Consider the following 224,336-nt stretch of genomic DNA (forward strand, 5'->3'; position numbering starts at 1 on the left):
CTCAACCGCTCAAGGCATCGGTGCGGCAACCGCCCGCAAGATCCTCTATCGCAAGCCCGATAGCGAAGTGCGGCTAGCAAAGCACGTTCCTGAACTGAAGCACTATGTCGGCGACACCATTGAGTTCTTCGCCAGTTGCTTCTCTTCAGGAAAGAAGATCATGCTCGAAGGCACCCAAGGCACCACCTTGAGCCTTCACCATGGGCACTACCCCCACGTCACCTCTCGGGTGACGACTGCGGCGGCCTGTCTGGCGGAGGCCGGCCTCGCATCGCGCAACGTGCGTAAGATATTGATGGTCTGCCGCACCTATCCCATCCGCGTTGGTGATTCGATTTCGGGCAATACCTCCGGGTACATGAGTCAGAAGATCGATTTCGGGGCGATTGCCGACCGCTCCGGTATCGCCTATTCGGAACTGAAAGAGACGGAGGTCGGGTCTGTGTCTGGACGTCCACGCAACGTGGCGGAATTCGACTGGTCGCAGCTCAGACGCTCGCTCATTTTGAACGGCCCGACGGACATCGCTCTCACGTTCGCCGATTACCTCGGAGTCTCGAACCGGGAAGCGTTCAGGTATGAACAGCTGAATGAAGGCACCTTGCGATTTATTGAAGAAGTTGAGAAGGTCGGAGGCATACCAGTCTCGATGATTTCAACAGCATTCAACGACCGAAACATCATTGACCGCAGGATGTGGTGAGTTAATCAGAATATGAATGTCGATCAGCTTGCCGCTCGCTACCCGCGGCTTTATCACATGGCCGAGGCAGACACCTGGCTTGCAATCAAGGCTAACGGACTCATGAGTACTTCCGCCGCGCTGGACTATCACGCCATCGGTGGTCTGCAGCGTAGTGCACTCGAAGCAGGCCATCGGCCGGACAAAGTGCAACTGGGTAAAGGTGAGGGCGCGATCATCCTTAGAGATCAGAAGCCCATGCCACCTGAACGGCTGGCTCTGGGCCTTCAAGACGGCATCACGCCCACTGACTGGTACAAGCTGCTAAATGCCAAGGTGTTCATGTGGGCCGAAGAGCATCGCCTGTTGGGCTTGTTGAACGCCCGCCACTACCGGAATCTTGAACATGACGTGTTAACGATCGACACGGCATCTTTGCTGGCAGAGCATGCTGCGGATATTTGGTTGTGCCACATGAACTCCGGCAACACCTTCCCCATTCCCCATCGCCGGGGTGCGACGACTTTCCGCCGAATACCGGACTACCCAATCAAGGCCAATGGCAGCCCGCAAAAGGAGGTAGTGGAAGTGGTGGTCGACTATCACGTTCCCCATATTTCAAAGCACGTGACCGAGGTCCGGCGCATGAAGGGCGAGACAGTGCTCGGCACGTTGGCACTATAGAAGCAATGGAGATCTGCGTCGAATTGCCTGCATGGATCATTCCGCGGAGACCAGATAGTCCAGCAGCGCGGACACCCCACGGTTGGCCAACATATTCCAGTGATCTTCGGGACGCTGATAACGAAGGCCAGCGAACTCAAAGGTCCCGGGCTCTGGCATGAGCGTTGGCTCTACCTGGACTGCTTCGCGAAACGCGCAATAGTAGGCAACCCTGGGATCGATGTCGATGAAGGCGGCCGACAATCCGAGCGAACGGATGTGATTGGGAAAGCTGTCGTAGAGGATCCCCAAGGCATTGATCCCGGTCCGGGAGTAGCCATCCCCGCGAATCGCCAATCGCATCACAGTTTCAAGGGTGACCCCATTGCCAAACTTACGCAGCAACGAGAACAGTATCCACGTCACCTCGTTCCCTTCCACGGTTCCTCGCACGCGCTCCCCCAGAGCCAGAACTTCGGCGACGACGGACTGCAGCAGTTTCTCGCCCAGACCTTCACCCGTCTGCGCCAGCAGACCTGTGATTGCCGTGACCAGCGTAAGCCGCCCCGTAGCCGAGGCGGCCCGAAGTGCGTCCAGCAGGCTGAGGACCAGCTGCGTTTTCCCACGCCAGCGCGCAATCTCTTGCAGGTCTCTTTCCAGACCGTTGCCGAGCGTCTGCTGTGCGGGAATCCGAAGTATCCAGGAGGCCTGATCAGTTGCAAGGACCTCCGACGGGCCCATCGCACTTAAAAGCCACTCCTGTAGCCATACGTACCACGCTTCTTTCGCTACCGTATCTACAACCACAAGGACAAGCGGATAGCGACATGCAGCCGCGTAGGTCAAGTACTTTCTCTCAATGCGAATACTGACAAATTGATCTGCGCGCTCAACCCCCGCAATGCCCTTGATTTGCAGTTTTAGGATTTCACCTCGGACTTCGGGGGCTGCAAGCTCAGCCTCAAGATCGATCCCGAAATCGTCGCTGAGGTCGCGCGCGATCCAATCCTCATGCTCAGCGATAAGTGCCGCCACCCATCGTTGAGCGAAGCTACCGATGTGTTGCTGGGAGGAACGCTTGGCCATCCCGCCTCCGTCAAGCAGCGCACACAATGCGACCGTAGGGGCTGATCAAGACGACTTGTCGCACGCCGTGCTCCCGAACAAGTGGTCAATGACCTGCTCTACTACTACAGCGCTCGAGACAGTACTCGTGTCAAAGCACAGGTCGGCGATCTCAATCAGGGACCGTGACTCGACCTCGTTGGGACGCTGAACGAATTCGTCATAGGAGCTTGCGTCGCCATACTCGTCACCTGCGTCCTGCCTCACCTGATACCGTGCTCGAAGAATCGCCTCCGGAGCCCAGAGATGCACGTGAAGAATGGTGCCGTGAATGCGTTCTCGGAAATGATGCACCTGTCTGCGCTTCCTTACGGCGTCCAAAAGCCACCGGGCGCTGGGCTTTTCGATCATCTGAGCCTGAGATGCGATGACCGGCCAGGTGAAGTCCGTCTCCACGTCTTGCTGGTCCCCCAGATCCTGCATGGCGACCCGGTTGATGGAAATTCCGCGTTGTACGGCAATCTCCTTGAGATGCCGGCTGGTACTGACTCGGCTGAATCCATTGCCTGCTTCCAGCAGGCCTGCAACGCTCGTTTTGCCAGCACACACGGCACCGCTTAGAAGAACCAAATGGTCGTTGTCCATTATTCCCCTTCCTGCTTTTTAGGCATTAAGGGGTAATGTATCTACCTGTTTCCAAAAAGCAAAGGGATCTTGCTACTCGCGTTCGCGCTACTGAAAGCGAAGCGGAGACTACTCCTAGCGTATCGCACTGGAAAGCCCCAGCACATAGTCATCGATTTGCTGGTCGGGTGATGCCCAGGCAGGCGGCTTCAAGATCTTGCCCTCTTCATCGAGCCGGATGGCTCCGTCTGGCCATCTCTTAGCCATGTTGGCGACATGAACAATCTCAAAGACGCGGCCCGGCGGCACGCCCATTTCGACCAAAGTCCCGATGGCCAAATACATCAGATCCACCATTGCGTCCGCCTGCTGGGAGATGGTGACCGCCGAATCGAATTCGTCCAACTCTTCACGCATCCACTTCGATCGTGCTTGGGTTCGTCGCGAGGCCAGGAGTTGCGGTGCGTCTGCTATTGGAAGTCCTAAGCTTAAATGGAAGTTTAGAACGGTGCGCCAAATATCGTTGACTGCCTCTTCGCAAGGGACGGTTGAATCATTCGACATGCGTACTCCATTGAAGTATTGGAATCGATAGAACCTTCAGCTCTCGGTTCATCTAGCCAAGGCGGTTGAGTGACTACAGGCTATTTCGTTTGGGCTGCAGAAGCAAACGCGTTCCGCTCGAACGGCGAAAGCCCTCTGATGTAACGATGCACGGTGCTCTCCGAGCGATGCCCCGTCTGCCGCTGGATCGCCCAGGTGGGCACGCCAGCCTTAGCAGCCGCAGTGAGCAAGCCAGAGCGCAGGCTGTGCGCCGAAAAGCCACTCGGATCGAGCCCGCAATCGCGCATGCGCCGCCGCATCACTCCGCCTACGGCCGCACCGCTCAACCCACCGCCGGGCTTGCCGTACCGATCCACCCTCCGAAACAATGGCTTTGCGTCGAGCTCCTCCGGGTCCATCTCACGCACCAGCTGAATCCAGCTTTTCAGCAACTTGGCTGGGCACATCCGCCCCGGCCCATGTGGCAGCGCGACCACCCTGCCCTTGCCCTGTTGGTCGGTCTTCGAGCGCACCAGTGAGACTGTCACCCCTTGGGCGTCGAACACCAGGTTCTCGAGTTTGAGCCGTGCCAGTTCCGATCTCCGAAACCCTCCCGCGAATCCCACCACCAGCAAGGCCCGGTCCCGCAGGTCTCGCACAGGATCTAGGTGCCTCTGCGGCTTGGCGAGGAGGCGCAGCATCTCGATGCTGATCGGCTTGGCCTGCCTCTGTGCCGATCCATGGATTCGTCGGATCCCCCGCATCGTGGCCTGCACCAGTTCTGACCGCGAGGGCGACGGCTTGCCCAGCACCGTGTGGGCGCTGGCAATCGCAGCCAAACGCCGGTTCAAGGTGCTCGCCTTGACCTTGCCAGCGAAGGCGGCCAGGTACCGCGCCACCATCGCTGGCGTGGCGGGTACCCTGCCGCCCCAGTCCCGGAAATGCCTGAGGTCGGCGGCATAGGCCCGCCGCGTGCTGTCCGCCACGGCGCTGGCGACATAGTGGTCGAACTGGGCACGGACCTTCCTAGGTTTGACCGCTCTGGTGGGCCTGCGCGCGACGGAGGCGACGGTCGACGAATTGATGCGAACCTTCTTCATGATATTGCTCGCCTTCTTGGAAGCGGATGGGTTTGTTCTTGGGAATGAGCAACGCCCGCGTTGGCGGGCGTTGGTTGGTGTTCGGTGCCATGGCAGGTGCCCATGGCCGGTTCAAGGCGACCTACTGGAAATGGGTGCGTGATCGCAGCGTGCTCACCACCAGCGTCAGATACGCGGTCTGGTCCTCACCGGTGGGCCGGCTACGCAACCGGATGGTCAGGTGCAAGGCCCCTGCCCCCAGTGCCTCGCTCAGGCTGCGCCCCAGGCCGCGCACCATGCGCACCGTGAGCTGGTACTCGGACGGCGCCCACAGCACGAGTACGGCGCCCAGCGCATCTTCCAGCCACACGCCCCGGTGCTGGAGCTCCTCCAGGACCTCCACCATGGCGGCATCCAGCTGCGTGGGCTTGTCCAGCGGCTGCGTGAAGAGTTCCAGCCGCACTTGGCCGAAGTCCAAGGTTTCGACGACATCGCTGTGGTCCCAGGCCGCTTCCATGATCGACAGGCCCGCCAGCACCGAACGCTGCAGCCCCACGTAGAACCATTGCAGCGGCGCCAGCTCGACCGGATCGTCTGGATCTGAGATGTCGACGCGTGCGTCGATCGAATCACACAGGATACCGAGGAGCGAATCGCGGTCCGGCGGCGGGCGGTGATGCGCCCCAACCACCACGCCGACGACGTGAGCCTCCTGCGCCCAGATCCGCCAGACCAGCAGCATCGCCGCCTCGATCTCCACTGGGGTGAGGTCGAGGCCGAAGGCCAGGCACAGGATTCGGGTGTCCGCCAGCTCCATTTGGGCGACGGCCGCATCCGCCGCCTCGCCGGTCTCGATCTCGAGCACGCAAGGCGGCTGGTTCAGCAGATCGGCCAGCGGCGTGCGCGGCGGCGCATCGATGTGGGTGTGGAAGCGTTGAACAAAGTGGCGGCCTGAGGCGCCAATGCCGATCAAGCGGACAGCAGCGGTCGGCCCGCTGTCGGCGGGCGTGTGTAGAACATTCATGAGAGCTACCTGTGAGCCGCGCGCATACGGGCGGCGGCAAATGAGATGAAGACGGAAAAAGCAAAAGCGCCGCACCAGCCTCTCGGCCAGCACGGCGCCTTCGCAAAGGGCGTTGTCAGTAGCGCGTTGTCGCTACTGCATGAAGCTCAGCACGCGCTGTCCAGGCCGTCGGCCGCGAAGTTCTTGGCGTCAGTGCGCGTCAGGTCACGCAGGCACACCGGCGTCTTGCTGCTGATCGCCTTGTCCAGCAACGCATAGTCCATGCGCCGCATCATGCTGGCCTGCATCCAGACAACGTTGCCCTTGCCGGTGTGCAGGCACACGGCCTCCTCGCCGCAGGGCTCGTACTTGGTGATGAGCGACATGAGGCTCTCGGGACCGGAACTCGGGGCCGGGGCGGGCGCACGCGATGCGGCTGCCGGTGCAGCGCCCGTGCCTGCAGCTGCGGTAACGGCGGCCTCTTCCTTCTTGGTTTGCGCCACCAGGGCGCCCCAGTCCGAGTTCTCCGTGCCCGGCAGGCAGTCCACCGCCTCGCCCTTGTCGTTACGGAAGGTCGAGTAACCCTTGGCGGTGAACACGGCGGGGTCCTGCGTCTTCTGGACGCCGACCAGGCAGACGGGCTGGTTGACCCGGTATGCCACATCGAGCGCATTCATGCCGCGGGCGTCGACCTTGCTGGCGTCGAGCTGGTAGTGGAAAGCGTCCGTCTCGTTCACGTTGTCGCGGCCGCGAAAGCACACCAAGCCCCGTTCATGGCACCGGCCCTTGGCGTTGTCCGGCTCCCGCCAGTCCAGGATGTAGACCACCTTGCGCCACTTACCGCTGGCGGAGAGGCGGTCGACCTCGGCCTGCTTCTTGGCATTCGCCTCGGTCTCCTTGGCTTGGCGCTTGGCCTGCTCCTTGGCGAAGGCGTCCGCGAGAACGATGACGCGCATGTAAGGCACGGTGCCGGACACGTTGACGTTCGTAGTGACGTAGAAGTTGGACTTGCCCTCTTCCTTTTGCACCTGGTAGGTCAATGACTTACGAATGGGGTCCGGCGAGGCTTGGGGGCCGTGGTTCCAGACCTGAAACTGCGCCACCTCGGCCTTGGCCTTCTGCAGCGGCGTGCCCTGCGGGTTGGTCAGCGCGGCGAAGGGGTTGAGCGAATCGAGCACACCGACGAGGGGGCTGGTGATGGCGGCCATGTACTGGTTCATGGCCTTCACCTTGTCGGCGGAGGCTTGCACCGTGAAGGTGACCTTGCAGCTACGGACCTTGAGCTTCTCGTCGTAGGCGGTGACGGTGGGCGTCTCCAGCGCGATGGCGGCGATGTCCTTGCTCTGGACCTGCAGGTCCTTGAGGTGGTCGTCGTGCGCTTGGGCGACGAGGTCGCGGATCGAGCTGGTGACCTCGGTGTCGTTGCAGGGTGGGGCCTCGGGGCCGCAGCCTGCAAGCAGCGGTGAGATTGATGCAGCCAGCACTATCGCGAGAGCACGGCCTTTTCGCTGCGTCAGCGCCTCACTGATGGCTTGGAATCTCGATCTTGTACTTTTTGTGAACATAGAAGCTCCATAGGGAACGGCAGATTGAAAAGATAGACACACTTTACGTTTGGTTTTCATTTAGTTTGCCAGAATCCGCCTCTCAACAAAACGGATAGTTTGTGTACTCTTAGTGTTGGAACCTAAAGACTTGGGCGCATGCCCCGAGTCATTGCAAACAAGCCCCAGCCGCTGGACCCCGTGTCCAGCAAGGAGCTGGAGCAGCTGCAGCAAACTTTCGGGGAGCACTTGCGCGCGATGCGACATGACCGTCTCATCACCATCGAACAGCTCGCGGAGTTGGCCGGTCTGCACCCGAACTACGTCGGCTCGGTCGAGCGTGGGGAGCGCAACTTGTCGCTGTTCAACATCTGGCGCTTGGCAAGCGGCCTCGATGTCTCGGTTGCGCAATTGGTAGAGGCGTTGCCCAAGCGGGTGGTCAAGCGCGCTCGCAAACCGAGCTAGTACTCCTCTGGCAGCAGCAGAGTCGTCACACTCCGATCGGCTTCGGTGATCAGCCAGATGCGGTTGTCGTGGTCATCGGCTTCTTTTGATGGCTGTGCCGGCGCTGCACCCTTTTCGACCGCCACTTGCAGCGGCAATCGGTAGACCGAGAGCACTCGCAGGCCGTGCTCAAGCGCGTCTTCATTGGTAACTACATCTTCAGGATCGATCTCGCCCCAGTCACCGGTGACATGCTTGGCCAGCAGCACCAAGGGGTTGCTGTTGGTGGCATGCATAAGCGCCAGGGCGCCCGGTGTTGCGACAACACGGCCCAACGCAAAACGTGGTGCACTGCCAGGCTTGAGAAAGGTGCTCAGAAGGTCTTTCACTTGAAATCTCCGTACGAAAGAAGCGCCCATGCGGCGGCCGCACCTGGCCCAGGGGGCAAGGTGCAGCAGTCGAAAAAAAGCGCGGGGGTGAAACAAAAACGGCCACCAAGGCCAGCGGCAAATGCGCTGGCTTGGCGGCCATCAGGGGGCTACAGGCGGCGGTGCGCCTGCACACGGGCGGCGCCTTGCTAGCTTGGCGCTGGCAGGGCTAGCCCGTGGGTAAATTATAGCATAAATGCGACAAGATGTAACGAAATTAATCGAAAACCCGACTCGGCGTGATCCACAAGGATCGTTGAACGCATGCTCAAAAAACCGTTTGGACAGCCTGTGGCCTGTCTTCCGAGCGGCCTGCCGCGCCTTAGAGCCGGCCAACCTTGCAGGGCAGGCTGGGCGGCTGCAAGCTGGGGGTTTAAGCCACCGCCCATGCGGCCGATAGAACGCGCTTTGTGCAAGGTGGCCCAAAAAAGCCCACCTGAGCGCAAAAAGAAAAGGGGGTAAAAATGGGGGTAAACTGCCTGCCCCGCCTGGAAACCCGCATGGATACTGGGTTGCCGGCGGAGAGTGTGAGATTCGAACTCACGGACGATTTCTCGTCGGCAGTTTTCAAGACTGCTGGTTTAAACCACTCACCCAACTCTCCGGAACCGTCGATTTTATGCTGACCGTGCGCCCTCAAGCCTCGGGCAGGAAAAGCGTCTGCAGGTCGCTCAGAAAATCCAGCCCGCGTTCGGTGGGCCACACGCGGTGCAGGTCGCGCGCGATGAGGCCCTTGCGCTCGGCTTCTTCCATCCCTTTTTGGATGCTGGTCATGGCCAGCCCCGTGCGTTCGCTGAACTGGGGCAGCGTGAAGCCTTCTTTCAGGCGCAGCGCATTGAGCATGAACTCGAACGGCAGGTCGGCGAGCGCGACTTCTTCGCTTTGCGACACGGCGGCGCCTGCGCGGGCGTTGTCCATGTACAGGCGCGGCTCGCGAAAGCGCACCTGGCGCACGATGCGATGGGCAAAGCTCAGCTTACTGTGGGCGCCAGCGCCAATGCCAAGGTAATCGCCAAACTGCCAGTAGTTGAGGTTGTGCGCGCAGGTGTGGCCGGCGCGCGCGTAGGCTGAAACCTCGTAGCGCGACATGCCGCTGGCGGCGGTGCGCTCGGTGATGCGGTCGAGCATGGCGTAGGCCACGTCGTCTTCGGGCAGCGTCGGCGGAAACTTGGCGAACCAGGTGTTGGGTTCGATGGTGAGGTGGTACACCGAGATGTGCGGCGGCGCGAGCGCCAGTGCCTGGGTCAGGTCGGCGTCCAGGCCCTCGATCGTCTGGCCCGGCAGGGCGTACATCAGGTCGAGGTTGAAGGTGTCGAATGCGCTCGCGGCTTCTTCGACGGCGGCAATGGCCTGTGCCCGATCGTGCACGCGGCCCAATGCCTTCAGGTGCTCGTCATTGAAGCTCTGCACACCGACCGACAGGCGCGTGACGCCCGCACTGCGATAGGCACGAAAGCGGTTGCGCTCGAAGGTGCCGGGGTTGGCTTCGAGCGAGATCTCGCAGTCGGGCGCCAGCTTGAGGCGGGCGCGCACGTCGCCCAGCAGGCGGTCGATGGCCTGGGGCGAAAAGAGGCTGGGTGTTCCGCCGCCAATGAAGATGGTGTGGACGGTGCGGCCCCAGATGAGCGGCAGCGCGGCATCCAGGTCTGCAATGAGCGCGTCGAGGTAGGCCGCCTCGGGAATGCCTTCGGCCTCGGCCTCACTGGTGGCGCGCCACTCGTGCGAGTTGAAGTCGCAATACGGGCACTTGCGCAGGCACCAGGGCAGATGGATGTAGAGCGACAACGGCGGCAATGCCGCGAGCTGCAGCGGGCCGGGCCGCATCCAGTGCAGCACGTCGTTGGCCTGGGGGGCACCGGTGGGCTGCGCGGGCTGAATGGGAACAACGGTGGCCATGGATCAGAACCAGCGTTCGCGCATCAGGGCCAGCATGGCTTTTGCCGCCTGGCCCCTGTGGCTGTTGGCGTTTTTTACCTCGGGCGGCAGCTGCGCGAAGGTCTTGCCGAAGCCGGGCAAATACATGACGGGATCGAAGCCGAAGCCGTTGTCGCCGATGGGCGCCTTGGTAATTTCGCCGACCACGCGGCCGACGGCAATGAGGGGTTCGGGGTCGTCGTGCCCGCGCAGCGCGACCAGCGTGCTGACGAGTGCGGCGCGCCGGTTGACCACGCCGTCGAGCTGCTCGAGGAGGGCCTTGACGTTGTTGGCGTCGCCCTTGGCGTACCCGAACTGGGTGGCATAGAAGGCGGTGTCGACACCCGGCAAGCCCCCAAAGGCGTCGACGCAAAGCCCGGCGTCGTCGGCAATGGCGGGCAGGCCGGTCGCGGCGCTGGCATGGCGGGCCTTGGCCAGCGCGTTTTCGACGAAGGTGCGAAACGGTTCCTCGGCCTCGCCCACGCCAAGTGCCGACTGTGGCACGAGCGTTACGGCCAACTCCGCGAACAGCTGCTGGAGTTCGGCAAGCTTGCCGGCGTTGTTGGAGGCCAGGACCAGTTTCATCGCCACTGCTTACTTACTTCGAAACGAGGGACTGCTGCTGCAGCACGATCAGTTCGCCAATGCCCTTCTCGGCCAGGCCGAGCAGGATGTTCATCTCGTCGCGCGAGAACGCGGCGCCTTCGGCGGTGCCCTGCACTTCGACGAAATGGCCGGCGCCGGTCATGACGACGTTCATGTCGGTGTCGCAGGCGGAGTCTTCGGTGTATTCCAGGTCGAGCAGCGGCGTGCCGCCGACGATGCCGACCGAAATGGCGGCCACGTGGCCCTTGATTGGCGTCGCGGCAAGGGTGCCGGCGGCGAGCAGCTTGTTGACGGCGTCTTGCGCGGCGACGAATGCGCCGGTGATGGCCGCGGTGCGGGTGCCGCCATCGGCCTGCAGCACATCGCAGTCGAGGTGGATGGTGCGTTCGCCCAGCGCGGCCAGGTCGAACACGGCGCGCATCGAGCGGCCGATGAGGCGCTGGATTTCTTGCGTGCGGCCGCTTTGCTTGCCGCGGGCGGCCTCGCGGTCGCTGCGCGTGTGGGTGGCGCGCGGCAGCATGCCGTATTCGGCCGTGACCCAGCCTTCACCGCTGCCGCGCTTGTGCGGCGGCACGCGCTCTTCGACCGAGGCGGTGCACAGCACGCGCGTCTGGCCGAATTCGATGAGCACCGAACCTTCGGCGTGGATGGTGAAACCGCGGGTGATGCGCACCGGGCGCAGCTGGTCGGCGGCGCGGCCGGCGCTTCGTGTGAAAGCAGTCATTTTGTGAGGGGGTGCGTGGGAATAAAAACGGAACTCATCGGCCAGTCGTGCCGCGGTGCCGGCATTGCCGGCAGCGTAGGAACAGCAGCCTTACTTAAAAACGGGTGGGCGGCGCGAGCGCGGCACGCCCGGGTATCAAATCTTCTTTGCCGCAGAGCGACGAATGGCCTCGTTGATTTCGGCAATCGAGCGCTCGATGGCGTCTTCGTCCATGTCTTCGATCTCGCCATCGGAGGGCATACCGGCCTGGATGGTGGAGGCAAAAACGCCCTCGTCGATGGTCTCGGTCGAAACGCCGCGCTCTTCGCGCGTCGAGTCGGGCTGTTCCCATTCGAGCGCGATGAGCGTCACGTTGTCGCTGTGGGCGCCGCCCTTGCGAAGCGCCATTTCGGCGAGGTCGGGTGCCGCATCGGACACCGGCTTGTCGGAAGACAGCGTGTGCACGATGACGGCGTCGTCGAGCACGCCCCAGACGCCATCCGAGCACAGCATGATGCGGTCGCCGCGCTGCAGTTGCAGCGGGGCCGAAATATCGAACAGCGGCGTGGTCGGAGAGCCCAGGCAGGTAAGCAGCAGGTTGCGGTTGACCGGCATGTCCGAGCCTTGCGGGCGCGGGCGCTCGGCGTGCGAATGGTCGCGCGTGCGGGTCAGCAGGCGGCCGTCGCGCACCACATAAAGGCGTGAGTCGCCGCAATGCATCCAGGTGGCCGTGGTGCCCTGCAGCAGTGCCGCGACGACGGTGGTGCGCGGGGTGTCGAGCATGGCCTTGTGGCTTGCATATCGCATGATCTGCTGATGCGCGGCCATGGCCGATTCGGCCAGGAAGGCCTTGGCGTCCTTGACGGTGGGGCGCGCCTCGCGCTGGTAAAGCGCCGCAATGGTCTGCAATGCCAGCTGGGCCGCAACCTCGCCCTCGGGGTGGCCGCCCATGCCGTCGGCCAGCACGAAAAGGCCCGACTCCCGCGTGTAGCAGTAGCCCATGCGGTCTTCGTTCTTGAGACGGCCGCCCTTTCGGCTGACCTGGAATACCGAGAATTTCATGCCGGACGCGTCGTAGGTGCCGCCGCCCTGGGCAGGGCCTTCTTGTCGAAGGAGCGGATGTTGTCGAATGAAAGCCGCACCTTTTCGCCAACGGTGAGCTTGGTGTAGCGCCGCTCGCCTTCGCGGCTCAGTTCTTTTTGCAGCGCAAAGACGGATTGCGGCCGCGAGAGCGGGTCGAGCGACATGCACCACTCGACCACTTCGATGAGGTTGTCGGAGTACACGCCGCGCAGCCGCGACAGCGACAGGCTGAGCCGGTCTTTTTCGATGCGGCGCGGGGCGTCGTTGGGCGGGTAGCCCTGCATGCAGGCGTAGATGCAGGCGCCAATGGCATAGATGTCGGTCCAGGGGCCCATCGACGAGTCGCGCCGGTACATCTCGGGGGCGGCAAAGCCGGGCGTGTACATCGGCCGGATGAAGATGCCCTCTTTGCTGAGCACCTCGCGGGCGGCGCCAAAGTCGATCAGCACCGCCCGGTCTTCGTCGGTGACGAAGATGTTGGCGGGCTTGATGTCCAGGTGCAGCATCTTGTACTGGTGCACGATGCGCAGGCCCCGCAGAATTTCGTCGAAAAGCGACCGGATGGTCGATTCCCGGAAAACCTTGGGCCTTTTCAGGTCGCGCGCGGTCACCACGAAGTCCTGCAGGGTGGCGCCCTCCAGGTAGTTCATGACCATGTAGACGGTCTCGTTCTCCCTGAAAAAGTTGAGAACGCTGACCACCGAGGCATGCGAGATCTGCGCGAGCGAGCGGCCTTCCTCGAAAAAGCTCTTCAGACCGAGCCTGTAGAGGGAGAGCTTTTCGGGCGGAACTTCGGGCGTGAGCTCGCCCGGCCCGCGCGTGGCGAGCGAAGACGGCAGGTATTCCTTGACGGCAACCTGCTGTCCGCTGGGGTCTATGGCGAGATAGACAACGCCAAAACCGCCTGCGGAAAGGCGGCGAACGATGCGGTAACCGCCAATGACCGTATCGGGCAGCAGGGGCGAAGGCTTGACCTTTGACATAATCCGGGAGTTTCGCCCGAAGGCGATGGTGCGGCAAGCGAACGCCATGCCGACGCCTCGGTGCATGCAAGCAAAAACCACAGTGAGGCGCAATGCCAGTTTACAGCATGACCGGCTATGCCAGTGGCCAGAACGGCCCCGTTGGCAGCCACTCCGAAGCCGAAGCACGGCCTACCGCCGCGGGGCGACTCGGGGTCGAGATACGCTCGGTCAACAGCCGCTTCCTCGATCTCACCTTCAAATTGCCGGAGGAACTGCGCCAGCATGAAACCGCGCTGCGCGAACTGCTCACGGGCAAGCTCAAGCGCGGCAAGGTCGAAGTGCGGGCCGCCATCGAGAACACCGCCCAGGCCGGCGTCGTCGAGCCCTCCGTCAAGCTGCTGCAGCGGCTGAACGGCGTGCAGGACGGCATCAAGGCCTGGCTGCCCGGCGCCCGCGAATTGAGCGTGGCCGACGTGCTGCGCCTTGCCGGCGGCGACAGCGCCGCCCGTGGCGACTGGGCTAGCGACCTGATCGACGTGACCGGCAAGGCTTTGGACGCCCTGATGTCCGCCCGCCAGCGCGAAGGCGCACGGCTCGCCAAGATGCTGGAGGCCCATCTGGCCCAGTTGCGTACGCTGGTCGAACAGGCCGGCCCGCTGATTCCCCAGCTGGTCGAGCAGCAGCGCGCGCGTTTCCTGGAGCGCTGGCAGGAAGCCATGGGCCTGACCGGCGGCACCCTGCCCGAGGCGGCCCAGGACCGGGCGCTGAACGAGGCCACCGCCTTTGCCATTCGCATCGACGTGGCTGAAGAGCTCACGCGCCTCAATTCGCACCTCGACGAAATCGAGCGGCTGCTCAAGAAGGGCGGCGAAATCGGCAAGCGGCTGGACTTCCTGATCCAGGAGTTGCACCGCGAGGCCAATACACTGGGCTCCAAGTCGGCCGCGCTGGAGCTCACCCGCATTGGCGTGGACATGAAGGTCCTGATCGAGCAGATGCGCGAACAGGTACAGAACATCGAATGAGCGAGCGAATGGACTATCCAGGCAACATTTTTGTCGTCGCGGCACCGAGCGGTGCCGGCAAGTCGAGCCTGGTCAAGGCGCTCATGGAACTGGACACGGCCGTCCAGCCCTCGGTTTCCCACACCACGCGGCCACCGCGCGGCCAGGAAAAGCATGGCCGGGAGTACTTTTTTACCTCGCCATCCGAATTTGACGCCATGATCGCGGCGGACGGCTTCGTGGAATGGGCCCATGTGCACGGCCACCGATACGGCACCTCCAAGAAAGCCATCGAAGAGCGGATCGCCCAGGGGGCCGATGTCATCCTGGAAATCGACTTCCAGGGCGCGATCCAGATCCGCAAGACCTTTGCCAACGCGGTCATGATCTTCATCCTGCCGCCCAGCTGGGAGGAATTGCGCTCGCGGCTGGAGCGGCGCGGCGAAGACAGCGCCGCCGTCATCGAACTGCGCCTCAAGAATGCCGCCGAAGAGATGGCCCGGGCGGGGGAATTCGACTTCGTTATAATCAACGAGTTATTTGAGCGCGCGCTTTTCGATCTCAAGGCGATCGTCCACGCTCAGCGGCTTCGGTATTCTGCACAGCGCCGCGCACGTGCCGACACATTCGCCGCCCTGAACATCCCCTGATTTCCTGCTCACCGACCGAAAGATTCCCATCATGGCCCGCATCACCGTCGAAGATTGTCTGCTTCAGATCCCTAACCGCTTCCAGCTGGTTCTGGCCGCCACGTACCGTGCGCGCATGCTGAGCCAAGGCCACGCGCCCAAGATCGAGAGTAAGAACAAGCCGGCCGTGACCGCCCTGCGCGAGATCGCCGAAGGCAAGATCGGCATCGAAATGCTCAAGAAGGTGCCGGGCTGATCTGACGCACCCCTGCAACGAAAAGGCACCGCAAAGCGGTGCTTTTTTTACGTCTGGACGCGTCCATACAGCGGTCACGCTAAAGTGGTAGCCATGAGCGCGGTTGCCAAACATCAGTCCCATGCCCCTTCGGGCACGCCAAAGCCGAGCCCGGCGGCGCTGAATGCGGCTGCCGCAAGCTTTGCCGCGCTGACGGCCCGGCTCGACTACCTGAGCCCCGAAGACACCGAGCTGGTCCGCCGCGCCTACCGCTTTGCCGACGAGGCGCACCTGGGCCAGCTGCGCAACAGCGGCGAACCGTACATCACCCACCCCATCGCGGTGGCAGCGCAATGCGCCGAATGGAAGCTCGACGCCCAGGCGCTGATGGCCGCCCTGCTGCACGATGCCATCGAAGACTGCGGCGTTACCAAGCCGGAACTCATCGAACGCTTTGGGGCCCCGGTGGCCGAACTGGTCGACGGCCTCACCAAGCTGGACAAGCTGCAGTTCAATACCCGCGAAGAGAACCAGGCCGAATCGTTCCGCAAGATGCTGCTGGCCATGGCGCGCGACGTGCGCGTCATCCTGGTCAAGCTGGCCGATCGCACGCACAACATGCGCACGCTCGACGATGCGCCGCGCGAAAAATGGGCCCGCATTTCTCGCGAAACACTCGAAATCTATGCGCCCATCGCGCATCGGCTGGGTCTGAACCAGACGTACCGCGAATTGCAGGAGCTGTCGTTCCGCCACCTGAAACCCTGGCGCTACGCCACCCTGTCGAAGGCAGTGTCCAGGGCGCGGGGGCGCCGCCGAGATCTGATCCATAAGGTGCAGCGCGAGGTCGAGACCGCCTTTGCCAACGCCAACATGACGCTGCGCATCGCCGGACGCGAAAAAACGCTCTATTCGATCTACCGCAAGATGGAAGAAAAGCACCTGAGCTTTGCCCAGGTGACCGACATCTACGGCTTTCGCCTGATCGTGCCGAACGTGATCGCCTGCTACACCGGCCTTGGCATCCTGCACCAGATGTACAAGCCGCTGCCGGGCAAGTTCAAGGACCACATCGCCATTGCCAAGCTCAACGGCTACCAGTCACTGCACACCACGCTCGTGGGCCCGGCCGGCGTGAACGTGGAGTTCCAGCTGCGCACCGAGGCCATGCACGTGGTGGCCGAATCGGGGGTTGCGGCGCACTGGCTCTACAAGGCCGCGGAGCCGAATGCGGCGAGCAACGACAGGCTGGGTACCAAGTGGCTGCAGTCGCTGCTCGACATCCAGGACGAAACGCGGGATGCCGCCGAGTTCTGGGACCACGTCAAGGTCGACCTCTTTCCGGATGCGGTGTACGTGTTCACGCCCAAGAGCCAGATCCTGGCCCTGCCGCGCGGCGCTACGGTGGTCGACTTTGCCTACGCCATCCACAGCAACATCGGCGACCACACCTCGGCCGCCCGCATCAACGGCGACCAAGTGCCGCTGCGCACCGAGCTCAAGAACGGCGACGTGGTCGAGGTGATTACCGCCCCCGTATCGACGCCCAACCCGGCCTGGCTCGGCTTTGTGCGAACCGGCCGCGCGCGCTCCAAGATCCGCCACTACCTGAAGACCCTGGCCCATGCGGAATCCGAGGGCCTGGGCGAAAAGCTGCTGGCGCAGGCGCTGCGCGCCGAAGGCCTCAGCAAGCTGCCGGCCGACGATGCCGAACATCAGGCACTCTGGGAAAAACTGCTGCGCTTTACGGGCAACCGCACCCGCGCTGAACTGCTGACCGACATCGGCCTGGGCAAGCGGATTGCCAGCATCGTGGCAAAGCGCCTGGTGGCCATGCTGTCAGAACTGGGCGAGCGGCCGGATGCACTGCTGCTGAGCCGCGAACGCTTCATTTCGCACGAAACCATCTCGCAAGGTGCCGTCACGCTGGATGGCAGCGAGAACTCGTCGGTTCGATTTGCGCTGTGCTGCCGGCCCATCCCCGGCGACGAGATCGTCGGATACCTCGGGCATGGCGAAGGCCTGGTGGTGCACACCGAAAGCTGCGGCGTCGGCCAGCGCCTGCGCCACAAGGACAGCGAACGCTTCTTCGCGGTCGAATGGGCAGACGAACCCACCCGCGCCTTCGAGACCGGCGTGGTCATCACCGTGCGCAACGACAAGGGCGTGCTGGCCCGCGTGGCCGCCACCCTGGCGGACGCCGAAGCCGACATCACGCACGTCGAGATGGCCGACGAAACCCCACAGGATTCGACCGACCTGCGCTTCGTGATCGCCGTGCGCGACCGGACCCACCTCGACGCCGTCTTGCGCGCCGCGCGGCGGACCGCCTCGGTGCTGACCGCCGCGCGCACGGTTCCCGCGGCCTGAAAAGACCGCAGCGTTGAATGGTTACGCCGGACCGGGGGCCGGGTAGCTGACCGACAGCAGTTCCACTTCGTGCGTGCCGCCCGGCGTGACGAGCTTCACCACGTCGCCCTCGCGTGACTTGAGCAACGCCCGCGCAATCGGCGAAATCCAGCTGACCTGCGACTTGGTGCTGTCGGCTTCATCGATGCCCAGGATCGTCACGCTGCGTTCGTCGCCGGTCTCGTCGACGTAGCGCACCGTGGCGCCAAAGAAAACCTGGTCGCTGCCGTGGTGCACCGAGGGATCGGTGACCTCCGCGATCTCGAGCCGCTTGGTGAGAAAGCGAATGCGCCTGTCGATTTCCCTGAGGCGCTTCTTGCCGTAGAGATAGTCGCCGTTCTCCGAGCGGTCGCCGTTCTTGGCGGCCCAATGCACGGCCTCCACCACCTTGGGGCGCTCTTCGTCCATCAACTGGAGCAACTCGTCGCGCAGCCGGGCATAGCCGGCCGGCGTCATGTAGTTCCTGCTGCCGCTGGGCAGTGCGGGCGCGCTGCTGTCGCCGTCATCGTCGTCGCCGTCAGCGTCGGTTTCCTTGGTGAATGCTTTGCTCACGATAGAAGCTCCGGATCCATTTTTCTCAACCCAGGTCCGAGCGCTTGCAGTCGAAGACCACGCTTTGCTCGACCGCTCGCAGCGCAGGCACCTTGTTGGCGAAAGCGACGCCTGCGCTGACAAGGCGCCACTCGCTCGCCTTGAACAGCTTGAAAAGGTGCGTGACCTCGGTCCCGACCGTGGGAATGGAGTTGAAAACATAAACCGGTTCCCCGGACTGGCTCTCTTCCATGCCCACCAGATCGGCCCTCATCTTGCCCATGGTTTCCGTGTCTTTCGTTCGGGAACGCACGACGTCGAGGTTGACGGTGCGGGAGTGCTCGTCGATCGAGATTCTGCGGACCCAGTTGAAAGGCGCTGCAGGCCCATTGCTTGCCCCCGGAACGCAGGTGATGGTTCCTGCCGATGCCGCCCCTGCTGCTGAAAACAGCATGAGGAATTGGAGTGCAAGCCGGTTTGCCGAGATGCTCATGGTGCCCTGCGCGTTGTATGACTGGGCTGAACTTTAGCCCCAGGCGCATGAGCGTGCTTTCTCTACGCACCGTGACCACGGCTGCATCGGCTGAAATGGATGCGATGGGCCAAAAGAAAATGGCCTAGAAGATCGAAACCTTCTAGGCCATTCAAGAGAGTGGTGCGGCTGGCAGGAATTGAACCCACGACCCCTTGGTTCGTAGCCAAGTACTCTATCCAACTGAGCTACAGCCGCACAGCTATCGATTATAGCATCCATTTCGCCCCCCGGCGAACCAGGTCAGAAAATGAATGCCAAGTGGTAGGCCGTGATGGGCTTGAACCATCGACCAACGGATTATGAGTCCGCTGCTCTAACCAACTGAGCTAACGGCCCACGAGAGGCCACGATTCTATTCGCGGCGCTGACTACTTGCGGTGGCTCAGCGCATTGCTGACCAGCCGGGAGGTGATGTCGACGATCTGGATCATGCGCTCGTAGGGCATTCGCGTCGGCCCGATGACGCCCAGCGTGCCCACCACCTGCCCGTCGACTTCATAGTTGGCGCTGACGATGGAAAGCTCCTCGAATGGCACCACCTGGCTTTCGCCGCCAATGAAGATGCGCACGCCTTCCGCCTTGCTCGACACGTCGAGCAGCCGCATCAGTTGCGCCTTTTGCTCGAACAGCTCGAATGCACGGCGCAACTGTCCCATGTCGCTCGAAAAGTCGGTCACGGAAAGCAGGTTGCGCTCGCCGGAAATCACGACGTCGTCTTCTTGCGCCTCGGTGAGCACCTCGGAGCTGACGTTGACTGCCGCCTGCATCAGCGCAGCAATCTCGCCGCGCAGTTTTTCGACTTCGGACTGGAGCCGGTCGCGCACCTGCTCGATGGTCAGGCCCGCATAGTGGGCATTGATGTAGTTCGATGCCTCCACCAACTGCGACTGCGAATAATCGGCTTCCGGGAAGATCACCCGGTTCTGCACGTCGCCGTCGGGCGAGACGATGATCACCAGCAGCCGCCGGTCCGAAAGCTTCAGGAATTCGATCTGCTTGAACACCGAGGCGCGCCGCGGCGCCATGACGACGCCGACGAACTGCGACAGGTTGGACAGCAGATTGGCGGCGTTGGCAATCACCTTCTGGGGCTGGTCGGGCGCAAGGCTCGGCGCGCTCATCTGCTCGCGCTGCGCCGTGAGCATGGTGTCGACGAAAAGCCGGTAGCCGCGAGCGGTGGGAATGCGTCCGGCCGAGGTGTGCGGGCTGGCAATCAGCCCCAGCGACTCGAGATCCGACATCACATTGCGGATGGTCGCGGGGGACAGGTCCAACCCGGGCGCGCGCGACAAAGTCCGCGACCCGACCGGCTGGCCTTCGGCGATGTAACGCTCGACCAGCGTCTTGAGGAGCAACTTGGCACGGTCGTCCAGCATTGGAAGATTTTAGTGTTGTAATTTGTAGATGACTTCCCGCTTTCGTCACGTCGCGCTGATCGGCAAATACCAGGCTTCAGGCGCCCGGGCGCAGGCAGACGCGCGCGACGGCGTCATGGAAGATATCGGCGCCTTCCTGGAATCTCAAGGGTGCCAGGTCTTCGTCGAAAAATCGGCGGACGGCGAAGCCGATGCGGATGCGAACGTCGGCGGCCGCTACGAACCGCTGAGTGTCGAGGAAATCGGCCAGCGCTGCGATCTGGGCCTTGTGGTGGGGGGCGACGGCACCATGCTGGGCATCGGCCGCCAGCTGGCGTGCTACGGCATTCCACTGATCGGCATCAACCGCGGGCGGCTCGGCTTCATCACCGATATTCCGCTCGACAACTACCAGGCCACGCTGATCCCGATGCTGGCCGGCGAGTACGAGGAAGACCACCGCAGCCTCATGCATGCGCAGGTCATGCGCGACGGCGCATCGGTGTTCGACGCGCTGGCAATGAACGACGTGGTGGTCAACCGCGGCGCCACCTCGGGCATGGTCGAGCTGCGGGTTTCGGTCGGCCGGCATTTCGTGGCCAACCAGCGCGCCGACGGCCTGATCATCGCTTCGCCCACCGGCTCGACGGCCTACGCGCTCTCGGCTGGCGGGCCGCTGCTGCATCCCGCGGTGCCGGGCTGGGTGCTGGTGCCCATTGCACCGCACACGCTCTCGAACCGCCCGGTGTTGCTGCCCGATGCCGACGAGATCGTGATCGAGCTGGTGGCCGGGCGCGACGCCAGCGCCAATTTCGACATGCAGTCGCTGGCGTCCCTCGCCATCGGCGATCGCGTGGTGGTGCGGCGCTCCGACTTCCGGGTGCGCTTTCTGCATCCACGCGGATGGAGCTATTTCGACACGCTGCGCAAGAAACTTCATTGGAACGAAGGGGGCTCCTGAGATGGCGCTGCGACGCATCGCACTGCGCGACTTCGTGATCGTGCGATCACTCGAACTCGACCTGTCCTCCGGCTTCACGGTATTGACCGGCGAAACCGGGGCGGGCAAATCCATATTGATCGATGCGCTTCAGCTGGCGCTCGGCAACCGTGCCGACGCAGGCGCAGTGCGCGAGGGTGCCGAGCGGCTCGACGTGAGCGCCGAGTTCGACGCCGATCCGGCCTTTGCAGCCTGGCTCGACGAAGGCGGATTCGAATCCGGCGACGCCCTGCTGCTGCGCCGCACCGTCGACCTGCAAGGCCGCAGCCGCGGCTGGATCAACGGAAGCCCGGCCACGGCCACGCAGCTGCGGGAGCTCGGCGATCGCCTGCTCGACATTCACGGCCAGCATGCGTGGCAGAGCTTGACGCGTCCCGAGGCCGTGCGCGGCCTCCTCGACGCTTATGCCGGAGTGCGCACCGATGCGCTGGACGCGGCTTGGCAAGCGTGGCGACAAGCCCTCTCCGCGCTCGACCACGCGCGCTCGGCGCAAGATTCGCTGCAGCGCGAGCGTGAGCGGCTGCAATGGCAGATTGCCGAGGTGATGAAGCTGGCCCCCGCCGAAGGCGAGTGGGAAGAGCTCTCGACCAACCATGCCCGCGTCTCCAACGCACAGGCGCTGATCGACGCGGCGCAAGGCGCCAGCCAGGCGCTGGAAGACGACGACAACGGCGCGCTGGCAGCGCTTTCGCGCGCAGTCGCCCTGCTGCAGAACTGCGAGCACATCGAACCCGAATTCCGCGCACTTGGCGAGGTGCTGGCCTCCAGCGTGGCACAGGCCTCTGACGCCGCGCATTCGCTGCACGGGTACCTGCGCGACGCGGAAGCCGATCCGCAGCGCCTTGCCGAGCTGGACGAGCGCATGGGGCTCTGGATGTCGCTGGCGCGCCGCTACAAGCGCACGCCGAACGACCTGCCGGCGCTGCTGGCAGGCTGGCAGGCCGAGCTGAAGGCGCTCGATGCGCAAAGCGACCTCGAAGGGCTGGAGCGCGCCGAGCAAAATGCGCAGCAGGCCTACATGAAAGAGGCCAAGGCGCTCGGCAAAACGCGCAAGCAAGCGGCACCGCGTCTGGCCGAAGCGGTCACCAAGGCGATGCAGGGGCTTGGCATGCAAGGCGGCAGATTCGAAGTCGAGCTGCAGCCGCTGGCGCAGCCGGGCCGCGCCGGACTTGAAGACGTTGCCTTTCTCGTGAGCGGCCATCCCGGCAGCACGCCCCGCCCCATCGGCAAGGTGGCGTCGGGCGGCGAGCTTTCCCGCATTGCCCTGGCCATCGCGGTGACCACAAGCCAGCTTGGCGCAGCGCAGACGCTGATCTTCGACGAGGTCGATGCCGGCGTCGGCGGGGCCGTGGCCGAGACCGTGGGGCGTCTCATGAAACAGCTCGGGCGCGATCGCCAGGTCTTGGCGGTCACCCATCTGCCGCAAGTGGCCGCCTGCGCCGATCACCACCTGGTGGTCGCCAAGCGCCAGACGACCGCAGCCGGCCAGGACGGCCCGCGCACCGAAAGCGGCGTCGCGCGGCTCGACGACGACAACCGCGCCCGCGAAATCGCCCGCATGCTCGGCGGCGAGAAGGTTTCGCAGACTTCGCTGGCGCATGCCCGCGAAATGCTGGGCCACAAGACTTCGGCAGCGCTGTGATGGACCTCGACCTGGTGCTCATCACCGGCATGTCGGGCTCTGGCAAGTCGGTGGCGCTGCATGCGCTGGAAGACGCCGGCTATTACTGCGTCGACAACCTGCCGCCCGAGCTGCTGACCCCTTTCATCGCACTGCAGCACGAACAGCAGGCCACGCGCGTCGCCATTGCCATGGACGTGCGCAGCGGCGTGTCGCTGCCGATCGTTCCGCAGCAGCTCGACGCCTTGCGGAATGACGGCGTCTCGCTGCGATCGCTTTTTCTGGACGCAACCACCGACGCGTTGCTGCGGCGCTATTCGGAGACCCGTCGGCGCCATCCGCTTTCGCGCCAGGAGGGCCGCACCGATGCTCCCGAGCAGGAGCGCGCGCTGGTTCAGGCCATCGAACTCGAGCGCGAATTGCTGGCCGACTTGCGCGATGGCGCCGACGTGATCGACACCAGCCTCATCCGCCCGGCCCAGTTGCAGAGCTACATCAAAGCGCTGATCTCTGCGCCACAGAGTCCACTGACGCTGGTGTTCGAGTCGTTCGCCTTCAAGCGTGGTGTGCCGCTGGACGCCGACTTCGTGTTCGACGTGCGCATGCTGCCCAATCCGCACTACGTAGCCACGCTGCGCCCCCTGACAGGCCGCGATGCGCCGGTGGTCGAATGGCTGCGCGAGCATGAAGACGTGGCGCGCATGTACGACGACATCGAGCAGTTTCTTTCGCGCTGGCTCGATGCACTGGCCCGGGACCATCGCAGCTACGTGACTGTGGCCATCGGCTGCACGGGCGGCCAGCACCGCTCGGTGTTCCTGGTCGAGCAACTGGCGCGCGCATTCGGAACCCGTTGGGGCGCCCTCAAGCGGCACCGGGAGCTCGACGCGATCTGAGCTCGCCGCTAGCTTGCGCTGCTCTCCAAAAGCAGCTTGCGCACGGGCGCCGGCAATCCCAAGCGGCCCCACTCTTGCGCATCCACCCAGCGCGCGGCATCGCCCCGCGGCTGGCCGCCGCTGTGAAGCAGCACCGGGTGAAGATGCAAGTCCTTGTGGGTCAGCACGTGCACGAAGGGCGGCAGGTCTTGAGTGTGGCGCTGCTCGGCGGGCGGTAGCGCGGCCAACAGCTCTTCGCGGGTGTCGAACACCGGCAGGCAATAGAGCCCCGCCCAGATGCCCTTTGCGGGGCGCTTCTCCAGCCAGATACGGCCTTCAGCATCTCGCGCCAACAGCGCCCAGAGCGACTGAGCGCTGCGCTTCAATTTGCGGGTCTTGAAGGGATAGCGCTCCGGCTGCCCCTCCCTCAGTCCCACGCAGCTCGGGCTCACCGGGCAGATCATGCAGCTCGGCTTGCGCGGAAGGCAGACCGTCGCGCCCAAGTCCATCACCCCTTGCGTGTAGCTGGCGATGGCTTCTTTCTGCTCGGCCGGCGGAAGCAGTTGCGTGGCCTGGTCCCACAGCGCGCGCTCCTGCGCCGACGAAGACATGTCGCCGCCAAAGCCGAGCACGCGCGTCAGCACGCGTTTCACGTTGCCGTCGAGAATCGCGACCCTCTCACCAAAGCAGAAGGCCGCGATCGCCGCGGCGGTGGAGCGGCCAATGCCGGGCAAAGTCGTGAGCTCGGCGGCCGTGCGCGGAAACTCGCCGCCGAAGCGGGCCACCACCTCCTGTGCGCAGCGGTGCATGTTGCGCGCGCGGCTGTAGTATCCGAGGCCACTCCAGAGTCCGAACACCTCGTCCTCGGTGCCCGCAGACAGTGCCGACACGTTCGGAAAGCGTTCGAGAAAGCGCGCGAAGTACCCGAGCACGGTCGAGACCTGAGTCTGCTGGAGCATGACTTCCGACAGCCAGACGCGGTAGGGATCCCGCGTGTTCTGCCACGGCAATTCGCTGCGGCCGTGGGTGCGCTGCCAAGCCACGACCTGCTCGGCGAAACCGGTGGGTGCCTGCAGTTCGGTGGCCGCGACGGACAACACCGGACGTTCAGGCCGCACGCAGTTCGCCGATGGCGGCGGCCGCGGCGACCGGCCTTCCCTGTTGCGTGATCATCGAAGTGAATTCCTGCAGCCGGACATGCAACTCGGCCAGGTTGCTCTCTTGCGCGGACAGTTCGAGCAGGCGCTCGTCGAGGTTGCCGGCCGCACTCTGGATGCGCTCGATCGCCTCGATGCGCTTGGTGAAGTTGCGGCGGCGCTCCTTCAGCTGTGCGTCGATCTGCGCACTGGCGCCTTTGCTCCAGCGCTCGACCTCGGTCATTGCAGCCTCGTTGACCAGCCGCAGCCGGCTTGCGAGCGCGCGTACAAGCTTGTCGCAGAAGTCCGCCTGTGCCAGCTTCAGCAGATTGCCCACGCCCAGGTAGTGAATGTGGCTGCGCTCGATCTGGCTCAGCTCCTGCTCGAAGCTGGTCAGGTCCGGCTCGGCGGGTGCCTGCAAGGTGAAGCCCTGCTCCGCGTTGAGCTGGCGGAAGGTCGCGTGCAGCATCGATTGGATCTCGGCCGTGGTCGCCTGCACTTCGCGCAGGTTGTTGCGCAGCGAGTCGAAGGTTTCGCCGTACACCTTGCGCACGTTGAGCTTGATGCCCGGGCGCTTGAGCGCGCCCGAAAGCCGCACCATGTCGGCCTTGAGCGCGGTGCGGCCGAGCACGGCATAAACCTCGCGCAGCAGCTTGCCCTGCACGGAGCGCAAGGCCAGGATGCGCGTGTTGCTGCCCTCGAACTCGGTCTGCTCCTGGTCGATGCGCCCACGCATGTGGCGGATGACCGAAATATTCTTGCCGCGCAGGCCCTGCAGCTCGAGCGCCTGCTCCGACAGGTCGCGCTGGCGCACCTTCAGGATGCGCTCGGCCTCGACCCGCAGCGCCACCATGCCCGCATCCACGGCAAGCCGCAGCATGGTTTCGCGCTTGCCCAGCACGCCTTCGGCGAGCAGCGTTTCGAGCGCCGGCAGTCGGCTGGCGTCGAGAAGCCGCACATCGCGCTGGATCTTTGCCTGCAGGCCCTTTTGCGCCGACACCGGCAGCACCTGAACGAGCGGAACCTCGAGAAACTTGGCCGCTACTTCGCGCTGCCGCTCGATCTGCATCTCGATCTGCGCGGGTGTGCTGAGCGAGTCCCACATGGTGTCGATCTTGTTGAGCACCACGAAGCGCGTGTCGCTGCCTTCGCTTTCGGTGACCAGGTGCTCGCGCCAGATGGACAGGTCGGAGCGGGTCACCCCGGTTTCCGCGCCCAGGATGAAGACGACCGCATGGGCCTGCGGGATCAGGCTCACCGTGAGTTCGGGTTCAGCGCCGATCGCGTTCAGGCCCGGAGTGTCTAGGATCACCAGCCCCTGCTCCAGCAAGGGATGCGGCATGTTCAAGATGGCATGGCGCCAGCGTGGAATCTCGACCCGGCCTTCGGCGTCCTGCACCGGGTTGTCGTCCGGCGTCTCTTCGTTCCAGAAGCCCAGAGCGTGCGCCTCGTCCTTGCTGACCCAGCGCACCTCGGCCACCTTGCCCATGGCCAGGGCCAGTTGCTCGGCGTTCTCCACGTCGATCGCGATTTCGGTCCAGCGCGTGGGCTTTTCGCGCCAGTGCGTGAGCGAATGAGGCTCCAGGCGGGTTTCAATCGGCAGCAGCCGCAGCTTGGGGGCCTGCGCGGCGTCATAGCCCAGTTCGGTCGGGCACATCGTCGTGCGTCCCGCACTGGCCGGCATGATGCGCCGCCCGTAGCCCGCGAAGAAGATCGCGTTGATCAGCTCCGATTTGCCGCGCGAGAACTCGGCCACGAAGGCAACCATGACCTTGCTGTTGCGGATCTGCAGCTCCAGGCCGCGCAGGCGCTCGGCCACGGCCTGGTCGAGCAGCTCGTTTTCGGTCAGCCAGCGGGTCAGCCACTGGAGGCGATGCGCAAAATTGCTTCGCCAGGCACCGTGCTGATCGAGTTGTTGATTGAAAGAGCGGCTCAAAGGGAATATGTAAGAAACAACTTACAAATATAGCATCGCAAGCTGTGGGGCAGGATATTCGAACGCGCGGGCCGAAACACTATTTTTGACAATTTGGGCAATAGTAAGTCGAACGCTGCCCCTGGCGCAGTTGCCGTATCGGCGTTGCGCAGACCCGACAAGGCTCGCCCGCTCTGCCGTAAACCGTCGCTTCGAGCTGAAAGTAGCCGTTCTGCCCGTCTACATTGGAGAAGTCGCGAAGCGTGCTGCCGCCCTTCTCCACCGCCCTCGCGAGAATCTCGCGCACTGCCGCATGGAGCTTGGCCGCGCGTGGCCGGCTGATGCGCGCGGCCGAAAGGGTCGGGCGTATGCCCGCCTGGAACAGCGCCTCGGACGCATAGATGTTGCCGACGCCCACCACCACGTCGCCCGCAAGCAGCACCTGCTTCACTGCCGTCCGGCGTTTGCGAAGACCGGCATGAAACGCATCCAGGTCGAACGCGTCGCCCAGCGGCTCCATGCCGAGGCCGCCGAGCAACTTGACGGCCCAGGGCGCGGCCTCATCGTCCACGTAGACCACGGCGCCGAAGCGGCGCGGATCGTTGAGCCGCAGCGTGCCGCGGTCGGTGACCAGATCGAAGTGATCGTGAGCGCCAGGGGCGGGAAGCGCCGCGTCGAAGCGCAGGCTGCCCGACATGCCCAGGTGCAGCAGCAGCAGCCCGCGGTCCAGGTCGATCAGCAGGTACTTGCCGCGCCGGCGCACCTGCAGCACCCGCCGTCCGGCCAGCGCCTCGGGCGCGACCATGAGTGCCCAACGCAGGGGCTTGCCGATGCGAACCGCATCGATGCGTGCACCGGCGATGCGCTCGGCAAAACCGCGCCGCGTCACTTCGACTTCGGGAAGCTCAGGCATGAAATTGAAAACTCCGGGCTGCGACGAAGCCCCACGTAATGCTGGCTCAAAAGCTTGGATTATTATGGTTCGATGATTCCATCGCTCCGCCGACACCGCCTTGCGGCGGCCGCGTCTCTCGTCTTGCTGGCTTGCGCCGTTCAAGCGCAAACCTCCGACCCCGCCTCGCCCAAGAGTCCGGCACCCATCATCGAGCGGCCGGCCCCATCCCGGGGGACAAAGCCCGTGCCGGCACCCGCCGCCGCGAAGCCAACCGGTGCAAAGCTTGCCAGCGAACCCATCGCGCAGCCCTCGGCCCTGACCGCGGAACTGTTCTACGAAATCCTGATGGGCGAGATGACCACGCGCTCCGGCGATCCCGGATCGGGCTATGCGCTGGTGCTCGACGCGGCCCGGCGGCTGCGCGACGGAAAGCTGTTCCAGCGCGCGGTCGAAATCGCCCTGCAATCGCGCTCCGGCGACGCGGCCCTGGCGGCCGCCCGTGCGTGGCAGGAAACGCTGCCCAATTCACGCGATGCACGCCGCATCGAACTTCAAATCCTGATTGCGCTCAACCGCATCAGCGAAACCGTCGCGCCGCTGCGCGCCGAGATCGCGGCCACGCCGCAGATCGAGCGGCCGATGCTGATGGCGGTGATCGCCCGCAATTACTCGCGCGCCTCCGACAAGAAGCTGGCCGCGTCAGTGGTCGAACAGGCACTGGTCGACGAGCTCAAGAGCCCCAGCGCCAGCGGCCTTGCCTGGGCAACGGTCGGCCGCATGCGCCTGAATGCCGGCGACACCTCTGGCGCACTGGACGCTGCGTTCAAGGGCCAGCAGCTCGACCCCGCATCCGACGCGCCGGCCGCGCTGGCACTCGAGATGATCGACCCCGGCCAGCCGCTCGCAGAACCGATCGTCACGCGCTACCTGGCCAACAACCCCAAGGCGGCGCCCGACCTGCGCATTGCCTACGCACGCGTGCTGGTCGAGAACCGCCGCTATACCGATTCGGCCGCGCAATTGCAGACACTCACCACGGCACGGCCCGAATTGGCCGAGCCGTGGCTGCTGCTCGGCAGCCTCCAGGCTCAGGCCCGGCAGGACGCGGCGGCCGAAACGTCGCTCAAGCGCTATATCGATCTGGCGGCCAACCAAAAAGATGCGGAAGATCGCCAGCGTGGCACCACGCAGGCCTACCTCGTTCTGTCGCAGCTGGCGGAACGCCGCAAGGACTTCACGGCCGCTGAGCGCTGGCTTGCACGCGTCGACAGCACCGACGACCTGGTTGTTGCCCAGACCCGCCGCGCGGGCCTGCTGGCGCGCCAGGGCAAGCTGCCCCAGGCACGCGAACTCGTGCGCGGCCTGCCCGAGCGCACGGCAGAGGACAAGAAGCAGAAATTCCTCGCCGAAGTGCAGCTGCTGCGCGACGCCAAGCAATACCAGGCCGCTTACGACATGCTGGCCCAGGCGTCCGCCGCTGCCCCCAACGACAGCGATCTGGTCTACGACCAGGCCATGGTGGCCGAAAAGCTGAACCGGCTCGATGAAATGGAGCGGCTGCTGCGCCGGCTGATCGAGCTCAAGCCCGAGAACCAGAACGCCTACAACGCGCTCGGCTACTCCTTCGCAGACCGCAAGATCCGGCTCGACGAGGCGCGCACGCTGATCCAGAAAGCAGTTCAACTGGCGCCTGAAGACCCGTTCATTGCCGACAGCCTGGGCTGGGTGGAGTTCCGGTTGGGCAACACGACCGAAGCCATTCGCATCCTCGAGGCGGCCTACAAGACACGGCCCGATCCTGAAATCGGCGCGCATTTTGGCGAAGTGCTCTGGACCACCGGACAGAAGGACCGCGCGGTCGTCATCTGGAAGGAAGCCCTGCTGAGCGACGCTGAAAACGAGACGCTGCAGGAGACGCTCAAGCGCTTGCGGGTCAAGCCGTGACGGCCATGCTTTCTCCCGGGCTTGATGGTGGCCGCCGGAGCATGCTGGCGGCGGGCGTTGCGGCAATGCTGCTCGCGGCCGGCTGCGCGCAGCTCCCGAGCGGCACGCGGCCCCAGGGCACGGACGCATGGAGCGGCCGCATGTCGCTGCGCATCGACAGCCAGCCTGTGCAAACCTTTTCCGCCTTGTTCGAGCTGCGCGGTTCGCCCGAGTCGGGCGAACTCTCGCTCACGAGCCCGATCGGCAGCACGCTGGCCCAATTGCACTGGTCACCGGGCGAGGCCCTGCTCAAGAATGGCAGCGAGACCCGGCGCTATGAATCGGTCGATGCGCTGATCGAAGCGGCCACCGGCGCCGCCATCCCCGTGGGCGCGCTCTTCGGCTGGCTTGCGGGCCGCGACGAGCGCGTGCCCGGCTGGCGTCCCGACCTGGGGCAGATCGCCAACGGCCGCTTGCAGGCCACCCGCGAGGCCCCCAGCCCCACGGCGGACCTGCGCATCGTGTTCGAACGGTCATGAAGGCGATCTACGACCTTCCCGCACCGGCCAAGCTCAACCTCTTTTTGCACATCACGGGCCGGCGCGAAGACGGCTACCACCTGCTGCAGTCGGTCTTCATGCTGATCGACTGGTGCGACACGCTCCACGTCGAGTTGCGCCACGACGGCCGGCTCAGCCGCGAAGACCTGACGACCGAACTGCCGCCCGACGACCTTGTCCTGCGCGCGGCGCGCGCGCTTCAGGCGCACGCGGCGCCCGGCCAGGGCGCCCACATCGGCATTGCCAAGCAGGTGCCGGCGCAGGCGGGCATGGGCGGGGGCTCTTCCGACGCCGCGACCTGCCTGCTGGCCTTGAACCGGCTGTGGAAGCTGAACCTGCCACTGACCCGCCTGGCCGAAATCGGCGTGAAACTGGGCGCCGACGTGCCGTTTTTCCTCGGCGGGCGCAACGCGTGGGTCGAGGGAATCGGCGAAAAAATCACCCCCGTGAACGTCATTTCGGCACGGTTCGTGGTGGTCAAGCCACCCGATGGGCTCGATACCCGGCTAATTTTTTCTGCGCCGGACCTTCAACGCGCAACTCCTGTTGCTATAATCTCGGGCTTTGCTGCAGATAGCGAACAGCTTGAAGCCCAAGACCACGAAAGCAGCGCTTTCAAGGTTTTCGACTTCGGCCACAACGACCTGCAGCCGGTTGCCCAGCGGCTTTGCCCCGCGGTCTCCGAAGCCATCGAATGGCTCGGCGCCCAAGGACTGAAAGCCCGGATGACCGGCTCCGGAAGTTCGGTATTCGCGAAAATGCCGCAAGGGCCGCAAAAAGCGGAACTGGCCGAAGCCCCAACGGGCTGGCAGGTTCGTCAATGCAACAATTTGGCCGTTCATCCACTTTGGGGATGGGCGACCTGAAGATGATCGGACTGTGAAGGTCCGATGCGACATATATCGGTTTGTGGTGAAAACCATCGACCCGTGTAGGGGAGTCGCCAAGCTGGTTAAGGCACTGGATTTTGATTCCAGCATGCAAAGGTTCGAATCCTTTCTCCCCTGCCAAATTTCTTCAGGCTGCGGTTTAACCGCCGCAGCGCTTCAAACTGCGGCCCACCGGCCGCAGTGCTTCTTTTGCAGCACACCCGCTGCAATAATTGGCGGCCCCTGGGTCGCCACGATTCAAACTCTTTGGCGGCTTCCTAAAAGCCAATTCGCACTGCCGGGACGCGCTCATGCAGGCTAATCACCCTGATTTCATGGTTTTCACCGGTAACGCCAACCCTGGCCTGGCCGCGGAAATCGCGCACAACCTCGGCACCTCGCTGGGCGCCGCACGCGTGGGTCGCTTCTCCGACGGCGAAGTCACCGTCGAGATCAACCAGAACGTGCGGGCGCGCGATGTGTTCGTGGTGCAGTCGACCTGCGCACCGACCAACGAGAACCTGATGGAACTGCTGATCATGGTCGACGCGCTCAAGCGCGCTTCGGCCGAGCGGATCAGCGCAGTGATTCCCTATTACGGCTATGCCCGCCAGGACCGCCGCCCGCGCTCGAGCCGCGTGCCGATCTCGGCCAAGGTGGTGGCCAACCTGCTGGAAACCGTGGGCGTCGAGCGCGTGCTCACCATGGACCTTCACGCCGACCAGATCCAGGGCTTCTTCGACATTCCGGTCGACAACATCTATGCGTCGCCGGTGCTCTTGGGCGACCTGCGCCAGAAGAACTACGAAGACCTGATCGTGGTCTCGCCCGACGTGGGCGGCGTGGTGCGCGCGCGCGCGCTGGCCAAGCAACTGAACTGCGACCTCGCCATCATCGACAAGCGCCGCCCGAAGGCGAACGTGAGCGAGGTCATGAACGTGATCGGCGAGATCGACGGGCGCAACTGCGTGATCATGGACGACATGATCGACACCGCCGGCACGCTGGTCAAAGCGGCCGAGGTGCTCAAGGAGCGCGGCGCCAAGAGCGTCTACGCCTATTGCACGCACCCGATCTTCTCGGGCCCGGCCATCGAGCGCATCACCCACTCCGCGCTCGACGAAGTGGTCGTGACCAACACCATTCCCCTTTCCGACGGCGCCCTGGCGTGCGGAAAGGTCCGCCAGCTCTCCGTGGCACCGCTGATCGCCGAAACGATCCAGCGCATTGCCAAGGGCGAGTCGGTGATGAGTTTGTTCTCGGACCAGGACAACCTGTTCTGACCGAGCAAAAAGCGGGCGCCACCTTCCTTTTTACGGAACGGCGCCCTTGTTGAACCGGAGTCGCACTGGTCGCGGTGGACTCTCACAGGAGTTGTTATGAAATTCGTCGCTTTTGAGCGCGCAAAGCAGGGCACGGGTGCGAGCCGCCGTCTCCGCATCTCGGGCAAGACGCCCGGTATCGTCTACGGTGGTGAAGGCCAGCCCCAGCTGATCGAGCTCGATCACAACGCGCTGTGGCACGCCCTCAAGAAGGAAGCCTTCCACTCGTCGATTCTCGAAATGGAACTCGGCGACGCCACCAGCAAAGTGCTGCTGCGCGACGTGCAATACCACCCGTTCCGCCAGCTGGTGCAACACATCGACTTCCAGCGCGTCGATGCCAAGACCCGCCTGCACATGAAGGTGCCGCTTCACTACAAGGGTGAAGAAGAGTCCGACGCCGTCAAGCTCGACCACAACCTGGTGACGCACGTGATGAACGAGCTCGAAGTGAGCTGCCTGCCGAGCGACCTGCCCGAGTTCATCGAGGTCGACCTCTCCAGCCTCAAGAAGAACGCCACGCTGCACGTCAGCGACATCAAGCTGCCCAAGGGCGTGAAGTTCGTAAGCCACGGCAAGCTGAACCCCGTCATCGTGTCGGCCGTGCCTCCGCTGGTCGCCGAAGAGCCGGCAGCTGCCGCTGAAGGCGCCGCAGCTGCCGAAGGCGCCGCACCGGCTGCCAACGGCAAGCCGGCCGCCAAGACGGCAAAGCCCGCCGCGAAGAAGTAATTTCCTTCGCGTCCCTGCAAAAGGCCCGCCTCGTGCGGGCCTTTTGCTTTGGGGCCGGCGAGATAATTCCCCTCATGATCAAGTTGTTTGTCGGCCTCGGTAACCCGGGTCCTGAATACGAAGCCACCCGGCACAATGCCGGCTTCTGGTGGATCGACGCCCTGGCGCGCGACTGGAAACTCAACCTCGTGCCAGAGCGCAGCTATCACGGCCTCGCGGCCCGCGCGAACATCGGCGGGCAAAGCGTCTGGCTCCTGGAGCCGCAGACCTTCATGAACCTGTCGGGTAAATCGGTGGGCGCGCTCGCGCGCTTCTTCAAGATTGCGCCCGAAGAAATTCTCGTGGTGCACGACGAGCTCGACGTAGTGCCCGGCCAAGCCAAGCTCAAGTTCGGCGGCAGCCATGCGGGCCACAACGGGCTGCGCGACATCCATGCGCAGCTGGGCACCGGCGACTACTGGCGCCTGCGCCTGGGCATCGGCCACCCCGGCGTGAAGTCGGAGGTCATCAACTGGGTGCTCAAGAAGCCGCTGAAGGAACAGCGCGAAGCCATCGAGGACGCCATCGTTCGCACCCTGCACGCGGCACCCGCGCTGGTGGCCGGCGAAATGGAAAAAGCCACCCTGATCATTCACACGAGCAAACCGCCCCGGCCCAAACCGCCGCGGCGAGAGCCCGGCGATGGAGGCGCGCCCGCCGCCCCCTAGTCAGCCGGCCCAGAGCGCGGGAGAGCGAGAGAAAAAGGGAGAGAAAAAGAAAATGAAAAGAAAATCGATCGCCGGAAAAATGACAGTTGCTATCCTTTTGGTAGCTTCCGGCACTTTCTGCCTGTCCTCTGCCGCGCAAGGAAGGGCCGAAGCCTACCGATGCGGCAACACCTACACCGACCGCCCCTGCGAGGGCGGAAGGCCGGTGAAAGTAGACGACGCGCGCACCGATGCGGACCGCCGTGCCTCGGAGGCTGGCACGCAAAGGGCCGAGGCGCGCGCCGACCAGTTGGAGCGCATCAGACTGTCGGAGGAAAAAGAAGCCTACGAGCGCAGCCGAAGGTCGGCCCACGAGGCACGGCAAGCCGCCATCAATGAACGCCGGCTCGCCTCCTCCGAGCAGCTGGCGCGGGCACGGGCGCAAAAACTCAGCGCCGAGCCGCACAAGTCGAGCGCGCGCTTCAGCGGCTCGGCCGATGGGAAACAGGCATCTGCCCCGGGCGAGGGCGGCAAGAAGAAAAAGCGCAAATCGGCCGGCTCAAGCGTCGGCTGAGGGCGTCTCGGTCCGCGGCTGCGGCTCTGAAGCAGCGGCAGCAGCGGCAGCCGCGGCGGCCTTGGCCGCGGCGAGCCGTTCGAACTTCTGCCACAGCGTCTCGCGGCTTTCCACGTGCTCCGGATGAATCGGGATGCACGCGACCGGGCACACCTGCACGCACTGCGGCTCGTCGAAGTGGCCGACGCATTCGGTGCACTTGTGCGGGTCGATCTCGTAGAACTCCGCGCCCATGTAGATGGCATCGTTCGGGCACTCGGGCTCGCAGACATCGCAATTGATGCATTCGTCGGTGATCATGAGGGCCATACCCGATTATCGCGAACAAGGCACGCTTGTTGCAGGAGTCGGGTTATGCTGCGCCCCGCCCCATGAGCCTGTTCATTCTCAAGCGCCTTGCCACGCTGATCGCCACGTTGATCGGCGCTTCGGTCATAGTTTTCCTGGTCCTGGAGATCCTGCCCGGCAATGCCGCGCAGATGCTCATGGGGCCCGACGCCGCGCCGGAGGCGGTGGCGGCCCTCGCCACCAAACTCGGCCTCGACCAGCCCGCCTGGACACGCTACTGGCACTGGATTGCGGGCCTCCTGACCGGCAATCTTGGCGACAGCTACGCCTACAGCTCGCCCGTGCTCGACCTCATCCTGGAACGGCTCGCGCTCACCGTGCCCCTTGCACTGCTCGCGATGGCGTTGACCACGGTGCTCGCGCTGCTGGTTGGCGTGACCGCCGCCGCGCGCCACAACAAGCTCGGCGACGTGGGCCTGATGGGACTCACGCAGGTGGGCATCGCCATTCCCAATTTCTGGTTCGCCATCCTGCTGATCCTGGTGTTCTCGGTTCAGCTGCAATGGTTCTCGGCCGGCGGCTTCGAGGGTTGGGGCGAAGGCATCTTTGCCGGCATCAAGTCGCTGCTGCTGCCGGCGCTGTCGCTCGCGGTGGTGCAAGCCGCGATCCTCGCGCGCATCACGCGCTCGGCGGTGCTCGAGGTGATGCGCGAAGACTTCGTGCGCACCGCGCGCGCCAAGGGCGTTTCGCAGCGTGCGGTGCTCTGGACCCATGTGCTGCGCAACGCGATGATTCCCGTAGTCACGGTCATGGGCATGCAGTTTTCCGAACTGCTGGCCGGCACCATCGTGGTGGAAAACGTGTTCTACCTGCCGGGCCTGGGCCGGCTGATCTTCCAGGCCATCAGCAACCGCGACCTCATCGTGGTGCGCAATTGCGTGATGCTGCTTGCGGCCCTGGTGGTCATCGTGAACTTCGTGGTCGACGTGCTCTACGCCGTGATCGATCCGCGCATCAAGGCGAGCGACATATGAGCGCTATACCCATTCCGAGCGCAGCGGCGCTCAAGGTGCCAGGCTTCTGGCGCCGTGCGCTCCGGCACCGCAGCTTCGTGCTCGGCGGCGCGCTGACGCTGCTCCTGCTGCTTGCCGCCATCGTCTCGCTGGTGTGGACGCCCTGGTCGCCCTACGAGATGGACATGGCCAGCAAGCTGAAGCCGCCTTCGGGCTCTCACTGGCTGGGCACCGACACCTACGGGCGCGACGTGGCTTCGCTGCTGCTGGTGGGCGCGCGGGCGTCCATCCTGGTGGGCGTGATCGCGGTGGGCATCGGCCTGGTCGTGGGCACGGCGCTGGGCCTGCTCGCCGCCGCGCGGCGCGGCTGGGTCGAGGAAGCGATCATGCGGCTCACCGACTTTTCGCTCGCCTTTCCGGCCATCCTGTCGGCCATCATGATGACGGCCGTGTTCGGCGCCGGCATCGTCAACGCGATCATCGCCATCGGCATCTACAACATCCCGACGTTCGCACGCATCACGCGCGCTTCGGCCAACGCCATCTGGTCGCGCGAATACGTGGCTGCCGCGCGCGCCTGCGGCAAGGGTTCGTTCGCCATCACGATGCAGCACGTGCTGCCCAACATCTCGGCCGTGCTGATCGTGCAGATCACCATCCGCTTCGCCATTGCCATCCTGGCCGAGGCCGCCCTTTCGTACCTGGGTCTGGGCACGCAGCCGCCGCAGCCTTCGTGGGGCCGCATGCTCAGCGAGGCGCAGACGATGATGTTCCAGTCGCCGCTGCTCGCTGTGTTCCCGGGCATGGCCATCGCGATGGCGGTGCTGGGCCTCAACCTGCTCGGCGACGGGCTGCGCGACCTGCTCGACCCGCGCCTTGCGCGCGCCCGCTAAGCGATATGCCACTTCTCGAAGTCAAGGACCTGCACGTCGAACTGCAAACGCAGCGCGGCCCCGCCGAGGCCGTGCGCGGCATCGGCTTTACGCTCGAGCGCGGCGAAACGCTGGGCATCGTCGGCGAATCGGGCTGCGGCAAGTCGATCACGGTGCAGTCGCTGATGGGCCTGCTGCCATCCACCGCCAAGGTCACCGGCAGCATCCGCTTCGACGGCACTGAACTTGTCGGCCGAGACGAGAAAGCCATGTGCCAGATTCGCGGCAACCGCATCGGCATGATCTTCCAGGAGCCGATGACGGCATTGAACCCAGTTCACACCATCGCGCGCCAGGTCGGCGAGCCGCTGCGCCTGCACCGCGGGCTCACCGGCGCCGAAGCGCGCAAGGAAGTGCTGGCGCTGCTCGAGCGCGTGGGCATCCCGGATGCGGCTTCGCGGCTCGACGCCTATCCGCACCAGTTCTCGGGCGGCCAGCGCCAGCGCATCGGCATTGCGATGGCCCTGGCCTGCGGCCCCGACCTGCTGATTGCCGACGAGCCCACCACCGCGCTGGACGTCACCATCCAGAAGCAAATTCTTGATCTCATCCAGGGTCTTGTCGCCGAGCGTGGCATGGCGCTGATCCTGATCTCGCACGACCTTGGCGTCATTGCCCAGACCGTCTCGAAAATGCTGGTGATGTACGGCGGCAGCGTGGTCGAGAGCGGCCCGACCGAAACCGTGTTTGCCGAGCGCGCGCATCCCTACACGCAGGGCCTGTTCGCGGCGCGGCCGGCGCTTGGCGCGCCGCGCGGCATTCGCCTGGCCACCATCCGCGGCAGCGTGCCCGAATTGATCGACCTGCCGCAAGGCTGCCCCTTTGCGGGTCGATGCAAGTACACGGTCGATGCCTGCCACGCGACCCGCCCGCCGCCCACGGTATTGCGGCACGACCACGCCGTGCGATGCATCCGGCTCGACGAAATTGCCGCGGAAGGCGCACTCGAAGCATGAGCCAATCCACCAGCAATCAGCCCCTGCTCGAGGTGACGGACCTCGTTCGCCACTACGCCCTGCCGCGCGAAAAGCTCTTCGGCCCGCCGCCGCTTGTGAAGGCGCTCAACGGCGTGAGCTTCCAGGTGCAGGCCGGCAAGAGCGTGGGCATCGTAGGTGAATCGGGCTCCGGCAAGTCGACCATCGCACGCCTGGTGATGGCGCTCGACACCCCCACGTCGGGCAGCGTACGCATGCTGGGCCGCGATCTGCACCAGCTGCCCCGCAGCGACCTGCGGGTGGCGCGGCGCGATTTCCAGATGGTGTTCCAGGACCCTTACGGCTCGCTCGATCCGCGTCAGACCGTGGCGCGCATCGTGGCCGAGCCGCTCGAAGCGCTGGCCGAAACCAGCCGCGCCGTGCAGCGCGAGCGCGCCTCGGAAGCCCTGGCCGCTGTGGGCCTGCGCACCACCGACATGGACAAGTACCCACACGAATTCTCTGGCGGGCAACGCCAGCGGATTGCAATTGCGCGCGCGCTCATCACGCGCCCCAAGCTCATCGTCGCCGACGAGCCCGTAAGCGCGCTCGACGTGTCGGTGCAGGCCCAGGTGCTCAACCTGATGCAGGACCTGCAGCAGCAGTTCGGCATCAGCTACCTGCTCATCAGCCACGACCTCGCGGTGGTGAACCACCTGTGCGACGAAGTGTGCGTGGTGTGGAAGGGCAAGATCGTCGAACAGGGCCCGCCCGGCGAGCTGTTCCGCAATGCGCAGCATCCGTACACGCGTACGCTGCTCGACGCGGTGCCGCGCACACCCACCGGCGGCACGCTGCTGGCAGCCTGAGCCCTCCCCCGGCAGGCCCATGGCCTGACATCGAAGCTTCGCGAGGCGGCTCTAGGATGACTGGGTCATAAGCATCTGGTTGCGCGGCCGCCCCTGTCTCGCTGAAGATGCCTGCCCCTTGTTCCGAGGACATTGCTTCATGCTCAAACGACGCACCCTGCTCGCCACCGGCGCCGCGGCCCTGGCCCCCTTCGCGCTGCCGACGATTGCATTGGCGCAGCGAAAGAAGGACTCACTGGTGCTGGCGCTCACGCTCGAACCCACGGGCCTGGACCCCACGGCCAAGGCCGGTGCCGAGATCGCGGAAGTGGTGCTCTACAACGTCTTCGAAACACTCACCAAGATCAACTCCGATGGCAGCGTGACGCCGCTGCTGGCCGAAACCTGGGAAATCTCGCCCGATCTCAGGACCTACACCTTCAAGCTCAAGCGGGGCGTCAAATTCCAGAACGGCGAACCGTTCAACGCCAACACGGTGAAGTTCTCGTTCGACCGCGCCGCCGCGGCCAACAGCACCAACAAGGACAAGCGCACCTTCACCAACATCGCCGCGCAAGTGATCGACGAGCACACGGTGGTGCTGATCAACAAGGAGATCGAACCCGAGCTGCTCTTCCTGCTGGGCCAGGCCTCCGCCATCATGGTCGAGCCCAAGAGCGCCGACACCAACGCCACCAAGCCGGTCGGCACCGGCCCCTACAAGCTCGACAACTGGGCCAAGGGCTCGGCCATCGTGCTCGCCAAGTGGGACGGCTGGCGCAATGCCGACGCGGTACAGATCCGCAAGGCAAGCTTCCGCTTCATCTCGGAGCCGGCTGCGCAGACGACGGCGCTGCTCTCGGGCGACGTCGACCTGTTTCCGCACGCATCGGTGTCACGCAGCCTGCCGCAGTTCCAGAACGACAAGCGCTTCCAGGTGGTTTTCAACGCCTCGCGCGGCAAGACCATTCTTGCCATCAATAACAAGCGCAAGCCGCTCGACGACGTGCGCGTGCGCCGTGCCATCGCCGCAGCCATCGACCGGAAGGCCGTGATCGAAGCCGCTGCCGATGGCCGCGGCGTCGCCATCGGCAGCCACTATGTGCCGGGCGCGCCGGGCTATGTCGACACGACAGGCATCAACCCGTTCAACGTCGAGAAGGCGAAGCAGCTGCTGGCCGAAGCGGGCGTGAAGACGCCGCTCGAACTCGACTTCGTGCTGCCGCCGCCGCCCTATGCACGGCAAGGCGGCGAGCTCATTGCCGCGCAGCTCGCCAAGGTGGGCATCGTCGCCAAGATCCAGAACGTCGAGTGGGCTCAATGGATCAGCGGCACCTACGGCAACAAGAACTACGATCTCTCGCTGATCCTGCACGTCGAGCCCTTCGACCTCGTGAACTACACCAAGCCCGAGTACTACTGGGGCTACCAGTCGGCCAGATTCAAAGAGCTGTTCGACAAGGCGCGCAACAGCGCACGCACCGCCGATCGGCTGCGCTACCTGGGCGATACGCAGCGCCTCCTGGCCGAGGACGCGGCCAATGTCTTCCTGTACCAGCCGCAGTTCATCACGGTGGCGGCGCGCAACCTGCGCGGGCTCTGGAAGGACACGCCGATCTTCGTCAACGACATTGGCGCGCTCTCCTGGAGCTGAGGCGGCATCCGGGAACGTCCCGAGGAAAAACCTCCTCCGCGGCCCAGCGCCAAGGCGCCTGCTGCGAGAGAATGACTTTGCTGCGCGCGTGGCATCTTTCGTGCTGCGTGTCCTTCCTTCGTGCCGCGGCGCCTTCATTCGGGGCGCGGCGCACATGAAAGCAGTCATCTCGCACTCACCGTTTTCCGGAGATCACAACGTATGTTGAACCGTCGCACCCTCCTTACCACCGCCGGCGCCACTGTTGCGCTGGCCTCTCCCATTGCCGGCATGGCGCAGGGACGGAAGGACGCCATCGTGATCGGCATGGCGCTCGAGCCGCCGGGCCTCGATCCGACTGCCGGTGCCGCGGCCGCCATCGCCGAGGTCGTGCACTACAACATCCTCGAAACGCTCACCAAGATCAACGCCGACGGCAGCGTCACGCCCCTCCTGGCCGAGAGCTGGGAAGTGTCGCCCGACCTGAAGACCTACACCTTCAAGCTCAAGCGCGGCGTCAAGTTCCAGAACGGCGAACCGTTCAACGCCAACACGGTGAAGTTCGCCTTCGACCGCGCCGGCAGCGAGAAGAGCACCAACAAGGACAAGCGCACGTTCGCGAACCTGAGCACGCAGGTGGTCGACGACTACACCGTGGTGATCATCAACAAGGAGATCGACCCCGACCTGCCCTTCGTGCTGGGCCAGGCCACCGCCGTCATCGTCGAGCCCAAGAGCGCCGACACCAACGCCACCAAGCCGACCGGCACCGGACCCTACAAGCTCGACAGCTGGGCCAAGGGCTCGTCGCTCACGCTCAGCAAGTGGGACGGCTTCCGCAGCCCCGGCACCGCAAAGATCAACAAGGTCACCTTCCGCTTCATTGCCGATGCCGCCGCGCAGGCCGCGTCGCTGCTGGCTGGAGACGTCGATGTGTTCACGCGCATCGGCACGCGCGTGGTGCCGCAGTTCAAGAACAACCCGCAGTTCCAAACCATCCTGGCCGGCTCGCGCGCCAAGACCATCCTGTCGATCAACAACAAGAAAAAGCCGCTTGACGATGTGCGCGTGCGCCGCGCCATCCTGGCAGCCATCGACCGCAAGGCGGTGATCGAAGGCGCGGCCGACGGCTTCGGCGTGCCGATTGGCAGCCACTACGTGCCGGGAGCGGCAGGGTATGTCGACACCACGGGCATCAACCCCTTCGACATCGAGAACGCCAAGAAGCTGCTCGCCGAAGCCGGCGTGAAGACCCCGCTCGAACTGACCATGACCCTGCCGCCGCCACCCTATGCGCGCCAGGGCGGCGAGGTGATCGTCGCCCAGCTGGCCAAGATCGGCATCAACGTGAAGGTGCAGAACGTCGAGTGGGCGCAGTGGCTCAGCGGCACCTACGGCAACAAGGACTACGACCTGTCGATCATTTCGCACGTCGAACCCTTCGACCTCGGAAACTACGCCAAGGCGGACTACTACTGGGGCTACCAGTCGAAGGCCTTCAACACGCTGTTCGACAAGATCAAGGCCACGGGCAACGCCGCCGAGCGCAACAAGCTGCTCGGCGAGGCGCAGAAGATGCTGGCCACCGACGCAGCCAACGGCTTCCTCTACCAGCCGCAGTTCCCGACCATCGCGAAGAAGAACGTGAAGGGCATCTGGAAGGAGAACCCGATCTTCGTGAACGACCTGTCGGCCCTGTCGTGGGGATGAGCGCCGACGTGTCTTCTTCTTCGCTCAACGACCTCTCCGCGCAGGAACTCTCGGCCGCCTACCGCGACAAGCGCCTGTCGCCGGTTGAGGTCACGCAGGCCGTCATCGCGCACATCGAGCGCTGGGAACCGCAGCTGCAGGCCACTTGGCTCTTCAAGCCAGAAGCCGCGCTCGAACAGGCGCGCGCCTCGGAAGCGCGCTGGCAACGCGGCGAAGCGCTCGGCCCGCTCGACGGCGTGCCGGCCACCATCAAGGAAAACATTGCCACCCGTGGCGACCCAATGCCGGCTGGCACTGCGGCCGTCGATTTGAAGCCGGCAGCCGCCGACGCGCCGCCTGCCGCGCGCCTGAAGGAAGCCGGCGCGGTGATCGTTAGCAAGACCACCATGCCTGACTACGGCATGCTGTCTTCGGGGCTCTCGAGTTTTCACAAGCTGGCGCGCAATCCGTGGGATCTCCGCAAGACGCCGGGCGGCTCGAGCGCCGGAGCCGGTGCGGCGGCTGCCGCGGGCTATGGCCCGCTGCACATCGGCACCGACATCGGCGGTTCGCTGCGCCTGCCCGCGAGCTGGTGCGGCATCTTCACGCTCAAGCCGAGCCTGGGACGCATCCCGATCGATCCGCCTTACATGGGCCGCGCCGCAGGGCCAATGACCCGCAGCGTCGGCGATGCCGCGCTGATGATGCAGGTGCTCTCCAAGCCGGACGCACGCGACAGCATGAGCCTGCCGCCGCAAGACATCGATTGGGCCGGCTTCGATGTGTCGCCCGACCATTTGCGGGGGCTGCGCATCGGCCTGCTGCTGGATGCAGGATGCGGCCTCGCGGTCGAGCCCGAAATCCAGGCCGCAGTCGAGCATGCGGCCCGTCTTTTCGAAAAAGCCGGCGCAATCGTCGAAACCATGCAGCCGTTCATGTCGCAAGCCATGCTCGACGGCATGGACCACCTGTGGCGCATGCGCTCGCTGGTGGACATGAAGGCGCTGCGCGCCGACCAGCGCGCCAAGGTGCTGCCCTACATTCGCGAATGGGCCGAGAGCGCGGCGGAGTTCAGCGGCGAGCACGTGTTCCGCGGTTTCAGCCAGTTCCATGCGACGCGGGTTGCGGCGGTGCAGGCGTGTGCGCGTTTCGACTACGTGATCTCGCCGGTTTCGCCCAATATGCCCGCGGCCGCGGAAGCGCCTTCGCCGACGAATGACCCATTGCGGCCGCTGGAACACATCGGGTTCACGGTCCCGTTCAACATGTCGGAGCAGCCGGCTTCGTCGGTGAACTGCGGGTACTCGGCGAGTGGATTGCCGATCGGACTGCAGATAGCGGGCAAGCGTTTCGACGACCTCGGCGTGCTGCGCGTGTCGCGTGCGTTCGAACAAATTCGGGAGCCGCAGCGGCCCTGGCCTGTGGCGCCTGAACGGTAGGCGTGATTCAGGGTGCGATCACGCCGATGGGGGACATTCGCGGAGGGAGTACCCGGTGCCCTGTGCACACGCCCCGGACAAGAGCCCCGGAGCCCGTCACTCAAGTCGCAGCGTAGCGCCCCGGCTTGTGGTTGATCCACAGAAAAAGCCCCATCACCACCGCGGCCAGTACCGACCAGCCCACGCGCTGCGGCGGAATCACGAACAGCGCGAGCAACACCACGGTGCAGTCGATGCCGATCTGCACCTTGCCGGCGGGCCAGCCGCGTTTCTCTTGCAGGTACAGGGTCAGCACCGTCGCGCCGCCCAGACTCGCGCGATGGCGGGCGAGGAACAGGCAACCGGTGCCCAGCAACAGGCCGCCGAGCACGGCTGCTAGGGCCGGGTGCAGTGATTCGATCGAGATGTAGCGCGGCGCCCAATCGGTCATCACCGAGAGCAGCACGATGGCCGAGAAAGTCTTGACCGTGAAGGCCCGTCCCATGTGGCGCCATGCGAACCAGTAGAACGGCAGGTTCACCAGGAAGAACAATTTTCCGAAGCTCACGCCCGTGGCGTAGTGCAAGAGGAATGCGACGCCGGCTGTGCCGCCCGTGAGCAAGCCTGCCTGGCCGAACAGCATCATGGCGATGGCAACGAACAGCGTGCCCGAAAAAATGGCCCGTGCATCGTCGAAGCCGGAGTGGCGCAGCAGATCCGGCGGGGTTGTAGGTTGTGGCGCGTCCATGGCGGGCTTGACGCAAATCCCGCGCCACCCCGGAACGTCACACCAGATACGTCGCCAGCATCTCCCGAGCCCGCGTCACGAATTCCGTCTCGCCCCTGCGGCTGGGCAAGAACTGGAATGCGACCCGGGGCAAGGCCGGCAAGCCATGCGGCGCCGTCAGCCGCACCACCCCATCACACACCGCGGACTCGTTCAGGCAGGCCACGCCAAGCCCCGCAGCCAGCGCCGACTGCAAGCCTGCCACTCCCGAAGCCACGTGCGCCAGCACATACGGCACCCTGCGCCGCCGAAGCAGCGACACGGTGTACTGATGCAGCGAGCATGTGTCCGGCAAGGCCAGCAGCCGAAGCGGTTCGCCCCGCGCCAGGCGCATGCCGGTGGCGCCGAGCCACGCCAGCGATTCGCGCCGGACTACCGGTGCCTTCGCACCCTGCTCCGCCGCTGAGGCCGCGCCCGTGATACTCATTGCCAGCCCCACGTCGAACTCGCCATTCGCATAGGCTGCCCGCAACGCATCGCTCTTCAGAATGCTCACGTTCAGCCGCACCTTCGGATAGCTCTCGCCGAGGCGCCCCAGCAACCGGGTGAGATCGCCGGGGCGGAAGTAGTCGGTCACGGCCAGCCGCAGCTCCCCCTGGAGGCTCTCACCATGCAGATCGCGAAATGCCTCGTCGCTGAGCGCGAGGATGCGGCGCGCATAGGCCAGGAGCCGCGTGCCCGCCTCGGTCGGCGCCACGCCGGCCTTGCTGCGCGTGAGCAGCGACTTCCCTGCCCGCTCCTCCAGCTTGCGTATCTGCTCGCTGACCGAGGACTGCGAAAGAAACACGCGCGGCGCCGCGGCCGTGAGGCTGCCGGCGTCGATCACGGCGGCCAGGGTGCGAAGCTGTTCCAGGTCGAAAGTCTGCATGGCGATCCATCTGTTTAACCGATGACATCAATCATATCTTCCCGCTTTTCCGATAGATTCCAAGTCTCCACAATGACCCCATCGTTCACTCATTCACGGAGTTTCAGATGCCGCATATCGTTGTTCATCTCTCGGGCGAGCCCGACGCCCAGCTCACGCGCAAGACCGTCGACGTGGTCGCCGAGTTGACCCAGAGCGTGCTCGGCAAGCAGTTGCCGGTGATCGCCATCACGGTGCAGTACATCGCCGCCGACACATGGTTCATCGGTGGGCAGTCGCTCCCCTCGCTCGGCAAGTCGGCGTTCCACCTCGACATCAGCATCACGGACGAGACCAACACCAAGGCGGAAAAGGCGCGCTACCTGCGCGAGGTGCATGCCGCCATGGCACGGCTGCGGCCCAACCTGCACGAGGTGTCGTACATCCACGTGATCGATGCGCGCGGCGCGGCCTACGGCTATGGCGGCAAGACGCAGGAATACCGCCACCAGCAAGCGGGCGTTTGAAGCCTGCGGCGGGGCGTGGCACCATCAGCGCCATGCCCCCTGCAATGCTGCATGCCGACAGCTTCGGCAACCCGCTCACGCTCGACGATGCCGCCAGCCTGCCGCTCGTCGACGACTTCGTCTTGGGCTTTTTGTCGAGCGAGGCGCGCGCGGTCAACCTGCTCGCCCTGGCCGACAGCGACGCGAGCCCCATGGTGCAGGCTTATTGCGCAACGCTGCACCTTTTTGCCGAATCGCGCGAGGCCGCGGCCAACGCACGGCCCTTCCTCGACAAGGCCCGAGCCGGGATGGCGCGCGCCACGCCGCGCGAGCGGCGCTACGTTGCGGCCATCGAGGCCTGGGCCGAGGGCGACATCGCCAAGGCCATCGCACTGCACGCGGAGCAAGCGCGGGAGCATCCGCGCGACCTCGTCTCGTTGAAGCTCGGGCAGTACCACTGCTTCAATACCGGCGACTGCCCCGGCATGCTGCGCCTGGCGCTTACTACGCTGCCGGCCGCATCCGACGTGCCTTATGTGCATGGCATGGCCGCCTTCGGCTACGAGCAATGCCACCTGATGCGCGACGCCGAGGCCAGCGCCCGCCGAGCTATCGGCATGTGCCGCAAGGAACCCTGGGCGCATCACGCGCTGGCGCATGTGATGCTCACCGAAGGCCGGCTCTCCGAAGGGCTGGTGTTCATGCAAGGCGTGAGCGACACCTGGACCGGGCTCAATTCGTTCATGGTCACGCACAACTGGTGGCACGTGGCGCTGTTCCTCATCGAGCTGGGTCGCGATGCCGAAGCGCTCACGGTGTACGACCGCGAGGTGTGGGGCGTGGTGAAGGACTACTCGCAAGACCAGATCGGCGCCGTCTCGCTGCTCGCGCGCTTCGAACTCGCGGGCATCGACGTCGGTGCGCGATGGGACGACATCAGCGGCTACCTTGTGCAGCGCACGTCAGACCACGTGCTGCCCTTTCTCGACCTGCAGTATCTGTACGGACTGGCCCGCGCGGGCCGCCCCGAGACCGATGAGCTGCTGCGCAACATCGAGGCCTATGCGCCCCGCGCGCCGCTCTCCGCGCGCGCCGCCTGGGAGCACGTGTGCGTGCCGGCCGCGCGCGGCCTCGTTGCGCATGCGCGCGGCGATCTCGCTTCCGCCATCGAAGGGCTGGGCATGGCCTTGCCGCGGCTGCTCGAGATCGGCGGCAGCCATGCGCAACGCGACCTGTTCGAGCAGGTGTACCTCGACGCCCTCGTGCGCACCGGCAGCCAGGCCACGCTCACGGGTGCGCAAGGCATCCTGCAGCAGCAGCGCAACGGCCAGCCCGAGTCGCTGCGCCTGCGCCGACAGGCCAGTGCCGTCTATGCGTGGCTCGGGCTCGAACAACTGGCATCGCGGCTCTGAGTGGGGCAGACAGAGGCCATGCCTTCCGGTCATGGGGCGTGTCGCAAAAGGAATTAACGGTCCGCGGGAGCGGCTCCTAAACTGCCCGCTTCACATCGCTCCGGATCGCTCGCCCATGCAGAAATCAGTTGTCGTGCTCGCCGCGCTCGCGGCCCTGGCGGGTCTTTCATCCGCCGCCGATGCCCCGGTCGAGCTCGACCTGCTGCTGCGCGGCGGCACCGTCTACACCGGCGATTCGAACGAGCCCACCATGGGCGACGTCGGCATCCTGGGCGACCGCATCGTCTTCGCGGGGCCGAAGGCGCCGGCGCAATTCAGTGCGCGGCGGACCATCGACGCCACGGGCATGGTCGTGGCGCCGGGCTTCGTCGACGCGCACACCCACGCCGATGCCGACCTGCTTTCCACCGATCCGCAGAAGCGCCTGAACATTCCCTTTCTCACCCAGGGCGTGACCACCGCCGTCATCGGCAACGACGGCTTTGGCGGCTTCGACATCGCGGCGCAGACGAAGCGGTTGCGTTCGGCGCCGGTGGGAACCAACGTGGCCATGTACGTGGGATTCGGCCCGGTGCGCATCAGCCAGCTCGGCGAAGCCAATCGCACGCCCACGCCCGAGCAGCTCGACGCGATGCGCCAGCATGTGAGCCGGGCCATGTGCGACGGTGCGCTGGGCCTATCGACCGGTCTTTTCTATCCGCCGCAGAATTTCTCGAAGACCGAGGAGGTCATCGAGCTCGCGAAGGTCGCGGCCCGGCACGGCGGGCTCTACGACAGCCACATCCGCGACGAGTCGATGTACAACATCGGACTGAAAGGCGCCATCGAGGAAGTGATCCGCATCGGCCGCGAAGCCCGCCTGCCGGTGCACGTGGCGCAAATCAAGGCGCTGGGCGTGGACGTGCAGGGCCAGAGCGGCGACATCATCCGCCGCATCGAAAAGGAGCGTGCCGCCGGGCTCGACATCACGGCCGACCACTATCCGTGGACGGCATCGAGCACGCGCTTCTCGGCCGCGCTGGTGCCGCCATGGGCTGTCGACGGCGGCCGAGAGGCCATGCTCAAGCGCTTTGACGATGCGGCGGTGCAGGAGCGCCTGCGAACCGGCGTGCGCGAGAACCTGCGCCTGCGCGGCGGTCCCGAGACGATCCTGTTTTCGGCCGGCAGCACCAAGTACGTCGGCAAGACGCTGGCCGACGTGGCCAAGACCTCGAATGCCGATCCGGTGGATGCTGCCATTGCCGTGCTGCGTGACGGCGACCTGATGATCGCCTCGTTCAACCAGAGCGACGACGACGTGCGCGCGTTCATGAAGCGGCCATGGGTCATGACCTCGTCCGACTCTTCGCTGGGCCATCCGCGCGCCTACGGCACCTTCGCGCGCAAGTACGACCAGTACGTGGTGAAGGAACGCACGATCTCGCTCGGGCAATTCATCCGCAGCAGTTCATCGCTGACCGCCGACACGCTGGGACTGAAGCAGCGCGGGCACCTGCGGCCAGGCTACTACGCCGACGTGGTCGTGTTCGACCCCGCGCGCTATGCCGCCCGGGCCACCTACACGCAGCCTGCGCTGCTGTCCGAGGGCGTGGTCACGGTGCTGGTGAACGGCCGGCTCGCGGTGGACGGCGGCAAGCCCACCGGCGTTGGCGCGGGGCAAGCGCTGCTGCGCACGCCGAAGGCCGGCAGCTGCACCTGAGGAGGCGCGCGCTTTTGCGGCTTCGGCGGCTCAGTTCTTCTCGAGATGCCGCCGCTGGTCGTAGGTCGGCTGCGGCGGCAGGTCGGCAAGATGCCGCGTGTCGGCCCAGTCGACGATCTCGATCGCATCGGGCATCGCGGGATCGGCGATGCGGATGCGGTTGAAGCCCGCATTGGGGATGTCGCTCTGGCGCGGCCCGCTGAGGCTGAGCCCGCGCGCGGTGCGCCATACCATGTCGAGCACTCCCCCATGGGTGACCACGATCAAGTGCTGTCCGCGATGCGTGGCGGCCAGGGTTCCGAGCGCCGCGACGATGCGCGCGTGGAATTCGCGCGCCGACTCGCCCTCGGGCATGGCATGGTCCTCGCGAAACTCCAGCCATTGCTCCCAAGCGCGCGGATGCAACGCCTGGATCTCGTCGGCCCGCATGCCTTCGACAACGCCGAAGTGCTGCTCGCGCAAACCCGCCGACGTGACCACCGGCAGCGACAGCTGCAACGCTGCGGGCGCGGCGGTCTGCTGTGCGCGCATGAGGTCGCTGCTGATGATGTGCTGTGCCGTCTCACCCGCCAGCCGCAGTCCGAGGCGCCGCGCCTGCTCGTGTCCCATGTCGTTGAGCGGCACGTCCGCGTGCCCCTGGAAGCGCAGTTCGCGGTTCCAGGCGGTTTCGCCGTGGCGGATCAGGATGAGCTCGGTCGTGGATTCGGGTTTGGGCGTGGGCATGGAACGTCCATTCTCCACTGCGTGCGTGACGCACAGGCCCTCGATGGCCCCATCTGTTGCATGGCCGCCACCTGCGGCGGGGGCGGTGGCGAAAGCGTGCCGGCTCAGGCGCCCAAAAAAACCCTCGCCGAGAAACCTATGCCCGCTGCGCCAGATCGCCCGATCACGCAGAATGGTCCCATGCCGAATCTTGTCATGCTGCCTGGCCTCGCCTGCGACGAGCGCCTGTGGGAAGCGCAGCTTCCCGTCCTCCCGCCTGCGTTCGAAGCCCGTGTGAGCGATGCCCACACGCGGCACGACACCATCGAGGCCATGGCCGCGGCCGTGCTGCGCGAACACCCCGGTCCGCTCGTGCTCTGCGGCGCGTCGATGGGCGGCATGATCGCGATGGAAGCCGCGCGGCAAGCGCCCGAGCGCATCGCCGGGCTCGCGCTGCTGGGCACCAATCCGCGGCCCGAGGCGCCCGACATGTACGAACTGCGCGAGGGCGCGATCGAATTGTTCGAGCAAGGCGATCTGCGCGAGGTGATCGAACCGAACGTCGTTTTCGCATTTCATCCTGCGCAAGCCGCCGACGAGGCGCTGGTGCAGCGATATTTGGAGATCGTGCTGGACGCCGGCGCGCAGCAGCTGATCCGGCAGAACCGCGCGGTGATGCGCCGCCCCGATGCGCGCGCCCACCTGCCCTCGCTGCGCGCGCCGGTGCTGCTGGTCTGCGGCGATACCGACCGGCTGGCACCGCCCGCCTGCACGCGCGAAATCGCGGCGCTGGTGCCGCACGCCGAAGTCGTGTGGGTGGCCCAATGCGGCCACATGCTGACCATGGAGAAGCCTGCGTTCGTCAACGCGGCGCTGCTCTCCTGGCTGGGTCAGTGGAGCTGACCGCCGGTTTCCGCAATGTCTTTTTCAACGGCCAGCGCGCAAGCCACTGCAACGCGCAGCGCCTCGACCATGGTGGCCAGCGACATGCTCGGCACTCCCGGAAAACGCGCCGCCTGCTCGGGCAGGTACGGGATGTGGATGAAGCCGCCGCGCTGCCCCGGCACGGGGTGCGTGACCATACGGTGCATCAGGCCGTAGAAGATGTGGTTGCAAACGAAGGTGCCCGCGGTGTTCGACACGGATGCCGGCACGCCGGCTGCGCGCAGATCGCGAACCATGGCCTTGATGGGCAGCGTCGAGAAATACGCCGCCGGCGCGCCGGGCATCACGGGCACGTCGATGGGCTGCCGGCCCGCGTTGTCGGCAATGCGGCCGTCGTCGATGTTGATGGCCACCCGCTCGGGCGTGATCTCGGCACGGCCGCCAGCCTGGCCGATGCACAGCACCAGCTCGGGCCGCAGTTCCTCCATCGCGCTCGCAAGCGCCTCGATCGACTGGCCGAAGACGCAGGGCATCTGGCGCGCATGCACGGTGGCGCGGCCGCACTTCCAGCCGTCGAGCGCCCGCACGGCCTCCCACGAAGGGTTGAGGGCTTCGCGGTCGAACGGATCGAACCCGGTCAGCAGGACGTTGGTTCGCTGCGCCACGGTGTAACGGCGCCCGCTCAGGCCACCGCGCGAACCGCGATGCCTTCTAGCTGGAGGCGGTCGCGGATGCGCCGCGCAAACTCCAGTGCGTGGGCGCCGTCGCCATGCAGGCACACGGTCTGGGCATTGACTGGCACGGTGCTGCCGTCGATGGCCGTCACCTTGCGGTCGCGTACCAGCGAGAGCGTCTGGGCGAGCGACTGTTCTTCGTCTTCGATGAGCGCACCGGGCTGGCTGCGCGGCACCAGGCTGCCGTCGGGCATGTAGCCGCGGTCGGCAAACACCTCTTCGACGGGCGTGAGGCCGGCGCGGCGCGCGGCGTCGATCATGCCGCTGCCCGCCAGGCCGAAAAATTTGAGAGAAGGATCGAAACGCCGCACCGCTTCGCACAGCGCGTCGGCGAGTTCGGGCTCCTTCACGGCCTGGTTGTAGAGCTGGCCGTGCGCCTTCACGTGCGAGAGCTTGCCGCCTTCGGCCTTGACGATCGCGGCCAGTGCGCCGACCTGGTAGAGCACGTTGGCCACGATCTCGTCGGGTGGAAGATGCATGGTGCTGCGGCCGAAGTTTTCCCGATCGGGAAAGCTCGGATGAGCGCCGATGGCCACGCCATGTTCGATGGCCCAGCGCACGCACTGCCGCATGGTCTTGGCGTCGCCCGCATGCCAGCCGCACGCGATGTTGGCCGAGCTCACGAGGCCGAGCAGCGCTTCATCGCTGCCGGCGCCTTCACCGAGATCGGCATTGAGGTCGATTTGCATAAGCTTTGTTCCTTCGTCGAGCGCTGAGGCAGGCCGGCGCGCGCCTGCTGATTGCAAGTCTATGCCGGTCTCGTCCAACCCGCAGCCGCAAGCCCTTGCGCCACCTGCGCCAGATAGCGCTGCTGATCGGCCCATGCCTCGAGCGCCTCGGCCATGTCGACCTGCACCAGCCTCAACCGGCCGTCGAGCGGTGCCTGTGCGAGCTTCCACAGGTCGGCGCGGATCACCACGCCGATGCGCGGATAGCCGCCGGTGGTCTGCGCGTCGCCCATCAAGATGATCGGCTGGCCCGAGGGCGGAACCTGGATGGTGCCGGGGATGACACCCGACGAGAGCATGTCGGAACTGCGCTTGCGCTTGAGCTCCGCGCCCGCGAGGCGGCTCCCCATGCGGTTGCTCTGCGCCGTGATGCGCCAGCGTTCGCTCCAGAGCTGCGCGTGCGAGGCCACGGTGAACTGGTCGAACTCGGGGCCCGGCAGCACGCGCAGGGCGATGGAGCCGTCGCTTTCTTCGGGGCCCCAGTCGGGTCCGCGCAGGCCGAAGGGGCGGCGGGCGAGTTGGTCGGCATCGAGCGCCGTGGCGCCCAGTGCGAGCCGGTCGCCCTTGCGCAGCGCGCGGCCCTGATGGCCGCCGAAGCCCGCCTTCAGGTCGGTGCTGCGCGAGCCGAGCACCGGCGGCACGTCGATGCCGCCCGCCACGGCGAGCCAGCTGCGCAACCCGGCCTTTTTCGCGCCGGCTGCATTGGCGCCCGCGAGCGTCACCGTTTGGCCTGCCGCGACCGGCACGCTCCAGCAGGGCCAGAGCGGCGCGCCGTCGAGCCGGGCGCCGAAGCCGTCTCCCACCAGCGCGATGCGGGTGGCGGTTTCGAAGCGGATCTCGCAACCGCCCATGGTGATCTCGAGACCCGCCGCCGCGTCGGTGTTGCCGACCAGCCGGTTCGCCAGCGTGAGCGCCAGCACGTCGAGTGCGCCGCCGGGACAGATGCCCAACTGGCGATGTCCGTGCCGCCCCAGGTCTTGCACCGAGGCCAGCATGCCGGGCTTCTGGACCAGCATCATGTGATGTGCACGCTTTCGACGACGAAGCGCACGCGGTCGCCCGGACGCAGCAGGGTGGGCGGCTCGGCCGAAGGATCGAAGAGCTCAAGCGAGGTGCGGCCGATCAGCTGCCAGCCGCCCGGCGACACCAGCGGATAGATGCCGGTCTGCTCGCCGCCGATGCCGACCGAGCGCGCGGGCACCGCGGTGCGCGGCTCGGACCGGCGCGGCGTGGCCAGTTCGGGTGGCAGTCCGCCCATGAAAGCGAAGCCGGGCAGGAACCCGAGCAGATAGACCACGTAGTCGGCCGCACTATGCCGCCGCACCACTTCGGCCTGCGTGAGCCCGGTGTGTGCCGCCACGTCGGCAAGGTCGGGGCCATGCTCGCCGCCGTACGCCACCGGAATTTCCACCCTGCGGCCTTCGATGGCGGTGGCCGACAACCGGGGCCAGGCCTCGTTGACCCGCGCCATCAGCGCCTCGATGTCGATCGCGGTCGGGTCGAAAGTCAGCGTGAGATTGTTCATGCCAGGCAGCACCTCGCCCACACCGGCCCACCGCTCGACCTCCGCGCCCAGCGCCCAGATCCGTTGTTGCTGCGCCAGCGTGGCCGGCGGCGGCAGCTCGCACAGCAGCGCCGCGTCGCCGAGCGGATGCAGGCGAGGCAAAGGAGGTCGGCTATTCACGACCGAGGCTGCGCACCTTGGCTGCTAGCTGCTTCTCCACATCGGGTGAAACGAACTTGTGGACCTCGCCGCCGAGCATGGCGATTTCGCGCACGAAGGTGCTCGAGATGAACTGGTACTTGTCGCTGGGCGTCAGGAACACGGTCTCCACGTCGGGCATCAGCGAGCGGTTCATGCCCGCGAGCTGAAACTCGTAGTCGAAGTCGGTCACGGCACGCAGGCCGCGCACCATCGCCTTGCCACCGCGCACCACCACGAAATCGCGCAGCAAGCCCGAAAAGCTCTCGACCGTGACCTGGTCGCTGTACGGCTTCACCGCCTCGCGCGCCATCTCGATACGCTCCTGCAGGGAGAACAGCGCCTTCTTGTGATGGCCCGCCGCAACCGCGACGATGACCTTCGAGAAAAGCTGGGTTGCACGCCGCACCACGTCCTCGTGGCCGAGGGTGATGGGATCGAAAGTGCCGGGATAAACCGCGATCACGTTGCTGGCCATGGTCTTCTTCCTCATGCAGCCGGTGCGGCCTGTCCGGCGGATTATGCAGTCCCGTTTGCAGCCTGCCGCAGCAGGTGCGCATGGACTGCCCCCGCCTTTAAGTAACGAAAACCAACAAGGCCGATGGCGGCAAGCTCTTCGTCGTTCCAGCGGCGCGGCGCTTCAAGGTAAACGGCGCCTCCGGCTTTCACGGCCCGCGCCGCGGCACGCAGAGCAGGTTCGTAGAGGGCGACGTTGTCGAAAGGCGGGTCGAGAAACACGGCATCCAGGCTGCCGGCAGTCGTGCGTTCAAGCGCGGTGAGCCCGTTGCCCCGCTCGATGCGAACGGCTTCGGCCGAGAGCTTGGTCTTGGCGGCCTGGAGCTGCGCCACCAGCGCGGCATCCTGCTCGCACAGCAGAACGCTCGCAGCGCCGCGCGAAGCCGCCTCCAGCCCGAGCGCTCCCGTCCCGGCGAAGGCATCGACGCATTGCCAGCCCGGCAGTTCGCCGCCCCCTGCGCCAGCCATGCTCGCGAGCCAGTTGAACAGCGTTTCCCGTACGCGATCGGGCGTGGGCCGCAGGCCGGGCTTGTCGGCCACCGAAAGACGACTGCGCTTCCACTGGCCTCCGATGATGCGCACCTCACGCGGCAGCGCTTTCGAACGCGCGGGGGACGGCGATGGCTTCGACGTGGGACGCTGGGCGGCTGCGGCTTTCTTCTGGGACATGAGGCGAGCTTAACGCCCCCGCACGAGCCTCTATGTGCCGAGCAAGGCGCGCCGTGCCAGCAGCGCGGCCAGCACCAGCATCGTCCCGCCGATCAGCGCATCGAGCATCTGCCAGGCACGCGGACGCGCGAAGACCGGCGCCAGCCATCGCGCCCCAAAGCCCAGCGCCGAGAACCACAGCGCGCTGGCCAGTGCCGAGCCCGCGACGAACCAGGCCTTGAGCGAGCCGCCGTACTGGGCGCCGGTGCTGCCCACGAGCAGCACGGTGTCCAGGTAGACATGCGGGTTCAGCAAGGTGAAGCCTGCCGCCTGCGCCAGCACGGCTGTTCGCGAGAACGATGTGCCATGGGCCGCGGCCTGCAATGCGCCGGGCTGGCGCGAACGCCACAGCGCACGCAGGCCGTACGCGCCCAGGAACAGCGCGCCAAGCCCTGCGAGTGCGCTGGCGAATGCCGGCTTCCCCTTCAGCGCCTGCGCCATTCCGGCCACGCCTGCCGCGATCAAAACCGCATCGCTGGCAGCGCAGAACAGCACCACCGCGCTCACATGCTCGCGCCGCAAGCCCTGGCGCAGCACGTAGGCGTTTTGGGCGCCGATGGCGACGATGAGCACCAGGCTCATGACGAGCCCGTTGATGAATGCGGTGGTGATCTGTTCGTAAGCCATGGCGCTAGCTTGCCGCCGCGAATCAGTTAATACAAACTAAACTTCCTACGCCATATTCAGTTTTTCTAATCACTCGCAAAGAGGCATGCTCGATTACGCCGCCCTGAACGCATTGGCCGCCGTGGTGCGCGAAGGCAGCTTCGAGCGTGCGGCCCGCGCGCTGAACGTCACGCCATCGGCCGTCTCACAGCGCGTAAAGCTGCTCGAAGAGCGCACGGGCGGTGCGCTGGTGGTGCGCGGCCAGCCCTGCGTGGCCACCGAAGCCGGGCAGCAGCTGTGCCGCCACATCGAGCGCGTGGGCATGCTGGAGCACGAGCTGCGCGACGCCCTGCCCTCACTGGGCATGGGCGGCGGGAGCGGCAGCGCGGGCGAGCGGGTCACGGTGCGCGTGGCGGTGAACGCCGACAGCCTCGCCACCTGGTTCATGGCGGCCGCCGCGGCCTTTGCACAGCAGGAAGAATCGGCCCTGCTCGACCTGACCGTGGACGACCAGGACCACACCGCCGAGCGCCTGCGAAGCGGCGCGGTGCTGGCGGCCGTCACCGCCTCGGCGCAGCCGGTGGCGGGCTGCAACAGCGAGGCCCTGGGCGCCATGCACTACGTGGCGGCCGCAAGCCCGGAGTTCGTGCGACGCTACTTCGGCAAGGACGTGGATGCGCGCACATTGGGCAACGCACCCAGCCTGGTGTTCGACCGGAAAGACCGGCTGCAGGCACGTTGGGTGCGGCGCATCTGCCATCGCAGCATCGAGACGCCGCGGCACTGGCTGCCCTCGGCGCAGGGTTTCGTCGACGCGGCGCGCGCCGGCATGGGCTGGGGCATGCTCCCGGCCAGCATGGCGGCCGACGCGCTGCGCTCGGGCGCGCTGGTGGAATTGGTGCCCGGTTCGGCGCTGCAGGTGCCGCTCTACTGGCAGCAGGCGCGCGCGGCGCCGCAACTGCTCGAACGGCTCAAGGCGGCGGTGCGCGCGGCTGCCAAAAGCGGGGCGCACGCGCTGCGCTGAGAACGCCCGTTATTGCTTTCCGCCCACCACCACCGTCACCATGCGCCCGGGCTGGAGCTTGCGCGCAAAGGCGGCGCGAACTTCGGCTGCGGTGACCGCGTTCATGCGCGCGGTCCATGTGTCGAGATAGTCGAGCGGCAAGTCGTACCACGCAATGTTGGCCACGTTGCCGATGAGCTTGCGATTGCTGTCCAGCAAGAGCGGAAAGCCGCCAATCAGGTTGTCCTTCGCGGCCTTGAGCTCTTCGGTGGTCGGACCTTCGGCCACGAACTTCGCGACCACGTCGCGCGAAACCTTGACGGCCTCCTCGGCCTGGTCGGGCCGCGTCTGGAATCCCACCCGGAACGCACCGGCATCCAGCCCCGGCGCAAAGCCGCTGTAGACGCTGTAGGCCAGGCCGCGCTTCTCGCGCACTTCATTGGTCAACCGCGAGACGAAGCCACCGCCGCCCAGCACGTAGTTGCCGAGCGTGAGCGCGAAGTGATCCGGGTCCTTGCGCGGGTAGCCCGGCTGGCCGATGAAGACATGGGCCTGGGCCGAAGCAAACGGAATGCGATCGTCCTTTGGCGCCGCGAGCGCAGTCACCGGCGCAATGGCGGGCAGCGGCGTGCAAGCCTCGGGCCCCGGCAGCCGCGAGAGCAGCGCGGTAGCCATGGCCTCGGCCTCGGCGCGGGTCACGGCGCCCACGATGCTGAGCTTGGCGCGGCACGGCACGATGAGCTGCTGGTAGCGCTGCCGCATGGCCGCGGTGTCGATCCGCGCGAGCGTGGCTTCGGTGACTTGCTGCCCGTAGGGATGGATGCCGTAGACGCCCTGCGCGAAGGCGCGGCCCGCGATGGTCGCCGGCTTGGTGTTGGCTTCCTTCAGCGAGGCATTGATGCGCTCGCGCTCGCGCTGCCAGATGTCGTCGGGAAAGGCCGGCTCGCCGATCTCGCGCGAAGCCAGCGCCACGACCTTGGCCCGCAGCGCGGGGTCGGACAGCGTGCGCAGCGAGTAGCTCGCGCGATCGGTGCCGGCGCTGGCATTGAACTCCGCGCCCAGGTCGGCCCAGGCTTCCCCCAGCGCGTTCTCATCGAGCGCCGGCTCGCCGTTCTTGCCGGCGCGCACGCCCTTCTCGACCATGGTCGCGGTCGCGCTGGCAAGGCCCGCTTGGGCCGCCGGATCGCGCCGGCTGCCGGCGTCGAAATCGATCTGCACATCGACGATGGGCAGTGCCTGGGTCGACACCAGGTAGATCTTGGCGCCACTTGCAAGCGTCCAGTGCTCGATGGGGAGCGCGGCTTGCGCGGCGTTGGAACCCGCCACGGCGGCGACGGCAGCGAACAGCGCGGAACGCAGGATTTTTTTCATTGGGGTCATTGGAATCCGGCGCCCTTCAGCGCAGTTCGCCCTGGGGCGCTGCAAAACCGCGGCCGCGGGGCTTGGAGTCGAGCGGCAGGGGACGCAAGGTCGCCACGGTGAGCTGGTCGTCTCCAAAGTACTTGCCGGCCACGGCCTGCACCTGGGCGGGTGTCACGGCCTGCAGCTTCGCGACGATCCGCGTGCTGGTGTCCAGCGGCAGCCCCTGCACCCAGTTGCTGCCGAGTTCGCGGGCCTGTGCCATGACCGAATCGCGCTTGTAGGTTTCGCTCGCCACCCATTGCGTCTTGACGCGCGCGAGTTCGGCTTCGCCCACGCCTTCCTTGGCAACGCGCGCTACCTGCGCTCGCAACGCGGCCTCGACCGCCTCCGCGCTCTTGCCGTTCGCCGGCACGCCCACGAGCGTGAACAGCTGCGGTCCCCGGCCGGCCAGGCCCGAATAGGCGCTGACGGAGTCGGCCACGCGGTCGGGGCCCTGGGTCAGCGCGCGGTCGAGCCGCGCGCCGGTGTAGCCGTCGAGCACGGCGGAGAGCACTTCGAGCGCCCATACGTCGCTGTCGGCGGCGTCGATGCTCTCCAGCTGCGGAATGCGGAACGCGAGCGACACGTAGGCCTGCTCGGCCGGCGCCTTGAACTCGATGCGGCGGATGCCGCGCTGCGCGGACTCGGTGCGCGGCTTGCGCGCGGGCACGGCGCGCGCGGGAATGCCGCCGTAATACTTCTCGGCCAACGCGCGCACTTTGCCCACGTCGACGTCACCGACCACCACCACGGCGGCATTGGCGGGCACGTACCAGCGGCGGAAGAAGGCGCGGGCGTCGTCCGGCGTCATGGCGTCGAGGTCGCTCATCCAGCCGACCACAGGCCGGTGGTAGGGCGAGGCCGTGAAGACGGCCGCATTCTGCTGTTCGCCGAGCAATGCGCGCGGCTGGTCTTCGGTGCGCAGGCGGCGTTCTTCCTTGACCACCTCGATCTCGCGCTTGAACTCGTCGTCGGGCCATTGGTTGTTGGCGAAGCGGTCCGATTCGAGCTTCATGATCTGCTCGAGGCTGGCGACCGGAATCTGCTGGTAGTAGCCGGTGTAGTCGCGCGTGGTGAACGCGTTTTCCTGTCCGCCCAAGGCCGCCACGCGGCGCGAGAACTCGCCGGGCTTGATGTCCTTGGTGCCCTTGAACATCATGTGCTCGAGCACGTGCGCCACGCCCGAGGTGCCATCGACCTCGTCGACCGAGCCCACGCGAACCCACAACATCTGCACGGCCGTGGGGGCACGCCTGTCGGGCAGCACCAGCAGCGTCATGCCGTTGGCGAGGGTGAACTGCTGGGGAGCGGGTGCCGTGGCGGAGGCGGATGATGATGAAGCGGCGGGAACCGGTGTGGGCTGGGCCTGCGCAGGCATGGTCCACGGCGCCGAAAGCGCCATCGCCAGCACCGCACCGAACGCAGCACGGCGTGGCGAGGGGTGTTTCATAGAATGGGTCGGATTGTAAAAAGCTCCCGATGTTCAGTTTCTTCAAGAAAAAACCGCCTGCCGAATCACCGGCCGCGCCGGCGCCCTCCCCGGCCGCCGAGCCGGCACCAGCCCCCGAGCCCGCGCCCGCGTCTGCGTCTGCGTCTGCGTCTGCGTCTGCGTCTGCGTCTGCGTCTGCGCGTTCGGTGTTTTCGCCGTCGAGCTGGTTCGGCTCGAAACCCGCGGTTGAGGAAGCGGCGCCTCCGACCGCAGTGCCGGCCCCACCGCCTGCAGTGGCGCCTCCTCCCCCGCCGCCGCCGGTGGCCGCTCCCGCTGCGCCGATCCTCGCGCCCGTGCCGGCGCCCTTGCCCTTGCCCGTGCCGGCGCCAGCACCTGCGCCCTCCGAGCCGGATGAACCGCTCCCCGCCCTCATCACGGACGCAGCCATGGCGGCCGAGCGCAAGGGCTGGTTCAACAAGCTCAAGACTGGCCTGCGCAAGACCGGTACCGGCATCCAGGCGGTGTTCGTCAACGCCCAGATCGACGACGCGCTGTACGAGGAGCTCGAATCCGCCCTGCTGATGGCCGACACCGGCGTCAAGGCCACCGAGTTTCTGCTCGACGACCTGCGCGGCCGCGTCAAGCGCCAGATGGCGACCGACGCGGCGCAAGTGAAGCGGCTGCTGGCCGACGCGATCACCGACCTGCTCAAGCCGCTCGAGAAGCCGCTGATGATCGGCCAGTTCACGCCGACGGTGATCATGGTGGCCGGCGTCAACGGCGCGGGCAAGACCACCTCCATCGGCAAGCTCACCAAGCACCTGGCCAACGAGGGCGCCTCGGTGCTGCTGGCGGCGGCCGACACCTTCCGGGCGGCGGCGCGCGAGCAGCTGCTGGTCTGGGCCGACCGCAACACGGTCGAGATCGTGAGCCAGGAAGGCGGCGACCCCTCCGCTGTGAGCTTCGATGCCGTGACGGCCGGCAAGGCGCGTGGCAAGGACGTGGTGCTGGTCGACACCGCCGGCCGGCTGCCTACGCAGCTGCACCTGATGGACGAGCTCAAGAAGATCAAGCGCGTGGTCACCAAGGCCGACGCCACGGCACCGCACGAGGTGCTGCTGGTGATCGACGGCAACACCGGGCAGAACGCCCTGGCGCAAGTCAGGGCCTTCGACGAGACGCTGGGCCTCACCGGCCTTGTCGTGACCAAGCTCGACGGCACGGCCAAGGGCGGCGTGCTCTGCGCCATTGCGCGCGAGCGGCCGATCCCGGTCTACTTCATCGGCGTGGGCGAGAAGCTCGAAGACCTCGAGACCTTCAATGCGCGCGAGTTCGCACAGGCGCTGCTGGGCTGAGGCGGCCAGCCTGGCCGGCTCCCTGATGCGGCGTCTTGCTACCGCTTTCATAGCACTTGCCACCGGCTCCGCGCGGGGGCACCATCCGGATACCCTGCCGCATCGACCGGCGCCCTGGAGACAAAATATGCTGCGCACAGCCGACGCCCCGCTGGCAACTGGCGACCGCAAGGTCGACCGGCTGCTGGCCCACTATGGCGAAAGCCACCGCCACCCGACCAACGAGCTGATCCACTTCGTCGCGATCCCGGCCATCATGCTGAGCATCGTCGGCCTGCTGTTTGCGCTGCATCCCTGGGTGGCCTACGGCTTCGTGGCGGCCAGCCTGGTGTACTACGCCACCCTGCGCTCCCCCGTGTTTCTGGCCACTATGCTCGTCGGGACGGCACTGTTACTGGCGCTGATTCATGCCATGGGAGGCCTTGTACTGCCGGTCTCCGCCGCCATCTTCGTCGTGGCATGGATCTTCCAGTTCATCGGCCACAAGATCGAAGGCAAGAAACCTTCCTTCTTCGAAGACATCCAATATCTCTGGGTGGGGCCCCTCTTTGTACTTTCGAGGCTGTTTTTACGCTTGGGTATCCGCTGGTAGGGCTTCGGGTCGGACAATGCCGCAGGTCGGATCAATGTCCGGCCGACAGGTTTGCCTATCGGCGCGATAGAAACTTAGGGGGAACCCTTGCCTTAGCACTCCCTCTAATCGAGTGCTAATATGCCCAATACAAAGGAGTTTCCCCTGATGACCATGCTGTCTGGAGCCTCTGCCAACCAGCTCGCCGTCGCCAATCCATGGTCGATGGTGCCGCCGCTGGGCAACCTGGATGCTTATATTTCGGCCGCCAACCGCCTGCCAATGCTCACGCTCGAAGAAGAGCAGGGCTTCGCACGCCGCTTGCGCGACCACAACGACCTCGAATCGGCCGGTGCGCTGATCCTCTCGCACCTGCGCCTCGTGGTTTCCATTTCACGCCAGTACCTGGGCTACGGGCTGCCGCACGGCGACCTGATCCAGGAGGGCAATGTCGGCCTCATGAAGGCCGTGAAGCGTTTCGACCCCGACCAGGGCGTGCGGCTCGTGAGCTATGCCATGCACTGGATCAAGGCCGAGATCCACGAGTACATCCTGAAGAACTGGCGCATGGTCAAGGTCGCGACGACCAAGGCCCAGCGCAAGCTGTTTTTCAATCTGCGCTCGATGAAGCAAGGCTTCAAGGCAGATTCGGCCGCGGCCGACAACGGCACGCACCGCGAAACGCTGAGCCCTGAAGAGGTGTCGCAAATGGCGACCCGGCTCAACGTCAAGCCTGAAGAAGTGCTGGAGATGGAAACCCGCCTGTCGGGCGGCGACGTACTGCTCGATCCGGGCCCTTCGGACGACGGCGATGAAGCCTTCGGCCCGATCGCCTACCTGGCCGACGCCACGCAGGAACCGACCGCCCTGCTCGAATCGCAGCAGCGCGACCGGCTTTCGAGCGACGGCATCGCCACCGCGCTGGAAGCGCTCGACGACCGCAGCCGCCGCATCGTGGAAGAGCGCTGGCTCAAGGTCAACGACGACGGTTCGGGCGGCATGACGCTGCACGACCTGGCGGCGGTGTACGGCGTGAGCGCCGAGCGCATTCGCCAGATCGAAGTCGCGGCCATGAAGAAGATGAAGAAGGCGCTGGCCGACTACGCCTGAGCGTCGCCACTCCTCATCCCTCAAAAGCCCGGTCATCCGGGCTTTTTCATGCCTGTTTCGAAAGCGTTCGCAGGGCCCGCTTGGCGATGTACCGGGTGGCCAGCGTGTCGGATTCATCGAGCCAGCGCGTGCAGAGCCGGTCGACCCACTCCGGCTGGGTCTTGCTCGCGTCATTGAGCCAGTTCGCGACCGAGTTCTGCACGTAGCGGTTGTCGTCGGCCCGCAAGGCCTCGATCAGCGGCAAGGCGCGCCAGGGTTCGGCCTTGAGCGCATCGATCTGCGCGCACCACACGCCGCGCGGACGCGTGAGTTCGCTGGCAAATCGGCGGATGTTCGGGTCGGCATCGGCCGTCCACGGCTGCAGCAGCGCCAGCGACTCATCGAGCGAGGCGACGACCGCATCGCGCACCGCCATCCAGGCAATTTCTCGCACGCCGAAGTGCGGATCGGCGGCAAAGCGGCGCACCGCCTCCAGCTGCGCCGCCAGCGGCAGGCCCGAGAGCGTGACCCACTGCGCGGCCCAGCAGCGCGCCACGTCGCTCGCGTGCGTGGCGAGGCGGTGGGCGACGGCATCACGCTCTGCATGCAGTGCCGCCAGGTCGCAGAGGGCGCGCGCAATGTGGCCGTGCCGCTGCATCGGCTTGAATGCGCCGAGCATGGCGAGCGTATCGACCAGCCGCTCGCTCGCAGGATCGAGCCCGATGTGGCCCGCCACGCTGCGCGCGAGCTGCGGCAGCTCGAGCGCCAGGAATTTGTTGAGGTTGACGGTTTCGAGCAAGCCGTCGTTCAGCGCGCGCAGCACCTCGGGCGGAATGAGCGCGATGCGGAAGGCGCCCTTGCGCACCTTCAGATGATCGACGGAGACCAGGGCGACGGCGGCGTCCATGGGCGAGCGGGCTGCGGCGACCCCGGTCAGGACTTGAGCAGCGCCTTCACGTCCGACACCATGGGCGCCACGCCGGCGCCATAGCGGGCGTAGAGCCGCAGCCGGCCCTGGGCGTCGTACACGAAGCTCGCAGCCGAATGGTCCATCGAATAGCTGGTGGGGGTCTTGCCCTCGACCTTCTTGAAATAGACCTTGAAGTCCTTGGCGGTCGTGACGAGTTGATCGGCCGTGGGAATCAGCGCGACGAAGCCCGGGTCGAACGCGCCCATGTAGGCCTTGAGCACCTCGGGCGTGTCGCGCGCCGGATCGACCGTGACGAACAGCACCTGCAGCTTGTCGCCGTCGCTGCCGAGCTGCTGCTTGACCTGCGCCATTTCGGTCATGGTGGTCGGGCACACGTCGGGGCATTGGGCGTAGCCGAAGAACAGCACCACGACCTTGCCCTTGAAGTCGGCCAGGGTGCGGACCTTGCCGTCGGCATCCTTCAGCGAGAAGTCCTTGGCGTAGTCGGCACCCGTGATGTCGACCGCATTGAAGCTGGGCCTGGGCTCGCTGCAGGCCGCAAGCCCCAGCGTGGCGGCAACGCCCGCCCATGCCGCACCGCCGGCCAATAGTTGAAGGGCGTTTCGCTTGTTCATGGAGGCAGGCATTCGATCAATTCAGCGCAGGTAATGGTCGACGAGCAATGCCGCGAACAGCACGCTCAGGTGAATCAGCGAAAACCGGAAGGTCTTGCGCGCCAGCGTGTCGGAGTAGTTGCGCCAGAGCGCAAAGGCGTAGCCCGTGAAACCGATGCTCACGCCCACCGCCACCGCCAGGTAGAGCCAGCCGCTCATGCCGTAGATGAAAGGCATCAGGCAGGCCGCGAACAGGATGAAGGTGTAGAGCAGCACCTGCAGCCGCGTGAACTCATTGCCGTGCGTGACGGGCAGCATCGGCAGGCCGGCCTTGCGGTAGTCCTCGACGCGGTAGAGCGCCAGCGCCCAGAAATGCGGCGGGGTCCAGAGGAAGATGATGAGGAACAAAATCAGCGCTTCCGGCCCCACGTCGCCCGTCATCGCGGCCCAGCCCAGCACCGGCGGCATCGCACCCGAGGCGCCGCCAATCACGATGTTCTGCGGCGTCAGCGGCTTGAGAATGACGGTGTAGATCACCGCATAGCCAACGAAGGTGGCAAAAGTGAGCCACATGGTGAGCGGATTGACCTGGAACCACAGCAGCACGGAGCCGGCCACGCACAGCAGGGCCGAAAACACCAGCGCCTGCACGTCGCTGAGCTGCCCGCGCGCCGTGGGGCGCCAGGCGGTGCGCTTCATCTTGGCGTCGATGCCCTTTTCGACCAGGCAGTTGAACGCCGCCGCCGCGCCCGCCACCAGCCAGATGCCGATGCAAGCCAACACGGCGCGCTGCACGTCGGCCCACGAAGGCAGGCCCGGCACGGCCAGCACCATGCCGATGAGGGCGCAGAAAACGATCAGCTGCACCACGCGCGGCTTGGTCAGCGCGTAGAACTGGCGCAGCACGTTGGCAGTGCTTGTCTGCTGCACGGAAATCGGCGTGCTCACGCGGTGGCCTCCCTCTGGTTGTTATGTGGGGCGCCTGGCGCCTTGTCTCTGTCGTCCGCGACGGCGGCGGCGGCCCCGCGGCGGCTCTCGCACAGCGCCCAGGTCAGCACCACGGCCAGCGCCGCGGCGCCGCCGGTGTGCAGCACCGCGGCGGCGAGCGGCCAGCCGAGCAGCACGTTGCCAAGACCGGTGGCGAGCTGGAGCAAGGCCAGCCCTGCGAGCCAGCGGGCCTGCGGCCGCAGCGGTTCGATGCGGCGCAGCTGCCACGCGAGCACGCCCAGCGCAGCGAACACGGCGTAGGCCATCAGGCGATGCGCGTAGTGAATGGCGGTGAGCGCTGAAAAATCGAGCGGAGCGCCCTCCCCGGTCACGCCCAGGTGGCGCCAGATCTGGAAGCCCTGGGCAAAATTCATCGGTGGCCACCAGCTGCCCTGGCAGGTCGGGAACTGGGTGCAGGCCAGCACGGCATAGTTGGTGCTGACCCAGCCGCCGAGCGCGATCTGCAGCAGGAGCAAGGCCGAGGTCGCGAGAAGGCCATTGCGCAGCGCTGGCAACACGGCCGTGGGCAAGCGGTCCGCCGCGGCCTGCCGGTAGCGCACCGCCTGGATGCACAACAGCGCCAGCAGCACCACGGCGCCCAAGAGGTGCAGCGTGACGATGGCGGGAAACAGCTTCCAGGTCACGGTCAGGGCACCGAATGCGCCCTGCAGGCAGACCCAGACCAGCGTGAACGCCGGCCACCATGCGCTGAGCGTGGCGTGCTCGCCCTCCGCCGGCGCGGGCAGGCGGCGCTGGCGCCACCGCACGATCCAGGTGGCGGCCGCAAGCGCGAGGATGAGCACGCCGACGCCGGTGGCCAGGTAGCGGTGGACCATTTCGACCCAGGCCTTGCTGTGCGTGACCGGACCGGTCGGCTGGGCCGACTGCGCCATGGCGATCTCGTGGCTGGCGCCGACCGGGCTCGCGTTGCCGTAGCAGCCCGGCCAGTCGGGGCAGCCCAGGCCCGAATCGGTGAGCCGCGTGAAGGCGCCGAACAGCGTGAGGTCGAAGGTGAGGAAAAGGGTCAGCACGGTGAGCGCATGCAGCCGGCGCGCCGGCCCGCCGCCCGCATTGCGGCGCCACACCCACACCAGCGGGCCGAGCGCGATCAGCACGCCGGCCGCCATCAGCCAGGCGATGGGCGTGAGGTCGTAGAGCGAGCCGGTGTCCATCGTGCGGTCTCAGCGGCCGGGCTCGTCCCAGGAGGCGGAGGCACGCAGCAGGCGGTCGAGGTCGCGCTTGGCGCGGCTTGCGCCCTGGGTGTCCATGCGGGCCGGGAAGCGCATCATCCAGTTGCCCATGGGATCGACCACGTACAGGTGCTCGGCCAGCCCATGGCCTGCTACAGGCGCGAGCCATTTGGCGAGCTGCTCGGCCGGCACCCGCAGCACGGTGGCGCCGTGCAGGCCATGGTCCAGCCGCGCCGGAATGGGGGCTGCGTCGCTCACGAGCCAGACGCGGTCGAGCCGGTCTTTCTCGCGGCCCAGGCTTTCGCGCAACTGGCGCTGCAGGTAGAGCTGCTGCTCGCAAAGCGCGTCGCAGGCCGCATCGGCCACCGCAACCAGCAGCCACTGGCCCTTGAGCGTGGAAAGATCGACCGGCGCGCCGTTGCGGTCGGTGCTGGCGAGCACGGGCAGCGTACGCTGGGGATCGATGAGTTCGCCGTAGACGCTGCGCCCCTCGGGCCGGATCACGTAGTAGGTGAAGTACGACGCGATGACCGGCGCCGCGCACATCAGCATCACCGCGATCATCTTCCAGCGCCCGACGACCGTGCGCCGGCCCTCGGCGCCGTCAAGCGCCTGGTTGGGCGACGGCATCGAATGCACCGTCAGGCCCAGCGGCTCGTCAGAAGCTGCTTGCATCGCGTGCGCGGCGCCTCGAGCGGCGGAAGGGGGCAATGAATTGAAACCAGACATAGAGGATTACCACGAGGGCCGAGAGCCCGAACCACTGGAATGCATAGCCGTAGTGCTTCTCCAGACCCAGAGCGGGGGCCGGCCAGTCGCGCTGCAACCCCTCGGAAGCGGGGCCGATCTGCTGCAGCGACACATCGGTTCGCAGCGGCAGCTTGGTTTCGGCGCGGAACGCTTCCAGGTCGAGATTCTGCCGGATGGGCGAAGACCCCGCGGCGTCCGGTGCCGAGGCGGCGGCCGCCGGCTTGCCGAGTTCGAACAAATGGCCGGGCGGGGGTTCGATCAGGCCAGTGACTTCGACGATGCCCGGCGGGGTATCGACCGCGCCCAGCTGCGTGCGGTCATTGAAATTGCGCTGCACCCAGCCGCGCTGCACCATCACGGTCTGGTCGCTGCCTTCCAGGGCAAAGGGCGTCAGCACGTAGAAGCCCGGAACGCCATGCATCTGCCGGTTGTCCAGGTAAACAGTTTGCGGGCTCAGCCAGAGGCCGCGCAACCGCACCGGTCGATGCAGTTCGCCGGCCGGCGCTTCGAGCGCCAGGAAATCGGCCTGGGCAAGTGGCGGCTTTTGCTTCTGCGATTCGATCTCGGCCTGCAGCGCCTCCTTCTGCGCCGCGCGCGAGAGCTGCCAGCGGCCCAGCGACACCGTGGCGGACACGGTCAGCACGGCGGCCAGCGTGACCAGCAGGAAACGGCCTCGCTTCGGCCTCGCCCTGGCAGGGTGAAGAGGCTCTGGCGTCACTGGAGCGGATGAGGCGTGCGGCCGATAATCGGAGTCATGAAATATTTCGTCGCCCTGGCTTTCGTGGGCATCTTCGCGAGCCTTGCCTTCGCGCTCTTCTACATGCTGAAAGACGGGCGCAACGGACGCGCCAAGAGCGGCGGCATGGCGCGCGCGCTCACCTTTCGGATCGGCATCTCCGTGTTTTTGTTCCTCTGCATGCTGCTGGCCTGGAAATTCGGCTACATCCAGCCCACCGGGCTCCCGGTCGGCAAGTAGATGGTGCTCGTTCCACGAGAACCATGAAAAAGGCGCCTTCCGGCGCCTTTTTGTCTGCATGCCGCGGGGTTCGCTCAAAGCCAGTAAACCAATGTGTAAAGGCCGAGCCACACCACGTCCACGAAGTGCCAGTACCAGGCCGCGCCTTCGAAGCCGAAATGGCGCTCCGGCGTGAAGTGGCCCTTTTGCAGGCGCAGCGTGATGAACAGCAGCATCAGCATGCCGATGAACACGTGCATGCCGTGGAAGCCGGTCAGCATGAAGAAGGTCGAGCCGTAGGCGCCGGAGCTGAGCTTGAGGTTCAGTTCGGTGTACAGGTGATGGTATTCATAGCCCTGCACGCCAAGGAAGAGCACGCCGAGCAGCACGGTGAGCCACATGAAGCGGATGGTCTGCGCACGATGGCCGGCACGCAGCGCGTGGTGGGCAATGGTGAGCGTGACGCCCGAACTCAGCAGCAGCGCGGTGTTGATCGTGGGCAGCCAGAACGGGCCGACGGTCTGGAACGGCTCGACGATGTCGGCCGGTGAGCCGGTGACGCCGGCGGCAATGCTGGGCCACACGGCTTTGAAGTCGGGCCAGAGCAGCGCGTTCTCGAGACTGCCGAGGGCCGGCAGCGAATGGGTGCGGGTCCACCACAGCGCGGTGAAGAACGCGCCGAAGAACATGACTTCGGAAAAGATGAACCAGCTCATGCTCCAGCGGAACGAGAGGTCGATCTTGTGGCCGTACTGGCCGCTTTCGCTCTCGCCGATGGCAGTGCGGAACCATACGAACAGGGTGGCAAGCCATGCCACCATGCCGATCAGCAAGGACCATGCGCCCCACTGGTGGCCGTTGATCCATTGGCCCGCGCCCAGAATCACGAAGAACAGGCCGGTTGCGGCCATGACCGGGTAGGCCGATGGCCCCGGCACGAAGTAGTAGGGCGTGGTGCCGTGGGTGGTTGAACTCATATCAGCTCCTGGCTTTCTTTCTTCTCTCGATTCGATGGGTTCTGGATCTCTCGGGCCGCTTGGGTCATGCGCCGTGCGCAACCACGTAGCGCACCAGCAGCACCAGGCCGACGATGAAAACGATGACCGCCGCAAAAGCCACCGCGATGATGTGCAGCGGGTTCAGCTTGGCCAGGTCGTCCTGGTAGGCGCTTTTCTTGCGCACTCCGAAGAACGACCAGCAGACGGCCTTCACCGTGTCCCACAGCGTGGCCTTGGGCGGCGTGTTCGGGGCGGTCACGAACGGGGCTCATGGGCAGCATTCGAAACGGCAGCCACCGGGGCCGCGGGCGTCTTGCCGCCGACCTCGAAGAAGGTGTACGACAGCGTGATGGTCTTCACGTCCTTGGAGATCTTGGGGTCGATCACGAAGGCCACGGGCCACTGCTTCTTCTCGCCCGGATCGAGCGTGTACTGGTTGAAGCAGAAGCACTCCAGCTTGTTGAAGTACGGCGCGGCCTGCTGCGGCGCATAGCTTGGAATGGCCTGTGCCGCCATGCGGCGGTTCTGCACGTTCTGGAACTCGTACATCACGGTGTTGAGCTGACCGGGGTGCACCTGGATCGTCCGCTCGGCGGGCTTGAAGTCCCAGAGGCCGCCGCGCACGTTGGAGTCGAACTCGACCGTGATGGTGCGCGTGGTGTCGACCTGGGTGTTGTCGGGCACGCGCACGTTCTTGCCGCCGCTCGCGCCGCCCGGCACCTCGAGCTCGCTGAGCGCGAGGATGTTGATGCCAGTCATCTCGCAGATGGCGCGATAAAGCGGCACCAGGGCATAGCCGAACGCGAACATGCCGCAGGCCACCACGGCCAGCTTGCCGACCATGCGGACATTGGCGCGCTTGATGCGTTGACCGAGGCTCATGCGGGCGGCTCCGTTCGCTGCTGCTTCAGCGTCCGCTGAACCAGATCATGCGGACCAGGAATCCGAGGAAGAACAGCACGGCGATGGAGGCCAGCGTGAGCCCCATGCGTCGGTTGTTCCTTCTTTGTTCGGGCGAGGTCATTGTGGTCATGCGGGCCGGAGGGCGGGAAGCGCTCAGCCGATCACCTTGGTGGCGGTCGCGTCGAGCTTGGGCGGGTTCTCGAAGGTGTGGAAAGGCGCCGGCGACGGCACTTCCCATTCGAGGCCTTCAGCGGCTTCCCAGGGCTTTTGCGGCGCCTTCTCGCCCTTGCCGAGCATGTTCGGCAACACGATGAAGAAGAAGAAGTAGACCTGGGCAAGACCGAATGCGAAGGCACCGATCGACGCCACGGCGTTGAAATCGGCAAACTGCATCGGGTAATCGGCGTAACGGCGCGGCATGCCGGCCAGGCCCAGGAAGTGCATCGGGAAGAAGGTCACGTTGAACGAGATCAGCGACCACCAGAAGTGGAGCTTGCCGCGCGCTTCGTTGTACATCACGCCCGTCCACTTGGGCGCCCAGTAGTAATAGCCCGCGAACATCGCATAGAGCGAGCCGGCCACCAGCACGTAGTGGAAGTGGGCCACCACGTAGTAGGTGTCCTGCAGCTGGATGTCGATCGGGGCAATGGCCAGGATGAGACCGGTGAAGCCGCCCATCGTGAACACGAAGATGAAGCCGACCGCGAACAGCATCGGGGTCTCGAAAGTCATCGAGCCCTGCCACATGGTGGCAATCCAGTTGAAGATCTTCACGGCCGTGGGCACCGCGATCAGCATGGTCGCGTACATGAAGAACAGCTGGCCCGTGACCGGCATGCCGGTAGTGAACATGTGGTGCGCCCAGACGATGAACGACAGGATCGCGATCGACGAGGTGGCGTACACCATGGAGGCGTAGCCGAACAACCGCTTGCGGGAGAACGCCGGCACGATCTGGCTGATGATGCCGAAGGCCGGCAAGATCATGATGTAGACCTCGGGGTGGCCGAAGAACCAGAAGATGTGCTGATACATCACCGGGTCGCCGCCGCCGGCGGGGTTGAAGAAGCTGGTGCCGAAGTGACGGTCGGTCAGCGTCATGGTGATGGCGCCTGCGAGCACGGGCATCACGGCGATCAGCAGGTAGGCGGTGATGAGCCAGGTCCAGCAGAACATCGGCATCTTCATCAGCGTCATGCCGGGGGCGCGCATGTTGAGGATGGTGACGATGATGTTGATCGAGCCCATGATCGACGAGGCGCCCATGATGTGCATCGCGAAGATGCCGGCGTCCATCGAGGGGCCCATCTGCAGCGTGAGCGGTGCGTAGAGCGTCCAGCCGGCAGCCGGTGCGCCGCCGGGCATGAAGAACGAACCCACGAGCATCAGCGCCGCGGGGATCAGCAGCCAGAAGCTGAAGTTGTTCATGCGCGCGAACGCCATGTCCGAGGCGCCGATCTGCAGCGGGATCATCCAGTTCGCGAAGCCCACGAACGCCGGCATGATGGCGCCGAACACCATGATCAGGCCGTGCATGGTGGTGAACTGGTTGAACAGCTCGGGATTCACCAGTTGCAGGCCGGGCTGGAACAGCTCGGCGCGGATCATCAGCGCGAGCACGCCGCCCACCATCAGCATCGTGAAGCTGAACAGCAGGTAGAGCGTGCCGATGTCCTTGTGGTTGGTGGCGAACACCCAACGGCGCCAGCCGGTGGGCGCTGCGTGGTGCTCGTCGTGTGCGTGGCCGTCGTGGGCGTGACCGTGGGGGTCGAGGACTGCACTCATTTCGTTGTTCCTTGCAATTTCTTCGTCGCGGGGCGCTTGGGCTGGATCTTCGCGATCACTTGCCGCGCAAGGCCAGAACTTCGGCCGGCTGCACCAGCTGGCCCGTCTTGTTCGACCAGCTGTTCTTGGTATAGGTGGCAACGGCCGCGAGGTCGGTGTCGCTCAGCTGCTTCCAGGAGGGCATCGCGCCATTGTTCTGGCCGTTGAGCAGCACCTGCAGCTGAACCTTGTGGTCGGCGTCAACGACCTTGGGGCTGGCATCCAGCGGCTTGATCGGGCCGGCGCCCTTGCCGTTGGCCTGGTGGCAGGCCGCGCAGTTGGCGGCATAGACCTTCTCGCCGCGCGTCATCATGTCGGGCAGGGCCCAGACCTTGCCCGGATCGTCGAGCTTGGCCGCGGCTTCCTTGCGCTTGCCGTCGACCCAGGCCGTGTAATCGGCGGCCGAGACCACCTTCACGTGGATGGGCATGTAGGCGTGTTCCTTGCCGCAGAGCTCCTGGCACTGGCCGTAGTAGTCGCCCACGGTTTCAGCGCGGAACCAGGTGTCGCGCACGAAGCCGGGAACCGCGTCCTGCTTGATGCCGAGCTGCGGCACGGCAAACGCGTGGATCACGTCGTTGGCGGTGGTGATGATGCGGACCTTCTTCTGGACCGGCACCACCAGCGGGTTGTCGACCTTGAAGAGGTAGTCGTCAGGCATAGGGCCCTTGGCGCCGGCGTCGGACATGGCCCGCTGCGAGCTGTCGAGCGTGGAGATGAAGGCCAGGCCTTCGCCTTCGCCGTTCAGGTAGTCGTAGCCCCACTTCCACTGGTAGCCGGTGGTCTTGATGGTGAGGTCGGCGTTGGTGGTGTCCTTCTGGGCCACCAGCACCTTGGTGGCGGGCAGCGCCATCACGATCACGATGATGAAGGGAACGATGGTCCAGATGACCTCGACCACTACCGACTCATGGAAGTTGGCCGCCTTGTGGCCGACCGACTTGCGGTGCTTCCAGATCGAATAGAACATGACCGCGAACACGGCGACGAAGATGACCGTGCACAGGATCATCATCACCGTGTGCAGGAAGTGCTGTTCCTGCGCGATCTTGGTGACACCAAGCGGAAGGTTCAGCTGGCGCACCGAGGGGCCGCCGGGCAGATCGTTGACTGCGTGCGCCGCGCCGCTGAAAGCCGCGCCGGCCGCCAGCAACAGATTCGCCGGCCTGTACTTGTTGCGCCAAATGCTCTTCATCGTGTTCACGTTTCTCAATTTTTTCAACAAACCCAACCGTGCAGCGCCGCGTGAGCCTCAGGCGCCACGTAACGCCATGCGAATCTCGCGCGCCAGTGCGGCTCGCAACTCCGGGCGTACATAGCGCCCCACCCTGACCGATCGACCCTGACCCGAGACCTCGATCAGCGAACGATCGCCGGCCTGCGGTTCGATCCGCACCTGGTGCGGTAAAAATTCCGTGCGCTCGTAGTCCCCACCGTTCTCGAGCTCCACCACCAGCCGTCCGCCCTGCAGCGCGATCTTTTCGCCATCGGTCGCGTGCCGCGCGTACAGCATGAACGCGAAACCCACGGCGGCCAGTTCGAGCCAGGCAAAAGGCAGCACCAGCGGCGCGCCGAGTTGCCAGAACACCGTACCAATGCCGAGCGATGCCACGCACAGCGAGGCGTAGAGCCAGCCCAGCTGGCTCGGCGTCACCGAGCAGTTCCGCTTCAGGAACCATTGGATGCTCTGGCCTGAAACGGTGGCAAAACGAAACACGGAATTCGACACGGGCGAGTTCAGCAAATCGGTGCGTCGACGACCGGCCAACCCCTTGTCTCCACAGGATCGGACAGCCCTCGTTCGCGGAACAATACCCGCGAGTTTCACGCAACGGCGGATTGTAGCGGGTAGACACAGGCGGCCGCCCGCCGGATGCGCGCATGCGCACCCCGCCGTTCAGCCGCCGGGCCGGCCGCGCTGCAGCATCGAGCGCATCTCGCGCAGCGACACCGCGCTCTCGGCCGAAAGCGCCACGCGCGGCGCGGGCTTGAAGGCATGCCCATAGATGACTTCGAAGGTCAGCGCGATGCGCCCGCCACCCTCTGCGGCCGGCGCCAATTCGGGCAGCGCATGCTTCAGCGCCCGGTGCCATGCCTTGCCGCGAAGCGCCGGAAAGCGGGCCGGATGCAGGTTGCGCCCCAGCGTGCGCAGTTCGGCCAGTGCCGCCTCGGGCGTGGCCCAGGTAAGCACGATGCGTTCCATATCCATCACGGGCTCGGCGAAGCCGGCATGCACCAGCATGTCGCCCCAGTCGTGCATGTCGGTGTACTCGTGGCCCGCCGCCGGCCAGCCCAGGCGGGTGTGCAGCGCCCGCAGCTCGCGCACGGTGTCCGGGCCGAGGCAGGAGAACATCAGGAAGCCGTCCGTCGCCACCAGCCGGTGCCAGCGGGCGATGAGCGCCTCGGGGTCGGCCGCCATGTGCAGCGACATGTTGGCCCAGAGCAGGTCCACGCCGTCTTCGGGCGGCGGGTCGAAGCGCGCCTTGCCGCCCTGCCAGCGGCGCGCGCTCCACCAGGGCGCAGTCAGCGCCTCGCCGGTCTCGGCGGCCAGCGCCGCTTCGGGCTCGATCACGAAGCAGCCGGCCTCGCGATAGCGTTTGGCCACGAGTTCGTGCGCCTCGAGACCGCCGCGCAGGGGCGCCCAGTCGGCCCAGGTGCGGGGCTGCGCCTTGATCCACTGCAGGCGGTCTTCCATGCGGCGGCCGATTTCCTCGTGCAGCCAGGGCGAGCCGGCGGTGGGCGCGAGCCGGCTCCAGCGTGCAGCCGCCGTGGGGTCGATGGTCGGCGGTCTTCTTGCGGGGTCGGTGGCCATGGGGCCGTGAGTATATTGAGCCCATGTTCAGCCGTTGGGCCGCCCGGCCTTTGACCTCTCTTCTTGCACGGCTGCCCAGCCAGTGCGAGGTGTGCCGCGCCTGGCCGTCGCGGCGGGTTTGCGACGCCTGCGTGGCCCGCTTCGCGCCGCCGGCCGCCCGCTGCGGAAGCTGCGCCCTGCCTGTCCCGGAAGGCGTTGCCCGGTGCGGCGAATGCGTGGGCGATCCGCCACCGCTCGACGCCTGCCTTGCGGCATGCAGCTATGCGTGGCCGTGGCCCGACTGCATCGCCCAGTTCAAATTCCGCGGCGAGGCCGGCTGGGCCGGCCCCCTTGCCACGCTGATGCGCAGCGTACCCTGGGTGGAACCGGCCCTGGAGCAGTGCGACACCGTGCTGCCGATGCCGCTCGCGCCCGCCCGGCTGCGCGAGCGCGGCTTCAACCAGGCGGCCGAACTGGCGCGCCGGCTGGCGCCGGCCAAGACCGACGCCACGCTGCTGCTGCGCACCCGCGACACACCGGCGCAGATCGGCCTCGCACGCGCCGAGCGTCTTCGCAACCTGCAGGGCGCCTTTGCGGTGGAGCCCCTGCGCGCCAGCCAGCTGCAGGGCCGCCGCGTGGTGCTGGTCGACGACGTGATGACCACGGGCGCCTCACTGTTCTCGGCGGCCGCGGCGCTGCGGCTGGCCGGCGCGGCCCACGTCACGGCCGTCGTGTTCGCGCGAACCGATCCGCCGCGTTGAGCGGCGCGCGCCGCCGCGACAATCGGCGCATGTTCCATATCGTCCTGGTCCACCCCGAAATCCCGCCGAACACAGGCAACGTGATCCGTCTTGCGGCCAACACCGGCTGCGCGCTGCACCTGGTCGAACCGCTAGGCTTCTCGATGGACGACCGCCTGCTGCGCCGCGCGGGGCTCGACTATCACGAGTACGCCGAGATCAAGCGCCATGAGAGCTGGCAGGCCCTGCTCGACGGCGAACAGCCCGCCGCCGAGCGCATGTTCGGGCTCACCACGCGCGGCACGCGGGCCGTGCACGACGTGCGCTTCCAGCCCGGCGACTGGCTGGTGTTCGGCTCGGAAACCAGCGGCCTGCCGCCCGCGGTGCGCGAGACCTTCGCCGAGCCCCAGCGCCTCAGACTGCCGATGCGCGAGGGACAGCGCAGCCTGAATCTTTCGAATGCTGTGGCGGTGACCGTCTTCGAGGCCTGGCGTCAGAACGGATTCGGCTGAGCGGCTGCGCCCCGACGCCGCGGCTGGCGGCGAACTTCAGCGGTAGCGGCGCACCACCGACTCAGCCACGCAGGCCGGCTTGGCCGCGCCTTCGAGCTCGATCGTGGCTTCCCAGGTCATCTGCAGGCCGTCGTCCGCAATGGGCTCGGCGGTGAGCAGCTTCATGCGTGCGCGGAGGCGCTTGCCCACCGGCACCGGCGACATGAACCGCACCCGGTTCAGCCCGTAATTCACGCCCATGCGCGACTCGGCCACCTCGAACGCGCTCTCGTAGAAGCGCGGCAGCAGCGACAGCGTGAGAAAGCCGTGCGCGATCGGGCCGCCGAAAGGGCCGGCCTTGGCGCGTTCGACGTCGACGTGGATCCATTGGTGGTCGCCCGTGGCCTCGGCGAACTGGTTCACCTGCTCCTGCGTGACGGTGATCCAGTCGCTCACGGCAACTTCCTGGCCGACGCAGGCGGCAAGATCCTGAAGGGTCTGGAATGTCTTTTTGGTCATGCGGGGCACTCTATCGCCAAGCTTGCCGGGCCGGCTGTCGGCATCGCGACACACCGCCCCGGCGCCTGACAAGGCGGCTCCGGTACCGCGCGGCCCGGGCAAGTGCCGATCTTGCGCTATGTTCGCGGCATGACGACAACGACATCCACCGCCGGCGCAGACGGCATCTATGTGCTCGCGGCCCATCCGCATTGGCGCGATTCCCGCGTCAACCGGCAGCTGCTGGCGGCCGCGCGCGCGGTGCCGGGCGTCCAGGTGAACGACCTGTACGGCAGCTACCCCGACTTCTCGATCGACGTCGAAGCCGAGCAAGCGCGGCTTGCCAAGGCCCGCCTCTTGGTGCTGCTGCACCCCATCCAGTGGTATTCGGCGCCGCCGCTGCAAAAACTCTGGTTCGACGACGTGCTCAGCTACGGCTGGGCCTATGGCCGCGGGGGCACCGCGCTCCAGGGCAAGGACTGCTGGCTGGTCGCCACCACCGGCGGCCCCGATGCCAGCTACCACCCTCAAAGCTACAACCGCTACTTCTTCGATGCCTTCCTGCCGCCCTACGAGCAGACCGCCGCGCTCTGTGGCATGCGCTTTCTCCCGCCGCTGGTGTTCCACGGCGCGCGCAGCGCGAGCGACGCCGAGGTGGCGGCGCACGTCGATGTTTTTGCCCAGCGGCTCGGCAGCTATCCCCAGTGGCCGGAACTCGAGGAGCTCGACGCCTGCGTGGCCTGCCCTGTTCCCGAAACCGACCGCCCGGCAGAGCTCGACGACGCGGACAAGGCGGCGTCCGCCGCCTTCTACTCCGCGACGGCCCGGGGCCTCGCTTCCATGTCCGCCGCCAACGAAGAAAACAACAACAACAACGAAAAAGGCACGGCCTGAGCATGGAACACGCACCCGCCTGGCTGACCAGCAGCCTGATTTACCTGGGGGCCGCCGTCCTGGTGGTGCCGCTTTCCAAGGCCATGGGCCTCGGCTCCATCATCGGCTACCTCGTGGCCGGCATCGCCATCGGCCCGTGGGGACTCGGGCTCGTTTCCAGCGTGGAAGACGTGCTGCACTTTGCCGAGTTCGGCGTGGTGCTGATGCTGTTCCTCGTGGGCCTCGAATTGGAGCCCAAGCGCCTGTGGAACCTGCGCCGGCCCATCTTCGGTTGGGGCGCGGCGCAGGTGCTCTGCTGCGCCGCAGTGCTGTTTGCCGTGGGCTGGGCCGCGGGTGCCGAATGGCGTGTGGCGCTGGTGGCGGCGCTCGGCCTCGCACTTTCGTCCACGGCCATCGCGCTGCAGGTGTTCGGCGAACGCAACCTGCTCCGGACGCCGAGCGGCCAGGCGGGCTTTTCGATCCTGCTGTTCCAGGACGTGGCGGCCATTCCCATCCTTGCGCTGCTACCGCTGCTGGCGGGCGCCACGGCGGCCGAACAGTCGCTCAGCGGGCTCGACCGCACGCTGGAAGGGCTGAAGATCGTCGGCGTGATCGCCGGCATCATCCTCGGCGGCCGGCTTGCCTTGCGCCCGCTGCTGCGCTGGATCGCACGCAGCGACACGCCCGAAATCTTCACCGCCGCCGCGCTGCTGCTGGTGGTGGCCATCGCCGCGCTGATGCAGTTCGTGGGCCTGTCGATGGCGCTGGGTGCTTTTCTTGCCGGCGTGCTGCTGGCGGAAAGCGAATACCGGCGCGAACTCGAAACCGACATCGAGCCCTTCAAGGGCCTGCTGCTCGGCCTGTTCTTCATTGCCGTGGGCATGTCGATCAACTTCGGCGTGCTGATCGCGAGCCCCTGGCTCATGGCACTGCTGGTGGTCGGCTTCATGGCCGTCAAGCTGGCGGCGATCTACGCCCTGGCCAAGGCCATGGGCCTCGCCTACCAGGAGCGCCCGGTGTTCACGCTGCTGCTGGCCCAGGGCGGTGAGTTCGCGTTCGTGGTGTTCCAGGCCGCTGGGCCCGATGTGCTTCCGCCCGAAATCACCTCGCTCCTGATCGGCGCGGTGGCGCTGTCGATGCTGCTGTCGCCGCTCCTCCTAGTGCTGCTCGACAAGTTCGTGCTGCCGCGCTACAGCCGCAACGGCGGCACGCAGCTGGAAGAGATTTCCGAGCAGCAGGACGCCAAGGTGCTGATCTGCGGCTTCGGCCGCTATGGCCAGATCGTCGGCCGCATGCTGATGTCGCAGGGGCTGCGCGTGACGGTGCTCGACCACGACGCCGACACGGTCGAAGGCCTGCGGCAGTTCGGCTTTCGCGTGTTCTACGGCGACGCCACCCGGCTCGACCTGCTGCGCACCGCGGGCGCCGGCACGGCCAAGGCCATCGTCGTGGCGGTGGACGACATCGAGCAGTCGCTGGAGATCGTCGATCTTGTGAAGGAGCACTTTCCGCAGGCGCACATCATCGCGCGGGCTCGCAACGTGAACCATCTCTTTCAGCTGCGCGACCGCGGCGTCACCGAGGTCGAGCGCGAGGTGTTCGAATCGTCGCTGCGCAGCGCCCGCTCGGCGCTCGAAGCGCTGGGCTGGCCGGCCCACGAGGCGCGCGAAACGGCGTTGCGCTTTCGCCGCCGGAACATCCGGCTGAGCGACGAGATGTACCCGCACTACAAGGACCGCGCCAAGCTGATCGCAGCCAGCAAGGCGGGCCGCCAGCAATTCGCGGAACAGATGGCGCGCGAGCGCGCCCTGCGCAAGGAACGCTCGGGGTGGGATGAGGAAGTGGTGGAAAAAGAGGCCTGACCGTGTAGTTTGTCTCGAATCGCGCAAGCAGTCTCCGGTTCAGAGTTTTGGCGCTCGCATCGCCGCATAGCATTCCTCTTGCGCTGCCGTTCTTCAGCGACTTCAGGGAGCCTAAAAATGGGCGATTTCAGACACCAGGCCGACCAGAGCCTGCCGCCGCGCTATGGCAATTCGCCCGGTGCCGACTACTTTGGCGGGGCCAGCCAGATCCATCCTGCCAGAGGCAGCCGGCCCGATCTGTACGGCACCATCCTGCCCAACGGCGAACGAGTCTACAAGCTCGATGCCCAGGTGGCGGCGCACTACACCATCCACCAACAGCTCTCCGACCCGCAGGTGCCGCGCACGACGGGCGCCAATTCCTACGCGGACTCCATCGCCCATCGCCACGACATCGAATGCTGGTATGCCGCCGACCAGCGCGACCGCATGCTGCAAGGCCACAAAGAGTTCGAACGCCCCGGGCGTCCCGGCGAATACCGTACTTGGGCCGAACTGGGCAAGTGGGAGCAATCCACCAACAAATTCGCGCTGGCTGCCGACGCCCGCTACCACGAGATCCGCACCACGGCCGAAATCGAGTTTCTGCACGGCCTGCAAGCCTGGAAGCCCGAAGGCGCCGCCGCCAACTACTTCAAGGAAAAAGGCGTGCTCGGGTTTGAAGCGCTGGCGGGCACCTACCCCCCGGCCTCCCGCGAGCGCGTCTTGGGCGAAATGCCGGCCTTGCGCGACAAGGGCGGCGGCGTGGACTTCTTCCTCCCCTCCATCGGGGGGCATGCGATCGGGGCTTTGGGCCTCAAGAAGACCGAGTTCGAACGGTTCTCCACCCTGCCCCTGACCGACCGCGAGCGCGACTTTTTTCACCCCAGCATCGACAGCATCAAGCAACATGGTGCGCCAGTGTGGGAGCCGAACCCGAATTACCCGGCCAACCAGGCGGGCGCAATGGATCATGGCCGTTTCAAGCTGGGCTATACCGACGAACAAGGCCACCACGTCGAGAAGGTGCTCGACCTCGATCAAGGCCGGCGCTTCACCGCCACGACGAGCGACCGCGTGACCGGCCAGACTTTGAGCACCGAGACCAGGACACCGACGGGGCCGCTGGTGGCGCAGAACTATTTCACGCCAAGCTACGCTGTTGAACGCGCGATGGGCAAGGGCATGTGGTCAGCCAAAGCTCGCTGCCCGAGGGCAAGAATGACCATCCGCGGGTGGATGGCAGCCCCTTGTATCAGGAGGCGCTCAGGGATTTGGAGGCAAAGTATCTGGAGATCAAAAACCGTCCCGAACCTGAGCGTCGGGCCGTCATCGATGACGTGGTAGCCGACATCGATGCCCAACGTATGCAAGCCCAGCAGCACTACCTCGCCAAAGACCATCCGCTGCATGTGACTCCGACGCCGCACCCGCACGACAAGCCAGCGCAGCAGCAAGCACAGCCAATCCAGGCACTGCCCCCGGCCGTCGAGCCAAAGACCACGACAACACCTGCTGCCGCACAAGATCAGCCGCTGGCCGCCTCCATTACCCCCAAAAGCTCCGTTGGCGACAGGTTCAATGCGCTAGCCGATGCCATCAAGCGAGGGGACGACAAAGCCTATGACCGGGTGATTGAGGCGCACCAGGCTTCGCCCGAATGGCAGAAGTTTCAGCAGCAAAGCATGGAGTACGAACAAGCCCAGATCGCGCAGCAGCAACGCGAACGCGAGCAGCAACTTGCCGCCCAGCGGCTGGAAGAAGCGCAGCAGCCGCAACAGCGCGGGCCGGCGATGGGTCGATAGAGGGGCATGCAATGAAGAACACTTTGCACAAATGGATTGCCGCCGCACTGGCGGCGCTGACGCTGGCGGGCTGCGCCATGGTGGGATACGGTGAATGCTTCAGCCGCTGTGGGGGCAATATTGCCGAGTATTCGTACTATGGGGCGCCGGCCGATCCGACGCGTGGGGCGCTGTGGGGTGAGTCAATAGTTTGGAACCAAACCAAAAAGTACACCATTTTGGGCTTTGTCACGCTGGATCGCATTGGCGAGCCGCCGGGCGCGAGCAAGGTCGATGCAAAAGCCTATGTGCCCGACCTGAGCGCGCAGCAGGCCCGGGGCAGCGCCTGGTTCAGCACCACGTTTGGCTATGACTACATTGATCCAGCCACCTTACAGTCAAAAGAAGGGCGCATCCCCCTTATACCCCCCCCATACCACCCGGCATCTACAGGTCGACCGTCCAAGCCAGCGTAGTGAGGGACGTCTTCTTCAAGCAATTCCCCTTTCACGCCCCCCCCACAAGCACCACCATCGTGGTCGAAGCGGGCAAATGGTCCGTCCTCTCGGGCAAGGTGAACGTGGACGAAAGCACCGAACCGATGACCGTTACCTTCGACGTCGGGCAATCGGGCCAGGATGCGATGCCCCGGGTAAGAAAACGAGACTACTCCATCTTCACCCCTGCCTTCGTGATTGCCGACCCCTTGCCCGCATCGGCATCGTTCAAGACACTCGCACCATGACCCCCGAACAACTGCAAGAGCTGGCGCTGAATCTATCGAGCGTGACCCAGCACCTGCGTCGACAGAATGAGGGCGCCACGGCGCAGATTACGCAGGCCAGCCAGCAACTCGACCGAAGCGCTTTGCGTTTGTCGTCGGATGTCAACGCTGCGCATCAGCAGGGGCAAAAGAGCATGCAGCGCGAGGTGACGAACGCCGAGCAGTTCTTGCAGAAAGCGCAGAGCCAGTTGCTGACGGCCCAGAAGGCATGGCTGTGGAAGGTCTCGCTGGCGCTCCTTGCAATGGCCGTGCTGGTGGTGGGTGGCAGCAGCTATTGGGTGTGGCGCAATGCACAGGCGCTGCAGGAGATCGACTACAACCGCCAAGTCCTCGGCGCCATCGCGGCGGGCGACCTGAACCTGTGCAACCATCGCTTGTGCGCCAAGGTGGCGCCGAAGGCCGAGAAGTTTGGCGATGGCTATGTGGTGATCGGCAATCACTAAACACAAGCACATCAGGCCGCGGTCTTGTCCAACCGCAGCAGCCTGACCGCGTTGCCCTTCAGGATCCCCGGCATCACCTCGGGCTTGAACCCGGCCGCCTCGAAGTCCTTCATCCAGCGGTCGGGCGTGATCAGCGGGTAGTCGCTGCCGAACAGGATGCGGTCTTTCAGCAGCGTGTTGGCGTACTGCACCAGCTGCTTCGGAAAATACTTGGGGCTCCAGCCCGACAGGTCGATCCACACGTTGGGCTTGTGCGTGGCCACGCTCAGCGCCTCGTCCTGCCAGGGGAAGCTGGGGTGCGCCATCACGATCTGCATGTCGGGAAAGTCGATGGCCACGTCGTCCAGGTGCATCGGGTTGCTGTACTCCAGCCGGAGCCCGCCGCCGCAGCGCATGCCCGAGCCGATGCCGCTGTGGCCCGTATGGAAGATGGCCGGCAGCTTGTACTCGGCGATCACCTCGTAGATGGGCCACGCCATCTTGTCGTAGGGGTGGAAAGCCTGCACCGTCGGGTGGAATTTGAAGCCCTTGACGCCGTGCTCCTCGATGAGCCGGCGCGCCTCGCGGGCGCCCATCTTTCCCTTGTGCGGATCAATGCTCGCGAAGGCGATCATCATGTCGCTGTTCTTCTGCGCGGCTTCGGCAATCTCTTCGTTCGGAATACGGCGGCGGCCCATGTTCGACTCGGCATCGACCATGAACATCACGAGGCCGATCTTGCGTTCGCGGTAGTAGGCCACGCTCTCGGCAATGGTCGGCCGGCCGCTCGAGCCGAAGTATTTGTCGGCGGCGCGGTCGTATTCCTCGCCGTAGTTGTCGAACGGGTTCCAGCAGCTCACTTCGGCGTGGGTGTGGATGTCGATGGCGATCAGGTTCTGGTGGTCCATGTCGTTGTCTCCAGTACGGGTAAGTCCCTAGGAATTGGGGCGCTCAAGTGCCTTGAATTGATTATTTATCATAACCATAATCCAACTCACACACGAATGCAATCATGACCAATCCCGATCTCCACATCGACATCCGCGACGAAGTTGCCATCGTTCGCCTGACGCGCGGCGCCAAGCGCAACGCGCTTTCGGACAGCCTGGTCCTTGCGCTGCGCAACACCTTCGAGACCCTGCCGTCCACGGTGCGCGCCGCGGTGCTCGACGGCGAAGGCCCGCACTTCTGCGCCGGCCTCGACCTGAGCGAGCTGAAAGAGCGCGACGCGGGCCAGGGCATGCAGCATTCGCGGCTGTGGCACAGCGCCCTCGACCTGATCCAGCACGGCCCAGTGCCGGTGATCGCGGCGCTACACGGCGCGGTGGTCGGCGGCGGCCTCGAGTTGGCAAGCGCCTGCCACATCCGCGTGGCCGACCGCAGCACCTTCTACGCGCTGCCCGAAGGCTCGCGCGGCATCTTCGTGGGCGGCGGCGGCTCGGTGCGCATTCCCAAGCTGATCGGCGTGGCCCGCATGACCGACATGATGATGACCGGCCGCGTCTACAACGCCGAGGATGGCGAGCGCGCCAACTTCGCGCAGTACCTGGTCGACGAGGGCACGGCTTTCGACAAGGCCTTCGAGCTGGCGAAGCGCGTCGCCACCAACGCGCCGCTGACCAACTACGCACTGATGCACGCGCTGCCGCGCATTGCCGAGCAGTCGGCCGACCACGGCTTCTTTACCGAGGCGCTGATGTCCGGCATCGTGCAGAACGCGCCCGAGGCCAAGGAGCGCGTGCGCGATTTCCTCGAAGGCCGCGGCGCCAAGGTGAGCAAGGGATGACCACGATCCGATACCGTCCGCTGGCGTTCGGCGTTACGCGCGCCGTGCTGCGCGACGGCGCGCTGGGCACGCAGTACCTGCGGGCCGAAACACCGCTCGCGCCCTACCGCGACCGCATGACCGACCGCCTGGCGCACTGGGCCGAAGCGGCGCCCGACCGCACCTTCATCGCCCGCCGCGAACGGCTGGCCGACGGCAGCACCGGCGACTGGCAGCGCGTGAGCTACGCCGAGGCGCTGCAAAAAGCCCGCAGCATCGGCCAGGCCCTCCTCGACCGCGGCCTGGATGCGGAGCGCCCGGTCGCGATCCTCAGCGAGAACGGTATCGAACATGCGCTGATGGCTCTCGGCTGCCTGTACGCCGGCGTGCCCTACTGCCCCGTGTCGCCGCCCTATTCGGTGGTGAGCCAGGACTTCGAAAAACTGCGCCACGTGCTGGACACGCTCACGCCCGGCCTGGTGTTTGCCGCCGACGCCGCGCGCTTCGGCCGCGCCATTGCCGCGGCGGTGCCTGCGGACACCGAAGTCGTGATCGCCGAAGGCACGATCGAAGGCCGCGCCGCCACGCCGTTCGATGCGCTGGCCGCCACGCCCGCAACGCCCGCCATCGATGCGGCAATGCGCGCCACCGGCCCCGACACCATCACCAAGTTTCTCTTCACCTCGGGCTCCACCAAGATGCCCAAGGCGGTGATCAACACGCACCGCATGTGGTGCGCCAACCAGCAGCAACTGCGCCAGTCGATTCCCGCGCTGGGCGAGGAGCCGCCGGTGCTGGTCGACTGGCTGCCCTGGAACCACACCTTCGGCGGCAACCACAACGTGGGCATCGTGCTGGACAACGGCGGCACGCTCTACATCGACGACGGCAAGCCCACGCCGGGCGGCATGGCCGAGACCCTGCGCAACCTGCGCGAGATCGCACCCACCATCTACTTCAACGTGCCCACCGGCTTCGAAGCCATTGCGCACGCCATGGAAACCGACGCAGTACTGCGCCGCAACCTGCTGTCTCGCGTGAAGATGTTCTTCTACTCGGGCGCCGCGCTCTCGCAGCCCGTGTGGGACAGCCTGCACAAGACGCAGGAGGCCGAGATCGGCGAACGCATCGTGATGGGCACCGGCCTGGGCATGACCGAGTCCGGCCCCTTCGCGCTCTATGTCACAGGGCCCGAGGTCAAGTCGGGCGACGTGGGCCTGCCCGCGGCCGGCATCGAACTCAAGCTGATCGAGGTCGACGGCAAGACCGAGGTGCGCTACCGCGGCCCCAACATCACGCCCGGCTACTGGCGCGCACCCGACGCCACGGCCGAGGCCTTCGACGAAGAGGGCTTCTTCTCGACTGGCGACGCGGTGAAGTGGATCGACGACAACAACATCCACCGCGGCCTGCGCTTCGACGGCCGCATTGCCGAAGACTTCAAGCTGGCCACCGGCACCTTCGTGAGCGTGGGCCCGCTGCGCGCCAAGATCATCGCGGCCGGCGCGCCCTATGTGCAAGACGCCGTGCTGACCGGCATCAACCTGAAGGAAGTCGGTGCGCTGGTCTTCCCGACGCAGAAGGTGCGCCAGCTGGCCGGACTGCCCGCCGATGCAACGATGCAGCAGGTGCTCGAAAGCGCGCCGGTACAGGCGCACTTCCAGCAGGTGGCCAACGAACTGGCCGCCATGGGCACCGGCAGCGCCAACCGCATCGCGCGGCTGCACCTGATGGCCGAGCCGCCCTCCATCGACAAGGGCGAAGTGACCGACAAGGGCTCCATCAACCAGCGCGCCGTGCTCAAGCACCGCGCCGAGATCGTCGAGGCGCTGCATGCCGACACCCTGCCCTTCACCCTGAAGCCCCGTTGATTCATCCAGGAGACCACACACCATGAAGATCGAAGGACAAGCCGCGCTCGTGACCGGCGGCGCATCGGGCCTGGGCGAAGCCACTGCGCGCGAACTCGCGCGGCTGGGCGCCAAGGTGGCGGTGCTTGACCGCAATGCGGAGCTCGCCGACAAGGTGGCCGCTGAAATCGGCGGCATCGCTTGCGTCTGCGACATCACCGACACAGAGAGCGTCAACGCCGCGCTCGACAAGGCCGCTGCAGCCCACGGCCCCGCGCGCATCCTCATGAACGTGGCGGGCATCGGCAGCGCGAAGCGCATCGTCGGCAAGGACGGCAATCCGGCACCGCTCGAAGACTTCGTGCGCGTGGTCAACATCAACCTGATCGGTGGCTACAACATGGCGCGGCTGTTTGCGGCGCGCTGCGCAAAGCTCGATGCGCAGGGCAGCGGCGAGAAGGGCGTGATGCTCTTCACCGCCTCGGTCGCCGCCTTCGACGGCCAGGTGGGCCAGCAGGCCTACAGCGCCTCCAAGGGCGGCCTGGTCGGCATGACGCTGCCGATGGCGCGCGACCTGGCGCAGCACGCGATTCGCGTGTGCACCGTGGCGCCCGGCCTCTTTGCCACGCCGCTTTTGATGGAGCTGCCCGAAGCCGTGCAGCAGTCGCTGGCCGCGTCGATCCCGTTTCCGCCGCGCCTGGGCAAGCCCTCGGAGTTTGCCGAGCTGGCCTGCCACGTCGTGACCAATGGGCATTTGAACGGCGAGGTGATTCGCCTCGACGGCGCCCTGCGCATGGCACCGCGCTGATTTCAGCCCCAACAACCAGGAGACAAGACCATGACCAACCGACGCCAGTTCGTGACGATGCTCAGCGGCGCAGCCGCATTCAGCGCCCTGCATCCTCTTGCGGCACTCGCCCAAGCGGTGCAGCAGGCCAAGATCTATTACGGCTTTCCGGCCGGCAGCGCGGGTGACAGCGTGGCGCGCCGCGTGGCCGAAAAACTCGGCGAAACGCCTTTCTCGAAGATCAACGCGGTGGTCGAGAACAAGCCCGGCGCAGGCGGGCGCATTGCGCTCGACACGCTCAAGACCTCGCCGGCCGATGGCTCGGTGCTGTGTCTCGCGCAGGCCTCGGCCCTGTCGACCTACCCGCACATCTATACAAAACTGAGCTACGGACTCGCCGATTTCGCGCCCATCTCCATCGGCGCCGTGATGACGCACGGCCTGGCGGTCGGCCCCATGGTGCCGGCCAGCGTGAAGACGCTGAAGGACTACATCGGCTGGGGCAAGGCCAACCCCGGCCAGGCCAGCTACGGCTCGCCGGGCGCGGGCTCCACGCCGCACTTCCTGGGGGCGCTGCTGGGCCTGAACAGCGGCACCGACCTGCGCCACGTTCCGTACCGCGGCTCGCTGCCGGCCATCAACGACGTGGTGGGCGGGCAAATCGCCTCCAGCATGACGCCCGTAGGCGATTGCCTGCCCTTCGCCAAGGCCGGCAAGCTGCGGGTGCTCGCCACCTCGGGCGCACAGCGCCCGGCCTACCTGCCCGACGTGCCCACCTTCACCGAGCAGGGCTTTCCCGAAATCGTGGCCGACGAATGGTTCGGCTTCTTCGCACCCGCCAAGACGCCTGCCAATGTGATCGCGGCGGCGAGCACGGCAATCCAGGCAGCGCTCAAGGACAAGACCGTGGCCGAGGGCCTGCTCTCAGTCGGGCTGATCGCCCACGGCTCCTCGCCCGAGGACATGAAGAAATCGCTCCAGGCCGAATACGAGCGCTGGGGTCCGCTGGTCAAGAAGATCGGCTTCACCGCCGAATCCTGATACCCCGATGGACTACCGGCCCCGCCCCGAAGACCACCGCTTCATCCTGAACGCGGTGCTCGATGCACCGTCGAAACTGCGCACGCTCGCGCCCTTCGGGGAGGTCGACGAGGCGCTGCAGGGCCAGGTGCTCGAGGAAGCGGCGCGCTTCGTGGCCGAGGCGGTGGCACCGTCGAACCGTGATGGGGACGAGATCGGCTGCCGTTTCAGCCAAGGCGAAGTCACCACGCCGCCGGGCTTTCGCGAGGTCTACCAGTCTTTTGTCGATGGCGGCTGGCCCGGCTTGTCGGCTGCGCCGGAAGACGGCGGCCAAGGCCTGCCGACCGTGCTCGAAGCCATCCTCTACGAATGGCTGAGCGCAGCCAACCACGGGTTCACCATGGCGCCTGGCCTGCTGCACGGCGCCTACGCCTGCCTCAAGCACCACGGCAGCGAAGAACTTCGCGAACGCTACCTTTCGAAGCTCGCATCAGGCGAGTGGCTCGCCACCATGTGCCTCACAGAAGCTCACGCGGGCAGCGACCTGGGTCAGGTGCGCACGCGCGCCGTGCCGCAGGCCGACGGCAGCCTGCGCGTGAGCGGCGGCAAGATCTTCATCTCCGGCGGCGAGCATGACCTGACACTGAACATCGTGCACCTGGTGCTCTGCCGCCTGCCCGATGCACCCGCGGGGCCCAAGGGCCTGTCGCTGGTGCTCGTACCCAAGGTGCTCGCCGATGGCGCGCGCAATGCGGTGCACTGCGAGCGCATCGAGGAAAAAATGGGCCTGCATGGCAGCCCGACCTGCGTCATGCGTTTCGACGAAGCCACCGGATGGCTGGTCGGCGAGCCGAGCCGCGGCCTGGCCGCGATGTTCGTGATGATGAATGCTGCGCGCCTGCACGTGGCATTGCAGGGCATCGGCCTGCTCGACGCCGCCTGCCAGAAGGCCGATGCCTACGCGACGGAACGCCGCCAGATGCGGGCGCCCGGCGCTGTGCCCGCAAGCCGCGGCAGTGAAGCCGCCGACCTGATTGCCGAACATCCGGCGGTCCGGCGCATTCTGGATACGCAGCGCGCCTGGATCGAAGGCGCACGCACGCTCGCCTACCGCAGCGCGCTGATGCTCGACGTGGCCGCGCACGACGCCGACCCCAAGGCGCGAGAACGCGCGCAGCGCTGGTGTTCGCTGGTCACGCCGGTTCTGAAGGCCGCCTGCACGCATCAGGCCTTTCATGGCGCAAGCGAATGCCTCCAGGTGTTCGGCGGCCACGGCTACGTGCGCGAATGGGGCATCGAACAGATCGTGCGCGACGCGCGCGTGACCATGATCTACGAGGGAACCAACGAGATCCAGGCCATCGACCTGCTGGTGCGCAAGGTACTGCCCGACAACGGCGCCGACATGTCGGCCGTGCTGCTCGAACTGCGCGACACGCTCGATGCCTCGCGCGAGGCCGACGCCGACGTGCAGCGCCGGCTCGCACAGCTGCGCTACCTGGGCACCACCATCGCGATGGCCGCGCATGCCAACCCGGTGCTGCCGTACGAAGTGGCCGACGACTACCTGCGCGTGGTGATGCTCACGATGATGGCCTGGGCCTGGGCGCGCATCGACGCGGCCGAGGCGTCAGAGGCCGAGCGTGCCGTCCGGGCCGGCCCGGCGGCGGCCTTCCGGCGCTGGGTGCTGCCCGAATTCGACATGCGTCTGGGCATCGTCAAGCGCGCCTGCGAAGGTGTTGCCATGTCGCACGACGCCGCAAAATCACCGGTGGCGGGCGGCTAGCCGATGCACCCGCGTGGCCCGGCGCGGTTACGCTTGGGACCATGCCTCGTCCCTCCAAGAACAGTTCCGCAAAAGCGGCGCCGCCTGCGGTTGCCAATACCAAGTCCGACCGGCTCGATGCCCGCGTGCTGGAAGCCCTGGTCGGCTACAACGCGCGCCGCGCCTGGCTGATCATCACAGGCGTGTTTGCCGAACGCATGGCGCCGTACGGCCTCAAACAGATCGATTTTTCGGTGCTCTCGCTGCTGGCGCACAACCCGGGCGCGACCTCGCGCCAGCTCTGCAACACGCTCGACATCCTGCCGCCCAACCTGGTGAGCCTGGTCGCCACGCTCGACAGCCGCGGGCTCATCGAGCGCCGGCCGCACCCACATGACGGCCGCGCGGTGGGACTGCATCTCACCGAGGCGGGCGAAAAGCTGATCCGGGAGGCCGAGCAGACGGTGACGCAACTCGAGGCCGATGCCAGCGCGCGGCTCACGGCACGCGAACGCGAAACTTTGATCCGGCTGCTGCAGAAGATCTATCTGTAGTCTTGGCCGCTCCGGCTAAAGCCCCCGCTCCACCATGTCGATCAGGCGCTGCCCCAGCGCATGGGTGGCTTCTGCGTCCATGTCTTTCAGCGGCCCTTCGATGATCAGCAGCGCCAGTCCGTGCACGGCCGACCAGGCCAGGTATTCGGCGTTCGGGCGCCGCGAAGCGTCGAATGCGCCCGCATCGACGAGCCGGTCGATCGCGCTGCTCAACAATTGGAACGGGTCCATGCCGCTCGCACCCGCGCGCCCCGGTCCCACCTCGCCTTGGGCGTCTTCCGACGACACGAGAAAAGCCGTTTTGAACAACCCCGGCTCGGCCTGCGCAAAACGCAGGTAGGCGGTGCCAATGGCCCGCACCCGCGCCCGCGCGAAGTCGGCGGGTGGCTGGTCGCAGGGCAGCACCGCCAGTTCTTTTTCCATCGCCGTGGCCGCCGCGGACAGCGCTGCGGCGCGCACCGCCAGCAGCAACTCGCGCCGGCTCGCGAAATGGCGGTATGCCGCGTTGGGCACCACGCCCGCGCGCCGCGTCACCTCGCGCAGCGCCACCGCATCGGGGCCGCCATCGCGAGCCAGTTCGATGCCCGCATCGAGCAGCGCGCGGCGCAGGTCGCCGTGGCGGTACGTGCTGCGGGCGGCGGGCACGCCGGGGTCTGGCTGAACGATCCGGGGGCTCATCAGGTATCTCCATGTGGACAGTGTCCATTATGTCTGCTATTCTTTGTGGACGGTGTACACAAACTAGTAATTCCGTATGCGCGCAGGTCCCTGCGCATCCTTTCATCCTCAGTTCAAAGGATCCGCCATGAAAGTCCAGTCTTATCTGTCATTCGAAGGCCGCTGTGACGAAGCGATCGCGTTCTACAAGGAGGCGCTGGGCGCCGAAGTCGTGCAGCTCATGCGCTACAGCGATGCACCCGAAATGCCAGCGGGCGACGCCGAGGCAGGTTGCGCCGGCGGCGCGCCCGCCGCCGACAAGGTGATGCACTCCGTCCTGCGCATCGGCGAAACCGAGCTGTTGGCTTCCGACGGACGGTGTTCCGGCCAGCCGGAGTTCAAGGGCATCATGCTTGCCCTCACCGCTGCCACGGACGCCGAGGCGCGCCAATGGTTCGATGCGCTGGCCGACGGAGGCCAGGTGATGCAGCCGCTGATGCCGACCTTCTTCAGCTCCAGCTTCGGCATGCTCACCGACCGCTTCGGCATCGGCTGGCTGCTGGTGGTGCACGCCGGCTAGTAATCCAACTAGCGCGCGGGTCCGCCCCGCCCGCCCCAGGAATACCTTCATGCTCAAGAAAATTGCCGTCGTCGTCCTCGCGCTGGCCGCGATCGTGCTCATCTACGCCGCCACCCGGCCCGGCACCTTCCGCGTCGAACGCACGGCGCGCATTGCGGCGCCGGCCGAGAAGATCTTTCCGCTGATCAACGACTTTCACCGCTGGGGCGAATGGTCGCCCTACGAGAAGCTGGACCCGGGCATGAAGCGCACCTTCGGCGGCGCACCCGCAGGCAAGGGTGCGACCTACGCGTGGGAAGGCAACGACAAGGCGGGAGCGGGCCGGATGGAAATCCTCGAGTCGGCGCCCTCTTCGAAGATCGCGATCAGGCTCGACTTCACCAAGCCCTTCGAAGCCCGCAACATGGCCGAGTTCAGGCTGCAGCCTCAGGACGGCGCGACACAGGTCACCTGGGCCATGCACGGCCCGAGCCCTTACATCGCAAAGCTCATGGGCATCTTCTTCAACATGGACCAGATGATCGGCAAGGACTTCGAAACCGGCCTTGCCAACCTCAAGACGGCCTCCGAAAAGTAACCACTGAAAGGAAACACCATGTCTCCCATCCACGCTTACCTCACCTTCGACGGCAACGCAGCCGAAGCCATGCGCTTCTACGAGAAGACGCTCGGCGGCACCATGCAGATGATGATGACCATCGGCGAAGCGCCCGATACCGAGCAGATGCCGGCCGACGTCAAGAAGCGCATCATGCATGCGTCCCTTGCCTACGGCGACGGCATGCTCATGGCCTCCGACACCATGCCCGGCCAGACCTACGAAGGCATGAAGGGCTTCGGCGTTGCGCTGACCCTGGAGACCGTCGCCGAAGCGCGCCGCGTGTTCGACGCCTTCGCCGAGGGTGGCACCGTCTCCATGCCCTTCGAGAAAACCTTCTGGGTCGAGGGCTTCGGCATGGTGACCGACCGCTTCGGTACGCCGTGGCTCATCAACGGCGGCAAGCCGCTGGTCTGAATCCGCCTCACTCGCAATTTGCAGGGAATCACTCTTCATGACCGACACACTCGACAACAACCGGAAGCGCTGGCTCGCATTGATGGTGCTGTGCCTCGGCGTGCTGATGATCGTGCTCGACACCACAATCGTGAACGTGGCGCTGCCTTCGATCCGCACCGACCTGGGCTTTACCGAGACCTCGCTGGTCTGGGTGGTGAACGCCTACATGCTGACCTTCGGCGGCTTCCTGCTGCTGGGCGGACGGCTCGGCGACCTGTACGGCCACCGCAGGCTCTTCCTCATCGGCCTCGTGCTCTTCACGCTCGCGTCGCTGGCCTGCGGCATTGCCAACTCGCAAGGCGTGCTGATTGCGGCGCGCGCGGTGCAGGGGCTGGGCGGCGCGGTGGTCTCGGCCGTCTCGCTCTCGCTGATCATGAATCTGTTCACCGAACCGGCCGACCGCGCGAAGGCGATGGGCGTGTACGGCTTCGTTTGCGCAGGCGGCGGCAGCATTGGCGTGCTGCTGGGCGGGCTGCTCACGAGCTCGCTGAGCTGGCACTGGATCTTCCTGGTGAACCTGCCGATCGGCGTGGCGGTGTATGCACTGTGCGTGGCGCTGCTGCCCAACGCGCGTGGCCAGGCCCAGGGCGAGAAGCTCGACGTGGCCGGCGCCGTCACCGTCACGCTGTCGCTCATGCTCGCGGTCTACGGCGTGGTCAACGGCAATGAAGCCGGCTGGGGCTCCACGCAAACGCTGGGCCTGCTCGGCGCCGCCGTGGTGCTGCTCGCGATCTTCATCACCATCGAGGCGCGCGTGCAGCATCCGCTGATGCCGCTGGGCCTCTTTCGCCTGCGCAGCGTGTCGGTCGCCAACGTGGTGGGCGTGCTGTGGGCGGCGGCAATGTTCGCGTGGTTCTTCATTTCCGCGCTCTACATGCAGCTGGTGCTGAACTACACGCCGATGCAGATCGGCCTCGCCTTCCTGCCGGCCAACGTCATCATGGCGGTGTTCTCGCTCGGCCTCTCGGCCAGGCTCGTGATGCGCTTCGGCATCCGCAAGCCGCTCGCGGCCGGACTCTGGCTCGCGGCCATCGGCCTCGCGCTCTTCGCACGCGCACCCGTCAACGGCAGCTTTGTGATCGACGTGCTGCCCGGGATGATGCTGCTCGGCCTGGGTGCCGGCATGGCGTTCAACCCGGTGCTGCTCGCGGCCATGAGCGAGGTCGACCCGGCCGACTCGGGCCTCGCCTCGGGCGTGGTCAACACCGCCTTCATGATGGGCGGCGCACTCGGCCTCGCCGTGCTGGCCAGTGCCGCCGCGGCGCGCACCAGCTCGATGCAGGCAGCCGGGGCGCAGTTGCCTCTTGCGCTCACGGGCGGCTACAACCTTGCGTTTCTTGTCGGCGCCGTGTTCGCGGCGCTGGCGGGTTTGATCGGGGCCTTGCTGCTTCGCACTGCCCCACCGGGGTCCACCCAGAACGACAAGAACAACGAGGGGGCCGCGGCATCCGCAGGCACGGAAAACCGTGCGGCGGCATCCTGAAGGTTTGCCTGGCCGGCAGCCGCTTTTCTTTTTCTTCCTTCCGTTTCTTTCAAGGAGACTTCCAATGGCTCGTTATGTTGATGGCTTTCTCGTTCCCGTTCCCTCGAACAACATCGAGGCCTACCGCAAGCTGGCACGCAAGGCCGGCAAGATCTGGATGGAATACGGCGCGCTCGAATACGTGGAGTGCATTGCCGACGACGTGAAGCCCGGCAAGCTAACCTCGTTTCCGCAAGCCGTGAAGCAGAAGACCGACGAAACGGTGGCGTTCTCGTGGATCGTCTACAAGTCGCGCAAGCACCGCGATGCAGTCAATGCCAAGGTCATGGCCGACCCGCGCATTGCCGCGATGGACCCGAAGACCATGCCCTTCGATGCGAAGCGGATGATGTTCGGCGGCTTCAAGTCGATCGTCGAGTTCTGATCCCGCCGGCCTCAGGCCAGGAAGCCGTCGTAGACGAGCTTCAGGCCCGTGAGCAGCATGCCCAGGTACACGAAGCGATAGAACCACGTCGCATTGATGCGCCGGGCAATGCGGATACCAATCCAAACGCCGAGCGGGGCCAGCGGCATCAGCACCGCCGACGTGGCGAACGTGCGCAGGTCGAGGAGGCCGAGCCATGCGTAGGGAATCCATTTGCTCAGGTTCACCACGAAGAAGAAATACGCCATCGTGGCAGTGAACACCACCGGATTGAGCCGCAGTGGAATCACGTAGGCGTTGACCGGCGGCCCGCCGGCGTGGGCGATGAAGCTCGTGAAGCCCGACACCGCCGTGAGCGCCGCGCCCACCGCGCGCGAAGGCAGCGGATCGTCGGGCTTGGGCGGAAACACCAGCCGCTGAGCGAGAAACAGCAAGGTGAACACGCCGACGATGCCCGCCACGGTGTGGGCCGAGAGCGTGCGAAAGAGCAGCGTGCCGATCACCGTGCCGAGCAGCCCGAACGGAATCAAAAACTTGAGCAGCGCACGGTCGAAATCGCGCCGGAAGGCAGCGATCCCCAGCAGGTCCATCAACAGCAGCAGCGGCATCAGAATGGCCGCCGCCTGCGGCACCGTGACCGCCAGCGCCATCAGCGGCACCGCCAGCGAACCGAAGCCGGCGCCGAAACCGCTCTTGCTGATGCCGAGCAGCAGCACGGCGGGAATGGCGACCGCATAAAAATGCGGATCGGTGATGAGGGGAAAGACCATGGAGAAAGAGGCGACGCAGGCAGAAAAAAGCCCGCTGGATCCGTGGGCGGGCCATTCGAGCGTAGCAGGAAGGCGTGGGCTTTGCAGGCGTGCCAGGCGGTTGCCGAAAACTGTGCGTAAACGCACATACCGGCTCGCGGGGTCTCCGCACACTGGAACCGCAACCGTCGTACTCCCGCGGCGACCCCTCCACTTTCCAAGGATCCGCCATGAACAACCAGGCCGTAGCCGCCCACTCCGCGCGTGCGCCGATCGCACCTGCACAGGCTTCCTCCCTCTCCCCCGCCACGCTGGACGACTCCGGCAAGCTGCTGCTGCGCGTGGCCATCGGCGTGCTCGTGCTGCTGCACGGCATCTTCAAGATCTCGGCCGGCGTGGGCTTCGTGAGCGCCATGCTGGTCAAGGCCGGCCTGCCGGGCGGGCTTGCCTACCTGGTGTACGTGGGCGAAATCGTCGCGCCGCTGCTCATGATCGCCGGCTTCTGGACCCGCGCCGCCGCCGGCGTGGTCGTCATCAACATGCTCGCGGCCTTCGGCCTCGTGCACATGGCCGACCTGTTCGCAATGACCAAGCAAGGCGGCTGGGCGCTCGAACTGCAGGGCCTGTACCTGTTCGGCGCGCTCACCGTGGTGCTGCTGGGCGCGGGCCGCTTCAGCCTCGGCGGTCTTCGCGGCCGCTGGAACTGACCCGGCTCAGCCGGCGTCGCCTCTGACCTGCGAGACCATGCGCTCGAGGCGGGCGGCGTCGGCCACCAACAGGGCCTTGCCGTCCTTGCGCAACACGCCGCTGCGCACCAGCACATTGAGCTCGCGAGTCACCTGCTCGCGGTTGGTGCTGATCTGACTGGCAAGGGCCGCGTGCTTCGGCGCCGGCTCCAGCCGCGCCTGATTGCCCTCCACGCCGGTCGCGCGCGCAAGGCGCAGCAGTTCGGCATGCAGCCGGTTCTGTACGCCGAGCGTGCTCAGGTCGATCACGCGTTCGGAAAGCTGCCGCACCAGCGATGCCAGCCGCCGCATCACGCGCTCGGCCACCACGGGCTCCTCGCGCAGCAGGGCCATGAAGGCGGCCCGGTCCAGGCTGGCGAGCACGCTGGGTTCCAGCGTGACCACGTCGGCCGAACGCGGCCCGCCGTCGATGGCGGCAATGTCGCCAAAGTGTTCGCCGGCCTCCGAATCCCTGAAAGTGACCTGCCGCCCGTTGGCCGAATAGGTGGTCACCCGCACCCGGCCCGAGACCAGCAGGAACACGTCGCCCTGCTGCTCGGCGCGCAACAGCAGCGGCGCGCCAGACTCCACGCTGTGCCACAGGCACTGCTGCGCCAGCAGGTCCAGGCGCTGGTCGGAGAGGCCTTCGAGCAGCGCGATGCGACGCAGCGCGAGGCTGGAACGAGGGATGGTGGGAGATGGGGCCATGCGGGTCGGTAAGAGCGCGCGCATTATGCTCGGGTGCCGCTTCGAACCCGTTCATGGACAGACGTTCCCCCCACGCCCCATTTCTGCTGAGACCGCCGACACGGCGCAATCTCCGCTGGGTGAGCGGGCTGGTGCTGATGGGCTATGTCACGGCGCACTTGCTGAACCATTCGCTGGGGATCTTCTCCTTTGCGGCAGCCGAAACCGTGCTGCGCGGCGTGCAGAAGTTCTGGCACAGCCTGCCCGGCACGCTGCTGCTGTACGGCGCGGCATTCACGCACCTCGCACTGGCCGTGGTCGCCCTGTGGGAACGGCGGACCCTGCGCATGCCGCCGCTCGAGGGCCTGCGCGTGCTGCTGGGTTTTGCGTTGCCGCTGCTGCTGGCCACGCACCTGACGGCCATGCGCGGCGCTTATCTCGCCTATGGCATCGAGGGCTCCTACGTTCGTGTTGTCTGGGGGCTGTGGAACCTGCCGGGCGCAAGCGCGCAGTTCGCCTTGATGCTCGCGGCCTGGAGCCACGGCTGCCTGGGGGTGCACTTCGCACTGCGGGCGCGGCCCGGCTACCGCCGCTTTTCCTATCTGCTGCTTGCTTTTGCGGTCGTGTTGCCGCTCACGGCAGCGATGGGCTTCGTCTCGATGGGGCGCGAGTTCCAGTGGACCGGCGTGCCGCCGGCCGTGTTGCCGACGCCCGAACAAGGCAAGGCACTCAAGGCGGCCGAGGGTTACATCAAGTGGTTCTACGGCTTGGCGCTGCTCGCCTTGCTGGCGGCCCGCTGGGGACGCAACGGGTTCGCGCGCTGGTCTCGCCAGCCGTCCATTGCCCTGCGCTACCCCGACCGTACGGTGCATGTGCCGCGCGGCTGGAGCGTGCTGGAAGCGAGCCGCTCGCACGGCATAGCGCACCTGTCGGTTTGCGGCGGGCGGGCGCGATGCTCGACCTGCCGCGTGCGCGTGCTCGGCCCAGCGGAACACACGGGCGCGCCGGGCCGCGACGAGCAGCGAACGCTCGAGCGGGTGCGTGCACCGGGCGACGTGCGGCTGGCCTGCCAGCTGCGCCCGCGAGGCGATATCGAGGTCACGCCGCTGTTCGCGCCACCACCCCACGGAGGGCGCCCGGCACCGGTCAGCAGCTTCGGCCGCGAGCGCGACGTGGCCATCCTGTTCGTGGACCTGCGGCGCTGGTCGGGGTTGTCGGAGCGGCAATGGCCGTTCGATCTGGCCTATGTGCTCGACCGCTACTTCGCCACCGTGGGTGCGGCCGTGCGCGAAAGCGGCGGCGTGCCGAACCAGTTCATCGGCGACAGCGTGATGGCCATCTTCGGCCTTGAGACCGACCTACCCACCGCATGCCGCCAGGCGCTGCACGCCACCGAACTCATCGGCCAGCGCATGGATGCGTGGAGCGAAAGCTTCGAAGCCCAGTTCGGGCAACGCCTCGAATTCGGTATGGGCCTGCATGCCGGCCGCGCGGCGGTGGGCGAAGTGGGTTACCTGGACACCACCACCTTCACCGCCATCGGCGAAGTGGTCAACACCGCGAGCCGGCTCCAGGACCACGCCAAGGCGGCCTCGTCGCGACTGGTGGTCTCCCTGTTCGCAGCGCAGCAGGCCGGCCTCCCGCACACGATGGCGCAAGTCGACACGCTGGCCGTGCGCGGCCGCTCGGAACCGCTGGCGGTGATCTGCCGCCAGCCTGGACCGCCGCGACCTTCCTCGTGAGCAAGGCGGGCGGCGTCGTCGCTCAGGCTGGCCGGGCCGTGATGGAGGCCGCGCCTGGCGCTTTCGAGATGTCGTAGCGCACGGGCAGAAAGCGCTCGATCACCGCGCAGTTGGTGCGCGTGTGCTCCGTCACTTCGCTGCACGTGAAAGTGCCCGCGCTGCCGCTTTGCCATGCGGCCAGGCCCAGCAGCAACGCCAGCTGGTCGGCAAGATGCGGTCCGACCGCGCCTTGGCTTTTCTGGAACTCGCGCATCTCTTTCACCAGCGCATACGCGACCTGCTCGGCGCTCAGTGTCTTCTCGCCAAAGGCGGTGAACACTTCGGTCACATGTTCGTAGGCCAGCGTGGCGAGCAGTGCATTTCCGGGCCCCTCGTTCTGCCGCGCCGTGCCCACCCGCAATTGATCGCCAGACCAGCCCATGGCCTTGCTCAGGGTTTCCAACTCGCGCGCTGCCACGTGCCGCGCCAGCCCCGGGGCCAAGCACTCCGCATGGCCCGACAGCAACGCGCCGCGCGCGATGAGATCGAAAGGCTGCAGCCCACCCACGGCGGGCGCGATCGTCGCTTCCACCTCGCCGCCGCCGGCGGGGTAGAAACCACAGCGGCGCAGCGTCAGTTGCAGGTCCGCGCCTAAGCGACGCACCAGCGGCGCGAAGGCACGCTCCAGAAAATGAAAAGGCGGCGCCATCGGGTTGTGCGTGCCGCCGTGCAGGTGCACGTGGCTCGGCGCGCCGGCCAGCAGCAACGGCGGCAACACCGTTTGCAGCACCAGCATGCAGCTGCCCGCGCTGGCAATCGTGAAGCGGTACTCGCCCGCGCGCACCGGCCCGGGCACGAAGCGCAGCGATTGCGACCCGAGCTCGGCGCCTTCGACTTGTGCGCCGCTGATTTCGGCCGCGGCGTTGACGCACGCGAGGTGCTGGCGCATCAATCCCGGCTTGGCGCGGCCCGCGCGAATGTTGTCGATGGCGATCGGCTGGCCCGTTGCCACCGACAGGGCCAGGCTGGTGCGCAGGATCTGGCCGCCGCCTTCGCCCTGGGAGCCGTCGAGTTCGATCATGCGCGGCCTTCTTCTTTGTAGTTGCTCATAAAAATTCTTCTTCCTGCCGCCCGATTCTTCGTTCATCGAATCAAGCGCGGGTGACGGTCACTTTGCCGGCACCGTCGAGTTCAAAAACATCCAGATCGTTGGCCAGGAATGCGTTGCCACGGTAGTGGGCCTGGGTCTCCGCCATCAGCGCCGCCATGCCCTCTGCGTTCTGGTGGCGCGGGCTCAGGTGCGTGAGAACCAGGTTGGGCACTTGAGCCGACTGCGCAAACTCGGCCAGCAGGCGCGCCGAACTGTGCATGGGCCCCGGCCCGACCTTGTCGAGCACTTCTTGCGTGTAGGTGGCCTCGTGCACCAGCAGCTGCGCCCCTTGGCAGGCGGCGTGCAGCAACGCGGGCTCGGCGTTGTCGCCCCCCAGCACGGCGCTGGCCGTGTCGATCTGCGTCTCCACAAAATCGGCGCTGAGCAGCACCCCTGCGTTGAAAGGCACGTCCTCGCCGTTTTGCAGCGCGCGCCATGCCGGCCCCGGCGGCAGTCCAACGGCGCGCAGGGCGTCGGCCTTCAGCCGCACGCGCCGGGTTTCCACCCGCACGCGGTAGGCGTGGCTGGGCACGCGGTGCCGCAGCACGTGGCGCTCGATGCTGACGCCCGGTGCTTCGTACACGAGCGCCTGCGTTTCGATGTCCACATGCTCGACCTCGTAAGGCAGGTGCAGGTCGGTCAAGCGGCGCGTGGCCTCGAACCACTCCCACACCGGCAATGGGGCGATCAGCTTCAGAGGCTTGCTGCGCTTGCCCATGCCGGCGCTTGCAAGCAGGCCCGGCAGGCCATAGCAATGGTCGCCGTGCACATGCGTGATGCAGACGGCGGCCATATCGTGCAGGGACAGCGGAGTTTGCTGCAGCCGATGCTGCGTGCCTTCGCCGCAGTCGACGAGAAACCAGTCGGCGCTGAGCACCGTCTGCACCGCAAGGCCTGAAACATTGCGCTGGCGTGTGGGAGTGCCCGAGGACGTCCCCAGGAAGGTGAGTTTCAACATTCCGGATCGACCTCCGCCTTGCGCGCCAGGGCTTTTGCCGCGGCCTTTGACGCTTCGTATTCCCAGCTTCCGTAGCTGCTTCCACGATCTGCCGCGAACGCCTGCAGCCGTTCGATCTGCTCGGGTCCGCCCCACTGGCCCATGACTTCGATCGCGACCACGCGCAGGCTGCGCCACTTGCTCTGCAAGGCGGTCTCCACCTGCGCCAGGGACTCGTCCGTCGGCTTCTTCGTGGCCAGTGCGCGCAGCCGGGCCACCTCGTCGCCCAGCAGGTTGGCTCCCTCGTTTCGAAGCGCTGCATCACGCAGAGCGCGCCGCGCCTGCCGGCATGCACGGCACCGAACGGCCTGGCTATACACCGAGCCTTGCACTACCTCGTGCCACCACTTCTGCTGCTTGGCCGTCCACACCTCTTGTGCGCCGCAATCGCGGCAGGTGTAGGCCTGATCGAGATAGAAATCGGGCACCTCGCCGAAGGTGGTGTTGTAGTGCGCGAGCAGTGACTTGTCGGCCATGGCCATGCCCGGCACGAGGCCGCCCGCCGACAGCTGACGGGCGTCTTGCGTGCGCAGCTTCGCCTTGAGGTCGGCGGCGCGTTCGAGGCGACGGGCCTTGATTTCGGCGCGCCGCTGCTTGTTGCTTTTCATGATCGAAGGCTCGCCATGGCGAGCACCTGTTTATTTGCTTGGCTGACGGCTCCTTTTCAAGCCGTTCAACCGCTGCGTCATCACCCCTTCACACACACCACCTGCTTGAGCGTGTACACCACCTCCACCAGGTCCTTCTGCGCTTCCATCACCGCGTCGATGTCCTTGTAGGCCATCGGAATCTCGTCGATCACGTCGGCGTCCTTGCGGCATTCCACGCCTTCGGTGGCGGCGATCTGGTCGGCGATGGTGAAGAGCTTCTTCGCCTTGGTGCGGCTCATGACTCGGCCCGCGCCGTGGCTGCAGCTCATGAAGCTCTCGGGGTTGCCCTTTCCGCGCACGATGTAGCTCTTGGCACCCATGCTGCCGGGAATGATCCCGAGTTCGCCGGCCTTGGCGCTCACCGCGCCCTTGCGCGTGACGAGCACGTCTTCGCCGAAATGCGTTTCGCGGCTCACGTAGTTGTGGTGGCAGTTCACTGCTTCCACATGCGCCTCGAAAGGCTTGGTGATGATCTTGCGCGCGGCCGCGACCACGCGCTGCATCATCACTTCGCGGTTGGCACGCGCGAACTTCTGGGCCCAGCCCACGGCACGCACGTAGTCGCCGAAGTACTTGGCGCCTTCTTCGAAGTACGCCAGGTCCTGATCGGGCAGGTTGCGCTGGTGCAGCTCAGCGTCCTTCTTCGCGAGTTCGATGAAGTGCGTGCCGATGGCATTCCCCACGCCACGCGAACCTGAGTGCAGCATGAACCACACGGCGCCCGCTTCGTCGAGGCACACCTCGATGAAGTGGTTGCCGGTACCCAGCGTTCCCAGGTGCTTGTGGTTGTTGGTGTTCTTGATGCGCGGGTAGTCCTCGCAAATCAGGTCGAACTCGTCCACCAGCGTGGCCCAGGCCGCATCGGTTTCATCGGGCGGCGTTTCCCACGAGCCCTTGTCGCGGCCCATGCGCTTGGGGTTGCTTCCGTGCGGCACGGCCTTTTCGATGGCCGAGCGCAGCGGGCCCAGGTTGTCGGGCAGATCGTTGGCATGCAGCGTGGTCTTGCACGCCATCATTCCGCAGCCGATGTCCACGCCCACCGCGGCCGGGATGATGGCCTTGAAGGTCGGGATCACCGAGCCCACGGTCGCGCCGATGCCGTAGTGCACGTCGGGCATGGCCGCGATGTGCTTGAACACGATGGGCAGGCGCGCGGCGTTCTCGAGCTGCTTTTGCGCTTCGTCTTCCACGGGCACGCCGTTCGTCCACATCTTCACGGGGACGCCGTTGGCGACTTGGTGCAGTTTGTAGTTCTGTTCCATTTTTTTCTCTCTCTATCTATTCTTCACGACTGTCTGATTCAAGCGCTGGATTCGATATCCGCACTTGTCAAAAAAAAGGTGACGAGGAGCGACGGGTTGTTAACTGAGCTATCTGCCAAAGCAGACCGGGGGCTGAACCCGGGACCTTCATGGCCAAGGCCATGGCGCTCTATCCTGTAAACCCGCCTGCATTCACCTCAAAACAAAAAGCAGCGACAAAAATCGGCGAAACAGTCGTGCTCTACCACTGAGCTACGGTCTTGCGACCGGCGGGATTCGAACCCGCGACCCCGAGCGTTGAAGGCTGTAGTTCCGCCAGCATTCGCTGCAAAAAACAGTGCGACAAGGATGGCAAGACGTAGACCACGCCGGAGACCGGCGCCGGGAGTCGAACCCTGGTCGCACCAGATGTAGTCCTGCCTGCATTCGCACAAAAACTCATTCATTCATCCCCGTTCGGCGACCAACAATCGATGCGAGGAAGAACATTTTTTCGATGTACTCGCATCTGCATTCGCCGAACGACGACGTTCAATTCATTTCGGATCGGGCACCGCAGGCCGAGGCCGCGGGCCCTCTCGCTTTCTCTCAGATCGAAGTCTCTTCGATCACACCCACCCAGTGCTCGGCGCCCAGGCCACCCGCGGCATACACCGCCAGCAGTTTGAACACTTCGTCGCTGAAGCCGCCGATGTTCAGCACATCGGCCTGCTCCTGCGCCTGTGCGGTCGCATAGGGCTGGATGTCGATGCACACCATCCGCGCCTTCGGGTTGCGTTGCTTGAACGCAGCCCACTCCTGCATGGTCGCGGTTCCGCGGCCTCGTGCAGGGTCGGCCCACGATTCGTTGTCCGACACCAGCACCACCAGATCGGCCTGCGCCTTCTCCTTGTTCAGCAGCGCCAGCGGCGCGCTGCACGAGGTTCCGCCACCACCCACCGCCGCCAGCTTGGCCGCATTGGTCATCACCGAATCACGCGGATTCAGCTTAAGCGGCACCACCTTCGTCTCGAAGGGCAGCACACGCGCATCCGCATTTCGGCGCAGCACGGCGGCGGCCACCAGAGCGGCCACGTCGATGCAGCGCACCGCCGAAGTCGCCGAACCGCGGTGGCCCGTCACGGGCGAGCTCATCGAGCCCGACACGTCGGGGCACACCACCACGCGGCCCTCGAATGCCGGCACGTTGGCCAGCGCGAGTTCCATCGCGTCCTGCAGCGCTTCCTTCACCACGTGCGGCACCTCGGCGCCGGTTGCGGTGAAGGCCGCCATCAGCTGGTACGGCAGCACGCGCGCCTTGGCCACCGCCTGCGGGTCACGCAGCTTGGCCGCCACCGCCGCCGCGAGGCCCGGCAGCTCGAACACGCCGTGGCGCGCAAAGGTGTTCAGGTTCTGGCGCACCATCTGCCACGATCCACGCTGCGCGATCTGCGCCCAGGCCTGGGCGTTCAGTTCCAGCGCAGTCAGCATCTGGAATGGCACGTCGGGCACCGGTTGCGTACGGTCGCGCTTGAAGCATTCGAAAGCCTGCGTCACCGGAGGCAGCGCCTCCAGCGCATACGGACGATCGATCAGCCATGCGAACCACGCGGCGCGCCAGGCTTCGGCGGGCTTGGGGTGAACCATCTTCACCACGTCGGCCAGCGACGGCGTGTTGCCCACGGATGCGTTCAGCAGCTGCGCCTCGGACGCCTCGAGCAGCCATTGCTGCACGAGCTTCTTCGGTCGCGTACCGAGCGACTTGCGGCCCACCGCGCCGGAACGCAGCATCTGCACGAAGTTGCGCAGCATCTTGCCGTTGTCCACCACGCGGGGGAACACCTTGCCGAGCAGCGTCACGTCGCGCACAGCCAGCGTGGCGGCCAGCAGCGCGGGCATGTCCTTCATGTGGCCGGCGCGGCGGGCATACACGGCCGTCTTGGCCACGAACACCGGATCGACTTCGCGGGCCAGGGACAGCACGGTATCGAGCTGGTCCTGCGCTTGTGCGTAGAAAGTGTTGTTCAGGCAACCGGTGGCCGCGAGCTGCGCCAGCTGGTGCTTGGGCGACAGCGAATAAGCCACGCCGCCCGCTTCGTTGAGCGCGTTGCCCGCAGGCAGTTGCGCGCCGCGGCGGGTCTTGAAAAGCTGAAGGTTTGCCATGGTGACTTCTCCTCGTGGTTCTCTTTTTTCGTTTTCGTGTTTGGGTATGCACTCCTTATTGCAACGGGTGTGCCAAGTACCGGCCACTAAACGCAGCGGGCATTCAAACCCTTGATTTAAAAAGAGATTTTTTGATCAAGGACAGACTGCATCGAATTTCGGATGCATTTTTTATCCGATGTTCTTATAATTTTGGATAGTCTTTTATCCAAACCAATGAAGAAACCCACAGTAGTCATCGGCTTCCTCGGCACCCAGCTCGATGCCGGACAAGGCACCGGCCGCTGGGAGAAGTGGCGCCCCACCGTCTCTCTCGCCCAGCACGACGACATGGTCGTCTCGCGCATGGAGCTGCTCTACACGCTCAAGCACAAGGCGCTCGCCGAGGTGGTCAGGGCGGACATCGCCACCGTGTCGCCCGAGACGCAGGTCAACCTCGTTCCCGTCGACTTGGAGGACCCCTGGGATTTCGGCGAGGTCTACACCCGCCTCTACGACTGGGCGCGCGCCTATTCTTTCGACACCGAGCGCGAGCAGTACTGGGCGCATATCACCACCGGCACGCACGTGGCGCAGATCTGCATGTTCCTGCTGGCCGAATCGCGCGTTGTTCCGGGCGTGCTTGCGCAAACCTCGCCGCCCAAGCGGCAGCGCGCGGGCAATCCGGGCGAGATCGCGCTGATCGATCTCGACCTGTCGCGCTACGACGCCATCGCGCGGCGCTTCGATGCCGAGCAGCGCGATGCGGTCGCCTTCCTGAAGAGCGGCATCGCCACGCGCAACGCTCGCTTCAATGCGCTCATCGACGAAATCGAGCGCGTGGCTGTGCGCTCGCGGGCGCCGATATTGCTGGTGGGTCCGACCGGCGCGGGCAAGTCATTCCTGGCGCGGCGCATGTTCGAGCTCAAGCAGGCGCGCCACCAGATGACTGGACCGTTCGTGGAAGTGAACTGCGCCACGCTCCGCGGCGACGGTGCAGCATCCACGCTGTTTGGCCACAAGAAGGGCGCGTTCACCGGCGCAGCGGGCGAGCGCGCGGGCCTGCTGCGCACGGCGCACCAGGGCGCGCTCTTTCTCGACGAGATCGGCGAACTCGGGCTCGACGAACAAGCGATGCTGCTCAAGGCCATCGAGGAAAAGCGCTTCTTCCCGGTCGGCGCCGACAAGGAAGTGGAAAGCGACTTCCAGCTCATTGCCGGCACCAACCGCGATCTGCGCAGCGACGTGGCGGGCGGACGTTTTCGCGAAGACCTGTTCGCGCGCATCAACCTCTGGACCTACGACCTGCCCGGCCTCGCAAAGCGACCCGAAGACATCGAACCAAACATCGACCACCTCTTGGCCATCCACGCGAGCGAAAGTCATCGCGTGGTGCGCTTCAACGCCGAAGCGCGCGCGGCCTACCTGCGTTTTGCGCAGAGCGGCGAGGCGCTGTGGTGCGGCAACTTTCGCGACCTCTCGGCCAGCGTGACGCGGCTGGCCACGCTGGCGGACGGCGGCCGCATTCCGGTGGCGCTGGTCGAGGCGGAGATCGCGCGGCTGCGCTGGCTGTGGAACCGCGAAAGCCCGGTGAAGCGGGGCAATGGCGCCGCCGAGGTCGACCTCGACGCCCTGCTCGGCGACGAACGCGCGGCCGCGCTCGACCTGTTCGACCGGCTGCAGCTCGAAGCGGTGGTGCACGTGTGCCGCGAATCGCGCAGCCTGTCGGACGCTGGGCGGCAGCTCTTTCAAGCTTCCCGCGCGCAGCGCAGCGTGGTGAACGACGCGGACCGGCTGCGCAAGTACCTGGCGAAACACGGGCTCGAATGGAGCCGCATCGCCGCGGGCCGACTGCGCTATCCTCCGCGCTGATGGCGACATCTGCATAACACCCGATGAACTGGAAGCCGGCGCTGTTCGCCCTGCCCCTGTTCCTCACCGGCTGCGTCCAGTCGATGTTCTATTACCCCGATCGGGTGCGCTATGAAACGCCCAAGGCACTCGGGCTGCGCTACGAGGCGGTGCAGTTCCAGAGCATCGACGGCACACGCCTCAGCGGCTGGTTCATTCCAGCGATGAATCGCCCGAGCCCGAAGGAAGCCAAGGGCACCGTGGTGCATTTCCACGGCAATGCGCAGAACATGACGTCGCACTGGCGCTTCGTGGCCTGGCTGCCCATGCAGGACTTCAACGTGTTCGTGTTCGACTACCGGGGCTATGGCCAATCCGAAGGCAAACCAGAGCCCAAGGGTGTGTTCGAGGATTCCGGCGCCGCACTGAACCACGTGCGCTCGCGTGCCGATGTCGACCCCCAGCGCCTCTTTGTCTTCGGCCAGAGCCTGGGCGGCACCAATGCCGTTGCGGTGGTCGGTTCGGGCAACCGGGCCGGCGTGAAGGCGGCGGCCATCGAATCGACTTTCTATTCGTATTCGTCGATTGCCAACGAAAAACTCCCGGGCGCCGGACTGCTGGTGAACGATGACTACGCGGCATCGAAATACATTGCCGCCATTTCGCCCATTCCGCTGCTGCTGATCCATGGCACCGAGGACCCGGTGATTCCGCACTCGCATTCGCGGCGCCTGCTGGATGCCGCGCGCGAGCCCAAGCGCTTGCTCGAAGTGGCCGGCGCCGGCCACCTCGAGCCGATGACCGAGCGCTTCGGCACCACGTACCAGCGCGCGCTGGTCGAATTCTTCGACGCCTCGCTGCGTCCACGGCAACCATGAAGCACTTCGACGAAATCGCCACGCGCGAGCCGCTGGCCTTTGCACGCCTCGTGCCCGCGCTGCGCGCCGCCTTCGCGGCCGAGGCGCATGTGCCGCCGCGCCATGTGCACAACGTTGAGATGGCCGGCGGCGACAAGGGCACCGTGCTAATCATGCCCGCGTGGAGCGACGCGGGGTTTCTGGGCATCAAGACCATCAACGTCTTCCCGGGCAACAACGCGCGCGGCCTGCCCGGCCTGCATGCCATCTATGTGCTGTATGACGCGCGCACCGGCGTTCCGCTGGCGATGATGGACGGCAACGAGCTCACGGCGCGCCGCACGGCCGCCGCGTCGGCTCTGGGCGCCTCGTTCCTGGCACGGACGGATGCGCGCCGCCTGCTGGTGCTGGGCACCGGCCGCATCGCGCGGCTGCTGCCCGCCGCGCATGCCAGCGTGCGCCCCATCGACGAGGTGCGTGTGTGGAACCATCGGCCCGAAGGCGCCGAAGCGTTGGCCGCGCAATGGCGCGCCGAGGGATTCAACGCGCAGGCGACCACGGATCTCGAGGCGGCCGTGCGCCGGGCCGACATCGTGAGCTGCGCCACCCTGGCCACCACGCCGCTGGTGCGCGGTGAATGGCTCGCACCGGGCTCGCACCTGGATCTTATCGGCAGCTTCACTCCCGGCATGCGCGAAGCCGACGCGCGCTGCTTCGAGGGTGCGCGCACCTTCATCGACACTGCCGAGGCGCTGCAGAAGGCCGGCGAACTGCTCGATGCCATCGCAGCCGGCACGCTGCGCGCCGATGCGGTGCAGGGCACGCTGGCCGCACTCTGCCGGGGCGAACGAAGCGGCCGCACGGGCAGCGAGGAGCGCACCGTGTTCAAGGCCGTGGGCAGCGCGCTCGAAGACCTGACAGCCGCCACGCTGGTCTGGCAGCACGCCGGATCGCCCTCTCCCTAAGGCTTAAGGACTAGAAAGCGGTCGCTGGCCGTCCGGGGAGATAGCCTTTTGCTGACACGCGCATACGTCATGCGGCTGATGGCACGGCTTTTGCGCTGAAGCTAACCTGATGCTCACGTCAAGAGATCCAGAGGCCAGCCGCATGCTCACCATTTTTCAGAAAGCCACCATCCTCAGCAAAGCTGGTTTCGAGGTGCCCGCCTGCCCGGCCGTTGACACGTCGACATCCCCGACCAGCGCCGTTTCCCAGAAGATGCAGGAGTGGGGCAAAGCGATCGAAACCATGTATGTGACCTACGTTGCGGCCCGTGCGGCCAAGAGCCTGCGAGATGCCGAAGAGTCCCGACAGACCGATATGTTGCGCCGGCTTTCGCTGAACGCCTGGGCCGCGTGACCTCAGCCTCACGCCTTCAGAGGTTCAGCCGAAGGTGAACGCATAGGCCTGCGCGCCGGCATCCAGAAACTCGATTTCGAACAAGCGCTCCTTCGCGCCAGCCGCCTGGCGTACCAGCTGATACAGCTTCTGCGCGTCGATTACTCCGTAGCCCTGCGCGTCGGTGTCCGAGCCGTGGTCCCCGAGCGGCGGCTTTCCGTCGACCCGCACCCTGAAGCGCACTGGCTTGCCATTGGCCGCGGGCCCGAGCACCAGATGCAAGTCGCGCGCCTGGAAGCGATAGGCGATTCGACCGCCGGCACCGTTCAGCACGGCACGTTCGGCCTCCACCGTCCAGTCGCCGGCCAGCGCCCACTGGTTGGTGCGCAGTAGGGAAGAAGCGGGCTGATAGACCTTCGCATGGTCCCGCACGATGCCGCCGGGCGATGCAAAACCGTGCGCCCGCTCGTGGCCCAGGTAGGTCTCGCCGGACAGCGCAGGCTCCGTGCCTGGCGCGGCCTGGGTGCCCTGCCCCAGCGGCGCCACCAGCCCGGCGATGCGGGTCTTCTGCCCCGCCTCGGCCAGCAGCTGCTGGATGACCAGCTCGGCCTTGTCGTAGCGGTTCTCGCCGAACTGGTGATGGCGGATGCGCCCCTCGGCATCGATGAAGTAGAACGCGGGCCAGGCGCGGTTGTCGAACCCGCGCCAGATGGCCAATTCGTTGTCCATGGCCACCGGGAAGTCGATACCCAGGTCCTTGGTTGCCTTGCGCACGTTGGCCGAGCGCTTCTCGAACGCGAACTCCGGCGTGTGCACGCCGATGACCACCAGGCCGGCATCCCGGTACTTCTCGGCCCAGGCGCGAACATAGGGCAGCGTGCGCAGGCAGTTGATGCACGAATAAGTCCAGAAGTCGACCAGCACCACCTTGCCGCGCAACGCCGCCGGCGTCAGTGGCGCGGTGTTGATCCATTCGGTGGCGCCGGCAAGTGAAGGAAAGTTGCCTTCGACCTTGAGAGCACGCGCGGGCACCGGGGCCGGGCGGTCTTCCTTTTCCGACACGCGCACGAGGCCCGTGTCTTCCCGCAACGCGACCGGTTCAGCCAACGATTCGCGCGAAGGCTGCGGTGTGTCTTTCTTGATTTTTTCCACCAGCGCCTGCTCGAGCTGCGACGTGGTGCCCACCGACAGGCGTGCGAGCAGCCCGGTATCCAGCCCCAGCGCAATGGCGCCCACGCCCACCAGCACGGCAGCGCCCGCTGCGCGCCGCACCCATTCGCCCGTATGCAGCGAGCGCTTCATGGCCGCGAACAACCGCCCGCCGAAGAGCAGCGCGGCCGCCAGCGAGGTGCAGGCACCGGCAGCGTAGGCGAGCAGCAGCAGCGAAGTACCCACGCTCGCGCCATTGAGCGCCGCGCCGGTCAGGATCAGGCCGAGGATCGGGCCCGCGCACGGCGCCCACAGCAGGCCCGTGCCCACGCCCAGCAACAGCGGCGAGAACACCGAGGCAGTGGCCGCGCCCGCTTGGCCGCGCGGCTCGGACAAGCGCAGCCCCAACGCCACCAGCGGCCGGCTCATGCGATCGGCGACGGCCGGAAACAGCAGCGTCGCGCCGAACAGCGCGAGCATTGCCAGGGCGGCGTAGCGCCCATACTCGTTGAGCGTCACGATCCAGCCGCCGCCCACCGCGGCCAGCGTGGCCACGGCGGCAAAGGCCAGCGCCATGCCCAGCAGCATGGGCAGGCCGTGCGAGCGAAACGGGCGGTCGGCGCGCGCAAACACGAAAGGCAGCACCGGCAGGATGCAGGGGCTCAGGATAGTGAGCACCCCGCCCAGGTAGGCAACGAGGAGGATGAGCATGATGTCGGTCGTCTGGGATGGATGGATTCAGCGAGCGGGCGCGGTGGCGAGCGCGAGCCGCGCCTCCAACCCGCCTTCGGGTCGGTTGTGCAGCGTGAGCTCGGCGCCCATGGCCATGGCTAGTTGGTGCGCAATGGCAAGGCCAAGCCCAGTGCCGCCGGTGCTGCGGTTGCGCGAACTCTCGACGCGGTAGAAGGGCTTGAGCACCGCCTCCAGCTCATCGGGCGGAATGCCCGGACCGTTGTCGAGCACGCTCAGCACCAGCTGGCCGCCTTCGGCATGGACGCGCAGGCGCACGTCGCTGCCGAACTTCAGCGCGTTGTCGATCAGATTCATCAAGATCCTGCGCAGCGCGTTGGGTCGGCTCACGATGGGCGCGCCGGCCTTGCCTTCGAGCCGAACCGGCTGGCCCACGTCTTCGTAGTCGGCCACCATGCTTTCGAGCAGTGCGTCGGCATCCATGCGCAGGGGCGGCTCGGTCGCGCCGTGGAGCGTGCGCGCATAGGTCACGCCTTCGCGCACCAGCGAGTGCATGGCGTCGAGGTCCTGGCGGAACTTCTCGCGGTCGTGCTCGTTGTCCATCAAGTCGGTACGCAGCCGCATGCGCGTGATGGGCGTCTGCAGGTCGTGCGAAATGGCCGCGAGAATCTCGACCCGCTCGGCTATGTAGCCCGCAATGCGCTGCTGCATGGCGTTGAAGGCGCGCGCCGCATGCGCTACTTCGGTCGGGCCTTCTTCAGCGAGCGCCTGGGCCTTCATGTCGGGCCCCAGGTCGTCGGCCGCGGCGGACAGCTGCGCGAGGGGCCGCGTGACCAGCCGAACCGCATACCAGGCGCAAACGGCCAGCACCAGCAGCTGAACGACCAGCACCCACATGACCCAGCCCGACACCGGCATGCCCACGCGCATGGCATGAACCACCACCGAAGAACCGTCGCTCAGGCGCACCTGGATCTGCAGGCCCTCGGGGGGCCAGGCCACCTCGCCGACCTTGACGATTTCGAACGGGCGCATTGCATCGACGATGGCCGCGGCAAACTCCTGCGAAGGCTGCGAGCCGGGCTCCGCTCCCTCTGCGCTACCGCCCAGCACGAAGCGGTAGTTGCGCCGCGCCAGCCGGTCGAGCCAGGCGGCGCGTTCCGCCGCGGGCAGGCGGTCGAGGATGGCGACCGAGCTTGCAATGTCGCGCTCGATGCCGATCATCATCAGCTCGCGAAGCGCCAGGTTCCGCTCGTAGCGGATGGCGGCGAAGGTAAGAAGCTGCGCAACGGCCAGGCCCACCACGATGATCAGCGTCACGCGGTAGAACAGCGAACCGGGCAGCATCCGGCGCCAGCCCCGGGCGGCCATGCCCCGACCGGCGGCACTTGCGGCACCAGACGGGTTCGCGGAAGGATTTGCAGGAGTGGACATGCGCACCTCTTGTTTATGAATACCGCTGTCTCACACCAGGTGGATGGCAACGTCGATGTTGCCCCGGGTGGCCTTGGAGTATGGGCAGGTCTGATGCGCCGCGTCGGTCAGTGCCTTTGCCACTTCGCGGTCGAGGCCCGGCAGGCTCACATTGAGGCGCGCCTGCAGAAAATACTCGGTGCCCGCCACGCCCAGATCGACTTCGGCATCGACGGCCAGGTCGGGCGGCAACGTGACCTTCATCTTGCCGGCCGCCTTGCCCATCGCACCGATGAAGCAGGCCGACCAGCCCGCTGCAAACAGCTGCTCGGGATTGGTGCCGCTGCCCGCGCTGCCGGGCGATGAAAGCTTGATGTCGAGCCGGCCGTCGGAGCTGCGCGCTTCGCCGTCGCGGCCTCCCGAAGAGGTATGGGTCTTGCCGGTGTAGAGAACTTTTTCGATACGGGACATGGTGATTCCTTGGGAGTAGTTGGCTGAAAACGGACGGATTGTTGAGCCGCCTCTCCCCTGCCAACGCACTTTGCGTATGCCCGTGTATCCGCGCGATAAATCCACACACTACGTTTCATCGCGGAGCATCTGCAGCATCCTGGCGCCCTCGAGCATCGCGGCCCGCATGGCTTTCATGCGTCCGCTTTGTATGCCTGTGTATCTCCGGCCGCAGAAGTACACGCGCATACAAGAACACCCATTTCTCGACACATGGCAAATACATGCCGCGAATCCAATGGCGCATCCATTCATCCAGCAAACAACCAACGCCAAGGAAACGCACATGTCGAATGAAGCAGTCAACCGCCAACGCCGATTTCTCCTCGGAGGCGCCATTGCCGGCGTTGCCGCCGCGGAGCTGGCATTCATGGGTGCGGCCCACGCGGCCCCCACGCGGGCGGGCAAGCCGCAGCAGCTCGGCCCCATCAAGCAGATCAAGGCCGGCGAACTCGACGTCGGCTACTACGAAGCTGGCCCCGCCGACGGCATCCCGGTGCTGCTGATGCATGGCTACCCCTACGACATCCACAGCTATGCCGACGTGGCGCCGCTGCTTGCCGCGCGCGGCTGCCGCGTGATCGTGCCGCACCTGCGCGGCCACGGCAGCACGCGCTTTCTGGACAGCGGCAACCCCCGCTCGGCCCAGCAATCGGCCGTGGCGCTGGACCAGATTGCGCTGCTCGACGCATTGAACATCGACCGCGCCGTGATGGTCGGCTACGACTGGGGTGCGCGCACCGCCTGCATCATTGCAGCGCTCTGGCCGGAGCGCTGCCTGGGCCTGCTCTCGGTGAACGGCTACATCATGACCAACCTGCCGGGCAACAAGCTGCCGCTGCCGGCCAAGGCGGAACACGGCTGGTGGTACCAGTACTACTTTGCAACCGAGCGCGGCCGCCTCGGCCTGGAGGCCAACCGGCGCGACATCGCGCGCATCCTGTGGACCACCAATTCGCCCAAGTGGGCCTATGACGACGCCACCTTCGAGCGCACCGCCGCATCGTTCGACAACTCGGACTACGTGCAGATCGTGATTCACAACTACCGCTGGCGCCTGAGCCTCGCGGACGGCTTCCCCAAGTACGCCGAGCTGGAAAATCGGCTTGCCACCTTGCCGACCATTGGCGTGCCGACCATCACCATGGACGGCGATTCGGACGGCGTGGTGCCCGCAACCGATGGAAAGGGCTATGCCGCCAAGTTCACCGGCCCTCGTTCGCATTTGATCGTGAATGCCGGCCACAACGTGCCGCAGGAAGCGCCCGAGGCGTTTGCCGACGCGGTATGGAAGCTTGCATCCGCGCGGCACTGAGCTCCAACCAAACCGGGCGGGCGCGCAACATAATGTCGCGCGCGCCCTGCCAGGTACGCTGCCCGCGCCCCATCTTTTCCGCTCGATGCCATGACGCCAAAGACTTCGGACCACATCCTCATCGTCGACGACGACCGGGAAATTCGCGAGCTGCTCACGACCTACCTGGTGAAGAACGGCTTGCGGGTGGTTGCGGTGCCCACCGGCCGGCACATGCGTGCGGCGCTGGAGGAATCGGGCCCGTTCGATTTGATCATCCTCGACCTGATGCTGCCCGGCGAAGACGGGCTCACGCTCTGCCGCGACCTGCGCACCGGCAAGTACAAGGCAACACCCATCCTCATGCTGACCGCGCGCAGCGAGGAAGCCGACCGCATCCTGGGCCTTGAAATGGGTGCCGACGACTACCTGGCCAAGCCGTTTTCCGCGCGCGAGCTGCTCGCGCGCATTCGCGCCGTGATGCGCCGCACGCGCATGCTGCCGCCGAACATGGGCGCCATCGAACCTGCGCAAAAACTGGGGTTCGGCGAATGGCAGGTCGACACGGTGGCCCGCCACCTGATCGACGACAGCGGCGTGATGGTGGCGCTGAGCGGCGCCGAGTACCGGCTGCTGCGCGTGTTCCTCGACCACCCGCAAAAGGTGCTGAGCCGCGACCAGCTGCTGAGCCTCACCCAGGGCCGCGAAGCCGAGCTCTTCGAGCGCTCGATCGACCTGCTGGTGAGCCGGCTGCGCCAGCGCCTGCGCGACGATGCGCGCGAGCCCCGCTACATCAAGACCGTGCGCAGCGAAGGCTACGTCCTCGCTTCGGCCGTTGAGGCGCGGGACTGACCGACGTGACGCACTGGCAGCTGGTCGGGTTGCGCACCTCGTGCGCCACACCGCCGGCAAAAAACAGCAGCCCGAACCAGAGCTTCTTCATTTCGGGCCGCTCGGCGCATTGGCAGCGGTTGCGTTCGAAGGCTCCGCAAGCAGCGCCTGGATCTTCTTCTCTGTGGTGCCGTAGCTGCCTTCGCCAAGGTGCGAATAGACGATGCGTCCCTGTTTGTCGATCAGGTACACCGCGGGCCAATACTGGTTGTTGAAGGCCTTCCAGGTGCCGTAGCTGTTGTCTTGCGCCACTGCGTGCTTGATCTGCAGGCGCTGGATGGCGTCCTTCACGTTCTTCGTCGATTTCTCGAACGCGAACTCCGGCGTGTGCACGCCCACCACGGTCAGGCCTTTGTCCTTGTACTTCTCGTGCCACTCCTTCACGTGCGGCAGGTGGTTGAGGCAGTTGATGCAGGTGTAGGTCCAGAAGTCGACCAGCACCACCTGGCCGCGCAGGTCTTCGAGCTTGAGCGGCGGCGAGTTGAGCCAGGTGTCGATGTTCTGGAACTCCGGCGCAGGGCGCGCCACGCCCGCGGGCGAGTCACCGCCCATCGGCGGCGCGGCAAAAGTCAATGCAGCCACCGACGCGGCAATGGCCGCGCCAATGGCAATGCGGGAGAGCTTCATGGTGATTTCCTCGGTGCGATGCGCAACACGCGCTGGTGGATGACGGGCGGATTGTTTTCCGCCCGTCGAGCCCCTGGCGCACATTACGTATGCCTCTGTGTCGAGGCTGGAAATCGACACACTACGTTGCACGAGGCGGGTGTACGCGCCCCGTCTCCATCGAGCCAATCGGCCGGGCAGCAGGCTGCGCCCGGCGCGGTTCTCAGACCCGTTCCAGGATCACCGCAATGCCCTGACCCACGCCGATGCACATCGTGCACAGCGCGTAGCGGCCGCCGCCCTTGTGCAGCTGGTTGACCGCTGTGGTGGCCAGGCGCGCACCGCTGGCGCCGAGCGGGTGGCCAAGCGCAATGGCGCCGCCGTTGATGTTGACGCGCGGGTCGTTGTCCTGCAGGCCCAGCAGGCGCAGCACGGCAAGACCTTGCGCCGCGAAGGCTTCGTTGAGTTCGATCACGTCGATCTGGTCGATGGTGAGGCCGGTGAGGGCCAACACCTTCTGCGTGGCGGGCGCGGGGCCGATGCCCATTACGCGCGGCGCCACGCCGGCGGTGGCCATGCCGACCACGCGGGCGCGCGGCGTCAAGCCATGCTTGGCGGCGCTGGCTTCGTCGGCCAGCAGCAGTGCGCAGGCGCCGTCGTTCACGCCGCTGGCGTTGCCCGCCGTCACGGTGCCATCGGGACGCACCACGCCCTTGAGCCTGGCAAGCGACTCCATGCTGGTTTCGCGCGGGTGCTCGTCCTTGTTGACGATGATGGCGTCGCCCTTTTTCTGGGGCACGCTCACGGGCACGATCTCGGCGTCGAAGAAGCCGGACTTCTGCGATGCCACGGCGCGCAGCTGCGAGTTGAGCGCCATCAGGTCTTGGGCTTCACGCTCGATCTTGTAGTCGGTGGCCACGTTCTCGGCCGTCTCGGGCATCGAGTCGACGCCGTACTGCGCCTTCATGAGCTTGTTGACGAAGCGCCATCCGATGGTGGTGTCGTACACCGCGTTGTTGCGGCTGAAGGCGCTCTCGGCCTTGGGCATGACGAAGGGCGCGCGGCTCATGCTTTCGACGCCGCCAGCGATCATGAGGCCGGCTTCGCCGGCGCGGATGGCGCGGGCAGCCGTGCCCACCGCGTCGAGGCCGGAACCGCACAGGCGGTTGATGGTGGCGCCGCCCAGTTCGAGCGGCAGGCCCGCCAGCAGCGCCGACATGCGCGCCACGTTGCGGTTGTCTTCGCCGGCCTGGTTGGCGCAGCCGTAGAGCACGTCGCCCACGGCTTGCCAGTCGACGTTCTTGTTGCGTTCCATGAGTGCGCGCAGCGGCACGGCGCCGAGGTCGTCGGCACGCACACTGCTGAGCGAGCCGCCGTAGCGGCCGAAGGGGGTGCGGACTGCGTCGCAGATGAATGCTTGGTTGGTCATGGTGTGTCTCGTTGGAAGTGAATCGAACTCGGGAGTCCGCTTTTATGCGGCAATCGGCAATCCCACGAGCTTCTCGAGCTCCTCGCGGCTGAGCCCTTCGACCAGGTCGACGAGCTTCAAGCCTTCTGGCGTGCATTCGAGCGTGGCGAGGTCGGAGTACACGCGCTTGACGCAGCGGATGCCGGTGAGCGGATAGGTGCATTCCTTCACCAGTTTGCTCACGCCCTGCTTGGTGAGCAAGTCCATCATCACCCACGTCTGCTTGGCGCCGATGGCAAGGTCCATGGCACCTCCGACGGCGGGAATGGCGTCTTTCTCGCCGGTGTGCCAGTTGGCAAGGTCGCCCGTGCCCGACACCTGGAATGCGCCGAGCACGCAGATGTCGAGGTGCCCGCCGCGCATCATCGCGAAGCTGTCGGAGTGGTGAAAGAACGAGCCGCCCGGCAGCAGCGTGACGGGCTGCTTGCCGGCGTTGATGAGATCGTAGTCTTCTTCACCGGTGGCGGGCGCAGGGCCCATGCCGAGAATGCCGTTCTCGCTCTGCAGGATGACCTCGCGGCCTTTCGGCAGGTGGTTGGCCACCAGCGTGGGCTGGCCGATGCCCAGGTTGACGACGGCGCCGTCGAAGATGTCCTGCGCCACGCGGGCGGCGAGCTGGTCCTTGGTGCGACGTGTGTAGGTAGTGCTGCTCATGGTCATGCTGCCTTCTTGAAACCGCCGGCCTGGGTGGCGACGCGTTCGACGCGCACCACCTGGTGCACGAAGATGCCCGGAGTCACGATGGTCTCGGGGTCGAGGGTGCCGAGCTCGGCAATGTCGTGCACGGTGGCGATGGTCTTCTTCGAGGCCATGGCCATCACCGGGCCGAAGTTGCGTGCGGCCTTGCGGTAAACCAGGTTGCCCCAGCGGTCGCCGCGCTCGGCCTTGATGAGCGCCACGTCGCCATTGATGGGGTACTCGAGCACGTACTGCACGCCATCGATCTCGCGGGTTTCGCGGTTGCCCGCGAGCTGCGTGCCGTAGCCTGTGGGGCAGTAGAAGGCGCCAATGCCCGCGCCCGCGGCGCGAATGCGCTCGGCCAGGTTGCCCTGGGGCACGAGTTCGAGTTCGATCTTGCCGCTGCGGTAGAGCCCGTCGAACACCTGGCTGTCGGCCTGGCGCGGAAAGCTGCAGATGATCTTGCGCACACGCCCGGCCTTGAGCAGCGCGGCAAGGCCGGTTTCGCCGTTGCCGGCGTTGTTGTTGACCACAGTGAGATCCTTGGCGCCCTGCTCGACGAGACCGTCGATGAGTTCGCCGGGAATGCCGGCGGTGCCAAAGCCGCCGATGAGAACCGTGGCGCCGTCTTGGATGCCCGCAAGGGCATCGGCGACCGAGCGCGCGATCTTGTTGATCATGAAGCCTGTCTCCGGGAGTTGAAAAAGAAATCGAACCCTGCGAACAAACCGCCAAACAATCGCCCGATTCTGCGAACCGCAAAATTGTTCGTCTAAAGAACATTTGTTCGTATAATGAATTCTAAAGACGAATGATCGATATGGCAACCCACACGACACCACCCGACACACCAGCCCCCGGCGACAGCTATGTGCAGTCGTTTGCGCGCGGCCTCCAGGTGATCCGTTCTTTCAGCGCAAGCGCGCCACGGCAGACGCTGAGCGAGGTGGCGGTCGCCAGCGGGCTCACGCGGGCCGGCGCGCGGCGCATCCTGCTCACGCTGCAGACGCTCGGCTACGTCGTGACCGACGGCAAGCTCTTCACGCTCACGCCGCGCATCCTCGATCTGGGCTTTGCCTATCTCTCTTCGATGCCGATATGGAACCGCGCCGAGCCGGTGATGGAAGCGCTGGTGCAGGAGGTGCAGGAGTCTTGCTCGGCCGCCGTGCTGGACGCGACCGACATCGTCTATGTGATGCGCGTGCCGACGCAGAAGATCATGCGCATCAGCCTGGGCGTGGGCTCGCGGCTGCCGGCGTACTGCACGTCGCTCGGCCGCCTGCTGCTGGCCGACCTGGACGACGACGAAGTGCGCGCGCGGCTCGAAGCCTCGGAGCGCACAGCACTCACCAAGCACACGGTGACCGACGTCGACGCACTGATGGCCAAGGTGGCGCAGGCGCGCAAACAGCAGTGGTGCCTGGTGAACCAGGAGCTGGAAGAAGGCCTGATTTCAGTGGCCGCGCCCATCGTGAACCGCCAGGGCCGCATGGTGGCCGCGCTCAACATCACCGGGCAGGCCAACCGCACCAACGCCAAGGTGATGCAGGAGACGATGCTGCCGGCGCTAGTGGATGCTGCGAAAAAAATTTCGCGGTTGCTGTAATCGGAGCGATCCAATCCAGCGCACCCGCGGAACCGGCTTTGCCGGGCCGCTGGGTGCGCCCCCCCAGTGGGGGGAGGCGCCGAAGGCGCTTCGGGGGGCGTCCTAAACCTCGGAGTGGATGCCCTTCATGATGATCACGCCGCCCAGCCGCGCGGTATCGGCGCGCATGCGCTTGGCTAACGCGTCGGGCGTGCCAGGCTGCGCCTGCCAGCCGGTCTTCAGCAGCGCCTCGCTCACCTCGGGCGAGCCCATCGCCTCGACCAGCGCGGCATTGAGCTTGGCAATGGCGGCCGGCTTCATGGCCGCGGGGGCGGCCAGCGCAGTCCAGATCTCCAGGTCGGCGCCGCGCACGTCGGCGTCGCGGATCGTGGGCAGTTCGTTGGCCAGCGGGCTGCGCTCAGGCGACGTCACGCCAATGGCCTTGATCTTGCCGGACTTCACATGCGGCATGGCCAGGCCGGGCGGCAGCAGCGCCAATTGGATCTCGCCCGCCAGCAGGCCGGCGATCACCTGAGGATTGCCCGTATAGGGCTTGTGCTGGGCCGTGATGGCGGCGCGGCTCTTGATGAGTTCCATGCCCAGGTGGCCCACGGTTCCCACGCCGGGCGTGCCGTACTTGCCGTTGCTGCCGAGGTTGCGCGTCCACAACAGCAGGTCGGCCGCGGTCTTGCCCGTGGCATTACCGGAAACCACCAGCACGAGCGGCGCGGTGCCAATCAGGCCGACCGGTGCAAAGTCTCTTTCCGGGTCGAAACCGAGCTTGGGATTGAGCAGCTTCGCAATGGTGAGGTTGCCGTTGATCAGTGCGCCGATGGTGTGGTCGTCGGCGGCCTTGGCCACCTGGTCGGCCACCAGATTGCCGCTGGCACCGGGTTTGTTCTCGACCGTGACCGGCTGGCGCAGGATCTTCGACAGCGGCTCCGCGATGGCACGGGCTGCGAGGTCGGGCGAGGCCCCGGCGGGAAAGCCCACCAGGATGCGAACGGGCTTGGTCGGCCATGCGGCGTCGCCGCCTGCAGCACTGGCGCCGGTGCGCTGTGCCCATGAGCCCGGTGCAAAAAGCGATGCGGCAACTGCTGCTGCGCCGCCTTCGAGCAGGCGGCGTTTGGTGATCTTCAAGATGACTCCAGAGAGGGAAAAACGAGGACGCTGTTTTCGTTGTACTTACATAACGTTACATGAGGATGCTGCGTTGCGCAAGTGGGCGACCGTGGTTCAAGCGCCGCCTCGCTGGGCGAGAGCTCGCCGGGTCTTAGTTGAGGAGCCCCAGCCGCGTCGCCTGGTGAACCGCCTGCGTGCGCGACTTGACGGACAACTTGCGGTAGATGTTCTTGGCGTGGAACTCGATCGTGTTGACGGAAAGGTACACCGCTTCGGCGATCTCTCGGTTGGTCCAGCCTTGAGCGATGAACCGGAGCACTTTCAGTTCGCGCGGCGACAGCAACGGGGCTTCGGCTCGCGGTTTCGCGCCAGCCGGTGAGGTCTGATCAATGCCCGGTTTCGAACGCGCCGAGGCGGCAATCGATCCAAGCATCCGGCGCGCGATGCGTGAGTCCATTGGCGCACCGCCGCGTTCGATGGAACGCAGCAGGAACGCAATTGCGGCATCGTCGGCTCCAGTCAGCAAGTAACCTATGGCACCGGCGGAAATGGCAGAACTCACGAGATCGTCATCGTCGGTTTCGGACATGGCCACCGTCTCGATGTGCGGGCAAGTCTGCTGCACATGAAGAATCAGCGACAAACCGTCGCAGGCTGGCTCAGACAGGCCGACGAACATCAATGTAAACGCCCGACCGGCCAACATTTCGAAGGCTTGCGCCCTGGTGAACGCCATTGCCACGCACGCGGCTGGCGCCACCGCGGCGAGGATGTCTCGCATTCGATCGGACACGCTCCGGTTGCCTTCGACGATGAGAACGGCACCATGCCTGGCCGCGTCGACCGGCCTGACCGCTTCACACCACCGGAAGGTAGCGGCATCGACAAGCAGCGCGCTCATCGCCCACCCCGCGCCAGGCATTGGATGGTGTTCGCGGACACGCGATGGATGGCGAAGATCGGGTTGGGCACGAGCACCTCCTCTCGGCTGCACTTGGCAGGCCTCGGTTGACTTTTGTCTTAAACATCGCAGGAACGATGCCTAGTCAACACCCGTGATCGGCCATTTGGTCCTCAAGGCATGTAGAACTTTGATTTCATTGAGAAATCGTGTCCTGGCAAGGTGCATTCGCCACCTTTCCAGAGGCCTTCCGGGGCGTTCTGTTACGTATTCGCATCTGACTTTGTTACGTAGCGCGGCGGCCGTTTTCGAGCGTCGGGAAGGGCATGCAGCGGTTGAGCATCCGACCTTCTGCGACGACTAACTGCGTGTCTCCATTCAGTTTTTTAGATCCAAAGGAGCAGACATGCACCTTCGCTTCTGGCCGCTGATTGATAACTACGGAAACCAGTGATGTTCACGGAGGCGCCGGATTCTTAGTATCGGTTGCACTGCGTAACTTAATGAATCCGTCTTACATACCTTATGTAACAGGCCCTTGCGGGTTCTGAAGCTTCAGGGGTCCGGGACAGCAGAAAGGAACGCAAATGGATTACTTGGATTTCCCCCGCTCTGGCCGGCAAATCCAGTAATAACAACAGCTTATCGAGTGCGGCCGGCCTCCAGCGCACTCTCACGATGAGGATCGCTTCGTCCATGAATTCTTTAAACGGGACAAAAGTCTTGGTGCTGGGTGGACGGGGCTTTCTCGGACGCAACCTCATTGATCTGCTTTTGCGCGATGGTGCGTCCGTCAGAACCTTCGACCGTCCGACTTCTTCCTCTGCCGATCGTTGCGCTTTCGCCGGAAAAGTCGAGGAATTCGAGGGGAACTTCATCGACGGGCAGGGTCTACCAGCGGCGCTCGACAAGGTCGATCTGGTCTACCACCTCATCAGCACCACAGTCCCGAGTGGTTCGAACGCCGATCCGATCGGCGATGTGAACAGCAATCTCGCCGGAACCTTGCGCCTGCTCAAGGCGATGTCGACCGCAGGCGTCAACCGCCTCGTCTATGCGTCCTCGGGCGGAACGGTCTACGGAAATCCTTGCGTGCTCCCAGTTCCGGAATGGCATGCGCTCCAACCGATCAGTTCCTACGGCGTGGTCAAGGTCGCCATCGAGAACTATCTCCACCTGCATTCCGAACTCAACGGCCTCAAGGCCAACGTGCTCCGGATATCGAACCCTTATGGAATGCACCAGAGGCGCATTGGCGCCCAGGGCGTGATCGCGACCTTTCTCCACAAGCTGATGAATTCGGAGCCTATCGAGATCTGGGGCGACGGTTCGGCCGTTCGGGACTACATTTATGTCGCCGACGTCGCCCGAGCACTGCTTCTTGCAGGATGCAACCAGAAATCGGGGACCTTCAACATCGGCAGCGGCATCGGCCATAGCCTCAATGAGGTGCTTCGCATCCTGTGCGAGCAGACAGGCCTGGAAACCGAGGTCCGGTACTTGCCGCATCGAAAATTCGATGTCACGCAAACGTTTCTCGACATCGAACGCGCCCGGGAGGAACTCGGCTGGAACCCCTTCTACACACTGGAAGAGGGCTGCGCCCGTTTCTGCCAACTGATGGAGCGGGCTCGCGAGCCGGCGCTTCTCTGAGCGGGCATCACAAGGCTTCGCAATGCTTTTCGACAACGCACCAGTGGTACTGGAGGAACGTGGGAGCACTGAGCCAGGTGAATGCATGTGGCCTCAAGACCACGGCCCACGCAATGCAAAGACATCCGGGGCTCCCATCTATGTAACCCAGCCGGTCCTTCCGCCACTCGACGAGTTCTTGCCTTACCTGCGCGAAATCTGGGACAGCAAGATACTTACCAACGGCGGCCCTTTCCATGAGCGACTCGAGGCTGCGCTGTGCGAATACCTCGGCGTCGAGCACATATCGCTCTTCACCAATTGCACGATCGGGCTGGTCACCGCACTGCAGGCCCTGCGAGTGTCCGGGGAAGTCATCACCACGCCCTACTCGTTCACCGCGACCGCGCATTCCCTCTTGTGGAACCGCATCAAGCCGGTATTCGTCGACATCGATCCCCATACGCTCAACCTCGATCCGGCGCGGATCGAAGCGGCGATAACGCCCGCTACCAGCGCCATCATGCCTGTCCATTGCTATGGACATCCCTGCGATGTCGAGGCGATCGAGAAGATCGCACGGGCGCACGGACTGAAGGTGATCTATGACGCCGCCCACGCCTTCGGTGTGCAACTGCACAGCGGCAGCCTTCTCAAGCACGGTGACCTGTCCGTGCTGAGCTTTCATGCCACCAAGGTCTTCAATACGTTCGAAGGCGGCGCCATCGTGTCACCCGATGCGCAAACCAAACGCCATATCGACCAATTGAAGAACTTCGGCTTCGTCGACGAAGTCACGGTGGTCACGCCAGGCATCAACGGCAAGATGAGCGAGTTCAATGCCGCACTCGGCCTTCTGCAGTTGCGCGAAGTGAATCAGGCAATTGCCAGGCGCGGCGAGATCGACGCGCGATACAGGCAAGGGTTGCGTGCGGTCGAGGGCATCCACTGCATCGGAAATGCGGGCGAACGCATTGCGAACCACGCCTACTTTCCGGTACTTGTTCGGCCGGAGTACCCGCTTGCGCGCGACGAGCTCTACGCGATGCTGCAGGCAAACGACATCCACACTCGGCGCTACTTCTACCCGCTTGTGAGCAGTTTCGAGATGTACCGCGATCTGCCTTCGGCTCAGCCGAGCGGGCTGCCGGTGGCACACAAGGCGGCAGAAGAGGTGATCTGCCTGCCGATCTACCCCGCGCTTTCCAACGCGGATGTGGACCGCATCATCGCCATCTTGCAACAGGCTGGATCGCAGTGATGAAGCGCTTGGCCTCCATGCAGCCCTACTTCTTTCCCTACCTCGGGTACTGGCAATTGATTGCCGCAGTGGATTGCTTCGAGCTGTTCGACCAAGCCCAATACATCGATCGAGGTTGGGTGAACCGCAATCGCATCCTCAAGCCGGGTGGCGGATGGAGCTACATCCAAGTGCCGGTTGCAAAGCATCCGTTCACAACCGCGATTCGCGACGTGAAGATCGCGCCATTGCCAGAGTGGAAGACCAGGATCGTCAATCAGCTTGCGGAGTACAGAACGAAGGCACCGTTCTTCGCTGAAACGATGGAACTCGTCGAATCCGCGCTGTTCGGTGGCCAGGAGCCAACCATCGGCGCGCTGAACTGCCGCATCGTGCGGCAGGTCTGTGACGCACTGTCGATTCGCAGCGAGATTGTCGCCTCGTCGGACTACGACTACGACTACGGCACGATCCCCGACCGTGGCGATCGTACGCTGGCCATGGTGCAAAACATGGGAGCCAGCGAATTCATCAATCCGATCGACGGCATATCGCTTCTGGATCCGGACAAGTTTGCGCGTTGCGGCATCAAGCTAAGTGCGCTGAAGCCACCGACCATCGCGTATCCGCAAGCCGGAGATCGATTCGAACCGGCTTTGTCGATCATCGACGTGATGATGTTCAATGGAATTGCAGAGACGAGTCAATTGATATCGGCAAGCAGCATCGTGCCCGCGATAAATCCATTGGCGCCGGCTTTTCAATTGGATTGCGCATGAACTGCCTCGCTACCGTCCTTCTCTGTCATTAGCCCGTCTGCCCCGAATCGATCCTTTCATGCCCACATCATCGTGGGAGCGCGGCAGGACCAAAATTGAAAAAGTCATGACTCATTACTGGAAAAATTATTACGAAGCCAATGCAGACAAGTTCGCCGACTCCCTCATGAAGCAAGTGGACCGCACGATCAACGGTGCCGAAGAGGAGCAAAGCGAAATTGATCTGACCGTCGAAAGCCTGAGGCAGGTGCTTAATCTCGATAGCACCGACCAAGTTGCCGACCTGTGCTGCGGAAATGGCCTGCTCACCAGGGCCGTTGCGTGCGGCGTGGCAACGATGATCGGCGTTGATTTTTCCGAAAAACTGATCGCTTGTGCGAACCGCTTCAACGCTGCAAGTAATGTTCGATATGTGGTCGGCGATGTCTCGAAGCTCGATGGTTCCTTTTTTTCCAGTGTAACCAAGGTGTTCATGGAATCCTCGGTACAGCATCTCGAATCCGATGAGCTATCAAGATTACTACGCACATTGGGCAGCACCCCGAATATCGAGGCGGTCTTTATTGGTGGCGTTCCCGACGCGGACCGCCTGAGTGTCTATTACGACGACGACCGAAAAATGGCTTTTTACCGCCAGCGCGAGGCTGAAGGCAGGCCGCACATAGGCACTTGGTGGTCTCAGCCTCAATTGCAGAAGGTAGTCGAGGACAGCGGATTGCGAGTGCGGTTTTTGCCCCAGGACGCGAGGCTCACTTCAGCATACTACCGGTACGACTGCCTCATCGAGCGGCCGAGCCGCTAGCAAATTCACGCACGCAGTGAACTGCTCAGAGCAAAAATATGAACAAAAAAGTCGGCTTATCCCCTGAAGGGCACCTTCTTGCCAATAATTTTCGCGTGCCGCGAGATGCAAACAGCAATTCCGGTCTAAATGAAGAGTTGATCGGCCAGTTGATTCAGCTGGGCGTCCTCTCCACGCTCAGCGATACAACTCAACCCATCGATCTTCATCGCAATTTCCAGGGCTGGAAAAGTCAAAGAGGCATGCTGCTGGATACGCGCAGAACGCGAGCCTTCAGAGATGCCATCGAGCAGACGATAAGAGGCGGCGAGACGGTCATAGACGTCGGTTCGGGATCGGGAATTCTGTCGATGTTTGCTGCTCGCGCCGGGGCCAAAGAGGTTTTCGCTCTGGAAATAACGAGTGCCATAGAGTTATCGCGCCTTATCGCTCAAAGAAATGGACTTCATGCGATCGAGTTCATCCAAGGAGACGCAGGCAATTTTGAGGCAGACTCGAAAGTCGACTTAATAATTTCCGAATTCATCGGAATGTATGTACTGGATGAATGGCTTCATTTTTCCGCCTTCGCAAAAGTACGAGACGCCAATTTGAAAGAAGATGGAAAGGTTATTCCAAAATCGGCCCAAATGTATTTGTCCGCCATAGACAATCACCGCCTCTACGTGGAGAGAGGACAGGGATTTTGGGAAACTCCGGTCTTCGGCTTTGATTTTTCCGATGTACTTGCCGTGGAGACAACGCGTCCGCAAAGAGAGATCGTTTACCAGTTTGAAGAAAAGTCCATAGTAGACACGGCCAGTGTCGCATCGTTTGATTTTAAGACGTCAAAAGTCGACGATTACTTTTTTGAGAAAGAGCTGGAATTCACCTACGCCGCCGCTGGCTTTTGTCATGGCTTTCTGGGCCATTTCGACCTCGAGGTTGTGGAGGGAAAATGCATAAGCACCTCACCGCTGGAGAGTTCCACGAATTGGAGGCAATCGTATTTTCCGATGCCAAAAATTGCAGTCGAGGCAGGGGAAAAAATAAATCTTGTCTTTCGCACCTTCAAGAATTCCGAGAGCGGCGAATTTTGCATTGGGCTGCAACTAAAAAACAGAAGGGCAGAAGAACAGCCGCCTGAACTAGTTTATGTGCTGGACAGTGCAAGTTGAATTTCCCACATAAATTGAAGCCGGTTTTCTGGAACAGAGAGACTGTTTGCGCTTCGGAATAAAAAATGCCAAAAATCTCCGTCATACTTACATCATTCAATCACGAAAAATATATACGTGAATCGATTGATAGCGTGCTTCACCAAAGCTTCTCCGATCTAGAGCTTCTTATTCTTGACGATGCCTCGTCGGACAATTCATGGTCGATCATCAACGGCTATTCGGACGATCGAATAAAGCTCTTTCGTAGCCAGGCCAACGGGGAAATATCGCCTCTGATCGAAAAAGTCATACGTGAAGTTGCAACTGGCGAATACATAGCCATGCATCATTCAGATGACGTATGGGAACCTGAAAAACTCGCCAAGCAAATAGCCTACATTGACGGACGCCCGGAGGTCGGCGCCGTATTTACTTGGGTGCAAGTTATCGACGAAACGGGCGCCCGGCGCGAAAACGACTGGTTCAATCGAGGCAATCAGCCTCGATGGGCGTGGCTGAAAGAATTGTTCGATGAAAAAAACACGCTCAATCATCCCAGCGCGCTCATCCGCAGACGTTGCTACGACGAGATCGGGGGCTACCGCTATGGGCTCGGGCAAATAGACGACGCCGAATTCTGGAGCCGCCTCGTGCTCCGGCATCCAATCCATGTACTTGAAGAAAAGCTGACGCTGCATCGGCTCTTTTCGGACAACTCGAACGTCAGCGGTGACCGCCCGGACGTCGCCGTGCGCATTAGCCATGAATGGAACTTCCTGCGCGAAAACCTTCTCAGCCTCCGCGGTTTCGACGAGATCGTGCAGGTGTTCCCCGAACTTGAGCGGTGGCGCCACCCAAAGGGGTTTAACGCCAAGTTTCTTCTGGCCATGGCGTGCGTGCAATCGCCGCATCGCAGCGCCTGGGTTCTCGGCTTGCAATGGCTATTCGAGTTGCTGAACGACACGGCTCAGCAAAATCAACTGGCCGAACTCTATGCATTCACCGATTTCAGCTTCATCAAGCTGTCAGCCACTCTCGACAGCTTCCGGGTGGAAGCCACGAAGCAGCATCAACGCGACGTGGCCGAATATGAAACAAGAATTCAGGGAGTGCTGTCGGAGTACGCTGCATTGCGAGGTGTACTGGCTGAACGCGATCTCCTGCTGAAGGATTCGTTGAGCGAGTACGCAAGCAATGTGCAGCGCCTGCAGGAGGAATACGTGGAAGCCAGCCACCGCACGCAGGCGACCCATCAAGAGGCTCTCAGCGCATTGGAGGCCAAGGTCGAAGAACTGCGGCTTACGCATCTCGAGAAAGATCAGGCTGTGTCCGAAGCTCGGCAGCTCGCCGAAGCGCAGTGCGCGCTGGCCGCGACGGAATCCCGCAGAGCCGACACGGCGCTTGAACGAGCCGAGGCGGAGCGTGCGAGAGCAGAGGTCACTCGGACCTTGGTAGAGACTGCGGAGGCCAGAGCCACGTCGGCGCAAAACCTGGCTGAGGCTGCGGAGGCCAGGGCCGAAGCGGCGGAAAACTCGGCTGAGGCTGCGGAGGCCAGAGCCACGTCGGCGCAAAACCTGGCTGAGGCTGCGGAGGCCAGGGCCGAAGCGGCGGAAAACTCGGCTGAGACTGCGGAGGCCAGAGCCACGTCGGCGCAAAACCTGGCTGATGCTGCGGAGGCCAAGGCCGAGGCTGCGGAAAACTCGGCTGATGCCGCGGAGGCCAGGGCTGCGGCGGAGCGCGGCAAAGCCGAAGCCGCGAAAAACCGGGCGGAGGCAGAACAAGCGAGAGCCGATGCAACGCAAAGTAGCGCCCAGGCGGAACGCATCAGAGCTGACGCGGCAGAGCAAGAGGCAACTTGGCAGCGCCAACAAGCGCAGAACGCCAGTACGCAGAGAGAAACCATCGCCGCACGCCTTGCCGCGGTGGAGTCGAGTTCCAGCTGGCGTGCCACGGCCCCGGTCCGGCGCTTCTTGGCGAGCAAGCCGCGTGCCGCGCGCACTGTCCGGCGCGCGGCCAAGTTGATCTGGTGGTCCGCCACCTTGCAGCTCTCGAAAAAGATGGGGGAATGGCGCGCGCGGCGACACGCGACTCGCCCGGCGGCAACCGAGCGAGTACCGGCACCTGCCGATGCGGAGGCGATCGCCCTTGGTCTTTTTGCCCCACCAGAACTCGCCGCCACCGCTCCTCGCCCGGTTGGCAACGCGCTCGGCGAGTGGGCGGCCCAGCTCGATATGCTGAAGGCTCGCTCGACTCTGCTTCTTGCACCGGGTTCGCATGCCGAGCAGTACTTTCAAAACCTCGGTTTCGATGGTGCAGCTGCCGCTGCGTGGGCACGGCTGATCACCATGAGGCAAGCCGATCTCGAAGCAGGCGACGTCGAGAAAGCGGCGGCCAGTCTCGATGCCAATGCCTACTTCCAGACCTTGGCGGACAAGCTTTGTCCTAATCCCTTGTTCGATCCTGCCTTTTATGGGGAGCGCGCGAACCTCCGTGGCGCCGATCGGGACTTGGCCGTCCACTATTTGTTGTTGGGCGAACCCTTGGGCCTGGCGCCCTCGGCACGCTTCGATCCTGCTTACTACTTCAAGTGCCAATTCGATATTGCCGCGGCGGCGATGAACTGCCTCCTGCACTACATCTCGGACGGCCACCTGGAGAATCGGCGGCCTTGCCCCCCACTTGTAGCCGCTCCTTCGCAAGCAGAGGTGATCGCCCTTGGTCTTTTTGCCCCACCAGAACTCGCCGCCACCGCTCCTCGCCCGGTTGGCAACGCGCTCGGCGAGTGGGCGGCCCAGCTCGATATGCTGAAGGCTCGCTCGACTCTGCTTCTTGCACCGGGTTCGCATGCCGAGCAGTACTTTCAAAACCTCGGTTTCGATGGTGCAGCTGCCGCTGCGTGGGCGCGGCTGATCACCGTGAGGCAAGCCGATCTCGAAGCAGGCGACGTCGAGAAAGCGGCGGCCAGTCTCGATGCCAATGCCTACTTCCAGACCTTGGCGGACAAGCTTTGTCCCAATCCCTTGTTCGATCCTGCCTTTTATGGGGAGCGCGCGAACCTCCGTGGCGCCGATCGGGACTTGGCCGTCCACTATTTGTTGTTGGGCGAACCCTTGGGCCTGGCGCCCTCGGCACGCTTCGATCCTGCTTACTACTTCAAGTGCCAATTCGATATTGCCGCGGCGGCGATGAACTGCCTCCTGCACTACATCTCGGACGGCCACCTGGAGAATCGGCGGCCCTGTCCTCCAACAGTCAGGCGCACGGCAAGGCCCGAGCTGATGGATTCGCAACGAGAGAACGTCATCCTGGTGTTGCACGAGACTTCGCGCACCGGCGCCCCTATTCTTGGATGGAACATCGCACGGCTTCTCTCCAAGCGCTACAACGTGTTCACGGTGCTCCTCGGAGAAGGCGCCCTTGCACCCGAATTCGAAGCTGTCAGCGTCGAATCGCACGGCCCTTTCGAGGGAGGGCATCCCACCCCGACCGATGCGGAAGTGGGACTTTCCCCTTTGTTCGAAGGCAGGGTGTTCAAGTACGCCATCGTGAACAGCATCGAATCCCGCGTCGCACTCCAGGTTTGCGCCGCGCGATTCGTGCCGACCCTCCTGCTGGTGCACGAGTTCGTAACGTACATCTGGCCGGTGGATTCGCTACGAAAAGCACTCGATACGGCATCCGAGGTCGTGTTTCCCGCTCCCTTGGTCGCACGCTCATCGCTCGACGTGCATCCCGCTCTCCAAGCGCGGGGCTTTCACATCGAAGCGCAAGGCATGTCAAGGCTTCCCGAAGGCAGGGCGACCCAAAAGCTGGTTGCGCCTGAGCGGATCCAGACGCTGGCCGCACTGCGGAAAGAGGGCGCCCTGATCGTGATGGGCGCGGGATCGGTCAATCTCCGCAAGGGAGTGGATCTGTTCATCGCTGTTGCGGCCTCAGTGAAGCGCCTGCAACTCAAACGGCGCGTGCATTTCATGTGGATCGGCGAAGGCTACCGGCCGAGCGAAGATATGGGCTATTCCTTCTACCTGAAAGAGCAGCTGAGCCGCTCGGGCCTCGATGCAGACCTGAGCTTCCTCGATGAGGTGTCCGATCTGGAGCCCGTCTACGGGTTGGCCGATATCTTTCTCCTGGCCTCCAGGCTCGATCCCTTGCCGAACGTTTCAATCGATGCGGTTCACAGAGGTATCCCCATCGTCTGCTTCAAGAATGCGAGCGGTATCGCCGACTTGCTCATCGAAGATCCCGAGACAGCGGCGGGCGTGGTCGAGCATCTGGATATTCACGCCGCAGCCGAAGTGATCGGACGCCTTGCCATGGATGAGCCCGCGCGCGCGCGAATGGCGGATGCGACGAAGCGCTTTGCGGCGGCGAAATTCGATATGGAGCGCTATGTTCACCGTCTGGACGAGCTCGGTACAGCGTGCTCGATGAACGTATTGCAGCAGCAGAGGCTCGGAAGATCGGCGCCCTCATTGATCTGGTTCGATGCACAGTGGTATGCGGCTCAGGTGGGAAGCACCACAGATGGCGCCCACGCGCATTTCCTCACAGCCGGCGCGACGCAAGGGCGGTTTCCAAGCGCACTGGTCGAACACATTGTGCAGACCCTCGGCGCGGGACCGCTGTCCATCATGGAAACTTACAGCGCGCTTTCCGCCGCTTCATCGGCGTGGCCCAGCGAAGTTCCGCCGAGTGCAATTCGATTGCTGGTATTCCTGTTCGTGCCCGAGTGGCATGAGGGCGCCGGAACGCCACTGGAGCGGTTTCTTGCGTATCTCCGCGGCGGTATGCCCATCGATGCGGCACCGGGACCACTGTTCGATGCGGGCACCTACAGGCAGCGGGCAGTGGCAGCCGGATTGCCATCGTTCGGTGCTCAGGAAAGCGCCATGCTGCACTGGCTCTCGTATGGCTTCGCCGCGCGCACGGTGCCCACGGAGCGCTTCGATGAAGCGTTCTACCGCAAGGCCAATCCCGATATTGCCGCTTCTTCGCTCTGGGGATTCGCGCATTTCGTGGAGCATGGCCTGAAGGAGCAACGGTCAGCAGGCCATTTCCCGACGTTCCAACGCGGAGTAAGTCCGTACCGCCCGGTCAGCAGCAGCGCCGCTCAGGATCTACATCGACATTGGTTCGCGCTGGACTTTCCAGCACGTGATTACATCTTTGCGGACGAAATAACTGCGAAATTCGAACAGCGATTGCACGAGGTCCTGCGCGCGGACCAGCTGCCGCAGATTTTTTCCGAGATGCAACTGATCGAGCCGGACATCGGGGAGCTTTCTTCGATCACCCACAATCTTCTGCCGCCCTTCTACGATGGCATGCGAACGGTCCACGCCGCGCTGCGCAACCGGTTGCCTGCCACCCATTACGACAGCATCGTGTGTGTGCCGTGGGTCCGCACAGGCGGGGCCGACCTAGTCGCCGGACTGCTGGCAAAGGCTCTGCTGCGCGTTCGTCCGAACGAGCAGATCCTGATCTTGAGGACCGATCACCCGCACTTCGAGCGCGCCAACTGGCTGCCTTCGGGGGTGGACTGCGTAGACGTGTCGGACATCATGAGCAGCATGCTTCCGGCGGCCGCCGAGAACATGTTGCGCGTGATGTTCAGAGGGCTGACCGCGAAGCGCGTCTTTAACGTGAATAGCCGACTGTGCTGGGGCACTTTCCGCACTCACGGCGCCAACCTGGCCACCATACTGGAGACCTATTCCTACATGTTCTGCTGGGATCAGACGCCATCAGGACGAAGAGTCGGCTATCCCTCAGAGTTCTTCGCGGCCACAGCCCCGCACACGACGGCCTTTCTGACTGACACGGCTTTCATGCGGGACGAGTTGACGAAGATGTATCGCCTGAGCGCCGCAGCGAGCAATCGGATCGTGCCGATCTGCACACCAGCGCAGGGGCCGCTCCTGACGCCGTCCATCGCCCGACGCGTGCTTAAAAAGGCCGATCCGGCAAGCCGGAAACTCGTGCTATGGGGCGGTCGGCTGGATCTGCAGAAGCGATTTGACCTAGTTCAAGAGGTCGCGCGCAAGATGCCCGACGTCGAGTTCCGGTGCTGGGGTGCGGCATTGCTGGATGCGCCCCCCGATCTGTCGGCATTGCCGGTCAACTTGAAGATGCAAGGCAGCTTCGATCATTTCGATGAGTTGCCGCTCGACGAAGCCGGCGCCTGGTTGTTCACGGGATTGTGGGAGGGAATGCCAACGACGCTCATCGAACTTGCAACGCGCGGCGTGCCCGTCGTCGCAAGCGCCGTCGGCGGTGTGCCGGAACTCATTCGGCCCGATACCGGCTGGCCCGTTCCGCCTGAGGCATCGACAGAGGACTATGTCGATGTGCTTCGCAGCGCCCTTTCTTGCCCAGAGGAGGCGCTGCGCCGCGCCGAGATCCTGCAGAAGCGCGTGGCTGGTGCCTATTCGGAAACAGTTTACGACCGCACGCTCGGCACCTTGCTTGCAGCGGAACAGACATCATGAAAAACCGCAACATCGACATCACGGCCGTTCTCAATGGACACAAGGAAGGGCTACTGGCCGGGCCCGCGCTGACCAGCTTCGAACGCGCCATCGGCCTGGCGCGGGATGCCGGGCTCCAAGTGGAAGGTGTGATCGTGCTGGACCGCCCCGACGCTGCCACGCGCATGCAATTTGCCAGCGTGGAGTCACGCTACGAGATCTTCGAGACTGACCACGGCGACCCCGGCTTGGCACGCAATTCGGCCGTCGCCGCGGCCAATGGCACTTTTATCTCGTTTCTCGACGGGGACGATCTATGGTCACCCAACTGGCTGGTTGCCGCGCACCAGCTCTGCGCCGCTGAACCCGAAGTGACCGTGGCTCACTCGGAAGTGAACATTATCTTTGGAGAACAGCGTCTTCTCTGGTGGCATATCGACTCTCGCAGCCCGAACTTCGATCCGGGCTATCTGCGCTTCAACAACTATTGGGACGCCATGGCATTTGCGGCAACCGATATTTTCAAGCGCTACCCATTCGAAGCGACGAACCTGTCTCTCGGCTATGGATACGAAGACTGGCATTGGAACTGCGTCACGCTGGAGGCGGGCATTGACCATCGGCCGGCGCTTGGCACGGCGCATTTCAAGCGCCGCAGAAAAGTGTCGCAGCTGGCAATAACCAACGCCGCGAATTCAATCGTCTTGCCCACGCCGCTTTCTTCCTACGGTTGGCTCCCTTGATCTGAAGATTGTTCGGCACTTGCGTCTTCAGCAGGAGGAGAATCAACAGCTCTTGCTTGGCTCATCCGGCAACAGGAGCACGAGCCGCCGGAGGCGGTTGAAACGGTCCGCATCGTGTCCAAAGGTTACGCACGCATTTACAATCCGTGCCGCATCACCCTTTCCCCACACGAGGCCTCGTCCGCAATGCCCAAGAGCCCCCTGCCGCGCGCCCGTTTCAGCTTTTCCCCCACCGTGCGTGCCCTGCTCCTGGCCACTGCCTGCGGCATGGCGCTGCCCGCGCTTGCCGCGGTGGAGCACGATGAGGTCGATCGGCTCATGCAGGCTGGCAAGCTGGACGAAGCCATGTCGCGCGCCGACGCTTTCCTGAAGGACAAGCCGAAGGATCCGCAGATGCGCTTCCTGAAGGGCGTGATCCAGCTGGATACCGGCAAGCGCACCGAAGCCATCGCCGCCTTCACGCAGTTGACACATGACGCGCCCGAACTGCCCGAGCCGTACAACAACCTTGCGGTGATCTACGCGAGCCAGAACCAGTTCGACAAGGCACGCAGCGCGCTCGAAAGCGCGATTCGCACCAACCCGAGCTATGCCACCGCGCAAGAGAACCTGGGCGACGTGTACGCGCGGCTGGCCAGCCAGGCCTACAGCAAGGCGCTGCAACTCGACCAGAACAACACGGCGGTGCAACCCAAGCTGGCGGTGATCCGCACCTTGTTCACTCCGGCACCGGTGGGCGGTAAATCCGCGGCCACGGCGATGGCGGCTGCGCCTGCCGCAAAGACCGCCGCGCCCACTGCTGCGCCTGCGCCTGTCGCGAAGGCGGCCGCTGCCCCAACGCCCACCCCAGCTCCCGTGCCTGCACCTGCGCCAGTCAAGGCAGCAGCACCGGCGGCAGCGCCGACACCCGTGCCACCGGCACCGCCACCGCCTGTGGTGGTGGCGAAGGCGCCCGAGGCTTCGATGCCATCCGCATCCGCATCTGCATCCGCATCCACACCTGCATCCACGCCGGCCGCGGTAGCAGCAGCAGCAACGCCCGGCTCGACGGCCGAGGTGGAATCGGCCGTGCGCGGATGGGCCGCCGCTTGGGCGTCGCAGGACATGGAGCGCTACCTTGGCGCCTACGGCCCCGAGTTCAATCCCGGCGGCGGACAAAGTCGCAAGAGCTGGGAAGAAGAACGCCGCGCGCGAATCGTCGGCAAGTCGAGCATCAGCGTGAATCTCGAGAACCTGGCGATCAACGTCAACGGACAAACCGCGACCGCCAAGTTCCGCCAGATCTATCGCGCAGACAACCTCAACATCTCGAGCCGCAAGACACTGGAGCTGCATCGCTCTGGCAACCAATGGCAAATTCGCAAGGAAAGCGTCGGGGGGTAGTGGCGGACATCGTCCGGCGCGGCCGGCTTCCGAAGAACGCTCCGGTCCCGCGCAGCGGGAACTTGCTTGCGGCGCTCGTGGCGGCGTCGGTCCTTTTGCTGACGGCGCCCGGCCCGGCCAATGCCTCCACCAAGCCCGGCGGTACCACCGCCAACTCGAAGACCAACGGCAGCCGACCGGTCCACCAGGCCGCCAGGGAAGCGAAATCTCGAGCAAAGAAGACCGCTGGCGCACAAACCGCAAGCGCGGCCAGCAGGTCCGCGCCGCGCAAGGCGGCGGCATCTTCGGCCGCCCTTCAGGAAGCCAGCGGCGCCGAGGCCCGACTGATCGCAGTCTACGAACTGTTCGGCCGCGGCCAGGCGCGGCCCGCGCTCGCCAAGGCCCGCAATCTGGTGCGCGACTACCCCAACTTTCAGCTGGCGCAGCTGGTCTACGCCGACCTGCTCGCAACGCAGGTACCACCGGCCCACGCCTTCTCCGACGCCTCGGGCATCGCACGCCTGCGCGGCGATCCGGCCATGGCTGAACTGCGCGAAGAATCGCAGCGGCGCCTGCAGGCCCTGCGCGACAGGCCGCCAGCCGGCACCGTGCCTTCGCAGTTCCTGGCGCTGTCCACGCGCAGCCGCTATGCCATTGCGGTCGATGCCTCGCGTTCGCGGCTCTACCTGCTCGAGAACTCCGACAAGGGGCTGCAGCTGGTGGCCGATTACTACGTGTCGGTCGGCAAGTCGGGCATTGGCAAGGTCGCGGAAGGCGACGCGCGTACACCGCTGGGGGTCTACTACATCACGAGCAGCCTCGATCCGAAGTCGCTGCGCGACTTCTACGGCGCCGGCGCGCTTCCCATCAACTACCCCAACCCGTATGACGTGCGGCGCGGCAAGACCGGTGGAGGCATCTGGCTGCACGGCACCCCGCCCCAGCAGTTTGCGCGCGCGCCGCTGGCAAGCGATGGTTGCGTCGTCATGGCCAACCCCGACCTGAAGCAGCTCTTGCGCAAGGTGCAGATCGGCGCCACCCCCGTGGTCACGGCCCGCAGCCTGCAATGGATCTCGCAGCCACAGGCCCAGAAAGACGCCCAGTCATTCACCAGTGCCATCGCGGCCTGGAAAGATGCACGGGCCAACGGCAATGAAGCGCAATTGAAGAAGTTCTATTTGCCGGAATTCCAGCGCAACAACAATAAAAAATCCCTCGAAGGATTTTCGGTGCTCCACGACGAAGTGGAATATGCCCAAGGCAAACGTGTCCAGTTCAAGGACATGTCGTATCTGCACTGGCGCGATGGTGACGAAACCATGGTCGCCACCTTCGGAGAAGTCTTCGAAGGCGAAAAGAGCGGACGCACTCGGCGTCAATACTGGCTGCGCCAAGGCAGCGAGTGGAAGCTCTTTCACGAAGAAATCCTGGGCTGAACCTGACTTTCGGCCCTCCTATGAGGGGGGTCATGCTCAAAATCCGTGATTTTTTGCTCAGATGTTGGCCCGAACTTGGCCGTTACATCTCGCTTCACGATACCCGTGCTACGTAACACGTAACGCGCTGGTGCCCGTAACGTCGACCTCGTGCGCGTTCCGTCCGCACCGTAACGACGTCCCCCGTTCATGGGATGGGTACCTTTGTTATCAGAGGGAAGAATGGTCTCCGGACTGTTAATCACCCCCTGAAGTTCGATCGCGTCGCAGGACGGCGCGGGCTTGGCCGCGTTCCTGCTTAGACCCTTCGGTTAGCACAGGAACCTTCCTGTCTCATGGGTACCTCTTGTTGATACACAGAGTTACGCCGTATAACATCCACCTGCCGTCACTGTTGTTAACAATTCCTTGAAGGGGAAATTATGCTTCGCTCAATTACTCGTTTTCTGCGCGATGAAGAAGGTGCTACTGCAATTGAATATGGGATTATTGCGGGGTTGATTTCGGTTGTGATGATTACGGCAATTACTGGCACCGACGGAATAGGCGCAAATCTGTCGACCATCTGGACGAACATCAGGACCGCTATCGCAGCTGCTTAAATGACGTTGCAAGCAATGACATCAGCCTATTTGATGTGGTTGCTATTCATTGCCGTTTATGACTTCAGGCAACGCCGCGTCCCTAATTGGCTTGTGCTCGCAGGCGCCTTCCTGGCTCTTGTGGCGCTGACATTGGGGATGGGGCCCGTCAAGCACGACTGGGCTGCCGCCCTGCTCGGTGCAGGCGTGGCTTTTGGTTTTCTGGTGTTTTTCTACGCCCTCGGAGTCATGGGAGCCGGCGACGTGAAGTTCGCGGGAGCGCTCGGACTCTGGGTAGGCTTTTCGGCGCTGCTCCCCGTCTGGCTCATCGGCAGCCTCCTCGCCAGCCTTCATGCCGTGCTTTGGCTGATTCTTCGGCGCTGGCCAGTTTCCCCCCGGTTTTCGCTCGCGCCGTTCGGGCCGTCGCCGCCGACAGATGGAAGTCCATCGCCGACCCGGGTTCGCTTTATTCCCTATGCGGCCTATCTCGCGCTGGCCGCCGCGGTGTGGATGGTTTGGGGTCGACAGAGCGCCTAGTCGCTCCGCCACCACGAGCTGTTCATCGATAGCTCTCGAATTGCTCCTTTTCTTGACACGCCGCTCATGATCAATCTCACCAAAATCATCGCCGCCGTCCTCGTGCTCCTGGCCCTCGCGCTCGGCGGCTATGCATGGCTGCTGAGCCGCAAGCCCCCACCGCCCGTCGCGGTCGCCGCCTCTGCCGCCGCTCCGGGCAAGGCCGCCCAGGCGCAAACCTTTCCCGTGGTCGTGGCAGCCAAGCCGCTGCCGGCGGGCCTGCCGATCCCGGCCGATGCACTTCGCATCGAACGCCTGACGATCAATCCAGTGGGCGCCTTCCAGGACACCGCGCCGCTCGCGGGGCGCGTGCCGGTGATCGACCTGAGCGAAGGCTCGCCGCTTCTCCAAGCCCAGCTCGTTTCCGGTCTTGCGCTGCGCATCGCTGAAGGCGAGCGTGCTGTCGCCATCAAGGCCGACGAGATCATGGGTGTGGGCAACAAGGTTCAACCCGGCGACTTCGTCGACGTGTTCCTGATGCTCAAGTCGGACGGCAAGGACATCGACCGCAGCCAGGCGCGCCTCTTCCTGTCGCGCAAGCGCGTGCTGGCCTACGGCAGCGCCTCCGTCGATGGTCTGCCTTCCAAGATGGACAAAAACGGTACCGCACAGCAGGCCCAGCGCGCCGAGGCAGCCCGGACTGCCGTGCTCGCAGTGCCGGTGGACGATGTCAACCGGCTCACGCTTGCCGAAAACAGCGGCCGCTTGATCCTGGCGCTGCGCAATCCCACCGATATGTCGGAACCCGATCCGAAGCTCTTTGCCGAGTTGCCCACCGCTTTGCAACCGTCTCCGCCGAAAGCCGGCGAACCGCGTCGCCCGCAACTCGAAGGACTGGACCGCGCGCAGGCCGGTATCACCACGGCGGATTTCGTGACCGGCGGCAAGCCGGGCAGCGCCTCACGCGTGCCGGCTATCGCTGCTGCGCGGATTCCAGCGGCTCGCACCGACGACTCCCGCGGCGGACTCAAGGTCGAAGTCATTCGTGGCGACCGCAGCGAAACCATCAACTACTGATCAGCAACAAGCGGCACGCCCATGCATGCCACGCAGAAAACGAACTCCATGACGATCGCCCTTCTCGCGAAAACAACCGGCCCGGCCCGTCCACTGCGTCCAGCACTCGCGGTGCTGTGCCTGCTGGCCTCGGGCGTCTGGCCTGTGGTTTCCGCAGCCGCAGATCCGGCAGAAGCGCCGTCTCTTCGCCCCGCAATTCAACTGCGGATCGACGCAGGCACGCAAAAGGAACTGCTGATCGGCAAGGGTATCGAGCGCATGGCCATCGCCGACGAGACGGTGGCCGGTGTCGCGCTCACCCGCCAATCGCCCAACTCGCCGGCCGCGCGCCTCATCGTCACCGGCAAGGCTGCGGGGCGGACCACGCTCATGGTCTGGGAAAAAGGCCAGTCGACCGCCACGGTCTACGCGCTCGAAGTGCGGCGCCGCGCCTCGACGCTCTCCGGCTCGCTCAACAGCATGACGGCGCACCAGGAAGCGCGCGACGCGGCGATGGCCGCCGGCGGAGAAAAGTCGGCACTGATCGATCGCTCAGTCATCAACGTACGAAGCAACACCGTGCAGGTCGAAGTCAAGATCGTCGAGTTCAACCGCAGCGTGCTCAAGCAAGCCGGCCTCAACATCTTCAGCACGCGCGCCAACTCCAACGGCTTCAGCTTCGGGGTCTTCACGCCATCATCGCTGCGCTCGGTTTCCTTCGCTCCCAACGGTGCAGTCAGCGGTGAATACAGCAATCCGCTCGCCCAGGCCTTCAGCCTCCTGTTCAATTTTGGCAAGGCCGGGATCGGCCTGAACGTCGGCTTCCTCGAAGGCAACGGCATGGCCCGCGTTCTTGCGGAACCGACGCTGGTGGCGCTGTCGGGCCAGAGCGCGAGCTTCCTGGCCGGCGGCGAACTGCCCGTGCCCGCTCCCCAGGGCCTGGGCACCACGAGCATCGAATACAAGCCGTTCGGCATCGGCCTTACGCTCACGCCCACCGTGCTGTCGAACGACCGCATCGTGCTCAAGGTGGCACCCGAAGCCAGCGACCTGGACTACACCAACTCGCTCAGCATTGGCGGTGTCGCGGTGCCCGCCATCAGCACGCGCCGTGCCGACACCACGGTCGAACTCGGCGACGGCGAGAGCTTCATCATCGGCGGGCTGGTGAGCCGCACCACGACATCGAACGCTGACAAGGTTCCATTGCTGGGCGACATTCCGGTGCTCGGAACCTTCTTCAAGCAGACCAAATACCAGATGAGCGAGAAGGAACTGGTGATTCTTGTCACGCCGCACCTGGTGAAGCCGATCGCCCGGGGCACCGATCTCGGTCCGTACCTTCCCGGTGGTGCCGAACAACGCGATGGCGCCGTGTGGCGATCGCACCTGCTGGGGCCGGCGTCGGGCACGACTGTCCCGGGCTTCTCGCGTTGACGCATACCGATCACGAAACGCAGGTGACCGACGCCATGAACGCTCCCCGCGACAACCTCCCCGAAACCGGTGCGGAGACCTATCTCTTCGCATCGCCGAACAGTAGCCACATCACGTGGCTGACCGATGCGCTCGGCCAGCTGGGCGCGGTGGTGATCCTTCCAGCCGAGGCCAAGTCGATCGACGAACGGATCGCCATGCTCGGTCCGGCAGCGGTTTTTCTCGATTTCTCGGGCAACCATGCCACTGCGGCAAGCGAACTTCACCAGCGACTCAAGCGCGAATGGCCGACGCTGCCGGTACTGGCGACAGGTGTTTCGGCCGAGCCAGCTTCCATGCTCGCTGCTCTGCGTGCAGGGGTGGACGATTTTGTCGACATGAGCGCACCTCCGACCGATGCAATCAATACGCTGCGCAAGCTGCTCGATCGTCAAAGCAGCCTGCAAAGTCGCGCCCGCGGATGCACGCTTGCCCTGCTTGGCGCTCGTCCCGGCATCGGCGTGACAACCCTCGCGGCCAGTCTGGCGCTGATGCTCAACGACCAGCCGTCCCAAACGGCCGCGTCTTCTCATACGCGCAACGCGCGCCGCGGAGTGGCATTGCTCGATCTTGGGCTGCCCGCCCGCGACGGTCTTCTGTATCTTGACACTCAAAGCGGCTTCAGCTTTGTCGATGGCGTACGCAACCTGCGTCGCCTCGACCAGACGCTGCTGCACACCGCTGTGGCCCACCACACGAGCGGCGTCGCTGTGATCCCACTGCCAGCGAGTCTCGCGCAGGTGCGCGAGATATCGCACGCGGACTCGGTGGCGCTGATCAAGCGACTCGGCGATTTCTTCGATTTCCAGATCGCCGACCTCGGCGGATTTTCGACGCTCGATTTCGTCGCCCAGACCGCCAAGGCAGCCCAGCGCAGCTGGGTTGTGTGCGACCAGAGCATCGGTGCAATCGTCTCCACCGCGAACTTGCTCAAGGAACTGCGCACCCGCGGTGTCGACACCGATCGGCTGTCGCTCGTGGTCAACAAGTTCGACAGCCAAGTCGGGTTGCCGGCCAAGGACGTTGCGGAACGGCTCGAACTGCCGCTGCACCATGTTGTGCCGGCACGCGCCACGCAACTGCTCGCGGCCGCGAGCCGCGGCGAAATGCTGGTGCGCACCGCGCGCAATGACGCGTATTCGCAAGCCATCGCCGCTCTCGCACGCGGACTGAACCAGGAATACATGTCCGAAGCAGGCCAGCCGCCGGCCCGGCAGTCCCCTTGGGCGGCGCGAATGTCGCAAATTGCCGGATTCTGGAAAAGCTCTAGTCAAGGTTGAACTGCCCCTATGTCCAACGATCTCGAATTCGCCGACGACGACCAGGCGTTCATCAATTCCCAGCAGTTCCAGGACATCAAGAGCTGGACTCATGACCATCTGCTGAGCCGCATCGAAGAGCTCGGTGCGGAGTTCGGTCGCTGGTCGCGCGCCTCGATCCAGCAGTTCGTCGAACTGGAGGTCGACAGCTTCGTCCGGCTACGCCGCGTTCCGATCAACGACCGGGAGATGCAGCTCATCTCCGACGCGCTCACCAAGGAGCTGGCTGGCTTCGGGCCGCTGGAAGATTTGCTCAACGATCCCGCCGTCGAAGATATTCTGATCAACGGCTACCAGAACGTATACGTCTCGCGTCACGGAATGCTGGAGCGAGAGACGGTGCGCTTCGCCGATGCGGAGCACGTGATGCGCATCGTGCGCCGCATCCTCGCGCCGCTCGGCCGCCGGCTCGACGAATCCAACCCAATGGTCGACGCGCGGCTGCCGGACGGCGGCCGTATCAACGTGATCATCGAGCCACTGGCAATCGACGGGCTCTCGGTTTCGATTCGAAAGTTCCGCAAGGAGCCGCTGACGCCGGCGGACCTGGTGAAGCTCGGCACTTTCGATGCAGGCATGGCGCAGTTGCTGGAGATTGCCGTGCGCGCGCGCTGCAACATCCTCGTGAGCGGCGGCACCAGCTCGGGAAAAACTTCGCTGCTCAATGCGCTCGCAACCTTCATTCCGGCGCGCGAGCGTGTCATCACCATCGAAGACACGGCGGAGCTGTCGCTCGGCACCAGCCACGTCGTTCGGCTCGAAAGCCGCCCCGGCGGCTTCGACGGCACGGGCGTGGTGTCGATCCGCGACCTGCTGCGCAACAGCCTGCGCATGCGGCCGGACCGCATCATCGTCGGTGAAGTGCGGGGCGCCGAAGTCATCGAGATGATGCAGGCCATGAACACGGGCCACGAAGGCTCGATGGGCACCATCCACGCCAGCTCGCCGCGCGAATGTCTCTACCGGCTCGAGATGCTCGCGGGCTTTGCCGGCTATCAGGGCAGTGAAGTGAGCCTGCGCCGGCAGATTGCGAATGCCATCGATTTCATCGTGCAGATTGGGCGTCTTTCAGGTGGCCAGCGTCGAATCATCTCGCTGAGTGAAGTCACCGGCGTCAACGACAACGTGGTCGCGATGCAAGAGCTTTATCGCTACGAACCGATTGTGTCGCCCGATGGCGAGGAACGCGATCGATGGGTTTCGCTTGGCATTGCGCCGCATTCGCCCAAGATCACGCGCTTTCGCCAGTCACTGACGCGCGCGCAGCAAGGAGACAACCGTGCGTGAAGTCCTGCTGACAGTGGCTTGCCTCGCGTTGCTGCTCGCAGCCGCGGGGCTGCTGCTGTGGCAATGGGCCAAGGGCCGCCAGGCTCGGCAGGCGACTGGGCGGCATCTGGATCAGCAGATTCACGCCAGCACAGCCACTGCGGCGCCGCTGCCAATCCCTCTAAGGGATCTGCCTGGCGATGGCCTCTTGACTGGCGTGACCACGGACCCGTGGCTCGACTCCGATGCAAGTGCCGCAGCTGCCGCACCCGTCGGGGTTTTTGAAAAGGCCCTGCCCGAATGGCTGATAGGCGTGATCGACGCGCGCACGGCCACCCTGGGCTTGGCTGCCATCGTGGCGCTGGCCGCGCTCGCCGGCCTGTTTGGCGGGTGGATCGCAGCGTTGAGCGCGCTCTCGCTGTTGGTTCTCCTCGCGGTCTTCGCGGTCTGGCTGCGGCTGCAGAAGTTCCGCCGCAAGATGATCAGCCAGCTGCCCGCCTATATCGATGCGATGGTGCGACTGATCACCATCGGCAATTCCACGCAGGCAGCGTTTCAGCTTGCGATTGCCACCACGGAGGCTCCGCTGCGAGCCCAACTGGAACGCTCGGCTTCGCTGGTGCGCGCGGGCATGGATCTGGATCGAGCTTTGCACCAGACAGCCAGCAATGTCCGCATCGAGGAGATGTTCCTGCTGGCCTCCATTCTCGGCCTGGGTGTGCGTTACGGCGGACGCTCCGACCTCCTGCTGGAGCGCGTAGGCAACTTCATGCGCGACCGCGAGCAGGCAGAGCATGAGCTGCTCGCCATGTCTTCTGAAACCCGGCTGTCTGCGTGGATCCTCGGATTGCTGCCTGTGAGCGTCGGCGCCTTCTTCATTCTGACCAATCCCGGCTATTTCCTGGGGATGTGGAACGACGGGACCGGTCGAATGATGGTCCTCTCTGCAGGGGGCTTTCAGTTGTTCGGCGCGGCGCTCCTCTACCGATTGGCAAAACTGACATGACCATGACCTCCGATCAACTGGGAATCGTCAGTCTGACGCTGTTGGCCCTGGGTTTGATGGCCGGCGCTGGCGCCCTCATTGCGGCTGAGTTGCGACGTACGCGCAGCGGCAAAGTCATCGACCGCGCCATACAGCAGGTCGTGACGGCTCCGCAAGCATCGAGAGCCTCCGCCGATTCGACCGAAGAGACGGGCGCCTCGGCGAAGCCGGACATTGATTTGCCGTTCCACTGGCTCGATTCAAGAATCGGTCGGGCATTCGTGGCAGACGAAGACCGGAATCTCATCGACCAGTGCGGCCTTTCCTCCAAGCGCGCTCAGCTGATCTTTCTGGTGACCCGTGTCTTTCTGGCCTTCTTCCTTCCTTTTCTTGCCTATGTGCTGTGGAGCGCAGGCCATCAGCAGCGCACCGTCACCATCGTGCTGGCGGTCGCACTCGTCACGGGCTTCATGGCGCCGAAATGGGTGCTCGGCCGCTTTGCCGCCGCGCGGCGCGAGCGAGCGAATCAGGAGCTTCCACTGTTCATCGACTTGCTGCGCCTGCTGCAAGGCGTTGGCCTCAGCCTGGACCAGAGCCTGCAGATCATGGCCAGCGACTTCTCGCATGTGTTGCGCGTGCTCGGCTACGAGCTGACCTTGGCCAACAACCTGTACAGCCGCGGCCGCAGCCGCGAGCATTCGCTGCAGCGCCTCGCGACCCTGCACAAGAATGAAAACCTCCGCGGACTCGTGTCCTTGCTGGTGCAGGTCGACAAGCACGGCGGCGCCGTGCAGGAACCGCTACGCATCTTCAGCGATCGGCTGCGCGAACACCGGCGTTCCGAAATGAAGGAAAAAATCGGAAAGATCACGGTGAAGATGACTGCCGTCATGGTGACCACCCTGCTGCCCGCACTGGTCATCGTCACGGCGGGGCCAGCTTTTCTCGCGATCTTCCGCTCACTGGGAGCCGCCGCCAAATGAAACCATCCACGCTTTGCATGAGCTTGCGCGCCGCCCGCCGCGTGCTGGCTTTCGCCACCACCACCGCCGCCGTGGCTCTCTCTGCCGCAGGCTGCGCCGGCATCAAGGATCAATACGCCGCCAGCGCCGATGCGCAACAGCGCATGGCTGCCGAGGCGGCCGCGGATACGAAGGCAGGGGCGTCTGTGGACACTCAGGCGACCTATCTCAGGCTCGTCGAGCAGATGCAGAAAGAGGACCTGTGGTTTGCATCGCTCGCGCACATCGATGCACTCGAACAGCGATGGGGCGTATCGCCCGAATCCTCGCGCGTGCGTGCTGAAGCGCTGCGCCAGACAGGGCAGGCTGCCCCCGCCGAGGCCGCGTACAAACGCCTGATGGGCACGCCGCTGGAAAGCGCGGGCTATCGTGGACTGGGCCTGCTCGCAGGTGCGCGCGGCAACTACGCCGACGCCGTGCAGTTGCTTGCACAGGCACAGCGCCGCACGCCGACCGATGCGCTGTTGCTGAGCGATCTCGGCTATGCCCAGCTGCGCGCGGGACAGATCGACCAAGCGCGGCTTCCGCTGATGCAGGCGCTTCAGTTGCGTCCGGACAGCACGCAGGCACAAGCCAATCTCGCGCTCTATCTGGAAGTAACCAATCAGCGAGACCAAGCCACAGCGCTGATGGATGCGAATCGCATGTCCGAAACGACACGCCTGGCGGTGCGCGAAGCGGCGCAGCAGATGCGTGCGTCGGGCGGTTCCGCGGCCGCATACGGCGCGGCCTCGGCGGCGCCCCGCCATGAATCCATCGCTGCGCCCCTTGCGCTCAAGCCGTCGCGGTGGACAGGCGCGGGTGGCATGAGGACCGCGAGCCAGACGAATCCATCCGCCGCATCGAGCGCCGAAGCCCCGCTCTCACCGAATTCGACCTCACGAGGGACGCCATGAACCATCAGCCTGCCGACCGAATCGCAAAGCTGCCTTTTCACATTGCCTTGGCCGCCGCGCTTTTCGCAATGGTGACCGTGGCCTTCGCGCAAACGGATGCGAAGGCCGCGACGGCGCCAGTGGTCGCACCGGAAATCGCCAAGGCCGCCGCGGCCGAACCGCCGACGCAAGGGGCTCAGATCGCCGAGCCCGAAGAGTTCGACCCGCCGACGCTGCGGGTGGGTGATGCCACGCAAAGCCTGTTCGCCTGGCAGCGCAGTGGAGAGATTGCGTCTCCCACGCCCCGGCCTATCGCGGGAAGCGTGGCCAGCCGGAGCTACGAGCGATACATCAAGAGTTTCGATTACCCGATTCCCGAGCGCCTTGGCTCGACGGTGACAAAGTCCAACGGCGCCGCTGGCGGCGCTGCTGCCGGGGCGCGTTGAGCCACGGGAAATCCCATCGCGCCAAAGAATGCCAATGCAAGCAAGTCGCCTCGCAAGACACCGGCGCGCACAGCGCGGCGTGTATGCGATCGAGTTTGCGTTTGTGTTCCTGATCAGCTTTGCGCTGCTCTACGCGGTGATCTGCTATGGCTTCCTGTTGACGATGCGCTTGAGCCTGCAGAACGCCGCGGAAGACGGCGCTCGCGCCGGGCTGCGCTACCAGAGCAGTCTGGATGCGAGGAAAACCGAAGCAGCAGGCGTTGCGGAATTGCGCAGCGACTGGTTGCCGGGCGCCTTGAAAGCGAAGCTGGCTGTCGATGCGAAGATCTGCCTGGCCACGGGGGACGACTGCGCGCAGGCTGCGCCCCCTTGCGGGCCGGAATGGAGCAACCGTTGCCAGATGGTCGTGACCGTGGCCGTCACTGGCATCGAGGCGCTGTTTCCCGCATTCCCCAGTTTCGCGCTGCCTGACCGGGTGACAGGCAAGGCCAGCATGCTGCTCGACGGAAGGTCGCTGTGAAGCCCGCCCGCCCGCGCCTGGAATGCGCGAGGCCGCGCCGGCAGCGCGGCGTCGCCGCCATCGAATTCGCGCTCATCTTCGGCGTCCTGTTCCTGGGCATCTATGGCCTCATCACGTTCTGCGGCGTTCTCTACGTGCAGCAGGCCATCTCCCGCGCAGCGGAAGACGGCGCGAGAGCGGCCCAGACTTTCCGCAGCGACACGCCGGTGGCGGACGTGCAGGCGAATGCACGAACGGCCATCTACCGGTCGCTCGCACTCTCGATGATCACCCCTGTGTCCGCGGGCACTGTTCCATCGACCAAGGAGGCCTGGCTTCGCGCAAAGATGGCGGACCTTCCGCCTGAAGTGAATCTTTCATCCGCGGAGATCGCGGTGAAAGTGAGCTACCCGTACCGCGCCAATCCGCTCCTGCCTCCGCTTCCTCTCACCGGCAGCTGGATGCCTGACCGGCTGCTCGGCAAGGCCACGGCGACCCGGTCGTCTTTCTAGCGCGAACGATGCATTCCTTGAATCGAAGAACTCCAAGACGGCGGCAACTTGGGTCGGTGGTCATCAATGCGATCATCGCGCTGAGCCTGCTGATCATCGTTCTCGTGGGCACCGAGCTGGGCTACCTGTTCTTCCTCAAGCGCGAACTCCAGAAGACGGCCGACCTCGCCGCACTCGCGGGCGCACAGGCGCTGGACGGGGAAAGCTGCACGGGCGCAACAACGGCAGCGATTGCAAACGCCGCACAGAACATTCCTCCCACGCTGGCAGCCGTCGCTGCGGACAGCGTGGCGTGCGGCCACTGGGACCCTGTGTCCAGGCCCGCTGCACCTCACTTCGGCACGCCGGAAAGCGGTCAGAAACTCAACGCAGTGCGAGTCAGCATCAACAGAACTCCCGCGCTGCTGCTTGCAGGCCTTCCCGGCAACGAGCCAAGACCCATTGCGGTCGTCGCGCTCGCGGCGCGCAAGCACCCGCTGGCAGCCTTGAGTATCCGCAGCACGCTCGTCAGCGTGGACAGCACTCGATCGCCTTCGCTCAATGCGGTGTTCGGCGGTCTTCTGGGTGGCAGCCTCAACCTCGAAGCCGTCGGCTGGAACGGCTTGGTCTCGACTGACCTCAAGTTGCTGACCTTCCTGGACGAACTGGCGCTTGAACTGGGTATAGGCGCCGGAAAGTACGACGAGGTCCTGGCCGCCGACGCCTCGGTGGGGACATTGGCACAGGCCATGATCAATGCGCTTCAACGCAACGGAGGCACGGCCCAGACGGCCATCGACGCACTCGGGCTGATCAAGCTCGCAGCCAATGCAGCCGCGGCCCAGCCACTGCTGAAGCTTGGGACACTGCTGGGCGTGCAGTCCGGCACGGACGCCGCCGGACTGGACACCAGCATTCAGGTTTTCCAGTTGCTGCAGGGCGTGGTGCAAGCGGCCAATGGCAAGAACGGGGCGGCCGTCGATGTCAGCCTTGCCGGGGTCACCGCGAGCATCAAGGTGATCGAGCCGCCGCAGTTTTCTGCCGTGGGAAATCCTGAACTGGCCAAGCTCGATCCACTGGGCCCGAACAAGATCTATGTCCGGACGGCTCAGGTTCGGGCGCTTGTTTCAGCCGATCTCGGAGCAGCTGGTCAAGTGCTGACCACGTTGATCAGCGGCCTGCTCAATGCGCTTGATACGCTGAAAACTGCGCTGGTATCGATCCTGAGTTCCATCATCGACCTGACGCCGCCGGGCAGTTGCCCGGTCATCGCGTTGAACTGCCACACGCCTGCAAAGGCCGAAATCTCGGACGTGAAAGCGCTTCCCTTGCCGTTGCAGATCGACATCAGCATCGACATTGCGCCTGCCTCGGCGTATGTCACGGACTACGACTGCACCAACAGTGCCGACAGCAAGCTGTGGGCCAATTCCAAGTCCAATATCGCCACGCTGCGCATCGGAAAAATGGGCACTTCGCCGGCCGACGCGAAGGCCAAGGCTTTCTCGTCGACAGCGCTGGCTCCCGCCATGGAGCCCATCGCATTGGTCGATATCGGCACAGTGCAAACCAGAAAAACCTGCTTCGCGGTGGTCTTAGGGATATGCACCCTGCCTACGCAAGAGTATCTGCAACTGAACGGAACATGGACGACCCAGAAGTTGACCGCGCAGCGCACGGCTTTCGGCGGCGGAGGCGTAGGCCTCTCGGTCAACTCCCCTCCGCTCGACGGTGGCTCCGACTCGTTGCTCTTTCACTCGAGCGCACCCGGGCTGCTGAAGGAAATCGGCGACGTTGCAGCGCCGGCACAAACCTACCTGGCAACGTCCGCCACGAACGATGTGGCCGGCCTCGTGACCGGCGTCGTCAATGGCCTGCAGCTCAACTTGTATGCACCCGGCGCCTCGGCAGGATTGCTCGGTGCCATCGTGTCAACCACCGATTCGGCGGCCACCGCCGTGTTCAACCTGCTCAAACCTCTGGTCAATTCTCTTGTCTCTTCTGTTGTCAATTCGCTGGTGGAGCTACTCTTGAAAAACCTCGGTATCGAACTTGCGAACGCCGAAGTCGGCGCTCGCATGACATGCAAAGCGGGTGCGGAATTGGTGTACTGAAGTGAGCCAGTGCAAAAACACACGAACACACCTCAAGCGATTGTTCTCATGAGCGCCCCCAACTTCGACGAACTCGACCTCTTTGTCTGGGAAGGCAAGGCCGACATCCTCGACCGCATTGCGCGCTGCATGGCGAGCTTCGACGTCGAGGTGATCCGGGCCGATGGCATGCCGCCTCCTCAACAGGAGCGCGGCACGGCGCTTCGGCCTTCGGTCGCGATCATCAGCGTCACGGTCATCGACGGCGGGGGCCTTGCGCACGCGACCGAACTGCTGCAAGGCATGCCGGTGATCTGGGTGGCTGCGGCTTCGCGCGACCGCGACTCGCGCACTTATCCGCCCGAGTACCTGCACGTTCTGCCTTATGACTTCACCTGCGCCGAGCTGCGCACGATGGTGGCCAAGCTAGTGCGGCAGCTGCGCGCGCGCGACGTGGCGCCGCAGGCGCCCGACGTGCTGGTGGCGCACTCGGAGGCGATGAAATCGCTGCTCGCCGAAGTGGGCGCCTTTGCCGACTGCAACCACAGCGTGCTGGTGCGCGGCGAAACGGGGGTGGGCAAGGAACGTATCGCGCAGCAGCTCCATCTCGGCCATCAGCACTACAGCAAGGGCGCGTTCGTGGCGGTGAACTGCGGCGCGATTCCCGATGGGCTGTTCGAGTCGCTCTTCTTCGGCCACACGAAAGGCTCGTTCACCGGCGCCGTGCATGCGCACCGCGGCTACTTCGAGCAGGCGACGGGTGGCACGCTGTTTCTCGACGAGATCGGCGACCTGCCGAAGTACCAGCAGGTCAAGCTGCTGCGCGTGCTCGAGGACAACACGGTCACGCGGCTGGGCGCCACGGCGCCGGTTCGCGTCGACTTTCGGCTGGTGGCTGCCACCAACCGCAACCTGCGCGAGATGGTGGCGAGCGGCGAGTTTCGCGCCGACCTGTTCTACCGACTCGCGGTGATCGAGCTGCACGTGCCCAGCCTCGAAGAGCGCGGCGAGATCGACAAGATCGCGATCTTCAAGGCGCTGCTGGCCAATGTGCTGGGCGACGAGCTGGAGGTGCTGGGAGAAACGCCGCACTGGCTGAGCGATGCGGTTGCGGAAACGTACTTTCCGGGAAACGTGCGGCAGCTGCGCAATCTGGCCGAGCGCGTGGGTGTGATTGCGCGGCAATTGCACGCGTGGGACCAGAACCTGATCCAGCGCGCCATCGCACTCACGCGCGGCACGCCGACGCCGATGGCGGGTTCAGCCGAGAGAAACGGCTACAACGGAAGCGCCAACGGCGTCGCGCTCGACGGCAACGGTGACCGCAAGGGTTGGAACAGCAGCGAGCGAAACCGCATCATCGCGGCGCTGGAGATCAACGACTGGAAGCGCCAGGACACCGCGCAGCATTTGGGCATCAGCCGCAAGGTGCTGTGGGAAAAGATGCGCAAGTATCAAATCCTGGACGGCGAGGCCGGCATCCCCGAGGATGCCTGAGCCCACCCCGGCTTACTGACGGGTCGCCAGGCGATCGGCCCGGCGCAGCGGCGGGTTCGATGCGGTCGCGGTGGCGCCGCGGTCGGTCACGGGTTCGCTGGCGCAACTCGCATTGCTCGAGATGCACAGCGCGGTGAGCAGGCCGTCTTCGCTCAGCGCGGGGCGGCCTGGCGGTCCGAAGATGCGGTCGATCCAGGCATTGCTCGCATCGGGATCGATCCGCAGCTCACCCGTGGTGCGTGCAAGGCGCAGTTCGCTGATGCGAAGGTCGAACACGGCATCGACATAGTCGAACAGCAGGTTGTAGTAGTCGAGCTGCGCGTCGAGCACGGCCGGCAGAGTCTCGCGGCCGAACTCCATCAGGCGGCGCCGGCCGCGGAAGGCTTGGCCCGAGGTGCTGACGGCTTCCATCAGCTGCCGTTCGCGTTCGCGTCCGGACACCGTGCGCGACCATGAGGCCGACGTGAGTTCCAGCAGGTTGAGCTTCACGCCTTCGAGCTTGGCTTCCTGGTTGGCGACTTCGGCCAGCGCGGACTTCAGCCGCAACTGGCGGTCGAAGCCGTTGCCAAAGTTCCAGTTGAGCTCGAAGGCTGCGCGCGTCGGATCCTGCGGCGACACGCCGCGCGGATCCTTGCTCTTGACGACCACCGCATCCACCGTCGGCCAGATGCTGGCTTCCTGCTGGTCGACCAGGGCCTGGGCTCGCGCCACGCGGCCCTTGGCTTCGGCGATCTCGGTGCTGCGTTCTTCCGCGCGGCGCAAGGCTTCTTCGTGCGACGCGATGCGCCAGAACGCGGGTGCCGCAAGCACGGGCAGCGAATCGGTGTTGGGCGTGAATTTGAAATACGTATTGAACTTGGCCAGCGCCTCGTCGCGCTGCGCCTGAAAGTCGGACTCGCGGGCGGCCACGCTGGCGCGGCGCGCGGCCGCCATGTTCAGGTCGTTCTCGCCGGCCGCGCCAAGCGCCACGCGTCGTGCCTCGGCCTTCGAAAGCTCGGCCACCACCTCGGTGGACTTGCGTGCGATCTGCTTCTTCAGGTCGAAGCGCTGCACTTGCAGGTAGGCGGTCAACGCATCGAGCACCACCTTCTGCGAGGTGGTCACCACGGCCTCGTCGTCGGCCTGGTTTCCCGCTTCGGCAGCGCGCACCGCGGCGCTCATGGCGCCGCCATCGACCAGGCTCACGCGCGCCTCGGCGGTCAGCACGGTGTAGTTCTCGCTTCTGGCGTTGGCCGCGCCGCTGTTGTAGGTGCCGGACGCGGTGCCCATCTTGAAGCGCGGGTAGCGGGCCTTCTTTGCCGCGTCCACGCCAAAGCTGCTGGTGTTGGCGGCGGCCTGCGCGGTTTGCACTTCGGGGTAATCCTGCGCGAGCGTGATGAGCGCCTGCTTCACGCGCTGGGCATAGCTTGCGGCACCGATCGAAGGCGCGGAGAGGCGTCGTGCGGCCATCAGCTGCGCCGGCGCTTCCTGCAGCTCCTGCGCGATTGCACCCGGCGGAACGGCGAAGCTCGCGCACAGTGCCGTGCACAGGATGCCGCGGCCCACCCGGCGCCGGCCTGTCAGGATGCTCGCCCTCATGGTTCGCGGAAGGCTTCGCGCCGCAGCTTGAGCACCGGACGAAGGATGTACCAGATGAACGGATCGGTCCCCACCTTCAGGTCGACCTCGGACTCCATGCCGGCGGTGATGCGGTTCTCCGGCTGTCCCACGTAGGCCTGCCCGGTGCTGATAAGGATGCGGTAGTAGGGTGCCGCGTTGGCAATGGCCGGGTCGCGGTCGGCATCGGCGGCTACCAGCGTGACCTTGCCTTCGACGGCGCCGTAGCGCAGGTAATCGTAGGCCGTGACCTTCACGCGCGCCGCCTGGCCCACCTCGACAAAGCCGCGGTCGTTCGGGTTCAGGCGCGCCTCGATCATGACCTCGTCCTTGTCGGGCACCACTTCCATGATCGCCTCGCCAGGCTTGATGACCCAGCCCGGGCTGCCGCTGCGCAGCCCCTTGACGATGCCGTCGGCGGGCGCCTTCACGATCGTGCGCGAGCGCTGGGTGCGTGCGCGTGCCAGGTCTTCGCTCAGGCTTGCGAACTGACGCTCCACGGTCGCGAGTTCGTCCGATGCGCGGCGCCGGAACCGGCCTTCGGCCTCGGCCATCTTGGCCTGCGCCTCGGTGATGGCCGCGCTGGCTGAGATGGCGCCCTGGCGTGCCACGGCGAGCTCGCTTCGCACGCCCTCGACCTGCCTGCGCTTCTCGAGCACCTCGACCTGTCCGACCAGCTTTTCGCTCAGCAGCTGTTCAGAGATTTCGAGTTCCTTCTGCATCAGCGCCAGCCGGTCGTTGAGACCTTTCACCTTGGCCTGCTGCTCGAGCTGTTTGCTTCGGGCCTGCTCCAGGCCCGACACCGCGCCGGCCATCACGCCCCGCTGCTCGAGCGCGCGCGCTTCATACGCGCCGGCTTCGCCTTCGAGCACGCTCGCGTCGATGTCGGCGGCAAAGCTCTCGCGCCTGAGTGCCTGGCCGCGGCTCTCGGCCATGAGCCGGACGCGGGTGGCCAGCGTGGCGGCATGGCGTGCGGAGAGTTCTTCGAGGTTGAGGCCGCTGCCGCCAAGGTCGATCTCGACCAGCGACTGGCCCTGCTTCACGCGGTCGCCTTCCTTCACCAGCACGTTGCTGACAATGCCGCCTTCCAGATGCTGGATCGACTTGACGCGGTCCGACGGAATCACGCGGCCGGGCGCCACCACCACGGTCTCCATGGGAAAGCCCAAGCCGACCATGGCCAGCACCGCGACCACGCCGCCGATCACCCACTGGCGGCGCCTGCCCTCGGGCGATGCATGCGCCGCACGCTTCTGGTCTTCGTCCTGCAGTATCTGCGGCAGATCTGATTTCAAGTCGCGGTCCCCATTGCTCTTGTCTTCAATCGATGGGCTCACTCAAGCCATGGAACGGTTCGCGGCGTTGCCCTGCGGCAGCGCCTCGGCGTCGTCGCCGCCGGCAGCGGAATCGCCCAGTGCCACCAGGGCCTTCTTGACCCCGAACAGCTTCGGCACCATGACCGCCGCCGTTCCCTGCTCGACGTTGCCCTGCCCCGTCACGTGATAGACCACAGTGGCGGCCGAGACGATGCGCAGCGAGTGCGTGACCACCACCACGGTGCGCACCTTGGCCACCGCAAGCAGCGTGGCAAGGAGCGTGCGTTCGCTTTGAAAGTCGAGGTCGTTGCTCGGCTCGTCGAGCACCAGCACCGAGGGCTTGCGCAGGAAGCTCATGGCCAGCGCGAGCTTGCGCCGCTCGCCAACTGAGAAACCGGTGCCGCCCTCGCCAACCACAGTGCGATAGCCGTCGGGAAGGCGCGAGATGAAGTCGTGCGCGCCCGAAAGCCTGCAGGCCGCCACCACCTGCTCGTCGCTCTGGCCCGGCGCCGTGCGGCGCATGGTGTCGATCAGCGGCCCGCCAAACCAGTACACCTCCTGCGAGAGATAGCTGATCCAGCGCGAGAGCTCTTCGCGCCCGAATTGCGAAAGGTCGTATTCGCCGATGCTGATGACGCCGCGCGTGGGCGCGTACAGGCCCGAGATCAGCTTGACCAGCGTCGACTTGCCGGCGCCGTTGCGCCCGACGATCACGTGGAGCCCGCCCGGCCCGATGTCGAGATCGACGTTCTCGAGCACCGGCTTCTGCGCGCCTTCCGTGAAACTGAAGCTCACGTCCTTCAGCATGACGCGGCCGAGCGGTTGCGGCAGCGTCATGCCCGAGGGCGGCTTTTCGACCGGCTCGGAGAGCACTTTTTCGAGCCGCTTTGCCGCTTCCTTCGCGGCTGCCAGCGAGCGCCAGCTCGACACCAGTCCGGCCACCGGCTGCAGTGCCTTGAGCGCCAGCATGTTCGAGGCGACCAGGCCGCCGACCGTCATCCATTGCTCCATGACCGACACCGCGCCCACGGTCACCACGATGACCGAGAACACCGTCAGCAGCACCGTGGTGCCGTCGCGCGCGGTTTCGATCTGGCCGTTCTTGCTGAAGCTTTCGCCCAGCCAGGCGTTATAGGTCTGGCGCCACATCTCGATGGTCGGCCCGTCGTTCGCCTGCGTCTTGAGCGTTTCGCGCGCGTTGCAGATCTCCGAGGTCATGCGGTCGAGCCCACGGCCGCGCTGCACTTCCTCGACGCGGCCGGTGCGTACCTCGTCGGCCCACCACCAGGCCAGAAAAGCCATGATGGCAAGGAACAGCGCCACGACAGGCAGCACAGGCAAGGCCACGATGCCGATCACCACCAGCGCGAAGATTGCCATCGGCAGGTCGAAGATCGATTGCGCCAAGCCGCCGGTGACGGTGCCGCGCACCGAGGCCACATCGCGAAAGTACTGGTGCCAGATCGACGCCGGACGCGCTTCGAGCGCGCGCAGCGGGCGGTTCAGCATCGAATGGAGCAGCGCCCCCGAAACGCCGTGGTCGATGACGGCGCCCGCGTTGCGCAGCAGGCGTGAGCGCCGCGTGCGCATCCAGAACTCGATGCAGAGAAAAAACAGGATGCCGCTTACCAGCGCGGCCAGCGTCGAGACGCCGCTGCGCGACAGCACGCGGTCGTAAACCTGCAGCAGAAAGATCGAAGGCAACAGGCCGAACAGGCTGATGGGCAGCGAACGCCATGCCGCGCTCTTCACCAACGGGTAGGCAGCCCGGAACGCGGTGTGCAGCGCACCCGCGTGCGGACTGGCACCCGGCTCCTCGGGAAGTTCGGCCACCAGCTGACTGGGCAAGAGAAACTTGATCATGGGAAGGGGCCGATCCGTTCGGCAATGACGCCTGCGTCATTATCAACTGTTACCCAACTGTTACAAGGCAAAATATCACGTTACGCATCTCCGCATCGCGGCGTTCGCACCGGCTTCTGCGGGACTGTTTGGCCTCCACTCGCGCCGGGTCTCGCGGTGGTTTCCGCAAGTGCGCAAGCAGACGAGGTTTTCGCCTGCGGCGCCGCCTCGTCCTGTGGCCAGCCCTTGGTCAGCACCAGCGCGACGTTGGCGCACAGCAGCATGCAAAGCAGCCATGCGCAAAGCAGTTGCAGCCAGCCCAGCCACCAGCGGCCCGCCGGCACGGCCTTGGGTTCGAAGGACAAGGACAGGGGCATGTTCAATTTCATGGCAATGCTTTCAATACACGGGCCAGCCGGGACAGGCCGACGCCGGCGGAACTCTTGGCCAGCACCCAGTCGCCCGGCTGCAGCAGGCCTCCGAGCGCGGTCGACAGATCGGACACATCGACGAACCAGTGCGACCGGACCTTGGTGCGGATGCGCGCGTGCAGCGCACGCATGAGCGGGCCGCACAGCAGCACGCGGTCGGGCTGCGATGCGAGCAGTTCCGGCTCGAGTTCCAGGTGATGCCGCTGCGAAGCCGGACCGAGCTCCTGCATGTCGCCAAGAATCGCCACGCGCCGCGCCGGCTCGCAGGGCGCCTGCGACAACAGTTCGAGCGCGGCGCGCATCGAGCTCGGGTTGGCGTCGTAGGTCTCGTCGATCAGCTTGAAACTGCCGCCGCCGATGTGGATGGTGTGCAGGGCGCCGCGCCCGCCCGGCGGCTCGAATCGCGCGAAGGGCTCCACCGCGGCAGACAGCTTCAGGCGCATCGCCTGCAGCGCGGCCAGCGCGGCCACCGCGCTCCCGCCCATGTGCCGCCCCGGCGCATTGAGGCGAAGCTGGAATGGTTCGCCGAGCACCAGAGCCTGCACTTCGCCATGGTCGAACGCGAGCAGCCGCACATCGGCGTCCTTGTGCTCACCATAGGTCAGGATCTGGAGCTGTTGCGCCATGGCGGCTTCGGCAAAGGTCGCAAACTCGGGAAGGTCGCGGTTCAGAACGGCGCTGTCGCCCGGCGCCATGCCCTCGAAGATGCGGCTGTCCTGGCGCGCGGCGGCCTCCGAGGGTCCGCGATGCTTCTGCGAAGCGGATGAAAGCCCCGTCACCACTGTCACCATCGGCCGCACCAGTTGCGTCGACGCGAGGATGTGCGGCGAGCCCATCTCCAACACCCAGTAGGCCGCATGCCGCGGCATGCAGGTCAGGTTCCAGGCAAGGCCCGAGGGGAGGCTGACGTTGCCGTCGGGCCGTCCGACTTCGCCCCACACGGCCAGGGTCTCGGCCAGCATCGCGGCCACGGTGCTGCTGCCGGCGCCACTGCCCAGCACGCCGCAGACACGCCCGCCAAACTCGGTGCGCGCATGCGCGCCCAGTGCCAGCACGGCCTGCTGCACGTTGGCAACCTGGAGCACGGGTACCCGCTTGTCCAGATGCGGTGCGGCGTCGGCACACAGCACGGCGGCCGCGGGCTGCAACACGCCCTTGAGCGCCACGGCGGCCAGCGGCGCCTTGGCGGGCCGTGTCTGGTGCTCGAACACCACCCGCCCCTTGCGCAGGAAGGAGCGTTGCGCCACGCCGCCGGCGCGCCAGCCGTCGTCGGGCCTCACCACCCAGTCGCCGCCGGTCACGCGCGCCATTTCGCTCGCGGTCCAGACGGCGCCGTCGTCTTTCACGCTGCCGGCACCGGGCAAGGCCCGCCGCTCCAGAAGGTAACGGTGGTAGGCCACGAAGCCGGACAGATACTGCGCGACGTCGTCGACGCGCACGCGGAACGCGTGATGCCGGATGAAGAACGCGCCGGCAATGGTGGAGGGCCGCCTGAAGTACATCGCCATCTCGGGCCAGAAGAAGCCGTTCTGCAGGTAGTGGGCGCGGTACTCGAGCGCGCGGTAGAACTTCTCGGTGTCGAGCTCGTCGAGCAGGTGCCGCATCGCAGGCATGGCCTCGAGCCGCTGGAGCATCTGCTGTGCCGCCAGCATGAGTTCGAGCAGCGTGGGAAAGGTGGTCTTGCGGTCGAGCACGAAGTCCAGGTACCCGGCCACGTTCTGCAGGCCGAAGCGAAAGTACTTTTCCTGCGGGCTCCAGCGCGTGAGTTCGTTGACGCAGCAGCTCAGCCAATGGTCGTGCGCCTGCCAGTGCTGGCTCGCAATGAAATGGTCGAAGGCCTTCTCGACCACCGCCAGCCATCTGGCATCGCGTGTGAGGTCGTACAGACGCATGAGGCCGTAAGCCGCCTGGCCGTCATGGCAGACAGCGTGCGAGGCCTGCTTCAGATGCAGGTCGGCGGCGTGGAGCACGTGGTTGAAGCGCCCCGTGGCCATGTCCTGCAGCCATGCGATGCCCAGCGCCAGTTTTTCCAGCAACGGCAGCCAGTCGCGCGTGCCCATCGCCTCGCAATACTTCACCAGCGCGAGCACGCAGGCGGCATTGCCGCCCAGCTTGATCTCTTCGCCGGTGTCGATGAGGAAGGCGAGCTGGGTACCGTCCGCGAGCCTGTAGTGGCGTATGAGCGAATTCGCGAGATGGTCGAGCGCGTGGTCGATGGCCGCACGCAGCTTGTCATCCCGCGTGAGCTCCCACGCTTCGATCATGGTGTGGAGCGCGCCCGCGTGGCGCGACGCGTCATAAGTGGAAATGCGGCGGTCGAAGCACGGAAAGTAGCCGTACGCAAACAACCCGTCGCCCTGCACCTGGCGCGCAAGATAAGCCGAGCCGCTGCGCACGAGCTCGAGCACCGACTGCGAATTGAGCGCCGGCGCCTGGCGCCGACCCGCATCGAGCCCCGTGCCGACGAGCTTGTGCACGACGCCGTCCGATTGGCAAAAGACACCTGCCGTCGCAAGCAGATAGACCGGCTGGTCCGCCGGCAAGTCGAGCCGGGGCGCACGTGCGAAGCGCGTCTGCCCGTAGACCTCGAAGTTGCGCGCATTGACCACGGCGTGCGCAATGGTCGAGTCGCCGCACAGCATCGCGTTGGCGTTGAGTTCCTGCTCGGTGAACGCGGTCTCGAAGCTCTTGTCGAAAGCCAGGCCAAGGCGAAAGTAGTTGCGCTTGACGGCGGCAAGCTGTGCCTTGAACTGCGCCCAATCCATCGGGCTTGCGCCCTCGACCCAGTCGATGCGCAGCCATGGCGAGACCAGGCCGTATTCGCGCACCCGGCGCTCCACGGCCTCGGCGCCTTCGCGCCAGGCCGTTTCGAATTCGGCCGCACGCGCGTGGACCACGTGCGCGCGCTGCGAACCGTCGCTCACCGAAAAGAAAAGCGTGAAGGCCGGATATGGTGCCGGCAGCGCCGCACACACCGAGACCAGGCGCTCGTGGCAGGCCTGGAGCTGGTCGGAGAAGGACATCATTCGGCCCCGATCGAATACGGGAGCCCGGCCGCGGCCGTCATCTGCTCTCGCTTTGACGTCGCGGACCGGAAGCTCCCCTCGAAGGCATCGCGGTTCTCCGGATCAGCGGTAGCTGAATTCGGCTCTGCGATTGAGCTGATAGCCCTCCTCGGTGGTTTGGGGGGATGCGGGTTTTTCCATGCCCCAGCTGACGGCCTCGATGCTCTCGCCCGGCACGCCAAGCTGCGTGAGCGCACGCTGCACCGACTCGGCACGGCGTTGGGCCAGCGCGAGGTTGTATTCGCGGCCGCCGCGCGAGTCGGTGTGGCCTTCGATCATCACCTTGCTCGCGGGACGGTTCCGGAGAATGTCCGCGTGCGCTTCCACCACGTTGCGGTACTGCGGCTTGACGTCGTACTTGTCGAAGTCGAAATACACGATCTTCGGCACGCCGACGTTGTCGGCCGGCGGCGCGGGCGGAGGCGACTCCACCTTCGCGACCGGGGCACCCTTGTTCGAGTAGTAGTAGATGGCGTCTTCGCGCCCGCTCTTGATCGCCGTTCCGCAGGCGGCAAGACTTGCCGCGAGCGCGACGACGGTCAGTATCCGATAGCTGCTGCTGTTGTTCATTTTCAAATCCTTTCAGGGGACAGGCCGACACCGGCCTGTCCCTGGTGCTGCCGTTCTTCTTCTCCTCTGCTGCCCTTTTTGTTGCTTAGCCCAGCAGGCCGTGCAGGACGTTCGTCACGGGCGTGAGAACGTTGCCGGTCCCTGCGCCTTGATCGACCAGGCTCGTGATCGGGGTCACCACGTCGGTCACGATCGGCGCTGCTTCCGCCACGGTGTCGAGCACGCCGTGAACCGTTTCAATCGCCGGAGTGAGCGTCGGGGTTGCGCCCGCCAGGATGTCGGTCACCGGTTCGGCCACCTCGGACACGGCGGAGACCACGGGTTCCAGGACCTCGCCGACGGTGCCTGCGGTGTCGAGCACCGGATCCAGGATGTTGGCAACCGGGTTGCTGCCGCCCAGGGTGCCGCCGAGCAAGCCGTCGCTGCCAAGCAGGCTGCCGACCAGGCCGTCGTCTCCGAGAAGATCGCCGCCGAGCAGGCCACCCGCCACGCCGTCCTCGCCGAGCACGCCGCCGAGAAGGTCGCCACCCAGGAGATCGCCACCCAGGAGATCGCCGCCGAGCAGATTGCCGACCAGGCCGTCCTCGCCGAGCACGCCGCCCAACAGATCACCGCCGAGCAGATCACCGCCCAGGAGATCGCCGCCGATCAGGTTGCCCACGACGCCGTCCTCGCCGAGCACGCCACCCAGCAGGTCGCCGCCGAGCAAGTCGCCGCCCAAGAGATCGCCACCGAGCAAGTTGCCGACAAGGCCGTCTTCACCCAGCACGCCACCCAACAAGTCACCGCCCAGCAGGTCACCGCCGAGCAGATCGCCACCCAGGAGATCGCCGCCGATCAGGTTGCCGACGAGGCCGTCTTCGCCGAGCACGCCACCGAGCAGATCACCACCAAGCAGGTCACCGCCCAGGAGATCGCCGCCGACCAGGCCACCGACCACGCCGTCTTCGCCCACCAGGCCGCCGAGCAAGCCTTCGCCACCGAGCACCCCGCCCAACACGCCGCCGTCACCCAGCAGGTTGTCGACCAGGCCGTCGTCACCGAGAACGCCGCCGAGGAGGCCGTCGCTGGCAAGGAGGCTGCCGACCGCGCCGTCGCTACCCAGCAAGCCGTCTTCACCGAACAGGCCGCCGGCGAGGCCTTCGTTGCCGAGCACACCGCCCAGCAGGCCTTCGTCGCCCAGCACACCACCGGTCAGACCACCGAGCAGGCCGTCTTCGCCGCCAAGCAAGCCACCCAGCGGGCCGTCTTCGATCAGGCCGCCCACCACGCCATTCGCGCCGAGCAGGTTGTCCACCACGCCGTCCTGGCCCAGCAAGCTGCCCGTGAGGCCTTCGCTGCCCAGCAGGCCGGCGGCCGTGCCTTCTCCGCCAAGCAGGCCACCGACCAGGCCGTCGCCGGCGAGCAGGCCGCCCAATGGACTGTCGCTGCTGAGCAAGCCGCCCAGCAGGCCGTCTTCGCCCAATGGTCCGCCGAGCAGGCCGCCCAGGGCGCCGCCATCGCCCAGCAGGCCACCGACGAGGCCTTCGTCGCTCAGCACGTTGCCAAGCAGGCCGCCGACGGCGCTGTCTTCGCCGATGAGGTTGCCAACGGCGCCGTCGTCGGCGAGGAGCCCGCCCACCAGGCCGTCTTCGCTCATCAGGGTGCTGACAAGGCTGTCCTCGCCAAGCACGCCTTCGACCAGGTCGCCCACCACGCCGCCGTCGCCGACGAGGCCGTCGATGACGCCGTCCACACCGAGGGCGGAGGTCACGCCGATGAGGATGCCGTTGTCGCCCAGGAGGTTGTCGACGCCGTTCTGAAGCGCGTCCGTGAGGTGGTCGACCTGGCCGACCAGCGCGCCGGTAGCGCCTTCGCCCAGGAGGGCGTCGACGATCGGGCTCGCGGCGCCGCCCACGCTGTCGACGATGGTTTCGGCAGCATCGTCCACCGGGTCGAACTGGTTCGGATCGTCCCGCGTGAAATGTTCGCCGAGCACCGGTGAGACCAGGTCATCGACCAGATCGGTCGTGCTGTCGATGACGCCCGGCACCGGGGTGAGCGAACCGCCGAGGCCCAGGTTGTCGTCGGTCGAGCCCACCGCGCCGCCCGCGAGGACATCGCCCGGATCGAGCAGGTGATCGCCGTCTGCATCTGCATCTGCATCTGCGTCGGCGTCGGCGTCGGCGTCGGCGTCGGCATCGGCATCGGCATCGGCATCGGCGTCAGCGTCAGCGTCAGCGTCAGCGTCAGCGTCAGCGTCAGCATCGGCATCTGCGTCAGCATCGGCATCTGCGTCGGCATCTGCGTCGGCATCTGCGTCGGCATCGGCATCGGCATCGGCGTCGGCATCGGCGTCGGCATCGGCATCGGCGTCGGCATCGGCATCGGCGTCGGCATCGGCATCGGCATCGGCGTCGGCATCGGCATCGGCATCGGCATCGGCGTCGGCATCGGCGTCGGCATCGGCATCGGCATCGGCGTCGGCGTCGGCGTCCGCATCCCCGTCATCACCACTGCCAAAAAGGAACGGCACCGTCCCACCGTCGCCACCACCGCCGCCGCCCAGGGCTGCGCCAAGCGCGGCGGCACCCAGTGCGCCAAGCGCGAATTCGCCCAGCCCGAGGCCGCTGCCGGCCGCGACCTTCTTGGTGACGGCGAGTGCGGCTGCTTCGGCATCGCTGTCCGGTGGGGTCACTTGCAGGTCGCCCGAGGCAACGTCGACGTTGACTTGTTCAAGGCCGCCGGGCAGCTTGGTCGAACCGATGGTGGCATCGGTGCCACCGGTGAAGACGCCGGCCAGCGGCGCCTTGTTGCTGGCCGAGCCGGGGAAGAGAACGTTGGCCTGTCCGCCTTCGGGAACGATCACGCGGTCGCCCGCCAACAATGTCTGGTTGCCGTCGACCGGAATGCGGACACCGTCCCGCATCACCGCCACGCCCGGCGTAGCATTGGACAATGTGCCCACGCCGGCGGGTGCCGTCGTGCCAGCCGCGGCGGCAGGTGCCGGCGAGCCGAGCATGGTGGGTGCGCCCAGCGGTGTGCTGGTGGCTTGAGCGATGACCACAGGAGCGACGCCACTGGCGGCAAGTCCTTCGGTCGATGGGGTCGGTGCTTGTGGTGCGTTCATGACAGCCTCTGTGACAAAAGATGCATGTACAGGGGCAACTAGCGTGCCGATTCGTTACCGCTCTTCGATATCGGCCCAGCCAATGACGCAAGCTATTGATTCATATGGACATTTATTTAAAACGAGGCGTGCGCGCCGGCGTTGAAATAGGCCTCCGGAGCGGTCTTTTGCCGCTTCGTTACGTAACGATGTAACGTCTCGCTACCGGAACATCGACCTCCATTTCTCTTCTTCATACAGATATGTTCAACCCCTCCCAGGAAGACGTGCGCCGCTTCTTTTGCGATGTGTACGCCAAGCACCGACAGGGCTTGCCGATGGAAGCGCTCGAGACGATTGCCGCGGGATGGATCGATGCGCACCCCGAATACAACGAAGACCTGGCCGATGCCGATGCAGCGGTCGCACGCGTGTACGACGGCTCGAATGGCCGGGAGAATCCGTTTCTCCATCTGTCGATGCATCTGTCGATCAGCGAGCAATGCTCGATCGATCAGCCGCGCGGAATCCGTCAGGCCGTTGAGCTGCTGGCGGCCCGCCGCGGTTCGCTGCTCGACGCGCATCACGAGGCCATGGATTGCCTGGGCCAGATGATGTGGGAGAGCCAGCGCGCCGGCCGGCCGCCGGATGGCGACGGCTACGTGGCGTGTGTGCAGCGACGAGCAACAAAAGACTAGAGGCACATCCGCAGGGCTGGATCGGATCGCTACCTACCCCTGCGGCTTTCTCCTGGGCTGCGAAGGCGGCGCGCCCTGCTGCTTCGCGCCTTCGCGCAGCAGCGCGGCCATGGCGCCGCGCAGGGTCGAGGCTTCGGCATCGCTGCGCAACAGCAGGCCCACGGGCTCGTCCGTGCCGGTGGTTTCGATGCGCAGCCGGACCAGGCGTTCGTCCGCCAGCTCGCCGCGGGCGGCGCCAAGCGGCGTGATCCAGACCGCGTCGGACACCGCGAGCAGGCCGCGCGCCACCGCCACGTCGAGCGTCTGCAACGCATTGGCCGGAAGCACCAGGCCGCGCGCCGACAAGAAACTTTCCGTGTTGTGGCGCGGGATGGTGCCCTCGCCGTACACCACCAGCGGATAGTCGAGCACCGCCTGCACCGACACCGTCCGGGTGGACCGGGCCACCAGCGGATGGCCGGCGCGCACGGCAAACACCAGCGGCTCGGTGTAGAGCAGCTCGAAGCTGAGGCCGCCCATGAGCCGCGGATCGCTGATGCGGCCCACCACCATGTCGAGCTCCCCGGCGCGCAGCTCATCGAGCAACACCGGATTGGCCGCGCTCTTCACCACCACCTGCACCGAAGGCCAATGCTCGCGAAAGCGCGCGAGCGCCATGGGCAACAGGGCCGGCGCCACGCTCGGCAGCGCGCCGATGCGCAGCCGCTCGATGCGCTGGCCCGAGGCCGGCGCCAACGCCTCTGCGCTGGCGTCGAGCGCCTCGAGCACGCGCAGGGCGTGGGCCAGCAGCTGCTCGCCGGCCGGCGCGAGCCCCTGCACGCCACGCCGCCCGGCCTTGCTGCGTTCGACCAGGCGCGCCCCGACGATGGCTTCGAGTTCCGCGAGGGTCTTGGAGACGGCCGGCTGGCTCAGCGAGAGCCGCTCGGCGGCGCGCGCCAGATGGCGCTCCTGCGCCACCGCGACCAGGCAGCGCAGGTGCCGCAGCTGCACGTTGCGCACGAAGTCCTGGCGAAGCTTGGCGGGGGTGTTCAATTACTCTTGGTTATTCAAAACGGATCAATCTTCAATTTACATCATCGGATGGGACTTCTAAAGTTCAGTCTCCAAAACTCGATCCGCCCCACCGCAGGAGACAACGCATGTCGACCCCAACCAAGGCATCCCCCGCCATCCTCACGCCGCGCGACTGGCAAGCCCACCCCTCTTACGTCTACCCCGGCTACAAGTCGACCGTGAAGCGCGGTCCGCAGAAGCCCCTGGTTCCACTGAAGGCCTCGCTGGGCGAGCTGCAGCAGCCGGTCTACGGCCACGACAGCATCGGCGCTCTCGACCACGACCTGACGCGCAATGCACGCAAGAACGGCGAGCCCCTCGGCGAACGCATGATCCTTACCGGCCAGGTGCTGGACGAGCGCCGCCGCCCGGTGGCCAACACGCTGGTCGAGATCTGGCAGGCCAACGCCGCGGGCCGCTACGTGCACAAGGTCGACCAGCACGATGCACCGCTCGACCCCAACTTCCTGGGCGCGGGCCGCTGCCTGACCGACAGCGAGGGCCGCTACCGCTTCCTCACAATCAAGCCCGGCGCATACCCTTGGGGCAACCACCCCAACGCCTGGCGTCCGCAGCACATCCACATGTCGCTGTTCGGCCAGAGCTTTGCGAGCCGCCTGGTCACGCAGATGTACTTTCCCGGCGATCCGCTGATGCAGTACGACCCCATGATCACCGGCACGCCGGAGCGCTACCGCAACCGGCTGATCGCCGACTTCAGCCTCGACATCACCGAAGAAGGCTATGCGCTGGGCTACCAGTTCGACGTCGTGCTGCGCGGCGCCGACGAAACCCCATTCGAGAACCGTTGAGCAAGAAGGAGACACACACCATGTTGATGAGCACACAGGAAGCCGACTTCGGCCAGACCCCCTCCCAGACGGTGGGCCCCTACTTCGCCTACGGCCTCACCGCCGCCCAGTACGGCTATGACTTCGACCAGCCTTTCGACGCCGTCGTGGCGCTGGACAATGCCGCCGGCGAGCGCATCCGGCTCGAAGGCCGCGTGATCGACGGCGACGGCAACCCCATTAACGATGCGCTGGTCGAGATCAGCCAGCCCGACGGCAAAGGCCGCTATCCGCAGACGCCGGCCGAGGCGCGCGAGATCGGCTTTCGCGCCTTCGGACGCGCGGGCACGGGCACCGATTTGCAGAACCGCTTCGTGTTCCACACCGTGAAGCCGGGCGCGGAATCGCCGGGCGAGGCACCGCACGTCAACGTGATCGTGCTGATGCGCGGCCTGCTGCTGCATGCGTTCACGCGCGTGTATTTCGGCGACGAGGCCGAAGCCAACGCCAAGGACGCCGTGCTGGCCAGCGTGCCGGCCGAGCGCCGCCACACGCTGATTGCCGAGCGCGTGGAGCAAGGCGGCGCGGTGAGCTACCGCTTCGACATCCGCATGCAGGGTGCTGACGAAACGGTGTTCTTCGACGTCTGACCTCGGCTCCGGACGCAAAAAAGCCCGCTCGATGCGGGCTTTTTCACGGGAGAAGAGTGCTGCCTGCGTCTTACTGCGCGCCGTGATGGATGCGCGATTCCGGCACCGTCTTGAGTTCGCCGGGCAGCGAGCTGATGTAGCTGGCGAGCGTCTTGAGTTCGGCGTTGGTGAACTTCTTGGGCTCGACTTGCTGCGCCATCACCGCACTTGAACGGCCCAGGTGCAGGTTGTTCTTGACGCGGTATGACTTGAGCGCCACGAAGAGGTAGTCGGCATGCTGGCCGGCCAGCTTGGGGACCGTGCCATCGTTGGGCGTGTTGAAATTGGCGCCGTGGCACTTGGTGCAGCTGTTGTCCTTGTCGCGCGACACCAGAGCCTGCACGTTCTCAGGCATGGGCTTGGCCAGCGCGGCCGGCGGTGCGTCGCCTTCCTTCAGGCCCAGCTGGCTGTAGTAGGCGGCCACATCGGCGATGTCCTGGTCTTTCAGGGTGTCGGCAATGGCGCGCATGGTGGGGTGTTTGCGATCGCCGCCCTTGTAGGCGTTGAGGGCCGAGGTGATGTAGCTGGCGCTCTGGCCGGCAATCATGGGCACCTTGTGGATCTCCGGAAAGCTGGCCTGGTAGCCAATGATGCCGTGGCAGCCCACGCACATCGCAACCTTCTTGGCGCCGTCCTGGGCATTGCCCGTGACTTGCTGGGCTTGCGCCGAGACCGTCACGCAAGCGACAGCGAAGGCAAACATCGTGGTCAACAACTTGTTCATTTTGCGCGCACAATCTCGTGGAGCTACAGTTTTTCGAATCAACATTCGATTATATGCAAGGGTCCTCCGGGAACCCTCGCCGGCCGTCCAAAGGCCGCGCAAAGCGAATCGAGTGTGTTCTTTTCTCCACCCGGCCTCCTCCACCTGCTTGCGTTCCACTCATGAAATTCAAGGGCTCAGACAACTACGTCGCCACTCAGGACCTGATGCTGGCAGTCAATGCCGCCATCACGCTCAAACGTCCGCTGCTCGTCAAGGGCGAACCCGGCACGGGCAAGACCATGCTGGCCGAGGAAGTGGCGCAGGCGCTCGACCTGCCGCTCCTGCAGTGGCACATCAAGTCGACCACCAAGGCCCAGCAGGGCCTGTATGAATACGATGCCGTGAGCCGCCTGCGCGACTCGCAGCTCAAGGACGTGGACGGCGGCGAGCGCGTCAAGGACATCCAGAACTACATCGTCAAGGGTGTGCTCTGGCAGGCCTTCACGGCCGACCAGCCGGTGGCGCTGCTCATCGACGAGATCGACAAGGCCGACATCGAGTTTCCGAACGACCTGCTGCGCGAAATCGACCGCATGGAGTTCTACTGCTACGAAACGCGCGAGCTCATCCGCGCAAAGCACCGGCCGGTGGTGTTCATCACCTCCAACAACGAAAAGGAGCTGCCCGACGCCTTCTTGCGCCGCTGCTTCTTCCACTACATCAAGTTCCCGGACGCCGAGACGATGAAGAACATCGTGGCGGTGCACTTCCCCGGCCTCAAGCAGGAACTGCTCACGTCCGCGATGAAGACCTTCTACGACGTGCGCAACCTGCCCGGCCTCAAGAAGAAGCCTTCCACCTCCGAACTGCTCGACTGGCTCAAGCTGCTGGTGGCCGAAGACATTCCGATCGAGGCCCTGCAGAGCAAGGACGACAAGGTTGCCGTGCCGCCGCTGGTGGGTGCGCTGCTCAAGAACGAGCAGGACGTGACCTTGTTCGAGAAGCTCGTCTTCATGCAGCGCAACAACCGATGAGCCAGCCCCCGCCCGGCCGCTCCGAAGGGGGCTCGCACCGCAGTGCAAAGCACGGAGGTTGCCTTTGACCCGCCAGGCCCCGCATCCGGTCGGCCAGTTGCTCAAGCTGGGCGTGGCGCAGGCCGTGCTGTTCGTGGCCGGTGCGCTGCTCGGCCGCTGGATCGGGCTCCAGCTGGGGCTGGATGCCTTCGGGCCCAACGGCTACGGTAACCGTGAGATCTTCGGCATCCTGCTGATCGGCGTGGGCGGTGGCGGCGGCGTGCAGCTGGCCCGGGCCTGGTACGACCGCAAGTACGGCAAGCCAAGAGGCTGAAAAACAATTTCGAGGGGTGTTGAAGATGGCGTTCGTCGAACCTGTCACGCTGAAGGCCCGCGACTTGGCGCTGGTGCCGCTTTCGCTCGGCCATGAAGAGGGCCTTCGCGCCGCCGCGGCCGATGGCGAACTGTGGAACCTGCGCGTCACCTCGGTGCCCGAGCCGCATGAAACCCGCGCCTACATCGAGACCGCCCTGCAGGGCCGCGAAGCCGGCCAGCGCTTTGCGTTTGCCGTGACCGAGGCCGAAAGCGGCACCGTGCTCGGCAGCACCAGCTTCCACGACATCCTGCCTGCCGTGAAGCGCGTGGAGATCGGCTACACCTGGTACGCCAAACGGTGCCAGCGCACGCACGTCAACACCACCTGCAAGCTGCTCATGCTGACGCACGCCTTCGATACCCTCGGCTGCAACGTGGTGGGCTGGCGCACCGACAATTTCAACTTCGCTTCGCAGCAAGCCATCGAGCGGCTGGGCGCAAGAAAAGACGGCGTCATTCGCGGCCATGCCATGCGCCGCGACGGCACCATCCGCGACACCGTCATGTACAGCCTGCGCTCGGGCGAGTGGCCCGAGGTGAAGGCCCAGTTGCTCTACCTGCTCGACAAGCCGCGAAGCTGAAGACAAGCCCAAGGAAAGCCCGACCATGCTGATCGATTTCTTCTACACGCTGCGCTCGGCCAAGCTGCCGGTCTCGGTCAAGGAATACCTCACGCTGCTCGAGGCGCTGCAGGCAGACGTGGTGGGGCCCAACTCCGACGGCGCCTTTGGCCTCGATGACTTCTACTATCTCTCGCGTACCGCGCTGGTCAAGGACGAGAAGCACTACGACAAGTTCGACCGCGCCTTTGCCGCCTACTTCAAGGGCGTGGAGATGCTGGCCGACTTCACCAAGGAAGTGCCGCTCGACTGGCTCCGCAAGACGCTGGAGCGCGAGTTCACTGCCGAAGAAAAAGCCAAGATCGAGAAGATGGGCTGGGACGAGCTCATGGAAACGCTCAAGAAGCGCTTCGAAGAGCAGAAGGAACGCCACGAGGGCGGCAGCAAGTGGATCGGCACCGGCGGCACCTCGCCCTTCGGCCACGGCGGCTACAACCCGCAGGGCGTGCGCATCGGCGGTGCTGGCAAGAACAAGAGCGCTGTGAAGGTGTGGGACCAGCGCGCCTACAAGGACTACGACGACAGTCAGGAGCTGGGCACGCGCAACATCAAGGTGGCGCTGCGGCGGCTGCGCAAGTTCGCGCGCGAAGGCCATGAAGAAGAGCTGGACCTGGACGACACCATCCACTCCACCGCCGCCAATGCCGGCTACCTCGACATCAAGATGCGGCCCGAGCGCCACAACAACGTCAAGGTGCTGCTGCTGATGGACGTGGGCGGCACCATGGACGAGCACATCCAGCGCGTGGAAGAACTGTTCTCGGCCGTGAAGACCGAGTTCAAGCACCTGGAGTTCTATTACTTCCACAACTGCGTGTACGACTTCATGTGGAAGAACAACAAGCGCCGCTTCTCCGAGAAGTTCGCGACCTGGGACATCCTGCGCAAGTACAACAAGGACTACAAGCTCATCTTCGTCGGCGACGCGACCATGAGCCCCTACGAGATCCTGCAGCCTGGCGGCAGCGTGGAATACAACAACGAGGAAGCCGGCGCCGAATGGGTCCAGCGCCTCACGCACGCCTTTCCCAAGTTCGCGTGGATCAATCCCGAGCCGCAGGGCGTGTGGCAATACCGCCAGAGCATTGCCGTGATGCAGCAGCTCATGTCGAACCGCATGTATCCGCTCACGCTGCGGGGCCTCGAAGACGCGATGCGAATGCTTTCGAAGTAAGGCGGCGTGCGGCATGCGCCTCTGTTTCCGGATGCTTCCGGAGCCGGCGCGCCTTGCTGTCAAAATCCGCCCATGTTCAGGGTGGTCCCAGTCTTTGCGCCGGCGTGGTTGCCGGCTTTGCTTTTTTTCGGCGTCCTGCTTCTGCAAGGATGCAGCCTGCTGCCGAAAAAAGAAGCCGCAGCGGACACCACTGCCCCGGCCCTGGTGCGCAGCGGCGATACCGCCGCCGATGAAACCGGCAAAGATGGCGACAAGGGCGCACGGCGTGCTGCATTCACCGTCGACGTGCGCGGGCCCGACAACGTGCGCGAATACCTCGCGCTGCATCTGGACATCCAGCGCTACCGCGAGCTCGACGACCTGGGCGCCACCGAGATCTCGCGGCTCATGGTGGCGGCGGAAACCAACGCTCGCGAACTGCTCGGCACGCTGGGCTACTTCACGCCCACGCTGACGCTCGAGCTCAACGAAACACCGGCCAGCACCAAGGCTCCGCGCGAGATCGTCATCACGGTGGAGCCGGGCGAGCTCACCCGCGTGAGCAACGTGCAGCTCAGTTACGGCGGCGCGATTGCAGACGACCCCACCGCCGAGGCCCAGCGCGATTCGATCCGCACCGCCTGGGCGCTTCGGCCCGGCCTGCCCTTCACGCAGCAGGGCTGGGACAACGCCAAGGCCACGGCCTTGCGCAGCCTCACGGCCAAGCGCTTTCCCACCGGCAGCATCGAGGTGAGCCGCGCCGAGGTCGATGCCGACCGGCAGGAGGCCCGGCTCAGCGCCACCTACCAGTCGGGCCCCGCCTACCGCTTCGGCCCGCTGGTGCTGCGCGGCACCGAACGCTACGACACCGACGGTGCGCGCCGCATCGCGCAGCTCCCCACCGGCACCGACTACGACCAGCAGAAGCTGCTCGATGCCCAGCAGCGCCTGGCCAGCAGCGGCTACTACGACTCGGTGTTTCTCACGCTCGACACCGAGAGCGGCAACCCGCTGGCGGCGCCGGTGATCGCGCAGCTGCGCGAAGCCCCCATGCAGAAGGTGGTGCTGGGCGCCGGCTTCACCACCGACAGCGGTCCGCGCCTGTCCGTCGACCACATTCACAACCAGCTGCCGCTGCTGGGTTGGCGCGCGGTCTCGCGCCTGTCGGTCGACAGCGACGTCAAGTCGCTCTCGACCGAATGGAATGCCATTCCCGACGATCGGGGATGGCGCTGGTTCGCGGGCGCCGGGCTCAAGAGCGAGACCTCGGGCAGCTACGTGGTCGACAGTGGCCGCGTGCGCAGCGGGCGCAGCAAGTCGAGCGGCCACATCGACCGCAGCTACTTCCTGCAATACGACTACGCGCAGAACCGCGGCACCAACGCCCCGCCCTCGGCCTCCGCCGTAACCGCCAACTGGGGCTGGACCGGCCGTTATTTCGACGACAACGCCCAGCCGACGCGAGGCTTCGGCCTGGCGCTCGAACTGGCCGCGGGCTACACGCTGACCGGCGAGCAGCTGCCTTTCACGCGCACCTATGCACGCTGGCTCGGCGTGCTGCCGGTGGGCTTCTCGGAGGACCGGGACGCCGCCACCCTGGCGCGCCGCAGCCGCGTCCAACTGCGCGCCGAAGCCGGCGCCGTGTCCGCCAAGGACAGCGCGCAGGTCCCCTCCACGCTGATGTTCCTGACCGGCGGCGACACCACGGTGCGCGGCTACAGCTACCGCCAGATCGGCACCGTGCGCAGCGACGGCCAGATCGTGGCGGGACGCTACCTCGGCGTCGTGAGCGCCGAGTGGCAGCGGCCCTTCGTCTACAAAGACAAGCTCACCGAATGGGAGAGCGTGGTGTTCGTCGATGCCGGCGCGGTGGCCGACAAGCCCGGCGAACTCAAGCCGAAGGTCGGCGTGGGCGTGGGCGCGCGCTGGCGCAGCCCGGTCGGGCCGGTGCAGGCCGATCTTGCCTATGGGGTGGACACGAAGAAGTTCCGCCTTCACTTCCGCCTCGGGTTCACCTTCTGACGCGCGCCCCATCGATGCAGACAGACGCCGAACCCCAGCCCCAAGAAGCCGCGCCGCGCGCACGGCGTTCGCGCACGCGGCGCGCGCTGCGTGCGCTCGGTTGGACGATCGGAGGCCTGCTGGCGCTGGTGCTCGTTGTGGGCGCGGGCGCATGGTGGTGGCTCGGCTCCAACCAGTCGCTGGCCTTCGCGCTGGCCAGGGTCGCGCTCTACCTGCCTGCCGGCCAGTCGCTTGAAAGCCGCGATGTCACGGGCTCGCTGCGCACGGGCGGGCGCATCGGCTGGCTGCGCTGGCAAAGCGAGAAGCTGGCCGTCGAGGTACATGACGCAGACATCGGCTGGCAGCTTGGGCCGCTGTTCCAGCGCAAGCTGCAATTGGGTGAGGTGCATGCGGCACAGCTTCTCATTGAACGCCGCGGCCCGCCGAGCGACACGCCCACCGAGCCGCTCGAACAGCTCGCGCTGCCCATCGAAGTCGACCTGCCGTTTCGCATCGACGAAGTGCGCTGGGCCGGTCCGCCGGCACTGCAGGCGAATCAGCTCACGGGCAGCTACCGCTATACCGCCGCACACCACCAGCTGGAGGTCAAGGGCGTCGACATTGCCGAAGGCCACTACAGCGCGCGCGTGAACTTGCAGGGCCCCGCGCCGATGGCGCTCGACGCCACGCTGAACGGCCACGTGAAGGCGCCGTTGGCCGAAGGCCGCAGCATCGACGTGCTGGCCGAAGCCGCGATCAAGGGCAAGCTCGCAGGCGCCGATGCGCGGCTGCAGATAGCCGCCGAGCTGAAGCCGGTCGAGCCCGACGCCGAAGCGCCCATGGAAGCCAAGCTGCAAGCCAATGTCGCGCCCTGGCTGCCGCAGCCCGTCATCGATGCGAAGGCCGACCTTCGCAACGTCGATGCGGCCGCGCTCTGGCCCGGCGCTCCGAAGACACGCCTCACCGGAACGGTCGAACTGCAGCCCGATTCGCCCACCGGCCCCGCCGCCTGGCAGGCCTCGGCCAGCATCCGCAACGCGGTGCCCGGGCCGTGGGACAAGGGCGCGCTGCCGGTCGAAGAGGTCCAGGCGCGCGTGGGCTTCGACGGCACCAACTGGACGATTCCCGAAGCCATGCTGCGCGCAGGCGGCGGCCGCATCGAAGCCCAGGGCCGCTGGAGCCCCGTGCCCGCACCGTGGCAGGTGCGCGCCAACGTGCGCGGTGTGCGAGCGGGCCTGCTGCACAGCGAGCTTTCGGGCGCGCCGATCAGCGGTACGGCCACGGCACAGCAGCGCGAAGACACGATCGGCTTCGACGTGGCGCTCCGCGCCGCAGGTGGCGCCGGCAGCAAGGCGATGCCTGGCTTCGGCCTCGACCGCGTACTGGCCCAGGGGCAGTGGAAAAACCAGGTGCTGGACCTGCGTACGCTGCGCGTGCAGGCCGAAGGCGCCAGCATCGAGGGCAAGCTGCAGGTGCGCGTGGCCGAGCAGGCCGCGAGCGGCAAGCTCGACTTGGCGCTGCCGGGCGGCAGCGCGCAACTCGAAGGCCGCATCGCACCGGCGCAAGGGGCCGGTGACATCAAGGCACGCATCGACGACGCCGATGCCGCGCAGCGCTGGATCGAGGGCCTGCCCGAGCTGTCGAAGGTGTTCGCGGGCAAGAGCGCAAAGGGGTCCGCGCGGCTCGACGCAAGCTGGCAGGGCGGCTGGCAGACCATCCAGCGCCGGCTCGAGAACCCTGCCGCGCCTGCGCAGCGCGGCATCGCGGAGCCGAGTCTGAAGGCGTCGCTCGGTGTGCCGCAGCTCGAACTGCACATGCCTGCCGTCAACGGCAACGGCGAAACAGCGGCCGCCACCACGGTGCAGCTGAAGGACCTGCGTGCGGACCTCGCCGGCAGCCTGGCCGAGGCGACGCTCGCGCTGCAGGGCGAAGCCACCACCGGCACGCAGAAGCTCACGGTCGATGCACGCGCTAGCGGTGGCCTTGCGGGTCCCAACCACTGGCGCGCCGCGCTCGCCAGCCTGCGCCTGCAAGCTCAGGACAGCGCGCGTTTCGGCACCGCCGCGGCGCCCTGGACCCTGGAGCTCGGCCGAGAAGTCACCGCCACCATCAAGACGAGCGGAAGCGGCGCCGCGAGCCGCCTCGATCTCGAAGCCTCGGCGGCCACCGCCACGCTGCGCGGACCGGCGCCCGGTACCGTTCGCATCGAATGGCAGCCGCTGCGCTTCACCCGCAGCGGCGTGGCGCCCAACCAGGCGTTTCGCATGCAGTCCAAAGGCAAGCTGCAAGGCCTTCCGATGGCATGGGCCGAAGCTTTCGGCGCGAGCACCACCTTCAATGAACTGGGCGTGAGCGGCGACCTGATGTTCGACGGCGACTGGGATATTGACGCCGGCGACACGCTCCGCGCCCATGCACGGCTCGCACGCCAGAGCGGCGACATTCGCGTGCAGGCCGGGGAGGCCGCGCTGGTCACGCGCATCACCAGCCGCGGCACCGGCACGGCCAGCGAGCGCACGATGAACTCCGCCACCGCGGTCGGGGCGGTCGCGCCCAACACGCCAGCCGGCTTGCGCCAGGCCGAACTGAGGCTCGATGCGCAAGGCGACGCGGTGCGCGCCACGCTGGCCTGGGACAGCGAACGCGCGGGCAAGATCGATGCCGAGCTCAACACGCGCATGCAGCAGCGCGCGAATGGCTGGCAGTGGGCGGCCGATGCGCCGCTGGCCGGCAACATCAAGGCCGCGCTGCCGAACCTGGGCGTGTGGTCGATGCTCGCGCCGCCCGGCTGGCGCATTGCAGGCACGCTGGATGCCGACGCCGCGCTCTCGGGCAACCGCGCCACGCCGCGCTGGAACGGCACGCTGGGCGCCGACAAACTCGCACTGCGCGCGCCGGTCGAAGGGCTGGACCTGCGCGATGGCCGCCTGCGCGCCACGCTCACCGGCACGCGCATCGACATCACGGACTTCACGCTCAAGGGCGGTGCCGGCAGCAACGTGCGCATCGCGGGCCAGAGCGGCAACCGCAGCACCGCGGCCAGCCAGGCCGCCGCCGATGGCGGCTCGCTCTCGGCCCGCGGCGACATCGGCTGGGGTGCGGCCGGCGCATCGGGCGCATCGGGCACCGGCATTCGCATGGCGCTACAGGCCGATCTGCGCGCGCTGCGCGTGCTGGTGCGCACCGACCGCCAGGTCACGCTCTCGGGCAACCTGCAAGCCCGGCTCGACGGCGGCCAGTTCAACGTGCGCGGCAAGCTCAAGACCGACCGCGCCGTGATCATCCTGCCCGACGAAACCGCGCCGAGCCTGGGCACCGACGTGGTCGTGCGCTCTGTCGCCAAGGACCGCGAGGCGGCCGAGCAGGCGCAGCGCGACGCCGCGAGCAACGAAGCGCGAGCCGCCCGGCCGGAGACTGCCAAGCCGCCCGACATCGTGGTGAACTTCAACCTCGGGGACGACTTCGCGGTGCAAGGGCGCGGCATCACCACGCGGCTCGAGGGCGACCTCGAGATCCGGAGCACCAAGCTCAACGGGCCGCCGCGCATCACCGGCGAAGTCAAGACCGTGAAGGGCCAGTACCGCGCCTATGGCCAGCAGCTCGATGTGGAAACCGGCCTGGCCCGCTTCAACGGACCGTTCGACAATCCCGCGCTCGACATCCTCGCGATCCGGCCCAACATCTCGCAGCGCGCCGGTGTGCAGATCACGGGCACCGCGCAGTCGCCGCGCGTCAAGCTCTACTCCGAGCCCGCGCTGTCCGATGCCGAGACGCTGTCATGGGTGGTGCTGGGCCGCGCCTCGGCCACCAGCGGCGGCGAATCGGCGCTGTTGCAGCAAGCGGCCCTTGCGCTGATCGGTCACGTCAGCAAAGGCGGGAGCGGCGGCAGCCTGGCAAGCCGCTTCGGGCTCGACGAACTCGGCTTCAAGGGCCCCGGCAATGGCGGCGATCTGCGCGAGTCGGCCGTGACGCTCGGCAAGCGGCTGTCGAAGGATTTCTATCTGACCTACGAGCGCAGCGTGGGCGGCACCTTCGGCACGATCTTCATCTTCTACGACCTGACGCAACGGCTCACGCTGCGCGGGCAGGCCGGGCAGACCAGCGGGCTCGACCTCATCTACACATTGAAGTACGACTGAAGTCCGGGTCTGCCGCCTTGACCGCGGTAATTCAGGGGATAAGAATCGTCGACGCCCTTCTAACAAGGAACGACGATGCACGATGATGGAGACAAGGGCGAGTGTTCCCCACTGGACCGTCAGAAGTACGACCCGCCGGGCTACTCGCGAACCACGTTCTTGCGCAACGCACTGCAGTGCGTCATTGCGGCCATCGCAGCCGGTGCCGCGGCTGCCTCCATTCCCTACTGGGGAGGCGATGACTTTCCGCTGATGGGCCTGATCATCTACGTCGCCGGCATGGTGTTCGTCGCCATGCCGCTGTGCCTCTACTACGAGTCGCTGCTCCAGTCGCACGAAGAGCGCGTGGAGCGTGCAAGGCACATGTTGGCCACCTGACAGCCAAACCCTGACACCCTAGGCGGCCGGCTTGGCCTTGACGACCTGCCTCAAGCCCTCGAGCGCAGGGTCCACGATGGCTGTGTCCGCGCCCACCGCATACACCGCGTAGGCCGGGTAGAGAAACTCCGGCGTGTCGGGCACGCGGCGCAGCCGGCCCGACTCGAGATGGCTGCGCACCACGTCGTGCCGAAAGTAGCCGGTGCCGCCCGCCGCCAGCAGGTACTCGCGGCCCAGCGGCCCCAGCCCGGCACTCACTGCGGCGTTCGAGAGCTCCGGATACGCAAGGCCATGCTGCGCCGCGAACTCGGGGCCCCAATCCACATACACGTAGTCCGCCGGCCGCGGCACGCGCGGGCGCTTCGCGGTGGTGACCATGACGAGCTTCTCTTCGATGAGCAATTCCACGCGCAGGCCGGGCCGCTGCTGCGGCGCGTAGGCAATGGCGATGTCGAGCACGCCCGAGGCCACCTTGTCGAGCAGGTCGTGCGGAAAGCCCACCTCGGTACGAATGGCCAGCTGCGGCGCAGCGGTGCGCATCCAGAGCAGCCATTGCAGCAGCAGCGGGTCCCACAAGCTGATCTCGCATCCGATGGCGAGTACCGCGCGGCTGCCGCTCGGCACCGCGACCTGATGGCGGGCGCGCTCCCACACCTGCACCAGCGTGGTGGCGTGCGGCAGAAATTGCTCGCCCGCGGCGGTCAGCACCGCACCCGCCTTGTTGCGCACGAAGAGCGGCCGGCCCAGCAGTTCTTCGAGCGTTCGCACGCGCGCGCTCACCGAGGTCTGCGTGACATGCAGCCGCTCTGCGGCACGCTGGAAGCTGCGCGTGTCCACGATCTCTAAAAAGGTTCGGGCCAGGTTGATGTCCATGCCGCATCCGTTTTTGAATGCAATATTTTTGCACTCAACTGGCAATTAATATCGTTTTACTTGCTGCGAACGCAAGCCGAAGATGAAGGCATTCCATAGCAACCAGGAGTTGATCGATGCCCACCCTTCGCCAGCCATTCCATGCCACCCCGTCAGAAAGCTTTGTGGATGCGTTCAAGGCGCTTGTCGACGAAGCCCTGATGCTCGCCGAGGCCCTGCTGAGCCCGAACAAGATCATCGGCGAGGTGGAGCAGATGCGTGCGTTGCAAGTGGCGGCGGACAACATCGAAGCCACCGATCCACTGCATGCCGAGGTGCTGCGCTCGCGCGCCGCGCGCGTCGGCCTGCGCTGAATAGAGGCGAGCGGCGCTGCTGCTGCTGCTGCGAACTACGAAGAAAGCCGGCTCTGTTCGATGTGCTTGCGCCGCATCGGGCGCAGGACGAACCACGCCATGAGCGCAGCGGCTGCATTGACCGCGCTGGCGGCAATGAACACGGCCTGCCAGCTTCCGGTGGCCGCGGCGAGCACGCTCGACAGCGGCACCAGCAAAGAGGCCGTGCCCTTGGCGGTGTAGAGCATGCCGGCGTTCGATGCCGCGTACTTGGAGCCGAAGGTGTCGGCGCAGGTCGATGGAAAGAGGCTGTAGATCTCGCCCCAGGCAAAGAACACGATGCCCGTGAGCACGACGAAGAGGATCGGGTTGTGGCCGTAGTGATAGAGCATCAGGATGCCCACCGATTCGAGTGCGAATGCGATGAACATCGTCTGCTCGCGCCCGATCTTGTCGGACACCCAGCCGAAGAAGGGCCGCGTGAGCCCGTTGAGCACGCGGTCGATCGCGAGTGCAAAGGTCAGCGCCGGCAGCACCAGGCCCATGATGTTGACGGGCACGTCCATGATCTTGAAGTCCTGCGCAATCGGCGCGAGCTGGGCCGTGGCCATCAACCCGCCCGCGGCCACCATCACGAACATCGCATACATCACCCAGAACACGGGCGAGCGCAGCACCTCCGAAGGCGCGTAGTCGCGCTGCGACTGCTGCACGTTGCGGCTGTTCGAACTCTTGGCATGGTCGGGCGCACGGGTCAGCGCCCAGGCCAACAGGAAGACGATCAGGCCCTGCCCGATGCCGAAGTAGAGAAACGCCGACTCGTAGCCGCTCGTCCTGATCATCGCGGAGATGGGGATGATCGTCAGCGCCGAGCCGGCGCCGAAGCCTGCGGCCGTCATGCCCGCGGCAAGGCCGCGCCGGTCGGGAAACCACTTGAGCGCATTGCCCACGCAGGTGCCGTACACCGCGCCCGCGCCGATGCCGCCGATGGCCGCGGCAATGTAGAGCAGCGGCAGCGTGTTGGCCACCGAGTTGATCACCCAGCCCAGGCCGCAGAGGATGCCGCCCACCAGCACCACCGGCCGCGGGCCGAAGCGATCGACCAGGTAGCCTTCGATGGGCACGAGCCACGTTTCGGTGAGCACGAAGATCGTGAAGGCCACCTGGATCGCGGCGCGGCTCCAGCCATGCTTCTCCGCGATCGGATTGACGAAGAGCGTCCAGCCGTATTGCAGGTTGGCGATCATCGCCATGCACACGATGCCGATCAGCAGCTGGCCCCATCGGTAGGCCTCCGATCGGGTCGCCGTGGCGCCGTGGGTTCCTGCGGGGGAATACATCGCCGGGTTGGAACCGGCGATCGTTGGCGTAGGCCGAGTCATGGGTGTTCCTTTGTCTTCATGTTGTGTTTAGGTCCGACGAAGTCGGTCGCTGGTCCGGTCTGTCGAATGACCGGTATCCGCGCGAGAACGACTGTCGGACGGAGTGCCCCAAAAGCTCTTGACCGCAGTCAAGTTCCCGACAACCTCGAGCCCTCGATGACGCGTGATTTCTCGAGCGAGAAACCCAGGTGCGGCATGTGTCGATTCGTGTCTTTCGAAGTCGCCGAAACACGCGCGGACGAGAACGGGTTTCGACGTGTCCGCCGACAGGTCTGCGCAGTGACAACGCACGGCAAAAGGGGTTTGCCTGAGTTAGGGGTAAACCCTATAATTGCCCTCAGTCATCTCAACTTTCGGAGCGCTCCATGAACAACACCGCAGTGAATTCCAACGCACTCAAGAACACCGCTTCGCTGGGCAGCAACGAGACCCTGCGCAGCCTCATCGCCGCCATGCCCATCGTGATCTTCGCGAAGGCCGCGCGCGCCGCGCTGAAGCGCTCTGCTGGCGCACGCGCACGCTGATCGCGCGGGGTTCGCCCCCTGTTGGGGAGGTGCGCAAGGCACCTCTCCCTGTTCAGTTTTTCAAGCCGGGGAGTCGAAGGGCACGATCTGCGAAATGAGCGCCGGCCCGTCGGCGAGCAGAAAGTCCTTGAAGGCCTGCGCCACCGGCGGCAGCCGCTTGTTGCGGCGGTGCACCACGTACCAGTTGAGCATCAGCGGAAAGCCTTCCACGTCGAGCACGCGCAGGCTGCCGGCGCGGGTTTCCTGGCTGATGGTGTGCGCCGACACGAAGCTCACCCCCATGCCTGCGATCACCGCCTGTTTGATGGTTTCGGTGCTGCGGATCTCCATGGCGATGTTGATGCCGCTGAGGTCGCCGCCAAAGCCCTCTTCCATCGAATGCCAGGTGTCCGAGGCCTTCTCGCGCACCACGAAGGGCTCGCGCATCAGCCGCTTCAACGGGATTCTGGGCACGCCCACCAGCGGATGGTTGGGCGCCGCGACGATCACATAGGGATGCGGCGCAAACGGCTGGTTGATGGTGTCCAGGTCGGTCGGCGGGCGCACCATGATTGCCAGGTCGGTGAGGTTCTCCGCGATGTGCGTCATGAGCCCTTCGCGGTTGTGCACCGTGAAGTTCAAGGTCACGCCGCGGTGCCGGCTCGCAAACTCCACGAGGAGGCGCGGAAAGAAATAATCGCCCGCGCTGATCACACCCACGTTGAGCTTGCCGCCCGAGACGCCGTTGAATTGCAACATCGCATTCTCGGCCGCCTCGAACTGCTGGATGATGGCGCGGCTGATCTGCAGCAGTTCGGTGCCCGCCGGCGTCAGGTAGATTTTCTTTCCGAACTGTTCGAACAGCGCATTGCCCGCGTGCTCTTCGAGCTTGCGCACCTGCGTGGACACGGCCGGCTGCGTCAGGTGAAGCTCTTCCGCCGCGCGCGAGAAGCTCAGCAAACGCGCCACCGCTTCGAAGACTTTCAACTGGCGCAGGGTCGCGTGCTTCATTCGGAAAAAGGTGGTCGCTGCTTCGATCGGACGGGCATGGTACTGCGCGCCACGCCCCGTGCGAATGCGGCCTAGGGTATCCGCGCGACGTGCAGCAGGTTCGTCGTTCCCGAAAGCCCGAACGGCAGGCCAGCTACCACCACCACGTCGTTGCCCGTGTTCGCGAAGCCTTCGGTGCACGCGATGCGGCAGGCGCACTCGATCATCTCGGCCACGTCGTGAACGTCATCGACCAGCACCGCATGCACGCCCCACACCATTGCCATGCGGCGCGCGGTGGCCACATCGGGCGTGAGGCTCAGGATGGGCACGGCCGGCCGCTCGCGGGCGGCTCGCAGGCTGGTGAAGCCCGACGAGGTGTAGGTGACGGTGGCGGCAGGCGCCAGCAGCGCGGCCACCTGGCGCATCGAAGCGCACACGGCATCGGCGGTGGTCGACAGCGACGCCTCGTGCGTGGCGTCGATACCGATCCGGTACGACGCATCGGCTTCCACGCGCGAGATGATGCGGTCCATCATGGCGACCGCCTCGAGCGGGTATTTGCCGGAGGCCGATTCGGCGGAGAGCATCACCGCGTCCACGCCGTCGTAGATGGCGGTTGCAACGTCGGACACTTCGGCGCGCGTGGGCACGGGCGCGGCAATCATCGATTCGAGCATCTGCGTGGCCACCACCACCGGCTTGCCGCGCTTGCGGCAGGCGCGCACGATGAGGCGCTGCAGTTCGGGCACGCGCTCGGGCGGCAGCTCCACGCCGAGGTCGCCGCGCGCCACCATGACGCCGTCGCACAGATCGACGATCGCATCGAGGTGGTCGATGGCCGCGGGCTTCTCGAGCTTGGCCATGATCCATGCGCGCGTACCGATGATGGCGCGCGCCTCCTCGATGTCTTCGGGGCGCTGCACGAAAGAGAGCGCCACCCAATCCACGCCCATGGCCAGGCCGCAGGCCAGGTCGTCGAGGTCCTTGGGGGTCAGCGGCGAGATCGGCAGCAGCACGCTCGGCACGTTGACGCCCTTGCGGTCGGAGATCGGGCCGCCGACCAGCACCGTGGTCTCGGCAAAGTCGGCGCCGTGGCTGTCCACGCGCAGCCGCAGCTTGCCGTCGTCGAGCAGCAGCTCGGTGCCGATCTCCAGCGCCGCGAAAATCTCGGGATGCAGCAGCGGGGCGCGGCGCGCATTGCCGCTCGCCTTGTCCATGTCGAGGCGGAAGCGCGATCCCGCATCGAGCTGCGCGCGTCCGCCTTCGAAAGTGCCGAGCCGCAGCTTGGGGCCTTGCAGATCGAGCAGCACGCCGATGGGCCGGCCGAACTCTTTCTCGAGCCGCCGGATCGTGTCGAGCCGGCGTGCATGGTCGTGCTGCGTGCCGTGGCTGAAGTTGAGCCGGAACACATCCACACCGCGCTCGAACAAGGCACGAATGGCCGGCTCGTCGGTGGTGGCTGGGCCCAGCGTGGCCACGATCTTCGCGCTGCGTGTACGTCGCATCATCCGTTCCATTTCATCGATCGATCACTGCGCGCACGCGGCGCAGAATGCGCAGCCTGAAAAGAGCTAGCTCGCCATCTCGTGAAGGCAGACCCGGCCGCGCTGTTCTTCCATCGTACGCGCCAGCAGCTTGACGAGCGAATACACGGTGTCGATGTGCGGCGTCGGGGTCTCGGTGAGCCGGGCCAACTCGACGACCGCACCCACCAGCGCGTCGATCTCCGGTGCGCGGCCGGCTTCGACGTCCTGCAGCATCGAGGTCTTGTGCTTGCCGACCTTTTCAGCGCCCGCAATGCGCTTGTCGAGCGTCACGCGAAACTCGATGCCCAGCTTGTGCGCCACCGCCTGCGCCTCGCGCATCATCGCCGCGGCCAGCTCGCGCGAGGGCGGGTATTGGCAGATGTCGACCAGCGTCGAGTGGGAGAGGCTGCTGATCGGGTTGAAGGTCAGGTTGCCCCACAGCTTGAGCCATATCTCGGCACGGATGTTGTCGAGCACCGGCGCCTTGAAGCCCGCAGCGCTCAAGCAGGCCGAGACGCGGTTCACGCGCTCACTCGAAGAGCCGTCGAGCTCGCCGACCGGGAAGCGGTCGCCCTCGATGTGCTTGACCACGCCGGGCGCGATCAATTCGGAGGCGGGGTACACCACGCAGCCGATGACGCGCTCGGCCGGAATCTTGGACGCCACCAGGCCCGTGGGATCGACGCTGCGCACCGGCGTGCCCGCCAGCGCGCCGCCATGATTGTGGAAGTACCAGAACGGGATGCCGTTCTGCATCGTCACCACCACCGTCTCGGGACCGAACAGCTTCGGTACGTCGTTGGCTACGGCCTCGACCTGGTGCGCCTTCATCGCGAGGATGACGATGTCCTGCGGCCCCGCCTGGTCGTAGCGGTCGGTGGCCTTGACGTTCCGCGCCACCTGTTCGGCCCCATCCGCACCGATGAGCTTGAAGCCGTTGGTGGCAATGGCGTCGAGATTTTTCCCGCGCACGATGAACGTCACATCCTCGCCGGCCAGGGCGAGCTTGGCGCCCACCAGGCCGCCGATGGCGCCCGCTCCGATGACTGCTATCTTCATGTCGATCCCCAAGGTTGTTGAATCTTTTCGCGCGGGCGAGCTCAGCCGAAGCGGTTGCCGAGCCTGCCGATGCCGCCGATCTCGACTTCGACAAGGCTGCCGGGCTTCATCGAACCGACGCCGATGGAAGTGCCGCACAGGATCACGTCGCCGGGGTTCAGCGTCATGTCGAGGGAGATCAGGCTCACGAGTTGCTGGACCGAAAAGCGCATGTCGCTGATCGGATAGTTCTGCCGCACCTCGCCGTTGAGCAGCGTGGTCACGGTCAATGTTGCGGGGTCGAGGCCGGTGGCCACCACCGGGCCCATGGGGCAGAAGGTGTCGAAGCCCTTGGCCCGCACCCACTGGGTGAACGACGCGTCGCGGTTCAGTATGTCCGCCACGGTCACGTCGTTGGCGCAGGTGTAGCCGAACACATGGGCCAGAGCATCCACCTCGGGCACGGCGGTGCATGTCTTGCCAATGACGATGCCGAGCTCGCCCTCGAACACCACTTTGCCGTCGCACAAGGGCTTGCGAATGTCCGCGCCGGGGGCGAGGTATGAATTGGGCGCCTTCAGCAGGTACAGCGGCTCCGCGGGCACCGGCAGCTTCAGCTTCTCGCCGAGCGCATGGAAGTTGTTCCACAGCGCAATGACCTTGGTGGGCTCGGTGGGCGTGAGCAGCCGCACACCGGCCAGTACGAACACGCGGCCGGTCGGCTCGGGGCGCTCGAACATGTTGCCGCGGTGCTCGTGCACGGCATCGCCTACGAGCGTGCCGAATCCGGTTTCGCCGCCGTGTTCGAAACGGACCCATTGCTGCTGTTGTTGCTGTTGCTGCATGTCGCGCCTTCCTTGGTTCTGTTGGAGTGTGTTTTTTCAGGGCTCAGTCGAAGGGCAGGTAGTCGGGGATGACGAGCGACGCGAGCAGCTTGCCCATCTCGGCCGGGTTGTCGGTCACGTGAATGCCGCACTCCCTCATCACCGCCAACTTTTCCTTTGCCGTTCCCTTGCCGCCCGAGACGATGGCGCCTGCGTGGCCCATGCGCTTGCCTGGCGGTGCGCTGGCACCGGCAATGAAGCCAACGACGGGCTTGTGCATGTGGTCCTTGATCCAGCGTGCGCAGATCTCTTCGTCGTTGCCGCCGATTTCGCCGACCATGATCACGGCGTCGGTGCGCGGGTCGTCGTTGAACATCTTCAGCACGTCGATGTGCCGCAGCCCGCCGACCGGATCGCCGCCGATGCCGACGACGGTCGATTGCCCGATGCCATAGTTGGCAAGCTGGCTCGCGGCCTCGTAGGTCAACGTGCCCGAGCGCGACACCACGCCGATGCGGCCCTTCTGGTGGATGTGGCCCGGCATGATCCCGATCTTGATTTCATCAGGCGTGATGAGGCCGGGGCAATTGGGGCCGAGCAGCAGGGCCTTGCTGCCTTCCAAGCGATGGCGGGTGCGGATCATGTCGCGCACCGGAATGCCTTCGGTGATGCACACCACCAGGTCGAGCCCCGCATCCACCGCTTCGTCGATGGCTGCGGCAGCGAAAGGGGGCGGCACGTAGATGACCGAGACGGTGGCGCCTGTTTCAGCCTTGGCTTCCTTGACTGTGCCGAACACTGGAATGCCGTCGAAGGACTTGCCTGCCTTCTTCGGATTCACGCCGGCGACGAAGCACCTCTGGCCGTTGCCGTAGTCGCGGCACATGGCGGTGTGGAACTGGCCTGTCTTGCCGGTGATGCCCTGGGTGATGACGCGGGTGTGCTTGTTGATGAGGATGGACATGTCAGCTCTCCATCTTTTGTTCGAGGCACCTTTGTTGAGGGCTCTTGTTCAGGGCGGGAGCGCGCCCTGAATGCGCGACACGACATATCAAAGAGCGAGTTTTCATCGAACTCCTCGCCGAGCCGCAGCCACGACCGTCTGGGCCGCATCCGCCATGTCGTTGGCCGAGATGATCGGAAGACCCGACTGCCCGAGGATGGTCTTGCCCAAGCTCTCGTTGGTACCCTTCATGCGCACCACGAGCGGCACGGACAACTGGACCTCACGGGCCGCGGCAACAATGCCGCGCGCGATCACGTCGCACTTCATGATGCCGCCGAAGATGTTGACCAGGATGGCGCGCAGATTCGGGTTGCGCAGCATCAGCTTGAAGGCTTCGGTCACCTTCTCGGCCGTGGCACCACCGCCCACGTCGAGAAAGTTGGCCGGCGATCCGCCATAGAGCTTGATCGCGTCCATCGTCGCCATCGCCAGGCCCGCGCCGTTCACCAGACAGCCGATGTCACCGTCGAGCGGGATGTACGAAAGATCGAACTTCGAGGCCTCGATCTCCGCCGGGTCTTCCTCGTCGAGATCGCGCATCGCCGCAATCTCGGGCTGGCGGAACAGCGCGTTTGGATCGAAGTTGAACTTCGCGTCCAGCGCGATGACGCGCCCGTCGCGGGTCAGCGCCAATGGGTTGATCTCGGCCAGCGACGCGTCGCAGGCGTCGAAGGCCTGGTAGAGGTTCTGCACCAGCGTGCGCACCTGCAGCAGCGACTTGCCCGAAAAGCCGATGTCGCGCGCAATGCCGTCGGCCTCGGCCGACTTCACGCCCGTGGCCGGGTCTATGAACAGCTTGCGGATCTTTTCCGGCGTGCGCGCCGCGACATCCTCGATGTCCATGCCGCCTTCGCTCGAAGCCATCAAGGCCACGCGCCGCGAATCGCGGTCGACCGTCATGCCAAGGTAGAACTCCTTTTCAATCTCGACGCTTTCCTCGACCAGCAGACGCTTCACCAGCCGGCCTTCAGGGCCCGTCTGATGCGTTCTGAGCGTCATGCCCAGCAGTTCGTCGGCGTGGCGGCGCACTTCGGCCGCCGACCATGCGAGCCGGACACCGCCGCCCTTGCCTCGGCCGCCGGCATGGATCTGCGCCTTCACCACCCAGGCCCTGCCGCCGATCTGCGTGGCCGCATCGGCCGCTTCGTCCGGCGAAAAGCACGCATATCCACGCGGCGTGGGCACGCCGTATTTGCGCAATACGTCCTTGCCTTGGTATTCGTGGATATTCATGGCAATTCAGGCCCCGAGTTCTGCGCCGCGGCTTTCGGCCCAGTTGAAATAGCGCTTTTTCATGGCACCCGTATCCAGCTCGCGCTTTTGATGCTCTTCCTTCTTCTGCTCGATCACCTCGGCCAGGAATTTGGCGTCGTAGGCGCGCAGCAGATGCGGCTGGTGGGTATTCAGGTAATGACAGATCCGCTCGATGCCGTCTTGCGTCTGGCGCAGCAGCTGGCAATAGATTTCACGGTCCCAGTGCCAGCGGAAACCCAGTTCGTAGAACGCGGCGTTGTAGGCGTTGCGCTCGGTTTCGCTGCTCCAGTATTGAATTGGCAATTCATCGATCATGAAATTTCTCCTAGAAATTGAACGCCGGGCGACAAATGATTTGTGGATCGGCATGATCAAAATGTAGATTGGATGATCGATAAATAATAGTTAAACTATTTTATTGAATGCATTCGCGATAAGTTATACATACGGGGCGACGAATTTCCATCGCCGGCGCATCTGTCGCCCCGCGTCTTAATTGCGCTTTTTTGAAAAAGCCGCGCCGCGGCTCAGATCACGCCCTCTGCACGCAGCGCCTGCACATCGCCCGCGGTGTAGCCCAGTTGCATCAACACTTCTTCGGTGTGCTCGCCAAGCAGCGGCGAGCGCGTGACCTCGGTCGGGCTGTCGGACATCTTGATCGGATTGCCCACCGTCAGGTACTTGCCCCGCGTCGGGTGGTCCACCTCGACGATCGTGCCGGTCTCGCGCAGCGACGGGTCGGCGGCGATTTCCTTCATCGAAAGAATCGGCCCGCACGGAATGTCGTACTGGTTGAGGATGTCCATGGCCTCGAACTTGTCCTTGGTCATGGTCCATTGCTCGATGCGCGCGAAGATCGGCTTCAGGTGCAGCAGGCGCGCCGCCGGCGTGGCGTAGGCCTCGTCGGTGATCCAGCCTTCTTCGCCGATGACCTTGCACACGGCCGGCCACACCGCCCCTTGCGTGATGAAGTAGATGTAGGCGTTGGGGTCGGTCTCCCAGCCCTTGCACTTGAGAATCGAGCCCGGCTGGCCACCGCCCGAGGCGTTGCCCGCGCGCGGCACCGCGTCGCCGAACTTGCCGTCCGGGTACTGCGGGTATTCGTGCATGGTGCCGGTGCGCTCCAGCCGCTGCTGGTCGCGCATCTTCACGCGGCAGAGGTTGAGCACCGCGTCCTGCATGGGCGCGAGCACCTGCTGGCCGCGGCCCGTGTTGTTGCGCTGGTAGAGCGCGGCCACGATGCCCAGCGCCAGGTGCAGGCCGGTGCCGCTGTCGCCGATCTGCGCGCCCGTGACGACCGGCGGGCCGTCTTCGAAGCCGGTGGTCGAGGCCGCGCCGCCCGCGCACTGGGCCACGTTCTCGTACACCTTGCAATGCTCGTACTTGCCGGGGCCGAAGCCCTTGACCGACGCGACGATCATGCGCGGGTTGAGCTCCTGGATGTGGGCCCAGGTAATGCCCATGCGGTCGAGCGCGCCGGGCGCGAAGTTCTCCACCAGCACGTCGCAGGTCTTGATCAGCGTGTCGAGCACTTTCTTGCCCTTGGGCTTCTTGGTGTCGAGCGTGATCGAGCGCTTGTTGTGGTTCAGCATCGTGAAGTAGAGGCTGTCCACACCGGGAATGTCGCGCAGCTGGCCGCGCGTTGCGTCGCCTTCGCCGGCGCGCTCCACCTTGATCACGTCCGCGCCGAACCACGCCAGCAATTGCGTGCACGTGGGACCGGACTGGACATGGGTGAAGTCGAGAATGCGAACGCCCTCAAGTGCCTTGCTCATCAGCTGTCTCCTTTGATCGTGGTCTCTGCTTCTTGCAGACGAGCGCGCAATTTACGCTCCTCCGCAAAGCGGGCTGTTTCGTCTCGCACGAAGGCAACGATGCCCGTGACTTCACGATTTTCCGAGAACAGCATCGACACCGTGAAGGCGATCGACAGCGTGTGCCCGTCCTTGTGCAGCGCCGGCACGCGCAGCAGATCGGCACCGTACTTGGTGATGCCGGTGTCCATGGTCTTGTTGTAACCGTCCCAGTGCCGCTGGCGCTGCCGCTGGGGAATGATCATGTCGAGCGACTGGCCCAGGGCCTCCGCTTCGGTAAAACCGAAGATGCGCTCGGCCGCGCGGTTCCAGAGCGTGATTGCTCCTTCCGCATTGCACACCATGATCGCGTCGCCGGCGCCTTCGACGATCTGCTTGAAATCAACGTTCGCTTGCATGTTTACCTCTGGCGCTTCATGTCATTTCCCAGCTCGTCCGCCTGTCGTCAAGCGGACGAGCTGGGGTGAGTCCGCTAGACGGCCTTCGATTCTTTCAGGTTGTCGATCTGTGCCTGGGTGTAGCCCAGTTCGGCCAGCACCTGTTCAGTGTGCTCGCCCAGCAGCGGCGAGGCGGTGACCTCGGGCTTGAGGTCCGAGAACTTGATCGGGCTGCCGATGGTCCAGTAGCTGCCGCGCTCCTTGTGCGGCACTTCGACGATGGAGCCGCTCTTGCGCAGCGACTCGTCGTGCAGCAGCTCTTTCATCGACAGCACCGGGGCGCAAGGAATGTCGTGCTTGCGGAAGATGTCCACCGCCTCGAACTTGGTCTTGTCCTTGATGAAGTCTTCGATGGTGGCGAAGATCTGGTCGATGTGCGGCTGGCGGGCCTTGGGGGTCATGTAGTCCGGATCGGTCTTCCACTCGGGCTTGCCGAGCGCATCGCAGATCGGGTCCCAGGCGTGGCCCTGCACCGTGAAGTAGATGTAGGCGTTGGGGTCGGTCTGCCAGCCCTTGCACTTCAGGATCCAGCCCGGCTGGCCGCCGCCGCCGGCATTGCCGCCGCGCGGCACCACCTTGTCCTTGAATGCGTCCATCTCGTGCGGGTATTGCGGGTATTCCTCCAGGTAGCCCACGCTGTCCAGGCGCTGCTGGTCGCGCATCTTCACGCGGCACAGGTTGAGCACGGCATCCTGCATCGAGCAGGCCACCTTCTGGCCCTTGCCCGTTTGCTGGCGGCCGATGATGGCCGTCAGGATGCCGATGGCCAGGTGCATGCCTGTGTTCGAGTCGCCCAGCGCCGCGGCCGAGATCGTCGGGGCCGAGTTTTCGCCCTTCCACCAGCCGGTGGTGGAGGCGGCGCCGCCGGCGCACTGCGCCACGTTCTCGTACACCTTCAGGTCTTCATAGTGGTGGCCGTCGCTGAAGCCCTTGACCGAGGCGACGATCATCTTCGGGTTCAGCTCCTGGATGCGTTCCCAGGTAAAGCCCATGCGGTCCAGCGCGCCGGGGCCGAAGTTCTCGACCAGCACATCCGATTCCTTGATCATCTTCTCCAGCACGGCCTTGCCTTCGGGCTTCTTCGTGTCCAGCGTGATCGAGCGCTTGTTGCTGTTCAGCATGGTGAAGTACAGCGCGTCGACGTTGGGGATGTCGCGCAGCTGGCTGCGGGTGACGTCGCCGGCGCCCGGGCGCTCGACCTTGATCACGTCGGCGCCGAACCAGGCCAGCATCTGGGTACAGGCCGGACCGGCTTGCACGTGCGTGAAGTCGATGATCTTGATGCCGTTGAGGGGTTTGTTGCTCATGGAAATTAACTCCTGGGTTGCCTTGGATTACTGCTGCTGCTTTTTCTTTGCCGTGCTCGGATTGAGGCTGGTGATCCGGCCGCTTTCCGTTCCGGCCGTCTCGTCGATGACGGCATTGATCAGGGTCGGACGGCGCGAGGCGACGGCTTCGGCCAGCGCCTTCTGCAATTCATCCGCGGTGGTGGCGTTGACGCCCACGCCACCGAACGCTTCCATCAGCTTGTCGTAGCGCGCGTTCTTCACGAACACGGTGGGCGCCACGTCGGGCGTGCCGCTCGGGTTGACGTCGGTGCCGCGGTAGACGCCGTTGTTGTTGAACACGACGATGCAGATCGGCAGGTTGTAGCGGCAGATGGTTTCCACCTCCATGCCGCTGAAGCCGAAGGCGCTGTCGCCCTCGATGGCGATCACCGGCTTGTCGGTGACCACCGCGGCCGCCACGGCAAAGCCCATGCCGATGCCCATGATTCCCCAGGTGCCCACGTCGAGGCGCTTGCGCGGCTCGTACATGTCGACGATGCTGCGCGCGAAGTCGAGCGTGTTGGCGCCTTCGTTCACCACGATGGCGTCGGGCCGGGCCTTCACCTGGTCGCGGATCACGCTCAGCGCGCTGTGGAAGTTCATTGGCGAGGGCCGCGCGGCCAGCGTCACGGCCATCTTCGACAGGTTCTTGTCCTTGCGCTCGGCAATGGCACCGGTCCATTCGGCCGGCGGCTTGGCCCACTTGGCGTCGACGCCAGCGAGCAGTGCCGCCACGCAGGAGCCGATGTCGCCGATCACCGGCGCCGCAATGGCCACGTTGCTGTCGATCTCGGTTGGTGCAATGTCGATCTGGATGAACTGCTTGGCGCCCTTCTCCTGGCCCCAGGTCTTGCCCTTGCCGTGCGACAGCAGCCAGTTGAGGCGCGCGCCGACCAGCATGACCACGTCGGCTTCCTGCAGCACGTAGGAGCGCGCGGCCGCGGCCGATTGCACATGCGTGTCGGGCAAGAGGCCCTTGGCCATCGACATCGGCAGGTAGGGAATGCCGGTCTTCTCAATGAATGCGCGGATGTCGGCGTCGGCCTGCGCGTAGGCGGCGCCTTTGCCCAGCAGGATGAGCGGCTTCTTCGCACCCTTGAGGAGGTCGAGTGCGCGATTCACGGCATCGGGCGCCGGAATCTGGCGCGGTGCCGGGTCGATCACCTTGATGAGCGAGCGGCGGCCGGCTTCGGCGTTCATGGTCTGGGCGAACAGCTTGGCCGGCAGGTCGAGGTACACGCCGCCCGGGCGGCCCGACAGCGCCGAACGGATGGCGCGTGCAATGCCCACGCCAATGTCTTCGGCATGCAGCACGCGGAAGGCGGCCTTGCACAGCGGCTTGGCAATGGCGAGCTGGTCCATTTCTTCGTAGTCGCCCTGCTGCAGGTCGACGATTTCGCGCTCGCTCGATCCGCTGATGAGAATCATCGGGAAGCAGTTGGTGGTGGCGTTGGCCAGCGCGGTGAGGCCGTTCAGGAAGCCGGGCGCCGACACGGTCAGGCAGATGCCGGGCTTCTGCGTCAGGAAGCCGGCGGCCGCAGCCGCGTTGCCCGCATGCTGCTCGTGGCGGAACGAGATGACCCGCAGGCCTTCGGCCTGTGCCATGCGCGTGAGGTCGGTGATCGGGATCCCCGGCAGGCCGAAGATGGTGTCGATGTCGTTCAGCTTCAGCGCATCGATGACCAGGTGAAAGCCGTCGATCGTCGCGTCGTGCGCCGCCGTTGCTTCCTCCGTGGGGTGTTTGAGGGCGACCACGACTGCGTCGCCGTCTGCTGCCCGGTTCTTGGGCTTGAGGGCGTCGTCCAGGGTCGTGGATGCCTCTTTGTCCGTTCTTACTGAAGACATGTCTCTCCTTCTTGCTTGGGTGAATGGCCGAGGCCCGAGCCGGGACTATGATTCGGGGGCATGCTTTCGGGCGTTGACCTCGGTCAACTTTCCGGAAAACGGCACCGGCCAGATGAACCAGATGTTGTTGTTGCGAATTCGAGCAAGACGGGACCCATGACGTTGTTGGAAAACCACCCGGAGAAAAACATCATTCGCGCGCAGCTCCGGCAGAACATCCTTCTCAAGGACCTGAACGAGAGTGAGCGCGCCGAGCTGGAAACCCATCTCGTCATCGTGGACGGCAACAAGGGCGACTTTCTGCTGCACCAGGGCGTGCGCGAGATGGAGCAGTACTTCATCCTCGACGGCATCCTCAAGCGGGTGGTGAGCAACCCCGAGGGCAAGGAAATGATCCTGCGCTTTGCCGACGCGCACGACATGGAAACCAGCTACGCGGCGCTGCGGCTGGGCACGCCCACGCCCTACGGCATCGTTTGCGTCACCAAGGCGCGCGTGGCCAGCCTGCCGCTGAAGGAGTGGATCGCGTTCCTGGACCGGCACCCCGAGACCAAGGAGCTGTTCGAATACTGCGTGATGCGCGGCATGAGCGAAATCATGGCGCACACCATCACGCTTCATTTGCTCGACGCGCCCGGCCGCGTGCACCGGTTCATGCGCAAGCACCCGGAGCTCGAAGACCGCATTCCGAGCAAGGAATTGGCCTCGTACCTCAATCTCTCCGCGGAAACCCTGAGCCGCCTGCGCAAACGCGGAAAGATCTAGGCGGGCGCGGTACTCAGGTCTGCTTCGCTGAAGCGAAGCGGCGCGGAACGGTCATCAGGCGCAGCGCGTTGTCAACGCCGCTTACGCCGCCGACCTTGGAAGCTACATCCTCCGTGAGCGCACGCTCCTGTGCATTGAGCACGATGCCGCTCAGCTTTACCTTGCCCTGATCGGCCTCCACGGTCACGCGGATGTCGCCGGTCTGCTCGTTGTCCTTCAGTGCCGACTTCACCCGCGCAGCGAGTGCCATGTTGGCCAAGAGCGCGCGCGAGGCCGGTGTCTCGGCAAACTCCGGGCGCTCGACCAGCGCGCGGATCTGCGCCACGCAACTGTCCACCGAGAGGCGGTCCGTGTTGAGCACCAGGTCGTAGAGCACCGGGTCGCCCCATGTCACGCCGAACTGCGCATGCATGCGCGCCGCATGCGCGTCGTCGCTGCGCCGGATCTCGGCTTCGGCAAACTCGGCGTCGTCGGTCTCCAGGTGCGCCATCAGCCATTCGACTCGCTTTTTCATCGAGCGCGTGATGCGCACGCACACCACGTGCGGCACCGGGCGCAACAGGCAGGTTGCGCCCCAGCCGCGAAGCACCACGTTGCCGCGGTCCGCCAGTGCGAAGAGTTCCTCTGCCGTGTAGAGCGCAAGGCTGCGCTTGTCGGCGGTAAGCCGCTCGACGAAGCCGGCCTTGCCGTCGCGCAGGCGACCGATGAAGCTGGTCGGCACCTGCATGCGGTCGGCCACGCGCTCGATCGTCTCGTGGCGCATGATCTCGAGGCCGAGCTGCTCGGCGAGGCGCTGCGACACGTCCTTGGCAAGGGAACCCATCTCCTGGGTGAGTGCAATCACTGGCATGGTGTGTTCCGTTCCGTTCAGTCCACAGGCCGCTCGACGGCAAACTCATCCGGCTTCTTCGGCTTGATGAAAGCCAGCGCCTTGGAGATCAGCGGCCAGAACAGCAGCACGAGCGCCAGGGTGGTGATACCGCCGACCAGCGGGTTCGAGAACATGATCATCACGTCGCCTTGGGAGACCAGCATGGCCTGGCGGAACGAGTCTTCCGCCTTGTCGCCGAGCACCAGCGCCAGCACCAGCGGCGCCAGCGGAAAGTCGAGCTTCTTGAACAGATACCCCACCACACCGAAACCGAGCATGAACCAGATGTCGAGCATCGCGTTGTGCACGGTGTAGGCACCGATGGCGCAGATCACGATGATCACCGGCGCAATGATCGAGAACGGAATGCGCAGGATCGAGGCGAACAGCGGCACCGTGCTCAGCACCACGATGAGGCCGACGATGTTGCCCAGGTACATGCTGGCAATCAGGCCCCAGACAAAGTCCTTCTGCTCGACGAACAGCAGCGGTCCGGGCTGCAAGCCCCAGATCAAGAGGCCACCCAGCAGCACCGCGGCAGTGGGCGAACCCGGGATGCCGAGCGCCAGCATTGGCAGCAGCGCGCTGGTGCCGGCCGCGTGCGCCGCGGTCTCGGGCGCCACGACGCCTTCCATCTGGCCGGTGCCGAATTTGGAACCGCGCTTCGACATCTTCTTGGCCAGGCCGTAGGCCATGAACGAAGCCGGCGTGGCGCCGCCCGGCGTGATGCCCATCCAGATGCCGATGAGCGAGCTGCGGAGCGACGTCACCCAGTATTGCGGCAGTTGCTTCCACGTTTGCAGCACCACCTTGGGATCGATCTTCGCGGTCTTGCCCGAGAACTTGAGGCCCTCTTCCATCGACAGCAGGATTTCGCCGATGCCGAACAGGCCGATGACCGCGATCAGGAAATCGAAGCCGCGCATCAGCTCCGACTGGCCGAACGTGAGCCGCAGCTGGCCCGTGACTGTGTCCATGCCCACGCTGGCCAGCGCAAAGCCTAGCGCCATGGACGCCAGGATCTTGAACGGCGACCCCTTGCCCATGCCCACGAAGCTGCAGAAGGTGAGCAGGTACACCGCAAAGAACTCGGGCGAGCCGAACTTGAGCGCGAACTTGGCCACCAGCGGCGCGAGGAAGGTGATCATGATCACCGCCAGCAGCGCACCGACGAAGGACGATGTGAAGGCCGTGGTCAGCGCGGCGCCGGCGTTGCCCTGCTGCGCCATCGGGTAGCCGTCGAAGGTGGTGGCCACCGACCATGGCTCGCCGGGAATGTTGAACAGGATGGAGGTGATGGCTCCACCGAACAACGCGCCCCAGTAGATGCACGACAGCATGATGATCGCCGAGGTGGGCGACATCGTGAACGTGAGCGGCAGCAGAATCGCCACCCCGTTGGCGCCACCCAGTCCGGGGAGCACGCCGATCAGCACCCCCAGGATGATGCCGACGAACATCAGGCCGATGTTCATGGGTGTGAGGATCACCGAGAAGCCCTGCATCAGGGCACTGATTTCATCCATTTCGCATTTGCTCCGTGAGATTCAGTAGCCGAGAAAACGGAGGGGATCGAGTGCGCCCTTGAACAGCGGCACCTTGAACCACACCTCGAACATGAAGAAGAACACCGTGCTGACCGCCAGCGCCGCAATGACGCTCTTCACCCACGAGTATTTGCCCAGGAACACCATGAACAGCGCGATGTAGATCGCCGAGGCCACGTACAGACCGAGCGCCGAAATGGCCAGCACATAGACCGTGGCCGGCACCAGCACAGAGAGCACGCGCTTGAGCTGCACCGTGTCGACGAAGACCTCGGTCTTCTTGTTCTTGCCGAGCAGCGCCTGATACAGGATGCCGGCCCCCGAGATGGTGATGATCACCCCGATGTAGAACGGGAAGTACCCCGCGCCGGGGCCGTCGCTGGTCCAGCCCGAGCCCAGCCTCTGGCTCTCGTAGATCACCACCAGGCCAATCACCACCAGGACCAGCGCAACCACCGCCTCGACCAGGTTGGTCGCTACGCCCCTGCGCGGCGCGCCATCGGAAATCTCGTCGTGTTCCATGGAGTTCCCATCGTTCGTATGTATGTGCCGGGAAAAAACGAGGGTGCAGCGCCCCCCCGCCGCCCGGCCGGCGGCAGTCTCTTCAGGCAGGAAACGCTGCAGGGCGCTCGATTGCCGCTACTGCTACTTGTTGCTGGCCAGGAAGCCGGCTTCGCTCATCAACGTGCGGTGCGTGGCTTCCGCTTCGGTGAGCCACTTGGTGAACGCGTCGCCCGTCATGAAGGTCGGGTTGAAGGCACCCTTCTCCATGTATTCCTTCCAGTCCGGCGTGGCGGCGATCTTGGTCAGCAGATCGACATAGAACGCGCGCTGTTCGGGCGTCACGCCGGGCGGCATGAAGATGCCGCGCAGCATGGTGTACTTGGTCGGAACGCCGGCTTCCTTGCAGGTGGGAATGTCGTTCCACGACTGCGTGTCGGTCACCTTGGCCTTGAACGGCATGCGCTCGTCGTCGAACACGCACAGCGCGCGCAGCTTGCCTGCGCGCCACTGGGCGACGGCTTCGATCGGGTTGTTGACCGTGGACTGCACGTGGCCGCCCACCAGCTGCACCGCCACTTCGCCACCGCCCTTGAACGGCACGTAGATGAACTTGGTGCCCGTGGCCTTCTCGAGCGCCACCGTGATGATCTGGTCTTCCTGCTTGGAGCCGGTGCCCGCCATCTTGAACTTGCTCGGGCCCGCCGCCTTGGCCGCCGCGATGTACTCCGCGGCGTTCTTGTATGGCTGCTCGGCATTGGTCCACAGCACGAACTGGTCGAGCGCCATCATCGCGACCGGCGTCATGTCCTTCCAGTTGAATGGCACACCAGTGGCCATGGGCGTGGTGAACAGGTTGGACAGCGAGATGACGATCTTGTGCGGATCGCCCTTGGCCTCCTTGATCGCCAGGAAGCCCTCGGCGCCCGCGCCGCCCGACTTGTTGACGACGATCAACGGCTCCTTCATGAGCTTGTACTTGATGACGATGCCCTGCAGCAGCCGGCCCATCTGATCGGCGCCTCCGCCGGTGCCCGCGGGGATCACGAACTCCACCGGCTTGGTGGGCTCCCATGCGAAGGCTGGCGTGGCCACCGCGAGTGCCAGCATGGCCGCGGTGAAGACTTTGGCCCGACAAGCGCGAGTGCGCGAAAAGAAGTTCTTCATCATGTTGTCTCCTGTGTAAGGTGCGCTCTTTTTTTGGTGAATCTGAGCCGAGATGCGAACAGGGCAGATGGTGCGCGCTGGTAGAACTTCGCTTGCTTGACCATGGTCAACTTTTGCGAGATTTTGTCTTGGGGTTAGCCCGCGCCGCGTGATACGCGAGCAAGTGTGCCAAGGCATCCGATGCGGCCTCCACACCTGAGCGGCGCCACGCGAAGCGGCACGCATTGCGCAACCTTTTTTCGCCATGCCGAGGGGAATTCGGGTAAACCCTAAAATGAAGGGCAATTCAACCCATCCACCAAACCCAGGAGTTCCTTTATGCCTACCCTTGACCGAACGTCCGGCGCGAGCGCATTCAGTGGCTTGGCTGGCGCGCTCAAGGCATTTGCTGAAGAGGCCAGCGTGCTCGTTCAGGCCTTGCTGAGCCCCGGCAAGGTCATCGAAGAAGTCGAGCAGATGCGCGCCCTGCAAGTGCGCGCCAACCGCATCGAGGCATCAGACCCGCTGCGCGCCGACGTGCTGCGCTGGCACGCCTCGCGCATCGGCCTGCGCTAAGCAGCAGCAGGCCACGCGGCGACTCAGGTAGCCGACGCGCCGGAGCCGCCCCGAACTGGTAAAGTCCGGGCCGCCCTCCGTCTTCGTAGTTCAATGGATAGAACGGGGTCCTCCTAAGACTCAGATACAGGTTCGATTCCTGTCGAAGGCACCAAGGACCCGGTTCACGGCGTCTCACCCCACATCAGAAACCCGCACGCTTCGAGGCGTAGCGGGTTTTTCTTTGCCCCACGTCATGTCATAACGCAGCGATGTCATCGCAGAGAAATACGGGTATTTTTGTTGGTATCTCGAAAGGCCCAAAAACCAGATAACAGGCTACTTTGGTTGAAGTCCGGCTAGCACGGCGCCCAGTTGCTCGTCGTTCAAGGCCGGATGTACTTCCATGTCCATCAGATCGGACCACTCGAGAACCCAGCGTGCCATCGCAGAAGCGTCGTCTGCCTCGCTGATGCTGATGCCCGTGCCGTTAGCCACGTCGTGCCAGCGCCCGAGCAGCTTAATACCGTCTGGAGGCTGTCCACCTGTTTTCGCGAAGCGCTCGATGACAGCGTTGCGATTGCCAGAAGCAATGCGCCAATGGCCAATGAAAAGCATGATGTTCTTCCCCTTCTGGCACTTTGAAAGTGCGATGCGTGCGAGTGCCGCGCGAGCAACGCCGGGTTTTTGGATGATGCCCTGAGTCATTGAAAGTCGATCACGCCCACATCTATCGCAGACGTCACGGCTCGCTTTTGGTCGTAGTGGCGTGCGAGCTTAGATTCGAAAGGGCTCGCTCAGAAGGATATTTGTTAACCTTTGTTTTCATACTTCAATCGATGGCGCAGCGTGGTTCAACGGCCGAAGGCGTCATGGATAGGCACCCCGCCAAAGCCGCGTTCATGGCGTAACTCGACGACATGCAACGGCGCGCCATGCCGCGGCCGATAGAGCGTTCGCTCCGGTCGCTCAAAGCTAACGAACGACTGATCGGACCACTCGTCCCGAGCCAGCGCGCAACACCGCCGGTGGCGGCCCTTCCAGACTGCTGGATTCCCACTGGCAGGTACTTCTTTACGTGTTGCGAGAGCACGGGTGCTGCACCTGCACCCAAGCACCTGTCAAAAAGCCAGGCTGCGACATGACAAATGCCCCTCGCGCCCGCACCTTTTCCGCCTTAGCCTATCAATGCACTCAATCGAAAGGCGGCCCCCATGGACGTACTCGAATGGATCATTCTCAACGCGGTGCTTCTGGTCATCGCCGCAGCCATCTACGACTTCTGGCGAGGCTGCAAGGGCCTGTGAAGGCGAAGCCGCGATGACAATCTCAAGGCACTTGGGCAGCGTGGTGCATCGACTGTTCGTCGTGTTCCAGTGGGCGACAGCCGCGCTGGTTGTTGCTGTTGGATGGGCTGCGCATCCGCAGCCGATCGAACAGCTGATTCCGTGGGAAAAGAAGGAAAGTTCTTATGCCAGCCCGCATTCGATGCCGCTGGACCGCGAACCCTTCGCCGCGAAAGCCTTGCCTGCGCCGAAGCGCGAAAAGCCTGTCAGCTTTCCGGCGCAGCCAGCGTCTTCGAGTCCTGCGACGCCTGTTGCTGGCGTTGCGGTGGGCCGACCAGTGCGGCTGGTCCGGTCTGCTCGCCCAGGTCTTTGCGCCCGAGGCCTCTCACGAGGCGGCGCGGTATGTGGTGTGTTCTCAGAAACTGCGCCAGAGCCTCACTGCGCGCAGGTTCGGATGCCGGTAGAAACATGTGCATCACGCTCATGGTGTCGTCCCGAAAATGCCAGAAATGCAAGATGGCTGGCTCGCTTCCTGTAGACCCGGAGCCTTGGGTTTGACGCGGCTCTGGCGTGCCGCAGGCGGATTATGGGCGCCGAAATCCGATGCGGTTGCACAGCCCCTTGGCGAGTAGTGTTGCTGGCACGCTAAGGGCTTACCGGTAGGTTCTCTTGTCGTCGTTTACTTACTTTTTACTACTGCTCGATACGCTCGCGCTGGCGTTCCAGGCCATGCGTACCAGCGGGAATCCAAAGCTGGAGCTGTAGGCACCCGCCCACGCGCACGGACTGGTTTCTCCCGCACGCGGGGGTCGCGCGCTTGGTCAATGTAGAGGCCTATCTACTCAACGGAGACGCCGATCATGAAAAGCATCATCCTCTGGCTCTGCGGAGTGCCGCTGGTCGTGATCATCGGCCTGAAGGTCTTCGGCATTCTTTGAAGTCAATTGAAGAACTAAAGAACGGCGAATCCCGGTTCCTCCTCACGGCGCAATACTGCGTCGTTAAGCGCTCCCTCGGGGGCGCTTTTTTTGCGTCCTCGCCCACGCGGTGGACAGCGTCAGTGGGTTTCGCGGCGCAGCTGCTGCACGTCTTCGTGCAGAGACCGGGCCCATGCGCGACGCTCACGGCCTAGCGACTGCTGCGGCTCGCCGAAGCGCACGATGGCCAGGAGCGGCGGTGAGCGCAGCGTGTTCCAGAGCGAGGTCAGCAAGTTGTCGTCGTCGATGTAGCGTGGCGCCTGGCTGGTTTCCCTGGTGGCCGCGTCGGCAAAGCGCAGCGCGGCGGGGAGCACGGGTGCGCCGGAAGAAATGGCGGCCTGCAACAGGTTGGCGTGAAAGGGCAGCAGCCCGTTGCCGTCGCTGGTGGTGCCTTCAGGGAACACGCCGATGCGGTCGCCGCCCTGCAGCGCCTCGGTCATGTGGTGAACCACGCGCATCGCGTCGCGCCGGCGCTCGCGCTCGATGTAGAGCGACCCCGCGCCGGTGGAGAGCGTGCCGATCAGCGGCCAGTGCTTCACGCCCGACTTGGAGACAAAGCGCACGTGGCACGCGGCATGAATGGCGGTGATATCCAGCCACGAGAGGTGATTGCAGATGAGCAGCACCGGCCCGTCTCCCGGTGGGGTGCCCTGCACCTTGAGCGTGACGCCCATGATCTCCAGCAGGCGCCGAGACCATTGCTGCACGCGCAGGTTGCGCTCTTGCGGCGAGAGGCCCGGAAAGGCAAAGCGGATCGTCCACCAGCCGCCGAGCGCGTGTCCCACCGCATGGAGCAGGCGCCAGCAAGCCTTCAGTGAATGAACCATCGAGATGCGGTCCCTTTTTTCAATCAACCGTGGACCACGCGGCCCGCAACGAGGGTGTGGCGCGCCCGCCCCTGCAGCGGGTAGCCCGCGAACGGCGTGTGCTTGCCCTGGCTCTTGAGCGCCTCGGGTTGCACCTGCCACTCGATGGTCGGATCGAAGACGCACAGGTCGGCCACGCCGCCCACGGCGAGCCGGCCGATGCCGGTGGCCGCGTCGGCGCCCGTGAGCAATCGCGCGGGTGCGGAGCTGATGACCTCCAGCGCGCGCGATATGCCGGCACCGCTGCGCTCGCCCCATTGCAGCGCGAGCGGCAGGAGCAGTTCGAGCCCCGTGGCGCCGGGTTCGGCTTCGGCAAAGGGCAGCGTCTTGGCGTCGGCTTCGACGGGCGTGTGGTCAGACACCAGCGCGTCGATGGTGCCGTCGGCCAGCGCGGCCGAGAGCGCATCGCGGTCGCCCTGCTGGCGCAGTGGCGGATTGAGGCGCGCGCGGCTGTCGAAAAAGCCGATGTCGGTGTCGGCAAGATGCAGCGAGTTGATGCTGACGTCGCAGGTGAGCGGCAGGCCCTGGGCCTTGGCCGCGCGCACCAGCGCTACGCCCGCGGCGCTGGAGATGCGGCACAGGTGCACGCGCGCGCCGGTGCTCTTCATAAGCTCGACGATGGTGAAGATGGCGATGGTTTCCGCCGACACCGGCACACCCGAGAGGCCGAGGCGCGTGGCCAGCGGGCCGCTGGCCGCGACACCCTTGCCAAGATCGCGGTCTTGGGGGCGCAGCCACACGGTGTAGCCGAAGGTACTTGCGTAGAGCAGCGCGCGCTGCAGCACCTGGGTGTCGGCAAGCGGCACGTCGGCCTGGCTGAAGCCGATGCAGCCGGCCTCGGTGAGCTCGGCCATCTCGGTGAGCACGCCGCCGGCAAGACTGCGCGTGAGCGCGCCGAGCGGAAAGAGGCGCGCGCATTGCAGCTTCTCGGCGCGGAACTTGAGCATCTCGACCAGGCCGGGCTCGTCGAGCACGGGATCGGTGTCGGGCGGGCACACCAGGCTGGTCACGCCGCCCGCAATGGCCGCGGCCATTTCGCTTTCGAGCATGCCTTCGTGTTCGTAGCCGGGCTCGCGCAGGCGCGCCGCCAGATCGACGAGGCCGGGCGCGACGACGTAGCCCGCGGCGTCGATGGTGCGGTCGGCCTTGAAGCCGGCCGGCGTGTTGCCAATGCCGGCGATCTTGCCGTCGGCGATGGCGATGTCGGTTTTCTTGTCGGTGCCTGATGCGGGGTCGACCACGCGGCCGTTGATGATCAGTGTGTTCATGCTTCGTTACCTGCGACGATGCTCATCACAGCCATTCGGACCGCGATTCCGAAAGTGACCTGCGGGAGGATCACGCTCTGCTTTCCGTCGACCACAGCAGAGTCGATCTCCACGCCGCGGTTGATGGGCCCCGGGTGCATCACGATCGCATCGGGCTTGGCCAGCTGCAGCTTCTCGGGCGTGAGGCCATAGGTCTTGAAGAACTCTTGCGACGAGGGCAGCAGCGCGCCGCTCATGCGTTCGTTCTGCAGGCGCAGCATGATGATGACGTCGCAGTCCTTGATGCCTTCTTCGAGCGTGTGGCACACACGCACGCCCATGCCGGCCATGTCGCCGGGCACGAGAGTCTTCGGGCCGACCACGCGCACCTCGGCGCAGCCCAGCGTGGTGAGGGCATGAATGTCGGAGCGCGCCACGCGCGAGTGCAGCACGTCGCCGACGATCGCGACCGTGAGGTTCGAGAAGTCTTTCTTGTAATGGCGGATCGTGTACATGTCGAGCAGCCCCTGGGTCGGGTGCGCATGGCGGCCGTCGCCGGCATTCACCACGTGCACGTGGGGCGCCACATGCTGCGCGATGAGGTAGGGCGCGCCCGACTCGCTGTGGCGCACCACAAAGAGGTCGGCCGCCATCGCGCTCAGGTTGGCGATGGTGTCGAGCAGCGACTCGCCCTTGGTGGCCGAGGAGCGCGCGATGTCCAGGTTGATGACGTCGGCCGACAGGCGCTTGGCCGCGATCTCGAAGGTGGTGCGCGTGCGGGTGCTGTTTTCGAAGAACAGGTTGAACACGCTCTTGCCGCGCAGTAGCGGCACCTTCTTGACCTCGCGGTCGCTCACGCTGGTGAAGTTGGCGGCGGTGTCGAGAATGTGCGTGACGATGTCCTTGGGCAGGCCCTCGATCGACAGCAGATGAATCAGTTCGCCGTTCTTGTTGAGTTGCGGGTTTCGCTTGTAGAGCATTACTTGCTTTCCTCCACCTTGAGGCTGAAGGCGCCGTCGTTGGCGCGGGCCAGCGCGAGCAGCTGCGTGTCGGGCAGTGTGAGTTTTTCGGCCGCAAAATCGGCCGCCACGGGCAGTTCGCGCCCGCCGCGGTCGACCAGCACGGCAAGCCGCACACAGGCCGGGCGGCCGAAGTCGAACAGCTCGTTGAGCACCGCGCGGATGGTGCGGCCGGTGTAGAGCACGTCGTCGAGCAGCAGCACGTCGCATCCGTTCACGTCGAAGGGCAGCGAGGTCTGCGCGCTGGCCGAGAGGCCGCGGCGCGCGAAGTCGTCGCGGTGCATGGCCGACGAGATGACGCCGGGCGCACCGGGCAGGCTCAGGTCTTTTTGCAGGCGCTCGACCAGCCAGGCGCCACCGGAGGTGATGCCGACCAGTCTGGTTTGGGGGCGCATCAGCGCTTGCACGCCTTTGAGCAGCTCCTTGTAGAGCGCTTCGGCATCGGGTATTGAACTCAAGGGAGGCTCCTCAAAAATTGTTCCAAGATGATGCAGGCGGAGGCGGCATCGGCATCTCGGGCACCCGAGGCCAGCGCCTCGGTGGTGCTGTAGCGCTCGTCGACCTCGAACACCTGCAGGTTGAAGCGCCCGCGCAGCTGGCGCGCGAACTTCAGTGCGCGGCGGGTGTTCTCGTGCGGGGCGCCGTCGGGGTGATAGGGCACGCCGACCACCAGCGCGTCGGGCTGCCATTCCTTGATGCGGGCTTCGACCAGCGCGAAGCGGGCATCGCCCTCGGCCTTGATGGTGGCTTGGGGGGTGGCGGTGCCCAGCAGCCGGTTGCCGCTGGCAACGCCAGTGCGCTTCAGCCCGAAGTCGAAGGCCAGGAAGCTCTGGAAGTGCGCCGGAACGGCAACAGGAACGGGAACGGAAGAAGAAGCGGAGGGTTGGGGCGCGTCGGGCATGGCAGCGGCCATCACGCGTGTCCCGCTTCCGGCGACAGCGTCCACGCTTCCAGGCCCAGCAACAGCAGCGCCCTGTCGTAGCGCTGCTCGACCGGGGTGTCGAAGATCACGGCCGGGTCGGCGCTCACGGTGAGCCAGCTGTTTTCAGCCAGTTCGGACTCAAGCTGGCCCTCGCCCCAGGCCGAGTAGCCCAGCGAAACCAGCACCTTGCGCGGCCCCGCGCCGGTGGCCAGCGCCTCCAGCACGTCCTTGGAGGTGGTCATTTCGAGCCCGCCGGGAATGGTCATGGTCGAGGCATAGACCGATTCCTCGGGCTTTTCGGCATGGGAGAACACCGGCTCGTGCAGGACGAAGCCGCGTTCGGTCTGCACCGGTCCGCCCTGGAAGACGGGCGAGTCGCCGAGTTCGGGCCGCGCCAGGCGCAGCTCGATCTTCTCGAACAGCTCCTTGAGGTTGATGTCGCTGGGCTTGTTGATGACCAGGCCCAGCGCGCCGCGCTCGCTGTGCTCGCAGAGGTAGACGACGCTGCGGTTGAAAGTTTTATCTTCCATCCCCGGCATCGCAATCAGGAAATGATGCGTGAGGTTCATCGGGGCAGAATCGGCAGCCATATGCCGCCGATTTTACTGGCCGTCGACAAGACCTATCCCAAAGGGCTCATGTGGTTTCGCCGCGACCTTCGCGTGGACGACAACGCAGCGCTCTACCAGGCCCTCCGGGCCTGCCGGCAGGTGGTGTGCGTTTTCGTGTTCGACCGGGCGATTCTGGACCCCCTCCCCCGGGTCGACCGGCGGGTGGAATTCATCCGCGAATCGCTGGTGGAGCTCGACGCCGAGCTGCAGGCGCTCAGCGGCGGGCTGATCGTGCGCCACGCCGCCGCGGCCGACGAAGTTCCGGCCCTGGCGCACGAACTGGACGTGCAGGCCGTTTTTGCCAACCGCGACGACGAGCCCGACGCGCTGGCGCGCGATGCCCAGGTGCTAGGCGCCCTGGCCAATGCCGGGGTGGCCTTTCACACCTACAAGGATTCCGCCGTTTTCGACCGTGACGAGCTGCTGACCAAAACGGGCCAGCCCTACACGGTGTTCACGCCCTACAAGCGGGCCTGGTTGGCCAAGGTGGATTCTTTCTTCCTGAAGTCCTACCCGGTTCGCGCCCACGCCGAGGCGCTGGCGCCGCCGCCCGAGGCCTACCGCGCGCCGGTGCCGTCGCTGGAGGGGATCGGTTTCCGGAAGAGCAATCTTTCCGAGCTCGAGATTCCGACCGGCACCAGCGGCGCGGCGGCGCTGTTCGAAGACTTCTTCCAGCGCATTGACCGCTACGACGCGGCGCGCAACTTTCCGGCGGTGCGGGGGCCGAGCTACCTGGGCGTGCATCTGCGCTTCGGCACGGTATCGATCCGGCAGCTGGCGGGGGTGGCGCACCAGCTCGCGCTCCAGGGCGACGCGGGCGCGGCGACCTGGCTCAGCGAGCTGGTCTGGCGGGAGTTCTATTTCCAGATCCTTGCGCACTTCCCGCACGTGCATTCGGGCGGCGAATCGAAGAGCTTCCGGCCCGAGTACGACAAGATCCAGTGGCACCACGGCAAGCATGCCGACCAGCTGTTCGAAGCCTGGTGCCAGAGCCGCACCGGCTACCCGCTGGTGGACGCCGCCATGCTGCAGATCAACCAGAGCGGATACATGCACAACCGGCTGCGCATGGTGGTAGCGAGCTTCCTCTGCAAGGACCTGGGGCTGGACTGGCGGCGCGGCGAGCGCTACTTTGCTCTGCACCTGAACGACTTCGAGCTGGCGTCGAACAACGGCGGCTGGCAGTGGGCCAGCTCCAGCGGCTGCGACGCGCAGCCCTACTTTCGCATCTTCAACCCGGTGACGCAGAGCGAGCGCTTCGACCCCGAAGGCAAGTTCATCCGGCGCTACCTGCCGCAGCTTGCAGGGCTGTCGAACGCGGCCATCCACGCGCCCTGGACGGCCTCGCCGGTGGAACTGGAAGCAGCAGGCATCAAGCTCGGCGAGAACTATCCGAAGCCGGTGGTGGACCACGCTGAGGCGCGCGAAAAGACACTGCAGCGCTACGGCGTGGCGCGGGCCAAGGCGCTGCAAAAATAACAAAGGGGCCCGAAGGCCCCTTTGTCTGGGTGGCAAGGTTTCAGGCTGCCGCGGCCAGCGCCGGTTCGCTCGTGTACGCACGCACCAGGCGCAGCAGTTCCTCTTCCGAGTAGGGCTTGCCGAGGTAGTGGTTCACACCCAGCGTGCGGGCGTAGTCGCGGTGCTTCTCGGCGATGCGCGAGGTGATCATGATGATCGGCAGGCCCGCCATGGAGTCGTCCGCGCGGATGTTGCGTGCCAGGTCGAAGCCGTCCATGCGCGGCATTTCGATGTCGGACAGCACCACGGCCGGGCGCTCTTGCTGGAGGCGTTCGAGCGCCTGCAGGCCGTCGGCCGCGAGCGACACGCGATAGCCTTCGCGCTGCAGCAGGCGCTGCGTCACGCGGCGCACCGTGATGGAGTCGTCCACCACCAGCACCAGCGGAACCTGCGGCACCGGCGGAGCCAGCACCGGCAACGGTTCATGCGGCGCAGCACCCTCTTCGGCACCGGTCGAGCCGCCATGCGCGGGCGCCACCAGCGCGGCAGCCTGGCGCAGGCGAGCCTGTTCGCCATGCACCGCGGCCAGCGCCACCGGGTTGTAGATTAGGGCCACCGCGCCCGAAGCCAGCACCGAGATGCCAGCCAGGCCCGGAAGGCGCGCAAGCTGCGGCCCGAGGTTCTTGACCACGACTTCCTGGTTGCCCAGCACTTCGTCCACGTGCAGGCCCACACGCTGCGCCGCGCTTCGCACGATCACGACGGTGTTGTTCTTGCTGGTGGGGTGCTCGCTGCGTGCAGAGGCCTGCAGCAGTGCACCGGCCCAGTAGAACGGCACCTGTTCGCTGCCGAACGGATGGCTGTTGTGCAGGTAGGCGGCTTCGAGCTCGGTGCTGCTCACGCGCTGCACCAGCTCGACCAGGTTGGACGGCACGCCGATCGACACCTCGCCGGCGCGCAGCATCACCACGTGCGTCACCGCGGTGGTAAGCGGCAGCACCAGCTTGAAGGTCGTGCCCTGGCCGGCCGTGCTGTGCGTTTCGATGCGGCCGCCGAGCGCCGCGATCTGCGCGCGCACCACGTCCATGCCGATGCCGCGGCCTGCCAGCTCGGACACTTGCCCGGCGGTGGAGAAGCCTGGCTTGAAGATCAGCTCGGTGGCTTGCTCGGGCGACAGTTCCTGGTCCGCTTCCAGCAGGCCCAGCGTGCGGGCACGTTCGGCAATGCGCTTGTGGTCCAGGCCGGCGCCGTCGTCGCGGAAGCTCACCGAGACGTCGTTGCCTTCGTGGTGCAGGTCGATCACGATCAGGCCGTTGGCGTCCTTGCCCGACTTTTCGCGTGCGGCCGGATCCTCGATGCCGTGGGCCACGCAATTGCGCAGCAGGTGCTCGAAGGCAGGCGTCATCCGGTCGAGCACGCCGCGGTCCATTTCGATGGAGCCGCCGACGATGTCCAGGCGCACCTGCTTGCCAGTGTCTTTCGACGCCTGGCGCACCACGCGGTAGAGGCGGTCGGAAATGCCCTCGAACTCCACCATGCGCGTACGCAGGAGGCCGCGCTGCAGTTCGCGCGTTTGGCGCGCCTGGACGCTGAGGTCGTCTTCCGTCGCCTGCACCGTCTTTTGCAGCGTGCGCTGCACGGTGGCCACGTCGTTCACCGACTCGGCCATCATGCGCGTGAGTTCCTGCACGCGGGTGAAGCGGTCGAACTCGAGCGGGTCGAAGCTCTGCTGCGAATCCTTGGCCTGCGCGAGGCGGGACTGCATCTGGCTTTCGGCCTGCACCTCGATGTCGCGCAATTGCTGGCGCAGGCGGTCGAGGTTGCCCGTCAGGTCGGAGAGCGAACCGCGCAGCTGGCCGAGTTCGGCTTCGAGGCGCGAGCGCGTGATGATGACCTCGCCGGTCTGCGCCACCAGGCGGTCGAGCAGCTGGGTGCGGATGCGCACGGCCTGGGTCGACACCGAGCGCAGGGGCGCAAGCAGCGCGGGCGCGGGGCGCGGCAGGAGCGATGGCAGGGCGGTCGCTCCCGCTGCGGAGGCGGCGTCTTCGCCGTCGTCGGCGGAGGCCGCCTTTTCGTCATTGGCGGAGACGCCGGATTCGGCGGGAACCTGCACCAGCTGGACACCCGGCGAGGTGGCGGCTGCCGTTGCCACCAGCTGGGCCACTTCGGCCTGGGTGGCATCGTCCGCGGCACGCAGCGCGTCGAAGGTCGCCTGCAGCGCGTCGAGGCGCGTGAGCAGCTTTTCGATTTCGACCCGGTCGGCGCCGCCCTGAGTGCCCAGGGCTTCGATCTCGGATTCCATGCGGTGCGCGCGCTCGCCAAGGCGCATGGCACCGGCCAGCCGGGCGCTGCCCTTGAGCGTGTGCAGCGTGCGCAGCACGGAGGCGCGCGGCGCGTTGTCGTCGGGGTGGTGCGCCCACTGGCGCAGCGCGTGACCCAGTTGGGGCAGCAGTTCCTGCGCTTCTTCCTCGAAGATCGGGAACAGGTCGACGTCAACCGCGTCCGCCATGTCGATGGCGTCTTCGGAATCGTCCAGCGCCACGTCGGCCATGCCGTCGGAGGCCGCCATATGCTGGTGCGGCCGGGTCTCGATGCGCGCGGCAGCCTCGGCCGGCATGGGCGCGGCAGCGATGTCGCGCAGCGCCTGGAGCGTGCCTTCAGAAGGCTCGCGCAGGAAGCCCACGGCAAACTGGTGCAGCAGGCGACGCAGCTCGTCGGCCGCGGCAACAAGCACCACGCCCTGTTCGCGCGACCCGCTGCCCTGCATTTGCAGATGCTGCAGCGCGGCTTCAAGCAGGCGGGCCATGCCCGAGAGGCTGTGGAAACCGACCGTGGCCGAACTGCCGGCCAGCGAATGGGCCAGCGCGACGGTCGAATCGGACAGCCGCTCGTGGGATTCGAGCGCCCACTCGCCGACTTCGGTGGCCAGTTGCCTGGACCATTCGTCGGCTTCGTTGAGATAGACGTTGTAGAGCGCGATGCCGATGCGCAGCGGCCCGATGACCTTGACCTGGTCTTCGGCGCCCGACACGGCAGCGGCCACTTCGGTGGCTTCAGTGGTTTCGGCGGTTTCCAGGATTTCGGCCCGCGGAATTTCTTCGGCCGCGGCTTCGGCGGCCGTGGCCAGAACCGGTTCCTCGGCCAAGGCCGGTGCTTCGTCCGCCGCAACCACGGCAGGCTCTTCGGACTCCAGCTGCAAAGCCGGCGCTTCCACGATCTCTTCGGCCGGCGTTACTTCGGCGGCAAGGGGCACAGGCTCTTGGGCAATGACCGGTGCCGGCTCGGGCGCCCAATCAAGGTCTGGCAGACCGTCCAGCGCGGGCAGTTCGGGCACGGGCTCAGGCGACGGTTCGGCAGCGGCTTCGGCCAGGAACGAAGCGGCGGTTGCCGGTTCGGCCTTGGCGGGCTCCAGGAAGTCGAACTTCTCGCCGTCGGCCCAGACAGGCTCGTCGGCCGGTGCGGGCTTGGATTCGAAGTCGAGGAAGTCGGTCGACGTGAAGTCGTCTTCGGCTTCGGGCTTTGCGGCCTCCTGCGGCGCCTCTGCGGGCAGTTCGAACGCGGCAACGGGTGCAGGCTCGAGCGGTGCCGACGCGGGGAACGACAGGTCGGGCAGCTCCGGGAGTTCCGGCATCGCCAGCGGCGCAACCGCCGGCGGTTCAGCGGCAATGTGGCGCGCGGCCACGGCCAGAGCCTCCGCATCGGCGACACGCGCCGGCGTGGTGGGCACGGGCTCGCCCGCCAGAAGGGCATCCGCCACGCGGCTGAAGTGCGACGACTGCCAGCCATGCGTCGAGCCCGAAGCGATGGCTTCGACCCATTGGCTGAATTCCTCGAGCGCCTTGCGGGTGCCGACGAGCAGATCGGGCGTGGCGTCGCGCTGGTCGGCCAGCCAGGTGTTGAGCACCTGCTCGAAGGACCAAGCGGCGTCGCCGAAGTCGGTCAGGCCGACCATGCGCGAACTGCCCTTCAGCGTGTGGAACGCACGCCGCAGGATGGTGAGTTCCTCGGTATCGTCGGGATGGCCGCCGAGCTCGTCGATGGCGGCCAGGCCGTTTTGCACCACCTCGCGGGCCTCGTCGAGGAAGATGTTCTGCAGGTCGTCTTCTTCGAGTTCGGTGACTTCGGTATCGGGCAGTGCCGCGGGACCGGTGATCTTGTTCGTCCAGCTGTCGGCCTTGCGGCTGAATTCCTCGATGGGCGACACCTTCGCCTTGCGGTTGGGCGTGGCGAGCGCGGCGAGCTTCGACGCAATCTGGGCGTCGACTTCCTCGATGCTGAGCACGGCATCGCCGCCGGTGGCAGCACCCGGTGCAGCGACATCCGCGGCGGCGCTGTCGGTGGCCTGGCGGCCCATCAGCGGCTTGAGTTCGCCGGCTTCCTGGTCGAACACGAACAGGCGCTTGGCGAGCGTGGGCTGGTAGCCCAGCATGTCGATCAGGAAACCCAGCGCGCCCAGGTTGTTGCCCAGCGCGTCGAAGCTCTGCATCTCCTCCACGGGCGATGCGTTGCCCACCAGCATCTGCTCGACATCGTCGCGCATGCGCTGGACGGTGTGGGCGGCCTGGTCAAGCCCAAGCACCGAGAACACGCCGCGCATTTGCAGCAGCTGGGTCGGAACGGTGCGCAGCAGGCCCTTCTCGGCCGGGCGGCGGAAATACTGGTCGAGCGACTTTTCGAGTTCGCTCAGGTGGCTGCGCAATTCGTCGACCACGGTGCCCATGGTCTGGCGATCGCTCACGCGGCGGTACAGGTCCTCCATCCAGGGCTCGAGCGGCTCCGAATGGCCGCCTTCGCGCACGCGCTCGATGCGGCCCGCCAGCTGAAGGGTGCGGGAGGTGAGTTGCGGATCGCTCGGGTCGAGGTCTTCGAGCGCGGCTTCCAGATAGAGCACCGAGGTGGCGACTTCCATCGCAAGCTCGGTATCCGGCGGCTGGCCGGAGCGCACGGAGGCTTCGACTGCATGCGTGAGTGCGTCCACCATCGGCTGGATCGGCGGATGCAGCCGCTGAAGCGACTCGCCGAGCTGTGCGAAGGTGTCGGCCACCTGGCGCGTGCGGGTGATGTCGCCGCCCGAAAGCGCCGACCACATTTCCTTGGCGGTTTCGATGCGCTTGCGGGCTTGGGCAAGCACCAGCGGATCGAAGCGGCCGAACTGCTCGACGCTGTAGTCGACACGCGGCTCGCCCGCGACGCCCCAGGCGGCGCGCACGGTGCGCAGCGTGGCGGCTTCGTCGGAGGCAGCGGCGGGCACGGCCTGCGCGCAAAAGAACAACAGGTCCTGGCCGAGGCGGTCGGAAACCGCGCTGTCGCCGCGCGCCAGCGTGGCGTATTGCAGCAGCACGCGCGAGGCGGCGCGCTTGACGTAGGAATCGGCGGGAATCAGCTCCAGCGCCAAGGCTTCGAAAAAGCCCGCGGCGAGGGTCCAGAAACTTGCGACACGGGGCAGCAGCGCACCGCGCCCGAGCCCCAGGCACAGCGCCTGCAGCCGGCGCGCGGCCTGCGGGTCGCCGGTCTTGACCAGCTGCAGCACTTCGCGGTCGAGCCGCGAACGCACGGCCGGGTCATAGGCCAGCGCGGCCTGGGTCAGCGCGGGACGCACTTCGACCCAGCGCCAGGCGACATTCCAGAGATCGGCCGGATGCACGCGCTCGTTGCCGACCAGTTCGAGCACATCGCGGTATTGCGGAAAGAGCGCGACCGACGACACGGCCTTGCCGGCCAGCAGTGCGTTGAGAAAATCGACGACGGCAAAGCCGGCGCGCTCGATCTTCAGGACCGCGCTGTCGGTGCAGCGCTGCGGTTCGGCAATGAAGCCCTGCACCGCGAACTCGATGGAGCCGAGCACCAGGGCGGGGGCGTTATTGCCCACCATCTGAAGCGCGCCGACGGACTGGTGCAGTTGCTGGCGGGCCATTTGCAACGGGCCGCTCTCGAGATCCGAGGCACTGCCCACGTCGCGCACGAAGCGCCGCAACGACTTGCCCACACCATCGAGGGATTTCTGAATTTCTCCCAGCACCCAGGCCAGCGGCCCGAGGTCTTCGGTGGCCGGCACGTTGCCGGCAATGGGGGCCGTGGCAGGGGATTGAATCGACACGTTGGATGCTCGCCGTTCTTAACTTTTGTCAGGCAATCTTGAATCGGGCGACCGAACGGCGCAGTTCTTCCGCCATCTGCGAAAGTTCACGCACCTGCTGGGCCGTGGTACGGGTACCTTCACCGGTCTGCTCGGTCACCGCAAAAATGTGCTGGATGTTGGCAGCCACCACGTTGGCCGAATCGGCTTCGCGGGACGCGGACTGCGAGATCTGCTCGATGAGGTCTGCAAGGCGGCGCGACACGCGGTCGATCTCGGTCAGTGCGGTACCTGCATTGTCGGACAGCTTGGCCCCTTCGACCACACCCTGCGTGGAGCGCTCCATGGCGCCCACCGCATCCTGCGTGTCGGTCTGAATGGCCTTCACCAGCGCCGAGATCTGGCGCGTGGCGTCTGCGGAGCGTTCAGCCAGCCGCTGCACTTCTTCTGCCACCACCGAGAAGCCGCGACCGGCTTCACCGGCCGATGCGGCCTGGATGGCGGCGTTCAGTGCCAGCACGTTCGTCTGTTCGGTAATGTCCGAAATCAGTTCGGTGATTTCGCCGATCTCCTGCGAGGATTCGCCCAGGCGCTTGATGCGCTTGGAGGTTTCCTGGATCTGGTCGCGGATGGAGTTCATACCGCCGATGGCGTTCTGCACGGCCTGCAGACCCGAGGACGCAGCCTGCAGCGACTGGCGCGCCACCGTGGCGGACTCTTGCGCTTGCGTGGACACGCCGTTGATTCGCTCGGCCATGGTCAGCACCGACTGGCCGGTTTCGCGAATTTCGCGCAGCTGTTCGGTCGAAGCGGCGAGCAGTTCGGTCGAGGTGCTTTCCACCTGCGACGTCGTCTGCGCCACGCGGGTTGCCGTGTTCTGCACGTTGCCCACCAGCAGACGCAGTTCTTCCACCGTGTAGTTCACCGAGTCGGCAATGGCGCCGGTGATGTCCTCGGTCACCGTGGCTTCCTGCGTCAGGTCGCCTTCGGCCACTGTCTGCAGTTCGTTCATCAGCCGAAGAATGGCGGCCTGGTTGGCGTTGTTGACGCGGCCGGCCTCATCGCTGGCCTGCTCGGCCGCGAGACGCTCGCGTTCGGCGACGGCGGCGCGTTCACGGCCTTCACGCACTTGCACGAAACCGATGGCGCCGGCGAGGGCCAGGGCGGCCAGCGAGAGCACGAACAGCATCACGATCGTTCCGGCGCCCAGGCCGGTGCGGGCGGAGAGCTTGTCCTGCAGATCGCCGAGCGACTTACGCAGCGGTTCGCTGTCGGTCAGGATGCTGGCCTGCGCTTCGCGCGCGGCCACCAGGCCCTGCAGGTTGCCCAGAATGGCGGAAGCCTGCGTCCGCATCTGCTCGTAGGTCTTGAGAATGGCTTCGAGCTGCTGGCGGGTCTGCGGGTCCTTCGAGCCGGGGAAACGCTGTTGCGCATTGCCGTCGAGCAGGCCGCGCGTGGTTTCCTGGAAGGTGTTCAAGTCCTTGCCGAGCAGGAACACGGCGTCGGGGTTCACGCCTTCGACCGTGAAGAATTCGTTGGTCGACTTGCCGATGCGCTGGGTCAGCATCACGAGCTGGCCGGCGGCCGAGATTTCGGGCAGCGTGGCGTTCTGCTGCATCTTGAGCGATGCCACGGTTTCCGTCATTTCGAGCAGCGCGGACGACTGCTGGTTGATGTCGCGCAAGGCGGCACCCACCTGCGTCAGGATCTGACGCTGGGCCAGCACGGCCTTGGCGCTGGCGTCGGCACGGGCGACCAGCGGATTGATCTTGCCCATGTCCTCGTCGTACTGGTTGCCCACGCGTTCGAGGCGCAGCGCATCGTCGCCGTTGGTCAGACCCTGCACGCGGCGCGAGAGGTCGTCGGCGCTGTCCTTCACTTCGACGAACGCGGGCGCGCTGCCGACGAGAGCCTGCGAGATCGACTTTGCAAGTCGCTGCGACTGCATCAGCGACTGGCCGGTGGCGGCCACCTGCTGCGCAAGGCGCTCGGCGCGAAGAATGGCGGAGCCGGCCACCAGCAACAGCAGCAGCACCACGACCGCCAGCATGATCGCCAGGATCCGCTGCTGGCGCGCCGGGTTGGAGCCCGCTCGTCCCGTGGGGGCCTGCGCCTGCGCGCCTTCGGCAGAGGCGGCATCGGCCTCGTTGGCGGCCTCGCCGACCAGCGTGGCACCGTCGGCAAAGCCGGTGGGCACCGGCTCGTCGGAGGTGCGGCCTTGATTCCTGGCCAGGCGGACGGTCTTTTCGTCCGGCACCTGAACCGTGTCGACGTCGTCGAGCGATAAGGTGGAACCGGAGCCGTCGACGCGGGCCTTGTCGTTGCCGCTTTGAGCGGGCAGTAATTTCTTGAACTTGTCGGCGATCGAGCTCACGGTCGGTCCTTCAGGTGGTTGTCTTCTGGCTGTGCGGATGCACTAGGCGCCAATACTCAAAAACTGGGGTTGCTGCGAGAGCGCCTGCAGGTTGATTTCCTGCCAGCGCTCACCCGCCGCATCGGTGAAAAGATGCCCAAGCCAGGCGGGTGCATCTGCGCCTGGGGGTTCCGCGCCCGTGAAGGCCTCGGCCCCCCGCAACCCCGCCAGTCGATCGACCAACAGAGCGCAGTTGACTTCGAGCAGCTCGTTGAGGGCAACGAGCCGCGATTGCATGCGGGCCGCCTCGGTGGCTGCGAGGCCATCGGACTTGCCCGAGGCGAATGCCGACAGCTGCACCACGCCATAGAGGCCGCCGCGCAGGTTGGCAACGCCGAGGAACCAGGGTTCCGTGTAGGGCACGGGCTGCGGGGGCGTCCAGGGGAAGATTTCACCCGCGTGGCCCAGTGGAAAGAGGTACTTGCCCTCACCGGCCTCGACCGCCAGCCACGTGGCGGCCACACCGGTCGTGCGCGCAGCCTGCAGGCGGCTCGCAAGCCGGGACTGGAAGGCTCGAAGAGCGTCGCGATTTGCCATGGACTCGGCAGTCTTCCGTTCAGGCCAGCGCGCTGATCTTGGACATCAGCTCAGCCGTGTTGACCGGCTTCACGATGTAGTCGCGGGCGCCCTGGCGCATGCCCCAGACGCGGTCGGTTTCCTGGTTCTTGCTGGTGCACAGGATGATCGGAATGGCGGCGTACTGCGGATCGCGGGCGATGGCGCGCGTGAGCTGGAAGCCGTTCTGGCCGGGCATGACGACGTCCATGAGGATCAGGTCGGGCTGCTCCTCTTCGAGACGGCGCATGGCGTCTTCGGCGTTTTCGGCAGTCTTGACGGCAAAGCCGTTCTTCTGGAGCAGGTCGGACAGGAACAACAGTTCCGTCTTGGAGTCGTCGACGACGAGGATTTTTCGAATGGGCATTACTGCGCTTCCTGTTGAACGATGCCAAACTGCTGCACGGCCTGCAGCAGCTGGTCTTTGGTGAAAGGTTTGGTCAGGTAGTCTTGCGATCCGACCATGCGGCCGCGCGCCTTGTCGAAGACGCCGTCTTTCGAGGAAAGCATCACGACCGGAACATTGGAGAACTGAGCATTGCGCTTGATGATGGCGCAGGTCTGGTAGCCGTCGAGGCGCGGCATGAGGATGTCGCAGAAAATCAGATGCGGCTTGTGGTCGTTGACTTTCGAGAGCGCGTCGAAGCCGTCCTCCGCAAGGAGAACCTCGTGTCCGCCTTGCTTCAGAAATATTTCGGCACTGCGCCGGATCGTATTGCTGTCATCGATGACCAGCACCTTGTAACCTGATCCATTCGGCCCCATTGCACACACTCCTGCTGAGATGAGACTTGGATGCCCGCCGCACCGTACATCGGCGCAGATCGCGTAGCCCTATGCCATGCTTCAGATTTCAACCATTTCGAAGTCTTCCTTGCGTGCACCGCACTCAGGACAGGTCCAGTTCATCGGGACATCAGCCCAGGCCGTGCCTGCTGCGATCCCATCTTCCGGTACACCCACCGCTTCGTCATAGATCCACCCACAAATCAGGCACATCCAAGTTTTCGTATTCATCGGAGCTTAAAGTCCTTGTTCATTAAATGCAACGAGTGTATCTATGCGTATCTCACTGGCGGGCGGTAAACGTCGCGCCTATGCCACCATTGAGGCGATTTCGGCCGGCGTATGACCATTTACTTACATTCCGCAGACAACACCCGCAAACCGGGCAATCTTAACGACCCTCCGCCGGACGCTGAAGAAGCGGCCGAACGGGACCTGAATCCGCCCTGCGTGCTGGTCTTCAATGCCAGTGATCCGAGCGGCGCCGGCGGGCTGGGGGCCGACGCCCTGGCCATGGCTTCGGTGGGTGCACACATGCTGCCGGTGGTCACGGGCGCCTACGCGCGCGACACGGCCGAGATATTCGACCATTTCGCCTTCGAAGAGGAGGCCATTGCCGAGCAGGCGCGCGCCATCCTGGAAGACGTGGAAGTCCAGCTCATCAAGGTGGGTTTCGTGGGCAGTCCCGACGCGCTGAGCACCATCGCCGAGACCGCCTCCGACTACCCCGAGGTGCCGCTGGTGGCCTATATGCCCAATCTTTCGTGGTGGGATGAGAACCTGATCGAGCCCTATCTGGATGCTTTTCGAGAGTTACTTCTGCCGCAGACCACAGTGTTGGTTGGAAACCACAGCACCCTCTGGCGATGGCTGCTTCCCGACTGGAGCGGCGAGCGTCCGCCCGGTGCGCGGGACATCGCCAAGGCTGCCGGCGAGTTCGGCGTGCCCTACACGCTGGTGACCGGCATGGTGCTGCCCGACCAGTTCATCGACAACGTGCTGGCTTCGCCGCAGTCAGTGCTTGCCAACGAAAAATACGAGCGGCTCGAGGCCGTCTTTGCCGGCGCCGGCGACACCCTGTCGGCCGCGTTGGCCGCCCTGCTCGCGAGCGGCACCGACCTGGTGGCCGCCACCACCGAGGCCCTGGCTTACATGGACCGCTGCCTGGACGCCGGATTCCGGCCCGGCATGGGCCACGTGCTTCCCGACCGCCTCTTCTGGGCCGAGCCGGAAGATGAAGACGACGACGAAGACCCCGATGCTGCCCCCGATTTCGCCCTGCCCCCTCACGACACCAGACATTGATGCCAAACGCTGACCAAAACGACATTCTTTTCGAGCGCGCACGCGCCGTCATTCCCGGCGGCGTCAATTCGCCAGTGCGTGCCTTCAAGGCCGTGGGCGGCACGCCGCGCTTCATCCGCCGTGCCGAGGGCGCCTACTTCTGGGATGCCAACGACAAACGCTACATCGACTACATCGGCTCCTGGGGCCCGATGATCCTGGGCCACGGCCACCCGGCCGTCGTCGAGGCGGTGCAGAAGGCGGTGCTCGAGGGCTTCTCCTACGGTGCGCCCACCGAGCGCGAGATCGAACTGGCCGAAGCCATCCTCGCCCTGGTCCCATCGATGGAGATGGTGCGCCTCGTGAGTTCGGGCACCGAAGCCGCCATGAGCGCGCTGCGCCTGGCGCGCGGCGCCACCGGCCGCAAGCACATCATCAAGTTCGAAGGCTGCTACCACGGCCATGCCGATGCGCTGCTGGTAAAGGCCGGCTCCGGCCTCGCCACCTTCGGCCACCCCACCTCGGCCGGCGTGCCGCCCGAGGTCACGCAGCACACGCTGGTGCTCGAGTACAACAACATCGCGCAGCTCGAGGAAGCTTTTGCGCTGCACGGCAACGACATCGCCTGCCTCATGATTGAGGCGATTGCCGGCAACATGAACTTCGTGCGCGCCACGCCTGAATTCGCCGCCCGCTGCCGCGCGCTTTGCACGCAGCATGGCGCGCTGCTGGTGTTCGACGAAGTGATGACCGGCTTTCGCGTGGGCCTGCACGGCGCACAGGGTGTGCTGGGCATCACGCCCGACCTCACGGTGCTCGGCAAGGTCATCGGCGGCGGCATGCCGCTCGCGGCCTTCGGCGGCCCGCGCGCCATCATGGAGCAGCTCGCGCCGCTCGGGCCGGTCTACCAGGCCGGCACGCTGTCGGGCAACCCGGTGGCGACGGCCTGCGGCCTTGCGACGCTGAAGGAAATTGCGCGCCCCGGTTTCTACGAAGCGCTGTCGAAGAAGACGCGCTCGCTGGTCGAAGGCCTCAAGGCCGCCGCCGCAGCCGAAGGGCAAGCCTTCAACGCCGACAGCGAGGGCGGCATGTTCGGCTTCTTCCTGATGAACGAATTGCCGCAGAACTACGCCACGGTGATGACCACCGACAACGCGAAATTCAACACGTTGTTCCACGGCCTGCTGGACCGCGGCGTGTATATCGCACCAGCACTCTACGAAGCGGGCTTCGTGAGCGCCGCGCACAGCGACGAAGACATCGCCGCCACCGTCGAAGCCGCAAGGCAGATCTTCAAGGCCTCTCAGCCTCGTTGATCGTGATCGCCTGCGGGCGCGAGGTCAGTGGCGGAAGTGGCGCACGCCCGACAGCACCATGACCACGCCGCGCTCGTCGGCGGCATCGATCACTTCCTGGTCGCGCATCGAGCCACCCGGCTGGATGACGCAGCTCGCGCCGGCATCGACCACCACGTCGAGCCCATCGCGGAACGGGAAGAAGGCATCGCTCGCCACCGCCGTGCCCTTGAGCGACAGGCCCGCATGCTCGGCCTTGATGCTGGCGATGCGCGCTGAATCGAGGCGGCTCATCTGGCCCGCGCCCACGCCCATGGTCATGCCGCCAGCGCAGAACACGATGGCGTTGCTCTTCACGTACTTGGCAACCTTCCACGCGAACAGCAGGTCTTGCAGCTGCTCGGGCGTGGGTTGCTTCTTGCTCACCACCTTGAGGTCGCTTGCCGAAAGCTCGTGGTTGTCGGCGGTCTGCATCAGAAGGCCCGAGCCGACGCGCTTGACGTCGATCGCGTTGCGGCCGTTGTCCCAGTCGGTGGCACCACCCTTGGGCAATGCGATCTCGAGCACGCGCACGTTGAGCTTGGCCTTGGTCGCCTGGAACACCTCCAGCGCCTCAGGCGTGTAGCCCGGCGCCATCAGCACTTCGACGAACTGCTTGTTGACGGCTTGCGCAGTGGCAAGGTCCACCGGACGATTGAAGGCGATGATGCCGCCGAAGGCCGAAGTCGGATCAGTCTTGAAGGCCTTGTCATAGGCCTCGGCCGCGTCCTTGCCAACAGCCACGCCGCAGGGGTTGGCATGCTTCACGATCACGCAGGCCGGCACGTCGAAGCTCTTCACGCATTCCCATGCGGCGTCGGCATCGGCGATGTTGTTGTAGCTGAGTTCCTTGCCCTGCAGTTGCTTCGCGGACACGAGCGAGCCGGGCGCCGGATACAGGTCGCGGTAGAACGCGGCCTGCTGATGCGGGTTCTCGCCATAGCGCAAATCTTGCACCTTCACGAAGCGGCCGTTGCTTTGCGCCGGGAACAGCGAGCGCGTGGGCGCAGGCTGGCCGATGCTGGCGTCGAAGTCGATGGCCGAGAGGTAGTCGCTGATGGCGCCGTCGTAGTCGGCGATGCGGTTGAACGCGGCCACGGAGAAAGCGAACTTGGTCTTGTCGCTGAGCTTGCCGCTGGCCTGGAGCTCGGCCAGTGCCACGGGGTATTGCGAGGCGTCGGTCAACACGCCCACGTCTTTCCAGTTCTTGGCCGCGCTGCGCACCATGGCCGGGCCACCGATGTCGATGTTCTCGATGGCGTCTTCGAGCGTGCAGCCGGCCTTGGCCACTGTGGCTTCAAACGGGTAGAGATTGACCACGAGCAGGTCGATGGTGTCGATGCCGTGTTCCTTGATGGCCGCAACGTGCGCCGGCAGGTCGCGCCGCGCGAGCAGGCCGCCATGGATCTTGGGATGCAGCGTCTTCACGCGGCCGTCGAGCATTTCGGGAAAACCGGTGTGGTCGGCCACTTCGGTCACGGGCAGGCCGGCATCGGCCAGCAGCTTGGCGGTGCCGCCGGTGGACAGCAGCTTGATGCCAAGGCCGTGCAGCGCTTGCGCGAATTCGAGGATGCCGGTTTTGTCGGAGACGGAGATGAGTGCGGTCTGGGCCATGGAATATGCCGTGGAGTTATTTCAAAAGTTTGTGTTCAACCAGCTTCTTGCGAAGCGTGTTGCGATTCAGGCCCAACCATTGCGCGGCCTTCGACTGGTTGCCCTCGGCGCGCGTCATCACGACGTCGAGCAAGGGCTTCTCGACCACCCGCACGAGCATCTCGTACATGCCGTCGGGCTCGGTGCCGCGCAAATCGCGAAAGTAGCTGTCCAGACTGGTGCGCACGCAGTCCTCGATGTGTTTCTTGCTCATGCTTTTTCTTCTCTTCTTCTCTCTCAATCAGCGGCGCAGGCCGCCTCCTCTTCACCTGACAGCTCTTCGGCCGCCTGGTGCACGGGCATGCGGTCCATGCGGTCCGCCAACCCGTCGAAATAATCGCCGACCGCGCGCAGTTGCGCCGTCGAGTCTTCGATGGTGTTCATCCGCGCGCGAAAGGCTTCGCCGTCCGGCAGCGTACGCACATACCAGCCAATGTGCTTGCGCGCCGTGCGCACGCCGCTGAACTCGCCGTAGAGCGCGTAGTGCTCCACGAGGTGGTCGAGCAGCAGGCGGCGAACCTCGGCAACCAAGGGCGGTGCAAGGTGCGTGCCGGTATCCAGGAAATGCGCGATTTCGCGAAAGATCCAGGGCCGGCCCTGCGCTGCGCGGCCGATCATTACCGCATCGGCGCCGGTGGCCGCGAGCACGTCGCGTGCCTTCTCGGGCGAGCGGATGTCGCCGTTGGCTACCACGGGCACGCGCACTGCGGCCTTCACGGCGGCAATGGTGTCGTACTCGGCATTGCCCTTGTAGCCCTGCTCGCGCGTGCGGCCGTGCACGGTGAGCATCTGCACGCCCGCCGATTCGAAATCGCGCGCGAGCTTCACCGCGTTGCGGTGCTCTTCGCTCCAGCCGGTGCGCATCTTGAGCGTGACCGGCACGTTGAAGGGCTGGGCCGCATCGACCACGGCGCGCACGATCTCGAGTGCCAGGGGCTCGTCGCGCATCAGCGCGGAGCCGGCCCACTTGTTGCAGACCTTCTTGGCCGGGCAACCCATGTTGATGTCGATGATCTGCGCACCGCGCTCTATGTTGTAGACCGTGGCCTCGGCCATCATGGCCGCATCGGTGCCGGCAATCTGCACCGCGATGGGGCCGGGCTCACCGTCATGATTGGCGCGGCGCGATGTCTTGAGCGTGTTCCACAGTTCCTTGCGCGAAGTCACCATCTCGCTGACCGCGTAGCCCGCGCCGAGTTCGCGGCACAGCATGCGGAAGGGCCGGTCCGTCACGCCGGCCATGGGCGCGACGAACACTCGGTTCTTCAGCGTGTGGGTGCCGATCTGCAAGGTCATGGGAGAAAGTGTCGCGGTTCGGCTGCTGAAAAATGAGGCACGATTGTAGCCACGCGCCGTTTTGTCGGCTGAAACGATTTGCGCCCGGGGTACCGGCGCAAACACCCTTGTGCACGGCGCTTTTTCCGACCGTGATTTGAAAGCGCGCTGCCTATACTGCGTCGACTCATTTCACCTTATGCAAGCCTGGCTCGACGCTCTTCTCGCACTGCTCGCACTTCCGCAGTTCGGACTTTCCACGCTGTTCATTGCGGCTTTCGTCTCGGCCACGCTGTTGCCGGTGGGCTCCGAGCCCATACTTTTCGGCCTGCTCAAGCTCAATCCCGAGATGTTCTGGTCGGCCATTGCGGTGGCCACGGTGGGCAACACGCTAGGCGGCGCGGTCGACTGGTGGATAGGCTACGGCGCGCACAAGGTGGCCGACAAATACTCGCACTCGAAACATCATGTGCGCGTATTGGGCTGGCTTGAACGGCTCGGCCCGAAGGCTTGCCTTTTGAGCTGGCTGCCGATCGTGGGCGATCCGCTGTGCGCGGTGGCGGGCTGGCTCAAGCTGCCCTTCTGGCCATGCCTCGGCTACATGGCGATCGGAAAATTCCTGCGCTATGTCACCATGACGGTCGCGCTGCTCTACGTGTTTCCGTCGTGAAACAGTTGCTGCTGTTTCAACTCAAAAGACCGTAAGGGCCGCCGCGTTCCAGTGCACGCTGGTAGGCCGGGCGTGCATGGATGCGCTCGAGGTAGGCCATCAGCCTGGGCCGCTTCGCATCGAGACCGCCACGCGCCTGCGCGGCTTCGACCGGGAAGCTCATCTGGATGTCGGCGCCCGTGAATTCATTGCCGGCAAACCACTCGCTCTTGCCGAGTTCGGCCTCCATGAAATTCAGGTGGCTCTCGATGTTCGGCGTGACGATGGCCGCCTTGGCCTTGCCGGCAATCATCTTGGCAATCGGCTTCGCAAAGAATGGCATCTTGCCGTTCTCGATCTTGTCGAACACGAGCTTGAGCAGCAATGGCGACATCGCCGAGCCTTCCGCGAAATGCAGCCAGTAGCGATAGCGCACGGCCTCCGGCGTGCCCGGCGCTGGCGCCAGTTGGCCGTTGCCATGGCGCTCGATCAGCGTCTCGATCACCGCGCCCGATTCCGCCAACGCAAGCCCGTCGTCCGTCGTCACCACTGGCGACTTGCCAAGCGGATGAACGGCCCGCAGCGAAGCGGGCGCCAACATGGTTTGCGGATCGCGCTGGTAATGGACGATTTCGTAGGGCAGCGCGAGTTCTTCGAGCAGCCAGAGCACGCGCTGGGAACGCGAGTTGTTGAGGTGGTGGACGGTAAGCATGCGAGGCTTCACGAGCTGAAAAGGAAGTTCATGACATCGCCATCTTTCACGACATATTCCTTGCCCTCAGAACGCATCTTGCCCGCGTCCTTCGCGCCCTGCTCGCCCTTGAAGGCGATGTAGTCCTCGAAGGCGATGGTCTGGGCGCGGATGTAGCCCTTTTCGAAATCGCCGTGGATCACGCCAGCGGCCTGGGGGCCGGTGTCGCCGATGTGGATGGTCCAGGCGCGCACTTCCTTGACGCCGGCGGTGAAGTAGGTCTGCAGGCCCAAGAGCTTGAAGGCCGCGCGGATCAGGCGGTTGAGGCCCGGCTCGTCCTGGCCGATTTCGGCGAGGAACATCTTCTTGTCCTCGTCGTCCATCTCGGCCAGGTCAGCTTCGATCTTGGCGCAGATGGCGACCACGGGCGCGCCCTGCTTGGCGGCGTATTCGCGCAGGCGATCCAGGTACGGGTTGTTCTCGAAGCCGTCTTCCGCCACGTTGCCGACAAACATCGCGGGCTTGGCGGTGATGAGCGTGAACGACTTCACCAGCGGCTGCTCTTCCTTCGTGAACTCGAGCGCGCGCACCGGGATGTTCTCGTTCAGCGCGGCCTGGCAGCGCTCGAGCAGGCCGACGAGCTTCTGCGCGTCCTTGTCGCCCGAGCGCGCCACCTTGGTATGGCGATGCAATGCCTTCTCGACCGTGGCCAGGTCGGCCAGGCAGAGTTCGGTCTGAATCACTTCGATGTCGGAGATGGGGTCGACCTTGCCGGCCACGTGGATCACGTTGTCGTCGTCGAAGCAGCGCACCACGTTGACCGTGGCGTCGGTTTCGCGGATGTGCGCGAGAAACTTGTTGCCCAGGCCCTCGCCTGTGCTGGCACCGGCCACCAGGCCTGCAATGTCGACGAACTCGACGATGGCGGGCACCACGCGCTCGGGCTTCACGATCTCGCTGAGCTGCGCGAGCCGCGGATCGGGCACTTCCACCACGCCCACGTTGGGCTCGATGGTGCAGAACGGATAGTTCTCCGCTGCGATGCCGGCCTTGGTCAACGCATTGAAAAGGGTGGATTTACCGACGTTGGGCAGGCCGACGATGCCGCATTGCAAACTCATAGGGGGTCCTCTTGGGTAACCGGCGATTTTAAGGGCGGCGGTTCCGGGACGCGGTTTCGCTCCAAAACCAGCCGCTTCCGGATCGAACCGAGATCAGGGTTAAACCGGATTAGCAAACGTTTGCGCAAACGTTTTCGTTGGTTAACATCGGCACCCCGGCCTGGACCGGCGCACTGCTCAACCCCTCAGGAGACAACACCCATGAAGTTCACCCGCCGTACGCTGCAAAGCGCAGCCGCCCTGACCCTGCTGGGCGCCCTTGCCGCCTCGCCCGCCCTCGCGCAGGACAAGCCCAAGGTCGCGCTGGTCATGAAATCGCTGGCCAACGAGTTCTTCCGCACGATGGAAGACGGCGCCAAGGCGCACCAGAAAGCGCACGCCTCGCAGTACACCCTGGTCGCCAACGGCATCAAGGACGAAACCGACACGGCGGCTCAGATCAAGATGGTCGAGCAGATGATGGCGCAGAAGATCAACGCGCTGGTCATCGCGCCGGCCGATTCGAAGGCGCTGGTGCCGGTGGTCAAGGCCGCCATCGATCGCGGCATCCTGGTGGTCAACATCGACAACCAGTTCGACACCGCCGCGCTGAAGGAAAAGGCCATCCAGGTGCCTTTCGTCGGCCCCGACAACCGCGCCGGCGCCAAGCTGGTCGGCGACGAGCTGGCCAAGAGCCTGAAGGCCGGCGACAAGGTCGGCATCATCGAAGGCGTTTCGACCACCTTCAATGCGCAGCAGCGCACCCTCGGCTACCAGGACGCCATGAAGGCCGCCGGCGTGACGGTGGTGGGCGTGCAGTCGGGCCAGTGGGAAATCGACAAGGGCAACACCGTGGCGGCCGGCATGATGCGCGAGCATCCCGACCTGAAGGCGCTGCTCGCGGGCAACGACAGCATGGCGCTCGGCGCGGTCGCTGCCGTCAAGGCCGCGGGCAAGACCGGCAAAGTGCTGGTGGTGGGCTACGACAACATCGGTGCCATCAAGCCGATGCTGAATGACGGCCGCGTTCTTGCCACAGCCGACCAGTTCGCGGCCAAGCAGGCCGTGTTCGGCATCGAGACCGCGCTCAAGGCGCTGGCCGAGAAGAAGCCCCAGTCGAGCATGCCCGCCGAAGTGAAGACCGACGTGGTGCTGGTCACCAAGTCGTCATCGCCGAAGTAAGCCACCAGAAGAAAAAGAAAGAGCCGACGTTGAACGCATCCGCCGTCATCATGAATACAGGTCTTGCCGCTCCCGTGCTCACTCTGAGTGGGCTAGGCAAGGACTATGCGGCGCCGGTGCTCGACGACGTTTCTCTTGTGCTGAATGCCGGCGAAGTGCTCGCGCTCACGGGCGAGAACGGCGCGGGCAAGAGCACGCTGTCGAAGATCGTCTGCGGCCTCGTGCAACCGACGCGCGGGCAGATGGTGCTCGACGGTGCAACGTTCCAGCCCGCATCGCGCCGCGACGCCGAACGCCTGGGCGTGCGCATGGTCATGCAGGAGCTGGGGCTGGTTACCACGCTGTCGGTGGCGGAGAACCTGCTGCTCGACCGGCTGCCCAACCAGACTGGCTGGATCCGCCGCGGCAAGCTGCATGAGCTGGCCGCGCGCCAGCTCGCCAAGATCGGCATGCAGAACATCGACCCGGCGACGCCCGTGGCGCGGCTGGGCATCGGCCAGCAGCAGATGGTCGAGATTGCGCGCAACCTGCAGGACGACACGCGCGTGCTGGTGCTGGACGAGCCCACCGCCATGCTCACGCCGCGCGAGACCTCGCATCTGTTCGAGCAGATCGAACTGCTGAAGGCGCGCGGCGTAGCCATCGTCTACGTGTCGCATCGTCTCGAAGAGCTGCAGCGCATCGCGGACCGCGTGGCGGTGCTGCGCGACGGCCGCCTGGTGGACGTGCGCGCCATGGCCGGCGTGCGTGAATCCGAGCTGGTGCAGCGCATGGTGGGCCGTGCGGTGCACGAACACGAAGGACGCGACCGCCGCGTGGCCGGACCGGTGCTGCTGAGCGCGCGCGGCATCGGCCGAGCACAGGTCGTGCGCGATGTCGACATCGACCTGCGAGCGGGCGAAGTCATGGGCCTCGCGGGCCTGGTCGGCTCCGGCCGGACCGAACTGGTGCGGCTGCTGTTCGGCGCCGACCGTGCCGACCGCGGTGAAATTCTTCTCTACGACGGCGCATCCGATGCAGAGCCGGTGCAGCGCGCCCGCAAGGGCTGGCGCTCGCCGATGCAGGCGATCCGCGCAGGCATCGGCCTGGTCACCGAAGACCGCAAATCGCAAGGACTGCTGCTCACGCAATCGATCCGCGTCAACGCCACGCTCAGCGACCTGGGTGCGATCTCGCGTGCGGGCTGGCTGCAGCGCGCCAGGGAGCGCGGCATTGCGCGGCGCCTGGTGGAACTGCTGCGCATCCGCTCGCGCAGCATCGAGCAACCGGTTGCCACGCTGAGCGGCGGCAACCAGCAGAAGGTGGTGTTCGCGCGCTGGCTGCATCGCGAATGCAAGGTGCTGCTGCTCGACGAGCCCACGCGCGGCGTGGACGTCGGCGCGCGTGCCGATCTCTATGCCGAACTCGACCGCATGACCGACGCCGGCAAGGCGCTCTTGATGGTGTCGAGCGACCTGCGCGAGCTGATGGCCATGTGCGACCGCATCGGTGTGATGAGCGCCGGCCGGCTGGTCGCGGTGTTCGAGCGCGGCCAGTGGAGCGAGCAATCGCTGCTCGCCGCCGCTTTCACCGACGCGGCAGGACGCACCGCCGCTGCGATAACCCCGACGACGGGATCCGCCATTTCCGATTCGAATCCGGCCCAGCCGGCCACCGCCGACACACCATGAACGCAGCCGCTGCTACATCCACCACGACATCCGCTCCGCCCTCGGCCCTCAAGGGCCAGCTGGGCACCTACCTTGGCTTGACCGTCGTGCTCGTGGGCATGATCGCGCTCTTCGGCGCGCTGAGCGAATACTTCTTTACCCGCGAAACCTTCATCTCGATTGCCAACGAAATTCCCGCGCTCGCGGTGATGGCGGTCGGCATGACCTTCGTGCTGATCAT

Annotated in this window: 215 protein-coding genes and 5 tRNA genes (2 of these 220 running past the window's edge); 108 read left to right on the forward strand and 112 right to left on the reverse strand. The window is 65.3% G+C overall.

The genetic code is table 11. The annotated features are described in order from the left end of the window. Both BLR24_RS10365 and BLR24_RS10370 read left to right on the forward strand, forming a co-directional pair. Positions 1–703: the end of an adenylosuccinate synthetase gene (locus BLR24_RS10365; protein ID WP_093016509.1), read on the forward strand. It extends 878 nt beyond the left edge of the window; the window shows 703 of its 1,581 coding nt (coding positions 879–1,581); its start codon lies off the left edge, out of view; its stop codon occupies positions 701–703. A gap of 12 nt (positions 704–715) precedes the next feature. Further along, on the forward strand, positions 716–1,366 hold the full coding sequence (locus BLR24_RS10370) for a DUF7002 family protein (protein ID WP_093016511.1): 651 nt from the start codon (positions 716–718) through the stop codon (positions 1,364–1,366). 36 nt (positions 1,367–1,402) lie between these two features. Here the strand turns inward: BLR24_RS10370 and BLR24_RS10375 are convergent, their stop codons facing one another. The 6 genes from BLR24_RS10375 to BLR24_RS10400 form a co-directional block, all read right to left on the reverse strand. After that, a complete protein-coding gene (locus BLR24_RS10375; protein ID WP_093016513.1) occupies positions 1,403–2,431 on the reverse strand; it encodes a DUF4365 domain-containing protein in 1,029 nt (342 codons plus the stop codon). Between the two features lie 45 nt (positions 2,432–2,476). Continuing rightward, a complete protein-coding gene (locus tag BLR24_RS10380) occupies positions 2,477–3,055 on the reverse strand; it encodes an AAA family ATPase (RefSeq protein ID WP_139188752.1) in 579 nt (192 codons plus the stop codon). A gap of 114 nt (positions 3,056–3,169) precedes the next feature. Continuing rightward, positions 3,170–3,598, reverse strand: coding sequence for a pyrophosphohydrolase domain-containing protein (locus BLR24_RS10385; protein ID WP_093016517.1), 429 nt, complete (start codon positions 3,596–3,598; stop codon positions 3,170–3,172). An 80-nt stretch (positions 3,599–3,678) separates the two neighbouring features. Continuing rightward, positions 3,679–4,677, reverse strand: coding sequence for a site-specific integrase (locus BLR24_RS10390; protein ID WP_093016519.1), 999 nt, complete (start codon positions 4,675–4,677; stop codon positions 3,679–3,681). A 121-nt stretch (positions 4,678–4,798) separates the two neighbouring features. Further along, a complete protein-coding gene (locus BLR24_RS10395) occupies positions 4,799–5,680 on the reverse strand; it encodes a hypothetical protein (protein WP_139188753.1) in 882 nt (293 codons plus the stop codon). Positions 5,681–5,826: 146 nt separating this feature from the next. Next, complete coding sequence (locus tag BLR24_RS10400; protein WP_093016523.1) at positions 5,827–7,143, reverse strand: hypothetical protein; 1,317 nt, start codon at positions 7,141–7,143, stop codon at positions 5,827–5,829. Positions 7,144–7,362: 219 nt separating this feature from the next. Here BLR24_RS10400 and BLR24_RS10405 point away from each other — a divergent pair, with 219 nt between their 5' ends. Further along, on the forward strand, positions 7,363–7,668 hold the full coding sequence (locus BLR24_RS10405; protein WP_093016525.1) for a helix-turn-helix domain-containing protein: 306 nt from the start codon (positions 7,363–7,365) through the stop codon (positions 7,666–7,668). On the opposite strand, the gene BLR24_RS10410 is transcribed toward BLR24_RS10405, so the two are convergent. The 7 genes from BLR24_RS10410 to BLR24_RS10440 all read right to left on the reverse strand — a co-directional run bounded on the left by BLR24_RS10410 (position 7,665) and on the right by BLR24_RS10440 (position 13,364). After that, on the reverse strand, positions 7,665–8,036 hold the full coding sequence (locus BLR24_RS10410) for a type I restriction endonuclease subunit M (RefSeq protein WP_254787237.1): 372 nt from the start codon (positions 8,034–8,036) through the stop codon (positions 7,665–7,667). The genes BLR24_RS10405 and BLR24_RS10410 overlap by 4 nt on opposite strands. A 558-nt stretch (positions 8,037–8,594) precedes the next feature. Beyond that, positions 8,595–8,679 (reverse strand) — tRNA-Ser (locus BLR24_RS10415). Positions 8,680–8,711: 32 nt separating this feature from the next. Further along, positions 8,712–9,971, reverse strand: a complete 1,260-nt coding sequence (hemW, locus tag BLR24_RS10420) for a radical SAM family heme chaperone HemW (protein ID WP_093016527.1) — start codon at positions 9,969–9,971, stop codon at positions 8,712–8,714. A 3-nt stretch (positions 9,972–9,974) separates the two neighbouring features. Further along, positions 9,975–10,574 carry a non-canonical purine NTP pyrophosphatase gene (locus BLR24_RS10425; RefSeq protein WP_055802758.1) on the reverse strand — a complete coding sequence of 200 codons (600 nt, stop codon included), beginning with the start codon at positions 10,572–10,574 and terminating at the stop codon, positions 9,975–9,977. Positions 10,575–10,587: 13 nt separating this feature from the next. Next, a complete protein-coding gene (gene rph / locus BLR24_RS10430) occupies positions 10,588–11,319 on the reverse strand; it encodes a ribonuclease PH (protein WP_093016529.1) in 732 nt (243 codons plus the stop codon). Positions 11,320–11,454: 135 nt separating this feature from the next. Next, complete coding sequence (locus BLR24_RS10435; protein WP_055802754.1) at positions 11,455–12,360, reverse strand: PP2C family protein-serine/threonine phosphatase; 906 nt, start codon at positions 12,358–12,360, stop codon at positions 11,455–11,457. Further along, positions 12,357–13,364: a serine/threonine protein kinase gene (locus BLR24_RS10440; protein WP_093016531.1), complete on the reverse strand. Its 1,008-nt coding sequence runs from the start codon at positions 13,362–13,364 to the stop codon at positions 12,357–12,359. Before BLR24_RS10440 ends, BLR24_RS10435 begins: the two co-directional genes overlap by 4 nt. A gap of 92 nt (positions 13,365–13,456) precedes the next feature. On the opposite strand from BLR24_RS10440, the gene BLR24_RS10445 reads away from it, so the two are divergent. The 4 genes from BLR24_RS10445 (at position 13,457) to BLR24_RS10460 (ending at position 17,584) form a co-directional block, all read left to right on the forward strand. Further along, on the forward strand, positions 13,457–14,371 hold the full coding sequence (locus tag BLR24_RS10445; RefSeq protein WP_093016533.1) for a YicC/YloC family endoribonuclease: 915 nt from the start codon (positions 13,457–13,459) through the stop codon (positions 14,369–14,371). Positions 14,372–14,379: 8 nt separating this feature from the next. After that, a complete protein-coding gene (gene gmk / locus BLR24_RS10450) occupies positions 14,380–15,000 on the forward strand; it encodes a guanylate kinase (RefSeq protein WP_015867099.1) in 621 nt (206 codons plus the stop codon). Positions 15,001–15,031: 31 nt separating this feature from the next. After that, positions 15,032–15,235 carry a DNA-directed RNA polymerase subunit omega gene (gene rpoZ, locus BLR24_RS10455; protein WP_021009011.1) on the forward strand — a complete coding sequence of 68 codons (204 nt, stop codon included), beginning with the start codon at positions 15,032–15,034 and terminating at the stop codon, positions 15,233–15,235. 93 nt (positions 15,236–15,328) lie between these two features. Further along, positions 15,329–17,584 carry a RelA/SpoT family protein gene (locus tag BLR24_RS10460; RefSeq protein WP_093016535.1) on the forward strand — a complete coding sequence of 752 codons (2,256 nt, stop codon included), beginning with the start codon at positions 15,329–15,331 and terminating at the stop codon, positions 17,582–17,584. 21 nt (positions 17,585–17,605) lie between these two features. On the opposite strand, the gene greB is transcribed toward BLR24_RS10460, so the two are convergent. From greB to hrcA, 5 genes are all read right to left on the reverse strand, one after another. Beyond that, on the reverse strand, positions 17,606–18,175 hold the full coding sequence (greB, locus tag BLR24_RS10465; protein WP_093016537.1) for a transcription elongation factor GreB: 570 nt from the start codon (positions 18,173–18,175) through the stop codon (positions 17,606–17,608). 25 nt (positions 18,176–18,200) lie between these two features. Next, positions 18,201–18,647 carry a hypothetical protein gene (locus BLR24_RS10470; protein ID WP_093016539.1) on the reverse strand — a complete coding sequence of 149 codons (447 nt, stop codon included), beginning with the start codon at positions 18,645–18,647 and terminating at the stop codon, positions 18,201–18,203. A 160-nt stretch (positions 18,648–18,807) separates the two neighbouring features. Then, positions 18,808–18,884: transfer RNA gene (locus tag BLR24_RS10475), tRNA-Arg, on the reverse strand. A 64-nt stretch (positions 18,885–18,948) separates the two neighbouring features. After that, a tRNA-Ile gene (locus BLR24_RS10480) sits at positions 18,949–19,025 on the reverse strand. A 32-nt stretch (positions 19,026–19,057) separates the two neighbouring features. Beyond that, the gene (gene hrcA / locus BLR24_RS10485) at positions 19,058–20,065 is read right to left on the reverse strand and encodes a heat-inducible transcriptional repressor HrcA (RefSeq protein WP_055802742.1); all 1,008 of its coding nucleotides are present in this window, start codon (positions 20,063–20,065) and stop codon (positions 19,058–19,060) included. A gap of 28 nt (positions 20,066–20,093) precedes the next feature. Here hrcA and BLR24_RS10490 point away from each other — a divergent pair, with 28 nt between their 5' ends. The 3 genes from BLR24_RS10490 to rapZ are packed head-to-tail and all read left to right on the forward strand — an operon-like array spanning position 20,094 to position 23,561. Next, positions 20,094–21,005 (forward strand): NAD kinase, encoded by a 912-nt coding sequence (locus tag BLR24_RS10490; RefSeq protein WP_055802741.1) that lies wholly within the window; start codon positions 20,094–20,096, stop codon positions 21,003–21,005. Position 21,006: 1 nt separating this feature from the next. Beyond that, a complete protein-coding gene (gene recN / locus BLR24_RS10495; protein WP_093016541.1) occupies positions 21,007–22,686 on the forward strand; it encodes a DNA repair protein RecN in 1,680 nt (559 codons plus the stop codon). Beyond that, the gene (rapZ, locus tag BLR24_RS10500) at positions 22,686–23,561 is read left to right on the forward strand and encodes an RNase adapter RapZ (protein WP_093016543.1); all 876 of its coding nucleotides are present in this window, start codon (positions 22,686–22,688) and stop codon (positions 23,559–23,561) included. The genes recN and rapZ overlap by 1 nt, the downstream gene beginning before the upstream one ends. A gap of 8 nt (positions 23,562–23,569) precedes the next feature. Here rapZ and mutY read toward each other — a convergent pair whose 3' ends face one another. The 3 genes from mutY to mutM all read right to left on the reverse strand — a co-directional run bounded on the left by mutY (position 23,570) and on the right by mutM (position 27,504). Beyond that, a complete protein-coding gene (gene mutY / locus BLR24_RS10505; RefSeq protein ID WP_093016545.1) occupies positions 23,570–24,637 on the reverse strand; it encodes an A/G-specific adenine glycosylase in 1,068 nt (355 codons plus the stop codon). A gap of 10 nt (positions 24,638–24,647) precedes the next feature. Beyond that, positions 24,648–26,612, reverse strand: a complete 1,965-nt coding sequence (locus tag BLR24_RS10510) for a dynamin family protein (RefSeq protein WP_093016547.1) — start codon at positions 26,610–26,612, stop codon at positions 24,648–24,650. 79 nt (positions 26,613–26,691) lie between these two features. Further along, a complete protein-coding gene (mutM, locus tag BLR24_RS10515; RefSeq protein ID WP_093016549.1) occupies positions 26,692–27,504 on the reverse strand; it encodes a bifunctional DNA-formamidopyrimidine glycosylase/DNA-(apurinic or apyrimidinic site) lyase in 813 nt (270 codons plus the stop codon). Positions 27,505–27,576: 72 nt separating this feature from the next. Between mutM and BLR24_RS10520 the strand changes: the two genes are divergently transcribed. The 8 genes from BLR24_RS10520 to BLR24_RS10555 all read left to right on the forward strand — a co-directional run bounded on the left by BLR24_RS10520 (position 27,577) and on the right by BLR24_RS10555 (position 34,149). After that, complete coding sequence (locus tag BLR24_RS10520) at positions 27,577–29,430, forward strand: tetratricopeptide repeat protein (RefSeq protein ID WP_093016551.1); 1,854 nt, start codon at positions 27,577–27,579, stop codon at positions 29,428–29,430. Positions 29,431–29,435: 5 nt separating this feature from the next. After that, complete coding sequence (locus BLR24_RS10525) at positions 29,436–29,948, forward strand: lipoprotein insertase outer membrane protein LolB (protein ID WP_093016553.1); 513 nt, start codon at positions 29,436–29,438, stop codon at positions 29,946–29,948. Further along, the gene (gene ispE, locus BLR24_RS10530) at positions 29,945–30,835 is read left to right on the forward strand and encodes a 4-(cytidine 5'-diphospho)-2-C-methyl-D-erythritol kinase (protein ID WP_093016555.1); all 891 of its coding nucleotides are present in this window, start codon (positions 29,945–29,947) and stop codon (positions 30,833–30,835) included. The genes BLR24_RS10525 and ispE overlap by 4 nt, the downstream gene beginning before the upstream one ends. 67 nt (positions 30,836–30,902) lie before the next feature. Beyond that, positions 30,903–30,979: transfer RNA gene (locus BLR24_RS10535), tRNA-Gln, on the forward strand. Positions 30,980–31,149: 170 nt separating this feature from the next. After that, complete coding sequence (locus tag BLR24_RS10540) at positions 31,150–32,121, forward strand: ribose-phosphate pyrophosphokinase (RefSeq protein ID WP_093016557.1); 972 nt, start codon at positions 31,150–31,152, stop codon at positions 32,119–32,121. Positions 32,122–32,217: 96 nt separating this feature from the next. Then, positions 32,218–32,889 carry a 50S ribosomal protein L25/general stress protein Ctc gene (locus BLR24_RS10545; protein ID WP_093016559.1) on the forward strand — a complete coding sequence of 224 codons (672 nt, stop codon included), beginning with the start codon at positions 32,218–32,220 and terminating at the stop codon, positions 32,887–32,889. A gap of 74 nt (positions 32,890–32,963) precedes the next feature. Continuing rightward, the gene (gene pth, locus BLR24_RS10550) at positions 32,964–33,596 is read left to right on the forward strand and encodes an aminoacyl-tRNA hydrolase (RefSeq protein WP_093016561.1); all 633 of its coding nucleotides are present in this window, start codon (positions 32,964–32,966) and stop codon (positions 33,594–33,596) included. A gap of 52 nt (positions 33,597–33,648) precedes the next feature. Next, a complete protein-coding gene (locus BLR24_RS10555; protein ID WP_093017321.1) occupies positions 33,649–34,149 on the forward strand; it encodes a hypothetical protein in 501 nt (166 codons plus the stop codon). Here BLR24_RS10555 and BLR24_RS10560 read toward each other — a convergent pair. Continuing rightward, positions 34,135–34,458: a YfhL family 4Fe-4S dicluster ferredoxin gene (locus BLR24_RS10560; RefSeq protein WP_093016563.1), complete on the reverse strand. Its 324-nt coding sequence runs from the start codon at positions 34,456–34,458 to the stop codon at positions 34,135–34,137. The genes BLR24_RS10555 and BLR24_RS10560 overlap by 15 nt on opposite strands. Before the next feature lie 62 nt (positions 34,459–34,520). Here BLR24_RS10560 and BLR24_RS10565 point away from each other — a divergent pair, with 62 nt between their 5' ends. The 7 genes from BLR24_RS10565 to BLR24_RS10595 all read left to right on the forward strand — a co-directional run bounded on the left by BLR24_RS10565 (position 34,521) and on the right by BLR24_RS10595 (position 42,905). Further along, a complete protein-coding gene (locus BLR24_RS10565; RefSeq protein WP_093016565.1) occupies positions 34,521–35,471 on the forward strand; it encodes an ABC transporter permease in 951 nt (316 codons plus the stop codon). Then, entirely contained in the window at positions 35,468–36,343 is an 876-nt protein-coding gene (locus BLR24_RS10570; protein WP_093016567.1) for an ABC transporter permease, read from the forward strand. Before BLR24_RS10565 ends, BLR24_RS10570 begins: the two co-directional genes overlap by 4 nt. A gap of 5 nt (positions 36,344–36,348) precedes the next feature. Then, positions 36,349–37,338 carry an ABC transporter ATP-binding protein gene (locus BLR24_RS10575; protein WP_093016569.1) on the forward strand — a complete coding sequence of 330 codons (990 nt, stop codon included), beginning with the start codon at positions 36,349–36,351 and terminating at the stop codon, positions 37,336–37,338. Beyond that, positions 37,335–38,165, forward strand: coding sequence for an ATP-binding cassette domain-containing protein (locus BLR24_RS10580; protein ID WP_093016571.1), 831 nt, complete (start codon positions 37,335–37,337; stop codon positions 38,163–38,165). The genes BLR24_RS10575 and BLR24_RS10580 overlap by 4 nt, the downstream gene beginning before the upstream one ends. A gap of 139 nt (positions 38,166–38,304) precedes the next feature. Beyond that, on the forward strand, positions 38,305–39,798 hold the full coding sequence (locus tag BLR24_RS10585; RefSeq protein WP_093016573.1) for an ABC transporter substrate-binding protein: 1,494 nt from the start codon (positions 38,305–38,307) through the stop codon (positions 39,796–39,798). A 201-nt stretch (positions 39,799–39,999) separates the two neighbouring features. Further along, complete coding sequence (locus tag BLR24_RS10590; RefSeq protein WP_093016575.1) at positions 40,000–41,487, forward strand: ABC transporter substrate-binding protein; 1,488 nt, start codon at positions 40,000–40,002, stop codon at positions 41,485–41,487. Next, a complete protein-coding gene (locus BLR24_RS10595) occupies positions 41,484–42,905 on the forward strand; it encodes an amidase (RefSeq protein ID WP_093016577.1) in 1,422 nt (473 codons plus the stop codon). The genes BLR24_RS10590 and BLR24_RS10595 overlap by 4 nt, the downstream gene beginning before the upstream one ends. Positions 42,906–43,005: 100 nt before the next feature. Here BLR24_RS10595 and BLR24_RS10600 read toward each other — a convergent pair whose 3' ends face one another. Then, positions 43,006–43,632, reverse strand: coding sequence for a YitT family protein (locus tag BLR24_RS10600; protein ID WP_093016579.1), 627 nt, complete (start codon positions 43,630–43,632; stop codon positions 43,006–43,008). A 37-nt stretch (positions 43,633–43,669) separates the two neighbouring features. After that, the gene (locus BLR24_RS10605) at positions 43,670–44,539 is read right to left on the reverse strand and encodes a LysR family transcriptional regulator (protein WP_093016581.1); all 870 of its coding nucleotides are present in this window, start codon (positions 44,537–44,539) and stop codon (positions 43,670–43,672) included. Between the two features lie 107 nt (positions 44,540–44,646). On the opposite strand from BLR24_RS10605, the gene BLR24_RS10610 reads away from it, so the two are divergent. The 3 genes from BLR24_RS10610 to BLR24_RS10620 all read left to right on the forward strand — a co-directional run bounded on the left by BLR24_RS10610 (position 44,647) and on the right by BLR24_RS10620 (position 48,135). Continuing rightward, positions 44,647–45,045, forward strand: coding sequence for a tautomerase family protein (locus BLR24_RS10610; RefSeq protein ID WP_093016583.1), 399 nt, complete (start codon positions 44,647–44,649; stop codon positions 45,043–45,045). Between the two features lie 32 nt (positions 45,046–45,077). After that, the gene (locus tag BLR24_RS10615; RefSeq protein ID WP_093016585.1) at positions 45,078–46,436 is read left to right on the forward strand and encodes a tetratricopeptide repeat protein; all 1,359 of its coding nucleotides are present in this window, start codon (positions 45,078–45,080) and stop codon (positions 46,434–46,436) included. Positions 46,437–46,551: 115 nt separating this feature from the next. Next, positions 46,552–48,135: an N-acyl-D-amino-acid deacylase family protein gene (locus tag BLR24_RS10620; protein ID WP_093016587.1), complete on the forward strand. Its 1,584-nt coding sequence runs from the start codon at positions 46,552–46,554 to the stop codon at positions 48,133–48,135. A gap of 30 nt (positions 48,136–48,165) precedes the next feature. On the opposite strand, the gene BLR24_RS10625 is transcribed toward BLR24_RS10620, so the two are convergent. Next, complete coding sequence (locus BLR24_RS10625; protein ID WP_093016589.1) at positions 48,166–48,858, reverse strand: histidine phosphatase family protein; 693 nt, start codon at positions 48,856–48,858, stop codon at positions 48,166–48,168. A gap of 180 nt (positions 48,859–49,038) precedes the next feature. Here BLR24_RS10625 and BLR24_RS10630 point away from each other — a divergent pair, with 180 nt between their 5' ends. Next, positions 49,039–49,740, forward strand: coding sequence for an alpha/beta fold hydrolase (locus BLR24_RS10630; protein WP_175543246.1), 702 nt, complete (start codon positions 49,039–49,041; stop codon positions 49,738–49,740). Here BLR24_RS10630 and pcp read toward each other — a convergent pair. From pcp to BLR24_RS10665, 7 genes are read right to left on the reverse strand one after another with little or no spacing between them, the layout of a single operon-like run. Beyond that, a complete protein-coding gene (gene pcp / locus BLR24_RS10635) occupies positions 49,728–50,387 on the reverse strand; it encodes a pyroglutamyl-peptidase I (RefSeq protein ID WP_093016591.1) in 660 nt (219 codons plus the stop codon). The two genes, BLR24_RS10630 and pcp, sit on opposite strands and share 13 nt — an antisense overlap. Positions 50,388–50,404: 17 nt before the next feature. Further along, positions 50,405–51,145: a 5-oxoprolinase subunit PxpA gene (gene pxpA, locus BLR24_RS10640; RefSeq protein ID WP_093016593.1), complete on the reverse strand. Its 741-nt coding sequence runs from the start codon at positions 51,143–51,145 to the stop codon at positions 50,405–50,407. Positions 51,146–51,204: 59 nt separating this feature from the next. Further along, on the reverse strand, positions 51,205–52,203 hold the full coding sequence (locus BLR24_RS10645; RefSeq protein ID WP_093016595.1) for a 5-oxoprolinase subunit C family protein: 999 nt from the start codon (positions 52,201–52,203) through the stop codon (positions 51,205–51,207). Continuing rightward, complete coding sequence (gene pxpB / locus BLR24_RS10650) at positions 52,200–52,850, reverse strand: 5-oxoprolinase subunit PxpB (RefSeq protein ID WP_093016597.1); 651 nt, start codon at positions 52,848–52,850, stop codon at positions 52,200–52,202. Before pxpB ends, BLR24_RS10645 begins: the two co-directional genes overlap by 4 nt. Positions 52,851–52,860: 10 nt before the next feature. Beyond that, entirely contained in the window at positions 52,861–53,364 is a 504-nt protein-coding gene (coaD, locus tag BLR24_RS10655; RefSeq protein WP_055802687.1) for a pantetheine-phosphate adenylyltransferase, read from the reverse strand. A gap of 41 nt (positions 53,365–53,405) precedes the next feature. Next, complete coding sequence (locus tag BLR24_RS10660) at positions 53,406–54,071, reverse strand: RsmD family RNA methyltransferase (RefSeq protein WP_093016599.1); 666 nt, start codon at positions 54,069–54,071, stop codon at positions 53,406–53,408. Positions 54,072–54,101: 30 nt separating this feature from the next. Further along, positions 54,102–54,737, reverse strand: coding sequence for a LysE/ArgO family amino acid transporter (locus BLR24_RS10665; RefSeq protein ID WP_093016601.1), 636 nt, complete (start codon positions 54,735–54,737; stop codon positions 54,102–54,104). A gap of 85 nt (positions 54,738–54,822) precedes the next feature. On the opposite strand from BLR24_RS10665, the gene BLR24_RS10670 reads away from it, so the two are divergent. Further along, positions 54,823–55,740, forward strand: coding sequence for a LysR family transcriptional regulator ArgP (locus tag BLR24_RS10670; RefSeq protein ID WP_093016603.1), 918 nt, complete (start codon positions 54,823–54,825; stop codon positions 55,738–55,740). Between the two features lie 9 nt (positions 55,741–55,749). Here the strand turns inward: BLR24_RS10670 and BLR24_RS10675 are convergent, their stop codons facing one another. Together BLR24_RS10675 and BLR24_RS10680 are read right to left on the reverse strand one after the other, a co-directional pair. Beyond that, entirely contained in the window at positions 55,750–57,099 is a 1,350-nt protein-coding gene (locus tag BLR24_RS10675) for a M16 family metallopeptidase (RefSeq protein WP_093016605.1), read from the reverse strand. A 16-nt stretch (positions 57,100–57,115) separates the two neighbouring features. Next, a complete protein-coding gene (locus tag BLR24_RS10680) occupies positions 57,116–58,570 on the reverse strand; it encodes a M16 family metallopeptidase (RefSeq protein WP_254787238.1) in 1,455 nt (484 codons plus the stop codon). Between the two features lie 29 nt (positions 58,571–58,599). Here BLR24_RS10680 and ftsY point away from each other — a divergent pair, with 29 nt between their 5' ends. From ftsY to rpoH, 3 genes are all read left to right on the forward strand, one after another. After that, positions 58,600–59,904, forward strand: coding sequence for a signal recognition particle-docking protein FtsY (gene ftsY, locus BLR24_RS10685; RefSeq protein ID WP_093016607.1), 1,305 nt, complete (start codon positions 58,600–58,602; stop codon positions 59,902–59,904). Between the two features lie 127 nt (positions 59,905–60,031). After that, positions 60,032–60,496 carry an Mpo1 family 2-hydroxy fatty acid dioxygenase gene (locus tag BLR24_RS10690; RefSeq protein WP_093016609.1) on the forward strand — a complete coding sequence of 155 codons (465 nt, stop codon included), beginning with the start codon at positions 60,032–60,034 and terminating at the stop codon, positions 60,494–60,496. A gap of 147 nt (positions 60,497–60,643) precedes the next feature. Further along, entirely contained in the window at positions 60,644–61,585 is a 942-nt protein-coding gene (gene rpoH, locus BLR24_RS10695; RefSeq protein WP_093016611.1) for an RNA polymerase sigma factor RpoH, read from the forward strand. 46 nt (positions 61,586–61,631) lie between these two features. Here rpoH and BLR24_RS10700 read toward each other — a convergent pair whose 3' ends face one another. The 6 genes from BLR24_RS10700 to BLR24_RS10725 are packed head-to-tail and all read right to left on the reverse strand — an operon-like array spanning position 61,632 to position 66,733. Next, entirely contained in the window at positions 61,632–62,471 is an 840-nt protein-coding gene (locus BLR24_RS10700) for a DNA alkylation repair protein (protein ID WP_093016613.1), read from the reverse strand. Between the two features lie 26 nt (positions 62,472–62,497). Further along, positions 62,498–63,109: an SCO family protein gene (locus tag BLR24_RS10705; protein ID WP_175543247.1), complete on the reverse strand. Its 612-nt coding sequence runs from the start codon at positions 63,107–63,109 to the stop codon at positions 62,498–62,500. Positions 63,110–63,130: 21 nt separating this feature from the next. After that, positions 63,131–64,036, reverse strand: a complete 906-nt coding sequence (gene cyoE, locus BLR24_RS10710; RefSeq protein WP_093016617.1) for a heme o synthase — start codon at positions 64,034–64,036, stop codon at positions 63,131–63,133. Beyond that, positions 64,033–65,247, reverse strand: a complete 1,215-nt coding sequence (locus tag BLR24_RS10715; protein WP_093016619.1) for a COX15/CtaA family protein — start codon at positions 65,245–65,247, stop codon at positions 64,033–64,035. The genes cyoE and BLR24_RS10715 overlap by 4 nt, the downstream gene beginning before the upstream one ends. A gap of 9 nt (positions 65,248–65,256) precedes the next feature. Further along, a complete protein-coding gene (locus BLR24_RS10720; protein ID WP_093016621.1) occupies positions 65,257–65,940 on the reverse strand; it encodes a VOC family protein in 684 nt (227 codons plus the stop codon). Continuing rightward, a complete protein-coding gene (locus BLR24_RS10725; protein ID WP_093016623.1) occupies positions 65,924–66,733 on the reverse strand; it encodes an SURF1 family protein in 810 nt (269 codons plus the stop codon). The genes BLR24_RS10720 and BLR24_RS10725 overlap by 17 nt, the downstream gene beginning before the upstream one ends. 36 nt (positions 66,734–66,769) lie before the next feature. Here BLR24_RS10725 and BLR24_RS10730 point away from each other — a divergent pair, with 36 nt between their 5' ends. Further along, positions 66,770–66,991 carry a twin transmembrane helix small protein gene (locus BLR24_RS10730; protein ID WP_175543248.1) on the forward strand — a complete coding sequence of 74 codons (222 nt, stop codon included), beginning with the start codon at positions 66,770–66,772 and terminating at the stop codon, positions 66,989–66,991. Between the two features lie 74 nt (positions 66,992–67,065). Here BLR24_RS10730 and BLR24_RS10735 read toward each other — a convergent pair whose 3' ends face one another. The 8 genes from BLR24_RS10735 to BLR24_RS10765 all read right to left on the reverse strand — a co-directional run bounded on the left by BLR24_RS10735 (position 67,066) and on the right by BLR24_RS10765 (position 73,507). Further along, complete coding sequence (locus BLR24_RS10735; RefSeq protein WP_093016625.1) at positions 67,066–67,947, reverse strand: cytochrome c oxidase subunit 3; 882 nt, start codon at positions 67,945–67,947, stop codon at positions 67,066–67,068. Positions 67,948–68,011: 64 nt separating this feature from the next. Beyond that, positions 68,012–68,227 carry a DUF2970 domain-containing protein gene (locus tag BLR24_RS10740; protein WP_093016627.1) on the reverse strand — a complete coding sequence of 72 codons (216 nt, stop codon included), beginning with the start codon at positions 68,225–68,227 and terminating at the stop codon, positions 68,012–68,014. Then, complete coding sequence (locus BLR24_RS10745) at positions 68,224–68,850, reverse strand: cytochrome c oxidase assembly protein (protein WP_093016629.1); 627 nt, start codon at positions 68,848–68,850, stop codon at positions 68,224–68,226. Before BLR24_RS10745 ends, BLR24_RS10740 begins: the two co-directional genes overlap by 4 nt. Before the next feature lie 25 nt (positions 68,851–68,875). Next, positions 68,876–68,992 (reverse strand): cytochrome oxidase small assembly protein, encoded by a 117-nt coding sequence (locus tag BLR24_RS30900; protein ID WP_217636317.1) that lies wholly within the window; start codon positions 68,990–68,992, stop codon positions 68,876–68,878. 32 nt (positions 68,993–69,024) lie between these two features. After that, positions 69,025–70,656, reverse strand: a complete 1,632-nt coding sequence (ctaD, locus tag BLR24_RS10750) for a cytochrome c oxidase subunit I (RefSeq protein ID WP_093016631.1) — start codon at positions 70,654–70,656, stop codon at positions 69,025–69,027. 55 nt (positions 70,657–70,711) lie between these two features. Then, positions 70,712–71,890, reverse strand: a complete 1,179-nt coding sequence (gene coxB, locus BLR24_RS10755) for a cytochrome c oxidase subunit II (RefSeq protein ID WP_093016633.1) — start codon at positions 71,888–71,890, stop codon at positions 70,712–70,714. A gap of 57 nt (positions 71,891–71,947) precedes the next feature. Further along, positions 71,948–72,424 (reverse strand): DUF2244 domain-containing protein, encoded by a 477-nt coding sequence (locus BLR24_RS10760; protein ID WP_093017329.1) that lies wholly within the window; start codon positions 72,422–72,424, stop codon positions 71,948–71,950. 168 nt (positions 72,425–72,592) lie between these two features. Continuing rightward, the gene (locus BLR24_RS10765; protein ID WP_093016635.1) at positions 72,593–73,507 is read right to left on the reverse strand and encodes a class I SAM-dependent methyltransferase; all 915 of its coding nucleotides are present in this window, start codon (positions 73,505–73,507) and stop codon (positions 72,593–72,595) included. Positions 73,508–73,530: 23 nt separating this feature from the next. Here BLR24_RS10765 and BLR24_RS10770 point away from each other — a divergent pair, with 23 nt between their 5' ends. Both BLR24_RS10770 and trmL read left to right on the forward strand, forming a co-directional pair. Continuing rightward, complete coding sequence (locus BLR24_RS10770) at positions 73,531–74,247, forward strand: ComF family protein (RefSeq protein ID WP_093016637.1); 717 nt, start codon at positions 73,531–73,533, stop codon at positions 74,245–74,247. Positions 74,248–74,276: 29 nt separating this feature from the next. Then, on the forward strand, positions 74,277–74,738 hold the full coding sequence (gene trmL, locus BLR24_RS10775; protein ID WP_093017331.1) for a tRNA (uridine(34)/cytosine(34)/5-carboxymethylaminomethyluridine(34)-2'-O)-methyltransferase TrmL: 462 nt from the start codon (positions 74,277–74,279) through the stop codon (positions 74,736–74,738). A 36-nt stretch (positions 74,739–74,774) separates the two neighbouring features. Here the strand turns inward: trmL and BLR24_RS10780 are convergent, their stop codons facing one another. Beyond that, a complete protein-coding gene (locus tag BLR24_RS10780; RefSeq protein ID WP_175543249.1) occupies positions 74,775–75,236 on the reverse strand; it encodes a MaoC family dehydratase in 462 nt (153 codons plus the stop codon). Positions 75,237–75,365: 129 nt separating this feature from the next. On the opposite strand from BLR24_RS10780, the gene BLR24_RS10785 reads away from it, so the two are divergent. The 7 genes from BLR24_RS10785 (at position 75,366) to BLR24_RS10815 (ending at position 80,940) form a co-directional block, all read left to right on the forward strand. Continuing rightward, entirely contained in the window at positions 75,366–76,109 is a 744-nt protein-coding gene (locus BLR24_RS10785; RefSeq protein ID WP_093016639.1) for a glutathione-regulated potassium-efflux system oxidoreductase KefF, read from the forward strand. Positions 76,110–76,111: 2 nt separating this feature from the next. Continuing rightward, a complete protein-coding gene (gene kefC / locus BLR24_RS10790) occupies positions 76,112–77,950 on the forward strand; it encodes a glutathione-regulated potassium-efflux system protein KefC (RefSeq protein ID WP_093016641.1) in 1,839 nt (612 codons plus the stop codon). A gap of 117 nt (positions 77,951–78,067) precedes the next feature. Next, a complete protein-coding gene (locus BLR24_RS10795; RefSeq protein ID WP_093016643.1) occupies positions 78,068–79,276 on the forward strand; it encodes a hypothetical protein in 1,209 nt (402 codons plus the stop codon). Next, positions 79,270–79,734 (forward strand): hypothetical protein, encoded by a 465-nt coding sequence (locus tag BLR24_RS10800; RefSeq protein ID WP_217636313.1) that lies wholly within the window; start codon positions 79,270–79,272, stop codon positions 79,732–79,734. The genes BLR24_RS10795 and BLR24_RS10800 overlap by 7 nt, the downstream gene beginning before the upstream one ends. 11 nt (positions 79,735–79,745) lie before the next feature. Further along, positions 79,746–80,189: a hypothetical protein gene (locus BLR24_RS10805; RefSeq protein WP_093016647.1), complete on the forward strand. Its 444-nt coding sequence runs from the start codon at positions 79,746–79,748 to the stop codon at positions 80,187–80,189. Between the two features lie 59 nt (positions 80,190–80,248). Then, on the forward strand, positions 80,249–80,458 hold the full coding sequence (locus tag BLR24_RS10810; RefSeq protein WP_139188754.1) for a hypothetical protein: 210 nt from the start codon (positions 80,249–80,251) through the stop codon (positions 80,456–80,458). Then, positions 80,455–80,940: a hypothetical protein gene (locus tag BLR24_RS10815; RefSeq protein ID WP_093016651.1), complete on the forward strand. Its 486-nt coding sequence runs from the start codon at positions 80,455–80,457 to the stop codon at positions 80,938–80,940. Before BLR24_RS10810 ends, BLR24_RS10815 begins: the two co-directional genes overlap by 4 nt. A gap of 11 nt (positions 80,941–80,951) precedes the next feature. Here the strand turns inward: BLR24_RS10815 and BLR24_RS10820 are convergent, their stop codons facing one another. Beyond that, a complete protein-coding gene (locus tag BLR24_RS10820) occupies positions 80,952–81,827 on the reverse strand; it encodes an amidohydrolase family protein (RefSeq protein ID WP_093016653.1) in 876 nt (291 codons plus the stop codon). 104 nt (positions 81,828–81,931) lie between these two features. On the opposite strand from BLR24_RS10820, the gene BLR24_RS10825 reads away from it, so the two are divergent. Genes BLR24_RS10825 through BLR24_RS10850 form a run of 6 tightly spaced genes read left to right on the forward strand, consistent with a single transcriptional unit; the run spans position 81,932 to position 88,660 of the window. Beyond that, positions 81,932–82,705: a crotonase/enoyl-CoA hydratase family protein gene (locus tag BLR24_RS10825; RefSeq protein WP_093016655.1), complete on the forward strand. Its 774-nt coding sequence runs from the start codon at positions 81,932–81,934 to the stop codon at positions 82,703–82,705. Next, positions 82,702–84,555, forward strand: coding sequence for a feruloyl-CoA synthase (locus tag BLR24_RS10830; RefSeq protein WP_093016657.1), 1,854 nt, complete (start codon positions 82,702–82,704; stop codon positions 84,553–84,555). Before BLR24_RS10825 ends, BLR24_RS10830 begins: the two co-directional genes overlap by 4 nt. Before the next feature lie 22 nt (positions 84,556–84,577). Continuing rightward, entirely contained in the window at positions 84,578–85,342 is a 765-nt protein-coding gene (locus BLR24_RS10835; protein ID WP_093016659.1) for an SDR family NAD(P)-dependent oxidoreductase, read from the forward strand. Between the two features lie 30 nt (positions 85,343–85,372). Then, positions 85,373–86,362, forward strand: coding sequence for a Bug family tripartite tricarboxylate transporter substrate binding protein (locus BLR24_RS10840; protein WP_093016661.1), 990 nt, complete (start codon positions 85,373–85,375; stop codon positions 86,360–86,362). Positions 86,363–86,369: 7 nt separating this feature from the next. Then, entirely contained in the window at positions 86,370–88,127 is a 1,758-nt protein-coding gene (locus BLR24_RS10845; RefSeq protein ID WP_093016663.1) for an acyl-CoA dehydrogenase family protein, read from the forward strand. Positions 88,128–88,168: 41 nt separating this feature from the next. Continuing rightward, positions 88,169–88,660, forward strand: coding sequence for a MarR family winged helix-turn-helix transcriptional regulator (locus BLR24_RS10850; protein WP_093016665.1), 492 nt, complete (start codon positions 88,169–88,171; stop codon positions 88,658–88,660). A 15-nt stretch (positions 88,661–88,675) separates the two neighbouring features. Here the strand turns inward: BLR24_RS10850 and BLR24_RS10855 are convergent, their stop codons facing one another. Next, complete coding sequence (locus BLR24_RS10855) at positions 88,676–89,338, reverse strand: TetR/AcrR family transcriptional regulator (protein ID WP_093016667.1); 663 nt, start codon at positions 89,336–89,338, stop codon at positions 88,676–88,678. A 127-nt stretch (positions 89,339–89,465) separates the two neighbouring features. Here BLR24_RS10855 and BLR24_RS10860 point away from each other — a divergent pair, with 127 nt between their 5' ends. From BLR24_RS10860 to BLR24_RS10880, 5 genes are all read left to right on the forward strand, one after another. Beyond that, positions 89,466–89,897, forward strand: coding sequence for a VOC family protein (locus BLR24_RS10860; protein ID WP_093016669.1), 432 nt, complete (start codon positions 89,466–89,468; stop codon positions 89,895–89,897). A gap of 49 nt (positions 89,898–89,946) precedes the next feature. Continuing rightward, complete coding sequence (locus BLR24_RS10865) at positions 89,947–90,474, forward strand: SRPBCC family protein (protein ID WP_093016671.1); 528 nt, start codon at positions 89,947–89,949, stop codon at positions 90,472–90,474. 18 nt (positions 90,475–90,492) lie between these two features. Further along, entirely contained in the window at positions 90,493–90,912 is a 420-nt protein-coding gene (locus tag BLR24_RS10870) for a VOC family protein (protein WP_093016673.1), read from the forward strand. A 37-nt stretch (positions 90,913–90,949) separates the two neighbouring features. After that, the gene (locus BLR24_RS10875; protein WP_093016675.1) at positions 90,950–92,437 is read left to right on the forward strand and encodes a DHA2 family efflux MFS transporter permease subunit; all 1,488 of its coding nucleotides are present in this window, start codon (positions 90,950–90,952) and stop codon (positions 92,435–92,437) included. A gap of 64 nt (positions 92,438–92,501) precedes the next feature. Beyond that, positions 92,502–92,861 carry a DUF1428 domain-containing protein gene (locus BLR24_RS10880; protein WP_055802605.1) on the forward strand — a complete coding sequence of 120 codons (360 nt, stop codon included), beginning with the start codon at positions 92,502–92,504 and terminating at the stop codon, positions 92,859–92,861. Positions 92,862–92,872: 11 nt separating this feature from the next. On the opposite strand, the gene BLR24_RS10885 is transcribed toward BLR24_RS10880, so the two are convergent. Then, complete coding sequence (locus BLR24_RS10885; RefSeq protein ID WP_093016677.1) at positions 92,873–93,631, reverse strand: sulfite exporter TauE/SafE family protein; 759 nt, start codon at positions 93,629–93,631, stop codon at positions 92,873–92,875. 209 nt (positions 93,632–93,840) lie between these two features. Here BLR24_RS10885 and BLR24_RS10890 point away from each other — a divergent pair, with 209 nt between their 5' ends. Then, on the forward strand, positions 93,841–94,317 hold the full coding sequence (locus BLR24_RS10890) for a DoxX family protein (protein WP_093016679.1): 477 nt from the start codon (positions 93,841–93,843) through the stop codon (positions 94,315–94,317). 6 nt (positions 94,318–94,323) lie between these two features. On the opposite strand, the gene BLR24_RS10895 is transcribed toward BLR24_RS10890, so the two are convergent. Beyond that, positions 94,324–95,067, reverse strand: a complete 744-nt coding sequence (locus BLR24_RS10895) for a Crp/Fnr family transcriptional regulator (RefSeq protein ID WP_093016681.1) — start codon at positions 95,065–95,067, stop codon at positions 94,324–94,326. 29 nt (positions 95,068–95,096) lie between these two features. Here BLR24_RS10895 and BLR24_RS10900 point away from each other — a divergent pair, with 29 nt between their 5' ends. Continuing rightward, on the forward strand, positions 95,097–96,764 hold the full coding sequence (locus tag BLR24_RS10900; RefSeq protein WP_093016683.1) for an adenylate/guanylate cyclase domain-containing protein: 1,668 nt from the start codon (positions 95,097–95,099) through the stop codon (positions 96,762–96,764). Between the two features lie 22 nt (positions 96,765–96,786). Here the strand turns inward: BLR24_RS10900 and rtcA are convergent, their stop codons facing one another. The 5 genes from rtcA to BLR24_RS10925 all read right to left on the reverse strand — a co-directional run bounded on the left by rtcA (position 96,787) and on the right by BLR24_RS10925 (position 102,944). Next, the gene (rtcA, locus tag BLR24_RS10905) at positions 96,787–97,824 is read right to left on the reverse strand and encodes an RNA 3'-terminal phosphate cyclase (RefSeq protein ID WP_093016685.1); all 1,038 of its coding nucleotides are present in this window, start codon (positions 97,822–97,824) and stop codon (positions 96,787–96,789) included. 70 nt (positions 97,825–97,894) lie between these two features. Beyond that, positions 97,895–98,851, reverse strand: a complete 957-nt coding sequence (locus tag BLR24_RS10910; protein ID WP_093016687.1) for a ribonuclease Z — start codon at positions 98,849–98,851, stop codon at positions 97,895–97,897. Continuing rightward, on the reverse strand, positions 98,845–99,498 hold the full coding sequence (locus BLR24_RS10915) for a zinc-ribbon domain containing protein (RefSeq protein ID WP_093016689.1): 654 nt from the start codon (positions 99,496–99,498) through the stop codon (positions 98,845–98,847). The genes BLR24_RS10910 and BLR24_RS10915 overlap by 7 nt, the downstream gene beginning before the upstream one ends. A gap of 80 nt (positions 99,499–99,578) precedes the next feature. Continuing rightward, entirely contained in the window at positions 99,579–100,802 is a 1,224-nt protein-coding gene (locus tag BLR24_RS10920; protein ID WP_093016691.1) for an RtcB family protein, read from the reverse strand. 588 nt (positions 100,803–101,390) lie between these two features. Next, positions 101,391–102,944, reverse strand: a complete 1,554-nt coding sequence (locus BLR24_RS10925) for a vWA domain-containing protein (RefSeq protein WP_093016693.1) — start codon at positions 102,942–102,944, stop codon at positions 101,391–101,393. Between the two features lie 216 nt (positions 102,945–103,160). Here BLR24_RS10925 and rtcR point away from each other — a divergent pair, with 216 nt between their 5' ends. The 4 genes from rtcR (at position 103,161) to BLR24_RS10945 (ending at position 106,990) form a co-directional block, all read left to right on the forward strand. Continuing rightward, complete coding sequence (rtcR, locus tag BLR24_RS10930) at positions 103,161–104,795, forward strand: RNA repair transcriptional activator RtcR (RefSeq protein ID WP_093016695.1); 1,635 nt, start codon at positions 103,161–103,163, stop codon at positions 104,793–104,795. 23 nt (positions 104,796–104,818) lie between these two features. Beyond that, entirely contained in the window at positions 104,819–105,652 is an 834-nt protein-coding gene (locus BLR24_RS10935) for an alpha/beta hydrolase (RefSeq protein ID WP_093016697.1), read from the forward strand. Beyond that, positions 105,649–106,596: a bifunctional Delta(1)-pyrroline-2-carboxylate/Delta(1)-piperideine-2-carboxylate reductase gene (locus BLR24_RS10940; protein WP_093016699.1), complete on the forward strand. Its 948-nt coding sequence runs from the start codon at positions 105,649–105,651 to the stop codon at positions 106,594–106,596. Before BLR24_RS10935 ends, BLR24_RS10940 begins: the two co-directional genes overlap by 4 nt. Positions 106,597–106,738: 142 nt before the next feature. Then, positions 106,739–106,990 (forward strand): hypothetical protein, encoded by a 252-nt coding sequence (locus tag BLR24_RS10945; RefSeq protein WP_093017333.1) that lies wholly within the window; start codon positions 106,739–106,741, stop codon positions 106,988–106,990. Between the two features lie 24 nt (positions 106,991–107,014). On the opposite strand, the gene BLR24_RS10950 is transcribed toward BLR24_RS10945, so the two are convergent. Genes BLR24_RS10950 through BLR24_RS10960 form a run of 3 tightly spaced genes read right to left on the reverse strand, consistent with a single transcriptional unit; the run spans position 107,015 to position 110,692 of the window. Next, positions 107,015–108,829, reverse strand: a complete 1,815-nt coding sequence (locus BLR24_RS10950) for a cytochrome c biogenesis protein DipZ (RefSeq protein ID WP_093016701.1) — start codon at positions 108,827–108,829, stop codon at positions 107,015–107,017. Between the two features lie 27 nt (positions 108,830–108,856). Then, positions 108,857–110,242, reverse strand: coding sequence for an ATP-binding protein (locus BLR24_RS10955; protein ID WP_093016703.1), 1,386 nt, complete (start codon positions 110,240–110,242; stop codon positions 108,857–108,859). A gap of 30 nt (positions 110,243–110,272) precedes the next feature. Continuing rightward, on the reverse strand, positions 110,273–110,692 hold the full coding sequence (locus BLR24_RS10960) for an organic hydroperoxide resistance protein (protein ID WP_093016705.1): 420 nt from the start codon (positions 110,690–110,692) through the stop codon (positions 110,273–110,275). Between the two features lie 325 nt (positions 110,693–111,017). Between BLR24_RS10960 and BLR24_RS10965 the strand changes: the two genes are divergently transcribed. After that, positions 111,018–112,046, forward strand: a complete 1,029-nt coding sequence (locus tag BLR24_RS10965; RefSeq protein ID WP_093017335.1) for an alpha/beta fold hydrolase — start codon at positions 111,018–111,020, stop codon at positions 112,044–112,046. Between the two features lie 90 nt (positions 112,047–112,136). Continuing rightward, positions 112,137–112,877 (forward strand): response regulator, encoded by a 741-nt coding sequence (locus BLR24_RS10970; RefSeq protein WP_093016707.1) that lies wholly within the window; start codon positions 112,137–112,139, stop codon positions 112,875–112,877. A gap of 87 nt (positions 112,878–112,964) precedes the next feature. On the opposite strand, the gene BLR24_RS10975 is transcribed toward BLR24_RS10970, so the two are convergent. From BLR24_RS10975 to BLR24_RS10990, 4 genes are all read right to left on the reverse strand, one after another. Beyond that, positions 112,965–113,549 (reverse strand): thioredoxin family protein, encoded by a 585-nt coding sequence (locus tag BLR24_RS10975; protein WP_093017336.1) that lies wholly within the window; start codon positions 113,547–113,549, stop codon positions 112,965–112,967. A 196-nt stretch (positions 113,550–113,745) separates the two neighbouring features. Beyond that, complete coding sequence (pcaF, locus tag BLR24_RS10980; RefSeq protein ID WP_093016709.1) at positions 113,746–114,951, reverse strand: 3-oxoadipyl-CoA thiolase; 1,206 nt, start codon at positions 114,949–114,951, stop codon at positions 113,746–113,748. 42 nt (positions 114,952–114,993) lie between these two features. Beyond that, on the reverse strand, positions 114,994–115,650 hold the full coding sequence (locus BLR24_RS10985) for a 3-oxoacid CoA-transferase subunit B (RefSeq protein WP_093016711.1): 657 nt from the start codon (positions 115,648–115,650) through the stop codon (positions 114,994–114,996). Further along, complete coding sequence (locus tag BLR24_RS10990; protein WP_093016712.1) at positions 115,647–116,348, reverse strand: 3-oxoacid CoA-transferase subunit A; 702 nt, start codon at positions 116,346–116,348, stop codon at positions 115,647–115,649. The genes BLR24_RS10985 and BLR24_RS10990 overlap by 4 nt, the downstream gene beginning before the upstream one ends. 140 nt (positions 116,349–116,488) lie before the next feature. Here BLR24_RS10990 and BLR24_RS10995 point away from each other — a divergent pair, with 140 nt between their 5' ends. Then, entirely contained in the window at positions 116,489–117,274 is a 786-nt protein-coding gene (locus BLR24_RS10995) for an IclR family transcriptional regulator domain-containing protein (protein ID WP_093017338.1), read from the forward strand. Positions 117,275–117,376: 102 nt separating this feature from the next. On the opposite strand, the gene BLR24_RS11000 is transcribed toward BLR24_RS10995, so the two are convergent. Further along, positions 117,377–118,393, reverse strand: coding sequence for a Bug family tripartite tricarboxylate transporter substrate binding protein (locus BLR24_RS11000; RefSeq protein ID WP_093016714.1), 1,017 nt, complete (start codon positions 118,391–118,393; stop codon positions 117,377–117,379). A gap of 133 nt (positions 118,394–118,526) precedes the next feature. After that, positions 118,527–119,276, reverse strand: a complete 750-nt coding sequence (locus tag BLR24_RS11005; protein ID WP_093016716.1) for a response regulator transcription factor — start codon at positions 119,274–119,276, stop codon at positions 118,527–118,529. A gap of 696 nt (positions 119,277–119,972) precedes the next feature. Here BLR24_RS11005 and BLR24_RS11010 point away from each other — a divergent pair. The 23 genes from BLR24_RS11010 (at position 119,973) to BLR24_RS11120 (ending at position 148,998) form a co-directional block, all read left to right on the forward strand. Next, positions 119,973–120,929 carry an NAD-dependent epimerase/dehydratase family protein gene (locus BLR24_RS11010; RefSeq protein ID WP_093016718.1) on the forward strand — a complete coding sequence of 319 codons (957 nt, stop codon included), beginning with the start codon at positions 119,973–119,975 and terminating at the stop codon, positions 120,927–120,929. Between the two features lie 85 nt (positions 120,930–121,014). Beyond that, positions 121,015–122,169, forward strand: a complete 1,155-nt coding sequence (locus BLR24_RS11015) for a DegT/DnrJ/EryC1/StrS family aminotransferase (protein ID WP_093016720.1) — start codon at positions 121,015–121,017, stop codon at positions 122,167–122,169. Then, positions 122,169–122,927, forward strand: coding sequence for a WbqC family protein (locus tag BLR24_RS11020; RefSeq protein WP_093016722.1), 759 nt, complete (start codon positions 122,169–122,171; stop codon positions 122,925–122,927). Before BLR24_RS11015 ends, BLR24_RS11020 begins: the two co-directional genes overlap by 1 nt. Before the next feature lie 58 nt (positions 122,928–122,985). Further along, positions 122,986–123,729, forward strand: a complete 744-nt coding sequence (locus BLR24_RS11025) for a class I SAM-dependent methyltransferase (RefSeq protein ID WP_093016724.1) — start codon at positions 122,986–122,988, stop codon at positions 123,727–123,729. A 38-nt stretch (positions 123,730–123,767) separates the two neighbouring features. Beyond that, on the forward strand, positions 123,768–124,886 hold the full coding sequence (locus BLR24_RS11030) for a 50S ribosomal protein L11 methyltransferase (protein WP_093016726.1): 1,119 nt from the start codon (positions 123,768–123,770) through the stop codon (positions 124,884–124,886). A 65-nt stretch (positions 124,887–124,951) separates the two neighbouring features. Beyond that, the gene (locus BLR24_RS11035) at positions 124,952–131,356 is read left to right on the forward strand and encodes a glycosyltransferase (RefSeq protein ID WP_093016728.1); all 6,405 of its coding nucleotides are present in this window, start codon (positions 124,952–124,954) and stop codon (positions 131,354–131,356) included. Next, positions 131,353–132,078, forward strand: a complete 726-nt coding sequence (locus BLR24_RS11040) for a glycosyltransferase family A protein (RefSeq protein WP_093016730.1) — start codon at positions 131,353–131,355, stop codon at positions 132,076–132,078. The genes BLR24_RS11035 and BLR24_RS11040 overlap by 4 nt, the downstream gene beginning before the upstream one ends. A 186-nt stretch (positions 132,079–132,264) precedes the next feature. Further along, positions 132,265–133,461, forward strand: a complete 1,197-nt coding sequence (locus BLR24_RS11045; RefSeq protein WP_093016732.1) for a nuclear transport factor 2 family protein — start codon at positions 132,265–132,267, stop codon at positions 133,459–133,461. Beyond that, the gene (locus BLR24_RS11050) at positions 133,461–134,876 is read left to right on the forward strand and encodes a L,D-transpeptidase family protein (protein WP_254787239.1); all 1,416 of its coding nucleotides are present in this window, start codon (positions 133,461–133,463) and stop codon (positions 134,874–134,876) included. Before BLR24_RS11045 ends, BLR24_RS11050 begins: the two co-directional genes overlap by 1 nt. 422 nt (positions 134,877–135,298) lie before the next feature. Then, positions 135,299–135,478 carry a Flp family type IVb pilin gene (locus BLR24_RS11055; RefSeq protein ID WP_093016736.1) on the forward strand — a complete coding sequence of 60 codons (180 nt, stop codon included), beginning with the start codon at positions 135,299–135,301 and terminating at the stop codon, positions 135,476–135,478. Beyond that, positions 135,479–135,994, forward strand: coding sequence for an A24 family peptidase (locus tag BLR24_RS11060; protein WP_254787240.1), 516 nt, complete (start codon positions 135,479–135,481; stop codon positions 135,992–135,994). A gap of 66 nt (positions 135,995–136,060) precedes the next feature. Further along, a complete protein-coding gene (gene cpaB / locus BLR24_RS11065; RefSeq protein WP_093016738.1) occupies positions 136,061–137,050 on the forward strand; it encodes a Flp pilus assembly protein CpaB in 990 nt (329 codons plus the stop codon). A 48-nt stretch (positions 137,051–137,098) separates the two neighbouring features. Continuing rightward, positions 137,099–138,466: a type II and III secretion system protein family protein gene (locus tag BLR24_RS11070; protein ID WP_254787241.1), complete on the forward strand. Its 1,368-nt coding sequence runs from the start codon at positions 137,099–137,101 to the stop codon at positions 138,464–138,466. A 35-nt stretch (positions 138,467–138,501) separates the two neighbouring features. Then, positions 138,502–139,785, forward strand: a complete 1,284-nt coding sequence (locus BLR24_RS11075; RefSeq protein WP_093017344.1) for a CpaE/TadZ family protein — start codon at positions 138,502–138,504, stop codon at positions 139,783–139,785. A 9-nt stretch (positions 139,786–139,794) separates the two neighbouring features. Continuing rightward, complete coding sequence (locus BLR24_RS11080; protein ID WP_093016740.1) at positions 139,795–141,111, forward strand: TadA family conjugal transfer-associated ATPase; 1,317 nt, start codon at positions 139,795–139,797, stop codon at positions 141,109–141,111. Further along, positions 141,104–142,096, forward strand: coding sequence for a type II secretion system F family protein (locus tag BLR24_RS11085; protein ID WP_093016742.1), 993 nt, complete (start codon positions 141,104–141,106; stop codon positions 142,094–142,096). Before BLR24_RS11080 ends, BLR24_RS11085 begins: the two co-directional genes overlap by 8 nt. Then, entirely contained in the window at positions 142,093–143,058 is a 966-nt protein-coding gene (locus BLR24_RS11090) for a type II secretion system F family protein (protein WP_093016744.1), read from the forward strand. The genes BLR24_RS11085 and BLR24_RS11090 overlap by 4 nt, the downstream gene beginning before the upstream one ends. Before the next feature lie 41 nt (positions 143,059–143,099). Then, positions 143,100–143,993, forward strand: coding sequence for a tetratricopeptide repeat protein (locus tag BLR24_RS11095; protein WP_254787242.1), 894 nt, complete (start codon positions 143,100–143,102; stop codon positions 143,991–143,993). Further along, positions 143,990–144,418 carry a DUF3613 domain-containing protein gene (locus tag BLR24_RS11100; RefSeq protein WP_093016746.1) on the forward strand — a complete coding sequence of 143 codons (429 nt, stop codon included), beginning with the start codon at positions 143,990–143,992 and terminating at the stop codon, positions 144,416–144,418. The genes BLR24_RS11095 and BLR24_RS11100 overlap by 4 nt, the downstream gene beginning before the upstream one ends. A 79-nt stretch (positions 144,419–144,497) precedes the next feature. Next, complete coding sequence (locus BLR24_RS11105; protein ID WP_254787243.1) at positions 144,498–144,938, forward strand: TadE/TadG family type IV pilus assembly protein; 441 nt, start codon at positions 144,498–144,500, stop codon at positions 144,936–144,938. Next, positions 144,935–145,429 carry a TadE/TadG family type IV pilus assembly protein gene (locus tag BLR24_RS11110; protein WP_093016749.1) on the forward strand — a complete coding sequence of 165 codons (495 nt, stop codon included), beginning with the start codon at positions 144,935–144,937 and terminating at the stop codon, positions 145,427–145,429. The genes BLR24_RS11105 and BLR24_RS11110 overlap by 4 nt, the downstream gene beginning before the upstream one ends. Before the next feature lie 56 nt (positions 145,430–145,485). Next, positions 145,486–147,522, forward strand: coding sequence for a pilus assembly protein TadG-related protein (locus tag BLR24_RS11115; RefSeq protein ID WP_175543251.1), 2,037 nt, complete (start codon positions 145,486–145,488; stop codon positions 147,520–147,522). Positions 147,523–147,570: 48 nt separating this feature from the next. Then, complete coding sequence (locus BLR24_RS11120) at positions 147,571–148,998, forward strand: sigma 54-interacting transcriptional regulator (protein WP_093016753.1); 1,428 nt, start codon at positions 147,571–147,573, stop codon at positions 148,996–148,998. A 12-nt stretch (positions 148,999–149,010) separates the two neighbouring features. On the opposite strand, the gene BLR24_RS11125 is transcribed toward BLR24_RS11120, so the two are convergent. From BLR24_RS11125 to BLR24_RS11155, 7 genes are all read right to left on the reverse strand, one after another. Further along, positions 149,011–150,576, reverse strand: a complete 1,566-nt coding sequence (locus tag BLR24_RS11125) for a TolC family protein (protein ID WP_093016755.1) — start codon at positions 150,574–150,576, stop codon at positions 149,011–149,013. Further along, positions 150,573–151,889 (reverse strand): HlyD family type I secretion periplasmic adaptor subunit, encoded by a 1,317-nt coding sequence (locus BLR24_RS11130; RefSeq protein WP_093017346.1) that lies wholly within the window; start codon positions 151,887–151,889, stop codon positions 150,573–150,575. The genes BLR24_RS11125 and BLR24_RS11130 overlap by 4 nt, the downstream gene beginning before the upstream one ends. A 42-nt stretch (positions 151,890–151,931) precedes the next feature. Further along, entirely contained in the window at positions 151,932–153,773 is a 1,842-nt protein-coding gene (locus tag BLR24_RS11135; RefSeq protein ID WP_093016757.1) for a peptidase domain-containing ABC transporter, read from the reverse strand. 80 nt (positions 153,774–153,853) lie between these two features. Continuing rightward, positions 153,854–154,129: a hypothetical protein gene (locus BLR24_RS11140; protein WP_175543236.1), complete on the reverse strand. Its 276-nt coding sequence runs from the start codon at positions 154,127–154,129 to the stop codon at positions 153,854–153,856. Between the two features lie 8 nt (positions 154,130–154,137). Next, positions 154,138–157,209: a glutamate ligase domain-containing protein gene (locus tag BLR24_RS11145; RefSeq protein WP_093016761.1), complete on the reverse strand. Its 3,072-nt coding sequence runs from the start codon at positions 157,207–157,209 to the stop codon at positions 154,138–154,140. Between the two features lie 102 nt (positions 157,210–157,311). Beyond that, entirely contained in the window at positions 157,312–157,818 is a 507-nt protein-coding gene (locus BLR24_RS11150) for an OmpA family protein (RefSeq protein WP_093016763.1), read from the reverse strand. A gap of 85 nt (positions 157,819–157,903) precedes the next feature. Beyond that, the gene (locus BLR24_RS11155; RefSeq protein WP_093016765.1) at positions 157,904–160,927 is read right to left on the reverse strand and encodes a hypothetical protein; all 3,024 of its coding nucleotides are present in this window, start codon (positions 160,925–160,927) and stop codon (positions 157,904–157,906) included. A gap of 242 nt (positions 160,928–161,169) precedes the next feature. On the opposite strand from BLR24_RS11155, the gene BLR24_RS11160 reads away from it, so the two are divergent. Then, a complete protein-coding gene (locus BLR24_RS11160) occupies positions 161,170–161,604 on the forward strand; it encodes a DUF1841 family protein (protein WP_093016767.1) in 435 nt (144 codons plus the stop codon). 33 nt (positions 161,605–161,637) lie between these two features. Here the strand turns inward: BLR24_RS11160 and BLR24_RS11165 are convergent, their stop codons facing one another. Next, positions 161,638–162,636, reverse strand: a complete 999-nt coding sequence (locus BLR24_RS11165) for a LysR substrate-binding domain-containing protein (protein ID WP_093016769.1) — start codon at positions 162,634–162,636, stop codon at positions 161,638–161,640. A gap of 107 nt (positions 162,637–162,743) precedes the next feature. Here BLR24_RS11165 and pcaH point away from each other — a divergent pair, with 107 nt between their 5' ends. Further along, positions 162,744–163,469 carry a protocatechuate 3,4-dioxygenase subunit beta gene (gene pcaH / locus BLR24_RS11170; RefSeq protein WP_093016770.1) on the forward strand — a complete coding sequence of 242 codons (726 nt, stop codon included), beginning with the start codon at positions 162,744–162,746 and terminating at the stop codon, positions 163,467–163,469. Between the two features lie 26 nt (positions 163,470–163,495). Beyond that, positions 163,496–164,098 (forward strand): protocatechuate 3,4-dioxygenase subunit alpha, encoded by a 603-nt coding sequence (gene pcaG / locus BLR24_RS11175; protein WP_175543261.1) that lies wholly within the window; start codon positions 163,496–163,498, stop codon positions 164,096–164,098. Between the two features lie 70 nt (positions 164,099–164,168). Here the strand turns inward: pcaG and BLR24_RS11180 are convergent, their stop codons facing one another. Next, positions 164,169–164,861 carry a c-type cytochrome gene (locus BLR24_RS11180; protein ID WP_093016772.1) on the reverse strand — a complete coding sequence of 231 codons (693 nt, stop codon included), beginning with the start codon at positions 164,859–164,861 and terminating at the stop codon, positions 164,169–164,171. A gap of 161 nt (positions 164,862–165,022) precedes the next feature. On the opposite strand from BLR24_RS11180, the gene BLR24_RS11185 reads away from it, so the two are divergent. The 7 genes from BLR24_RS11185 to BLR24_RS11215 all read left to right on the forward strand — a co-directional run bounded on the left by BLR24_RS11185 (position 165,023) and on the right by BLR24_RS11215 (position 174,522). Further along, positions 165,023–165,877 (forward strand): AAA family ATPase, encoded by an 855-nt coding sequence (locus BLR24_RS11185; RefSeq protein ID WP_093016774.1) that lies wholly within the window; start codon positions 165,023–165,025, stop codon positions 165,875–165,877. Between the two features lie 64 nt (positions 165,878–165,941). After that, the gene (locus BLR24_RS11190; protein WP_093016776.1) at positions 165,942–166,190 is read left to right on the forward strand and encodes a hypothetical protein; all 249 of its coding nucleotides are present in this window, start codon (positions 165,942–165,944) and stop codon (positions 166,188–166,190) included. A gap of 25 nt (positions 166,191–166,215) precedes the next feature. Continuing rightward, complete coding sequence (locus BLR24_RS11195; RefSeq protein ID WP_093017350.1) at positions 166,216–166,812, forward strand: GNAT family N-acetyltransferase; 597 nt, start codon at positions 166,216–166,218, stop codon at positions 166,810–166,812. 25 nt (positions 166,813–166,837) lie between these two features. After that, positions 166,838–168,025: a vWA domain-containing protein gene (locus tag BLR24_RS11200; protein WP_093016778.1), complete on the forward strand. Its 1,188-nt coding sequence runs from the start codon at positions 166,838–166,840 to the stop codon at positions 168,023–168,025. A 72-nt stretch (positions 168,026–168,097) separates the two neighbouring features. Continuing rightward, positions 168,098–170,026 (forward strand): autotransporter assembly complex protein TamA, encoded by a 1,929-nt coding sequence (locus BLR24_RS11205; protein ID WP_093016780.1) that lies wholly within the window; start codon positions 168,098–168,100, stop codon positions 170,024–170,026. Positions 170,027–170,040: 14 nt separating this feature from the next. Further along, on the forward strand, positions 170,041–174,144 hold the full coding sequence (locus BLR24_RS11210) for a translocation/assembly module TamB domain-containing protein (RefSeq protein WP_093016782.1): 4,104 nt from the start codon (positions 170,041–170,043) through the stop codon (positions 174,142–174,144). Between the two features lie 75 nt (positions 174,145–174,219). Further along, positions 174,220–174,522 (forward strand): hypothetical protein, encoded by a 303-nt coding sequence (locus BLR24_RS11215; protein ID WP_093016784.1) that lies wholly within the window; start codon positions 174,220–174,222, stop codon positions 174,520–174,522. 18 nt (positions 174,523–174,540) lie between these two features. Here BLR24_RS11215 and BLR24_RS11220 read toward each other — a convergent pair whose 3' ends face one another. Beyond that, a complete protein-coding gene (locus BLR24_RS11220) occupies positions 174,541–175,395 on the reverse strand; it encodes a LysR family transcriptional regulator (RefSeq protein ID WP_093016786.1) in 855 nt (284 codons plus the stop codon). Positions 175,396–175,511: 116 nt separating this feature from the next. On the opposite strand from BLR24_RS11220, the gene BLR24_RS11225 reads away from it, so the two are divergent. After that, positions 175,512–175,748 (forward strand): hypothetical protein, encoded by a 237-nt coding sequence (locus BLR24_RS11225; RefSeq protein WP_093016788.1) that lies wholly within the window; start codon positions 175,512–175,514, stop codon positions 175,746–175,748. Positions 175,749–175,783: 35 nt separating this feature from the next. On the opposite strand, the gene oxlT is transcribed toward BLR24_RS11225, so the two are convergent. Continuing rightward, complete coding sequence (oxlT, locus tag BLR24_RS11230) at positions 175,784–177,109, reverse strand: oxalate/formate MFS antiporter (RefSeq protein WP_093016790.1); 1,326 nt, start codon at positions 177,107–177,109, stop codon at positions 175,784–175,786. Positions 177,110–177,474: 365 nt separating this feature from the next. Between oxlT and BLR24_RS30690 the strand changes: the two genes are divergently transcribed. Then, positions 177,475–177,633: a hypothetical protein gene (locus tag BLR24_RS30690; protein ID WP_175543252.1), complete on the forward strand. Its 159-nt coding sequence runs from the start codon at positions 177,475–177,477 to the stop codon at positions 177,631–177,633. A gap of 60 nt (positions 177,634–177,693) precedes the next feature. Here the strand turns inward: BLR24_RS30690 and BLR24_RS11235 are convergent, their stop codons facing one another. The 11 genes from BLR24_RS11235 to oxc form a co-directional block, all read right to left on the reverse strand. Further along, positions 177,694–178,623, reverse strand: coding sequence for a LysR family transcriptional regulator (locus BLR24_RS11235; protein WP_093016792.1), 930 nt, complete (start codon positions 178,621–178,623; stop codon positions 177,694–177,696). A gap of 71 nt (positions 178,624–178,694) precedes the next feature. Further along, positions 178,695–180,110 (reverse strand): pyruvate kinase, encoded by a 1,416-nt coding sequence (gene pyk, locus BLR24_RS11240; RefSeq protein WP_093017352.1) that lies wholly within the window; start codon positions 180,108–180,110, stop codon positions 178,695–178,697. Between the two features lie 66 nt (positions 180,111–180,176). Beyond that, positions 180,177–181,190 carry a 2-dehydropantoate 2-reductase gene (locus BLR24_RS11245; RefSeq protein WP_093016794.1) on the reverse strand — a complete coding sequence of 338 codons (1,014 nt, stop codon included), beginning with the start codon at positions 181,188–181,190 and terminating at the stop codon, positions 180,177–180,179. Positions 181,191–181,231: 41 nt separating this feature from the next. Next, complete coding sequence (locus tag BLR24_RS11250) at positions 181,232–182,014, reverse strand: fumarylacetoacetate hydrolase family protein (RefSeq protein ID WP_093016796.1); 783 nt, start codon at positions 182,012–182,014, stop codon at positions 181,232–181,234. A gap of 43 nt (positions 182,015–182,057) precedes the next feature. After that, positions 182,058–182,957 carry a succinate--CoA ligase subunit alpha gene (sucD, locus tag BLR24_RS11255; RefSeq protein WP_093016798.1) on the reverse strand — a complete coding sequence of 300 codons (900 nt, stop codon included), beginning with the start codon at positions 182,955–182,957 and terminating at the stop codon, positions 182,058–182,060. A gap of 102 nt (positions 182,958–183,059) precedes the next feature. Then, positions 183,060–184,232 (reverse strand): ADP-forming succinate--CoA ligase subunit beta, encoded by a 1,173-nt coding sequence (gene sucC / locus BLR24_RS11260; RefSeq protein WP_093016800.1) that lies wholly within the window; start codon positions 184,230–184,232, stop codon positions 183,060–183,062. 6 nt (positions 184,233–184,238) lie between these two features. After that, positions 184,239–184,568, reverse strand: a complete 330-nt coding sequence (locus BLR24_RS11265; RefSeq protein ID WP_093016802.1) for an HAD family hydrolase — start codon at positions 184,566–184,568, stop codon at positions 184,239–184,241. A gap of 212 nt (positions 184,569–184,780) precedes the next feature. Then, positions 184,781–186,028 (reverse strand): formyl-CoA transferase, encoded by a 1,248-nt coding sequence (frc, locus tag BLR24_RS11270; RefSeq protein WP_093016804.1) that lies wholly within the window; start codon positions 186,026–186,028, stop codon positions 184,781–184,783. After that, on the reverse strand, positions 186,028–186,465 hold the full coding sequence (locus BLR24_RS11275) for a PAS domain-containing protein (RefSeq protein WP_093016806.1): 438 nt from the start codon (positions 186,463–186,465) through the stop codon (positions 186,028–186,030). The genes frc (BLR24_RS11270) and BLR24_RS11275 overlap by 1 nt, the downstream gene beginning before the upstream one ends. Positions 186,466–186,539: 74 nt before the next feature. Beyond that, positions 186,540–187,811 (reverse strand): formyl-CoA transferase, encoded by a 1,272-nt coding sequence (gene frc / locus BLR24_RS11280; RefSeq protein WP_093016808.1) that lies wholly within the window; start codon positions 187,809–187,811, stop codon positions 186,540–186,542. Between the two features lie 27 nt (positions 187,812–187,838). Further along, entirely contained in the window at positions 187,839–189,677 is a 1,839-nt protein-coding gene (gene oxc, locus BLR24_RS11285; protein WP_093016810.1) for an oxalyl-CoA decarboxylase, read from the reverse strand. Positions 189,678–189,833: 156 nt separating this feature from the next. Between oxc and BLR24_RS11290 the strand changes: the two genes are divergently transcribed. Then, positions 189,834–190,442, forward strand: a complete 609-nt coding sequence (locus tag BLR24_RS11290) for a Crp/Fnr family transcriptional regulator (RefSeq protein WP_093016812.1) — start codon at positions 189,834–189,836, stop codon at positions 190,440–190,442. 13 nt (positions 190,443–190,455) lie between these two features. On the opposite strand, the gene BLR24_RS11295 is transcribed toward BLR24_RS11290, so the two are convergent. The 4 genes from BLR24_RS11295 to BLR24_RS11310 form a co-directional block, all read right to left on the reverse strand. Further along, positions 190,456–191,292, reverse strand: a complete 837-nt coding sequence (locus BLR24_RS11295) for a cytidylate kinase family protein (RefSeq protein ID WP_093016814.1) — start codon at positions 191,290–191,292, stop codon at positions 190,456–190,458. A gap of 17 nt (positions 191,293–191,309) precedes the next feature. Next, positions 191,310–192,839 carry a tripartite tricarboxylate transporter permease gene (locus BLR24_RS11300; RefSeq protein ID WP_093016816.1) on the reverse strand — a complete coding sequence of 510 codons (1,530 nt, stop codon included), beginning with the start codon at positions 192,837–192,839 and terminating at the stop codon, positions 191,310–191,312. Between the two features lie 21 nt (positions 192,840–192,860). Then, positions 192,861–193,382 carry a tripartite tricarboxylate transporter TctB family protein gene (locus BLR24_RS11305; protein WP_093016818.1) on the reverse strand — a complete coding sequence of 174 codons (522 nt, stop codon included), beginning with the start codon at positions 193,380–193,382 and terminating at the stop codon, positions 192,861–192,863. A gap of 123 nt (positions 193,383–193,505) precedes the next feature. Then, positions 193,506–194,531, reverse strand: a complete 1,026-nt coding sequence (locus tag BLR24_RS11310; protein WP_093016820.1) for a Bug family tripartite tricarboxylate transporter substrate binding protein — start codon at positions 194,529–194,531, stop codon at positions 193,506–193,508. 315 nt (positions 194,532–194,846) lie between these two features. On the opposite strand from BLR24_RS11310, the gene BLR24_RS11315 reads away from it, so the two are divergent. Beyond that, positions 194,847–195,083 carry a hypothetical protein gene (locus tag BLR24_RS11315; RefSeq protein WP_093016822.1) on the forward strand — a complete coding sequence of 79 codons (237 nt, stop codon included), beginning with the start codon at positions 194,847–194,849 and terminating at the stop codon, positions 195,081–195,083. 79 nt (positions 195,084–195,162) lie between these two features. Next, positions 195,163–195,237: transfer RNA gene (locus BLR24_RS11320), tRNA-Arg, on the forward strand. A 164-nt stretch (positions 195,238–195,401) separates the two neighbouring features. Here the strand turns inward: BLR24_RS11320 and BLR24_RS11325 are convergent. The 8 genes from BLR24_RS11325 to BLR24_RS11360 form a co-directional block, all read right to left on the reverse strand. Then, complete coding sequence (locus tag BLR24_RS11325; protein ID WP_254787244.1) at positions 195,402–195,770, reverse strand: DUF3303 domain-containing protein; 369 nt, start codon at positions 195,768–195,770, stop codon at positions 195,402–195,404. 844 nt (positions 195,771–196,614) lie between these two features. Then, positions 196,615–196,833 carry a hypothetical protein gene (locus BLR24_RS11330; protein ID WP_093016824.1) on the reverse strand — a complete coding sequence of 73 codons (219 nt, stop codon included), beginning with the start codon at positions 196,831–196,833 and terminating at the stop codon, positions 196,615–196,617. 572 nt (positions 196,834–197,405) lie between these two features. Beyond that, complete coding sequence (locus BLR24_RS11335; RefSeq protein WP_093016826.1) at positions 197,406–198,152, reverse strand: lysophospholipid acyltransferase family protein; 747 nt, start codon at positions 198,150–198,152, stop codon at positions 197,406–197,408. A 23-nt stretch (positions 198,153–198,175) separates the two neighbouring features. Beyond that, positions 198,176–199,459 carry a dihydroorotase gene (locus BLR24_RS11340; RefSeq protein WP_093016828.1) on the reverse strand — a complete coding sequence of 428 codons (1,284 nt, stop codon included), beginning with the start codon at positions 199,457–199,459 and terminating at the stop codon, positions 198,176–198,178. Continuing rightward, positions 199,456–200,418: an aspartate carbamoyltransferase catalytic subunit gene (locus tag BLR24_RS11345; RefSeq protein ID WP_093016831.1), complete on the reverse strand. Its 963-nt coding sequence runs from the start codon at positions 200,416–200,418 to the stop codon at positions 199,456–199,458. Before BLR24_RS11345 ends, BLR24_RS11340 begins: the two co-directional genes overlap by 4 nt. Continuing rightward, positions 200,418–200,915 carry a bifunctional pyr operon transcriptional regulator/uracil phosphoribosyltransferase PyrR gene (pyrR, locus tag BLR24_RS11350; RefSeq protein ID WP_093016833.1) on the reverse strand — a complete coding sequence of 166 codons (498 nt, stop codon included), beginning with the start codon at positions 200,913–200,915 and terminating at the stop codon, positions 200,418–200,420. The genes BLR24_RS11345 and pyrR overlap by 1 nt, the downstream gene beginning before the upstream one ends. Next, on the reverse strand, positions 200,912–201,358 hold the full coding sequence (gene ruvX / locus BLR24_RS11355) for a Holliday junction resolvase RuvX (RefSeq protein ID WP_254787259.1): 447 nt from the start codon (positions 201,356–201,358) through the stop codon (positions 200,912–200,914). Before ruvX ends, pyrR begins: the two co-directional genes overlap by 4 nt. 11 nt (positions 201,359–201,369) lie before the next feature. Continuing rightward, positions 201,370–201,969, reverse strand: coding sequence for a YqgE/AlgH family protein (locus tag BLR24_RS11360; RefSeq protein ID WP_093016837.1), 600 nt, complete (start codon positions 201,967–201,969; stop codon positions 201,370–201,372). Between BLR24_RS11360 and BLR24_RS11365 the strand changes: the two genes are divergently transcribed. Further along, the gene (locus BLR24_RS11365; RefSeq protein WP_093016839.1) at positions 201,970–203,469 is read left to right on the forward strand and encodes a cryptochrome/photolyase family protein; all 1,500 of its coding nucleotides are present in this window, start codon (positions 201,970–201,972) and stop codon (positions 203,467–203,469) included. A gap of 40 nt (positions 203,470–203,509) precedes the next feature. On the opposite strand, the gene BLR24_RS11370 is transcribed toward BLR24_RS11365, so the two are convergent. The 6 genes from BLR24_RS11370 to BLR24_RS11395 form a co-directional block, all read right to left on the reverse strand. Continuing rightward, the gene (locus tag BLR24_RS11370) at positions 203,510–209,545 is read right to left on the reverse strand and encodes an Hpt domain-containing protein (protein WP_093016841.1); all 6,036 of its coding nucleotides are present in this window, start codon (positions 209,543–209,545) and stop codon (positions 203,510–203,512) included. A 28-nt stretch (positions 209,546–209,573) separates the two neighbouring features. After that, entirely contained in the window at positions 209,574–211,898 is a 2,325-nt protein-coding gene (locus BLR24_RS11375) for a methyl-accepting chemotaxis protein (RefSeq protein ID WP_093016843.1), read from the reverse strand. A 42-nt stretch (positions 211,899–211,940) separates the two neighbouring features. Next, the gene (locus BLR24_RS11380) at positions 211,941–212,474 is read right to left on the reverse strand and encodes a chemotaxis protein CheW (protein WP_093016845.1); all 534 of its coding nucleotides are present in this window, start codon (positions 212,472–212,474) and stop codon (positions 211,941–211,943) included. 19 nt (positions 212,475–212,493) lie between these two features. After that, the gene (locus BLR24_RS11385) at positions 212,494–212,859 is read right to left on the reverse strand and encodes a response regulator (protein ID WP_093016847.1); all 366 of its coding nucleotides are present in this window, start codon (positions 212,857–212,859) and stop codon (positions 212,494–212,496) included. Next, on the reverse strand, positions 212,859–213,257 hold the full coding sequence (locus BLR24_RS11390; RefSeq protein WP_028259709.1) for a response regulator: 399 nt from the start codon (positions 213,255–213,257) through the stop codon (positions 212,859–212,861). Before BLR24_RS11390 ends, BLR24_RS11385 begins: the two co-directional genes overlap by 1 nt. An 81-nt stretch (positions 213,258–213,338) precedes the next feature. Continuing rightward, positions 213,339–213,509, reverse strand: coding sequence for a rubredoxin (locus BLR24_RS11395; RefSeq protein ID WP_007838397.1), 171 nt, complete (start codon positions 213,507–213,509; stop codon positions 213,339–213,341). A gap of 111 nt (positions 213,510–213,620) precedes the next feature. Here BLR24_RS11395 and BLR24_RS11400 point away from each other — a divergent pair, with 111 nt between their 5' ends. Together BLR24_RS11400 and hemL are read left to right on the forward strand one after the other, a co-directional pair. After that, positions 213,621–214,583, forward strand: a complete 963-nt coding sequence (locus BLR24_RS11400) for a bifunctional hydroxymethylpyrimidine kinase/phosphomethylpyrimidine kinase (RefSeq protein WP_093016849.1) — start codon at positions 213,621–213,623, stop codon at positions 214,581–214,583. After that, positions 214,583–215,878 (forward strand): glutamate-1-semialdehyde 2,1-aminomutase, encoded by a 1,296-nt coding sequence (gene hemL, locus BLR24_RS11405; RefSeq protein WP_093016851.1) that lies wholly within the window; start codon positions 214,583–214,585, stop codon positions 215,876–215,878. The genes BLR24_RS11400 and hemL overlap by 1 nt, the downstream gene beginning before the upstream one ends. 24 nt (positions 215,879–215,902) lie before the next feature. Here hemL and purH read toward each other — a convergent pair whose 3' ends face one another. Genes purH through dusB form a run of 3 tightly spaced genes read right to left on the reverse strand, consistent with a single transcriptional unit; the run spans position 215,903 to position 218,845 of the window. After that, positions 215,903–217,510, reverse strand: a complete 1,608-nt coding sequence (gene purH, locus BLR24_RS11410) for a bifunctional phosphoribosylaminoimidazolecarboxamide formyltransferase/IMP cyclohydrolase (RefSeq protein WP_093016853.1) — start codon at positions 217,508–217,510, stop codon at positions 215,903–215,905. 16 nt (positions 217,511–217,526) lie between these two features. Continuing rightward, positions 217,527–217,763 carry a Fis family transcriptional regulator gene (locus tag BLR24_RS11415; protein ID WP_007838304.1) on the reverse strand — a complete coding sequence of 79 codons (237 nt, stop codon included), beginning with the start codon at positions 217,761–217,763 and terminating at the stop codon, positions 217,527–217,529. 23 nt (positions 217,764–217,786) lie between these two features. Further along, positions 217,787–218,845, reverse strand: coding sequence for a tRNA dihydrouridine synthase DusB (gene dusB, locus BLR24_RS11420; RefSeq protein WP_093016855.1), 1,059 nt, complete (start codon positions 218,843–218,845; stop codon positions 217,787–217,789). A gap of 178 nt (positions 218,846–219,023) precedes the next feature. Between dusB and BLR24_RS11425 the strand changes: the two genes are divergently transcribed. Continuing rightward, entirely contained in the window at positions 219,024–219,494 is a 471-nt protein-coding gene (locus BLR24_RS11425) for a YqaA family protein (protein WP_055808356.1), read from the forward strand. A 16-nt stretch (positions 219,495–219,510) separates the two neighbouring features. Here the strand turns inward: BLR24_RS11425 and BLR24_RS11430 are convergent, their stop codons facing one another. Both BLR24_RS11430 and ychF read right to left on the reverse strand, forming a co-directional pair. Beyond that, positions 219,511–220,185 (reverse strand): glutathione S-transferase, encoded by a 675-nt coding sequence (locus tag BLR24_RS11430; protein ID WP_093016857.1) that lies wholly within the window; start codon positions 220,183–220,185, stop codon positions 219,511–219,513. 8 nt (positions 220,186–220,193) lie between these two features. Next, the gene (ychF, locus tag BLR24_RS11435; protein ID WP_093016859.1) at positions 220,194–221,285 is read right to left on the reverse strand and encodes a redox-regulated ATPase YchF; all 1,092 of its coding nucleotides are present in this window, start codon (positions 221,283–221,285) and stop codon (positions 220,194–220,196) included. A gap of 201 nt (positions 221,286–221,486) precedes the next feature. Here ychF and BLR24_RS11440 point away from each other — a divergent pair, with 201 nt between their 5' ends. The 3 genes in view from BLR24_RS11440 to BLR24_RS11450 are tightly spaced (at most 50 nt apart) and all read left to right on the forward strand, a layout consistent with a single transcriptional unit that may run on beyond the window. After that, positions 221,487–222,446 (forward strand): sugar ABC transporter substrate-binding protein, encoded by a 960-nt coding sequence (locus tag BLR24_RS11440; protein ID WP_093016861.1) that lies wholly within the window; start codon positions 221,487–221,489, stop codon positions 222,444–222,446. 50 nt (positions 222,447–222,496) lie between these two features. Next, positions 222,497–224,116: a sugar ABC transporter ATP-binding protein gene (locus BLR24_RS11445; RefSeq protein WP_093016863.1), complete on the forward strand. Its 1,620-nt coding sequence runs from the start codon at positions 222,497–222,499 to the stop codon at positions 224,114–224,116. Further along, positions 224,113–224,336 carry the 5' portion of an ABC transporter permease gene (locus BLR24_RS11450; protein WP_093016865.1) on the forward strand. The gene runs 772 nt beyond the window's last position, so only the first 224 of its 996 coding nucleotides appear in the window; it begins with the start codon at positions 224,113–224,115; its stop codon lies beyond the right edge, outside the window. Before BLR24_RS11445 ends, BLR24_RS11450 begins: the two co-directional genes overlap by 4 nt.

It is taken from the genome of Variovorax sp. OV700 (genome assembly GCF_900099805.1).
In the GTDB taxonomy this organism is placed as follows: domain Bacteria; phylum Pseudomonadota; class Gammaproteobacteria; order Burkholderiales; family Burkholderiaceae_C; genus Variovorax.

Excerpts from the sequence above, each read along its gene's own strand:
- BLR24_RS10370 (WP_093016511.1), top strand. The coding sequence starts at position 716 with ATGAATGTCGATCAGCTTGCCGCTCGCTACCCGCGGCTTTATCACATG.
- BLR24_RS10375 (WP_093016513.1), bottom strand. The coding sequence starts at position 2,431 with ATGGCCAAGCGTTCCTCCCAGCAACACATCGGTAGCTTCGCTCAACGA.
- BLR24_RS10380 (WP_139188752.1), bottom strand. The coding sequence starts at position 3,055 with ATGGACAACGACCATTTGGTTCTTCTAAGCGGTGCCGTGTGTGCTGGC.
- BLR24_RS10385 (WP_093016517.1), bottom strand. The coding sequence starts at position 3,598 with ATGTCGAATGATTCAACCGTCCCTTGCGAAGAGGCAGTCAACGATATT.
- BLR24_RS10390 (WP_093016519.1), bottom strand. The coding sequence starts at position 4,677 with ATGAAGAAGGTTCGCATCAATTCGTCGACCGTCGCCTCCGTCGCGCGC.
- BLR24_RS10395 (WP_139188753.1), bottom strand. The coding sequence starts at position 5,680 with ATGAATGTTCTACACACGCCCGCCGACAGCGGGCCGACCGCTGCTGTC.
- BLR24_RS10405 (WP_093016525.1), top strand. The coding sequence starts at position 7,363 with ATGCCCCGAGTCATTGCAAACAAGCCCCAGCCGCTGGACCCCGTGTCC.
- hemW (WP_093016527.1), bottom strand. The coding sequence starts at position 9,971 with ATGGCCACCGTTGTTCCCATTCAGCCCGCGCAGCCCACCGGTGCCCCC.
- BLR24_RS10425 (WP_055802758.1), bottom strand. The coding sequence starts at position 10,574 with ATGAAACTGGTCCTGGCCTCCAACAACGCCGGCAAGCTTGCCGAACTC.
- rph (WP_093016529.1), bottom strand. The coding sequence starts at position 11,319 with ATGACTGCTTTCACACGAAGCGCCGGCCGCGCCGCCGACCAGCTGCGC.
- BLR24_RS10435 (WP_055802754.1), bottom strand. The coding sequence starts at position 12,360 with ATGAAATTCTCGGTATTCCAGGTCAGCCGAAAGGGCGGCCGTCTCAAG.
- BLR24_RS10440 (WP_093016531.1), bottom strand. The coding sequence starts at position 13,364 with ATGTCAAAGGTCAAGCCTTCGCCCCTGCTGCCCGATACGGTCATTGGC.
- BLR24_RS10445 (WP_093016533.1), top strand. The coding sequence starts at position 13,457 with ATGCCAGTTTACAGCATGACCGGCTATGCCAGTGGCCAGAACGGCCCC.
- gmk (WP_015867099.1), top strand. The coding sequence starts at position 14,380 with ATGGACTATCCAGGCAACATTTTTGTCGTCGCGGCACCGAGCGGTGCC.
- rpoZ (WP_021009011.1), top strand. The coding sequence starts at position 15,032 with ATGGCCCGCATCACCGTCGAAGATTGTCTGCTTCAGATCCCTAACCGC.
- BLR24_RS10460 (WP_093016535.1), top strand. The coding sequence starts at position 15,329 with ATGAGCGCGGTTGCCAAACATCAGTCCCATGCCCCTTCGGGCACGCCA.
- BLR24_RS10470 (WP_093016539.1), bottom strand. The coding sequence starts at position 18,647 with ATGAGCATCTCGGCAAACCGGCTTGCACTCCAATTCCTCATGCTGTTT.
- hrcA (WP_055802742.1), bottom strand. The coding sequence starts at position 20,065 with ATGCTGGACGACCGTGCCAAGTTGCTCCTCAAGACGCTGGTCGAGCGT.
- BLR24_RS10490 (WP_055802741.1), top strand. The coding sequence starts at position 20,094 with ATGACTTCCCGCTTTCGTCACGTCGCGCTGATCGGCAAATACCAGGCT.
- recN (WP_093016541.1), top strand. The coding sequence starts at position 21,007 with ATGGCGCTGCGACGCATCGCACTGCGCGACTTCGTGATCGTGCGATCA.
- rapZ (WP_093016543.1), top strand. The coding sequence starts at position 22,686 with ATGGACCTCGACCTGGTGCTCATCACCGGCATGTCGGGCTCTGGCAAG.
- mutM (WP_093016549.1), bottom strand. The coding sequence starts at position 27,504 with ATGCCTGAGCTTCCCGAAGTCGAAGTGACGCGGCGCGGTTTTGCCGAG.
- BLR24_RS10520 (WP_093016551.1), top strand. The coding sequence starts at position 27,577 with ATGATTCCATCGCTCCGCCGACACCGCCTTGCGGCGGCCGCGTCTCTC.
- BLR24_RS10525 (WP_093016553.1), top strand. The coding sequence starts at position 29,436 with ATGCTTTCTCCCGGGCTTGATGGTGGCCGCCGGAGCATGCTGGCGGCG.
- ispE (WP_093016555.1), top strand. The coding sequence starts at position 29,945 with ATGAAGGCGATCTACGACCTTCCCGCACCGGCCAAGCTCAACCTCTTT.
- BLR24_RS10540 (WP_093016557.1), top strand. The coding sequence starts at position 31,150 with ATGCAGGCTAATCACCCTGATTTCATGGTTTTCACCGGTAACGCCAAC.
- BLR24_RS10545 (WP_093016559.1), top strand. The coding sequence starts at position 32,218 with ATGAAATTCGTCGCTTTTGAGCGCGCAAAGCAGGGCACGGGTGCGAGC.
- pth (WP_093016561.1), top strand. The coding sequence starts at position 32,964 with ATGATCAAGTTGTTTGTCGGCCTCGGTAACCCGGGTCCTGAATACGAA.
- BLR24_RS10555 (WP_093017321.1), top strand. The coding sequence starts at position 33,649 with ATGAAAAGAAAATCGATCGCCGGAAAAATGACAGTTGCTATCCTTTTG.
- BLR24_RS10560 (WP_093016563.1), bottom strand. The coding sequence starts at position 34,458 with ATGGCCCTCATGATCACCGACGAATGCATCAATTGCGATGTCTGCGAG.
- BLR24_RS10565 (WP_093016565.1), top strand. The coding sequence starts at position 34,521 with ATGAGCCTGTTCATTCTCAAGCGCCTTGCCACGCTGATCGCCACGTTG.
- BLR24_RS10570 (WP_093016567.1), top strand. The coding sequence starts at position 35,468 with ATGAGCGCTATACCCATTCCGAGCGCAGCGGCGCTCAAGGTGCCAGGC.
- BLR24_RS10575 (WP_093016569.1), top strand. The coding sequence starts at position 36,349 with ATGCCACTTCTCGAAGTCAAGGACCTGCACGTCGAACTGCAAACGCAG.
- BLR24_RS10580 (WP_093016571.1), top strand. The coding sequence starts at position 37,335 with ATGAGCCAATCCACCAGCAATCAGCCCCTGCTCGAGGTGACGGACCTC.
- BLR24_RS10585 (WP_093016573.1), top strand. The coding sequence starts at position 38,305 with ATGCTCAAACGACGCACCCTGCTCGCCACCGGCGCCGCGGCCCTGGCC.
- BLR24_RS10590 (WP_093016575.1), top strand. The coding sequence starts at position 40,000 with ATGTTGAACCGTCGCACCCTCCTTACCACCGCCGGCGCCACTGTTGCG.
- BLR24_RS10595 (WP_093016577.1), top strand. The coding sequence starts at position 41,484 with ATGAGCGCCGACGTGTCTTCTTCTTCGCTCAACGACCTCTCCGCGCAG.
- BLR24_RS10600 (WP_093016579.1), bottom strand. The coding sequence starts at position 43,632 with ATGGACGCGCCACAACCTACAACCCCGCCGGATCTGCTGCGCCACTCC.
- BLR24_RS10605 (WP_093016581.1), bottom strand. The coding sequence starts at position 44,539 with ATGCAGACTTTCGACCTGGAACAGCTTCGCACCCTGGCCGCCGTGATC.
- BLR24_RS10610 (WP_093016583.1), top strand. The coding sequence starts at position 44,647 with ATGCCGCATATCGTTGTTCATCTCTCGGGCGAGCCCGACGCCCAGCTC.
- BLR24_RS10615 (WP_093016585.1), top strand. The coding sequence starts at position 45,078 with ATGCCCCCTGCAATGCTGCATGCCGACAGCTTCGGCAACCCGCTCACG.
- BLR24_RS10620 (WP_093016587.1), top strand. The coding sequence starts at position 46,552 with ATGCAGAAATCAGTTGTCGTGCTCGCCGCGCTCGCGGCCCTGGCGGGT.
- BLR24_RS10625 (WP_093016589.1), bottom strand. The coding sequence starts at position 48,858 with ATGCCCACGCCCAAACCCGAATCCACGACCGAGCTCATCCTGATCCGC.
- BLR24_RS10630 (WP_175543246.1), top strand. The coding sequence starts at position 49,039 with ATGCCGAATCTTGTCATGCTGCCTGGCCTCGCCTGCGACGAGCGCCTG.
- pxpA (WP_093016593.1), bottom strand. The coding sequence starts at position 51,145 with ATGCAAATCGACCTCAATGCCGATCTCGGTGAAGGCGCCGGCAGCGAT.
- BLR24_RS10645 (WP_093016595.1), bottom strand. The coding sequence starts at position 52,203 with ATGATGCTGGTCCAGAAGCCCGGCATGCTGGCCTCGGTGCAAGACCTG.
- coaD (WP_055802687.1), bottom strand. The coding sequence starts at position 53,364 with ATGGCCAGCAACGTGATCGCGGTTTATCCCGGCACTTTCGATCCCATC.
- BLR24_RS10660 (WP_093016599.1), bottom strand. The coding sequence starts at position 54,071 with ATGTCCCAGAAGAAAGCCGCAGCCGCCCAGCGTCCCACGTCGAAGCCA.
- BLR24_RS10665 (WP_093016601.1), bottom strand. The coding sequence starts at position 54,737 with ATGGCTTACGAACAGATCACCACCGCATTCATCAACGGGCTCGTCATG.
- BLR24_RS10670 (WP_093016603.1), top strand. The coding sequence starts at position 54,823 with ATGCTCGATTACGCCGCCCTGAACGCATTGGCCGCCGTGGTGCGCGAA.
- BLR24_RS10675 (WP_093016605.1), bottom strand. The coding sequence starts at position 57,099 with ATGACCCCAATGAAAAAAATCCTGCGTTCCGCGCTGTTCGCTGCCGTC.
- BLR24_RS10680 (WP_254787238.1), bottom strand. The coding sequence starts at position 58,570 with ATGAAACACCCCTCGCCACGCCGTGCTGCGTTCGGTGCGGTGCTGGCG.
- ftsY (WP_093016607.1), top strand. The coding sequence starts at position 58,600 with ATGTTCAGTTTCTTCAAGAAAAAACCGCCTGCCGAATCACCGGCCGCG.
- BLR24_RS10690 (WP_093016609.1), top strand. The coding sequence starts at position 60,032 with ATGCTGCGCACAGCCGACGCCCCGCTGGCAACTGGCGACCGCAAGGTC.
- rpoH (WP_093016611.1), top strand. The coding sequence starts at position 60,644 with ATGACCATGCTGTCTGGAGCCTCTGCCAACCAGCTCGCCGTCGCCAAT.
- BLR24_RS10700 (WP_093016613.1), bottom strand. The coding sequence starts at position 62,471 with ATGGACGCCGCCGTCGCCCTGGTCTCCGTCGATCATCTGAAGGTGCGC.
- BLR24_RS10705 (WP_175543247.1), bottom strand. The coding sequence starts at position 63,109 with ATGAACAAGCGAAACGCCCTTCAACTATTGGCCGGCGGTGCGGCATGG.
- BLR24_RS10715 (WP_093016619.1), bottom strand. The coding sequence starts at position 65,247 with ATGGACACCGGCTCGCTCTACGACCTCACGCCCATCGCCTGGCTGATG.
- BLR24_RS10720 (WP_093016621.1), bottom strand. The coding sequence starts at position 65,940 with ATGCAAGCAGCTTCTGACGAGCCGCTGGGCCTGACGGTGCATTCGATG.
- BLR24_RS10730 (WP_175543248.1), top strand. The coding sequence starts at position 66,770 with ATGAAATATTTCGTCGCCCTGGCTTTCGTGGGCATCTTCGCGAGCCTT.
- BLR24_RS10735 (WP_093016625.1), bottom strand. The coding sequence starts at position 67,947 with ATGAGTTCAACCACCCACGGCACCACGCCCTACTACTTCGTGCCGGGG.
- BLR24_RS10745 (WP_093016629.1), bottom strand. The coding sequence starts at position 68,850 with ATGAGCCTCGGTCAACGCATCAAGCGCGCCAATGTCCGCATGGTCGGC.
- BLR24_RS30900 (WP_217636317.1), bottom strand. The coding sequence starts at position 68,992 with ATGACCTCGCCCGAACAAAGAAGGAACAACCGACGCATGGGGCTCACG.
- ctaD (WP_093016631.1), bottom strand. The coding sequence starts at position 70,656 with ATGAGTGCAGTCCTCGACCCCCACGGTCACGCCCACGACGGCCACGCA.
- coxB (WP_093016633.1), bottom strand. The coding sequence starts at position 71,890 with ATGAAGAGCATTTGGCGCAACAAGTACAGGCCGGCGAATCTGTTGCTG.
- BLR24_RS10765 (WP_093016635.1), bottom strand. The coding sequence starts at position 73,507 with ATGGCCACCGACCCCGCAAGAAGACCGCCGACCATCGACCCCACGGCG.
- BLR24_RS10770 (WP_093016637.1), top strand. The coding sequence starts at position 73,531 with ATGTTCAGCCGTTGGGCCGCCCGGCCTTTGACCTCTCTTCTTGCACGG.
- trmL (WP_093017331.1), top strand. The coding sequence starts at position 74,277 with ATGTTCCATATCGTCCTGGTCCACCCCGAAATCCCGCCGAACACAGGC.
- BLR24_RS10780 (WP_175543249.1), bottom strand. The coding sequence starts at position 75,236 with ATGACCAAAAAGACATTCCAGACCCTTCAGGATCTTGCCGCCTGCGTC.
- BLR24_RS10785 (WP_093016639.1), top strand. The coding sequence starts at position 75,366 with ATGACGACAACGACATCCACCGCCGGCGCAGACGGCATCTATGTGCTC.
- kefC (WP_093016641.1), top strand. The coding sequence starts at position 76,112 with ATGGAACACGCACCCGCCTGGCTGACCAGCAGCCTGATTTACCTGGGG.
- BLR24_RS10795 (WP_093016643.1), top strand. The coding sequence starts at position 78,068 with ATGGGCGATTTCAGACACCAGGCCGACCAGAGCCTGCCGCCGCGCTAT.
- BLR24_RS10805 (WP_093016647.1), top strand. The coding sequence starts at position 79,746 with ATGAAGAACACTTTGCACAAATGGATTGCCGCCGCACTGGCGGCGCTG.
- BLR24_RS10815 (WP_093016651.1), top strand. The coding sequence starts at position 80,455 with ATGACCCCCGAACAACTGCAAGAGCTGGCGCTGAATCTATCGAGCGTG.
- BLR24_RS10820 (WP_093016653.1), bottom strand. The coding sequence starts at position 81,827 with ATGGACCACCAGAACCTGATCGCCATCGACATCCACACCCACGCCGAA.
- BLR24_RS10825 (WP_093016655.1), top strand. The coding sequence starts at position 81,932 with ATGACCAATCCCGATCTCCACATCGACATCCGCGACGAAGTTGCCATC.
- BLR24_RS10830 (WP_093016657.1), top strand. The coding sequence starts at position 82,702 with ATGACCACGATCCGATACCGTCCGCTGGCGTTCGGCGTTACGCGCGCC.
- BLR24_RS10835 (WP_093016659.1), top strand. The coding sequence starts at position 84,578 with ATGAAGATCGAAGGACAAGCCGCGCTCGTGACCGGCGGCGCATCGGGC.
- BLR24_RS10840 (WP_093016661.1), top strand. The coding sequence starts at position 85,373 with ATGACCAACCGACGCCAGTTCGTGACGATGCTCAGCGGCGCAGCCGCA.
- BLR24_RS10845 (WP_093016663.1), top strand. The coding sequence starts at position 86,370 with ATGGACTACCGGCCCCGCCCCGAAGACCACCGCTTCATCCTGAACGCG.
- BLR24_RS10850 (WP_093016665.1), top strand. The coding sequence starts at position 88,169 with ATGCCTCGTCCCTCCAAGAACAGTTCCGCAAAAGCGGCGCCGCCTGCG.
- BLR24_RS10855 (WP_093016667.1), bottom strand. The coding sequence starts at position 89,338 with ATGAGCCCCCGGATCGTTCAGCCAGACCCCGGCGTGCCCGCCGCCCGC.
- BLR24_RS10860 (WP_093016669.1), top strand. The coding sequence starts at position 89,466 with ATGAAAGTCCAGTCTTATCTGTCATTCGAAGGCCGCTGTGACGAAGCG.
- BLR24_RS10865 (WP_093016671.1), top strand. The coding sequence starts at position 89,947 with ATGCTCAAGAAAATTGCCGTCGTCGTCCTCGCGCTGGCCGCGATCGTG.
- BLR24_RS10870 (WP_093016673.1), top strand. The coding sequence starts at position 90,493 with ATGTCTCCCATCCACGCTTACCTCACCTTCGACGGCAACGCAGCCGAA.
- BLR24_RS10875 (WP_093016675.1), top strand. The coding sequence starts at position 90,950 with ATGACCGACACACTCGACAACAACCGGAAGCGCTGGCTCGCATTGATG.
- BLR24_RS10880 (WP_055802605.1), top strand. The coding sequence starts at position 92,502 with ATGGCTCGTTATGTTGATGGCTTTCTCGTTCCCGTTCCCTCGAACAAC.
- BLR24_RS10885 (WP_093016677.1), bottom strand. The coding sequence starts at position 93,631 with ATGGTCTTTCCCCTCATCACCGATCCGCATTTTTATGCGGTCGCCATT.
- BLR24_RS10890 (WP_093016679.1), top strand. The coding sequence starts at position 93,841 with ATGAACAACCAGGCCGTAGCCGCCCACTCCGCGCGTGCGCCGATCGCA.
- BLR24_RS10895 (WP_093016681.1), bottom strand. The coding sequence starts at position 95,067 with ATGCGCGCGCTCTTACCGACCCGCATGGCCCCATCTCCCACCATCCCT.
- BLR24_RS10900 (WP_093016683.1), top strand. The coding sequence starts at position 95,097 with ATGGACAGACGTTCCCCCCACGCCCCATTTCTGCTGAGACCGCCGACA.
- rtcA (WP_093016685.1), bottom strand. The coding sequence starts at position 97,824 with ATGATCGAACTCGACGGCTCCCAGGGCGAAGGCGGCGGCCAGATCCTG.
- BLR24_RS10910 (WP_093016687.1), bottom strand. The coding sequence starts at position 98,851 with ATGTTGAAACTCACCTTCCTGGGGACGTCCTCGGGCACTCCCACACGC.
- BLR24_RS10915 (WP_093016689.1), bottom strand. The coding sequence starts at position 99,498 with ATGAAAAGCAACAAGCAGCGGCGCGCCGAAATCAAGGCCCGTCGCCTC.
- BLR24_RS10920 (WP_093016691.1), bottom strand. The coding sequence starts at position 100,802 with ATGGAACAGAACTACAAACTGCACCAAGTCGCCAACGGCGTCCCCGTG.
- BLR24_RS10925 (WP_093016693.1), bottom strand. The coding sequence starts at position 102,944 with ATGGCAAACCTTCAGCTTTTCAAGACCCGCCGCGGCGCGCAACTGCCT.
- rtcR (WP_093016695.1), top strand. The coding sequence starts at position 103,161 with ATGAAGAAACCCACAGTAGTCATCGGCTTCCTCGGCACCCAGCTCGAT.
- BLR24_RS10935 (WP_093016697.1), top strand. The coding sequence starts at position 104,819 with ATGAACTGGAAGCCGGCGCTGTTCGCCCTGCCCCTGTTCCTCACCGGC.
- BLR24_RS10940 (WP_093016699.1), top strand. The coding sequence starts at position 105,649 with ATGAAGCACTTCGACGAAATCGCCACGCGCGAGCCGCTGGCCTTTGCA.
- BLR24_RS10945 (WP_093017333.1), top strand. The coding sequence starts at position 106,739 with ATGCTCACCATTTTTCAGAAAGCCACCATCCTCAGCAAAGCTGGTTTC.
- BLR24_RS10950 (WP_093016701.1), bottom strand. The coding sequence starts at position 108,829 with ATGCTCATCCTCCTCGTTGCCTACCTGGGCGGGGTGCTCACTATCCTG.
- BLR24_RS10955 (WP_093016703.1), bottom strand. The coding sequence starts at position 110,242 with ATGTCCACTCCTGCAAATCCTTCCGCGAACCCGTCTGGTGCCGCAAGT.
- BLR24_RS10960 (WP_093016705.1), bottom strand. The coding sequence starts at position 110,692 with ATGTCCCGTATCGAAAAAGTTCTCTACACCGGCAAGACCCATACCTCT.
- BLR24_RS10965 (WP_093017335.1), top strand. The coding sequence starts at position 111,018 with ATGTCGAATGAAGCAGTCAACCGCCAACGCCGATTTCTCCTCGGAGGC.
- BLR24_RS10970 (WP_093016707.1), top strand. The coding sequence starts at position 112,137 with ATGACGCCAAAGACTTCGGACCACATCCTCATCGTCGACGACGACCGG.
- pcaF (WP_093016709.1), bottom strand. The coding sequence starts at position 114,951 with ATGACCAACCAAGCATTCATCTGCGACGCAGTCCGCACCCCCTTCGGC.
- BLR24_RS10985 (WP_093016711.1), bottom strand. The coding sequence starts at position 115,650 with ATGACCATGAGCAGCACTACCTACACACGTCGCACCAAGGACCAGCTC.
- BLR24_RS10990 (WP_093016712.1), bottom strand. The coding sequence starts at position 116,348 with ATGATCAACAAGATCGCGCGCTCGGTCGCCGATGCCCTTGCGGGCATC.
- BLR24_RS10995 (WP_093017338.1), top strand. The coding sequence starts at position 116,489 with ATGGCAACCCACACGACACCACCCGACACACCAGCCCCCGGCGACAGC.
- BLR24_RS11005 (WP_093016716.1), bottom strand. The coding sequence starts at position 119,276 with ATGAGCGCGCTGCTTGTCGATGCCGCTACCTTCCGGTGGTGTGAAGCG.
- BLR24_RS11010 (WP_093016718.1), top strand. The coding sequence starts at position 119,973 with ATGAATTCTTTAAACGGGACAAAAGTCTTGGTGCTGGGTGGACGGGGC.
- BLR24_RS11015 (WP_093016720.1), top strand. The coding sequence starts at position 121,015 with ATGTGGCCTCAAGACCACGGCCCACGCAATGCAAAGACATCCGGGGCT.
- BLR24_RS11020 (WP_093016722.1), top strand. The coding sequence starts at position 122,169 with ATGAAGCGCTTGGCCTCCATGCAGCCCTACTTCTTTCCCTACCTCGGG.
- BLR24_RS11025 (WP_093016724.1), top strand. The coding sequence starts at position 122,986 with ATGCCCACATCATCGTGGGAGCGCGGCAGGACCAAAATTGAAAAAGTC.
- BLR24_RS11030 (WP_093016726.1), top strand. The coding sequence starts at position 123,768 with ATGAACAAAAAAGTCGGCTTATCCCCTGAAGGGCACCTTCTTGCCAAT.
- BLR24_RS11035 (WP_093016728.1), top strand. The coding sequence starts at position 124,952 with ATGCCAAAAATCTCCGTCATACTTACATCATTCAATCACGAAAAATAT.
- BLR24_RS11040 (WP_093016730.1), top strand. The coding sequence starts at position 131,353 with ATGAAAAACCGCAACATCGACATCACGGCCGTTCTCAATGGACACAAG.
- BLR24_RS11045 (WP_093016732.1), top strand. The coding sequence starts at position 132,265 with ATGCCCAAGAGCCCCCTGCCGCGCGCCCGTTTCAGCTTTTCCCCCACC.
- BLR24_RS11055 (WP_093016736.1), top strand. The coding sequence starts at position 135,299 with ATGCTTCGCTCAATTACTCGTTTTCTGCGCGATGAAGAAGGTGCTACT.
- BLR24_RS11060 (WP_254787240.1), top strand. The coding sequence starts at position 135,479 with ATGACGTTGCAAGCAATGACATCAGCCTATTTGATGTGGTTGCTATTC.
- cpaB (WP_093016738.1), top strand. The coding sequence starts at position 136,061 with ATGATCAATCTCACCAAAATCATCGCCGCCGTCCTCGTGCTCCTGGCC.
- BLR24_RS11070 (WP_254787241.1), top strand. The coding sequence starts at position 137,099 with ATGACGATCGCCCTTCTCGCGAAAACAACCGGCCCGGCCCGTCCACTG.
- BLR24_RS11075 (WP_093017344.1), top strand. The coding sequence starts at position 138,502 with ATGAACGCTCCCCGCGACAACCTCCCCGAAACCGGTGCGGAGACCTAT.
- BLR24_RS11080 (WP_093016740.1), top strand. The coding sequence starts at position 139,795 with ATGTCCAACGATCTCGAATTCGCCGACGACGACCAGGCGTTCATCAAT.
- BLR24_RS11090 (WP_093016744.1), top strand. The coding sequence starts at position 142,093 with ATGACCATGACCTCCGATCAACTGGGAATCGTCAGTCTGACGCTGTTG.
- BLR24_RS11100 (WP_093016746.1), top strand. The coding sequence starts at position 143,990 with ATGAACCATCAGCCTGCCGACCGAATCGCAAAGCTGCCTTTTCACATT.
- BLR24_RS11120 (WP_093016753.1), top strand. The coding sequence starts at position 147,571 with ATGAGCGCCCCCAACTTCGACGAACTCGACCTCTTTGTCTGGGAAGGC.
- BLR24_RS11125 (WP_093016755.1), bottom strand. The coding sequence starts at position 150,576 with ATGAGGGCGAGCATCCTGACAGGCCGGCGCCGGGTGGGCCGCGGCATC.
- BLR24_RS11135 (WP_093016757.1), bottom strand. The coding sequence starts at position 153,773 with ATGATCAAGTTTCTCTTGCCCAGTCAGCTGGTGGCCGAACTTCCCGAG.
- BLR24_RS11140 (WP_175543236.1), bottom strand. The coding sequence starts at position 154,129 with ATGCCCCTGTCCTTGTCCTTCGAACCCAAGGCCGTGCCGGCGGGCCGC.
- BLR24_RS11145 (WP_093016761.1), bottom strand. The coding sequence starts at position 157,209 with ATGATGTCCTTCTCCGACCAGCTCCAGGCCTGCCACGAGCGCCTGGTC.
- BLR24_RS11150 (WP_093016763.1), bottom strand. The coding sequence starts at position 157,818 with ATGAACAACAGCAGCAGCTATCGGATACTGACCGTCGTCGCGCTCGCG.
- BLR24_RS11155 (WP_093016765.1), bottom strand. The coding sequence starts at position 160,927 with ATGAACGCACCACAAGCACCGACCCCATCGACCGAAGGACTTGCCGCC.
- BLR24_RS11160 (WP_093016767.1), top strand. The coding sequence starts at position 161,170 with ATGTTCAACCCCTCCCAGGAAGACGTGCGCCGCTTCTTTTGCGATGTG.
- pcaH (WP_093016770.1), top strand. The coding sequence starts at position 162,744 with ATGTCGACCCCAACCAAGGCATCCCCCGCCATCCTCACGCCGCGCGAC.
- pcaG (WP_175543261.1), top strand. The coding sequence starts at position 163,496 with ATGAGCACACAGGAAGCCGACTTCGGCCAGACCCCCTCCCAGACGGTG.
- BLR24_RS11180 (WP_093016772.1), bottom strand. The coding sequence starts at position 164,861 with ATGAACAAGTTGTTGACCACGATGTTTGCCTTCGCTGTCGCTTGCGTG.
- BLR24_RS11185 (WP_093016774.1), top strand. The coding sequence starts at position 165,023 with ATGAAATTCAAGGGCTCAGACAACTACGTCGCCACTCAGGACCTGATG.
- BLR24_RS11195 (WP_093017350.1), top strand. The coding sequence starts at position 166,216 with ATGGCGTTCGTCGAACCTGTCACGCTGAAGGCCCGCGACTTGGCGCTG.
- BLR24_RS11200 (WP_093016778.1), top strand. The coding sequence starts at position 166,838 with ATGCTGATCGATTTCTTCTACACGCTGCGCTCGGCCAAGCTGCCGGTC.
- BLR24_RS11205 (WP_093016780.1), top strand. The coding sequence starts at position 168,098 with ATGTTCAGGGTGGTCCCAGTCTTTGCGCCGGCGTGGTTGCCGGCTTTG.
- BLR24_RS11210 (WP_093016782.1), top strand. The coding sequence starts at position 170,041 with ATGCAGACAGACGCCGAACCCCAGCCCCAAGAAGCCGCGCCGCGCGCA.
- BLR24_RS11215 (WP_093016784.1), top strand. The coding sequence starts at position 174,220 with ATGCACGATGATGGAGACAAGGGCGAGTGTTCCCCACTGGACCGTCAG.
- BLR24_RS11220 (WP_093016786.1), bottom strand. The coding sequence starts at position 175,395 with ATGGACATCAACCTGGCCCGAACCTTTTTAGAGATCGTGGACACGCGC.
- BLR24_RS11225 (WP_093016788.1), top strand. The coding sequence starts at position 175,512 with ATGCCCACCCTTCGCCAGCCATTCCATGCCACCCCGTCAGAAAGCTTT.
- oxlT (WP_093016790.1), bottom strand. The coding sequence starts at position 177,109 with ATGACTCGGCCTACGCCAACGATCGCCGGTTCCAACCCGGCGATGTAT.
- BLR24_RS30690 (WP_175543252.1), top strand. The coding sequence starts at position 177,475 with ATGAACAACACCGCAGTGAATTCCAACGCACTCAAGAACACCGCTTCG.
- BLR24_RS11235 (WP_093016792.1), bottom strand. The coding sequence starts at position 178,623 with ATGAAGCACGCGACCCTGCGCCAGTTGAAAGTCTTCGAAGCGGTGGCG.
- pyk (WP_093017352.1), bottom strand. The coding sequence starts at position 180,110 with ATGCGACGTACACGCAGCGCGAAGATCGTGGCCACGCTGGGCCCAGCC.
- BLR24_RS11245 (WP_093016794.1), bottom strand. The coding sequence starts at position 181,190 with ATGAAGATAGCAGTCATCGGAGCGGGCGCCATCGGCGGCCTGGTGGGC.
- BLR24_RS11250 (WP_093016796.1), bottom strand. The coding sequence starts at position 182,014 with ATGCAGCAACAGCAACAACAGCAGCAATGGGTCCGTTTCGAACACGGC.
- sucD (WP_093016798.1), bottom strand. The coding sequence starts at position 182,957 with ATGTCCATCCTCATCAACAAGCACACCCGCGTCATCACCCAGGGCATC.
- sucC (WP_093016800.1), bottom strand. The coding sequence starts at position 184,232 with ATGAATATCCACGAATACCAAGGCAAGGACGTATTGCGCAAATACGGC.
- BLR24_RS11265 (WP_093016802.1), bottom strand. The coding sequence starts at position 184,568 with ATGATCGATGAATTGCCAATTCAATACTGGAGCAGCGAAACCGAGCGC.
- frc (WP_093016804.1), bottom strand. The coding sequence starts at position 186,028 with ATGAGCAAGGCACTTGAGGGCGTTCGCATTCTCGACTTCACCCATGTC.
- BLR24_RS11275 (WP_093016806.1), bottom strand. The coding sequence starts at position 186,465 with ATGCAAGCGAACGTTGATTTCAAGCAGATCGTCGAAGGCGCCGGCGAC.
- frc (WP_093016808.1), bottom strand. The coding sequence starts at position 187,811 with ATGAGCAACAAACCCCTCAACGGCATCAAGATCATCGACTTCACGCAC.
- oxc (WP_093016810.1), bottom strand. The coding sequence starts at position 189,677 with ATGTCTTCAGTAAGAACGGACAAAGAGGCATCCACGACCCTGGACGAC.
- BLR24_RS11290 (WP_093016812.1), top strand. The coding sequence starts at position 189,834 with ATGACGTTGTTGGAAAACCACCCGGAGAAAAACATCATTCGCGCGCAG.
- BLR24_RS11295 (WP_093016814.1), bottom strand. The coding sequence starts at position 191,292 with ATGCCAGTGATTGCACTCACCCAGGAGATGGGTTCCCTTGCCAAGGAC.
- BLR24_RS11300 (WP_093016816.1), bottom strand. The coding sequence starts at position 192,839 with ATGGATGAAATCAGTGCCCTGATGCAGGGCTTCTCGGTGATCCTCACA.
- BLR24_RS11305 (WP_093016818.1), bottom strand. The coding sequence starts at position 193,382 with ATGGAACACGACGAGATTTCCGATGGCGCGCCGCGCAGGGGCGTAGCG.
- BLR24_RS11310 (WP_093016820.1), bottom strand. The coding sequence starts at position 194,531 with ATGATGAAGAACTTCTTTTCGCGCACTCGCGCTTGTCGGGCCAAAGTC.
- BLR24_RS11315 (WP_093016822.1), top strand. The coding sequence starts at position 194,847 with ATGCCTACCCTTGACCGAACGTCCGGCGCGAGCGCATTCAGTGGCTTG.
- BLR24_RS11325 (WP_254787244.1), bottom strand. The coding sequence starts at position 195,770 with ATGACTCAGGGCATCATCCAAAAACCCGGCGTTGCTCGCGCGGCACTC.
- BLR24_RS11330 (WP_093016824.1), bottom strand. The coding sequence starts at position 196,833 with ATGAGCGTGATGCACATGTTTCTACCGGCATCCGAACCTGCGCGCAGT.
- BLR24_RS11335 (WP_093016826.1), bottom strand. The coding sequence starts at position 198,152 with ATGGTTCATTCACTGAAGGCTTGCTGGCGCCTGCTCCATGCGGTGGGA.
- BLR24_RS11340 (WP_093016828.1), bottom strand. The coding sequence starts at position 199,459 with ATGAACACACTGATCATCAACGGCCGCGTGGTCGACCCCGCATCAGGC.
- BLR24_RS11345 (WP_093016831.1), bottom strand. The coding sequence starts at position 200,418 with ATGCTCTACAAGCGAAACCCGCAACTCAACAAGAACGGCGAACTGATT.
- ruvX (WP_254787259.1), bottom strand. The coding sequence starts at position 201,358 with ATGCCCGACGCGCCCCAACCCTCCGCTTCTTCTTCCGTTCCCGTTCCT.
- BLR24_RS11360 (WP_093016837.1), bottom strand. The coding sequence starts at position 201,969 with ATGGCTGCCGATTCTGCCCCGATGAACCTCACGCATCATTTCCTGATT.
- BLR24_RS11365 (WP_093016839.1), top strand. The coding sequence starts at position 201,970 with ATGCCGCCGATTTTACTGGCCGTCGACAAGACCTATCCCAAAGGGCTC.
- BLR24_RS11380 (WP_093016845.1), bottom strand. The coding sequence starts at position 212,474 with ATGGCAAATCGCGACGCTCTTCGAGCCTTCCAGTCCCGGCTTGCGAGC.
- BLR24_RS11385 (WP_093016847.1), bottom strand. The coding sequence starts at position 212,859 with ATGCCCATTCGAAAAATCCTCGTCGTCGACGACTCCAAGACGGAACTG.
- BLR24_RS11390 (WP_028259709.1), bottom strand. The coding sequence starts at position 213,257 with ATGGGGCCGAATGGATCAGGTTACAAGGTGCTGGTCATCGATGACAGC.
- BLR24_RS11395 (WP_007838397.1), bottom strand. The coding sequence starts at position 213,509 with ATGAATACGAAAACTTGGATGTGCCTGATTTGTGGGTGGATCTATGAC.
- BLR24_RS11400 (WP_093016849.1), top strand. The coding sequence starts at position 213,621 with ATGACCATTTACTTACATTCCGCAGACAACACCCGCAAACCGGGCAAT.
- hemL (WP_093016851.1), top strand. The coding sequence starts at position 214,583 with ATGCCAAACGCTGACCAAAACGACATTCTTTTCGAGCGCGCACGCGCC.
- purH (WP_093016853.1), bottom strand. The coding sequence starts at position 217,510 with ATGGCCCAGACCGCACTCATCTCCGTCTCCGACAAAACCGGCATCCTC.
- BLR24_RS11415 (WP_007838304.1), bottom strand. The coding sequence starts at position 217,763 with ATGAGCAAGAAACACATCGAGGACTGCGTGCGCACCAGTCTGGACAGC.
- dusB (WP_093016855.1), bottom strand. The coding sequence starts at position 218,845 with ATGACCTTGCAGATCGGCACCCACACGCTGAAGAACCGAGTGTTCGTC.
- BLR24_RS11425 (WP_055808356.1), top strand. The coding sequence starts at position 219,024 with ATGCAAGCCTGGCTCGACGCTCTTCTCGCACTGCTCGCACTTCCGCAG.
- BLR24_RS11430 (WP_093016857.1), bottom strand. The coding sequence starts at position 220,185 with ATGCTTACCGTCCACCACCTCAACAACTCGCGTTCCCAGCGCGTGCTC.
- ychF (WP_093016859.1), bottom strand. The coding sequence starts at position 221,285 with ATGAGTTTGCAATGCGGCATCGTCGGCCTGCCCAACGTCGGTAAATCC.
- BLR24_RS11440 (WP_093016861.1), top strand. The coding sequence starts at position 221,487 with ATGAAGTTCACCCGCCGTACGCTGCAAAGCGCAGCCGCCCTGACCCTG.
- BLR24_RS11445 (WP_093016863.1), top strand. The coding sequence starts at position 222,497 with ATGAATACAGGTCTTGCCGCTCCCGTGCTCACTCTGAGTGGGCTAGGC.